Genomic DNA, 174,082 nt, shown 5'->3' with positions numbered 1-174,082 from the left:
CAGCTAAAACTCCAATTTGAGGCGATTCGGGATTTTGACGAAGAGGATAAAGCTCTGGCGAAGGGGCTTTTAGAAGGGTTAATCCTAAGACATGCGGCTAAACAATCTATGTTGAGACAGGCAGCTAGTCAGCGGGAGTTAGCAAGCCAAAGTTAGCCGGAAAATTAATGTTTGACCTCGAAGGTGAGGGCAGGTTTACCTGCTCTTACCTTTGAGGAGCAAAGAAATCTCAATGAGTCGCGCCTTATGGTTTTATCCCCGCGCCAAGCAGCTACGGCGGGTGGGTGGGTGCGTTGCCCCCGCTTCGTTGATGGCACTGTTGGGCATTAGCGGGGTTGCGCGGGGGCGGCTTGGCGCGAATTGGGAGGCGCGATTAGCGCGGGTGGGGGGACTAGCATTGCCGTTGCACGACCGTGCGCTTGATAACCGGCGATGCGGAACAGGCGGAGCAAAGCGACTTCATTAACGTATTAGCCTCGGTGAGGAGATTATTGGAGCATTGTAATTTTTTGCTTGCTATCCAATAAAAAGAATGACATCATTACGGTCGAACTTATCTAGCTTAAAAATGCTTTCTAGTTCCTTAGTCAAGAGATTAATTTTTTGAACTATCTCTAAAGATTGATCTAGAGCCAGTTCTTTCTCAATCCAAGATTTGAGTATAGACAGTTCATTGATAAGTGAAATATAATTTTCAGCTCCAATTTCTACACCATAAGACATTTCCGCAATCAAATCTAAATTATTTTGCTGACAACCTAATAGCCAATACGTGTTAAATACTTTCTCGCTAGATAAAGGAATAGAAAAAGCTTCTTCTTCTTTATTTTTAGGGTTGATGATATAAGCAGATACAGACACTTTTACCTCCCGAATTGAACATCGAACTGAAAGTCTGGAAAATCTGAGCGAAGTTGATTCAAACCATTATCAACAGCTGTTCTTAACTCGGGGGAGTTAGCCTCTACCCGAAACACAAATGAACGTATGTCTCGAATATCCGATAAATCAGGAGTATTTTGTGTTCCATTAACAGTGGAACGAGTTGAATCGGCAACGTTCAAAAGATTGTTGATCCTATTACGAGTTTTCCCAACAATCTGTCTATCGACAAACTGTTGTGGAGTTTGAGCTGGCAAACCAGTTCTTGGATTAACTATATTCAGACCTGAAGCAGACTTATCTTCGAAAAAGATACCGTTCCTAAAATCGATTTCATCAAACTCTCCTACTGGATTTCCTCTAAGATCTGTAATCTCTACTTCTCTAAAGAAATCTCTACCTTCAACACCGTTACTAATTCCTCCTGAACTATTTGGGCCAAATCTCCGATCTATATCTCGAGAGAAATCTGCGAATCCAGAGGGATCTTCAGCTCTGCTGGCGCGACTGGCATTGAGACGAGCGCGGACTTCAGCGGGGTCTGGGACATTGTCTGAGAGGTTATTTCGACGCCCCGGAACTAAGGGTGGCGGAAAAAAGTCCCCAGTATCTGGGCCGAGAGTGCTCGTTCGAGGGCCATCGGGAAAGGAGCGAAAAATATTGTCTGGCGCTGCCCCGGCAGTAATAATCTCAGCCAGTCCCTCGACAGCGGCTGAAGCACCTGCACTGGTTCGCTCTTCCGTGGTTAAGACTCTACCGGTGGCGAAATCGGTGCCAAAGATAAATTCTGACAGATTAGTTCCCAACTGGAGAGCACCTCCAATAGCCGCTCTGCGGCGGAGTTGGCGGGGCGTTAAACCATTGACTGGAGTCGAGAGATTTTGTTGCGCTCTCTGCTCCTCTCGGGCGATCGCCTCATCTACCTCATCCAAGCGACGACCGATATTATTCAAAGTCGTCCCGAGGGCTACCACACCGAGAATGGTGGCTGCTACTGGTAGTGCTGCTGGGGCTAGTGCTGTAAACCCTGCGATCGCTCCCCACAGCCATCATTAAGGTGGCTCGATTGCGCCTATTTTGTTACCCTAAATTGCCCAATTTTGAACCATACCCTAGTTTTACCCCATATAGGGTCGAATCTTGTGACACTCCCGGTTACCAAAAGGTGGGAGAAAACGGGGAATACAAACCAGACCTAAGTATTGGAGGAGTCCTCTCTACCTGACATCACACCTCATGAAAGTTGTCAAGGAACAAAACTATTTACCTGGCCTGACGGCATTTTTAAATAAACCAAATCTCCTTGTGCCTTATCAGCATTATAGGGCTTGCCCAGATCGAATTCATTTAAGGCATCTAAAAATTCTTTTGGAGGTAAATAATTATGGACACAAATATAATGATAAAGCATGGTCGGAAAGACATAAAATTCTCTTTCTTTTAAAGAAGGTATACATATTTCATTGTGCCCTAATAGTTTCGATTTGGTGCCAGAATAGTATTTCAATCCATTAGGTTCGATCCAAATCTCTTTTCTGTTCTGGCAGATATTACACAGATGAGGTCGCCCCCTTATGTACATTTGGTGGATTAGGATTGCTTTGTTTTCATAAAATGCCTTATTCTTTTTGTCTTCATCATTCTTCAAGTCTAGAAACAGCATTTCTTTTAGTTTTTGAACAAGATGAGGCGATATACTTCCTTTTGGGAAAGGAATACCTTCCCACAACCATCCAATATTTTTGACTTCTGGATATACCTCGGCGATCCCCTCAGACTCTTCGACTCTATAGCACGACAAGTCAGGATAGTACATTATCTCACCTCAATATAAACTCGGTACATGTAGCAAGAGCACAAGCACCTCCATTCTCTTGAAGGATATCACTCAAAAGTGTCTCTGTATTAACAGTTGTTGATTCTTCAAAGACTGTCAGTTTGAAATCAGGTGGTGCGGCCGTGAAGTTTGGTGCTGCATCACCTGGTCTAAATACTTGCAAATCCCTAAGATCTTGTAAAACACGATTACGTGCGGACCTATTGGTTACTCCTAGATTGTCAAGCTGCTGCCGTATTAATCGGCTTCTAGCTCTTGGCCCTGCACTGACCAAGCGCTCTAGATCGATGCTTTCCAGGACTCTTCCGGTTGTATCAGAAATTCTGATATTCTCCCTGGGAACCACTAGGGTTGTTCCGCTGGGTATAATCGCATCTCCTGAGCCAAAGACAAATGCACCATGTCCGGCAACTGCTTGGCCGTTGCCACCAGGCAGAACTTCTCTTGCCCCATTCCTTCCCGCATTGGGGCCGAAAACTCCTCTTGTGACATTATCGTTTGGGCTAGAAATTGCATCCAATAATCCGTCTACATCGCCTCTTCCCCTTAAAGCATTGGGTAAAAGGTCCCCAGCATTGCGAGTTTGCCCGAGAGTGCTCGTTCGAGGGCCATCGGGAAAGGAGCGAAAAATATTGTCTGGCGCTGCCCCGGCAGTAATAATCTCAGCCAGTCCCTCGACAGCGGCTGAAGCACCTGCACTGGTTCGCTCTTCCGTGGTTAAGACTCTACCGGTGGCGAAATCGGTGCCAAAGATAAATTCTGACAGATTAGTTCCCAACTGGAGAGCACCTCCAATAGCCGCTCTGCGGCGGAGTTGGCGGGGCGTTAAACCATTGACTGGAGTCGAGAGATTTTGTTGCGCTCTCTGCTCCTCTCGGGCGATCGCCTCATCTACCTCATCCAAGCGACGACCGATATTATTCAAAGTCGTCCCGAGGGCTACCACACCGAGAATGGTGGCTGCTACTGGTAGTGCTGCTGGGGCTAGTGCTGTAAACCCTGCGATCGCTATCCCCACAGCAGCTCCAGTGACAACGCCACCAACCCACCACTTCTCGCACAAGCTGACCTGAGTTTTTCTTCTAGCTCAGCCTCAAAGCTGTCCAGAGTATTGAAATTACAATAGTCCGGACAGTTTTTACGGAAACGGCTGAAACTCGCATTCTACCGTTGACTCTGAAAAAATGTCCGAAGTGTTGAAATTACTGACTTTGAATTAAATCAATTATTTGCCCTATGATATCGGAATATACTTGAGTTGAGACTCCATTAACGTTATAGTAGTCAGAAGCTCTTAGTCTATTTTGGTGAAGCAAGGAAGGAACAAATTCTCCCAAAGAAAGTATTTCTCTACGTGTCTTCTCAAGAATCTGAATCATTTTTGTGCGGGATGGTTCGTCCTTTAAAAGAAGATCGAGCTGCAGATTCCTTAGATTGTGTCCCTGGTTGAGTAATGCATTCTGCCATTTTTCCTGAACATCAATGAGCCATATATTTTTTGGTTCAATATTAATCTCCGAATCAATCACCGCAAGAGATTCATCAATTATAAAACTAAGATCGTGGTCGGCAACGCTTATGAAGTCATTATTGTAAAAAATTCTATTAGGCATTTTTACCTCAAAAATCGAACCCTGCTCGTATCACTAATACGTCTTAGTAGATCCAGTGCTTGTTGATCGGTAGCCCCTAATAAGTCTACTACAATTAAATCAATGCCAGAGCTAGGCAAAGCAATTATCTCACTATTTATGCTTCCTGCTACTGCTTCTATATTGAGTTCAGGGATCAATTCAAAGCTTCGTGCGGTGTCATTAAAACGCAAAAATGGACCTTTCAGCTCAATGTTACCTCTGCCTGGAGCATCCACAAAATCAAAGCCTATTGTTGCAGGATTCCTAATCTCTCGTCCAAGTGCAGCCTCAAGGCGAGCTCCACCTAAGCCCTCTACAAAGTCAGGTCTACCTTGCTCGAGGTTATTAGTCAAAGCCTGGATGCGCTGTACAAATGGATCGTTTGGTGAATTTTGTAGCCCAGAGTTGACTCTATTCACAAAATCAAGGTCTTGCTGGAAGCGGGCTGCTGAATTTGTAATCCCGTCAGCCCTACGAGAGAAATCTGCGAATCCAGAGGGATCTTCAGCTCTGCTGGCGCGACTGGCATTGAGACGAGCGCGGACTTCAGCGGGGTCTGGGACATTGTCTGAGAGGTTATTTCGACGCCCCGGAACTAAGGGTGGCGGAAAAAAGTCCCCAGTATCTGGGCCGAGAGTGCTCGTTCGAGGGCCATCGGGAAAGGAGCGAAAAATATTGTCTGGCGCTGCCCCGGCAGTAATAATCTCAGCCAGTCCCTCGACAGCGGCTGAAGCACCTGCACTGGTTCGCTCTTCCGTGGTTAAGACTCTACCGGTGGCGAAATCGGTGCCAAAGATAAATTCTGACAGATTAGTTCCCAACTGGAGAGCACCTCCAATAGCCGCTCTGCGGCGGAGTTGGCGGGGCGTTAAACCATTGACTGGAGTCGAGAGATTTTGTTGGGCTCTCTGCTCCTCTCGGGCGATCGCCTCATCCACCTCATCCAAGCGACGACCGATATTATTCAAAGTCGTCCCGAGGGCTACCACACCGAGAATGGTGGCTGCTACTGGTAGTGCTGCTGGGGCTAGTGCTGTAAACCCTGCGATCGCTATCCCCACAGCAGCTCCAGTGACAACGCCACCGGTAACCACTTCTCGTACAAACTGGTCTGGGTTAATTGGCTGGGGCTCAGTTAAAGGAGCTGTTTCAGGAGTAGTCGAAGGTTGGATTCCAGCAACATCTGGTCCATCGGTGCCATTCACAGCATCGGGAGACACCACAAAGGGGCCGACTCGGCGACGAGGATCGCGGGGACGATTGGGGCGGGGATCCCGAGGTGGTAGGGGCTCTTCTGGCTCGTTGATTTCTGCTTCCGGCTCGTCGACCGCAGGCTCGGGCACGGGGTTGTGCTCGCTATTGGACAGCTCGGTGCCTTGATTGGGAGAGGGAGCGCGCGGGGGTAGATCGTCCTGCGTGATGATGATATCGGCCCCTTCGTCAATGATTGGCTCGGGAGTTAGAGTGGGCTGTTCGGGAGCTTCGGCAATCGGCGGTTCGGGGGCTTCAGCGCTTGGTGATACAGAAGTCCTCTCATCAAAAGACACAGGCTCGGGGTTGACTGGGCTGAATTCCGTTGCTCTCAGCTCGGCGATCTCTCGAGCTCTCGCAAGTGTCTGGTTAATGGTTGTTTCGGGAAGGGATGTCTTACTACCTTCAGCGATCTCGTTGGAGCGATCGCGTAGCTCGTTAATAGTTGCTTGGGGAATAGTAGAGCCGCTCTCCACGCTCAAATTAAATTGAAGTGGCGACTCTGCCTGATTGCCACTGGGGTCGATAAAGTTGAGCGGACTGTTCCCCACATAGCGATATAAGTTGACATCTCCAGCAGCAAAGCCAATCGGGTCTTGGCTGATAAATTGACCGGTGGATGGGTCGAGGTAGCGGGCGCGGAAGTAATACAGTCCCGTTTCCTCATCAAACTCTCGTCCCGTAAAGCTGAAGCGGAATTCAACGCTGGCATCGCTCTGGCTGGTGATGTTGCCGAAGCTGTCAAATGTGAGGTGGTTGACTACCGTGCCAGTAGAGTCGGCTATATCCCGCACCGTGTTTTGATGGTCGCTCAGGGCATACAGAACATTGCCCGCCCCATCCTCTTGCGCCACGACGCGATCGATTGATGTGCTGTGGAGGAACCTTTGGGTAACTTCACCGCTCTCGTACGTCACTAAGGCAATATCGCTACCGTCATACAGATACCGCTCGGTTTGTCCCTCCACAGTGCGCCCAATGCGGCGATCTAGGGCATCGTAGGTATATTCCGCTCGCCCAGTCTCGTTGCCGCTACTGTCGAGGGTGATGGCAGAGGTGAGGCGGTTGCGATGGTCGTATTCGTACTGGGTGACTTCGCCCGTGGCCTTATCGGTGCGTTGGGTGCGATTGCCCTCCGCGTCGTAAGCGTAGGTGAAGTTCTCGTCTTCTAAAAGCTGATTGTTGGGACCAACGATATTACCGGTATTGGTGCGGTTACCGGTGGCATCGAAGCTGAAAGATTCGTCAGTTTGGAAGTCGAAGTTGCCTTCGAGTTGTTGGCCGCTGGCATCGTAGCTGAAGCTGCTGAGACCATCGAGCGATTGGATGGCGGTGATGCGATTGGCTGCGTCGAAGCTGTAGGTGTAGTCGGCCAGGACTGTGCCGCCTGCGTCAGTATGAGTGATATTGGCCAGACGACCGGCAGCATCGAAGCTGTGGGTGGTGGCGATCGCCACTTGCGTCCCCGCTAAGTCGTTGAAAGTTTCAACGCCAATCAGTTGGCTGGCGGCATCGTAGGTATAACTGACACGCTTGTCGCTGACCGCTGCCCCTGTTTGCGTAATATCAATGACGCGATCGAGTGAGTCGTAGGTAAAGCGTTCGACACCAGTTTCGACTGCGTCAATACTGTCGGTGACACTGAGGCGATTGCCGACGGCGTCGTAGGTGTAGTCGAGGGTAAAGGTGGGGATTCCGGCAGTACCGGTATTGTCGCTGCGGGTGAGGCGCCCAGCGGCGTCGTAGCGGTAGGTATAGCTGGAATCAAAGTCGCTGATGCCTATCAGTTGGCTGGCGGCATCGTAGGTGTAGTCGATTTGCTCGACAGCTGTGCCTGCATCGTCTAAGAAGCGTTCTTGCGTGAGGCGATCGAGGCTGTCGTAGCTGTAAGCGGTTTGGCGACCGTTGCGATCCACCAGACTGGTCAAATTACCGACTTCGTCATAGTTGTAGCTGCGGCTGTCACCCAACTGGTTGGTTTCGCGCACCAGCAGATCGCGGACGTCATACTCATAGGTAGTGGTATTGCCAGATGCGTCGGTGATGGATGCGAGAGTGCCGACGGCAGTGTAAGTGGAGGTAGTAGTAAACCCGAGTGGGTCAATCGTGGCGATCTCTCGATTGAGCCCGTCGTAAACAAAGCGGGTGGTATTGCCCAAAGCATCGGCTTGCGAGGTCAAGTTGCCGACCGCATCGTAGCCGAACAGCGTCGAGTTACCTAAAGCATCAGTGATGCGTGTTTGGCGATCGAGCGCATCGTAGCCAAAGCGAGTGGTGCGCCCCAATTCATCGGTAAAAGCAGTCAGATTGCCGATGACATCGTAGTTGAAATTGACACTGCCCCCCAAGGCGTTGGTGGTTTGGGTGAGGCGGTTGAGGGCATCGTATTCCGAAGTCGTGACTCGCCCCAAAGCATCTTCTATCGCGGTGAGGTTGCCGACAGCGTCGTAGCTCAACAGGGTGGAGTTGCCGAGAGCATCAGTGATGCGAGTTTGGCGATCGAGAGCGTCATAGCCGAAGCTGGTAGTTCGCCCTAACTCGTCGGTAAAGGCAGTCAGATTGCCGATGGCGTCGTAGGTAAAGTTGACACTATCGCCCAAGGCATTGGTGGTCTGCACCAAGCGATCGAGCTCGTCATAGTTCGAAGTCGTAACGCGCCCTAATTCATCTTGGAATGCAGTTAGATTCCCTGCCGCATCGTAGGTAAAGTTGGTACTATCCCCTAAGGCATTGGTGGTTTGCACCAGCCGGTTGAGCTCGTCATAGTTTGAGGTTATAACGCGCCCTAACTCATCTTGAGAGACGGTCAAATTACCGACAGAATCATAAGTAAAGGTGACGCTTTCTTTTGAGCATGCGTTTAAAGGTGGGGCGATGCACACTAAATCGGCGTTTAAACGATTTAGGACACTGGACAGAAATAGGTGTAAGGGCTTACACCTATTTCTGTCCAGTGTCTTTCAGAGGCAACGGTAGGATGCGGGTTTCAGCCCTTCTGGATGCCCCAATCATCAACGGTAGAATGCGGGTTTCAGCCATTTTCGTAAAAACTGTCCGGACTATTGTTTTGTTTGTTTTTGTTAGTCACCTCCCCATAATCCCTATATAGAGCCTAGGATTTAAGGTCATCAAACTGCAAAGCAAATTTCCCAATTGGCTTCTCTGAATAACTACTTGGATCCACAAAATGGTCGATGCCTAGCAGAGTCTCCAATCGTTCTCTTTCTTGCTCGGCACAGTCCATGACATTCTCAGCAAGCTGGATATTAGCACCACCATTATCATCAAAACTAGCTTCCTTCAAAGACTTGAGCTTTTCCTTGCCAAGAAAATCCACATACCTACTGTTAAAATATGTTAACCAAAAAATTCCAAGTAGCTCTCTCCGAATATCTACAGCACCTGATGGTTTCTTCTTCTTTGCAATGTTCGATAACAGATCGCCAAACGAGTAGAAGGATCCAAGGAAACTATTGCCCGTCATAAACAGATGTAAGAGTTTTCTTGTGCTTGCTTCACCTCTCAAGAAGTCAGTTGACACATACCAAGTTAAGCTGTTTGGATATTCTTTTAATTCCCTGCTGCAAATATTTATTGAAAACTCAATATTAACGTCCTCAAATTTACCAAATAGACTACGACGATTTTCTTCGGAGTCAAAATCAATTATATAACTTGAAACAGAGCTGACGGGGTGACACTACAGCACAGGAGGCATACGGAGCAAGGGATAGGGGCTTGCCCGGAGGCAGAAAAAAGCTAGGACGTAATGGATTACACCTAGCTTCCGAAAAAACATGGAATCATCTTATCAAACCCTGCTGGCTACCAAACTTAATCCTTCTGAGCTTTGGCTATTGAATTTGCTCCTGATGGTGCTGCAACGCGACAAAATCGTCAAGCTAGAACAACTGGCGCAAAAATTACCCTTGCCGATTTTAATGGAGAGTTGCCGTCGCAAACTCCAGCGTTTTCTGAGCCTTAAACATTGGGTGATAGAACATATCTGGTGGCCGCTCTTGCTAGATTGGCTCAAGCGGAAGTTTACCACTCAGACAGTTCTATATTTAGCCATTGATAGAACCCAATGGTACGACTATAATCTCATTCTGGTTAGCCTGATCTATCATAATCGAGCAATTCCAGTTAAATTTGCTTTATTGAATAAGCGAGGTAGTAGCAATTATGAGGAACAAATCACATTTCTCAAACCAGTTTTGGAACTCCTAAGCGACTATACTGTGGTCTTACTGGGTGACCGAGAATTCTGTGGAGTTGACCTGGCAAAGTGGCTGGGAGAGCAGGGAGCCTACATGGCTTTGCGCCTGAAAAAGAACGAATATATCGAGCTTCCTGGGCAAACCCAAGCACAATTATCACAGCTTGGCATTCAGGCTGGAGAGTCTCACTTTTTCTCTGATGTAAAAGTCACTAAGACAAAAGGATTTGGACCGATCAATGTAGCAGCAAGAAGAAAGCGAAATTATGGCTCCAATGTCACGAAAGAGACTTGGTATATTATGAGTAATCTGACGGACCTAGATGGAGTTTTGAAGGCTTACTCTTGCCGCATGGGAATTGAAGAAATGTTTCGGGATTGGAAGAAGGGAGGCTATAACCTGGAAGATTCAAAATTGACCGGCAAACGCTTTATCTCAATGGTATTGCTGGTTTCGTTAGCTTATTATATGGCTACTTTTAAAGGGGAGAAGATGCAGCATCAAAATATTCATCAGTATGTCGTGAGACCACGAGAGGCTGGACGGAAACATCGGCGACACAGTGCATTTGCGATTGGTTTGTCTGCCTACTCCCTGGCTTGCTTTGGACTAGACCTCTGGGATTTGATTGCACAATATATCGTCCTGAACCCTCGAAAGCTACCTTTTTATAAGAGAGGCATAAGGGCCATAAAGCTTGCTATAGCTGAATCATAGACCCCTATGTCACCCCGCCAGGTTTCAGATTTGAAATGAGTAGTGTCACTTGCTCTTGGCAATCCACATGGCTGAGATGAGCTATCTCGGCTATGGGCCGGGGGCGGCCGATATTTTCTTCCAGGTCGTGGACCGGCGCTACCACAAGGGCAGGCCCATTTTGTTCACCACCAACAAGCCTCTGCGTCAGTGGGGGCGAGTCTTGTACGACCCCGAGTTGGCTCGGGCTATCATTGATAGCACTCTGCATCAGGGGGAGTACATCAAGTTGTCCGGCTCCTCTTATCGCTTGCGCGGGAGCAAGCTCGATCTCGACCAGCCTGCTCCCGCTGAGCAGCTCCAGACGACTCTGCCATCGGCTTGAGGGGGTGGCTTCATGCTTGACTTTTGCAAGGAGGTTAGACGATGTTAAAAGCGGCCATAATTTCCAGAATTTTTCCGGCCATAGTTTCCAGAATTCACAAAAGTGGCGGCCTTTGAAGGGAGCATCTGCGGGCATGGGCGGGGACTAGAGCGAGGGGACAAACCTTAAACTGCCATCCCGTCCGGGATCGGGCCAATCTTTGCAACACAACCCGCTGAGATCGCCTCCCAATCGGCTTTCGGTACTTTGATACCGGCAATTTCAATCTCTATTGCTTCGCTCATACTTTCAACCTAGCCGAACAGAAACACAAATATACTACCTAATTCTTGCTTAAGTTTCTGGGAGACGCTTACCGTTTTTTAATCTTATAAATTAATATCAGTACCTAATAACTCTCTAACAACACTTCGATAGTTTTCTAAATCTCTTTCCCAATTTCTGACAGATTGAAACAGTGAAGATCTCATTTGTTGATATGTTCCTTCTGTGATTTTGTACATAAAGTTTCCAGAAATTAAAATGGCTGGTTTGGGGGAGTGACTACCTAAGCTGAGAATTGCTTCATTAATATTCAGTTTGAGTTGACTCTCTTCAAAGGAATAGAATAGTGCAAGATCTGCTCTGACAGGAGCTTTCCCAAGTTTGAGCCAAGATGCATTCGCAAGTAAATTATCAATGATGAAATCTCGTGCTGAATCCTCATTTTCACTATTGAATGTAACGAACAATCTAGGATTAATTTTCACAGCCATATAATCTATTTCAGGGAAAGATTCTATGTACTTATGAATGGTTTTTAAAATCTCTAGATTAGTCGTTTTCTCATGATTTAATGCTTCTGAAAAGGCTATTTTTCCAGGTTCAGAGATTATATCAATTCCGTTTGAAAATATAAGATGTGAGAACTGATGGTTGTGCTTCGCTGGATGTTTAAGCTTCCAGTCTGCTGAAATGATTCCATGCCTAAATAATAGATCTAGAGTTAACGTGGCAGGGCTATGATTAGGAGAAATAAGTACTATCTCTAGATCTTGAGTAGCTATGTTTACAGGCATTCAAAAAATCCTCCAAGAATTAGGGTCCTTAATTTCTATTGATATTTTCTGAAAAGTCGGTATAAGCTTGTGCTGCAGACTCAGCTTCTTTATATGGATCGCCCAACGGAAAGTCCAAAAAATCTAGATGGATTCCTAAGGTTTTAATTTGTTGAATTTTCCGATCTTTGTTAAATTTTTTGATAGACTTGAAAGCCTCTCTAAAGATGATATATGTCTGCTCTTCAGGTGTATTTTTTTGGTTTGGCTTGATTTTGTATGCTAGGCTTCCATCAGACTTCAGACTTTTTTCTAAATGTCCAGGGAATAATGGTGTTGTAACTACCCAAGGGGGAGTTTTAGGTTCATTACGAGTGCTTAAGACTTGAGATACGCCATATACTAATTTCCCACCATATTTTTCATGAGAAAACATATTCATCATAAAAACAGCATCTAGCTGTGGCAAACTTATAAGTTTTGGAATACTGAGCTCTAGAAAAGTTACTCCTTCAATTGCAGAAAAAGCTGTTCTCCAAGCATTCAATATTTCTGAACGTAAATCTGCAATCACTAAATTCAACTTCATGAGAAACCTTCCATCATTTTACAACATAGTTCTAGCATGCATGCTAGATCAGTGCCTAAAATCCTTATCGATTTATACCAATAACTGATTCATGCAAGAGCTCTATATAGATATTTTCTTCTTTTATGGATTTCGAAGAGTGATGCTTGGCAGCTCCACAGGTGTATCTAGAAAAGGTAGAATATTTTGCGGAACAACTACTGTTGGGATACCTCTGTCTACACTTGATATCATATCTGCATTGATAAGAGGCTCAGGTATGCTTGTTTCAACTATAGTGAATGGAGATGGTGAAGGTTCATTCCTCAAACTGGCATTAAAATCTTGCCTAGCAAAACTCGCAGCACCTTCTTCGGTCGTAGAGAAAAACTTCCCTTGGCCCATTGCCGGAACATTCCGAAAAGCCTGACTATCTCTGATATCCTCAAGTTCCGCATCTTGTACAGCTCGGAAGAGAGGGACTGATGTTGGCTCGTCTGGACGAAGGTTGAGTGCTATATTATCGCTAGCAAAGCCATCATTATTTCTTAGTCTAGCCGTATTATCGCCTCTTTCAAAGACATTCCCACTATTTGTGTCGATGGAGCTACTGCCAGGGTTGCCAACATTACTACTTCCCGGAGTGTCAAGATTACGGTTAGTCCTGCTAAGTGCATCCCCGGCCTCATCAAGATTTCTGCCCCCGGAACCGGAAGTCAGCGCTGTGATGACGGCTAAAGCATCGCTAGCATTGAGCTCGCCATCCGTGAGCGTACGGCCGGCATTGAATACATCAACGCCAGTCTGTACATCATCAATCGAAGTGGCTACGCTGGCGGCCGTCCCCGTCCCGCCACTGAGTGCCGCAATCGTGGCATCGCGCACAAGTTCACCAGCGAAATTGGTTGTTTCGAAAATCAACCCTTCTTGATTGCGAATGGCTGCCTCCCCAAACAAGGCTTCCCTCACCAATGAGGTCCCGCCAAAGGTCAAGCCATTGCCAAAACCAGCAGCAGCTTGGTCAATCCCGTTCAAAATGTTATCCACCCGCTGACTGGAAATGAAGGCTTGGACGAGAGAGTTTCTGGGAGGAGGGAAGGAAAGGGGAGCGCGGGGACGAGTTGGAGCGGGATTGCTAGCGTCTCGCTCTAAAACAGTTTCAGGCTCAACCGGCTCAACCGAGTCTGATTTGAGTCGATCCCCGGTCGGAAGATTGGTGCCCAGTGGGGGAGAAACTGCATCGGGAGGCAACGGGACAGGGTCAATCGGGCCTCCGATGCTCAGTCTGAAGGTGGGCGTCGCGGCCGTTTGAGGCGAACCAACCGAATTGGGGGCAGAGGAGATATTGCCGTCGAGGTTGAGACTAGCCAGCGGGCTAAAGGGATTGCCGATCGCCTGATTGCCACTGGGGTCGATAAAGTTGAGCGGACTGTTCCCCACATAGCGATATAAATTGACATCTCCGGCAGCAAAACCAAGAAAATATTGTACTTTTCAAAATAAAAAATGCCTTAGAAAATCAAGGGCATGAGTTTTTGAACTCATTACCAGATAAATTCGCGAGTTTAACCTCTGTAGCACCTTAAAAATAATGGACAAAGCTTCCAAGATTTAAGGAATTGACTTTTAAATCTAGCTACCCTTTGATGTATACTTCTTTTAGGAGGAGATAAAGCTATGGCTATTGAAGATCCGAATGTAATTGATGCGGTGATACATGACTCAGAAACAGATTGTGTTTCTCTTGTAGCTATTCATGCTGGAGAATGGTGTGAAAAGAACCATTGTATTGACTTATTAAAATCTAAATTGGATAACTATCTAGAATTTCTATCTAGTGGAAAATTTAGTAAGTTATATTCCCAGTACTCACACAAAGAAGTTAGAATTCAACTGGAATTAGGTAAAAAGCCGCCGCTGTTTATTTCGAACTTTCTCGATGCATTGAAGTCAGAACTCAAAGAAGAATATAAGATCAATTTCATAGTTAATGTTCACGATCTTCCTGGTTGATATGGATAAGAACACTGAACTAAAAGGCTCTTCCGGTCCTGCTATGCCAAACAAGGCAAAAAGAACAAATCTACTAAAATCAAAACTTCTATTCCGAGGCCAGAGCTCTTACTGAGCATGGATTACAAGAGATTGAATCATATAAATATCTGAATGATAATGTAGATATCATCTTTAAAGGATCATAATATACTCGCCACAGCCTGTCAAAAACTACTCACAGAGACATTGGATCTGCCTGGGTCTCGGGTCACAGGATATCAAACTCTTGAAGGTATCGGCATCTTCTTGGAACTAGAGTCAGAAAGTCGACAAGCCATTTGTCCTCATTGCGGTTAGACGAGTCGAAGACTGCACCAAAATCACCGGTACTTAGTTAGAGACTTGCCAATGAGTGGACAATCTGTTTATCTACGAATCAATCGCCGTCAATTTAAGTGTAAGAATTGTGGAAAGCCATTCAGTGAAGTGCTAGAGCATGTTGACAAGAATAGAACTTATACAAAGCGCTTAGCCAGAGCAATCATTGGTCAGGTTTTGGATAGTGATATCCGGAGTGTGGCAGAACGCAACGATCTAAGTGATGATGAGATCCAAACAATTCTCAATGAATTGGGCGAGCAATTAATTCAAGAAGTACCAGAAGGATTAAAGAGGTTAGGAATCGATGAGATTTCATTAGTCAAAGGACAGGGTAACTATTGTGCTGTCTTAGTGGACCTAGATCTTAGGAAGCCACTCATGTTGCTAGAGTCACGTCGTCAAGAGGAATTGCGTCAAGTCTTTACTGGATGGGGAGAAGAGGTGTTGAGTAGAATTGTGGAAGCCAGTATCGATCTGTGGAGGCCATACCGGGATCTAGTTGAAGAAATGATGCCAAATGCGACAGTGGTGGCAGATAGGTTTCATGTAATGAAGATAGTCAACGAAGAGCTAGACAAAGAGAGAAGAAAGCTGCGGGAAAGATTGAGAGCAAAGCAGAAAGGGAGGAAAAGCTAGAAGCAATCAATAAAACAAAATATGTTTTATTAAAGAATGAAGAGAATTTAAATTCAGAGCAGCATGAAAAGTTGTTGAATCTAGCGAAAGAAGTACCTGTTTTAGGAAAAATGCATGAACTTAAAGAGGAGTTTAGAAGCATTTTTGATGACTTCGATAATTGGTTGGATGGCTCATATAAGCTAATCTCTTGGCTAAAGAAATCAAAGGAATATTTTCCTGAAAGTTATGGGACGATTGTGAGATGGTGTGGAGAGATCTGTGGTTACTTTGACCAGAAAACAAGCAGCGGTATAGTTGAAGGAATCAACAACAAGCTTAAACTGATTAAGAGATTGGGCTATGGCTTTAGAAACTTTGAAAACTTCAAAACTAGAGCTCTGCTTTGTTGGTACTTTGAGTCAAAAATAGCATAGTCAGAACCGATGAGCCATTCTGGCTAAATTATTGAACATACTTCGATCCGCTGTGATGAGTTGAGGAACTACACCGGATTCAACATCAGCAAAGAATGCTTCAGCTACAATTTGTCTGTCAGCAGTCCCTCTTGGTCTGTCTACAATGCGACCAGGCTGTTGTAATTCAGTTAGTAAAGACTGGAATTCAGGGCTACTGCTACTAACAGTTGTAGGTACTTGTCCTAGACCAGATGGTGCTGTCGGTAATTCTCCAGCACCTCTACTAGTTATTCTTAGATCCGATCCTAGGCTCTGCAGTCGGTCGACTGTGGCCTGATCAATAGGATTGAGACTAGCCCCTTGGCTCTGGTTCCTCAAGGCAATTGCAGCGTTAGAATCAAGAACTACTGAATTAGAGCTGAGAGGCGTGTTTAGACTTGGACTCGCTACTCTATTTGGGTTTGTTAGTCACCTCCCCATAATCCCTATATAGAGCCTAGGATTTAAGGTCATCAAACTGCAAAGCAAATTTCCCAATTGGCTTCTCTGAATAACTACTTGGATCCACAAAATGGTCGATGCCTAGCAGAGTCTCCAATCGTTCTCTTTCTTGCTCGGCACAGTCCATGACATTCTCAGCAAGCTGGATATTAGCACCACCATTATCATCAAAACTAGCTTCCTTCAAAGACTTGAGCTTTTCCTTGCCAAGAAAATCCACATACCTACTGTTAAAATATGTTAACCAAAAAATTCCAAGTAGCTCTCTCCGAATATCTACAGCACCTGATGGTTTCTTCTTCTTTGCAATGTTCGATAACAGATCGCCAAACGAGTAGAAGGATCCAAGGAAACTATTGCCCGTCATAAACAGATGTAAGAGTTTTCTTGTGCTTGCTTCACCTCTCAAGAAGTCAGTTGACACATACCAAGTTAAGCTGTTTGGATATTCTTTTAATTCCCTGCTGCAAATATTTATTGAAAACTCAATATTAACGTCCTCAAATTTACCAAATAGACTATGACGATTTTCTTCGGAGTCAAAATCAATTATATAACTTGAAACAGAGTCAAGGTCTTTAGCCTTCCTTTTGACCGGATCTCTCCTATCTAAATATGTAATCTTTGATCTCAAAATCTCCTGTGCCCTTTCAAAGAAACCTATCCAGACGTCTTTGCTCTGCCAGTTTGCTGCAGAAAAATGATATATCCATATTTTGTTTGTCAATTTTAGTCCTCCAATAAATTCTGTCTATTAAGTGGATTGAAAGGATCTTGAAAAGCGTTTTCTAGTGGTCTTGATACTGTAGCCTCAGGCCGAAGAAACACATCTACCCTTCCGTTAGGACCGACAAGATCCACATCATCCCTGAGTTGTTGGGTAAGGTCCTGGCTCTGTCCCGATTTTACCTCAACAACGATAGTTGGCTGTCTAGTATTTATATCTTGAGCGAGTACTTGATCCGGTATACGATTTCTACCGTTTACGGGAAATGACTGAGTATTTTGATCAACCCCTGTAATACGACTGGCTAATTCTTCAGATTCCCTTGACGGTAGAGCAGTAGAGCCTGAGCCTGAAGGACTAGCAAACTTTCCATCTCTTGTACGAAAACCATTATTAAAGACAATATCATCTCCACTATTTTGGACAATGGAACTACTGCCAGGGGCATCAAGATTGAGGCCATTAGGACTGTCAAGATTGAGTCTTGTATTGTCAAGGGCATCCCCTGCTCCATTTCTGCCCCCAGAACCAGAAGTCAGCGCCGTGATGCGGAACTATTCGAATTTCCTACACTATTGTTTTGAGGAATAATGTTTCCATTTGGATCATTCCTCAATCCATCCCTGTTTTACTCAACTCTACTTTGCACTTCGTTACAAACAGCTTCTTAATGGACTTGCTCATCAGAATTATATTGCTGAGAAATTTCTATAAATCGTATGTCATCCATGTCTAAATAACCTTCGTCTGAAACAAAGATGACACCGCTCTTAAAACATTCTAAAACAGCGGAAAACATAAACATTAAATTTCTATATTCACTCAAAACTCTATTTTCTCCAACGAAAAATCTCAAAATAGGTGCTCTGCTACCATCAGATAGAGCTAAATCAACAGCATAAAAATCTCCACCTCCATTTGCAAATATTGGAAACCAGTCCTTATTCCAACGTGAATCATCTCTCATGGCCAGATACTGAGCGATGGCATCATACAAGCTAAAAAAATAGTACCCTGGAAAAAAATAAATATCATCCAAAACAACACCTTGTGGGTATTTCGTTCCATTTCGCCACTTATACATCTCTACCATCTCTTTGCTTGGAGATAGATCCAATTTTTCAAATTCAGAATATATAAATGACTCTTGGAGCCCAGCATCTAAGTAAGAGACCACTGGCCGGTTAAATTCTTCCAGGATGGAGAATATTTCGTTCATTAATTCAAACATATGCTTTATTCAGTCTTTAATTTACAACATCAACATTGAATTGATCGCCGTCATCTATATTATTTTGGGTGAAGAATGCACTAAGCTGTCCACCTTGCCTAGACTGTTCTATTTCCGGTACGGCCCTTACAGTTGCTCCAGATCCCCCCTCCCTAGTGCTAGCGAATGGAAACTCATCTAGAGACATCCCAGATGGAGCTGGAGGCTGACCCTTAAGCGCTTCCCGTCGGTTACGGTTGATCCTTGCTTCATCTCTAGTCCTTGTCACTGTACTAGGCTGGCCGCTGCTAATGCCTTCTTCAATATTAGACGCGATATTAGGCATGCTAGTTCTACTTACTTCTAATGTTGGAAGATTTGCATTGGATGCCCGTCTACTCTGGGGAATATCTATCCTTGTTCCATCTGGATTTATTACTGTTAGTATCTCTTGAGAACCACTAGGGCCGTCAAGATTGAGTCTGGTATTGTCAAGTGCATCCCCTGCCCCATTTCTGCCCCCGGAACCGGAAGTCAGCGCTGTGATGACGGCGAAAGCATCGTCAGCATTGAGCTCGCCATCCGTGAGCGTGCGACCGGCATTGAATAAGTCAACACCAGTCTGCACGTTATCAACCGAAGTGGCTACTCTAGCGGCCGTCCCCGTCCCGCCACTGAGTGCCGCAATCGTGGCATCGCGCACAAGTTCACCAGCGAAATTGGTTGTTTCGAAAATCAACCCTTCTTGATTGCGAATGGCTGCCTCCCCAAACAAGGCTTCCCTCACCAATGAGGTCCCGCCAAAGGTCAAGCCATTGCCAAAACCAGCAGCAGCTTGGTCAATCCCGTTCAAAATGTTATCCACCCGCTGACTGGAAATGAAGGCTTGGACGAGAGAGTTTCTGGGAGGAGGGAAGGAAAGGGGAGCGCGGGGACGAGTTGGAGCGGGATTGCTAGCGTCTCGCTCTAAAACAGTTTCAGGCTCAACCGGCTCAACCGAGTCTGATTTGAGTCGATCCCCGGTCGGAAGATTGGTGCCCAGTGGGGGAGAAACTGCATCGGGAGGCAACGGGACAGGGTCAATCGGGCCTCCGATGCTCAGTCTGAAGGTGGGCGTCTCGGTAGTTTGAGGCGATCCGACAGAATTGGGGGCAGAGGAGATATTGCCGTCGAGGTTGAGACTAGCCAGCGGGCTAAAGGGATTGCCGATCGCCTGATTGCCACTAGGGTCGATAAAGTTGAGCGGACTGTTCCCCACATAGCGATATAAGTTGACATCTCCAGCAGCAAAGCCAATCGGGTCTTGGCTGATAAATTGACCGGTGGATGGGTCGAGATAGCGGGCGCGGAAGTAATACAGTCCCGTTTCCTCATCAAACTCTCGTCCCGTAAAGCTGAAGCGGAATTCAACGCTGGCATCGCTCTGGCTGGTGATGTTTCCGAAGCTGTCAAACGTGAGGTGGTTGACTACCGTGCCAGTGGAGTCGGCTATATCCCGCACCGTGTTTTGATGGTCGCTCAGGGCATACAGAACATTGCCCGCCCCATCCTCTTGCGCCACGACCCGGTCGATCGATGTGCTGTGGAGGAAGCGTTGGGTTATGTCACCGCTCTCGTCCGTCACCAGGGCAATCTCGCTGCCGTCGTACAGATACCGTTCGGTTTGCCCGTCTACAGTGCGCCCAATGCGGCGATCGAGGGCGTCGTAGGTATATTCCGCTCGCCCAGTCTCGTTGCCGCTACTGTCGAGGGTGATGGCAGAGGTGAGGCGGTTGCGATGGTCGTATTCGTACTGGGTGACTTCGCCCGTGGCCTTATCGGTGCGTTGGATGCGACTGCCTTCGTTGTCGTAGGCGTAGGTGAAGTTCTCGTCTTCTAACAGTTGATTGTTGGGGCCGATGACATTGCCGACATCGGTGCGGTTGCCAGTGGCATCGAAGCTGAAGGCTTCATCAGTTTGAAAGTCGAAGTTGGCTTCGAGTTGCTGGCCGCTGGCGTCGTAACTGAACGTGCTGAGGCCGTCTAGCGATTGGATGGCAGTGATGCGATTGGCGGCGTCGAAGCTGTAGATGTAGCTGGCCAGCAGAGTGCCGTCTGCGTTGGTGTGGGCAATTTCGCTCAGGCGACCGGCAGCATCAAAGCTGTTGCTTGTAAAGATCGCCACTTGTGTACCTTCTAAGTCGTTGAAGGTGGTAGCGCCAATTAGTTGGCTGGCGGCATCATAGGTGTAGCTGACAAGTTTGTCGCTGACAGTGGCTCCGGTTTGCGCGATCTCGGTGACGCGATTGAGGGCGTCGTAGCTGAAGGTTTCAAGGCCCGTTTCGAGTCCCTCGATGCTATCGGTGACACTGAGGCGATTGCCGACGGCGTCGTAGGTGTAGTCGAGGGTGAAGGTGGGCGTGTCGAGAGTGCCGGTATTATCGCTGCGGCTGAGTTGTCCAACAGCGTCGTAAGTGTAGGTATAGCTGGAGTCGAAGTCACGGATGCCAATCAGTTGACTGGCGGCATCGTAGCTGTAGTCGATCTGGTCAACTGTGCTACCTACACTGTCTGAGAAGCGTTCTTGTGAGAGGCGATCGAGTAAATCGTAGCTGTAATCGGTTTGACGACCGTTGCGATCGATGAGGCTAGTTAAGTTACCGACTGCGTTGTAGCTAAAAGTGCGGCTGTCGCCCAGAGGATTGGTTTCGCGCACCAATAGGTCGCGGGCGTCATACTCATACGTGGTGGTGTTGCCGGAGGCGTCAGTGAAGGATGCGAGGGTACCGACAGCGGTATAGCCGGAGGTGGTGGTAAACCCGAGTGGATCGATAGTAGCGATCTCGCGGTTGAGTTCGTCGTAGACAAAGCGGGTGGTGTTGCCTAGAGCATCGGCTTGCGAGGTCAAATTGCTGACGGCGTCGTAGCTGAACAGTGTCGAGTTACCCAAGGCATCGGTGATGCGAGTTTGTCGGTTGAGCTCGTCATAACCGAAGCGAGTAGTGCGCCCCAACTCATCAGTAAAGGCAGTCTGATTGCCAACAGCATCGTAGATGAAGTTGATGCTATTCCCCAAAGCATTGGTGGTTTGGGTAAGGCGGTTGAGGACGTCATACTCAGAAGTCGTCACTCGCCCTAAGGCATCCTCGATAGCGTTAAGGTTGCCGACAGCGTCGTAGTTAAACAGGGTGGAGTTGCCGAGGGCATCGGTGATGCGAATTTGTTGATTGAGCGCGTCGTAACCGAAACTAGTGATGCGCCCTAACTCGTCTTTGGATGCAGTCAGATTTCCGACAGCGTCATAGGTAAAGTTGGTGCTATCCCCCAAAGCGTTAGTAGTTTGTACCAGACGGTTGAGCTCGTCATACTCCGAAGTCGTGACGCGCCCTAATTCATCCTGGAAAGCCGTCAGATTTCCTGCCGCATCGTAGGTGAAATTGGTGCTGTCACCCAAGGTATTGGTGGTTTGCACCAGACGGTTTAGCTCGTCATACTCCGAAGTCGTGACGCGCCCTAATTCATCCTGGAAAGCCGTCAGATTTCCTGCCGCATCGTAGGTGAAATTGGTGCTGTCACCCAAAGCATTGGTGGTTTGTACCAACCGATTGAACTCGTCATACTCCGAAGTCGTAACACGTCCTAATTCATCTTGGAAGACAGTCAGATTCCCTGCCGCATCGTAGGTGAAATTGGTGCTGTCACCCAAAGCGTTAGTAGTTTGAACTAGACGGTTGAGTTTGTCATACTCCGAAGTCGTAACCCGGCCTGATTCATCCTGGAAAGCAATCAGATTGCTGACGGCATCGTAGGTGAAATTGGTGCTGTCACCCAAAGCATTGGTGGTTTGTACCAGACGATTGAGCTCGTCATACTCCGAAGTTGTGATACGCCCTAGCTCGTCTTGGAATGCAGTTAAATTCCCCGCCGCATCGTAGATGAAGTTGGTGCTGTCATCCAAGGCATTGGTGGTTTGCACCAAACGATTGAGCTCGTCATAGTTTGAGGTTGTAACGCGCCCTAACTCATCTTGGGAGGCAGTCAAATTACCGACAGAATCATAGGTAAAGGTGACGCTGTCGCCTAAAGCATTAGTAGTCTGTACCAATCGATTGAGAACGTCATACTCCGAAGTCGTAACCCGCCCTAATTCGTCTTGGAATGCAATCAGATTACCGACAGCATCGTAAGTATTTCTGAAACTATCACCTAAAATATTAGTGGTTTGAGTCAAGCGATTGAGATTATCGAATGCGAACGTCGTCACCCGACCGAGCTCGTCCTCCCGCGCGATAACGTTACCAACAGCGTCGTAGGTCAAAGTGACACGATCGCCTACAGCATTGGTGGTTTCCACCAAACGGTTGAGCCCGTCATAGCTGAGGGTGCTAACACGGCCTAATGCATCGATAGTCTCGATGAGATTGCCTTCGCCGTCGTAACTCAGACGGTTAGTTTCTCCCAATGCATCCGTCACTTCGGCCAAACGATTCAGCTCGTCGTAGACCGAAGTCGTAATACGCCCTAGCTCATCTTCAATTGCGATCTGGTTGCTAACGCCGTCGTAGGTATAGCGAATCGTTCCTCCCAACGCATCAATACTGCTGGAGAGGCGATCGCGACTGTCATAACTAAATTCAGTGATGCGACCTAACTCATCCTCTACTGTGGCAAGGTTGCTATTTTCGTCATAGGAAAATTGATTGGAATTCCCCAACGCATCCGTTTGCGATTCCAGTCGATTGAGGGCGTCATAAGCAAACCTGCTGACGCGACCGAGGGCATCTTCAGTGCTAATCAGATTGCCGTTGGCATCGAAGCTAGAGTGAGAAACATTATTCAGTGAATCGATCTGCTCTACTTGGCGATTGAGGGCGTCATAGCGAATCTGTGTGACGCGACTCAGCTCGTCTTCAATCGCAATTAAGTTGCCCACGCCATCGTAAGTTAGTTGCGAGGATTGCAAATTGGCATCGATAGTGCGGATGAGGCGATCGCGATTGTCATATTCAAACTGAGTGGTCAGTCCGCGCTCGTCAGTCGAGCTAATCAGATTTCCAACTGGATCGTATTCAAATGACTGCTGGTTGCTGAACGGATCGAGTTGTGCGATCTGGCGATCGAGCTCGTCATAGGTAAATTCAAATCGAACGCCATTACGATCGGTAGTGGCAATTAGGTTATCGACGAGATCGTATTCATAGGTAATCGTATTTCCTGCCGCATCGCGAGTCGAAATCAGGCGATCGCGAGCATCGTATTGGTAATTCGTGGAATTACCGCGGGCATCTGTAACTTGAACTAAGTTATCATCGCGATCGTAGAGAAATTGGCTGCGACTGCCATCCGGTTCGATTGTTTCGATGCGACGATTTCGGCTGTCATAAACATGCTGGGTAACATTGCCTCTAAAATCTGTTTCGGCAATTAAGTTCCCGCTGGAGTCGTATTCAAACGTGAAGCGATCGCCGTTGGCATTAACGATCGCTGTTTGGCGATCGCGCTCGTCATATTCGTAGCGGGTCAGGTTGCTATTAGCATCAGTCTCGGCAATCAAATTGCCAGACTCGTCATAGGTAAAGGTTGCTACTGGAGAAAGCAGCGGTCCATCGCCATCGGGATCGGCATCAGTCTGTCGAATCAAGCGATTGAGTTCGTCGTAGACAAATTCAGTACGATTGCCGTTCTCATCAATGAGTGCAGAGACATTACCGGTAAAGTCTGAATATTCATAGCGAATTGTGGCTTCATCCACAGTACCGACTGCAAAGGTAGTGGCAATCAAGCGCCCAAATTCGTCATAGTCGTTGTCTGTGACGCGACCCAGAGCATCGGTTTCTATATCGACCAATCCCAGTTCGGTATAGGTGAACTGGGTTACAACATCGTCGGTTTCGCCAGAGGTGCGATCGTCTTGGCCCACAACCTGTCGGGCCACCAAGACATTGCCCGTGGTTGGATCGAGCTCGAAGAACGTGTCGCGCCCCAACTCATCGGTGCGACGGGTGAGTTGATTGAATACAGGGTCGTACTCAAACGTTTGTCTAGCTGGGATGGGCCGACCGCTGCGCTGAATAGCAATATCACGCCCGTTACTATGACGTCCGATCGCATCATCTACCCCGTCGCCATCCAGATCTGCCAGAGAGATAGTAGTGATGCGTCCGCCACCAAATTGAGATATGTTGTCGGAAACAAATTGAAATAGATTTTCAGGTTGGTTGCCGATGAACTCACCCTCTCCATTCGTTCGCGATGCAGCTAAGTTCATGAATGAAGTTGGTCTAGCAACGACTACATCGAGATTGCCATCGCCATCGACATGACCGATCGCTAGAGAATCAGTGCCGCCACCTACCGTTTGGAAGGAGTTCAAGCTGAAGCTTCCGCTACCATTGCCCAACCAGATCGAGACGCGATCGGTAGACCCCACTGAAGACTCAGGACTAGGAAAAAGGGCTCTATCCGTCAAGGTAACTAAATCGAGGAAGCCATCGTCATTGAGATCGGCGAGCTCGAACTCAGCAAGACGAGTGGTAGAGCCAAGTGCATTATTTGGAACAGTCCAAAATGTGTTGTCAGCTATGAATGAACCCTCCCCATTCCCCAACGCAACAGAGAGGTTAGTACCTGAAGAGTAGAGCAGATCGGCATCGCCATCTAGGTCGATATCGCCTAACTGAATTTGGTCTACTTCTTCCAGTAACTTGAACTCACCCAGTTGAGTGAGGCTACCATCTACTGCTGAGAAGGTAAAGATGCGATTGTAGTCTTCAGTGACGGTTGCGGAACCGCCACCATAACCACCACCATAACCACCGCCATAGCCGCCACCGGTATCGGGCATCCCAATGGCTCGTTCGCCCGTGACGTTCACCGCCACATCGAGCTTGCCATCGCCATCAATGTCCGCTATTGCAATGTCCGTCAAGTCCAAGGTTGTATCTGGAACGGAAATGACAAAGCTATCTTCAAATTCAAATCTGCCCGCACCGTCCCCCAGAAAAATAGACAGGCTGTCTGTGAAAGAACGATTTTTAACCAGATCTAGATATCCATCGCTGTTGAAGTCCCCCAAGGCAAACACAGACGTCGGTCCAATCTCCGAAAGAATTTGAGGGCCAAATTGAGCATTACCATTGCCAAGTTGGACGGAGAACCCACCGCTGATGCGTGTAACGATATCGATATGTCCATCGTTGTTGAGGTCTGCAGTTACTGGAGAACCAGTACGAGGAGCAAAACCATCATTAGGAATGTTTTCGAGAGGGAAGAAGCCGAATTGATCCGAGGGTATTTCTTCATCAATAACCTCAACAACATTGCCACGCCCGTCATAGACAAAATGAGTCGTGAAGCCTCTCGCATCAGTAGAAGCTGTGACTTGATTTTGTGCGTCAAAGACAAAAGTATCGTCAAAGCCAAAACGATCTTGAATCGCATTGGGCTGCCCTGCCCGATCTAAGTTAATGGATGTGACATTGCCACTCGCATCGGCATAGTTAACGATCGGTTCGCGGCGGGAGGACGCCTCTGGTGCAGAATCTGGATTGCTCGTCAGCTCGGGCCGGAAGAGTCCTTGTTGAGCACTACGAATTTGGAGGGTAGAGCCATCTTTGCGCAGTGCTCCCGTGACGCGACCGGCAAAATCGTAGTAGGTTTCCTCGCGGTTGTCTAACTGGTCAACTTCAGCCGTGAGGTTGCGCTCCCGGTCGTACTCGAAGCTGCGGCTACTGCCGTCTGGGTCGGTGATACGAGTCAGATTTCCAAATTCGTCGTGCTCCAGTTGGGTCACTCGGTCGGCTGGATCGGTAATCGTATCGACACGACCGTCCGCACCATAGGTGAAAGTGGTTTCCAGACCCACCGGATCGACGATCGCCTGTAACTGCCCCAACTCGTTGTAGACGTATTGGGTCTGGTTACTATTGCGATCGGTGATGGAGAGTAACTGGTTGTCGGCGTTAAAGTGATGCACGGTGCGATCTGGGAAAGTGCGTTGGAAGCTACCGTCAGCCAGCCGCTCTAGGGTGGAGAAATCTCCAGCAACAGATTATTGTGCCAACTGGAATGCTTACTAAGTAAGTGTTCTAGAACATACTAGAGGATAAGGTAGTCTCCCAGATGTAAGGATAAGATCTCAAGGAAACTTTATTCACTCATATCCAATGCCGAATTGCCCAAGCTGTGAGTCAAAGGAAGTGGTTAAGAAAGGTCGCATCCATAACGGTAAGCAAAATTACAAATGTAAAGCCTGCGGTCGCCAGTTTGTTGAAGATCCACAGCAGAAACTCATCTCCCAGCAGACCAAAGACCTGATTGATAGGCTCTTGCTTGAAAAGATTCCTCTGGCCGGTATCGCCAGGGTTTGCGATGTCTCTGAGAGCTGGTTGCAGGACTACGTCAATCGCAAATATGAGTCGGTTCCCCGACAGGTCGAGGTGTCCTCAAAAAAAAAGGACGATTGACGATTCAGTGTGATGAAATGTGGTCGTTTGTCGGCGCTAAAGGCAACAAGCAGTGGATTTGGCTAGCTCTTGATGTCGGCACCCGCGAGATTGTCGGAGTTCATGTGGGCGATCGCTCCGAGCAGGGAGCCAGGCAACTGTGGGCCTCATTGCCGGATGTCTACCGCCAATGCGCGGTGGCCTACACCGATTTCTGGGATGCTTACGCTCTCGTCTTTCCACAGACACGTCACAAAGCTGTGGGTAAGGAAACTGGCAAAACTAGTTATATCGAGCGCTTCAACTGTACGATGCGCCAGCGAGTTTCACGCTTGGTTCGCAAGACTCTCTCCTTTTCTAAAAAGCTCGAGAACCATATCGGAGCCATCTGGATGTTTGTACATCACTACAACACATCCTTACATGTCTAGGACTACCGAGGATAAAATGGCGTAGTGACTCATCCTTCTTCTTTCATCGTCAGTCACTCAAAAATAAACAACACAATATTATGGAAAAGAGTCATACACTGTCATCATGTATGAAGCTCTTAGTATTTATCTAGGTAATAAGTTCAATAAATTATGCAATAATCTTACAGTGCGATTTAGGACAGATTAGCACAATAATCTGTCCCGCTTCCAACAGCTTTCAGTACCATAACAACTGGTTGCGGAATCTACTCATTGTCGGCTCCATGAACGGTTATATAGCAATTCTAGATGAGTTGTAAATTTGAGTCCTTGCTAGCATTGGGTTTCAGCCCTCAAGTCGTCTACGACTGACGTAGGATCGCTATAGATCCTGGCTTTCAGGGTTCTCCACAAAATCCGAAAGAAGCAGACTTATCATAGAGACAACACAACCACCCGACGTATAGTTCGCTTTAATTAGCTGTTTGATTTTTAATAAACTCATCAAACCTCCGACTTAGGGCAGCACCCAAAAACCAAGAAATTGACCAAAACAGCAACGCAATACCACCAGAATTAATAGGCTTAACCTAGCCTAAGACAAGTGGAATAATAGCAGTTGAAAAAACAGCAAAAAAGCAGAAGCAAGTAGCTATTATAAGCAAAATTAGTTTAGACATGCAAAAACCTTGAGTGTCTTGCGACTCATTTGTTTTTAAATAATTTTTATAAAAAAGGGTTTGAAAACTCATTCTAAAAACAAACTTCAAGGTCAAACCTTGTAGAAAACCCATAGATGCGAAGACAAAATTCATACAACTTGGCCTTTGAATTAGTGCCAATGAGAATTATGCATATACGCCTTAATTTTATCTCATTTAACGATTTTGATCAACAAGACTTCAACAGATTATCGAGATACTCATAGAGTAAATCTACAGAAATAAGGCTTTTTTAAAAACTGACATGTTAGATACATATATAATTCATCGTCTAGCTTCCTCGATCTTGGCTTGAACTCAAGTATCCTATCTATATCCTATTGCCAAATGAGTCGTTTCATTAGACTTATTTTGTGAATGCTAGGGCTTATCATCAGTTAGGAAATGTGTCATAACTAGCTGGCGGGGTGACATAGGGGTATATGATTCAGCTATAATAAGCTTTATGGCCCTTATGCCTCTCTTATAAAAAGATAGCTTTCGAGGTTTCAGGACGATATATTGTGCAATCAAATCCCAGAGGTCTAGTCCAAAGCAAGCCAGGGAGTAGGCAGACAAACCAATCGCAAATGCACTGTGTCGCCGATGTTTCCGTCCAGCCTCTCGTGGTCTCACGACATACTGATGAATATTTTGATGCTGCATCTTCTCCCCTTTAAAAGTAGCCATATAATAAGCTAACGAAACCAGCAATGCCATTGAGATAAAGCGTTTGCCGGTCAATTTTGAATCTTCCAGGTTATAGCCTCCCTTCTTCCAATCCCGAAACATTTCTTCAATTCCCATGCGGCAAGAGTAAGCCTTCAAAACTCCATCTAGGTCCGTCAGATTACTCATAATATACCAAGTCTCTTTCGTGACATTGGAGCCATAATTTCGCTTTCTTCTTGCTGCTACATTGATCGGTCCAAATCCTTTTGTCTTAGTGACTTTTACATCAGAGAAAAAGTGAGACTCTCCAGCCTGAATGCCAAGCTGTGATAATTGTGCCTGGGTTTGCCCAGGAAGTTCGATATACTCGTTCTTTTTCAGGCGCAAAGCCATGTAGGCTCCCTGCTCTCCCAGCCACTTTGCCAGGTCAACTCCACAGAATTCTCGGTCACCCAGTAAGACCACAGTATAGTCGCTTAGGAGTTCCAAAACTGGTTTGAGAAATGTGATTTGTTCCTCATAATTGCTACTACCTCGCTTATTCAATAAAGCAAATTTAACTGGAATTGCTCGATTATGATAGATCAGGCTAACCAGAATGAGATTATAGTCGTACCATTGGGTTCTATCAATGGCTAAATATAGAACTGTCTGAGTGGTAAACTTCCGCTTGAGCCAATCTAGCAAGAGCGGCCACCAGATATGTTCTATCACCCAATGTTTAAAGCTCAGAAAACGCTGGAGTTTGCGACGGCAACTCTCCATTAAAATCGGCAAGGGTAATTTTTGCGCCAGTTGTTCTAGCTTGACGATTTTGTCGCGTTGCAGCACCATCAGGAGCAAATTCAATAGCCAAAGTTCAGAAGGATTAAGTTTGGTAGCCAGCAGGGTTTGATAAGATGATTCCATGTTTTTTTCGGAAGCTAGGTGTAATCCATTACGTCCTAGCTTTTTTTCTGCCTCCGGGCAAGCCCCTATCCCTTGCTCCGTATGCCTCCTGTGCTGTAGTGTCACCCCGTCAGCATAACTAGCCTAAAACGAGATGCCAGATACGTCGCTACGCACTCAGAGATGACCAGTGGGAAAAGATAAAGGACTTTCTACCAGGCCGCGAGGGGCATGTGGGTGGTACCGCCAAAGACAATCGACTGTTTGTCGATGCCGTTCTTTACCGCTATCGAGCAGGGATTCCCTGGCGTGACTTACCGGAACGCTTTGGTGACTTTCGAGTGGTGCACACTCGCTTCAGTCGCTGGAGCCGCAGCGGTGTGTGGGAGAAAATATTCAAGGTGTTGTGCGAAGATGCCGATAACGAATACGCCATGATTGACGCCACCATTGTGCGGGCTCATCAACACAGTGCTAGTGCCGAAAAAAAACGATAGCGACCAAGCCATCGGGCGCAGTAAAGGTGGGTTGAGCACAAAGATTCACGCTACTTGCGATGCTTTGGGTAACCCAACGGGCTTTTACCTGACGGCAGGACAATGCTGCGACCTGGATGGCTCCGATGTTTTGCTCGAGCAACTGGATGATGATGTCGAAGCGCTCTTGGCGAATAAGGCGTACGATGCCGATGAGCGTGTCCGTGAACGCTTGTCAGCGAAGGGCTGTGCTGCTGTGATCCCCCCCAAGTCCAATCGCAAGTCTCCTTGTTGCTATGACAAGCATCTCTACAAAGCCCGCCATTTGATTGAAAACTTTTTCGCCAAACTCAAGCAATATCGAGCCATTGCGACTCGTTACGATAAAACTGCTCGTAACTTCCTCGGAGCAATTTATTTAGCTGCTTCTGTCATCTGGCAATAGTCCTGACAGTTTTTGCTGAGACGGCTGAAACCCGCATTCTACCGTTAGAGATCGGGTCATCCCAAGGGCCTGAAACCCTCATTCTACCGTTGCTCCAAAAAAAGTGTCTGGAGTATTGATCTGGCTTAACTGATGACATGCCCTAGATCCTCTGCAACTTCATTGATATTTCCTTCTTGAAATCCATATAGATCGAAAGTGTTCATATTTTGTCTTGGCTGACGTTTAATCGATAACTTGAATACTAGGTCTTCTGAATGCTCCTTGTATATTATCAAAGAGCATAAAGTTGACTGGCCGACATTGCATCAGCTCATTCCGTTTCACTGCCAAAGGTGGTTGCAATTTCTTCCCCTTTCTCTGTAGCTACAAACCAGGCAATATCTCCAATATTTGGTTCTCTTTCGAGTTGATTCCACTCAGATTCAATTCTTTCAATAACCTGATTGCTCTGTAAATCCCAAACAACAAACTCCCCATCGCGATCAAAATTTCCTATATCAATAAGTTTTCTTTCTAGAAAATATCGCAATATCTCAACAGTTTTTTCACGGATAAGTAACTCATCATTTTCAAGACTCTCTTGCCGAAGCTCCCATATGATTGTCCAAATGCCAACATAGTCTTCACAAGATTCTACTAGTAGCTTCTCTTTGATTTTTAACTGATTCATTTGTCTAATTGAATTTTATTTTTCTGATAGGTATGCCTGGAATATTGACATCAATTGTGGCATTAGATGACGGACTTCGACTCATTTGAGTCCTAATCCTAACAGTACCCCCATCTGGACGATTTATTAGCAAGCCAGGAAAATTTGTATTTGTGTTAACAGTACCTCCTTGAGTAAGCTCATCAAATGTTTCTAGTGCATCATTGACACTGCCTTGAACTTCTCTTATGTCGTCACTACTCCCAGGATTCCCTATAGGGTTCCCATTGGGCATTAAAACATCGCTAGCACTTAGCGAATTATTTGAGCTAATAATTGAGTCAGAGGCAATTCACTTTTTAGATGTGATTTTCTCCGATAAATACTGGGTTTGAGCGGCTAAGGAAAAAGACGGTGATGATTGTTATTTGAGCAAGCCCCCCGAGGCAAGATTTGAATCAATTCTACTGCTCGTCCAACTGTTCGGCGGCTAAGGTGGCGAATAACTCATCGGCTGTGGCGGGTGTCTCTTCAGTCTGCCCATCCCAATCGACGCTGAGCGAGCGCTCGGAGCGAGCCGGGTGAGTGAGGGTATGAATCTGCTTGAGCTTCTTAATCGAGACCTGGGTGTAAATCTGAGTGGTATCGAGACTGACGTGACCCAACATCGCCTGAATGTGACGGATATCGGCTCCATTCTCGTGCATGAGCGTCGCCATCGTGTGACGGAACAAATGACAACTCCCCGTCTTGCCCAGCTCAGCCTTATCGACATAGGAGCGAACCAACTGAGTCAAGCGGTTGGGAGTCAGGGGCTCCCCCAGATGAGACAGAAACAAACGGCCATCCTCATGACCGCAACAGAGATGGGGCCGCACATCAGCCAGATATTTCTCTATCCAAGCTACGGCCCGAGCGCCAATGGGAATCATGCGGTCCTTGCGTCCTTTCCCCTGACGCACCATCAAAGTACCCCGCTCGCCATCGAGGTCTTCGAGCGCTAAGTGAATCATCTCCAGGCGGCGAATACCAGTGCTGTAGAACGTCTCTAGCATGGCCCGGTCTCGCAACCCTATCGGCTTTTTGAGCTCCGGCTGGTTGAGGACTTGTTCGGCTTCTGTTTGAGAGAGAATCGCCTTGGGCAGTCGGGTCTCAAGCTTGGGCAACTCTATCTCGCTGGCGGGATTGTAGAGAATGTGATTCTGGCGCGAGAGCCACTTAAACCAGGCCCGCACAGACACCAGATAGTTGTGTTGAGAGCGAAAGGAAAGAGGTTTGCCGTTGGGCTGGCGGTAGTGATAGAGAAAGCGTTGATAGCGCTCCAGAATGGGCTTAGTAATCTCGGGAGGCCGCAAGAGGGAGCGCTGAGCGGACCAATTGATGAAATGGGCCAGATAGAAGCGGCGGGCGGTGATAGTGCGGGGGGAGTAGTTGCGCACGGCCATCCATTCCAGATAGCGCTCCATGAAACTGACAAAGCCCTGGGGGTCGGCGATGTTGGGTACGTCAGGGAAGGACGGTGGCGGGCGCTTGCGGGGCATGAGCAGCTCAGGGGAAAGGCTACAGGTACGACGAGAAAGTACGACGAAAAGTACGGTTTTGAGAGAGGGGGGTACTGTGCTTTTGGGGGGAAATCGGTCAAGAGGGGGCTCTATGCCCATTGAGAACTGGGTTTGAGCCCCCCTGACTTGGCCCTAACTTGGGGGCAACTTGGGGCAAACTTGGCGCTGTCTTTTGAGCGATTTGCCCTGACCTTTGAGTGATATCCCCTAACTTTTGAGCGTCGTACTCCTGCCTGAGACGAGCGACGTCAATCAAGCCCATCTGGTGAGCCCCCGGTGCGGCGGGATTGCCGTCGTAGAGCAGCTCGTATTGAAAACTCTTGCCGCGACTGCCGGCATGGATCAGCAGATATTCCAACTCCGTCAGGCGGCGACAATGAATCTTGAGTTGGCCGTCGCTCCAGCCAGTGCAGCTGCGGATGTCTTTGCGAGTTGCAAAATAACGCCAACTTCGGGGTCTTGTCCGCTTTTGGTGATGCAGAGAAGGTATAGGAGAATACCAGGTGCAAACCCTCACTCTGCCAAGCCCGTGGAACTTTTACAGCATCTCCTGCCCAGCCAAACGGATGTGAGCTTGAACAGTTGGAGTATCGATCCGGCCAACCAACAGCTCGTTGTTAACCTCTGCTCGACTCAAACGGTGGCCTGTTGCCCGCTGTGTCATCGCTCCACCGATCGCATCCATAGCCACTATGAGAGAACGTTGAGGGATCTGCCATTAGTTCAATTCACGCTGACGATATTGCTCCAAGTCTGTAAGTTCTTCTGCCTCAACGAGCGTTGCCCTCGGCGTATCTTTACGGAGCGTCTGCCCGAGGTTGTCGCGCCTTGGGCCAGACGCACGACTCGCTACACGGCTCAACTGGAAGCGATGGGCTTAGCCCTCGGTGGTTCGGCAGCAGCCCGCTTGAGCCATCAGCTCGGATACGGATACAGACGCAACACCATCTTGCGAGCCATCTCCAAATTGCCCCTACCAGTCATGGCCACGCCAAAGATATTGGGGGTGGATGATTTCGCGTTTCGCACGGGTCATCATTACGGAACGATCTTGGTCGACTTGGAGACCAACCAACCGATCGTACTACTCCCCGACCGGGCGGCTGGGACCTTAGCAGCCTGGTTGAAAGAGCAGCCTGGTGTGAAGATTCTCTCGAGAGATCGCTCCAAAGCCTACAGGCGAGGCATGAGCGATGGAGCACCCGATGCCATCCAGGTAGCCGATCGCTTTCATCTGTTGCAGAATCTCGAAGAGGCTTTAGAGAAAGTCTTTAAGGGACAAACCCAGTCGCTCGAACAGGTTGAGCAGCAACAGATTCAAGCCCAACAGCCAACCGAAGCACCGACCCCCGAAGCTGCTCCGGATAGATATCGAACCCAAAGGGAAGTCAATCGGGCCATACGACTGGAGAAGTGGGAACAAACCCATGCTCTACGCAAGCAAGGCTATGCCATTAAAGACATTGCCCATCACCTCGGCATTGGCGAGCGAACGGTGTATACCTACCTGGCCGCGTCAACGTTTCCGGAATGGCAATATCCTGTGGGGCGGCGGAGAAACCCCAGTTGTTTGGATCCATACAAGGCTTACCTGTCAGAGCAATGGCAGCAAGGGCGCCAACAAACTAAACAGTTGTTTGGCGAGATCCAACAGCAAGGGTACCCGGGCAGCTATATGACCGTCGCCCGTTACACTCGGCAGTTGCGTTGCTCTCTGCCCTCCATCAAGCCCAGCCGAGAATCCCTCAATGACTTACCGGGTCGGGGACCAGCGCCATCACCCGCCACACCAGTGTCAGAGCCTTTGAGTGCCAAGCGGGCGGCTTGGCTGCTGTTGACACGGCCTGAAAACCTTACGCCTGAGGAGAAAACCCTGCTGGAAAAACTGGGCCAGCAGCCAAAGTTATCGGGGGCGATCGCTCTGGCTCAGGGGTTCATCAAACTGGTGCGCGAGCGACTGCCTGGGGAATTCGACGATTGGCTGGAGACAGCTGTGAGCAGCTCAATCAAGGCATTACGGAGTTTTGCCAAGGGTCTTCAAGAAGATTACGATGCGGTGAAAGCAGCTCTCACACTCGAGGTGAGCAATGGGCCAGTGGAGGGTCAAAACAACCGACTAAAAATGCTGAAACGGCAGATGTTTGGAAGGGCTGGGCTCGAGCTATTGGCCAAGCGCCTCATCCTAATCAGTTGATTCTTATACGAAATAAGCGCCTCATTTAGGACAGATTTAACGATCACCAAAAGCGGACAAGACCCCGAAGTTGGCGTTATTTTGCATTTATCCTGCAGCGGCCATTGAGTGACTCTTACCTAAGCCTGTCCAATTCTTCCTCGGCGATCGCTAGTTTATCCGCAGTGAAATCTCCCCGAGCCAGTGAGTCAAAGTCCCACGAAGCTGAGGGCGGAATCGTTCATCCAACACTGGCTCGCACCGTAAGGCTTCCAACACTTCCAAAGAGCACAATCTAACTTCATATATCGAGTCCAGCTATCAACGAGTTTTCAATGATTGCGGGCTCTATTTTTTTGGCGAGAGCAGTTTTTCGAAGTCCCCTAGCCGTAGATACCGATCGCCACAATACCTGCCTTAGGGAAATATGCCTAGAACTTTTCGTGAAGTTAATTTAAGCATAGCTAACATCCCTAGCTTCATTTTATTCAGATATATCCTGAATTTCTGAAATTTATGATTGCACTTACTAATTTTAAAAAACAGCTTCAGTTATATATTGGTATATTTTAATCAATTAGGAAAGCTTTTTTTGCTCACTATGGGCATATGTTTGTTCCTTCAGTAAAATGTATTCCAGCTAACAAAATGCTTCAGTGCGTTTCTGCTAGCCACCTCGAGGGGATATCGATTGCTGCAATATTGACTCCTAAGGAATTACACCTAAAACCTTTTGTGAATTTTATTTAAGTTTGACGTAGTATTTTATCGTCAATGTTATTCAAGTGTAACCCACATTTTTGAGGTTTATGATTACAATCATTATTGCGGGCGACAAAGAGTATTTCAGTACGTTTTTAGTATATTTTGAACAGTCTTCAAAGTTGATGCCGGCTGTGTTGATTGTGTATTTAATTTGTTGGCGAATTGTATTCTAGCCAACGAAAACTTTTGGTGTGTTTTTAGTTTTTGTCTTGAGTTGTTCTACAGCTTGAGACCTTTGCTTCTCGCAGCTTTTGCTGTTACTGATTTGGAGTCTTTGTTTCATGTTGTACATAGATATTGACGCCTTGTTTGGCGCATCAGAGAGCTTATCTGATGAACTTGTTCCTTTGCTCGGCGAGATTGGGCTGGGTGGGAGCATAGTCGGCGGTCCTGGAGACGATACTCTACGCGGGACTGATGACGACGATACATTAGTTGGTTTCGGCGGCGATGATTCGCTGTCGGGCCGAGATGACGACGATCTCCTCGTAGGTGGGACTGGTGCAGATACCCTCAGAGGTGGTGACGGGGACGATACCCTCATTGGTGGATCGGGACCTGATTCACTAGCCGGTGGAGAAGGGTACGATTACCTGTTTGGGGGCGGCGGCTCCGATACCCTCGCAGGCGGTCGAGACGATGACCTGCTGGAAGGGAACGCTGGAACTGATTCTCTCCGTGGCGGTTCTGGAGAGGATACCCTCAAGGGTGGTGTCGGCAATGACACCCTCAGAGGGGGTAGCGATGAGGATCTGCTTGAAGGGGGTGCTGGGGCGGATTCCCTGAATGGCGGTTCTGATGACGACACCCTCAAGGGTGGCGGCGGCGATGACACCCTCAGAGGGGGTGGCGGCGACGATTTTCTCGATGGCGGTGCTGGCGACAACACCTACATTGGCAACGGCGGCTCCGATACCTTTGTCATCGGCACTGAAGATAGCTTCAACACCATCGAGAGCTTCCGCATTGGCCAAGACGATGGCATCGCTCTGGACGGTGGCTTCCAGATCGACGACCTCATATTTATGAGTAGCCCTGGCGGGACAACAATCGTGGCGGATGGCATCGACCTTGCCTTCGTGGGTGGTGTTTCTCCAGGTGCTTTGCTGGGTGAGGCGGAAGATATTTTTACAACTGTCTCCGCTGAAGCTATTTCGCTCAGCTTCGAAGACATCGAGTTGCCAGAGACAATTGAATTTGGCGATACGGGCTCCGTCACCCTGGAACTCACCAACACGTTCGATCTTGACTTCGAAGGTCACCTGGATCTCAACCTCTTCATCTCTACTGATGACGATCGCGATTCGGAGAGTGACATCCGTAACGATGGCTTACTGGCCAGTCTAAAACTCGATTTGGAGCTAGATGCTGGCGAATCGACTGAGGTGGAGATTGACTACGAAACTCTCACATCTGTCATCGCACCCGGTGCTTATCACCTGCTTGCCGAGGTCGAAGGGGGCGAGCTGACAAGCGCGCTGGTTTCAGCCGAAGGAACTAATTCTGTCTTGGCTTGGCACGCGTCTGCTCTCAACGCCATCCAAGAGTTTGGCGAAGATGACAGCGATGCAACGGGAATTGGGATCGAGCCCACTGTCGGTTCTAGAGCGCTGGCTATTATACAAACCTCAGTGTTCAATGCCGTTAATGCCTTCGATGAAGACTTCGAGTTTTATCTGGACCTCGACCCAGGTAGCCCAGCTGCTGGTGCTTCGGCTGATGCAGCTGTTGCCGGTGCGGCTGTGACGGCTTTGGCCAATGTTCTGCCCGGAACTGCAGATTTGACTGACACCATCGTTGCCCAGCTAGAGAGCAGTTTGGACTTGAGCAGTAGCGAGGTCACGAGTCTCTTGACCGCTGCTGGTTTGGGAGCAGTCCTCGAAGCACCGATCGATGACCCCGCCACACCGCCTGCTTTTGTCACCCCCTTCTTATCTGAAGCCCCCACTCCCGGTACGCAACCGGCAGGCATCTCCGATGCGATTTGGGATGGTTTCTTGCTGGGCCTCAATGCTGCCGACCAAGTGCTGGATGCTCGTTCCGGCGATGGGTTTATCGGCTTCTTCCAAGGCCCTGACGATCCGGCGACTTACGACCCCAGTATCTTCAGCCCGTCGGAATATGTGTGGTTGGGCGAGCAGGTATTTGCAGATGGCGTACTTCAATTCGGCGGTGCGCCCTTCGCCCTCAGCCCTGGCTGGGCAGATGTGCTCACGTTTAGCGGCGTGAGTGCAAGTGACTTTCTTGCGAATGCAGACATTGACGCAGATGGCGATGGCTTGTTCCTCGATGGCCGTCCTTTCGATATCGAGACCACTGTTGATGGCGTTACGACCACCAATACAGTGACCGAGTTTAACCAACAACTCTTCCTCGATGAGATTATCGAAGTTCAAGAGCTAGGGGCGCTAGAGGACACTGATGTCACGACTGTGACGCGCTCCCTAGATGAAACTGAAATTGCCATTTTCTGGGCTTACGATCGCGCGGATACATTCCGACCTTACGGTCAGCTCCATCAAATTGCTCAGGAAGCCGCTTTCCGCGAGGCAGGTGGCGAGCCAAGCTTGGCGGAGAGTGCCCGAATTCTAGGTTTGACTAGTATTGCACTAGCAGATGCTGCGATCGTGGCTTGGACCGAGAAATATGTTGAAGTACAGCCTCGACCTCAAGATGTGATTTCTGGCGATTTCGGCCAGTTCACGCCGATTGGCGAGCTGGACTTAGCAGCATTAGGGGCAGATCTGCTCGTGGGTGAAGTTCCCGTCGATTTTGACTGGCAACCTTTGCTGCCCGATCCTGCTTTCCCCGATTTCCTCTCCGGGCACTCGACATTTGCCGGTGCCTTCGGCGGGGTACTGGATACGTTGTTCCCGGATGTTGAATTCATTCCGGTGGTTTCGCAAGAACTGGTACCGGGCAATGGCATCTTCACAACGTCCAATGACGAGCTATTCGACATTGACGACTTTGGTGCCGTCAGAGAGTTTAGTAGCTATGGGGCGATTGGGGCTGAAGATGCCATCAGCCGCCTCTTTGGTGGGGTTCATGTTTTTGAAGCCACTGAAGATGCGGTTATTGTGGGCACTGATGTCGGCGAATTTGTTGCGAGTAGCCTTCTAGCGCCTGTCGCCTAACTCTCCCGCTATTGAGTTTATTTTCAATCGATCGGCAGGGGTATGGTTAACCATATCCCTGTTTTTCTGAGGAATCCATTTACGCTTGTGTCGCTCGCCAACGCGAATGAAAAACTGGCTTTGCTACGGCAATCGATCTCGCTTGATGACATAGACCGAGCAGTGTGCCGACTCCACCACTTGAGTACTCACCGAGCCTAAAATCACCCGATTCACACCCTTGAGCCCGCGCGAGCCCAACACAATCAGATCGGCTTGGTGAATGCCCGCAAGCCGGACGATCTCCTCGGCTGGATCGCCCGTGGCAATTTCGATCGCGAGTTTAACCTCCCCCAAAAGCGTGGTGACCTCGTCCCTCAGCTCGTGCAAAAAGGTTTCTGCCTGCATGAGCTTCTGCTGGGGCGATCGCGCTTGATTGGGGACATCGGCAGGCAGGTCGTCCTCTCCAGCAGCAGGCAACACGTAGGCCAATACCACCCGGGTGTGGGGAGCGAGGTTGAGGGTTTTGAGGGCCTCCACCACGGGCATAGCCTGAGGCGAGACATCGACAGCCACCACGATTGCGTTCACGAACAGCTCTCCGGTAATGGGGATTGAAAATGAGGCGAAAAACCCCTACGGCAACTCTACCGATGTTGGTTTGGAGGCGTGGGTCAAGCCCCATCCCAGTTTCTCTCTTAGCAGACGGAAAAACTCCGCCCGCTTCAGGCGAATCAGCTGGGTTTGGTAGGACGAGCGGGCAATCCGAATTTCGTCCCGATGAGGTGAAATGTAGCAACCTGCGTTGCCATCGACCACTAAGATCAGCTGATCCTGTTGGGGGGAGACAATCTGAATCAGCTCGCTGTCGGGAAAGACAAGGGCGCGCGAGGCCAGAGAATGGGCACAAATAGGAATGAGCTGTAGGACGGAGACACCGGGGATGACCACTGGACCGCCGGCTGACAGGGCGTAGGCGGTCGAGCCTGTGGGAGTAGCAACAATGATGCCGTCGGCAGCCACATCTAAAGGAGAATGCTCGCCAATACTGATTTCGAAGTGGCACATGCTGGTGAGGGGTTCCCGGTGTAGAACTAACTCGTTGAGGGCCAATGCCTCCCAGATTAACGCTCCTTCCCGCCAAACTTGAACGGCGATCATGGTGCGCTCGTCGAGATAGCAATCCCCCGACAAGACCGCTTCGGTTGCCTTGAATAGCAAGGGTAAATAAGTTTCGGTTAAGAAGCCGAGGTGACCGGTGTTGACGGCTAAAAGCGGAATGCGGTGGGGGGCCAATTGGCGGGCGGCGGCTAGCACAGTGCCGTCCCCCCCCAGCACAATGGCAAAGTCCATGTCGGTATCGAAGCCCGGAGGAGCGAGGCGATCGATCGGGCTGTGGCGAACGGGGCTGTGGGGTTGAGAATAGCCTAAGATACCGCTAGTCCCCGTTGCAGTATGAACCTTCCAGCCTTTGGTTTCCAGCCATTCCACCATCGAGTCTTTGGCCCGCAGGGCTGATGGTTTGCTGTCATTGTAGATAATCCCTGCTTTGGACTGTCCCATGGAGTTGGCGATGTGAAAGGGTGATGGCATAGGCGGTGCGTCGCACCATAATACTGCAGCCTGCCAAGCGAGAGTCGATCTCGCATCAGGAATGGCTAGCAGGTAGTGAAGCGGGAAGGGGGTGGCGATCGCCCCCACATCTTTATCAGGATATCGGGATTGTTGCTCGATGATGGGGGATTGCCAGTATTGGGAGTGCTTCCCCCTGGGCTCGCTCGGCAGGTATCCCTCGCCAGATGGCCGAGGGGTGGTAGGTTGAGAAGCGATAGAAGGTGCTGGATTCATGGAATTGTCATCGGTTTTACCTCTGATTTATCTGCTGGCTCTGACCGCCGTGCTGGGGGTCATTGGTTTGCTGGTGTTTCGCGAGGTGATGCGCAATCGCCGTCAGGAGGGGGTCATTAGTCGATTGCAGGGGCGTTTGGCCAAAGGCAAAGGTACCCCCGAAGAGCACTACGAGTTGGGCAGCGTGTATCTAGAAAAGAAGTTATACGATCTGGCGATCGCTCAGTTCCGTAAAGCGATCGATGTCGCGGAAGAAGATATCCCTGTCGTGTGCAATGCAATGGGATACACCTATTTTCTCCAGGAGCAATACGACCTCGCCATTCGGTTTTATAAAAGTGCGGTAGAAGCAGAACGAGACTATGCCACCGCTTGGAACAATCTCGCCCATGCTTACGAGAAAAAGAATTTAATTGGTCAGGCGGTTGAGGCTTACGAGACGGCGCTGGCGATCGATCCCGATAGCGATATTGCCAAGCGTCGCTCCACTTCGCTGCGCAAGCGCCTGTCGCCCACAGGGTCGGCGGCGGAGAAATAGTCGCTAGTAGACTTTGACAAAACTGGCGACTCAAAGCTTCCGGGCGAGAAGAGTTCCGCAGCGGCAGCAGACAAGCGATCGCGGGCATCTGGTAGCTTCCGCGATCGCCTAAAGCTCTCGCGAATGCAGAAACAGTTCGGAATTAGGCTGAGAGGAAGGCGATCGCTCACTCAAGCCCAACTAAACTGCGATCGCGATCGCAAATCCAAACTTGTAGAATAGAGCCACTTGCAACAGGCGCTTGCGATGGTGATGATTTCTACTAAAGTCAGTGAACTCGACTTAGATAATTTTGACGGACAGCTCACCCAGACGGTTGTTTTGTCGAGCATTAGCTGGCAAACCTATCGGGCAATGCTGACTGATATGGGAGACCATCGTGCGACTCGCATTGCCTACGATCGCGGGATTCTGACTCTAAAAATGCCTTCTAAGCTTCACGAGATTATTAATCGCTTGTTGGCTCGCATTGTCACAACCTTGACGGAAGAGCTCGATCTGGAGGTGGTCGATGTGGGCTCGACGACGCTGGATCGGGAGGATTTAGAAAAAGGGGCAGAACCGGATACGGGCTTTTATATCCCAAATGCATCAAAGCTGGAAGGGCTAGATCCCGAGATTCCGGCACAACTGCCACCGGATCTAGTTATTGAGGTGGATATTACTAGTCCTTCAACTCAACGAATCGAGATTTATTGGGCACTGGGGGTGCCTGAAGTTTGGCGATATACTAAGCGACGCGGATTGATTATTTACCAATGGCGATCGGGCGGTTATGAGGAGTCTGACGTGAGTGCTGCGTTTCCAAAAGTAACTGCGGCTCGGCTAAACCAATTTTTAGTGCAGCGGCAAACTCAAAGTGAGAATCAAGTCATTCGGACTGTACGGAGTTGGATTCAGCCACTGGAATAGGGTATGAAGCAAATCAGGAACAAAGCGATCGCACTTGAAACAGTTAGTATGCATAGCCGCCCTGTCTGCCAAGCTCGCCAAAGCAAGTAAAGGGAGCCTCGAAAAATTGCGAACTGAATTGAATCCGTCAATCCCGCCACTAAGATTTAGTCGATCGAGCGGGATAATATGAAGTCATTGAGTCCTGGCATAGCAATGCGGGAGTGATAGTGATGGCAGTTGCGCTCGAACGCCTCAGTTTTGCTGACTATCTCCAATACGACAACGGCACGGATGTACGCTACGAGCTGGTGGCAGGTGAATTAATTCCAATGAGTCTGGGGACCGGCCTACATGCTGAAATTATGCACCTGTTGGAAAAACAGTTTGAGGCTGCGATCGCCACTCGGAAGTTACCTTGGGTTGCACGTAAAGGGGCGATCGGCATTCAGTCTCCACAACGGGGCCGATGGGATACGGTTCGCATTCCAGATGTAGTCGTCTTACCCCAACAGCAATGGCAGGAAATCCGATCTCGCGAGGCGGTCATTTTATTGAGCGAACCCCCCCCCTCTTGGTGGTTGAAGTGGCAAGTCCCTCGACCGCCAGCACGGACTATCGGGCCAAGCGGACAGAATATGCAGTCCTCGATATTGCCGAGTATTGGATTGTCGATCCACTAGAGGGTCGGGTAACGGTTTGTACGTTGGTGGATGGCTTTTACGATACGGCAGAGTTTCGGGGCTCTGAAGCGATCCAATCCGGCAGGTTTGAGGACGGGTTGCTTTCAGCCGAGCAAATTTTGAATCCTTGAGAAGACTTTAATTCTTGCGATGCTCGGTTAATGTTGACAAGGCTGTTAGCCACTCAAGGCCGATCGGGGGACGTATGCACATTCAGGATTTGCTCGATGCCGCCCGCGCGGGCGTACTGCCGAGCGAGGAAGCAGCGATCGCCCTGGCAGACTGCGAGGACACCAAGGCACTAGCCTCGGTCGCCGCAACGCTGCGCGACCGAGGCTGCCTGAATCTCATCACCTACTCCAAGAAGGTCTTTATCCCCCTGACCCATCTCTGCCGCGATGTTTGCCATTACTGCACGTTCGCGCAGACGCCGAAGACACTCAATTCACCCTACATGCCTCTCGATCGAGTGCTCGATGTGGCGCGCAAGGGTGCTGAGATGGGTTGCAAAGAAGCACTCTTCAGTCTCGGCGAGAAACCCGAGCTGCGTCACACAGTCGCGCGCGAGGCGCTCGCCGAGATGGGTTACGAGACGACCCTGCAATACCTGCGCGATGCTGCGGCAACCGTCCTGGAAGAAACTGGCCTGTTGCCGCACCTCAACCCCGGCACCATGACGCCTGAGGAGATCGCAAGCTTGCGTCCCGTCTCTCCCTCAATGGGCATCATGCTCGAGTCTGCATCGGACCGATTGACCGAAATAGGCATGCCGCATTACGGCTCGCCAGACAAGCTCCCGTCCGTGCGCCTGCAGACGCTACGCGATGCGGGCGCGGCCAACATTCCGTTCAGCACTGGCATTCTCATCGGCATTGGCGAAACGCGTCGCGAACGTATCGAGTCGTTGCTTGCCATTCGCGAGCTGCACGAGGCGCACGGGCACATTCAGGAAATCATCATCCAGAACTTTCGCGCAAAGCCAAACACCGCGATGCATCGATCGCCAGAGCCAGCTTTGACCGAGCTTCTGTGGACTATCGCCGTGACACGTATCCTGTTCGGCGCTGAGATGAGCGTGCAAGCACCACCAAACCTGAGTCCGGGGGCGTTCGGACAAATCATCGCCGCAGGCATCAACGATTGGGGCGGGGTCTCGCCGCTGACGCCCGACTTTATCAATCCCGAAGCACCCTGGCCCCACCTGGAAGAGCTGGCGCGCGAAACCGAGCTTGCCGGCAAACACCTGCACGAGCGACTGACCATTTATCCGGCCTACGCGCAGAATCTTAACAAGTGGGTAGACGCGGGCTTGAAGACTCGAATTCTCAAGCTTATCGACGCAGAAGGGTTACCGCGCACGGATGACTGGTCGGCTGGGGAAGATCGATCGCCACCAGTAGACGTGCTGGCCGGGATCGCAACCGTGCCTGCGCGAGTGTCGGGCGATCTCGTCACTATCCTCGATCGCGCTAAAGCGGGCAGAGATCTCGACGAAACCGATGTCATCAGGCTGTTCCGAGCGCGCGGCGACGACTTCAATGCCGTCGTGCAAGCTGCCAACGACCTGAGGCGTAAAGCTAACGGCGACGTCGTTAGCTTCGTCGTCAACCGCAATATTAACTACACCAATATCTGCTACTTCAAATGCCAGTTCTGTGCCTTCTCGCAGGGGAAGTATTCCGAGAACCTGCGCGGTCGTCCGTACGATCTCAGTCTCGACGATATCCAACGGCGCACCCGAGCAGCCTGGATGCGCGGCGGCAGTGAAGTCTGCATGCAGGGCGGCATTCACCCCGAATACACGGGCCAGACCTATATCGACATCGTCAAAGCTGTGAAAGCAGCCGTGCCCGAGATGCACGTACATGCGTTCTCGCCCCTCGAAGTCTGGCAAGGGGCCGCAAGCTCGAACCTCGGGCTCGAAGGGTATCTCGAACAATTGAAGCAAGCTGGCCTCAGCACGCTACCCGGTACAGCTGCCGAGATTCTCGATGACGAGGTCCGTGCGGTCATTTGCCCGGACAAGATCGATACCTCTCAATGGTTTGAGGTCATGGAGACAGCCCACGAGGTCGGCTTCAAAACCACGGCCACCATCATGTTTGGCCATGTCGATCGCCCCAAACATTGGGCGCGGCACCTGTTGCGCATTCGCGCGCTCCAGAAAAAGACAGGCGGTTTCACCGAGTTCGTACCGCTGCCGTTCGTGCATATGCAAGCACCCATCTACCTCAAAGGAAAGGCGCGACGCGGCCCCACCTTCCGCGAAGCGATGCTCGTGCATGCCGTCGCACGACTGGCCCTAAATCCATACATTACAAACATCCAGGCAAGCTGGGTGAAGCTGGGTCGTACAGGGGTTGTCGCTGCACTGAATGCTGGCTGTAACGACCTCGGCGGCACACTGATGAACGAGAGCATTACCCGCGCCGCAGGTGCTGCCCACGGCCAAGAGACCTCACCGCAGCAGATGCGCGAGCTCATCCAATCGGCCAATCGCACGCCGAGGCAACGCGCTACCGACTATGGTGACGCCGATCCAGCGGCGATCGCGCGTGGAATGGGGACTGGCGGGCTAGCAGGATAGCCTAGCCCTGCAGGTGCTACAGAATCCGTTAGAGCTAACTGACAATATCCGAACAACTCCAGCTCTCGACGCAGAACCGGTTTAAACCACGACCGAAGTAGATTGCTGAGAGGTCGATTCTCGATCGGAGGGCACCCGATCGACGCCATCGACACTATTGGAGAAATTCCCTAATTCCGTCATAAAGTCCCGCACCCCCTGGAACTTTCGATACACCGAGGCAAATCGCACATAAGCTACTTCACTCAGGGGTTGCAACTGCTCCAACACCATCTCGCCGATCTCTTTACTGGTCACTTCTTGGCGATCCGCTAGCTGCAGTTTCTCTTCAATCGACTCCACCAACCCCTCCATTGCCTTGACGCTCACAGCGGTCTTTTCGCAAGAACGCATGACGCCTTTGAAAATCTTATTGCGATCGAAAGATTCGCGCGAGCCATCTCGCTTGATCACCATAATGGGAACGAACTCGATACGCTCGTAGGTGGTGAACCGAAACTTGCATTCCATGCACTCTCGCCGACGGCGAACACTTTGGCCTGCTTCAGCAGAGCGAGATTCTAGAACGCGAATGTTTGCGGAACTGCACTTGGGACACTTCATGACCAATTCCAATGACTTCCTAAAGGGCGGACAGCGAGGGCATCGGCTGTGGAACAGCGGGCAAAAACATCAAACCAATGAATTAGGGTGTTGTTCCGAATACTGTTCCGAACACTGCTGTGCAGAGCTCGCTATGGCGTCCCGGAGCTCGGAAAATTGCTTGCCGAGGTGAGATAGGACTATCCCCATTCTGCCCAAATTTCTCAGCAATGGGCGATGGCACGGCAAAAAGTCCTCAGAAACTATAGCGAACGGAGAGATTGCCTGACGAACCTTAGCTGCGATCGGCATCGCTCGTTCGATAGACGCCGAGAATGCAACTGTATCGAGAATGCAACTGTATCGAGAATGCAACTGTATCGCGATCGCCGCGAATGCTGCAGAAGTCAGAAGCTTAGGGGGCGATCGCCGAACCTTATGCCAAAGCCCTCTGCCAGTGCAGAATCCCGGTGGTAAAATTATTTGACGTCTGTTGCGAACATCGTTACGTTGCCATGCTCAAATGCACCACTCGCCACGTTTATATCTTTGCGGGCGAGGTCGTAGATAACGCACTGGTCCCCAGCGAAGAGCGCTTGACGCTCGATGTCGATCCCGATAACGAACTCAGTTGGAACGATGCTTCACTGCAGAAGGTATTTCGCAAGTTTGACGAGCTGGTCGCAGCCTACAAGGGTCGAGACTTGACGGATTACAATTTGCGCCGCATCGGCTCGGACCTGGAGCACTACATCCGCGCCCTTCTCCAGCAAGGGGAAATTAGCTACAACCTCAACGGCCGCTCGCTCAACTACAGTATGGGCTTCCCACAAGTCCCCCTTGAGAATGTCACCGACCAATACATTCCCCCAGAACACTGAGCATCCCTTCGCTCCCCCAGCATGCCGCGCTCTCGTTTTGCAGTTGTTTCACCAGTTTTTGAGGAACCTTCAGAATGGCTGAAGAGTCAAAGCCAGTAGTGTCCGAATCCAAGCCTGCGGAAGACAAGACTGCTAAGCCGTCGGCCAGTCAGAAGCCTGCAGCTAAAAAGAAAAAAGCCAAAGAACCCGAGAAACCCTTCGAGCAGGCGATCGCCGAAGATGTCATTCCCGGTACCGTAGCTGCGTTTAAAGCCCGTGGCGTTGACGATCTAGAGCTAGTTTTTGAAGACAGCACCCTCAAGGGGAAATTTGCTGGCGATCGCCGCGAATTTAACGTAATTTTCAGCGAACCCGAGCTGACGGCGTCGAAAGCCTTCACCTGTACCACTGACAGAGCTCCCATCAGCACGGTGGAGTCGTTCATGATTGACGAGCGCAAAGCGCCTGCCGAGCTGATCGTGTTTTACATCGTTCAGCGCATCTACGCGCAGCAGTGGATCTAGCGATCGTCCCTGAAATAGTCCATTTAATAGTTCCAGTGATTCAACGCCACAAAAGGACACTAATTGACGGGATTGAGAGTCTTCATCAACCAATAGCTTGAGGTTCAAGGGAAATTCCCGCTGTTTCCAACAGTCGGCGTTCCGATTCTGCTTCTAGTTCGAGGAGCGATCGATGGCTTTCACAATAAGCAATGGCCTCTTGAATGGCTTCAATCGGCAAATCCCAGTTGTTAGCCGCTTCTGCCAATGATAGTTTGTTGGCGATCGTATCTCCCCAAACGATCGAGGCCAATAGCTTGCGACCCTTGATATACAATTGTTTGCGCCACCCTCCAGGACGTGCTTCTAGATAGCGATACCGTTCTACTCCATCGTCCGAAAGAGTTTTGATAGATGCCAGAGCAGGAACCGTTTCGGCTACATACACATATAGTGCAAACCGTTCGCCTTCAGACAATTGGTTAATTTGAACTCTCAGTTCTTCAAGCGTCATTAGCGAGTGGAGAAAGTCTGCACGTCAATTCTAGTCTGTGCTCGACGGCAGGGCGAAAGCCATTAGAGGCATAGTAGTTCGTGTTTTTTCAGGTTGGCAAGAATCCCTCCCAAAGCACTGCAGGCAGTACGCTAGACTATGTGTTTGTCGCGGTCTGCTCGTACAGGCCCCAAGCGCGCAGTTCGAACAGTAAGGTTGACTGTTTATGTCCGTCATTCGCACCCTTCAGACCCAATTACAGCAGGGCGATCGCACTGCTGTCGACATTGCGCGGGAGTATCTGGAGCGGACCCAACAGCTAGAATCCAAACTCAAAAGCTTTCTTACCCTGACTGAGGAAAAAGCCCTAGAGCAGGCTGCCGCCGTGGACGATCGCCTCCAAGCCGGTGAAGAGCTAAGTCCTCTGGCAGGCATCCCCATCGCCATCAAAGACAATATGTGTACCAAAGGCATCGCCACCACCTGTGCCTCCCACATTTTGGCCGGATTTATCCCCCCCTACGAATCAACTGTGACCCAGAAGCTAAACGCGGCGGGGGCGGTGATGGTGGGCAAAACCAATTTGGACGAGTTTGCGATGGGCAGCTCGACAGAAAACTCAGCAATGCAGTTAACGGCGAATCCGTGGGATTTGGACTGCGTGCCGGGAGGCTCTTCTGGGGGCTCGGCAGCAGCAGTCTCGGCGGATCAAGCTGTTATTTCCTTGGGCTCCGATACGGGGGGGTCGATTCGGCAACCGGCCTCGTTCTGCGGCGTAGTCGGCATGAAGCCCACCTATGGCTTGGTGTCTCGCTACGGCTTGGTGGCATTTGCCTCCTCCCTCGACCAAATTGGCCCGTTTGCCCGCACAGTGGAGGATGCGGCGCTGTTATTACAGGCGATCGCCGGTCGCGACCCGATGGATGCCACCAGTCTCGATGTGGAAATTCCCGATTATGCAGCGGCGCTAAAGCCCGAGATTGCAGGGCTGCGGATTGGGGTGATTAAAGATTTGATGGGGGAGGGCTGCGAAGAGGATGTGAAGGAGCTAGTGCAGAGGGCGATCGCCACCTACGAGGAACTCGGTGCCGAGATCGTAGAAGTGGAATGTCCCACCTTTAAGTACGGTCTATCGACCTACTACATCATTGCTCCCTCCGAGGCGTCAGCTAATTTAGCTCGCTATGACGGGGTCAAGTATGGCCTTAGAGAAGAGGCGGATTCGCTGATCGGTATGTATGCCAAGACTCGCGAGCGCGGTTTTGGGGCAGAAGTGAAGCGCCGCATCGCGATCGGTACCTACGCGCTATCAGCAGGATATTACGATGCCTACTACCTCAAGGCACAAAAGGTACGGACGCTGATTAAGCGGGATTTTGAGGCAGCCTTTGCAAAAGCAGATGTCTTGTTGAGCCCCACTTCTCCCTCGGTGGCTTTTAAGGCGGGAGCTAAGGTGGGTGACCCACTGAGTATGTACCTGTCCGATTTAATGACGATTCCGGTCAACTTAGCGGGCTTGCCGGGACTGAGCCTGCCTTGTGGCTTTTCACAGGGGCTCCCCGTTGGCCTGCAGTTAATTGGCAAGGCGCTGGGCGAGATGCAGTTATTTCAGGCGGCCTATGCTTACGAGCAAGCTACTGACTGGCACAAGCAGCGACCGCCGATCGCGATCGCATAGGGTCATAGGACGATCGTATTGCAGGCAAGTGGCATTAAGAAATTAATAAATTGTATCTATTGATACGTTTTATGGAGTCATTGTATGATAGAGGCGGGGGATGAGTAGGATTGGAGGACGAGAGGATGACACTGCGAAAAGACTTGCGCCGTCTCAATCTGTCTCACCGAGCCAGAGCTAGAAATCGGGAACAATCGCTGTTAATGCGTGCCAATAAAGCCATTGGTTTACCGGGCAGCACCCACTATCTCAACCACATTCAAGGGGAAATGCCTTCCACCTTCAGCAGTGACTACAACTGCAGCCATGCGGCAATGAGCTAGTCAAATGGGGCCGAGTTCTCGGGCATACCTCAGTTCAATGGCTCTGCATTGGGGGGTAGGGGATGGGGGCTAGACACTTGTGTCGAACTGACGTCTGGCATAAAGTCAGGCCCCCTACCAAGGGGAGACCTGCGAAAAATTCTCGGCCCATTACTTTTGTCCCAGTGCCTCCAATTCGGCATTGAGTTCGGCCAACTGGCGGGCTTTGACCTCCTCGCGGGTAGCGCTGTTTTCCACTTCGAGAATCTGTTTGGCGAGATCCAACTCGCGAATGGTGTCCCAACGACTGTCGTCTGCAGGTTCTAAGGCCGACCACTGCAACGGGTTGAGAATTGATGGGTCATCAAAATTGTGAAAGCACGTCCGAATGGTGGCTTTGAGATCCTCTGGCAGATCTTGGCGGTAGGCGATCGGTTCGCCGGGAATGATCGGGGAAGTCCAAATAATTTGAATTTTCTCTAGGATTTCTGGATTCGCTAGGGCAATCCGCTGCAGAGCCTCGCTATTGGTGGCGGCAACGTCCAAATGGGCATTCGCTACCGATAGGGTGGCAGCCTCGTGATTGCCTGCAAAAATCAGGTTTTCGAAAGCGGTGTTGGGGTTCACGCCATTCTGCCCGAAGACATAGTAGCTGGGCACCAAAAAACCGGAGGTGGAATTGGGATCGATAAAGGCAAACGCGAGCTCGGAGGCGTTGGCAATCACATATTCATCGCCATTTTGAGCCTCTAGGTCGATCTCCTCAAGCATGGGGTGGTCTTTATAGGTAATCAGGTGGCCGTAATAACCGCGCGAGCCATCCGCCGAGACTGTTTGGGCAAATGCCTCGGCCCCTGCGATCCTCGCTGCTTCAATATAGGATTTGCCCCCATACCAAGCCAGCTCGAGATCGCCAAACCGCATAGCCTCAATTAGGCCGGAGTATTGGGTGGCGTAGACAGCATTGACGGGCAAACCGACACACTGCCCGATCGCCTCCACAAAGGGTTCCCACAGAGGCTTTTGGCTAGCTTGAGTCTCGGTAGACAGAATGCCAAAGTCCAATTCGACAATTTCATTCTGGCTGGTGGTCGATAGAGAACCGCAAGCGACTAAGCCCCCGATCGCTACTGCAGCCAGTGCAACCGTTGAGGAAAAAGATAGCTTAAACATCAATCTCTCCGTGCCTTCAGCACGAAGATACTGTCCTTTTATGTGAATGAGATGAGACAGAAAAGATATCAATATTCGATAGAACAACTCTATTTGTTACAAGTAAGTGTTTTTCTAGTTTGTGACTCCGAAATGACTTGCCAGGACTGCGATTGATGACTCTGCGTCGAGAAAAATAGACTGGCAAAAATTGAATTAAAAATTTTTCGATTGAGTTTCCAATTGAGTTGAGCAAATCGACTCTTTTGGGAAACCAGAGATTAGTTCGCTCGCTCCCAAAGCCATAGACTTCGCCATCCACCGAGAGCAGGGTGGGAAAGGCGGGGTCGTCTGCGTCGATCGCCCCCCGTTGCAGGCCGGTGGCCAAGTCCAAGACCGTTGTGACGACATCGCCGCTGCCCAAAGCGTTGCAAGATGCCTGAAAGACGCGACCGTTAGGTTCAGAGCGAGCACATATGTTCAGAAGATTCTCTGTAAACCCCTGATGGGATGCATTATCGAGGATTTTACAATCTGCCTGAAGGTTGGATAGGACAATCGGGCCTGCGAACAGAGGCGATCGCCTTCAGCCTAGTGCCCTTGTGCTAAAAACGTTCCCACTTTATCGAACACCTGCTGGCGTTCTAGATCGAGCGTAATGATATGGTCCGATTCCGTCAGCCAAGTCAGCTCTTTATCGGCGGATGCAACATTCCGGTAAATATAGTCAGCTCCAGCAGGGGCCACGACTGAATCCCGCTTGGATTGCACGATCGCAATGGGGTTAGAAATCTTCGGAATAACAGGTTTGGCATAGTCTTCAATTAACTGGATGGCACTGCGCACTGCAGCCATGTTGAAGGTTTGAAAAAACGCGACACTGCGGGCAGCGGCTTCCATGTGGCGATCGCGAATGGGCAGGCGAAAGCGAGGAATATCTTCGATGACATATCCGAGGGTGCGAACGTAAACCTCCAACGGCAAGCCGAAATACCACTCGTAACGAATTTTGAGGTAGGGGGAAAGCAGCACGAGGCGATCGACGGGATGGGAAGCGGCTAGATATAAGGCCAGCGGACAGCCTGTAGAGAATCCAACAACCGAGACGGAATCGTGGGTATTGGCAAGAGATAGATAGGCGGTGAGGATGCTTTCAAACCATTGCTGCCAGGTCGAGCGCGGCATTTTGGGGGCGGGGCGATCGTGGCCGGGATAGGCAATTCCCCGCACAGTCCACCCTTGTCGGTGCAAGACCTCTCCCAGTAGCTGTATTTCGTAGACTCCACCACCTAGACCGTGCAGGAGCAGACAGGCGCGATCGGTGGTTCCGTTGAGTAAAAAGGGTTTGTTTTTGAGGGCGATCTCGACCATTGCGAAGCTTCCGAGTTAGCTAACGGGATTTGCTCCATTGTGACTAAAGGGGGAGTGTAGCAAATGTCGATCGGAGGGGCGATCGCTCGCAATGGGTTGAGGTTAATCTAAGAGAGACGAGCTGCTGCTGTATCGAGACTATGATTGCCATTGCTCGACCCCATACCGAGCCTGTTTATCCAGTCAGGGATGACGAGCCCTTGGCCGAAAGCTACGCCCACCTTTATGCCATTCTGACGATCCTCGAAGCCCTGCGGCAGCACGTGAGCGGACGTCGGGCCACAGTTTTGGCCAACCAGTTTTTGTACTACGCCCAAGGCTTTCCCAAATTACGGGTGGCTCCCGATGTGATGGTTATCTTCGATGTGGAGCCGGGAGGGAGAGACTGCTATAAGGTATGGGAAGAGAGTAAGGCACCTACCGTTATCTTTGAAATCACCTCTGCCAGTACGAGCAAGCAAGACTTTGAGAGCAAAAAGCATCTCTACGAAAGTTTGGAGGTGCAAGAGTATTGGCTCTTCGATCCGAAAGGGGATTGGATTGAAGGGCAATTGCTCGGCTACCAATTGGTTGGGGATGATTATGCCCCCATTACTGACAAGCGCAGTGAACGCTTGCAATTGCGCCTAGAAGTTGAAGGCGATCGCCTCAGCTTCTATCGGGAAGATACCGGCGAAAAACTACTCGTCTCCGACGAGCTGGTTTTGGCCCTGCAAGAAGCCACTGCTGCAAAGGTAGAAACACAGCAGCAACTGGAAGCCACTCAGCAAGCACTAGAACAAGAACTTCAGCAGCGAGCGGAAACGGAAGCACTGCTCGATCGCTATCGCCAACAGTTTGGAGACTTACCTGAAGAGTAACCCTTTCAGTCATACGACCTGGCAGTGGCAGGGATCGCAAGGTGTTCTCGTTGGACGCAAGCCCCCAAAGTGACGTGAGTTCGACAAGGGACTGGCCCCCATCCCCTAACCCCTTCCCCCAATTCTGATGCTGCTGGCGAATTATTCCGTAACATTCCTATGGAGTATTGGCCAATTGTGCAAAGTGAGAGGTTCGAGTCTGAGCAAAGGGCTGTTCGTGTAACCAATTGATTAAGCGTACGACATTTATAGCGGTGGCAGTTATGACGTGTTGCAAGTGGGTTTTGGCGATGCCCTTATAACGACAGCGTCGCAGTCCAAATGAGACCGCTTGAGAGAGAGTGCCTTCAATCCCAGCGCGAGCTGCATAGCGCTGCTTAAACTCCTCGGATTGTTGTGTGTCTCGGGCTTGTTGTAAGGCAAGGTGTTGGGCTTGGGGCCGCACAGAGAGAGAGCGTCCATTTTTTTGAGAACGGGTGCATTGAGCTTTGAGGGGACAAGCCTGACAGACTTGAGCGGGAAAGCGAATTTTCACCCTCTGCTGCCCCCGTTGGTCGCGCTCAAGTTCCCAAGTTGAACTGAGATGGCCGGGTGGACAGCGAGCTTGCTGCTGGGTCCAATCAATTTCAAAGTGAGTGATATCGAGTCCTTGGGGAGTGCGAGCTTGCCAGCTACTGTCCGGCAAGACCGGCCCCAGCAGCTCAATGTTGTACACCTGTTGAGTGTCGATCGACAGGGGGGCATCTATGTAGGCGGTATCGACGAGATGCTCCTGCGGACAGAGTTCTTTGTCCTGTAGGGCTTGATGAATCGATTGGGTGAGCTTGCTATCAGCTGTGGTTGCCCTGGTGGTTTCTACATGGGTAATCAAGTGGGGCTGATGGGCCTCGCAGATTTCGGTGAGATGGACTTTGTAGCCCACCCATTCGGTCTGGCGTTTGCGACTGAAACGAGCCTCCAGCTCATAGGGAGAGCCAATCCGCCCTCCGCTAGGTGGTTGCCCTTGAGCTTGTTCGCGCAGATGCAAGCGCTGCTCGGCATCGAGATAAAACTGTTGAATCCACACCTGTGGTGACCCCTCCACTGCCGGGACTTGGCCGAGCCAATCCGGCCCTGTTGGGTCAGCATAGATGGCACTGAGAAGTCGATGCCCATCTGTTCCGAACCTCAGCATCATCTGATGACGTTCCTGCTTGTCTTGAGGGAATCGGTAATCTTCCACCCGGCAACTATAGCGCTCGAACCAATCTGGGCTGAGCAGCACACTCAACCACTCTGGGACTAACACCGCCAAACTATTGAGGGCGGCTCGTAACGTCTCGCCAATCAGCTCTAGCCGATGCAGCCTCCGAAGGGCAGCCTCAACGTGGGTTGAGTCAGTTCGTTGGGCTCCTCCTGCTTCAATCCAGCCACGTTCCTGAGCGCGAGCCAGCAACTTATCGAGCAGTTGTTGTTCCACACCGCCACGCACTAATCGTTGGCGAAATTCGCTCAGCACTGAAGCATCAATGCCGGGATCGTCTAACTCCAGACTCAAGGCATATTTCCAATCAATACGCCCCTGCACCTCAATCGGTTTTAAACAGAGAAATAGTCTGAAATGCCGAGTGGATAAGGGATTTCTACTTTGGAGACAAAGATTGCCTGTACCTTTGTACCGTCGGCCTTCCAGTTTATTCCTGCCGCCTAGTTCCGCAGAGTATGTCTATTCTGACAGCCCGCTATTCGAGCAGACTTACCATCCTTGGGCCTCCTTCCCTTTGACTCACGGCAGCTAACACTGGCCAGTATCTGCAGTAGTATTACGCTTTGTTGAATTCGCCAGCAGGATCAAAGTTGGGAGAGGGGTCGGGGGATGAGGGCCATTCAGAGCCATCGAACTCAGGTTGTCTAGAATCTACAACCCCCTACTCGCCATCGAAGGAGGCGCGATCGATGATTGAGTCGCCCGAGATAAAGATCAGTCATTTGAATGATTAACGATCTCAGTTTCTATCGGAGCAGTCCAGGAATAGATCTGCGGTTGAGGACTCTTCACGGCGAGTGCTGCAACATAATCTGGATGAATATCGAGGTCTGCCATGCTCCAGTCGCTCGCTTTTACAGTATGACCTGCAACCTTTAACAATTGAGCAGGCTCGTTGGGCAATAGGGTCACTTCAAAGCTATCGAGAGCAATACTCAACCCCCCCCCTAATGCTTTGATATAGGCTTCTTTGCGAGTCCAGCAATGAAAAAAGGCGCGCTGTCGCTGCTGAGGAAGCAGTCCCTGCAGAACAGCTTTTTCTCTAGGGGCAAAAAATTGCTTGGCGATAACCTGCTCGTCACAGATAGTACGGGTATGCTCGACATCAATGCCAATGTCGCGATCGCAGCTAAAGGCCAGTAGGAGCATATCTTTTGAATGGGAAAGATTAAATGACAATACACTCGAGTGATGCTTGGCAAGGGCTGGTTTTCCGTACGGTCCGTATTCAAACTCTAAAGAGGCTGGAGATTGGCTGAGGTAGCGACCGAGAAGCAAGCGTAGAAGACCGCGACAAATAATGTATCGATCGCGATCTCGCTCGAATCGGAATCGATCGGCCCGCTGCCGTTCCCCGCTATTGAGAAAATTGAGAAATAAATGAAGGCTAGCAACATTTCCGGCATAGCAGGGCAGATTCCCTCGCCATACATGTACTTCGTGGCGAACGGGTTGGAGGAGGGGAGAAGGGGGTTGAAGCCAAAGTATAGTTTAATTCTCCGGCGATTCATTTTCAGAGATGGGCGATCGCCGCTTGCAGCTTAGCTAATCGAAAGCATTCTACAACTAACGAATCATTTGATGGGGTAGCGATTGAGCAGAAAGCCAGGGTTGCAAAGCATCGCATAGGCTATCCAGTTGCTCGGCAGAGTGGCTAGCCGAGAGGGAAATGCGCAAGCGGGCAGTACCGTTGGGCACCGTGGGGGGGCGGATCGCTTGGACCCAAAAGCCGCGATCGCGCAGGTGTTGCGAGGCCGCCAGAGCTATTTCGGGCTCGCCGAGCACAATGGGACAAATCTGGCTGTCGAGGACTCTGCCGAGACGAGAGGCTAGGTGTTGGCGATTGCGGTGGAGGCGTTGCAGGCGTTCGGGATGGGCTTGCAGATAAGCGATCGCGGCACGGGTGGCAGCAATGACGCTGGGGGGTAATGCGGTGGTGTAGATAAAACTCCTGGCCCGATTGCGCAAAAGCTCGGCGATCGCCTCGCAACTGGCGACATAAGCGCCAAAACTCGCTAACGCCTTGCCGCAGGTGCCCACTTGAATCAGGCGATCGCCCTTCAAGCCCAAATGCGCGCACAGCCCAGATCCCGCAGGCCCGAATACCCCCACACTATGGGCTTCGTCCACCACTAGGACGGTGTCGTAGGTTTTGGCCAATTGCAATAATTCAGACAAGGGGGCCACATCCCCATCCATCGAGAACACGCTCTCGGTCACAATCAGCCGAATGCCCGAGCTGGGGTGGCTGTTCAAGAGATGCTCTAAATGTTCGAGGTCATTGTGGCGAAACTCGTGACTGCGGGCGCGACTCAAGACCGTACCGTCTCTGAGGCTAGCGTGGGCCAGGGCATCGACAAAAATCCGATCGCCCCCCTTGGTCAGTCCCACTAACACCCCTTGATTGGCTTGATAGCCGGAATTGAATGCCAGTGCCGCTTCCGTCCTTTTCCAGGTCGCAATTTGGCACTCCAACTGCTGGTGAAAATCGAAACTCCCAGTCACCAGCCGCGAGGCTCCACTGCCCGTACCGTATTGTCGAGCTGCAGCGATCGCCGCTTCCACTAACTGCGGCTCTCGGGCCAAGCCCAAATAGTCATTGCTGGAAAAATTAATCAGCCAGCGATCGCCCCACTTGACTCGTACCCCATCGCAGGCAGAGTGGTGGTGCAATTGGCGATACAGACCCAAGCGTTGCACTTGGGCAATGCGGTCTCGGATGCGATCGAGGACAGTCATAGCAGCTTATGGTGTGACTACTCTCACCGCTAACCCTACGGGTCTAGCGGGAGCTTCTCAGACTCACGAGTGAGAGTTGCTGTTTCACAGGCATCCCAGCGGATAAGCCTCCACAGCCAGAGAGCGGTAGTCCAACCGCCCTGCGTTTAACTATCCTATCCTCCTCACCGCCAAATGCTCTGCGTTCTGGCGGGAGTACCCCGGAGGTCATGATGGACTGGAGCTTAGCACTGGGGCACCGGAATTCGAACGCACGAGTCTAACGCATGAGTATTTTGTATGTTGCCATTTCAGCCCACGGTTTCGGCCACGTCACCCGCACCGCCGCCCTCATCGATCGTCTCCAGAAACTCAACCCCGACATCCTGCCCATCTTCGTAACCTCAGCCCCTCGCTGGCTGATTGAAAAATATGTCTCGGGCCGATTTCTCTATCGCCCCCGTGCCCTCGATGTCGGAGTCGTGCAAGCAGACAGCCTCGCCACCGATCTCGATGCCACCCTTGCCAAGCTCAAGGCGTTACAAGCCAAAGCAGATGTCATTGTCCGCTCGGAAGTGGACTTCATCAAACTCAATCGCGTCCGCATGGTGTTTGCCGACATGCCTCCCCTCGCTTGCGCGATCGCTCGTGCCGCTCGACTGCCCTGTTGGATGGCAGGCAACTTCGGCTGGGATTTCATTTACCGCGACTACGGTCCCGCGTTCCAAACCATTGCCGACTGGGTAGCAGAACTGTATGGAAACTGCGATCGCCTGTTTCGCCTCCCCTTTCATGCCCCCATGTCAGCCTTTCCCCAGATCGAAGACACGGGCTTGACAGGCGGCGAGCCCATCCTGAGTCCGGCAGAAATTCGCGATCGCCTGCAATTGGAGCGCGATCGCCCCACCGTGTTGCTCACCTTCGGCGGTCTCGGCCTGCGCGGCATTCCCTATGACAATGTGGATGCCTATCCCGACTGGCAATTTATCACGCTCGATCGCAATGCCCCCGATCGCCCCAACTTGCTAAGGCTCAATGGCGAGCAGTGGCGACCGGTAGATCTCATGCCCGCCTGCGACCAAGTGGCGGTCAAACCAGGCTATGGCACCTTCTCGGAAGCGATGCGCGTCGGCGTGCCCGTCCGCTGCATCACCCGCTCGGGCTTTGCCGAAGCCCAGCTCCTACTCAATGGGCTTCAAAACTATAGCCGCCACCAAATCCTCACCCCCGCGCAGGTGTTCGATCGAGCTTGGGATTGGCTGGAAGATGCTTGGGTGGAGCCCAGCCAAGCAGGAGGATTGGACATGGGGGGAAATGTGGCGATCGCGCAGGCTCTGGCCGATGCACTGGCGGATTGAACTGACAGATTTCTAAGGGAAAACACTGAATTCTCAAGTCCCTTCATTTCCCCCTCGGTAGAACTGCGCAAAAGCGCACTATCACTGCCGTTGAGAACTGCATAATGCATCGACACAGGTAGGTATGAAGGGGCAAGAAACAAGCGCTGAACGCCTTAAACCGGTTAACAGCGACTAGGAGCAAGACTCATGAATGTGCCTCCAACCCCCTCCGTCACACTTCGCAGCAACAAGCCTCAACTAACCTATGTCAAGGCTTGGATGTCTAAAACTTCGCAGCCTAGCGTTTTAGATCTCTTGGAGGATAGACTCGGCTCCCCCATCTGGCTGCAAAAGCTCTGCCACCCCTTTCACTAATCCTCAGTTGCCCGACGGATATCCTGGATATCCTCTATTCTGGCGGTTGTTCCAGGGCCACAGCACCCAACACCCCTTTCCGAAAGTCAGTCAAAATTTGCTTGGCTGCCCGCTCCACATTCCCGGTATGGCGATCGCGCGCAAACTGATGCACTAAAAGACTGCCAGGTTTATCGAGAGCCTCGAACCCATAACGATCGCACAATACGGCCTCTAAGCGATTGTCCACCTGCGGCAATAGGTCCAACAAAGCCCCTGCCACATGCTCGCTCACATAGCCTGCCTCCCCAATATCGTCACAAATCGCTAACTTCAATGCTGCCTGCTGGTCTTCCAGCTTGGGAGGCAAAATTCCGGGGGCGTCCAACAGATCTAAATCTTGGCCCAACCGCACCCAGCGTAACTGTCGAGTCACCCCCGGACGGCGAGCACTCTCCACCACCCGCTTGCCCATCAGTCGATTGAGCAGCGCAGACTTGCCCACATTCGGGAACCCGATGACAGCAGCCCGGATGGGACGAGGTTGCATCCCCCGCTTGCGCCGCCGCTCGTTTGCCGCCGCCCCTGCTTGCTGAGCCGCCTGTCGCACTCGGGAGATTCCTTTACCTTCGCGAGCATTGGTGGGCAGAGCAGTTAAGCCCTGTCGCTCGAACCACTGTTGCCAGCTCTGCAGTTGAGCAGTGGAAATACAATCGGCTTTGTTCAAAATCAGTACGCGAGGCTTGTCGCGGGTCCAGCGATCGAGATCGGGATGGCGGCTGGCGAGGGGAATGCGCGCATCCAGCACCTCCAAAATCGCATCCACCTTCTGCAACTGCTGCTGCAGTTGCCTTTGGGCCTTGGCAATGTGGCCGGGATACCACTGAATGGCTGGGGTGGTCATAGGGGGAGATCCCTATGAATTGCCTGCAAACAAGACTTCGGGAAACTTTTCAGCTGCCTTCGTCATGGGCTTCTTGCGACCGTCTTCCTGCCAGTAATTGATCACCTCGGTGGCTTTGTTGAGCAATTCCACCCGCTGGATTTCGGTGATCCAGCCTTTGCTTTCCAGCTCGGTTTGAATCAGCTCCCACGCGTTTTCGCGGGGCCAAAAGTAGTATTTGGTCAGAGGGCTGCGGCCTTGTCCGACAATTTGGTCTACCGCGATCGCCAAATTATCGTCCAGCCACACCGCTTTGAGCGCGAATTCCGTCAAGATAGTCTCCCGTCGAGAAAAAACAGTGCATCGATAATTCTAACGTCTGGGGGAGTGTTCTCTGAGGAATTTTTAAAGCTTACTTTGACTGAAAAAATTGCTTCTACTGGAAAGAGCGCTTCTACGGGATCGTGCCGCTACCGATGGCAGTGTCTGCCGATCTCAGTACAACGGTGTTGTAGACGCTGATGTTGGCACTGTCGGGCAAAGAGAGCTGGAAGGTGCCGCTAGAGGCGGACAGGGTGCCCAGATCGAGGCTGCGTTTGGAGAGATCTCCATCGATGGTCAGCAACACCTGCAATTCTGAGGCTGCGGCGTCTGTTGTCAAATCTTTAATGGCTAGCGATGCTCCCACGCCTGCAATGACGGCAACTGAAACGTTTCCCGTGACGGTATGACTGTCTAGACCGGAAAGGGCTCCCATCGGCATATCTCCGTTAGGCTTTCGATCGGGGCGATCGGGCAATAGACGGCAGCATCATAGCGCATCGCGGAACGGCAGCCACCTTCCAGAAACACCGATTGAGCCATCGAATCAAAATGTTATGCCGAAAAAATATGTGGAAAAAATGGAGTGCTCGCATGTTGACGCTATTGGCGATCGCCTACGGCAGCTTATGCTTCTACGGTCTCTTGCTCAGCGAACGACAAATTTTCATCCCGCCCCCCGCCAGCTACAGCGATGGCGACGACATTTTGAAGTTGGATGTGGGCAATGGCGATCGCCTTTCAGCCATTCACCTGCACAATCCCAACGCTACCTATACCCTGTTGCTCAGCCACGGCAATGGCAGCGACATCGGCCAACTGCGTCATTTGATGGAGCAGTGGTATAACTTGGGGTTTTCGATTTTAGCCTACGACTATCGCGGCTACGGCACCAGCGACGGCAACCCCTCCGAGCGCAATGTCTATGAAGATGTGAATGCAGCCTATCGTTACTTGACTGAAGATGTGGGGGTGCCCAGCGATCGCATCATTGCCTACGGCCTTTCTTTGGGGGGCGGTCCTTCGATTTATTTAGCTAGCCGAGAGAAGATTGCGGGGGTCATTGTGGAGGGCACCTTCACGACAGTATTTCGGGTGGTCACGCGAGTGCCCCTCGTGCCGTTTGAGAAATTCGACAATCTAGGCCGTGTCACTCGCATCGATTGCCCGCTGATGGTAGCTCACGGTCGCTTAGATAATACGGTGCCCTTTTGGCATGGCAAAGCATTATTTGCAGCAGCGCAGGAACCCAAGTTCTTTTTAGAAGTTCCCCATGCGGGTCACGTCCACTTGCTCGATGCGGCTCCAACCCAGTACGTTGCGACACTGCAAGAGTTTTTAGCAGTCCTTTCTCCCCTTTTAGAGCATCTACCGTGAATCATGTGGGATAGTCGTCGTACGCTTCCAAGGCAAATTCCTCATGCATCGAATCGCAGCAACACCCGGTGGTTGGCAACCGGGTCAGGAGGGAGTGATTGTTGTCGAGCAAGACCCCGCTCCCATTGTCGTCCTCACGGCCGCCGATACCGAGATTCAGACCTTGGCAGCAGCACTGGAGCAGTTGCCCGAGACCTTTCCGGCAGTGCGGGCAGTCAACCTACTGAACTTGCAACAGCAACTGACCATCGATACTTATGCCGACGATGTATTGATCGGTGCCGAGGCGATCGCCCTTCGCCTGCTGGGGGGCCAAGCCTATTGGTCCTATGGATTGGAAGTAGTCAAAGAGGTGGTGGCGAAAACGGGGGCGCAATTGCTGGTGTTGCCCGGAGACGATCGTCCCGATCTCGACCTGATGAGTCACTCAACCTTAGGGTTGAGTCAAGTCGATCGCCTCTGGAGATATTTCGTTGCAGGGGGAGTGGAGAATATTTGCGAAGGCTTGAAGGCGATCGCCAATCTCGCTTGCCAGACAAATTATGACTGTCGCCCACCGCGATCGCTAGCCAATATCGGCCTTTACACGCCACCGCCTAGTGCCCTCCAACCCGATCGTCTCCCAACGCCTAACCCAAGCTTTAGTCAAGTCCCCCATTCTGGGGGATTGAGGGGGCCGAGTGCAAAGCCAATCGCCAACGTTGGCATCCTGCTCTATCGCGCCCACGTCCTGAGTGCCAACACCGCACCCATTGATGCGTTGTGCGAAGCATTACAGGCTCGGGGATTGCAGGTGACTTGTCTCTACACCTACTCCCTCAAAGATCCCGAATTGCCCGCACAAATGTTAGAGCAGTTTCGCGATCGCGCCTCGATCGACGTCTTAATCGACACCACGAGTTTCTCGCTGGCGAAGTTGGACAGTGGCGATCCGGCAGTCGCGGTTTGGCAAGCCTTGGATGTTCCCGTATTGCAGGCGATTTTGAGTGGCGTAACGGTCGAGCAATGGCAAGAGTCACCGCAAGGACTATCGCCCCGCGATATTGCCATGAATGTGGCCTTGCCGGAGGTGGACGGAAGACTCATTTCTCGGGCGATTTCGTTTAAGGCGATGGAACAGAAGCACGAGCGCCTGCAAACGGAGGTGGTGCGCTATCGACCGCAGGGCGATCGAGTGGAGTTTGTGGCGGACTTGGCAGCGAATTGGGCGCGGTTGCGACGGACAGCGGTGGGCGATCGCCGCGTTGCCCTGCTGTTGGCCAACTATCCCAATCGCGACGGGCGGCTGGCGAATGGGGTGGGGTTAGATACGCCAGAAAGCTGCGTACGAATTTTACAGGCGATGCAGCAAGCAGGGTACGACCTGCCGGAGATTCCAACGGATTCTGCAGCTTTGATGAAACTGCTGACAAGCTCTGCCACCAACGACCCGGAAGGGTTGCAGTTGCGGCCGGTGCGGCAGGTGCTGTCGGCGGTAGCCTATCGAGACTGGTTCGATCGCCTGCCTGCTGAAGCCCGCGAAAAGATCCTCCAGCAATGGGGAGAACCCGACGATCGAGATATTCCGATTGCTGGAGTTCAGTTCGGGAAAATCTTTGTAGGCATTCAACCTTCGCGCGGTTTCGATATCGATCCGAGCCTCAACTATCACTCGCCAGATTTGGTGCCCCCCCACCGGTACTTAGCCTTTTATGCCTGGTTGCGATCGCAGTTTGACACTCGGGCGATCGTCCATATTGGCAAACACGGCAATCTGGAATGGCTTCCCGGCAAAGGCATTGCGCTGTCCGAAAATTGCTTCCCCGAAGTGGCGTTTGGACCGTTACCCCATCTCTATCCCTTTATCGTCAACGATCCGGGGGAGGGAGCGCAGGCGAAGCGGCGGGCACAGGCGGCGATCGTCGATCATTTAACGCCTCCCTTAACTCGGGCAGAGCTGTACGGTCCCCTGCTGGAGCTGGAACGGCTGATTGATGAGTATTACGAGGCCCAGAGCTTGGACCCGCGCCGCTTGCCAATGATTCAGCCGCAGATTCTCAAGTTACTGGAACAGGAAAATGTGTTGGCGGATATCGAGGTTTCTGGCGATCGCGACGTGGCCGAAGTGCTCAATCGACTGGATGGCTATTTATGCGAACTCAAAGAAGCCCAAATTCGCGATGGCTTGCATATTCTGGGCCAGTATCCAGCGGGGCGTCAGGGGATCGATTTGCTGGTGGCTCTAGCTCGGTTTCCGGGGGCGGGACAAGTGGGCTTGACGCAGGCGATCGCCCGAGACTGCAATCTCGATTTCGATCCGTTAACCGCCGATCCCGGTCAGGCGCTCAGGTATTTACCAGAAGATTTACAACTTCTGCTCGGACGGGAATGCCGCGTGGTTGGAGATGCGATTGAGGCGATCGAGCTCCTGGCGAGCACTTGGGTCGCACAACCGATCGCAGGCAAGCTGTTCTCGCCACAGCCGGGACCGAGCGCGAAGACCTGTTTGGAGTGGTTGCGGGAAACTTTGTGGCCGAAACTGCAACAGACTCCTCGGGAAATCGAGATGCTCCTGTTGGGGTTAGCAGGCCGATATGTGCCCAGCGGGCCGTCAGGAGCGCCCACACGAGGGCGATCGGATGTGTTGCCCACGGGGCGGAATTTTTATTCGGTGGATATTCGGGCAATCCCGACAGAGACGGCTTGGGCGGTGGGGCAAAAGGCGGCGGATGCGGCGGTGGAGCGGTACGTACAGGAGGAAGGGGAGTATCCCAAGACATTGGGGTTGTCGGTGTGGGGCACTTCCACCATGCGGACGGGGGGGGATGATTGGGCAGAGGCGCTGGCCCTGATGGGGGTGCGTCCGGTGTGGGATGGGCTGTCGCGGCGGGTGGTGGATTTCGAGATTTTGCCGGTGGCGGCGTTGGGGCGTCCGCGCGTGGATGTGACCTTGCGGATTTCGGGCTTCTTTCGAGATGCCTTTCCCAATTTGATTTCATTGTTCGATGCGGCGGTGCAGGCGGTGGCCAGGGTACCGGAGTCGAGCGAAGAGAATCCGATTCGCGATCGCATTCAAACGGATACTCGCTATTGGCAGCAGCAGGGGTTATCGGCAGATCGAGCCCAAGAGCGGGCGAGCTATCGCATTTTTGGTTCCAAGCCGGGGGCCTATGGAGCGGGATTGCAGGGACTGATCGAGGCACAAAACTGGTCGAGCGATGCGGATTTGGCGCGGGCTTATCTGAATTGGAGTGGGTATGCCTATACGGGGCAGGCGGTGGGACATGCTGCGCCAGAGGCGTTCGAACAGCGGTTGCAGCAGCTTCAAATTGTCTTGCACAACCAGGATAATCGCGAGCACGACTTGCTCGATTCGGATGATTATTACCAGTTTCAGGGGGGCATGGTGGCGGCGGCGCGCAGTTTGACGGGCCAGAATCCCAAGGCTTATTTTGGCGACCATTCTCGCCCGACGCTGCCGAAAGTGCGATCGCTAGAGCAGGAAATTCGGCGGGTGTATCGATCGCGGGTGGTGAATCCCAAGTGGATTGCGGGGGCGATGCGGCATGGGTATAAGGGGGCGTTCGAGCTGGCAGCGACGCTGGATTACGTCTTTGCCTACGATGCGACCGCTCGGTGCGTACCGGATTTTATCTACGAGGGCATTGCCCGCAGTTATGTCCTCGACGAGGCTGTTGGAAAGTTTGTGCGGGGGGTAAATCCTTGGGCACTGCGGGATATGTCCGAACGTCTTTTAGAGGCGCATCAACGGGGGTTGTGGTCTGGGGCTTCGAAGGAGATGTTGGAGGCGATCGAGCTGGAAATGTTGGAGGCGGAGGGGGAGATCGAACAACGAGACTAGAAACTTACCTTTGCCAATAGTCTCTAGACAACACTCCAGGCCAAATTGGGGCAGCATAATATATATTTAGATTTAAATATATTTAGGTTAAAGTTACGAGTACATCCATCCAAAAACAGTTCCCGGCCTGCATTTGCGCCTTTGCAAGACAGCACCGACTCAAAGATTACCCACAACCTCATCTAGCTGCATGCATCAGTGCTCTTTCAGACGTCAGAAGTGAGGTATTCTAATGCGATCTGCCGAACATTAAAAAATTTCTTCGCTACTCAATAAAAAACATCTACGGGATAGAGCCGTATTTAATAGCATTGCGTAAGTTCTGCGCCGGTTGCTGGAGAGGAATTTTAAAGATAAAGCTTCAACAAGCCCATCTTCACTCGCACTATGTTTCTTCCACAATTAGAACTGAAGTCAGCCATCGTTCGGGAGCCCTTGGCGGTCTCGCCCGATACGACGGTGATGGAGGCGATCGCCCAAATGAACGGCGTGCGAGCGCTCCACAGCACCACCAAAACAGCGGCCGATCGACTGGATGGCCTCCACCGAGAGGCGCGGTCGAGTTGCGTGCTGGTGGTGGAAGATGGGCAGGCGATCGGCATTCTGACCGAGCGGGATGTGGTGCATCTGATTGCCCAGCAGCAGCCCCTCGATCGCTCGATCGTGCGGCAGGTCATGTCGCATCCCGCTGTCAGCCTGCGCGAGTCTGCCTTCAACGATTTATTTTTGGCAATTTCCCTGTTCCAACAGCACCACATTCGTCATTTACCCATTCTGGATGAAGCGGATCGCCCGATAGGATTGGTAGCTCGCGAAAGCCTGCGACCAGTCTTGCGATCGCTCGATCTGTTGCGGTTGCGTCAAGTGGTGGAGGTGATAGATCGCGAGGTGATTTGTGCAGCCCCAGACAGTTCGATGCTGACCATCGCTCGGCAGATGGCAGAAAGCAGGGTTAGTTTTGTGGCGATCGTGGAACCTGGCGGCAGCCCCACTGACCCCCAACAAATTCCAGTCGGCATTCTGACCGAACGGGATCTGGTGCAGTTTCTGGCATTAGGTTCGAGCTTAGAAAGTTACACGGCTCGATCGATGATGGCGGCGCCGATCCCTACAGTCGAGCCGGAAGAATCTCTCTCGACTGCGCAAGAGTGCATGGATCGACACTGCATCCATCAACTGGCGGTGACGGGAGAGCAAGGGAAGCTATTGGGCATCGTTACCCAGACCAGCTTGCTACAAGCCATCAGCCCTCTGGAGCTCTACCAGTTCGCGGAGGCGTTGGCGGCAAAGGTGAAGCGCCTAGAGGCCGAGAAGGGCACACGGCTGCAAAGTCGTCCCCTCCAGTTGGAACGACCGGTAGAAGCCCGAACTGCTGCTCTGCGGGCTAAAGCTGAGCGGGAAAAATTGCAGCTAGAACTAGATGCTACTCTGGCGGCGGCAGCACCAGTGGGCATTTTTCGCACCGACGCTTTGGGACACTGCATCTATGTCAACGAGTGCTGGTGCCAGATGGCCGGACTTAGCCCCAAAGCAGCGGCGGGGGAGGGATGGAGACAAGGGCTACACCCCGACGATCGCGACCGGGTTGCCGCCGAATGGTATCGATCGGCCCGAGACAATCGGCCCTTTCAGCTCGAATATCGCTTTCAACGTCCCGATGGCAAGGTGACCTGGGTATACGGACAGTCTGTCGCGGAACGGGATGCCGATGGGGATGCGATCGGTTATGTGGGCACCATTACCGATATTAGCGATCGCAAACAAGCCGAAGAAGCCCTGTGCGAAAGCGAAGCCTATCTGCGCGACATCACCACCAGCGTACCGGGAGCAATTATTCGCTACGTCTTGCATCCTGACGGCTCCGATCGAGTCAGCTACATGAGTTCGGGATGCTTTGAGCTCTGGGAAGTTAGCGCTCGCGTTGCCGAGCAAAATTCACAAATTCTTTGGGATGCAGTTCATCCCGAGGATGTGTCCGGTTTGCGGGCGTCGATAGTGGAATCAGCTCGGGCGCTGACCCCCTGGATCTGGGAATGGCGAATTACAACCCACTTGAGTCAGCGCCAGAAGTGGGTGCGGGGTGTCGGTAGGCCGAAACGACTGGCAAATGGCGATGTAGTTTGGGCAACGGCGGTCTCAGACATCAGCGATCGCAAACAAGCTGAGGAAGCTCTGCGAGAATCTCAGCAGTTTATTCAAACGGTGCTCGATACGTTCCCACTCTGCGTATTTTGGAAGGATCGCGAAGCTGTCTATTTAGGATGCAACCAGCAGCTTGCCAAAAAACTTGGCTTGCAGTCTACAACCGAGATTGTTGGTAAAACTGATTTTAATTTGCCATTGATGGCAGCTAATGCAATTGCTTTCCGTGCCGACGATTGGCGGGTGATGGAATCTGGCGAAGCCCAACTGGGGATCGAAGAAACGGCGAACTTGCCCAATGGCCAACAGAGATGGTTAGAAACCAACAAAATCCCCCTGCGAGACTGGGCAGGCAACGTTGTTGGCCTGGTAGGCACATTTCAAGATATCACCCACCGGAAGCAGGCAGAAGACGCTCTGCGCATCAGTGAAGCCCGCTTTCGGGCCATCTATGAGAATGCGGCAATTGGGATTGCGATCGCATTCCTGCGCGACTACAAACTCACCCTCGCCAACCCTGCCCTGCAAGCCCTCTTGGGATACACTGCTGGCGAACTGGCACAGCTCGATTACACCGACATTACCCTCGCTGAAGACCTGCCTGCAGAACAGCGCCTGCTCGATGAGTGCTTCAGGGGCGATCGCGATGCCTTTCAACTGGAAAAGCGTTTTGTCTGCAAAGACGGACGGATCGTGTGGGGCAATCTGTTCACCTCCATCATTCGCGATGCCGAAGGTCGTTTTCAGTTTGGTATTTCTATCATTGAAGACATTACCGAGCGCAAACGGGCGATGGATCTAGAACTCTCTCGCAACCGCGCTCTGCGAGAGGCGATCTTTGAAGAATCCACCGATGCCCTGTTCAATGTCGATGCCTCCACTTGGCAGGTGATGGATTGCAACCAGCGGGCGGTTGAACTGTTCGAAGCCAGCAGCAAAGCAGAGACGATCGGCACCCAGGCAGACCACTCGCACAAATACCCCTTGCTGCCGGATGAGATGGCCGCCATGCGCGCCGCCCTCGATCGGGACGGGGTCTGGAGCCAGGAAATCAAGTATGTCACCTTCAAGGGCAAGCCATTTTGGGGCAGGTTATCTGCCAAACAAATTCGCGTTGCCGATACGGTGATGAACCTGCTTCAGATCGCCGATATTAGCGATCGCAAGCAAGTCGAACTCGACATGCGCCACAACATGGAAGAATTACAGCGGCTGAACGCGATCAAGGATGATTTTTTGAGTACGGTCTCCCACGAACTGCGAACCCCCCTAACCAGCATCGACATGGCAAGCCGCATGTTACGCATCACTCTGGAACAGCAGCAAGTTATCGCGGCTAGCAACACTCCCGAGACCGAGCGGGTGGAGCGCTATCTCAATATTTTGCAAGCTCAGTGCAAAGAGGAGGGGGATCTGATCGATGACCTTTTAGACCTGCAACAGCTCAATGCAAATGCCTATGCCCTGGATTTAACTGAAATCAGACTGCAGGATTGGCTGGCTGAAGTCACCTATGGGCTGGAGGAACGGGCACGCCAGCAACAGCAAACCTTCGAGGTGGAGATTGCGCCCGATGTGCCGCCGTTCGTGACAGATGCTTCAGTGTTGCGCAGAATCCTATCCGAACTACTGAACAATGCCTGTAAATACACACCTGCTGGCGAGCAGATTCATCTCGAGGTCAACCAGATACTATCCGTCGCCTCCGGTATCGATACTGCTGACTCATCCCCCGTCGCAGACAGACAGATTCAGTTTCGGATTTGCAACACGGGGGCCGAGATCGCCCCTGAGGAGCAAGCCCAGTTGTTCGAACCCTTTTATCGGGCAGTGAAGGGCGATCGCTGGAGTAAGCGGGGCACTGGATTGGGGCTGAACCTGGTGAAAAAGTTCGTCACTCGGCTCAACGGCACCATCACCGTAGAAAGTGGTTCCAACCAGACCTGTTTTCGGGTCATCTTGCCTCCGCTCGATCGCTCCAGTGGAACCAATCACCTCTGAGAAGCCGCTTGTAAAGCAACGCAAAATAGACTAATTGCAAGGGGGCCAAGACTTGGCTCTTCCGAGCTTTTGGCGATGCCTCAAAAACCCAGAAACTGTAGAACCTGAGTCTGAAATCGCGTTTCTCGCTATAATTTTGGCTATCCCGCTTGCCCCAAGGCACTATCTGTCCCCTCTTGCCACCTGAGATAGGTCGTGTCATATTTTGGCAGAAAAGTCATTCATCATTCAAAGTAAACGACCTCGGTAAATTCTTTGAAAATTCTTTTTCTGTTGCTGCTGCAAGGGCTGGTCAATCAGCACTCCCCCTTCATAAACAACCCTGTCCTCGATAATAAACTGTGCTAGATCGTCCCAAGAGCGGTCGGAACGTTTGGCTAGCCAAGCTTCCGCTACAGGAATTGCCGAATTGGGGTACAAGTCAAAACGCATGAGCAGTAAGCTCAATACTTTGTCCGTATCTCGAGTCAACATCTTTCTTTCCTGAGAGAAACATTAAGGACATAAACATTCATGTCAGCTCTCGCCCAAAATTCCATCGCTTTCAACTGCTTAGCTACCTGATTTGGCCCTTTTTACAGACAACAATCAATAGGAACGACCTAGAAACATACGTTTTGGCTTTCCTGAAGCTGTCGAGCTACCACGAGTTCTTCATTATTTTTCCCAAAGTAACTAATTATGAATCATAAACCAAGTCTAGTCAGAAACCTGTAGTTTTAATGAGGCACCTTTTAGTCTCCCTCACTAACGCTGTTAAGCACTGCATTCGCCCCCTAAATCCCCCATTCTGGGGGACTTGGCGACAGTGCTAGCTGGGGTTTTGAGACGGGGAAGACGAACCGGCAAATCACGGTCATTAAAGGTATAGAGCGAAGCCAACAGACTCTCACAAGTCCCCCACTGGTGGGGGATTTAGGGGGCCGAGTGCAATGTCTGAAAACTCCAGGTCTCAACATGGATGAGGTTTATATTGCTATATGTTCTTGTAGGTAGCGGTTCGGGAAAAAGTTCAAAACTGGCTTTTTGTGGGTAATACTTTTACTACGAAGTGGGCCCATATTTGATGGTGGAAAAGCTCGACACATAACGTACGGTTCGATGATTTTCCATATATAGTGCTTGAGAACTTGATTTCTGAATACATATGGTGTCTATTATTCGCTGCGACACTGTAGGTAGTAGCTATCCAAATTTTAATCTGCCATCTGTGGTGTTCTAGAACCAGGGGACATAAGGTCAGATTATGCCCTTTAGAAGCGTTGAAATCCCAACAATTCGAGCTAGGGCGGGATGACTAATCCCCGCCATTAGTTCAGCAGGACTTTTGGCCGCTCCACGCGCGATGCCTTCAACCTGCCCGACATGCAATTTCACCGACTGCTCACTCACAGATAGCTCGCGATCGCGAGTAGCGAATGCCCGCCTTGGCCCAACGCTGCATAGCATCCCCCAGGCGATCGCAATCGGCAATCAGACTAACGCGCACGTAACCTTCGCCTCCGCCACCAAACGCACTACCCGGCGTCACCACCACACCCGTAGTCTCCAACACCCGCAGCGCAAAATCCGTGGAATCCTCAGCCTGACCCTCAGCCGTGCGAGGCGTGGGAATCCACAAATACATTGTGGCGCGCGAAGGCGGCACATCCCAGCCCAATTCTGCCAATTCTGCAATCAGAAAATCCCGTCGCTGGCTGTACCGCTGCTGCACCGTTTTGAGATGGGAATCCGGCAAATTGAGGGCGGTTTGGGCAGCGGTTTGGATGGCCGCAAAAATGCCGTAGTCCAGGTTGGTTTTGAGGGTGCGCAAGCTTTGAATAATTTGGCGGTTGCCCACCACAAATCCCACCCGCCAACCGGCCATGTTATAGGTCTTAGACAGAGTATGAAACTCGACACCCAGCTCGCGCGCGCCAGAGATTTCTAACAAGCTGGTGGGCTCGTAGCCATCGAAGGCCAGTTCTGCGTAACACAGATCGTGAACGAGCAGAATGTTGTAGGTGCGGGCAAAGTCAACAATCTCTTCAAAGAAAGAGCGGGGGGCGATCGCAGAGGTGGGGTTGTTGGGGTAGTTGAAATAGAGGACTTTGGCTTTGCATGCCACTTCGGGCGGAATTTCACTCAGATCGATCAGCCAGTCATTTTCGGGACGCATTACCATCGGGTAGACGTTGCCGCCAGCAATCAAAGGACCGCGAAAGTGAGCTGGGTAGGCTGGGCTGGGCACCAGCACGATGTCGCCGGGATCGACATAGGCCAAAGCCAAGTGGGTGAGCCCTTCCTTCGAGCCCAGTAGGGGCAGAGCTTCGCCGTTGGGGTCCAGTTGAACGCTGTAGCGACGGTAGTACCAATTGGCGATCGCCTCTCGGAAATTACTCGTGCCCTCAAACGGGGGGTAGCCGTGGTTGCTGGCATCGGCGATCGCCTCCTGGGCTGCCTCCACCACTGCAGCGGGGGTGGGGCCATCGGGATTGCCCATGCCCAAGTCAATCAGGTCTAGCCCCCGCTCGCGGGTGCGGGCTTTGAGTTCGTCGAGACGGGCAAACACGTAGGGGGGCAGCTTGTTGAGACGCTGAGCCGGAGTAAACAAATCGGTCATGGCGATCGCGTATCGGAAGAGATCCGCTTAGGGGGTGGACAACATCGGTCGCTCGCAGGCGGACACGGCAAGATGGGTGGTGGTCATGGCCACCACGAGAGCTTCAGGCGTAACGGCGAAGGGAAGGTGGTGAATGTCCGAGCTGGGGGCACAGGCAATTTGGGCCACGCTTGCCAAGTGGGTCGAGCGATCGTCCCCCTCCTGTAACGCTTCCACCTGCAGGGCTTCTAGCGTGGCGGGCAGGCCGATTTGCTTGTAGAAGCTGATGAGCTGCTGGCGAGCAGTAGCTGCCAAGGCTCGCCCTTGTAAAATTTCTTCGAGACGCAACTGCACCAAAATGCCAAAGGCCACTTTGGCTCCGTGTAATTGCCGCTTGTGACCCACCAGATGGGTCAGCCCGTTGTGAACGGCATGGGCAGCCACCGTGCGGCACTTCGCTCCCCCCAAGCCCCCCATCACTCCAGCCAAACAAACGCAGGCATCCACCACTTGCACCCAAGCAGTACTGCCGGGACAGGCGATCGCCTCAACTGACTTTTGCAAGAGCAAATCCCGCAAGACGCGCGCTTGTTGAACGGCGGCGATGGTCAGGGCATCTTCAGAACTGCTGCTGCTGACTGAGGCTTCGTACCATTTGGCTAGGGCATCGCCGATACCGGCTTTGAGGGTAGAGGGCGGCGCGGTCTGAATCCAGGCGTAGTCGAGCAGGAGTAGATCGGGGGCGCGATCGAGGGGGACATCGTATTGAAAGGCGCCGCTATTGGAATAAACGTTTGACAGGGCTGTCCAGGCTGCACAGGTGGCGGCGGCGGTGGGAATGGTGGCGATGGGGAGCTGTAGTTGATGGGCGACGAGCTTGGCGGTGTCGATCGCCTTGCCTCCGCCAATGCCCACAATCGCCGTTGCCCCAAAGTCGCTGGCTTGCGATCGCAGTCGGGCCAGCTCTGACTCGCTGCAGTCAGAGCCGCGATCGCTCCAGCAATGTTCCACTGCGATATTGCATTGCTCGAATCCCCGTTCGAGAGAGGGGCACACGAGGTCGAGACTGTGTTGGCCGCCAATCGAGAAAATTCTAGCGATTGTGGGTTCTGTTCCAGATCTCCGTACCGCCAGTCGGGCAATGTCAGCGGCGCGATCGATGGTGATATCCCAACCGCGATAGACTGCGGCGGGGGCGGGCACGAGCACAGATGCCGATGGGGAAGGCGCGACCATAGAGAAGTTGCAGGTGCAAGTAAGTCTCCATGATGACAATTTTTGCCCCCACCATCAATAGCCGATCGAGACCGGAATCAGTTACATCTCCCCGTTGCCGTCAATCGCCCGAGAGACCTGCCGCGCGAGCTGCAAGCAATGGGAGGCCAGCCTCAAAGGCGATTGTTCCATTTGCTGCAGGGGTCGATGAAATTCGGCGATCGCTGCCATCGAAGCCAGCAGAACCACCAGCGACCAACTGACTCGAAACGCCGCCCGTCCCCACCAATGCTGTATTTGGGTGCGGAAAAAGTCGCAATGGAAATCCAGATGGTGTTGTTCGTCTGCCACAATCTCCTCCAGCGCCGAGCGCGCGGGACCCTCCTCTAGGGGCGCTGCCACGAGCCGATAGAAGGCAATGCCCACCACTTCAGCGGCCAGTAATACCATCAACTTCAAGCGAATTCCCACCAGTCGCCGTACCGCCACAAACCCGCTTTCGATCCAACTGCGATCGAGCAGTTGACCGTCTAACTGCTGCACCAACTCCGCCAAAATGCGCCCGTGTCTCCCCTCTTCCGCCACAAATAACTTGAGGGCAACCCGATAGTCGCGGTCGATGGTGTCAATACAGACCCGGTCGATCTCGCGAGCGATGCGTCCTTCCCCCGCTTCGCCTAGCTGAAATTTTGCCAGAGCGCAGGCCAATGGTGCGCGCCAAGGGAGAGGCACTCCGACGCTTGTTTCAACCTCGGGGAAGGGACGATACCGATTCTGTTCGAAATGCGATCGCCACCGGCTCCAATCCGGGGGGTGCGCTGCAGTTGCCGCTGGATTGGCCGAGTAGGATTCGAGCTGGAAGGTCACAGGCAGGCTCAATAATTGGATAAGCGATCGAGCGATGTTGAAATGATGGGGCTGGCACGGTTCTCAGCGAACCTGCTTTCAGGGTTAACTTAGCCCCCAGCACCCGCTCGGATCTACGGGAAATTTCGGTATTTTTGCTGCGGATTAACCACTGGTTTGACATCCTAAGGCCAAAAGCTCGCCAGCCTCAAAAATATTCGGGTCGCTAGACTGTCTTACTAAAGGTTTGCGAGAAAAGGCCGCATTCCTACTTGTATTCAGCTGGGGCAAACAAACGATAAAAGCAGTTACATCTTTCTGGCGTGCAACCGCGATCTTACCCTCTAGTTGTTCTACCATCTCCTTTACTAAAGAGAGTCCCAAACCAGTCCCACCCTTATTCCAGCGATCCATTCTAGGAACGCGATAGAACTTCTCAAACAAATGGGGCAAAGCCTCAGTTGGAATCTCTGCTGTATTCGCCACACAGATCTCGAGCTCTTCTTCCATCCACTTCGCTCGCAGTTCAATCTTTCCGCCCGGAGCAGTGTATTTGCTGGCATTAGAGAGAAGTTCTCTAACGACACTTGCTAAATACTTGGGGTCAGTTTGCAAAGAACCCAAGGTTTCCGATACATCAATTAAAAACTCGTGGCCATCCTCAAACGCCCTAATTTCAGCAGCCTCAGCTATATCGTGCAAAAAAGCACCTGCATCAATCACTTCTGACTCGGGTTCGTAATGGCTTGTTTCGATCCGTTGAAGGTCGAGAAGGTCATTGACCAGCTCGACTTCCCGCTCGCATTGCTTTAATGCCAGTTGAAAATATTTCTGTCTTTTATCTTCAGAAGGAGCATTCGACATCATGTACAATGCCACTCGAAGGTTAGTGAGAGGAGAGCGAAGCTCGTGAGATACTGTGTTGAGAAAGTTGTCTTTAAGATGATTGATATGCTCGAGCCACTCTACTTTCTGTTGGGCAGAACGATAGCAACGGGCTTGATGAATCGCAATCGCACATTGGCTGGCCACCTGCTCCGCCAAACGAACTTCTGTCTGAGTAAAAGATTTCTCCAGCGGGCAGCGCAGATAGATATCCCCCAGTAAAATCTGCCGTTCACCGAACACTGGACAGGCAAGAATGGTGCTGCGCTGTTGGCGCGAGGGACTCTCCAACTGACAAAATTGCATCGATTGGCTGGTCGGTAGTGGTTGAAACTCCTGCGAGGGCTTGGAGATACTTTCTTTGAGCGGGCGGACAATAGAAAGACTTTGTTCGGGATATTGGTAGACAGCCCTAATTTGAGTCTGGGCCTCATCGTAAAACACAATATTGCACGAGTTTGCCTGGAGGGTAGCCGTCAATTCCTGCAGGACTGTAAGGATAATATGTTCTTCGTCCAAACTGTCTCGTACTCGCTCGGTAATGCCTTTGAGGGCGGATTCAAAGTTCAGGGCTTGCTGGAGTCGAGCAGTGCGGTCTCGAACTGCTTTTTCGAGGTTTGCATTCAAGTGCCGAGCGGCTCGATCTCGATGAACGATCCAGGCCAGCATCATTGCCAGCAATAGTTCGAGACCCAGCAAGGCTTCAGGTAAGATTGAATGGCGTTCGGCAAAATACTGCGCCTTTGGCCACACCTGGATGCGCCACGTGAGTCCCTCAAATTCAAAAAGCTCCTCAGCGATCCAGCGTTTTAGGAGCGACTGGTCTCCATGTTGGTAGAGTTCGGTATCTTCTCTATATATAGCCACAGAAAATTGGTCGAAGAAATTGCGCAATACTCGATCGGTTACGTCCGAGAAGAATTCCTGACGATCGAACGATCTGAAAATAAACTCTTCAGAAGACTGTTCCAAGGCGGTTGGGATGGAAGTCAGTAAATCAGGTGTACTCGCATCGGTCCCGGGGAAAATAGTCTGCACCTCTTCTCGAAGCATGAATTCTCGAACTTGTTGGGGTTGCGTGTTAACAGCAACAGGAGCCACCCAAGCAATGGCTTGGTATTCTCCAAAGCCTTCAACAAGTTGTTCTGCTTCAGCTTTCCAATTCTGCAGTGTAGGTTGACCGAGCAGTTGCCAATGTTCAGCGATCTGTTCTAGAGCGAGGGTTCTCTTCTCGAGGTGCTCGACTAGCTCGACGTTTATGCTGGCAAGCACCAGCTCAATTTCGCTCTCGATATGCTTGCTCCTACGCTCCCTAAGGATTTGCCACTGCGTCAAAGCAACGGCTGAAACGCACAGACCAACAGCTATGGGAAGAAAAGAATGCTGATTCATGGAACTGAATTCGCTAGTTGGAGTTCTATCCAAAGCAGACGAGGCTCGGATAATACTCAGTTATTAAGCATGATGAGCCAAGTCACGAAGCTGAACTATGGTTGCAGCATTGTCACAGGCTGGGTATCGTCAAACTTCAATCGCAGGCTAGCGGGCCTTTCCGATAAAAGGCCAGAACTTGCGAGCGATAGGACAAGGTGTATTCGATACGGGCATAGAAGTAAAGCGGTTATGCTTAAGGCCGTCTTTATATTCGATCTTATAGAGTCTCGGTGCTTGAGTAGTATTTGTGACAGATTTCTTTACGTCTCAACGATCTTACGGATGTTGGCTAAATGCCTGTACCCCCTTCAGGAGCAATTTCTCCCGGCCTTAGCGATGGCACTTAAATAGGGAGCTTCCTCTGCGGGACTGTTCCATCCACCGGCTAAGTCTCCATTGGGAGGCGCGATAGCACTTTCATGCCATTCGCCTCAGTTCCTACCAGGGCTCGGAAGACAGTTCTGCCGGTGCGATTTCAGTTCGCGAGCGTCAACCGGCAATCACCTCAACAATTGAGGGTTGCCGTTTTCGTCATAGACGATCGGGTCGGGGCCGAGAATACTTTTGACATCGATCGGCGCTAACTCCCCTCGCACCAATTGCGAGAGTGTATCGGAGCCGTCTGGATTGTAGATAATGGTACGCTCGACGCGGTTGTAGCCGGTACCGTTATTGTCAAACACCGTATGGTCATCCCACTTCACTAGCTCGACAACCAGTTTGTTTTCCCCTGGCTGCCAGCCTTCCAGATACACCGGTTGGCGGTCAGTGGTGACAGTACTGACGCCATTGAGGGTGTAGCGCACTCGGGCAGCTCCCAGATTGACCCCATCGACGAGGTAATCCAACAGAATGGGTTCGGCGCCGTAGGAGCCGCTGGGGGAGACGAGGGTCAGTAGTGCGGTGCCCTGTTGGAACAGCGGGGAATTTTGGCTATCTGCTTCCTCGACATGGAAAGTGATGTGTTGGAAAGAGGCGAGGGTGCGGTAACTGGCGTTCCAGGGGGAGGCCGCGACGACTCGAATGGTGTGGGTGCCGGGACCGAGGTCGAGCAGGAGGGGTTCGGACAAATCGTAGATATCGATGGGTTCTCGGTTGTCCACGATCGCCTTGAGATGCATGCCGATGCCCAAGTCGGCATCGAGGCCCAGCGGGAATCGCTGCACTCGAATCTCCAGAGGCACGCTCGTGCTGGGATAGGTTGCGTCCGCTTGCGGAGACAGAATAGAGATCTTGGGGGTGTAGCGATCGGTGTTTTGGGCGATCGCTGCAATCCCTTCCGGTTCCGACACTTGCGACACTTCTGACACTTCCACTTGTGGGTAAGCCGCCGAGCCCACCGCCGCTAAGAGTGCAGCCGCGCCAAACCCCAGTACCCGCTCGAACTTCAACATCGCTATCCCTACAAACCAGCAGCCATCAGCCTAGCAAGTGACGGAGCGAAAGCCGACAAGTCATCCCAGTTCTTAAAGTTCTAGAGCTGGCCGTCCAGCAGCGGCGTTTGCACCAGTTCTTCAAAGGTGAGCTGAGCAGCTTTCTGCAGAGTCTGAATCTTTTGGTGTTCCGCTTGAATTTGACCTTGGTACATGCGGGCGAGGTCGGTATCGCCATCGGTATAAGCCTTATCCCACAACTGCGTCCAGTAGCGATAGCGCTTTTGGCAAATTTCCAGTTCCATATTGGCGATCGCCGCCCGCACCACCATTTTGGGGCGCATGAGAGCCACGCGGGTATTCTCGTCCAGCCAGAGTAGGTGGCTGAGCCGCTGATTCAATTGCTCGTCGTGGGCACAACTGGCCCGCAACGAATTGAGCAACCTTTCTTCCTGCTGCTCGATTGCCGCTTGGTGAACGATTAACTCTAGAATCTTCTGCCAGAGAATGCGGTGGTGGGCCAAATTAAACTGCAACTCCCGCTCGGCCATCTCGGCGCGGATGGTGCAGCGGTGCTCGGCAAAGTGGAGATAGATCTGCAGCAGTTGCCCCTCCGAAGTCTGCAACCGGCCCGCTCGCTCTGAAACCGGTTTATCTTTGCCCCGCCAGCGATAGGTGCGCACGTTGCGACGCAACTCTTCTTCCAGCCGCAGCGCCAAGCGTCCGTCGCCCCGGCTGAGCAGCTCTGCCGACCGATGCAGGTAATGCGATCGCATCATGGTATCGGTCAAGTCTGACAGAATGCGCACCACCTCCTGACTGGCCTGCTGGAAGTGGACGGGATTGGACAGTTTCTTATCGGCGAGTGCTTGCTGAATTTGCCAGTCCACCCACAGGGGGGCGTCCCGAATCAATTGCTCGTAAGCCTCGCGGCTGTTTTCCTGCAGAAACTCGTCTGCATCTTTGCCAGCCGGGATCGTCAAGATCCGCAACTGAATTTCCCCCCGTCGAGCCAGATCTTTGAGGGAGGCGATCGCCCGTTCGGCAGCCTTCACCCCTGCTGCATCCGCGTCGAAATTGAGAATCGTCTGCTTCGATTCGCTGTAGCGCAGGAGTTGCTTTACCTGCTGCGGTCCCAAGGCCGTCCCCAAGGCCGCCACCGCCGTCTCGATCCCCGCTTGATGGAGGGAAATGACATCGAAATAGCCCTCCACCACCACCGCTCGATCTTGCTTGGAAATCGCATCGCGGGCAAAGTTGAGGCCGTAGAGCACTTGGCTCTTGTCAAACAGTTCAGTCTCGGGCGAATTGAGGTATTTGGGTTGTTCGTCCCCCATGGCGCGACCGCCAAAGCCAATCACTCGACCGCGAGCATCGAAGATTGGCAGGATAATTCGATGGCGGAAGCGATCGTAATAGCCCCGACCGTTCGATCGCGGCGTTACCAAGCCCACATCCTCCAGCAGCTTGACCGGCAACCGCTTTTGGTTGACTAAATACTCGTAGAGGGGTTGCCAGCCCGGAGGGGCAAAGCCAATTTGGAAGGTCTGTTGAGTCTCTGCCGAAATATGGCGCTTGTCGAGGTAGCGGCGGGCGGCCTCCCCCTGCGGCGATCGCAGGACGTGCTGGTAAAAATCTGTGGCAAGATACAAAATCTCGAACAGCTTGTCTTGTCGGGAAACAAACTGTTCGTACTCGCGTTTTTTCTCGGGGGACTGGGTCTGAATGTTCACTCCGTAACGGCGACCCAGTTGCAGCACTGTATCGCTAAAGGAGAGACCCTCTTGCTTCATGACAAAGCGCAGGACATCTCCCCCTTCGCCGCAGGAGAAGCACTTATAGATTTGCTTGCTGGGGCTGACGTTAAAGCTGGGCTTGCGATCCTGATGGAAGGGGCAGAGCCCCAGATAATTTTTGCCCTGCTTGCGCAGCACGACCTTTTCGGCAATGACCTCGACAATGTCGGCCTTTTGCCGCACCTCTTCAACCGTTTTCGGGTGCAGGTTCGGAGCGTGCATGAATTTGCAAGGGTATGAGGGGCGCGCTCGACTGGAAGGGGGAGCGATCGAGATATGCGCAGGCAGGAGCGTCTAGTGCAGACAGGCCCATCCACCGCAATAGTACCGCCGATCGCTTGCCCCCGCGCCTCCTGTGAAACTGCCGGAATCTAGTCTGACAGCTGCAGAACTGCTATCTAGTTTTTTGGAATGTCGCCAGCCGATCCGCCGAAGTCGAGCTGCGATCCTGCTTAAACAGCAACTCCCTCTGCCATCAGAGGGAGTTACTTTGCGAGGGTATATATCGGGCAGGGATTGAAACTTCAGAGCCTTTATCGAGGGGCGGCTCCGTTTAAACCACAAATAATTTCTCAGAAAAATAAGGGAGAGCAAATACTTCATAATGTTTTCTTTAGATTTATCCCCCAAAGTAACGAGAAGGTCCGTTCGAACGAGCAGCGCGGTCGGCGTCGAGAGCACAGGGGGTCGACAAACACGGTTAGGAGGCCGAGGCGATTGCCCCCAACCACATCGGTGAAGATGCGATCGCCCACAATCGCGACCCCTTCTGGGGGCAGATCCATCGCGGCGATCGCCCGACGCAGCGCGCGGCGGGAGGGTTTGATGGCGCGATTGATGTAGGGGAGATCGGTATCTGCGGCAATGCGACGGATGCGGCGGGTATTCCAGTTGTTGCTCACTAGCCAGATGGGGAAATGGTTTCCCATCTGCACCAGCCATGCCTTCACTTCGGGACTGGCATCGGGCTCTGCAGCCGACACGATCGTGTTGTCGATGTCGAGAATGACGCCGCGAATCCCCCGCCGAATCAGCACTTCTGCAGGCAACTGGGTGGCGGGACCCCCCACCACAATGTCCGGTTGGAGAAGCTGAATCAGTCGCTCAATCGAGTTCACAATTGCTTGAAAGCGGTTCCTTGCCAATTGATTGTAGGGTGCCTGCGCGCTCGAACTTAACTTTCCCCCCGCCGTCCCTCAAGAATCTGTCGCTGTGCCTTCAAATGATCCGCTAAGGTCTCGCTGAAGACGTGGCTGCCGTCATAGCGCGCGACGAAATAGAGGTTGCGAGTGGCGGCGGGGTTGAGGCTGGCCTCCAGGCTGGCCAGACCGGGGCTGGCGATCGCCGTCGGCGGCAGGCCCGCGTTGATATAGGTGTTGTAGGGGGAAGGCTGTCTGACTTCGGCAAAGGTTAAACGGCGATCGGGGGTTTGGCGAATGTTAAAGGCGTATTCGACAGTGGGATCGGCGGCGAGGGGAATGCCGCGTTCGAGTCGATTGGCAAATACCCCGGCGATTTCGGGGCGCTCTGAGGGCAAGACGGCTTCTTTTTCCACGATGCTGGCAAAAGTCACCCATTCGGAGAGCGAAAGGCGATCGCCCTCGGGCTGTCGGGCAGCGTAGTCTTCGTACAAGGGCAAGGCAACGCTTTCGAACTGCCGCAACATGATGTCGACCGCCATGGCAGGAGTACGGCGATCGAGGGGGATTTGGTAGGTATTGGGGAACAACCAGCCCTCTAGGCTGGGCAATTCGGCGGGCAACCAAGCCAAGTCGGGTCGCTGGGTGTTTTGGGTCTCGGCCACAAACGCTTCGGCCTCAAACCAGCCCAGTTGTTCGAAATAGTCGGCCATCTGGGCAATGCGCCATCCTTCCGGGATCGTAAATTGCTCTTCTACGCCGCGACCGCTGTCGATCGCCGCTGCAATGTCGGGTAATGTCCAACGGGGATCGAGATCGTAGGTGCCCGCCTTCGGTTCTAGATCTTGCCAGCGCATCCACAGTTCCCAGGCCCGAGGCGATCGAATCACCCCTGCTGCTGCCAACTGGCGACCGATCTGACGCACGCTACTGCCTGAAGTGACCTCGACCCGAACCCATTCTGCCGGTGCTGATTCATCCGCCACTGGGGCAGAGAGATAGCGCCAGCCCAACCAACCAGCGAGTCCGCTCCCCCCGATCGCCAAGCCTGTCGTTACACCTGCTGCCAATAGCCAACGTTTCCAGCCCATCGCTTCACTAGCCTCCTGCTTGCCTCAGTGTGTCACGAGGTTCTCCTCGCTATCTGCGCAAAACCACCTCCCTCAGAATGCCCGAGCGGCTGTTGTCAGCAAGCCGCCTCCGCTCCGCTCGATCGCTTCACTCCATTGAGAGAGACTAATTTCAGTACTCTGCGACACCATCGTAAAGAATCGTTAAATAGCTTTATCTGGCCGGGATTTTCCTTTACTCTAATTGACATAAAGTTTGATTCTAATTCAATGCCGCCGGTTGACTTCATTCCATAAAACAACTGGCTTGTATATCTTCTTTTAGCCGCCTCAGCGCTTGCTGAGGCGGCTTAGTTTTTGAACTTCCCGATCGCACCACCTCGATTCACACCACCTCGATTCACACCACCTCATAGTTTTGAACTGCAACAATGCCGTCTCGCCCCTCAGCCTTTGCCCGATACAGTGCCCGATCGGCCATCTCGATCAAAGTCGTCGGAGTGTCGCTCCTGACGGGAATGACGGTCCCTACCCCCTGACTGATGGAGAGAAACGGCCCGACTAAAGAGGTTTCGTGGCGAATCTTCGCTTGGGAGATCGACTTTTGAATACCCTTGGCAATTCGCAAGCCTTCCTTCGGTCCAGCAGAGGGCAGCAAAATAGCAAACTCTTCCCCACCGTAACGAGCCACCACCCCCAACCCCTCCGGTACCGCCTCCTGAATGAGTCCGGCGACCAACCGCAAACAGTCATCCCCCGCCTGATGCCCGTAGGTGTCGTTATAGCGCTTGAAATAATCCACATCCGATAAAATCAGCGTGATGGGAGTTTTGCGATGGCTGGCCTCCTGCCAAGCTTCGTCCATGCCGCGGTCGAAGAAATAGCGATTGGCCAAATGGGTGAGGCCATCTGAGGTAGCCAGTAACTGCAGTTGTTCGTTAGCAGTGCGTAGCTCCATAGTGCGAGCCGTTACCTCTGCTTCTAGAGTGCGGGAATAGTGGGCGAGTTGCCGGTTTTTGGATTCTAGAGTGGTGGCATAGGTGCGGATATCCTGCACCATTCTGTTAAATACATTAGCTAAGTCCTCCAGTTCGTCCCCCGTATTGAGGGAGATCGTGCCGCTGTAGTCGCGCTCTCGCACCTGTTGGACCCCTGCTGCCAGCAGTTGTAGGGGCTGGCTCATCCCGCGAGAGATCGCCGCTGCCAGCAAAATTGAGAGGACGAAACTCAGAGCTATGATGACGATGCAGATGAAGCGCAGGCGCACTAAAGCGTTGTATTCGCTGGCGATCGGCAGGTCCAGACCCAATACAGCGATGGTGCTTCCAGTGGAGTCTTTAATCGGGACAGCGGCGGTGGTGGACGTATAGAAGCTATCGGAGTAAAACGACCGCGACACCTGACTTTCCCCTTCAAAGGCATCCGCAAATATAGGGGATGTGGGTCGATACAAGTTGCCAATGGGATTTCCCGGCCAGTCCTCCCCTTCTGGCTCTGGGGCAAAAGAGGCGATGAATTTGATCGTGCTGCGATCGGGAGATTCGGGGGTGGTGATGGCGAGATAGGGTAGGACGGCGCTGGGGTAGTCGAGAAATTCTTGGGGGTAATTGTCTTGGAGAGGCTCGATGCGATCGCGGCTAGCGCGGTTGATAACTCTGAGCACTTGGGTGAGGCGCTGAAATTCAGGGGTTTGGTGATAGGTTTCGATGTCTTCGGGAGACAAGCTATTGAGAAATCCGCCGGGGGGAATTTTGGCAATGTCTGCGGCGGTGACTTGCGAGTCGCGATCGATTCGGGCTTTGAGATCGACAAGGCTCTCCCGCAGCTCTTCATCAATCAAAAATGTCCCGATATGGGCCATGTCTTTGAGCCGATCGTTAATTTGCTTGAGGATCAGGGCTCGGGTATTGAAATAAACGTAAAATACACTGACGCTCGTCAGCCCAACGGTTAGTAGCGAAATAGCAGTCCTTAGTTTGACGCTGAACGAACGACGCATCGTTGGTGGATGAGCGACCTCATTTGGCTAACCTTACCCCTTAGATGTTGGTAGAAAGGCTTCTCTCGTGATTTTTTACAAAACAATTTCGTAGATACACCCAGTCTCGAACCATTTCTGTGGTTTAGGGCAGAGTTTAAATACCTCTCCCAAATCATTGAGGGATCGATTCATGCCTTGCTGGAGAGTGCCGTCGGGTTGGCCTGACGCAGCGATCGCACGGTATCTACAACACAATTGCCGATCTGTTCGATCTCCGCTGGCGTAGTGCCGCGACCGAGCCCGAAGCGCAGCGATGCGCGAGCTAGTTCGGGCGATCGCCCCAAAGCGGTTAAGACGTGAGAAGGGGCGGAACGAGCCGAACTGCAGGCCGATCCAGAGGAGAGCGCCACCACCTCTCGCACCCCCAACAGCAGCGCCGAACTATTCACGCCTGCAAAGCTCGCATTCAGATTGTCTGCCAGTCTGGGCTCTAGAGCGCCGTTGAGGGTGATGTTATCTAGGGTCGAGAGTATTTCCCAGAGGCGATCGCGCAGCTGCCGCAGGCGCTCCTGTTCCGCTGCCATCTGCGCCAGCGCTAACTCCACCGCTTTGGCAAAGCCGACAATCAGGGGGGGATTGAGGGTGCCGGAACGGCGATCGCGTTCTTGGCCGCCGCCGTGCAGTTGGGGGGCGAGCTTGACGCGAGGATCGCGGCGACGGACGTAGAGTGCCCCCACCCCTTTGGGGCCGTAAATCTTGTGGGCGGTAATAGACATGAGGTCGACGCCGAGGGCTTCCACATCCAGCGGGATTTTGCCCAGGGCTTGGGCTGCATCGGTATGGAAGAGGGGCTTGTGTCCTATTGCTGACGCCTTGTCGCGCAGAAGCTGGCCGATGTCGGCGATCGGTTGCAAGACGCCAATTTCGTTATTGGCCGCCATCACAGATACCAAAATCGTATCCGAGCGCAAGCTCTCTGCCAGCGTTTCTAAGTTCAGCAACCCATTGGGCTGCACGGGCAGGATCGTCACTTCAAACCCCAATTGCCCCAAATATTGCACGGGATCGAGCGCGGCTCGATGCTCGCTGGCCACGGTTACGAGGTGGCGACCCTGCTGCAAATAGGCTTCAGCCACTCCCTTGATGGCGAGATTGTTGGCCTCAGTGGCTCCACTGGTAAACACCAATTCTGTGGGTTCAGCGTTAATGGCTGTGGCGATCGCTTCTCGGGCAGTCTCGACTGCTGCCGCCGCCGTCCAGCCATAAACGTGCGTTTGACTGGAGGGGTTGCCAAACTGCTCCCCAAAGTAAGGCAGCATGGCTTCCAAGACTTCGGGGGCGAGGGGTGTCGTGGCCTGGTGGTCGCAGTAGATGGGCTGCGAGGCGTGTCCCATAGCAGTGGGGAGATTTTGTTCTGTGGTAGGTACCTCTATGGTAGTGTTTGCGATCGCCGACTTGAAGTCCTGAAACGAAGCAGAGGCTCTCGCACAAGTCCCCCATCCTGGGGGATTTAGGGGGCTGAGTGCAAGGTATATCAAGCAGTTCAGACATTACCTCTCTCTCGTCTCTGACTTTTTCTGCGCAGGATTATTTCAGGTATTCCGAGTGGTAGGCTAATGGCGATCGCGCATCCCGAGCCAATGACTGCTTTTAATTTAGAGACCGCACTCTCTGTTGCCAATCAGGTGGTGTTTAGAGCGAACAATCGGCATTTAACCGATATCGAGACAGCGATATTCAAAGGGGCTTGGAACCGGGAAGACTACGACCAAATAGCAGCCAAGGCACAGTATTCTACACGCTATATCAGTCAGGATGTCGCACCAAAACTGTGGAAGTTATTATCCGATGCGCTGGGAGAACGGGTTCGCAAGAGTAACTTTAAAGAAGCCTTGAAGCGTTGCTGGGAAAGGGAGGAAACTGCGCGGGGGGATGCTATGGCGATCGCGACACCGCTCTCTCAGACGGTTCGAGCGCCAGTCAAACAGCCGCTTGTAGCAATTTCAGATTGCGATTTGGCGAGTTTGCCGAGTTATCCCAGTGGTGCGGTGGCGATCGACTCGAAGTTTTATGTGGAGCGTACTCCGATTGAAGCCAAAATTAAGGAAGAGCTCGGTCAGCCAGGGGCTTTAGTTCGGATTAAAGCCCCTCAGGAAATGGGAAAAACCTCGTTGGTACTGAGGGTTTTAGCTTCTTTAAGTCGGCAAGGCTATCTCTCTGTCTACTTAAACTTCGAACAGGCAGACAGCAGCATCCTGAGCAATCTGGACCGGCTTTTACGCTGGCTGTGCGTCAATATCACTCGCCAGCTTCAGCTCGATTCGAGTCTCGACACCTACTGGAATGAAGAGATGGGGAGTAAGCTGAGCAGCACCCTCTATCTTCAAGAGCAGATCTTAGAACGAATTGAATCCCCTACGATTTTAGTGCTCGATCGCGTCAGCCAGATTTTCGAGTATCCCGAAGTGGCCAAGGATTTTTTGCCTCTGATTCGATCGTGGTATGAAGAATCTAAGCGGATTCAAATTTGGAAAACATTGAAGATAGTGATGATTCACTCCACAGAGGTATACATTCCGCTGAATTACCATCAATCCCCTTTCAATGTTGGGCTGCCCATTCAACTACCCTGTTTTAACCTCGACGAACTCCAGCAGTTGGCTCAACTCTACGAGCTCGATTTAAGTTTGGCAGAGTCCAGCAGTTTAATTGAGATGCTAGGGGGGCAACCTGCCTTAGTACATGCGGCGATTTATCATCTCAGTCGTGGAGAACTCAGCTTGCCGGAATTACTCAAGACTGCTGCGACCAATCATGGCATCTATCACTATCATTTGCAGCGCCATTGGGTCGCGTTGAACGAGCAGCCGGAGTTAACGCATGCCCTCCGTTCAATTCTGATGGCGACCGACCCTCCCCACTTAGAGCCTCAAATTTTCCATCGTTTAAGCAGTATGGGCTTGATCGCCGTTGATGCCGGCAAACCCGTATGTAGCTGCAATTTATACAAGATATATTTTGAATCTCAGTGGTTGAATCGCGAAGGCAGCGCTTGACCGGCTCAGTATAATTTGTATAAATTAATCTTTAAATTTAAGAAAGGTGACTAAACGATCACTTTACGCCTTAGTTGGCCCTTGTTTCAGTATTCTGTGTACAGACATAACCCTAAATTTCAGTTGATGATTGCTTTATTAAAACCTAAAAGACACAAACAATACAGTGCTAGAGCAAAATGCCGATAATAAGTTTGGCTTGCAAACCCTTTGCTCTCTTTTTCTAGCCTTGGCTGCCGGAGTTGATTGCATCTGTCCTAGGGCGCTGTGGGCTGAGACGGTCAGTGACTGTAGAGACTCGATCTCGGCCTGCCTTCAGGCTCAATCTCCCGCTCCAGATCTGCAGGCGGAGTCTCCAGCTTTTGTCTCTGCGAGTGACTTGCTCGGTCCGGTCAGTATTACGGTCGAGCGGTTTGAATTTGAGGGCAATACGGCTTTTAGCGATCGCGAGCTCTCAGAGATATTGGCGGATCTGTTGGGGCGATCGCTGTCGTTTGTGGAGTTGCTCGAAGCTGAAAAGCTGATCGAACGGGTCTATGCGCGGGCAGGTTATCTGAATTCTGGGGCGGTGATTGTTGCCAATCAAACGCTGTCGCCGACGAATGCGGTGGTGGCGGTACGCATTGTGGAGGGGGAGTTAGAGGCGATCGAGGTGACGGGGAATCGGCGGCTTCGGACGGGATACATTCGCAGTCGCTTGGAGCTGGGGACGGCGGGGGCGCTCAATCAAGATCGAGTTCTGGAAGCTTTACAACTGTTGCAGTTAGATCCGCTAATTGAGTCTGTGTCTGCTGAGTTGTCGGCGGGAACTCGCCCGGAGTCGAGTGTTTTATCAGTGCGGATTGAGGAGGCGAAAGTCCGACGCGGGAGTTGGCGGTTGGGCTGGCGCTGTCGAGTCAGACTAGCAAGACGCAAATTTTGGGGGTGGAGTTTCCGCTGTCGGAGGGGGCGGAGGAGGATGGGCGGACGCGGGTGGCGGCTTTGCGCTTGTCTCAGAAGTGGACGCAGCGGAGTGCGCGGGATGTGTTTGCGGCGTTTTCGCAGTTGAGTGTGGGGGTGAATGGGTTTGGGGCGACGGATAACGCGGCTGCGCCGGATAGTGAGTTTTTGGCTTGGCGGGGGCAGGCGCAGTATGTGCGGCGGTTGGCTCCCGAGACGTTGTTGGTGGTGCGATCGAATTTGCAGTTGGCGGATCGACCGTTGTTGGTGCAGGAGCAGTTTGGCTTGGGGGGGCTGAATAGTGTGAGGGGGTATCGGCAGGATGTGTTGTTGACGGATGCGGGCTGGTCGATTTCGGCGGAGACGGTGTTGCCGGTGTTGCGGCTGGGGGCGGTGGATGGGGTGTTGCAGTTGATTCCGTTTATTGATTATGGGGTGGGGTGGAATGTGGGCGATCGCCTCGACCCGGATGAGCCGGAGTTGTTGGGGGTGGGGGTGGGGGCGCAGTTGCGGATGGGCGATCGCTTTAGTGCGCGGTTGGATTGGGGGGTGCCGTTGTTGGAGAGGCCGAATCGCGATCGGACCCTTCAGGAGCAGGGGTTATATTTTTCAGTTAATCTATCGGCTTTCTGATGACTAGCTTTTTACAAGCTATCTCAGCTCCTGCAAGTGCAGCTCTGGACGTTTGCCTAAGGCTAAGAGGGCAGTCTCTAAGGTTTGCAGTTTTGTGCCGTGATGGGGATCGAGGATGCGCCGAATCTCTTTTTCGTCTTTGCCTAGAAGTTCTCCCAGCCGAGTATTGGACAGGCCCGATGCCTGGATCTCTATATATAGGGCTGCTTTGAGGGCCATCTGCAGTGGCACGGCTACTAGATATTCTGAGTCTTGCAGTTCTGAGGGTTCAGGAATATTCAGGCGATCGTCAATTCGGGCGGCGATCGCTTCTTCTAGACAATCGCTGGCCTCAGCTAAGCACTCTTCCACGGTGTCACCTTGAGTGATTGCCTCAGCTAGGTCTCGAAAGTGGACGACAAAGCCGCCTTCTTTCTCTGGTAACAAGGATATGGGATAGGAAAATCGATTCATAGGTCCTCTTTGCTTATGCCAAGCTGTTTCAAGATTGCAGTTAGGGTGCCAGTCTTGAGCTCCTTTTTGAGATCGGGGATTACTGCATATCTCTCACTCAAATAAATTGTGATGTGGCTGCCTTTGCCTCGCTTGTTCTCTAGGTGCATATCTAAGGCACGCTGCTTGGCGAGTTTTCTGAGTCGCTGAATGAGTTCTTTTCCCGTCATTAAACTATTTTCGGACAAAAGCGTCCGACTCACCAGTTCAATCTAACATGCTCTTCCGTCCGTGAAGAGGTGGAGTGGGAATTGAAAGCGATCGCCTCCCAACGCCTACTCTCGTACAGCAGTACTTGTTCGGAGACATAGCAGGAAATGTTGGATGCATATCTCCGAGGCTGCTGGAGATAAAACTAACTTAAAACGACAGACTTCGATAGTGCCAGATTCACCTCTAAACTATCGATGGCATCGATGGCATCTTTTCAATCCTTGCATTGGAGCAGTTTGGTGTAGCTCATTGAGTTGGGATAAGAACAGCGACATTCCTAGGAGATCGGGCAAGTGAGGAAAAATAAGCAGCGATGGCAGCGAACTCTAGTGGCGATCGCCGCCATCTTGGCCTTCCTCTTCGGCGCAGTAACCGTCGGACATCTGAGAACCCTCCCCGCCGCCGCCCAATCGAACGCCATCCAGCTAGCCGAATCAGGCCGACAACTCTACCACTCCGGCCAATACCAAAAAGCCCTATCCGTCTGGCAACAAGCCGCCGAAGCCTTTGTGGCCAAAGGCGATCGCCTCAACCAGGCCATGGCCCTCAATAACCTCTCCCTCAGCGCCCAACACCTCGGCCAGTGGACCGCAGCAGAAACCGCCACCCGTCAAAGCTTAGAGATCCTGCGCCGTCAAAACTCCAACCCAACCCAGCAACGCCTCCTAGCCGCCAGCCTAGACAGCTACGCCCAACTGCAATTCGCCACCGGTCGCCCCACAGTAGCCCTCGACCTATGGCAAGAGCCGCCCAATCCTACGATCGCCTCAACGACACCCAGCGAGTCGCCGCCAGCCACATCAACCAAGCCCGAGCCCAACAAGAACTCGGCCTCTACTCCCGTGCCTGCACCACCCTGCTACAGGTCTTGGGCAAAAACGGCGATCGCTGCGAACTGACCGAGAGCCCAGCCCTAACCTCCCCCGACTCCACCGATCTCCCCCTGCCCCTCAGACTTCGGGCACTGAGCAGTTTGGGCACGATCTTGCGCGTCACCGGACAACTGCAACCCGCTTACGAAGTCTTGACCGCCAGTTGGCCCCTAGCCCAAGACTTAGGAGACCCAGATCTGCAAGCAGAGCTGGCGATCGCCCTCGGCAACACCGCCCAGGCATTGGGCCTCCGCCAAACGACAGAAACCGCCTCAAGCTTCTATCAACCGCAGCTCGTCTCCCAGCCCTCACCCATCTGCGGGGCTACCCTCGATCGCCCCTCCCCAGAAACCCTCTATCGCCAAGCCAAGCATTGCTACCAGCAAGCCTCCAATTCCCCTTCCCCCCTCACCTCGATTCAAGCCCGCCTAAACCAATTGGCCCTCGCCGCCGGCACGAACCCCACCCCTGCACTCCTAGCTCAACTGCCCCAATTGCAGCAGGACCTCGATCGCCTGCCCGACAGCAGCGCCTCGGTCAATGCCCGCCTCAACCTCGCCCAAACGGCCCTCTGCCTGCAAGGGAGCGGGAATGCGATCGCTCAATCTCCCCTCCTGCAACAGTGCCCCAGCTTCTCAAGTCCCCCGACAGACACTGCGCCCGATCGGACCTTGAACTGGAGCGAGATCGAAACCTTGGCGGCAACCGCCCGCGATCGCGCCCATCAACTGGGCGATCGCATTGCTGAATCCTATGCCTTGGGCTATCTGGGAGCCATTGCCCTGCAAACCGACGATACCGCCACAGCAGAACAGCTCACGCTACGCGCCCTGCAACAAATCTCGGCCTTCGATGTCCCCAGTACCGCCTATCTCTGGCAATGGCAATTAGGTCGCCTCTACCGGCAAAAAGGCGATCGCCCCCAGGCAATGGCCGCTTACAACCTAGCCGTCCACACCCTAGATTCCCTGCGTTCCGAATTGGTTGCCGTTTCCCCAGAAGTTCAGTTTAATTTCCGCGATAGTGTGGAACCCGTTTACCGCGAATTTGTCGATCTGTTACTGCAGTCCGAGAGCCCCAGCCAAGAGGAGTTGCTGCAGGCCCGAGAGGCGATCGAAGCCTTGCAATTAGCAGAACTGAATGACTTTTTCCGCGAAGCCTGCGAAACCTACCCAGAGCAATCCATCGATGCCATCGATCCAAAAGCAGCGGTGATTTATTCCATCCTGTTGCCCCACCGCTTAGCCGTTATCCTGTCAGTCCCAAATCGACCGCTGCAGTTCTACGCCACCGAGTTTGCCGGGGACACAGAAGGCTTATCGCAGGTGGAGCAAAGCTTCGACGATCTATTTGCCCGCCTCAATCCAGCCTTTTTCAGCCCCGATCCCCTGCGGCCCCACCAGCAGTTTTACGATTGGTTGGTGCGGCCTGCCGAAGAGACACTCGCAGACAGCGGTACCGAGACGCTGGTTTTCGTTCTGGACGGGCTCTTGCGAGGCGTGCCGGTAGCCGCCTTGCACGATGGCCAAGACTACTTAATCGAACACTATGCCGTAGCCCTAACGCCGGGGCTGCGCCTGTTGGATGCGCGATCGCTCTCCCTCGATCGCCAAAACGTCCTGGCGGCCGGAGTTGCCGCATCGCGTCAGGGGTTTGCGCCTCTGCCAGGGGTAGCGGAGGAAATGGCGAGAATTGTAGCCCTCACTCCGACAGAGGTCATGCTGGATGGAGAGTTTACCCGCGATAACCTACAGGAGCGCGTCATTGAGACTTCGTACCCCCTGATTCACTTGGCCACCCACGCCCAATTGTCCTCGCGTTCGGAAGACACCTTCCTGCTCACCTGGGACGATCGCATCAACGTCAAAGACCTCGATGCCTTACTGCGCAATCGCCGCGATCGCCCGATCGAACTCTTGGTCTTGAGTGCCTGCCAGACGGCAGTGGGAGACAAGCGCGCCGCCCTCGGCTTGGCAGGGGTGGCCGTCCGTTCGGGGGCGCGCAGCACCGTTGCCACCTTGTGGTCCGTTCAGGATGCCTCGACCGTGGATGCGATCGCCGAATTTTATGCAGCCCTGCGGCAGGGAGATCGAAGCAAAGCGAAAGCCTTGCAGCAAGCACAGTTGGAATTACTACACTCGCCTCAGTACAATCACCCTTTCTATTGGGCACCATTTGTATTGGTGGGCAATTGGTTGTGATATGAATAAGGCACTCGCCGCACGTGAATTTCAGTGGCCCATCCCGACTCTCTCTGCCTGTATCGATCGCCTCACCTATTACTGAGACTGGGACTTGTCGCGATCGCCGTTGGCGGAATGGCAACCTTCGTTCGAGCCGACACTCACCATCTGGAAGGCGATCGCTCGGAACCCGTCAAGCCAAGTTCGTCAACTTCGTCCGAATCCCCCTCCCTTGAGTCAGCCCTTACCGAACCGCCTCTAACCAATCAGGTGCCGTTGGGCTCGGGGATCGTCTTTATTCCGCCGCCAGGAGAGCCCATACCTGTCCAATCTGCGGATGGAGGGGCGCGCAACCGTCAGTGTTTCAATACCGTCGATAGCGCCACTGTCGAGGGCGATCGCCCTCAATTAGCCGCCCTCGTGCCCCCCTCCCAAATGGGACTCACCGCATCGGGGCGACCAACGCTGTGGCTGTACCAAGCGATTCCCTCCATTCGCCAGATTCTCTTGAGCGTACGAGAAGCAGAGAGCCTGCTGTTTCACTCCCAAACCACGATTGAAGTCACCCCCGATCGGACCTGGCTGGGCCTGCAAATCGCACCAGAAGGCCCGCCTTTAAAACCCGAAATTGCCTACGAATGGTCAGTTTTGGCGATCTGCGGCGATCGCCCCGGCCCCAAAGACCCCAGCCTCTCCGCTTGGGTGCGTCTGGTCGTGCCTCAGCCCTCCAGCAGCACAATTGAAGCAACCCCTCTCGCGCTGTTGCAACAATACGGCCAGCAGGGACTCTGGTACGACTTGGTGACGACTTTGATGCAGGCCCAGCAATCCCCCCCAGAGCAGGAACTGCTGGCAGACACCTGGAGCGATCTGCTCGACTACGCTGGCCTCAGCTCGATCGCCCGCGACCCCTTCGCTCCCTCAATTCGGGCGGGCAATTGAGTCTGTAGCGGCTTGCAAGTGCTGCTCGACGATCGCTTGTGCGGCAGGATTTTCGGACTGTCGCAAATATTCCAGCGCAATGCGCCCCGCCACGGGATCTTCTTCCTGAGCCTCGCTCAACCGGGTCAACGTGCTGTGAAATAGCAGCCATTCTCGCTGGCGCTCGGCCAGAATTGCGGCCACCCCCGCAGCAGCCCCACAGGCCAATAGAGCGGGAACGAGGGGGAGCCACCAGCCCCAGAGAAAAGCCAGAAAGCACCCAGCCACCAATCCCGAGGCGATCGCCATCAGCGCCAGAGCAACCGTTCCCAGCGATCGCAGTTGCCAAGCAATGCCACTGCCAATGGCAGCCCAGAACAAGATCCACAGCCCCTCCCACGGATCGGACCACACCCGCAGCAGCACTCGTCCGTCCAGAGCAGAGCTGAGAATCTGGCTTAAGATATTCGCGTGGATGACAATTCCAGGCATGTGCTCGGGAAAGCCGGACAGGCGATCGCTATAGGGAGTCAGAAACCAATCGCTGGCGCTTTGGGCGGTTAAGCCAATCAGCACGACGCGATCGCGCACGAGAGAGTCTGGAATATCGTGACGGTCCTCCAAAACCTGCCGCAGGGGCAAGGTATCGAAGTCTGCCGCATTGCCGCGAAAATTGAGCAGGATTTGAAATCCGCCTGCTTCGGCACGGACGTAACCGCCGTCGTTGCGCTCGAACCGCTCGAAGATCCTGCGGCCCAAGCGCAATCGCTTGCGCGAGCCCTCTAGAGCAGTGGCGGAAGTGTCCTCCGCCATCAAATAGCTCAGCGCTAGCCGCGTGGCAAAACTTTGACGGATATCCTCCTCCGCCAATTGCACTGACAGCAATGCCCTGCGCACCTTGCCATCGCTATCTAACATCACATCGGCAAAGCCCACCTGCCCCAGGCGAGAGAGCTCGTCGGCTGGGGCCAACCGATCGCCCACCACCTTTTCAATCCCCACTAGATGGGGCGTCGTTCTAAACACCTCCATCAATTGCTCGTGCCCTGGTTCAACCGGCAAGTTGCGATAAAAATCGAGCCCGATCGCCCTGGGTTCGTAGCGATCGAGCCTCGTAATGGCCCGTGCCAACACGCCATCAGTTAAGGGCCATTGCCCAATCGAGTCAATATCCCGTTCGTCAACGGTCACCACTAAAATGCGGCGATCGGGGGGCTCTGCCGGTTGCCAGCGAAATAGCAGATCGAGCGTGCTCCACTCCCATGCCTGCAGCAGTCCCGCAAATCGCAAGAGCAGGACGGGCACAGCAATCCCCAACGCGATCGCCCCACTCCACCCCCAAGCGGGTTGAGTGCCCTCTCGGCGGGCCTGCTGCCGCGACTCTGCCAGCAGTTGGCTGCCCCGTTCGAGGGCGTCGAGAGCAGCCTGCGTCTGCCGTTGGGCCAAATCTCGACTGGCTGCCAAATAGCGATGGTCAGCATCGCTCAAGCGTCTATCTGCCGACCAATCCAGTGCGTCTTGAAGGTGGGTCCCTTGCAACAGGTAAATCTCGTCGCCATTGGAATCCAACCACTGGCTGAGTAACTGGGCATAGGGGCGCAGGTCCGCCAGTTGGCGCTCCACCCAGGCTCGATCGAAAACCAAGTGGTAAATCGGGTTTTTCACCCTTAAATACCCCTGCTGGTTGCTGACAATCCCCGAGAGCAAGAGCTCGCAACCTTTGCGATCGCCCTCAAACGGCAAGAGCTCGCCCACTTGCTCGGACTTCAAGACCTGTTGGTACAGTCCTAAGAGACGCCCTGCCCTGCGCGGTTCTCGGATGAGGCGATCGCGAATCGTGCGCAAATGTTCGGGAACGTCTTGCAATTCCCAGTGTTTAACAACCTGTGCTCGCACAATGCCTGCGACCATTTCGAGATCGTCCCGAGTGGCGTCGTCTTGGGTGCGATCGCGATCGGCCACGAGCTGGCAGAGTTTCTGAGTTAAAAAGGGCTGCCCTGCCGTCCAAACCAAAATCTCTCTCAGCGCCTCTCCAGCATTGCGCGTGCTGCCCTCCAGACCTCGGGCGAGAGGCTGAGCCTCCTGCCACTGAAATCCGTGCAGGGCGATCGAGCGACCGATGTTGAAGGGGGTAGCGCGATCGTCGCCAATCAGCTCGGCAGGGGTTGCCGCCCCAAGCAGTGCAAAGGTGAGCTGCTGAAAGTTTGCATTCAAACTCCGTTGGTTGTAATAGGAGCGCAGCGAGGCAAAAAAATCATCGACCGGAAACGACAAGCTCAATAAACTATCAATTTCATCCACAAACACAACCAGTTGCGTGCCAGTTTTGCGGCTCGTAGATGGGAGAATTGAGTTCAATAGACCTTCGACAAACAGATTCCACTTTTGGACTGGGGCCAGATCTCCCCATGCCCTCCAATCTGCCAGTAAGTCAACCGTCCCCACCAATCCCAAGCTGCGCCAAAGCTCGATCGCCACCCCCTTATACCATTGCTCGGGAGTAACTCCCTCACCCCCAATACGAGACATATCAATTGCAGCAGATCGAATTCCCTCTTGCTGCAACCGCGACATTGCCCGCACCATCAAGCTCGACTTACCCATCTGTCGAGCATTAAATACAAAACAAAACTCTCCCGAGAGGAGAGAGGTATATAGATCGGAATCCGCTTGACGTTCTATGTAGAATGGATGTTCTGGGTCGAGACTGCCTCCAATCTGATAGGTTCTCATCGTCACTATCTCAGTAAATTTTCCAGGCGAGGATCGAAAGTCTTGCAATACATCTTACAACGCATAACTGCGTTACCGCCAAATCAACCTATCTATCTTAGAGCTCGCAATCTACGATCCAGTATAGCTTGCGTCCAGTATCTTTTCGCCGTAACAGAGCAACAAAATGATTTAAAAAGAGATTGATCTTTCAGTTATATTCGAATGTAGCGATCGCAATAGAGATAGATCTTTCCAGAATAAAATACAGATTTAAGCAGAATAAAAATGAGTGATAAACTGCTTCTAGCCTAAACTATTTAGCTTTAAAAAGATGTCTTTAATTCCATCTCACTAGCTATGCGCAGAGAATATTGTCTCTCGGTCTAGATGGTAGAAACCCTAGCATGAGAGTGCAACTCGCTGGCCTCATCGACTGCCTCTCCTGCCTAACTCTTTAAGTGAAGTCAGTCGTAAAACTACAAAATCATCTATAACTGGACTCTGCTTGCGAGTTCAACCGTCGCAACAACCACAGCGATACGGTATGACCGATAAAGTGAGCCCCCTTGAAGGGTTTCAATTTTTTGGAGCGATCGCCATCCCACGTCAGTTTGATAAAATCATCTGCAAGCGATCGCCCCTCCACCACTTCGCTGGGTCACTCCTGCAAAGGTAAAAACTCGCGATCGCTCGGCAAAGCCGCCACCGGTTCGCTCAACAAAAACTCCCCCGACTGAATTTGCAGCTTCAGAGCCTCTGCCACCGCCAGAGACAAACGCAAGCTCGCCAGCGGAGCCACCCGTACCAACTGCCCGTTTAACTGAATCTGACCGGACTTCAATTGCGCGTAACTCACCAACCCAAACGTAGGCCGCACCCGCCGAGGAATCGCAAAATCCACCACTGGAGCCACCAACTCTGCATCCGACACTGCGGCCCGTTCCACCACTTCCTCATTCAACACCGGAATCGGAATCCCCACCCCCAACATCAAAGACGGCCCATACCCCTTGAAATAACAACCCCGCACCCATTGCGACTGCATCTGCTTGGCATCCCCAATCAGCGCCAGCGTCGCCGACGGACCGATCGGCGTCAGATTCGGCAACCGCTTCTGCCCCGGAAAATGTTGCGTTCCCTCCCAAGCGATATACCCTTGCGCCCCCCCCAAAAAAATCCGCGTTCCAATCCCGATCGCCTTCAACTCGGGATCGTTCAGCAAAGGCGACAGCGCCCCAGGATTCGAATAAACTGCATTGCCCAAGCGGGGCTGCAACGGACCGAGATAAGTGTATAGAGGGCGATCGCCCCCATTCACCCCCACAATAAAATTCTGATAAGCATTGCGAGGGTTGAATAAATAAAATTGATTCAGTCGCTCCTTCGATAGCATCGTATCGATTTCAGCCCGAGGATAGCAATCGGTCACCTGACCGACCGCATGTAGGTGAACCGACTTGCCCGCAATCAAATCGGCGATCGCGTGCCCTCCACCATAAGCCCCATCAGCCTTATCGGATGGCTGCGCCGCCCCCACATACAAATCGACCGCCCCAAACCCCGCATAAGCCGGAACCTCATTGAGCCAAGCGCGATGGATTTTAATCGGCGGATCGGAATGCCCAATATTGAGAATCGCCCCCGAAGCCTCCATGGGCTCGAAGGTGCCCGTGGCGATCGCATCCACCCGCTCGAACGCCGCCCGCACCCCCACCTCGGCCACCAATTCCTTCAGCTCGCAAACCGTCAGCACCGTCACGCTGCCCGCCACAATCTTTGCATTGATATCGGCGATCGTGCGCATCGAGGCAGTAGACATAACATCAGTTCAATAAAAGACTGGCCCTACCCCCCAATGCCGAGGCAAAGGTCAGGGAATTTTAGCTCGACCGTCTCCCGGTCGAGCAACTCAATGCTTGAGAAATAGCTCGTTCGAGCTGAGCTCTATCTGGACGTAAGGCACTGAGGCGATCGCCATCACGAATCGCATTCATCCAACCAAAGATCCAGATCTGCCCCAGTCTGAAAATCCAATAGTACTTCCCCCAACACTTCCAATTGGGGCAGTGTTAGTGCTGCTATACGAGCTTGGCGCTGTGTAGAAACCTCCCCGAACCGCCGCGTAAGCAAGCGCAAGATCAGTGCTCGTTCCCCCTGTTCGCGTCCTTCTTTGCGTCCCTGTTCCAGCCCTTTCTGAAGCGCCATGCGCTCAATCGTACTGAGATAAGGCATACGACCCTCCCGCTCCCATTGCTCCAACTCTGTCCGAAATTGTTGCTCGTAGTCTAGCAGCTTCACCGTGGGAAACCGAAAGCTGACCTCGCAACCCCACAGACCCGTCTCAAATCGATTGGGCCGCCAACTGGCTCGCTCGTCACTCAAAATGGCCAAATTGGGACATTAAATTTGTCCCGCAAGCGATAGTTATAGGTATACATCCGTGCTTCAAATCGGACTCATGTGGCTGAAGGAGAGGATGTAGAAATATCCACGGTTGAGAATACTCCTTCTACAACCGTGGCCCAAGGCTTCTTGCCAGAAACCTGGATTTGACTCAGCCAGAGCGAAGCCTAGAGCTTCACTTCAATATCCACACCAGCCGGAAGATCGAGCTTCATCAAAGCATCAATCGTTTTAGAAGAAGGGGAATAGATATCGATAATGCGGCGATGGGTACGGGTCTCGAAATGCTCGCGAGAATCTTTATCTACGTGAGGCGATCGCAGCACGCAATAGATCCGTCGGCGGGTGGGCAAGGGAATCGGCCCTACAGCTGCTGCCTGAGTGCGGTTCGCCGTATCCACAATCTTGTCGCAGGAGGTATCCAGCAGGCGGTGGTCGAAAGCCTTGAGGCGGATACGAATTTTTTGCTTATCCAGAGTAGAAGTCATCGTAAATTTGCCAGTGACAGGTAGAGACAAGACTGGCGTAGGTGCCCTGACAGTTTGCCAGAAGGCGTCCCTACGCCAGCCTCAGTAAAGCTTATTCAACAATTTCGGACACAACGCCCGCACCCACAGTACGGCCCCCTTCGCGAATCGCGAAGCGCATCCCCTTCTCAATCGCGATCGGGGTGATCAGCGAAACCGCCATCTTGATGCGATCGCCAGGCATCACCATTTCGGCATCGGAACCATCGTCAGCCGTAAATGCATCGATGGTGCCCGTCACATCAGTGGTGCGTACGTAGAACTGAGGACGATAGCCGGGGAAAAAGGGAGTGTGACGACCGCCTTCTTCCTTCTTGAGGATGTAGACCTCAGATTTGAACTTAGTGTGGGGGGTAATGGAACCGGGCTTTGCCAGAACCATGCCGCGCTCGATTTCATCCTTCTGAATGCCGCGCAGCAGGACGCCCACATTGTCGCCAGCGAGACCTTCTTCTAGGGTCTTCTGGAACATCTCTACACCCGTCACGGTGGTGGAACGGGTGTCGGCTAGACCCACCAATTCAATCGTTTCGCCCACTTTCACCTTGCCGCGCTCGATGCGGCCCGTAGCCACAGTGCCGCGACCGGTAATCGAGAAAACATCCTCGACCGCCATCAAGAAGGGCTTTTCAACATCGCGCTCGGGAGTGGGAACGTAGGCATCCACCTCGTCCATCAGCTTGTAGATTTTCTCGACCCACTCGTCGGATTTGCCTGCAGTCAGGGATTCAACAGCCTTGAGGGCAGAGCCGATCACGATCGGAATGTCGTCGCCGGGGAATTCGTATTCGTCGAGCAGCTCGCGGACTTCCAATTCCACCAATTCGAGCAGTTCTTCGTCGTCAACCTGGTCCTCCTTGTTCAGGAACACCACCAAGTTGGGCACGCCCACCTGACGGGCCAGCAAGATATGCTCGCGGGTCTGGGGCATGGGGCCATCAGCAGCAGACACCACCAGAATGGCACCATCCATCTGGGCCGCCCCCGTGATCATGTTCTTGACATAGTCAGCGTGACCGGGGCAATCCACGTGAGCGTAGTGACGGTCTTCAGTCTGATACTCGACGTGGGCAGTATTGATGGTGATACCGCGAGCTTTCTCTTCGGGAGCCGCATCGATATCTTCATAATTGCGGGCCTTTGCACCGCCCTTTTCTGCCAGCGCCATCGTGATGGCGGCAGTCAGCGTGGTCTTGCCGTGGTCAACGTGGCCGATGGTGCCGATGTTGACGTGGGGCTTATTCCGTTCGAATTTCTCGCGTGCCATTAGTCTGTGTTCCTCTGTTTATTCATTCCCTTTATGTTTAGCAATGATGGTTTCGGCGACAGTGCGAGGGACTTCCTCGTAGTTGCCGAACTCCATCGAAAAAGTCCCGCGTCCCTGGGTCTTCGACCGGATGTCGGTGGCATAGCCGAACATTTCCGCCAAAGGTACTTTAGCAGTTACTTTCGCAACTGGATCGCCAGGATCCATCGACTCGACCTGGCCGCGACGGGAGTTGAGATCGCCAATCACGTCGCCGAGGAAGTCGCCAGGGACTTCCACTTCGACCTTCATGCTCGGTTCGAGCAGGGCGGGAGAGCTGCGTTTGACCGCTTCTCTCAATGCCATCGAACCGGCAATCTTAAAGGCCATCTCGCTGGAGTCAACCTCGTGATACGACCCGTCCACCAAGGTGGCGCGGACGTCGATGAGGGGGTAGCCTGCTAAAACACCTGACTCGCAGGCTTCTTTCATGCCTGCCTCGACCGGGTTGATATATTCCTTCGGAACGGAACCCCCCACGATCTTGGAGACAAACTCAAATCCAGAGCCCGGATCGCCCGGTTCTAGATTGATAACCACATGGCCGTACTGGCCTTTACCGCCACTCTGACGGATAAACTTCCCTTCCACCTTATTGGCCACCTTGCGAATGGTTTCGCGGTAGGCCACCTGAGGCGCGCCGACGTTGGCCTCCACCTTAAATTCCCGCAGCATGCGGTCCACCAGAATTTCGAGGTGAAGTTCCCCCATCCCCGAAATCACCGTTTGGTTTGTCTCGGGGTCGATCGCCACTCGAAAGGTGGGATCTTCCTCCGAGAGGGATTTCAGCGCCTTGGAAAGCTTTTCCAAGTCTGCCTTGGTTTTGGGTTCGACCGCAACTGAGATCACCGGCTCGGGAATGTATAGCGATTCCAACACAATCGGACTGTCGGGGTCGCAGAGGGTATGGCCGGTAAAGGTGTCTTTCAGGCCGAGAATAGCCCCTAAATCGCCTGCTCGCAGCTCGTCCACATCAATCCGATCGTCCGCCTTCATCACAATCAAGCGAGAAATGCGCTCTTTCTTGTCCTGACTGGAGTTATAGACGTAGCTGCCCTTTTTCAACACGCCAGAGTACACCCGCACAAAAGTCAAGCGTCCGTAGGGATCGGTCATGACTTTAAAGGCCAAGGCCGCCAGTGGCAAATCGTCATTGGCCTCGCGAGATGCCTCCGTACCGTCACCCAGGTACCCTTTAATCGCAGGCACTTCGAGCGGCGAGGGCAGGTAGTCCACCACGGCATCTAACAACGTCTGCACGCCCTTATTCTTGAGAGCAGTACCGCACAAGGTCGGCATGATTTGGTTGGCAATGGTGGCCTTGCGCAGTGCCGCCTTAATTTCTGCAGTGGTAAACGCTTCACCCTCGACAAACTTTTCAGTCAGAGCTTCATCAAAGTCTGCCACTGCCTCCAGCAGCTTCTCTCGATACTCTGCTGCCAACTCCTGCATGTCGGCAGGAATGTCGGCGATCTCAATATCGGTACCCAGATCGTTGGTGTAGATATAGGCTTGCATTTCCACCAGATCCACCAAACCGGCGAACTGTTCTTCGGCACCGATGGGTAACTGAATGGCAACGGCATTGGCCTGCAGGCGATCGCGCATTTGAGCCATCACTTTATAGTAGTCAGCACCCGTACGGTCCATTTTGTTGACAAAGGCCATGCGAGGCACGGCGTACCGATTGGCTTGCCGCCAAACCGTCTCGGTTTGGGGCTGAACCCCACCCACCGAGTCAAACACAGCGATGACGCCATCCAGCACTCGCATGGAACGCTCCACCTCAATGGTGAAGTCTACGTGACCGGGAGTATCGATAATATTGATGTGGCAATCTTTCCAGTCCGTCGAGATCGCCGCAGCTGTGATCGTAATTCCGCGTTCGCGTTCTTGATCCATCCAGTCCATGACTGCCGTGCCCTCGTGCACCTCGCCAATTTTGTGCACGATACCGGAGTAATAGAGGATGCGCTCGGTCGTAGTGGTCTTACCCGCATCGATGTGCGCGGCAATGCCGATATTTCGAATGGTTTCGAGTGGAACGGTGCGAGCCACAACTCCCTCCTACCTTCGCCAAGATCTGGATGGCGAAATTTTCCTTAACGATTCTAACGTTTACCGCCGGGAGCCTGAATGGAATTTAAAGTTGACTCTGGCAGAGCTCCGCTGCAACGGGGACTTCTGGGCTTAGTAGCGATAGTGGGCAAATGCCTTGTTAGCTTCAGCCATGCGATGGGTTTCTTCCCGCTTGCGAATGGTATTACCCGTTTCGTTGGCGGCATCCATGAGTTCGTTGGCCAGTTTGCTCGACATGCTCTTGCCGGGACGAGCGCGGGAGAAGGACGTCAGCCAGCGCAGCGCCAGAGTGGTGCCGCGATCGCCGCGAACTTCCATCGGCACTTGGTAGGTGGCACCGCCGACGCGGCGGGCCTTCACCTCCACCATAGGGGTGGCGTTGCGGATGGCGTTTTCCACCAGTTCTAAAGGCTCTCCCCCAGTTCGTTCGGCCATCAGATCCATCGCGTCGTAGACGATGCTGGAGGCGATCGAAGCTTTCCCATCCACCATTAATTTGCGGATTAGCATAGAAACTAGGCGGCTGCCAAATTTCGGGTCGGGGTTAACTTCGCGACGGGTGGCACGATTGCGACGGGACATGGGGAGATACGAATCCTTTTAATCGAGTGTAACGGGCTGGGCTTCGAAGACGAGCAGAGCAGGCAGGATGGGCGCTTATTCTTTAGGACGCTTAGCGCCGTATTTGGACCGACCTTGGCGGCGGTCTTTAACGCCTGCAGTATCGAGGGTGCCGCGAATGATATGGTAGCGGACCCCCGGCAAATCTTTGACTCGTCCGCCACGAATCATCACCACCGAGTGCTCTTGCAGATTGTGACCGATGCCGGGAATGTAGGCAGTCACTTCAAAACCAGAGGTCAGGCGAACGCGAGCCACTTTACGCAGGGCAGAATTGGGCTTTTTGGGGGTGGTTGTGTAAACGCGGGTACAGACGCCGCGACGCTGCGGGCATGACTTGAGCGCAGGGGATTTCGATTTCTGCTTTGCGACGCTTCTTTCGTCTCGAATGAGCTGCTGGATGGTGGGCATAAAACCGAGTTCTGGATTGACAATTCATCGGGAGCAGGCGGTTGCAAGCACTCCACTTCGCGCAGATGCCCGACTAACGCACCGAAGATGAATGGTAACAAGTTGTTTGTTGCAATGTCAATTTCTCTGTGTCTGAGGGTTGCGTTTTGAAAAGTCTTGCGCCTCAGTACGCAGTTCGTTATGCTCTTAGTTGCGTTTGGCGCAGCCCCCCCGCCGGGATAGCTCAGTTGGTAGAGCAGAGGACTGAAAATCCTCGTGTCACCAGTTCAAGTCTGGTTCCTGGCATCTCCCGAAACTCAAGTGATGAGACTCGGTTCGACCTAATTCCTTTGCGAGCGATTTTTACAACTGCTGGGTTTCCTCTATCGACAGCTTCGCCGTCAATTGGTGTTTTGGCAACGGGTGTTGACAATGGGTGTTGTGTGTACCCGACTCCAGCGGGCGGCCCGTTTGAGATTCATTCCAACTCGCGATCGCTCGCCGTGTAATCGTGGGGAAGCTCTGCCGCCTTCAATCCCGGCTGCAGCAACTGGGGACCGAAGTCGTCGGGCAACTGGTCGAGGCTGACATCGAGCACCCGGCACAACTCCTTCACCTGACGAATTGTCAGTCGCGGAACTGCTCGACCCTTCTCCCAATTGCGAATCGTCGTCTCCGACACTCCGAGCGCTTTACTCAACTGCTCTTGAGTTAAAAATCGAATTCTTCTGAGCATAGCGAGTGGGGATCTGGGCTTCGATGCCATTTTAACGTAAACTTATAGACGACTAAAATAATTTGAGTTACGATTGCTAATGAGAATTACTCTCCGATAAACAATCCCATTCGACTGTCAGGCTAGACATTCATAAGCCAACCGCGATCTCGTGTAGCAGATCGCGCCAGTTGAGGGGCCTTCAACTCACTTTATCTGCATTGCCCCTCACCTGTCGGTTACCGCCTGCATTTCCTCAGCCGAAATCCGTCCCCAGCCATCGAGATTGCCAGCCATACCCCCTCAGCAACCCATGAGCGCAATTCCCCCGTCAGGCCCCATCGATACTCAGATCTCCATTCGCGATCGCTCCGGGCGATCGCTGCTGAGCATTACCTGTCACCCCAGCCCATTCCCTTCGAGCCGCGATCCCTCCCCAGCGAATGCCGAGCTCCCTACAGTTGCCTGCATTAGCTTGTACGGTTTAGCCTTCGCCTTGGCGATCGTCCAACTGCACGATCGCGACATCGATCGAACCATCCTGCGTCGAGACTACGATCGCCTGCTGCAAGACGCCCACGCCATGCTCGAACTCTACCCCCCGGACTATCTCGAAACCTTCATCCAAGAAACCTTCCCGCCTCTGTCGCAGTCTGAGTCCTCCTCCACTGTTCAATCCCCGTCAGCAGAGCCAGAATAACAATAGAAGACGCGGGCTGGTTGGCACAGCCTTACACTGCCATTCCCTTACACTGCCATTCCCTTACACTGCCATTCGGAGGGCAAACCCATGGCAACACTCTCCAAACGACGCCCCCAAAACGTTACCGGCAATTTTTACGTTGACAGTAGTTGCATCGATTGCGACACTTGCCGCTGGATGGCCCCCCACACCTTCAGCCGCCTCGACGGTCAATCGGCAGTCCACCACCAACCCGACACCGAAGGCGATCGCCTGCAAGCCTTACAAGCGCTGCTCGCCTGCCCCACTGCTTCCATCGGCACTGTCGAAAAACCTGAGGATATTCGGGCGGTTCAGCAGAGTTTCCCGATCGCGATCGCCGAGAATGTCTACCATTGCGGCTATCACTCCGAACGCTCCTACGGCGCTACCAGTTATTTCATCACCCGTCCCGCAGGCAATATTCTCATCGACTCTCCCCGCTTCGCTCCCCCTTTAGTCAAACGGCTGGAAGACCTGGGAGGCATCCGCTACCTTTACCTCACCCACCGCGACGATGTGGCCGACCACCGCAAATTTCGCGATCGCTTCGGTTGCGATCGCATTCTTCATACTGACGACATCTCCACTGACACCCAAGCTGTCGAAATCCAACTCAGGGGTAGCGAGCCCTACCGACTTGCCGACGATATCTTCATCCTTCCCGTCCCCGGCCACACCCGAGGCCACACCGTTTTGCTCTACAACGACAGCGTTCTCTTTACGGGGGACCACCTCGCCTACTCCGCTTCCCTCGCTCACCTCATCGGCTTCCGTAACTTCTGCTGGTATTCTTGGCCCCGCCAAATTGAATCGATGGAAACTCTGACTCGCTATTCCTTCGAGTGGGTCTTGCCCGGTCACGGCAGGCGTTTTCACGGCGATCGCGACACGATGCGCAAAGCGTTGCAAGATTGCATTGACTGGATGAAATCTGCTGCTTAGAGGCGAGGCCAATCTTTAATTCCCCCACAGCTCTTCCCACCAGCGTACGGGTGCGGCTTCTGGAATGTTGGGGAGCTTGGCGCGAATATCGTCGATCGCCCAACCGGTCAGATTTGCCAGGGTTTGGGCTTCTCGTTCGAAGCGATCGCCTAAACCGCGACGATATTGCCGACCGGCGGGACAGTTGGCTGCCCCCCCAAAAGGATGGCGCAGCACGTACCGTCCCTGAAAATTTTGACGGTTGCTGGTTTCTTGGAACTGCAGATCTTCGGGGAAGCGATCGCGCGTGTAGCGAACGTGCAACCGCGTGACGAACGCATTCGGCGACTGGCCGGGACGCAGCCAAAACACCCCCGCTTTGCGCAACTCCTCAGCCGAAGGGGGTGTGGCCGAACAGGGATCGCAACTGCGAATATCCCAGGCATATTCTAGAAACGCGACATTCTTATTTTCCCGCTCGTAGGCAGTCTCGAACATATCGGTGTAGAAATCATCGAATTCGGATTTGACAAACACCGGAATGTCCATGTTGGAGGGCACTTTCACAGTGCGGTAATTGGTCAGCTCCACCTGACCCTGTGGGGAGAGGGCGTAGACAATCAGATCCTGATCGCCGCTGGCATTGGCCATCCCCAACCGAATCGGCAGCATAAACTTGGGCGATTCGTAAGCAATTTGCAGCGGTCGCAGATATTGGAATTCAGAGCGCTCGAATTCCTCCAAATTCACCTTGGCCACAAAAAATTTCATCCCCTGACGGATGTAAGGACGCAACAGCGGTTGAGCGTTGTCGGGAATGCGATAGCCATTTTGCCGCAGCCAGGTTTCCAAGCCATCTGACTCAGTGGCGCTGAGAATTTGAATGTCGTATTCGCCGACTGAAAATTCCGCTTCGACAGTGACCCCCAACACTTGCTCTCGTCGCCTGTTAGACGACTCTAAACTGGGGGCGGCTGCGTCGTTGAGGGCTCGTCCTTGCCACAGCTCAAACTCGCGCGCGCAGGGATCGGGGTCGAAATATTCCACCAAGCGGGGGGCGCTGAAAGCGTCGAGGCGATCGATGATGTCCCGATCGCCCACATGCACTTGCTCTTCTTGCAAGACAACAGGTACGGGGACAACCATCGCAAATTCATCTAAATCCCCCTCGTAATCGTTGGACATCGTGATGACCGCGCGATCGCCGTCCCGCGCCAAAATCACCTGCGAGGCTTGGTTGAATAAATCGGCATCGGCTTTCGCCACATAGAATCCGCAGAAGGCACGGGCAGCGGTGCCGAAGCTGAGACACAGGCCGATCGCGAGGGCGATCGCCACAAAGGGTCGAGAAAACAGTCGAGAAAAGTTCATCGAAACAAATCCTGGAAATTAGCGATCGAAGGCAATAGGTTGGGGTAAATCAGTCTGCTGCAAGGAAGGAGACGCAGCGGCGGCTGGAGATTTTTGGCCCCACTGAAATCGTTCTGCGGGCCAGACTTCGTCTAGCCACAACGTCAGCGGCGAGAGGATAAACAGCGCCCAAAACATCGCCGCCGGAAGGTAGACGGTATATCGCAGAACGAAGGTGAGCAAAGCGATCGCGATCGCCCACACTACCCGCGCCGGACGGGCATTGGGAATCGAGCGCGGATCCGTCAGCATGAACAGAGCAAACAGCAGTAGCGAGCCACTGGTGAGATGGTGGGCTACGACATCCCAACTCCAGCCCAACCAGAAATTGCGCGCGATCTCTAAGGCGGCGTAGACCCCTAAAAAGGCAGCCGACGTATCCCAGCGACCGACGCGGCGCAGCACCATGCCCCCCGCCCCCGCAAATGCCAACACCGCCCACCAATCGGTGCCCCACTGTCCCGGCGACACCCAAACATCGCCCGTCAGCAAGAGCGCCACCACAATGCCGAAATTAGCCGGATTGAAAAAGTGCTTGCGATGGGGCGCTCGCAACCAAAACTTGCTGGCGATCGCCATTCCCCCTGCGAAAGCCATTGCCAGGGGATGGTTGGCCCGCAGGAGCAAACAGAGGGACAGTGATGTGATCGCTGCACTGGGCAATGACTGCAGAGCATATTTCCACTGCGGCAGAATCTCCCGAGCGAGGGCTTTGCGATCGCGAGGGTCTGTCTCGGCTGGCTTGGGTGGCGGCACTAAAAACACCAACGCCACCTGCACGATCGCGCAACTGAAGACAGCGGCTGCCATCACATCGGGGCGCAGGGTCCAATCCCGCGCCCCTACTCCCAACCACAAGAAGAGCGATAAAAAGGCAATTTGATAAAACCGGGCATCTAGAAACACAGTGCGCCCCCAAACAAAAACTCTGTTGCCAGTATCTGGTTAGCAGTTTGCGAGATGTCGCCAGTTTCACTTTTGGAAACAAAATACTGCCGGAGACTGCTAATTGAAGGACACTGAAGGGGGAGGAGGGTGCGATCGCAGATCGGTTGAGCAGCAGCTTCGAGCAGGACGTTCTCTCAAATAAGCATTCTCTCAACCACATCTCAACAACTTGTCGGCTATTGCTTCCGGTCAGTCTCAGGTGGGGCGAGCTCACTAAAGGTAAAGCGAATGGGTGTTTGGTCATTCAACATGAAAGTGAATTTATCTCGGCTCTATATCGCAATCGCGTTAGGGATTGCAGCAGTTGCTATCCCTGCCAGTTCAACAGCCCTAGCCTCCGAGTCGGCGGTGCGGGAACTGGATACACCTGGAGGCGATCGCAACTCACTCCAGAGTCTGCAACAAGTTTCAGCCGAGCGTCCTACCCTCCGCCTCGAAGCCCAAAATCGCAACACCCAAACCATCGAACTGCAAAGAAATTTCCGCAAGCCCCTACTGCCCGGTCTGCGCAATACTGAAAATCAATTTGGCGATCGCGGCTTCCGCTTCGATATTGTTCGATTTTGATTGGCTCTATGGTAGGGATGGTTTGGCTGCTAGATAGAGTGTTGTCTGTAGGGAGCGATCGGTGGAGTTGAGATGGGGAAAAGCTAAGTGCAGTCTGAGGGCGATGCCATTGACCATGATGGCTTGTTTAAGGAACTGATTCAGACATTCTTCTGGGAGTTCCTAGAGCTATTTTTACCAGAGACCCTGGAGTATATCGAGCGAGGCACTGTGACGTTTTTGCACCAGGAGGTGTACAGCAGCATTGGGACGGAGGAGAAGCGAATTATTGATTTGCTGGCTCGGGTGAAGTTTCGCGGCGAGGACAGCTACTTCCTCTTTCATATCGAGCCTCAGTCTTCTGCAAGAGCTCGCTTCGAGCGGCGGATGTTTTGTTATTTCGCAAGATTGTTCGAGAAATATGACTTGCCGATCTATCCGGTGGTTATCTTTTCCTACGATAGCCCGCTGGTGGAGGCGACGAGCGATCTGCGGGTAGAATTCCCAGATTTTCAGGTGTTGCAGTTCAATTACCGGTCGATTCAACTGAATCGTCTGCGCTGGCGAGATTATTTGGAGCAGTACAATCCGGTGGCGTCTGCCTTAATGGCGAAGATGCAAATTGCGCCAGAGGATCGCCCTCGGGTCAAAAACGAATGTTTGCGGATGCTGGTGACGTTGCGGCTCGATCCCGGTCGAACGGAGTTTTTATCGCGGTTTATCGATTGCTATCTGCGATTGAGTCCGGATGAGGAGCGCTTGTTTCAAGCCGAAGTTGATAGCTTAGAACTGGAGGAACGGGAGGGGATTATGCAGATCTCGACTAGTTGGATGGAAAGGGGCATCGAGCAGGGCATCGAGCAGGGCATCGAGCAGGTTCGCGAGCGAGAGGTAGGGCTAGTACTTCGTCAGCTCAAGTGCCGAGTGGGCGAGCTGTCTGCCGAAGTTGAGGAGCGGGTGCGGTTGTTGGATTTCGATGCCTTAGACAATTTGGGGGAAGCGCTGCTCGATTTTGAGGAACTGAGTGATGTAACGGCTTGGTTGAGGGGGCTGAACAAGCGGTAACGGCCCATTTGCTCAACCAGCAGGAACTCCCCTCAACCAGCACAGCTCGATCTACTCGCCCAAAGTAACCCTAATAGCCTCTAAAAAAGCGGGCTAGATGCCCGCCTTGTCTACAACTGAATTGAAGCGCGATCGCTAAGCCACGACCGCCTCGCCAGTTTCGACTGCTGACTGGTCTAAAGGAGTCACGCGAGCGAGGTACTGTTTCAGTTCCTTACCCTCAATCACCTCCTGTTCCAGGATCTTCTGGGCAATCTCTTCCAGCAGATCGCGATTGCGCTGCAGGATATCGAGAGCTAATTGGTGACCTTCCTCCACAATCCCTTTCACCTCCTCGTCGATCGCCCGAGCGGTCTCGTCACTCACCATCCGACGGGGGTTGCCGCCGCCTTGTCCCAAGAACGAATTGGACGGTCCGCGATCGTAAGCCAGCGGTCCCAGCACTTTGCTCATGCCGTAACTGGTCACCATCTGTTCTGCCATATCCGTGGCCCGTTGCAGGTCGTTTGAAGCCCCCGTCGTCACGCTGCCAAACACAATCTCTTCAGCAGACCGACCCCCCAACAGCGTCGCAATCTGACCGCGCAACTCTTTTTCGTCATTCAAGAAGCGATCCTCAGTCGGCAACTGTAACGTGTATCCCAACGCCGCCATCCCCCTCGGCACAATCGAGATCTTGGCCACCTCGCTGCCGCCGGGAACGGATGCCCCCACCAGCGCGTGACCCACCTCGTGATAGGCCACAATCTCTTTCTCGCGATCGTTCAACACGCGGCTCTTCTTCTCCAAGCCCGCCACCACGCGCTCGATCGCCTCGGCAAAGTCCTCCTGTGCTACTTGGGTACGTCCTTCGCGGGCTGCCAAGAGGGCAGCTTCGTTGACCAAATTGGCTAAATCTGCCCCAGCAAAACCGGGGGTGCGAGTGGCGATCGCCTTGAGTTCCACATCCTCGCCGAGTTTGACCTTGCGAGCGTAGATTTGCAGGATTTTAAGCCGACCGGAGAGATCGGGGCGATCGACCAGCACTTGGCGATCGAACCGACCGGGGCGCAGTAGCGCGGGATCGAGGGTTTCGGGACGGTTGGTGGCAGCTAGCACGATAACAGTGGCACCATCTGCTGAAAATCCATCCATTTCAGTCAATAGCTGGTTCAGGGTTTGTTCGCGCTCGTCGTTGCCCCCGACAAAATTTCCCGACGCTCGCGACTTGCCAATCGCATCCAGTTCATCAATGAAGACAATGCAAGGGGCCTGCTTTTTCGCTTGTTCGAACAGGTCGCGCACCCGCGCCGCACCGGCACCGACAAATAATTCGACAAACTCCGAGCCGGAGATGCTGAAGAAAGTCACTTTCGCTTCCCCCGCCACTGCCTTGGCTAAGAGGGTTTTGCCCGTACCGGGAGGGCCAACCAGCAAGACGCCTTTGGGAATGCGAGCGCCGATGTCGAGATACCGTTGCGGACTCTTGAGAAATTCCACAATTTCCATCAACTCGGTTTTGGCCTCCTCCACCCCCGCCACATCGGCAAACGTCACGCGGGCAGCTTCCCCTTCCACATACACCTTGGCTTTGCTCTTGCTAATCGAGAGCGCCCCCTGAGGACCGCCACCCCCCATGCCGCGTCCCAAGAAAAATTGCCATACCCCCACAAAGATGAGGGGAGGAATGACCCAACTGAGAATATTGGAAAACCAGCCGTTTTTGGCTGGGGGAGCTGCCGCAAATTCAATGCCCTTCTCTTCTAAGCGCTTGGGCAGTTCTAGATCGAAAATAGGAGTGGTGGAGTAGACTGAGGCTGCATTGCCATCCCTTTGCTCCTGCACCTGAAAGAGAATTTTTTCTTGACCCACCTGCACTCGACTCACAGCCCCATCTTCGACTTTGTCGATAAAGAAGCTGTAGGGCACTTGTGGGATGTTCGGGCCAAAGACTAACGGCCCGATGAAATTGAACAGTAAGATGGCAGCCGCGATCGCAAATAGCACGTTGCCAATGATGCGATTGCGCGACATCCGAGGTTTGTCATTAATCCCCATAACAATTCATTCCTTACGCGAAAACCTCTCAGCAAAGCGATTGAGGGCGATCTGTAGAAGTTCGGAGAGGCGAATAGGAAAATTAGCCGCCTTCCCTTTTTATCTAGCCTGACACAGTTTCGGAGGCCAAACTGCTGCAGACCTCTGGACACTCGCTGCTCGTCGTTTGGGGATCGTGCCCTCTATGCACTACCAGTAGTAGTCTAAATGCATTTGAGAGCAAGCCTTTCACTAGATGTTGAGGTAACCTCAAAGCAAGTGGACGCTTGGGAGGAGAATGCGATGAAGTTCGAATATGGCCGACACGGACGGCGATCGATGGCTTGGGTTTCTCTGACAAGTCTGGCGATCGCCCTGAGTAGCTTTGGCAACGCCGCCATCCAAACCGTCGCCCGAGCTGAGTCGATCTATCGGGTCGAAGTGCAGAGCGCTGCCCCCGACATTCTCGCCCTCGTGCAAACCCAAGTGCCCGACGCCTATATCCTGACCAAGGCCGATGGGTCGCGGGCGATCGCCGCCGGCACCTTCACCGCTGAAACCAATGCCCGCCAGCAGGCGACACAATTGCGGGCCGTAGGGGCAGCACCGGCTACAGTCGTGCCGTTTGAACTCGAAACTTCCCCTAATGCCCCTGCTTCCCAGCCGACCGCCGCCGCGAATCCTGCTTCCTCCGCGCGCACCTATGCCGCTCTCGTTCGAGTTCCTGCGGAAGCCGTTCCAGCTACCACTTTGGAGAGGGTGCGCCAGTTTTTTCCCCAGTCCGAGCTGCTCACTTACAACGGACAATCGGCAATTCGAACCGGCACATTTTCGCAAGTGTCTCAGGCAAAACTGCAGACCGATTGGCTGAAGGAGCAGGAGTTTGACGCGATCGCCGTTCCGCTCGCAACCCTCAACCGCGATGACCTCAATCCCGCTGCGGCCGCACCTGACGCACCAGCCCATTGGGTCTTAGTGGCCGATCCCGTCGGGGCAAACTTTCGGCCCATCCGCAGCCTCATTCCAGCTGCGCAAGCCACACTTTACAACCAACAGCAGGTGGTGCGTGCCGGAGTCCATACCAGCCGAGAGCAGGCGAGCGCCCAAGTGCAGTTTTTAGCCTCGCAGGGCTACGAAGCGGGAATTTTTCCGGCAACTGTGCCTGCGAGTTCTGCCCAGACCGCGATCGCCCCTGCCAATGAGCTCTCTACGACCCCTAGCACCTCCGAAGCTCCCGCCCAAACCGACTCGGAATCCATCTATTGGGTGTACGTTCCCACTGCTTCGTCTGGCGACACGCTCGTGCGAGTACGAGAGATCGCGGCAGATGCCTTTGTGCGGCAGTGGCAAGGGCGATCGGTGGTGCAGGTGGGCAGCTATTTCGAGCGACCCAGCGCCGAACTCGCGCTGCAAAAGTTGTCGCAAATGGGGCTGGCTGGGGAAATCGTGCAAGAAGGTTAGACTGCTGCGATCTTGCGTAACAATTACCGTCCCCTGCAGGCGGTAACATGCTAGCCTAGTAGACCGGTAAACCTTGTCTGTCCAGATTAATCAGTTCCATATGACTCAAATCAACGTAGGTGAAGACGAGTATATTGAATCCGCCCTGCGGCGCTTCAAGAAGAAATTGCAGAAGGCTGGAATCTTCGCCGACATCCGCCGCCGCCGCCATTTTGAATCCTCCTCCGAGAAGCGCCGCCGCAAGCAGAAAGACGCCCGCCGTCGCGCCCGCCGCCGTTAGGGACTGCATCTTTTCAGCTTTCGAGATGCTTTGGCGATCGCGTTATTGGGCGATCGCCTACGCTGTCTTTTGATTACTTTTGTTCTTGTGCTTGCTTCGTACATAGACTGCCTTATTTTTTCGGTTAACCTCAAATGAGTCAATCACTTCAAATAATCCACTCAGCTTGGCATAGCCGTAATTACGTGAATCGAACGATGCCTGATTTGCAATATGGGCACCAACTTCAGATAGGCTCGACCAGCCATCGTCATCTTGAGTGCTAGAAACTGCACCTCTCAATAGACTCATCAGTTTTGAGTCTTGCTTCAATTCCTTGCCAGTTTTCTTGTCACTGGCAGTAACTTTTGAGGTTTCAGAGTCAATAGTTCGATCGATTGTCTCTAAGTACAGAAATATTGAACAGGCATAGACAAAAGGTAAAGGTGTTTTCTTCTCTCCAAATCCATACACTTTTAAGCCATTGCTCAAAATTCGCATTACCAATGGTGTAAAGTCGCAGTCACTCGATACAATCGCAAATGCATCCAGCTTCTGCGTATACAGTAAATCCATCGCATCAATAATTAAGGCTGCATCCGTTGCATTTTTCCCTTTTGTGTAATCAAACTGCTGTACTGGATAAATCGCGTATTCGTGCAAACAGTTCTCCCATCCCTTCAAGGTAGGGCTTTTCCAGTTTCCGTAAGCCCTGCGAATATTGGCAACTCCATACTTTGCAATCTCAGCCAGGATTGCATCAATCTTTGATGCAGGTGCATTATCTGCATCAATTAGCAGCGCAATTTTTAATTCTGATTGCTGCATATTTATCTAGATATACTGTCAATTGAATACTGAACTCAGACAGACACTCTTCCATTATGCCCAAACCGATTCTTCACGCCATATAACGGCAAAGACGAGTAGTATAAAATAACCTAGAATCTTGTGGCTGCTCGCGATCGCACCGCTCACTTCACGAGAGCAAACCCCGCCATCACCGTTCTCGGCACCCTGCTAAAACCTGTGCAGCAGTCAAACTCAAGTCGGGGAATAATGGAGAGACAATCGTTTGCGTTCCCCGATAGATCTGTTCTTCGTAAAGCCCATCTACCCATTGCAATAGGGTGATCTTTTGGGCGATCGGGTCAACAATCCAATACTCCAAAATATGTCGTCCGGCATATTCGGTGCGCTTGTGGCGATAATCGCGGCTCTCCTGTTGAGGACTGACCACTTCAACAACCAGTGCTGGCGGCGGCATGTCGAAGTTGAGATATTCCTCAAAGGTCATGGGTTTTGTGGCGATTGCCATGATATTCCCTATATCCCAGACTCTTTCATGATAAATCGCGTCTAGCTCGACAACCGTTGCGATGTGGAAGGCGATCGCACTATCCGAGGAAAAGATTTCTTCCCTATAACTCTGCAAACAGAGGTTCCAGTTGCAAGCTAAAGCCCGGGAGGATGGGGTCGCCGCTGACGCTGGTAGGGTTGTCTAAAACCTGGCGATCGCCATCTAACGAATAGATCTCCACCACCCGTCGCAGGGGGTCGATTAACCAGGCCAGACGGACGCCTCCGTCAATGTAATCCAGCATTTTGTCTTGCAGATCCGACAGCGGATCGGAGGGGGAACGCAATTCGATCGCGAAATCGGGGGCGATGGGGGCAAAGCCGCGTTTTTGTTCGGGGGTGAGGGACTGGAGGCGATCGCGTCTCACCCAAGCAACATCGGGCATATATTTCGCCCCATTGGGCAGGTGGAACAGGGTTTGCGAGCTGAAGGCGACGCCAGTATTGTCTCGCTCTACCCAGCGACCGAATTGACTCGCGAGATTGAATTCGCGATTGCCCCCTTCGAAGCCGACCGGTGGGGTCATCGTCAGCACTCCCCTAACACTCATCTCGACGTTCATGTCTGGATTTTGACGGCACAGTTGCTCGAATTGCCGATCCGACAGGGTAATGGCGGGAGCGAGTGTAAGGCTAGTCATGACAGGAAAAGGACTGTTTCCACCAGTATAGGCTGGCTCCTTATTGCCCACTAAACGAGGGCATCTCTGCTATCGAAGCTCTGCAAACAGGGGTTCCAGTTGCAAGCTAAAGCCCGGGAGGATGGGGTCGCCGCTGACGCTGGTAGGGTTGTCTAAAACCTGGCGATCGCCATCTAACGAATAGATCTCCACCACCCGTCGCAGGGGGTCGATTAACCAGGCCAGACGGACGCCTCCGTCAATGTAATCCAGCATTTTGTCTTGCAGATCCGACAGCAGATCGGAGGGGGAACGCAATTCGATCGCGAAATCGGGGGCGATGGGGGCAAAGCCGCGTTTTTGTTCGGGGGTGAGGGACTGGAGGCGATCGCGCCTCACCCAAGCAACATCGGGCATATATTTCGCCCCATTGGGCAGGTGGAACAGGGTTTGCGAGCTGAAGGTGAGTCCGCTGCCCTCTTCCATTGCCCAGAGGGCGACCTGTGCATTCAATTGGCTTTCGCGATTGCCCCCTTCGAAGCCGACCGGTGGGGTCATCGTCAGCACTCCCCTAGCACTCATCTCGACATTCATGTCTGGATTTTGACGGCACAGTTGCTCGAACTGCCGATCCGACAGGGCGATCGCGGGGGCGAGGGTGAGGCTAGTCATGACAGGAAAGAGACTGCTGCCACCAGTATAGGTTGGGCTCCATTTGCGAAGCTCGAAGGACTTGCTGAATCTGAATGGCGCAAAACAGACCCCGATTGATGTCACACCGTCAGGGTGACCTTACCGATCGCATTTCCCGATTCGGCATGTCGGTGGGCCCGGGCAACTTCCGCAAAGCTAAATTGCTCTGCATCCAGCAGCGGATGTAGCTGCTTTTCCTCCACAAGTTTCGACACATTGGCCAGAATTTCGCCGTGATGTTCTTTGCCAATGTCATACAACATTGGAATCAGCATGAAAACCAAATGCAGTGTGAGCCCCTTGCTATGCATTAAGCTCAAATCCTGTTGCGATCGAGCAACAATGGACACCACCGTTCCATTCAGTTTTGCCGCTTTGAACGCATTCTGAAGGTTATCGTTGCCCACCGTATCGAAGACAATGTCGAAGCCGCGATCGTGCGTGTATTCGGCAACGAACGCTTCTAAGGACTGTTGGCGATAATTGACGGTCGCGTCTGCCCCCAGACGATGGGCGATCGTCGCTTTTTCATCACTCGAAACTGTCCCGCAGACAGTTGCCCCCGCCCACTTTGCCAGTTGCACCCCAATATGTCCCACTCCCCCAGTAGCTCCATACACCAAGACCGTTTGCCCGGGCTGAACCTTAGCTCGATCTATCAGCGCTTCCCAAGCGGTAATGGAAACCAGAGGAAGAGCTGCTGCTTCTGCCATCGTAAGGGAGGGCGGCTTGAGGGCGATCGAACGAGCATCCGCCAGCATGTATTCTGCCAATGCGCCCCCCAGTCCTTTAATGCCTCCCGCACAGCCATACACTGCATCGCCGACCTGAAACCGATCGACCCCCGCGCCGACCTCCACAATCGTGCCCGCCACATCCCCATGCAAAACAGCGGGAAAACTGGGGGCCAGACTGGCTGAAAGCCCTTGGCGAATCTTGCGATCGACCGGGTTGACACTGGTTGCAGCGACTCGAATCAGAACGTGACCGGGAAGAACTTTTGGGAGCGGCAATTCCATTTCCCGAAACACGCCGGGATCGCCAAACTGTTCGATCGCGAAGGCTCTCATCATCTTGCCTCCTCAAACACGACACCCCTACTGTAGCGAGCTGGGCAGGCAGACCCACAAGATCCCCAAACCCACAAGATTCTCAAAGAAGTCTGGGAGGGCGTCAGACATTAAACCGAAACAGCATCACATCCCCTTCCTTGACGATGTAATCTTTACCCTCGCTGCGCAGCAAGCCCTTCTCTCGCGCTCCTGACATCGAACCGGTTGCCACGAGATCTTCATAACTGACCGTTTCCGCCCGAATAAAGCCCCGCTCGAAATCTGAATGAATCACTCCAGCCGCCTGAGGGGCCGTAGCGCCAATCGGGATTGTCCAAGCACGCGTCTCTTTTTCGCCAGTCGTAAAGTAAGTCTGCAAGCCTAACAATTCGTAAGTCGCTTTCACCAACGATTTCAACCCCCCTTCCTCGACGCCGAGCGATTCCAGATAATCTTGGCGATCGCCCTCATCCAGCTCGATCAGCTCGGCCTCCACCTGCGCGGAAATGACAACAGCCCCTGCCCCTTCTGCAGCGGCGATCGCGCGCACTCGCTCGACATACTCGTTGCCTGCGGCCAAATCTCCTTCCGCCACATTCGCCGCATAAATGACGCGCTTGCGGGTTAACATTCCCATCGAGGCGATCGCTGCTGCTTCCTCGTCACTCAACTCCACCATGCGGGCGGGTTTGCCCTCATCCAAGGCTGCCTGCAACTTCTCCAGCGCCCCCATTTCCAGCTTGGCCTCTTTGGCCCCGCTCTTGGCCTGCTTGCGCACCCGCTCGATGCGTCGCTCGATTTGGGCTAAATCCGCTAGCGCCAATTCCAAATTAATCACCGATATATCCCGTTCGGGATCGACGGAGCCCGAAACGTGGACAATATCTGGATCGTCAAAACAGCGGATGACCTGCACGATCGCATCCACCTGACGAATGTGGGAGAGAAACTGATTGCCCAATCCCTGTCCCTGGCTGGCCCCTTCCACCAGTCCGGCAATATCGACAAATTCGATCCGGCTGGGCACCACCTGTTTCGACTGACCGATCTCCGAGAGCACCTGCAGGCGCGGATCGGGGACAGAGACGAGACCGACATTAGGCTCGATGGTGCAGAAGGGGAAGTTGGCGGCTTCTGCTTTCGCGTTTTCGCACAGGGCGTTGAAGAGGGTGGACTTGCCAACATTTGGCAGTCCGACAATTCCAGCTCGAAGCATAAAAGAAGTCGAATACAATCCTTATCGACAGTAGCATTCGGTCATACGAGAACGGAGAGTCGCTTCGATCTTGTGGGGAGCGATCTGGCAGGGAGCGATCTCGGATATCGTAAGTGCATCGCTGGCAGATGAATTGAGTGACGGATGTATCGACGGTCTAAATTTTGATGTCCAACGGTTCCATCAACCCATTTGAGACTCCAGAATCCCTGCTGCCGCAACGGGAACCATTAGGAGTCTTTTTGAGCTCGTCGGGGCGCGATCGGATTGAGGCCGGTCGATTTTTTCAGTTGCGGGTGACGGTCGCCAACCAATTAGAAGAGGGGGTTTCCCTCGACTTGTGGATCGATGCCTTGACGCCCCCACTGCAAGAGTGGTGTCGAGAGCCCATTCAACATCTATCGCTGGCAGGAGATCGAAGTGGCGAGGTGGTCTTCGAATTCGCCATCCCCGTCAATGCGATGGCAAGCCAGTATGACTATTCGGTCTACATCGAAAAGAGCCAGCCGGATGCCCGCAGCACCCCCTTCCGAAAAGAGCTGACCCTACAGGTCGCCGAACCCGTCCGGGCTGCGGAACAGTTGGCTCGGCCCACCTTTCGCGTCCAACCCGTCACGCGGGCAGACAACCCCGCCGAACTGTTGCCGGGGGAACTGCTTTTTTTGCAGGTAACGGTGCAGAACCGCTCCCCACGGGTCGATCGCCTGCGCCTGATCTGTAAAGATTGGCCCGCTGCTTGGGTGGAGATTGACTACCCCGAAGAACCCGCCGGTTTGGGTACACTCGTGCCTGCCAGCAATTTGCCCCTCAATCCCGGCGAGAGGGGACTCATCTCAGTCACTCTCAAGCCCCCCAACAACAAGGACAAGCAAGAAATCGCGCGGGCAGGGGGCTATGTTCCCACTCTCCAGCTCATCTCCGAGAACAATCCCGATCTGTCGTTATTGGAGTTGGTGTACCTAACCGTCCTGCCCATCTATGACGTACAAGTCAATTTTCGACCGTTGCAGACGATGGTGCGCACTGGCCCCGCCCGCTACCAGGTGCAGTGTTCGAATGAGGGAAATAGCGATCGCGAGATTATCTTGCGGGCCGTCTCTCTAGAAGAGGACGCCGCGTGCAAATTTTTTTGGGATCGCGATCGCCTCCTCCTCCCCCCCCAGCAACGGGGCACTGCCATCCTGGAAGCCATCCCCCACCCCCCTAAAAAGCAGCCCTGGCGGGGCGGTCGCAGCATCAATTTCTCGATCGAACTGGAGGATGCGGACAATCGTCCCCTACCGATACAAGTGTTTCCCGGCAATCTGTTGTGGTTGCCCCGTCCCTGGTGGCAGTTCGGGCTAGTGGTGGGTCAAGTGGCGGTGGCGATCTTGCTTTTGATTGCCGTTGCGATTTGGCTGCTGGTGCGATCGCGAGCAGTCCCGGCGATCGCGACTTTTGCGGCTACCGATACGCAATATGCCGTGACTAGCGGCGATGCCGTTCATCTCAATTGGCGCATCCGCCGCCCCCATTTGCTCAAATCGCTGGTGGTGGTGGGGCGATCGCCTCAAGGGGAGGTGCTCAGCAATCCGCGTACCTATGCGATTGAGAACGGTATTCCTGTCGGGCTGGAGAACCTCTGTAGCGGCACCCGTCAGTTCTTAGACTGTCGCAACGTGCCGACCGATGCCCGTCTGGCGGCTAACTACCAATTCGAGCTTTCCCTGATTCCCCAACGCAGTCGCGAACAACCCCTGCCCAAGTTGCAAACCGAGTTAGTCAGCGTACTTCCTCCCCCCACCGCGATCGCCTTTGCGGCCACTCAACCCAGCTACACGGTGGCGGTTGAGGCAACAGAGCCTGAGGCTGCTATAGCTGGCACAGCGGTTCCCGCACCCGCAGAGGCGAGCGAACCGGGACCGATCGCTCTGGATTGGACAATCGACAATGCCGCGCAGTTACAGCAGGTTTCAATCGTCCCGCTGGATGCGGCGGGAAAGGCGCTCGCCAATCTGGGGCAGACCTTTTCCTTGGTTGGAGGGTTACCCGCTGAATTACAGGATGTGTGTACGCTCAATGGCATGTTGATCTGTCAGGGAGTGCCCACATTACCGAGCGCTGTCGGCCAATATTCATTTCAACTCTCCTTGAGCCCCAGCGGGACACCCACCTCGCAGGCGGCTCCCCATCAAATTGGGCCGATCGCGATCGAACCGGCACTCAGCATTGATGTATTTACCGTTGACGGTCAAACAGCCCCTCAGATCGATGCGATCGCCGGTCAGACCCTACCGCTAGTCTGGAAAGTTGCTGGTGGGGCAGGAACCGTCGTGCAGTTGCTGCCGGTGCCCGGTAATGTGCCGTTGCAGGGGGAAGAACAGTTGCAAGTGGGGGACAGTTCCCTGACGGTGACCTTGCAGGCGACGGATAGTGCGGGCAATTCATGGGTCAAAGCGGTGGCGATCGCAGTCGCCCCCAGCACTCCTGCAGCGGCGGTGGCAATCCCCCCTGCTGACCCGACGGACTCACTCAATCAATCTGTATCGAGTGGCGAGAGCGGCGGACGTCTGTTACCTCGGACTTCGACCCCCGTCATTCAAGATTAGAACTGAAGCAGCTTTTCGTGACTTAAGAACCTGCTAGCAGACAGGCGTCCATCAGTGGAGACTGGGTACTTTAGGGATTGGACTAGCGCTTTCTTGGCGATCGGACAATGCAATCATTGCGCGATGCAATCTCGAAGATAGCTTGCCGGTCGGAAACGTGATATTGCTAAACAAGCTTTCGAACCAGCCACTGCTCTCTTTGGGATTCAGTCCATTCACCCTTTTTCCCGTTCAACGCAAGCCAATGACCAAAAAAGTTGCACTCATTTCAGGCATTACCGGGCAAGACGGTGCCTATCTGGCTGAATTGCTCTTGCAGAAAGGGTACGAGGTTCACGGCATCAAGCGACGAGCTTCTCTGTTCAACACCGATCGGATCGATCGCCTCTACCAAGATCCCCACGAACCCGAGCGCAATTTTTTCCTGCACTATGGCGATCTGACCGATTCCACCAACCTGATTCGCATTGTCCAAATGGTGCAGCCGGACGAAATTTACAATTTGGCCGCCCAAAGCCACGTCGCCGTCTCCTTCGAAACCCCCGAATACACCGCCAACGCCGACGGCATCGGCACATTGCGTATTTTGGAAGCGATTCGCATTCTCGGATTAGAAGACAAAACCCGCTTTTATCAAGCCTCCACCTCAGAGCTGTACGGCTTGGTGCAAGAAATTCCCCAAACCGAAACCACGCCGTTTTATCCGCGATCGCCTTACGCCGTGGCCAAGCTCTATGCCTACTGGATTACGGTCAACTATCGCGAAGCCTACGGCATGTATGCCTGTAATGGCATCTTGTTCAACCACGAGTCTCCCGTGCGCGGCGAAACCTTTGTCACCCGCAAAATCACCCGTGCCGTCGCTCGCATCAAATTGTGCCTGCAAGACTGTTTGTATTTGGGCAATATGGATGCCAAACGGGATTGGGGCCACGCCCGCGATTATGTGGAAATGCAGTGGCGCATGTTGCAGCAGCAGGAGCCCGACGATTACGTGATTGCAACCGGCCAGCAATATAGTGTGCGGGAGTTTGTGGAAGCGGCCTTGAATGAGGTGGACATTAGCATCAAGTGGGATGGCAGCGGTACGGCGGAAAAAGGTTATGACGAGTATGGCAATTGTATTGTGGCGGTCGATCCCCGTTACTATCGCCCGACAGAAGTGGAAACGCTGTTAGGCGATCCGACCAAGGCTCGCGAGCAGTTGGGCTGGACCCCGACCGTCAAGTTTGAAGAGTTGGTGGCGGAAATGGTGCGCGAAGATCTGAAGTCGGCCAAACGCGATCGCTTAGTGAAAGATCACGGATACTCAGCATATGACTATCACGAATAGCGGCATGACCCCGTCCGATACCGTGTTTGTGGCCGGTCATCGCGGCTTGGTGGGTTCGGCTTTGGTGCGGCGGTTGCAGGCGGGCGGCTATAGCTCGATTGCGACCCGAACGCGATCGCAACTGGATTTAATCGACCAAGCTGCCGTGCGGGCGTTTTTTGAACAGGTGAAGCCCGATTGCGTCATGTTGGCGGCGGCGAAGGTGGGGGGCATTTACGCCAATCACACCTATCCTGCCGAGTTTCTCTATCAAAATTTAGCGATCGAAATGAATACCATTCACTCTGCCTTTCTGGCGGGGGTGAAGAAGTTGTTGTTCCTCGGATCGAGCTGCATCTATCCCAAACTCGCGCCGCAGCCTTTGAAGGAGGAATATCTACTGACTGGGAGCCTGGAACCAACGAACGAGCCCTATGCGATCGCCAAAATCGCAGGCATTAAGATGTGCGGTGCCTACAACCGCCAGTACGGCACCCAGTATATTAGCGTCATGCCCACCAACCTTTACGGTCGGGGGGATAACTACGATTTGCAAAACTCCCACGTTCTGCCTGCCTTAATCCGCAAAATGCACGAGGCAAAGCAAGCAGGGCAGTCCACTGTAGAAATTTGGGGAACGGGCAAACCGCTGCGGGAGTTTCTCTACAGCGACGATTTGGCCGATGCTTGTGTTTATTTGATGGAGAATTGTTCTGCCCGAGAGATCGGCGAGTTTGTCAATATTGGGGTGGGGGAAGATCTGAGCATTCGCGAGCTGGCGGAGGCGATCGCCGAGGTGGTGGGGTTTGCGGGCGAGCTAACGTTCAATACTGACAAGCCCGATGGCACCCCCCGCAAGCTGATGGACGTGTCGCGCTTGCACCAATTGGGCTGGAAGGCCAAAACTCAGCTCAAACAAGGCATTGCGCTGGCTTATGCTGACTTTTTGGGGTCTGGTTCAACTGCAGATTAAACCGTTAGGGGCGATCGGGGCAATCTGAATGCCTGTCGCCATCTAGTTCTATCAATCGCTGAAAGCCATGCCCGATTTGCCTTTCAGGCTACCGTCTAGCCTCTGTCGGAGTCAACTCGTTGCCGTTCTACCTCTCGAACGACCGCAGGATAATCGTTTAGATTAGCTTTTTAAATGATTTTTCAAATTGGCACCTCCCAAAAGTAAGCCTATAATTCTTTCATAGAAATAAATCTTAACGATTGTCTATCACGAGCCTACGCTCGTGCTAAGGGATAATGCTTCGAAGATTAAACTGACAGTTTTTGAGTCGCCGGTCACTAGAGGTTACGACTTTACATGTCCGAGTTCTTTGCGGATTCATTTTGGTTAGTGCCCTGCTATCCCTTCATGGGAATGCTGCTGTCTTTGTTCTGGTCCCCCGGCATTATGCGGCGGACGGGCCCCCGACCAGCAGGCTACGTCAACCTCTTCACGACGTTCCTGGCGCTGTTACACGGCACCCTTGCTTTTCCTGCCGTTTGGCAGCATCCGCCTCTCCATTTCGAGCTGGTCTGGTTGCAGGTTGCCGACCTGACACTCAGCATTCCATTGGAAGTTTCAGCCCTGATAGTGGCAGCCACTACACTCATCGCCGGTCTCAATTTTCTCAGCCAGTTCTACGCGATCGGCTATTTAGAAATGGATTGGGGCTGGGCCAGATTTTTCGGGTTTCTCTCCCTGTTCGAAGCGGGCATGTGTGGATTAGTTCTGTGCGATTCTCTCTTATTTAGTTACATTCTGCTAGAGATTCTCACCTTAGGAACCTATCTACTTGTGGGCTTCTGGTTGAATCAATCGTTGGTGGTGACGGGGGCTAGAGATGCGTTTCTCACTAAGCGGGTTGGGGATTTATTTCTGTTGATGGGGGTATTGGCCCTCTATCCTCTAGCGGGCACTTGGAATTTTCAAGCGTTGGCGCAATGGGCTCAGACCGCTGACCTACAACCTGCCACTGCGACGTTGTTGGGCTTGGCCTTGATTGCCGGACCGATGGGTAAGTGTGCCCAACTGCCACTGCATTTGTGGTTAGACGAAGCGATGGAAGGGCCGCTGCCCAGTACGATCTTGCGCAACTCAGTTGTGGTGGCTACTGGCGCTTGGGTTCTCATCAAGTTAGAGCCCGTCTTGTCTCTATCTCCAGTGGTTCCGACTGTTCTGACTGCGATTGGAGCGACTACCGCGATCGCCGCTACGTTGATTTCCATTGCTCAAGTTGACGTCAAGCGCTCCCTCTCCTACACCGTCAGTACCTATATGGGGTTGGTGTTCATTGCCGTAGGAACCCACCAGCCTGAGGCCGCATTGCTGTTGATTCTGAGCCATGCACTGGCCCAGGCTCTCTTGGTTGCCACTTCGGGCTCGATTATTCTCAACAACATTACCCAAGACCTCAGACAGTTGGGTGGGTTGTGGAGTCGCCGACCGGTCTCGGGTCTGTGCTTTTTGGTGGGGGTGGCCGGGTTGGTGGGTCTGCCGCCGTTAGGGGGATTCTGGGCGTTAGGAACTCTGATAGATGGCCTTTGGGAAAGCTATCCCCTCTTGGCGGCGATCGTGTTAGGCGTCGTAGGGCTGACCGCCTTCAGCATGATGCGGGAATTCGGGTTGATTTTTGCCGGACCGGTCAAGCCCATGTCGGAGCGTTCTCCCGAGAATATTTGGTTGGTGACGTTGCCCATGACGGTGCTGATGGGACTGACGCTGCATTTGCCCTTGATTCTGAATAGCGTGTCGCTGTTGTCCGGTTGGGGGAGTTTGAACTTGACGGCGATCGCCGCGTTGAGCTTGTCCAGCGCGATCGGGATTGGGACTGGAGCTTGGGTGTACGTCGGTTCGGCTATCCCCAAGCCGGTCCAATTACCGTGGCGCGGTTTGCAAAACTTTTTCTCCTACGACCTCTATACCCCGAACCTGTATCGCGCCACGGTTGTGTTGGGGGTCGATATCGCTTCCCGATTCATGGATTGGTTCGATCGCTTCATCGTCGACGGCATTGTTAATTTAGTGGGCCTGGGCTCCCTGTTTAGCGGCGAAACCCTGAAATACGGGAACAGCGGTCAGGGACAAGCCTACATCTTGACGATTGCCCTCGGCGGCGCCGGCATTTTGATTGCGCTCGAATGGCCGGTCATCTTGCGGCTATTCTCGCCTTAAGTTTTGTGCAATTAGTAATAAATTTACCTTTATTCACCTATATTAAGTGTGTTTTTATGCTCAGCGCTCTCATCTGGCTGCCAATTCTCGGTGGGATTGCGATCGGCTATCTGCCTTTTCCGATCGCGAGATTGAAGCTTATAGCCCTGAGCGTCAGTGGCGCAATGGCGCTGTGGTCCCTCTGGCTGGTCAGTCAGTTTGACTTCACCAACCCCCTCGTGCAGTTTGTCGAGTTCGTTCCTTGGATCGAGATCTTGGGCTTGAACTACGAGCTGGGGGTCGATGGGCTGTCGCTATTGCTGCTGGTGTTAAATGGTCTTCTGACTTGGATCGCCATTTACAGCACTGTAGAAGCGATCGAGCGGCCTCGCCTCTATTACTCGCTCATCCTTTTGGTCAGTGGGGTGGTAGCAGGTGCCTTCACCACCCAAAACTTATTGCTGTTTTTCCTCTTCTACGAAGTGGAGTTGATTCCCCTGTTCCTGTTAATTGCCGTTTGGGGGGAACGGGAACGGAGCAATTATGCCGCGACCAAGTTTCTGCTCTACACCGCTTTCTCGGGGGTGCTGATTCTGGCGGCGTTTCTCGGGATCGTCTGGTTTGGGGGGGCGTCTAGCTTTTCGTACGATGCGCTGCTGAGCCAAAGCTTGCCGTTGGGATTGCAGTTCGTGTTGTTGGGTTTGCTGATGGTGGGGTTTGGCATCAAAATTCCCCTCGTGCCCCTACATACTTGGTTGCCAGACACCTACGTTGCGGCCTCTACTCCTGTCGCGATCCTGTTGGGGGGGGTGTTGGCCAAGCTCGGTGCTTACGGAGTGCTGCGCTTTGGCTTGGGACTGTTCCCCGCAGCTTGGGCGGCGGTGGCTCCCTATTTGGCAACTTGGGCGACGGTGAGTGTACTGTACGGGGCTTTCGTGGCGATCGCCCAGAAGGACATCAAGCGGATGGTGGCCTACAGTTCCATCGGACATATGGGTTACATCCTGCTCGGAGGTGCGGCGCTAACGGCCCTCAGTTTGGTGGGGGCGGTGGCTCAAATGGTGGCCCACGGTTTGATTTTGGCGATTCTGTTCCATCTGGTGGGGGTGATTGAGGCCAAGGTGGGCACCCGCGAGCTGGATGTATTGAATGGTCTGATGAATCCGGTTCGAGGCTTGCCGATGGTGGCGGCTCTCTTGGTGCTGAGCGGTATGGCCAGTGCTGGCATTCCCGGTTTGGTGGGCTTTATTTCAGAATTTCTGGTGTTTCAGGGGAGCTACCGTGTCTTTCCGGTGCAAACGCTGTTGTGCGTCCTGGGCAGCGGTTTGACGACGGTGTACTTCGCGATTTTGCTCAACCGTACCTGCTTCGGCAAGTTGGATAACGCGATCGCCTATTTCCCCAAGGTGGAATGGCGGGAGCGGGTGCCGGCCCTGACGTTGGCGATCGTTATTCTCTTTTTGGGCATCCAGCCCACTTGGTTAGTGCGCTGGAGTGAGTCCACAACTGCGGCGATGGTAGCGGCAGTTCCCTCAGAGCCTGTCAATGCATTTGTGCAGGAAGGTGTCTTTCCACAGTTGAGCCTCAATTGGGCTGATGGCGATCGCCCCTCCGACTTGGCAACCCAATCTACCCGCCTCTAAGGGAACTCTGATTGCGATCGACTCTTGTCTCCCCACAAAACTCTGACTCATAGCGAATTATTGGAACATGCCATGGTGACAGACACGACCCGCGATCGCGCGATCGCCTTGCCCCCCTCCACCCACGAGTTTCGCGACATCGTTCACCGCCTCGAAGCGGGGGGCTCGATGCTGCCGGACAACCCCGAGAACCTGAAGCAAATTATCGGCATCTACAAAGCCTATGCCGTGCCGATGGACTTCTACTGGCGCAATTTGCTTTACATCGCCGAGCGAGTGTTTCTCAACCCACTGCCTGCCTTCAAATATTTCCTCCCGAAAGACTATTTAGAGTTGCACAACCACTATGCGGGGGACGATGCGGATCTGAGGGTATGGCGCGGCGATGCGTCCGCCCACCCAGAACTCTTGGAGTTCGTTCGTCAAGGCGAACTCCAGCGTAAAGTCCCCAAGCTCTTGCACCATCTCTGGCACGATCGCATCAACATGGAATTTGCCGAGTCTTGTATGCGAGCGATGTTGTGGCACCGGCACATGTACGAGCCCGCCAACAAGTTCGATCGCTATCTCGATAGCGAGGAATACCGAGCTAACGCCGATCTGGCCATCCGCGCCTATTTCCAAGGCAATCCTTTAATGTTGGGGCTGTACAAGCTCTTCCCCGATATGTTTTTGGAGCAGGTGAGACAGCTCTCCTATTACTCCAATTTGGGGTTGTTTTGGGAAGTGATGGCACCGGTCTTTTTCGAGATGTCGGATCTCTACGACGAGGGCAAGCTCGCCAGCGTGCCGGAGGCGATGCAGTTTTTAGTGGATGGCATCTTTGCCGTTGCCGCTCGCCCCATTTACCACCACGTCTACATTCGCGGCGATCGCTACGAGATTATCCCCAAATCGAAGGGCTTTATGTGGCTCTACGAGGCGGCGCTCCCTTACGTCGAGGCGATCTTCTATCGCACCTCCCCCTTCCGGGGCACAAAGTCCTACAACGCTCAGGCGAATCAAGTGCCTGCCGAGCAAAAGGACTTTCATTACGGCATTCTCTACGCCGATGTCTTCCCCATCGGGACCGCTGGCATTCCCCCCACATTGCTGATGCAAGACATGATGCACTTCTTGCCGCAATATTTGCTAGACGACTATCGAAAACATTGCCGGGGGGAAGACGATATCCTCAGCCAAATTGGGGTGACATTTCAGCGATCGATGTACAACGTCACCTCCGCTGTCATTCAAGCTTTGCGTGCTGCATTGCTCTATCCCCTAGACGATCCCAATCCCAGACACTTACAGGCCAACCGGGAATTTTTCGAAGCCCAACTCGATCGCTTCATCCGTCCCGAAGCCCGCCTCCGCAATGTCCAAGTGCAAGACTATCGCTAGGCGATCGCCGCCTCCTATAGAAAATCACGATCTGAGAAAACTCTGATGGCCAACATTGTTGAAGTTGCTGCGGCTGCGGGAAATTTTGAGACGCTACTGGCGGTGGTCGAGGCTGCGGGCTTGACCCAAACGCTGGCAGAAGAGGGGCCATTTACCGTGTTCGCCCCCACCGACGAGGCATTCGCCCAGCTCTCCCCTGCGACTGTGAACACTTTGCTGCAAAATACCCCCCAACTGGGGCGCATTCTGCTCTACCACGTCGTGCCGGGGAGCCTGTCTCGGGCAGAGTTGCTGGAGATGAAAACGCTGAATTCTGCTGAGGGCTCTCCCATCCCCGTTCGGGAGGGGGATGGCTTGGAGGTTAAAAACGCAACGGCGATCGCCACCGATATTGCCGCTGACAACGGCACCATTCATGTCATCGATCGCGTCATTTTGATGGGTTAATCTCCCACTGGACGAGCTCGACTCTATTCGACTGGGCACTGGACAGAGGTTAGCACGAGCCATGAAAGCCCCGACAGGAGAGCATTTCCGCGAGCGTGAGCGGCCTGCCAAGGAAGCCCATGGTCATGGCTGGTGTGATTGCCTTGGTTAACCTGAGGTCGAACAAGCCTTGCAATACTTCTACAGCCAGCAATTCATCGACACCTCCCTAGCAGAAACAGCTATAATCCAGTCTCTGTAAGGGACTTAGGCCCAAATCTAGTGGGAGGAAGAAAGGTGGCGGCCAGATTCGAACTGGCGAATGGGGGCTTTGCAGGCCCCTGCCTTACCACTTGGCTACGCCACCGCAGCGAATAATAGTTTAACGCGCCATCTCCACCTGGCAAGAGTTTGTTTGACTTTCCCTACGACCCCCAGCAGCAAGGGCTAGAGCTTGCAGAGACTGCCACAACGAGGCCAAACCTCATCTCATTTGCTTAAGGCACCACCAACACCGGACAGGGAGACAGCTGAATCACGCGAGCACTCACACTATCGTGGGGCTCTTCATCCGCCAACCCGACCCCGCGAGAGCCCATCACAATCAAACTGGCATCCCGCTCGTCTGCCACATCGCAAATGACAAATGCAACCTTGCCTTCCGTAAACTGCGATCGCACCTCGGCCACTCCCGCCTGCTTCAACGCAGCCATCCCCCGCTCCAAAAACTCTTTTCCCTGTTGGCGAGCCGCTGCCACATCCTGCGCTTCAATGCGATCGCTGTCCAATACTGATAACAAAATAACCGTACCGTTGTATTTCTTTGCTAAATCTGCCACTAATTCAATAGCGTGACTGGTTTCGCGGGAGCGATCGACCGGAAAGAGAATCGTATCAAACATGGTGGGTAAAGAGGCAAAACGCTAAATTTCAGGAGCAGCCGGAGATAGAACTTGCCAGCGATGTCACTCTTGAAAGTCGGGTTAATTCTACTGACAAATCGTAGCGATCGCGACCAATGTTTGCCATCCTTAACTCGCGTTTCGAGCGGCGTTCCTTTGCTAGGCTCGACCCTAACGCTTACGAAAAAGGATTGGCACTAATCGGATCGGGCGATCGCACCATCGGAATCAACTCCAGTTCCTCTGCATAGAGCACTGTCAACTGCAGGTGAATGCGATCGATTAAAGCTTGCTTTTGCTCTTGGGCTACCGCAAACGAGACAACGTTGAACAAGGCCAGTGGCAAAAATCCGCCAATGCCCGCCACCTGTCCTGCCAACCCGACTGCATCTCCAACGCCGCCAGGAAGACCTCCACCGCCTACGGCAAACTCCTGCAAGAAATCCATGCTGGCATTGTGGTTGTCAATGTAGAGGCGCATCTCATCTTTGATGCGAGCGGTGAGGGGATCGAGTTCGCTGTGGCTGGCAATACTGGCATGAAGGGTCAAGAGATCGGTCATGGCTTGCGACAAGCTGCCCTGGCGAATGTCGAGGATCGCGAGGTTGTAGGCAATGGCAGGAGACTGTTCAGCTGCATTTTCGAGTAGGGGACGGGCTCGCTGTTGGCGCAGGGGTTCTTCTTCAGAGGCGGGCAAACAGACTTCTTCAGGGGCCTCGGCGCAGGCTTCGATCTCGGCGAGATCGAGCTGGTAAAAGGCGATCGCTAAGTTGTTGCGAATTTCGTCCAGCGGGGGTAGCTCGTTCAGGAGGGTGGCAGCGCGGCCGTATTGCTGGCTTTGAATGTGGGCGGCAGCAATCAGGTTCAGTTGGTCGGAACTGGGGTTTTCTAATTGAGTCCCGAGGGCGATCGCCCCCTCGTAGTTCCCCACTTGATAGGTAGCGTAGGTGCGGCTGTGGAGTAAGTCTTCGAGCAGATTGGGTTGGCTGGCGGGAACCTCTGTGGCGGCTAGCCACTGTTGCGCCTGCTCGTAGTGGTGAAAGCGCAGATATTCCTGACCGATCGCCACCCGCGCGCGCGCGGTATCGGGCCTGAGAAAGTAAAACCGAACGACATCTTGCAGGCGGCGATCGGTGTCGTAAAGGGCATCGGCCCCGATGGCATCGGCGGGGGCGACATCTGCTGGGTTTTGACCGGAGACGATCGCCTGCACGAGGATGTCTTCTCGGGTGACTTGGGCGCACTGGGTCTCGGACACAATGGCAGCGTAAGCCCCTCCCACCTCGCGACCGCAGAGTTGAGTGCCTATGGGGTTGGCCCAAGTGGCATGGCTGGTGGCGAGCACAGGAAAGGGCGACTCCACAGCAGTATCGGCTTCGGGAGTGGTGCTTGCAGGGGGAGGAACAGCGTTTGAGGTATCTCGCTGCTCTGCGAGGGGAATCTGTTTTAAATCTGTGGGGCGGACGGTTAAGACCGAAACGCGGGCGGCAAGGGGTCGATAGGGGAAGACGGGGTAAGACAGGCGGGCGATCGCGCTGCGTTCGCTCACCGCCACCACCGAGAAGGGAAGTTGTGTCACGCCAAAGTCAGCCCCGCTGATGCCATCCACCACGGTGTAGCCCTGAATGGCGATCGCGCCGCGATCGCCAATGCGAATACCGCGATCGCGCCCCTGCTGAATCAGCACCTGTTGGGGATTGGCGGGGTCGGGGACGACGCCAACAGGAACTTCAGTGAGTTCGAAGGCGCGGGCGGAGCTGGCGATCGCCCCTAAGCAGCCAGCGGTCAGAGCCATGGAGATCCCGACAAATTTGGCCAACACGATTGCCTCCTCCCATGCCTGCGTCCCAATCCCACAACATCCACTCGGGATAATCTGTTGCGCTTCTGACGGACGCGATGTCCTCAGAATACGTCCCATTCTAAGAAGCGCAGCTAAAAAGTTCCTGGGAGTTTGTACGCGATCGGCAAACGGGCGATCGACCCCGAGAGCTGAGGGAGAACAACCCGCTCGATATACTGGACTGAAGCAACCAAATCTTAGGACAGGCGCTCATGTGGGGACGGCCATCTCGATTGGACCGCATCGAACAAACCGTGGAACGCCTTGCAGAAATTAGCGAGGCAACCAATCTCCGCATCGATCGCTTTGTGGATGCCTCGGAGCAGCAGATTCAGATCCTACATCAACGGACCGAGCAGCTTCAGCGGGCTGTAGAGTATTTGATGAGCAAAGATGGCTAGGCGAGCAATCCGAACTGGGCGCGATAGTCTCGCACTGTTCGAGATGGAAGCAGAGGATCGCTCAACGGGCGAAAGCCCTCCATCGCTGAGGGAAGCAAACCTCGCTCGATATACTGGACTGAAGCAACCAAATTTCAGGACAGGCGCTCATGTGGGGACGGCCATCTCGATTGGATCGCATCGAACAAACCGTAGAACGCCTTGCAGAAATTAGCGAGGCAACCAATCTTCGCATCGATCGCTTTGTCGAGGCATCGGGGCAGCAAATCCAGGCCATGAATCAACGCACCGAGCAACTTCGCGAGCGGACCGAGCAGCTTCAGCGGGCTGTCGATTATTTACTGAGCAAAGATGGCTAGGCGAGCAATCCGAACTGGGCGCGATGGTCTCGCACTGTTCGAGATGGAAGCAGAAGATTGCCCAACGAGTGCAAGCCCCCCATCGCTGAGGGAAAAACAACTCGCTCGATATACTGGATTAGAGAAAGCTAATTTCAGGATGTACGCTCATGTGGGGACGGCAATCTCGATTGGACCGCATCGAACAAACTGTGGAACGCCTGATAGAGATTAGAGAGGCAACCAATCTTCGCGTCGATCGCACTGTGGAACGCTTTGCAGAAATTAGCGAGGCAACCAATCTTCGCATCGATCGCTTTGTCGAGGCATCGGGGCAGCAAATCCAGGCCATGAATCAACGCACCGAGCAACTTCGCGAGCGGACCGAGCAGCTTCAGCGGGCTGTCGATTATTTACTGAGCAAAGATGGCTAGGCGAGCAGCCCGAACTTGGCACGGCAGTATCTTATGCGAGAGTGAAACAAGCGATCGCCCCGAGCCGACGCTATACTGAGCCACCGGAAGCCCGGATCGAGGTGACTCATGGATGCAATGCAAGCCGCAAATCTCGACCGGTACTGGATGCAATATTGCTTGAGACTGGCAAAACAGGCTGCCGGTTATACCTCCCCCAATCCGATGGTGGGGGCAGTGGTGGTGCGCGAGGGTCGTTGTGTGGGCAAGGGCTTTCATCCCAAACCGGGAGAACCCCATGCTGAGATCTTTGCCCTGCGAGAGGCGGGGGATCTGGCTGCTGGTGCGACCCTGTATGTGAATCTCGAACCCTGCAACCACACCGGACGCACGCCCCCCTGCACTGATGCCCTTCTCAAGGCCGACATTGCCCGCGTCGTCGCAGGCATGGTAGACCCCAACCCCCTCGTCGCAGGCAAAGGAATTGCCTGTCTCCGTCAAGCGGACGTGGAGGTTGCGGTTGGTGTCGAAGAGTCCGCCTGCCGGCACCTCAACGAGGCATTTGTCCACAGCATCCGGCACCAGTTGCCCTTCGGCATTCTTAAATATGCCATGACCCTAGACGGCAAGATTGCCACCACTACGGGTCACAGCCAATGGATTAGCGGCATCGAATCCCGTCAAGTGGTTCACGCTCAGCGGGCCGTTAGCGATGCGGTGGTGGTGGGGAGCAATACCGTTCGCCGAGACGATCCGCAGCTCACCTGTCGGCTGGCGGAGGGTCGCAATCCCTTGCGGGTGGTGCTGAGTCGGCAGTTAGATTTGTCCACAACGGCGCAATTGTGGGATACCCGTCAGGCTCCCACGCTGGTACTGACAGAGCCTGCCAGCGGTCGGCAACAGGAGGAGCGATCGCACCTGTTAGCGTTTTTCGAGCGTCGGCAGGTGGAAGTCATCGTCGTGCCGAAGTTAACCCCCATGACGGCGGCTACAGTGCTGCACCAGCGCGGCTGCATCAATCTCTTATGGGAATGTGGGGCCACCCTAGCTGCCGCTGCCCTCCAAGCTGGTGCCATTCAAAAGGTAATGGCGTTTGTGGCCCCCAAGTTTATTGGCGGGAAAATCGCCCCCGGACCGATTGCAGGGACGGGCGTGTCCGTGATGGGGTCTGCCCTAAGGCTCGAAAACATCAGCGATCGCCCAGTGGGAGGCGATCGCTTAATCGAGGGCTACGTCACGCAGCCGCTCTCAGTCGAGTCTCAACCCGGCAAGGCTTAAGCCGTCACCAGCGTCTTCTCGGAGGCAGGGCGCTTGCTGTTGCGCACACCTTCGATCGCCTCGGCATAGTCATCAGCCTTGAATACAGCGGAACCCGCGACGATCGCATTCGCACCGGCTTCTAACACCTGCCAGGTGTTGTGACCTTTGAGGCCGCCATCCACTTCAATCCAGGGATCGAGGCCGCGCTCGTCACACATGGCGCGCAGCTTCTGGATTTTGGGTATGACTCCAGGAATAAAGCTCTGGCCGCCAAAGCCGGGGTTGACGCTCATGATCAGGACGAGGTCGCAGAGGGGCAGGACGTACTCGATCAGTTCGAGGGGGCTGCCGGGGTTGAGCACCACGCCCGCTTGCTTGCCCAATTCGCGGATTTGGCCGAGGGTGCGGTGTAGGTGGGGGCTAGCATTGTGCTCGGCGTGGACGGAGATGATGTCAGCACCGGCTTTGGCAAAGCCTTCAACATATTTTTCGGGTTCGACGATCATCAGGTGAACGTCGAGGGGCTTTTGGGTCAGGGGGCGAATAGCCTCGACAATCAGGGGACCAATCGTAATATTGGGGACAAAGCGACCGTCCATCACGTCAACGTGGATCCAGTCGGCACCGGCTCGATCGACGGCTTGGATTTCTTCGCCTAGGCGACTGAAATCTGCGGACAGGATGGAGGGGGCAACGACGGTTTGCTTTGCCATAGCTTGTTTCTCTAGCGCACTGTTATACCGCCTTCACTTTAATCGATTTTGTTGAAAATCTATAGAAAAAGTGAAAATAAATGCAGATGAAAATGAACGTAGATGATTTTTGCAACGGAGCCTGCCGCAATGGGATGGGATATAGGACGGTTTTTCAAAACACTGGTCTTTTTTGGGGCGGTGCCAATGGTGAGTCAAGCGGATTGGTTCGTACAACTGACTGGGCAGAAGGGGGATGTCGCTTACGCGCAACCCGAGTCGCCTGCTGCTGTTGTTTTAGTGGTGGGGACAGACTCGGTGTCTCGGGAGATTGCCAGTCGGTTGGCCGAACGGGGAGATCGCGTTCGTTTAGTCAATTTTGCCGCGACTCCCTTAGCCTTGCCCCCCTCTGTGGAGGTCATTGCCGGTGCGCCAGAGACCTTGGCGATCGCCCCTGTCGTTGCCGATGTTTCGACGACGATCGTCTGTAGCGCAGGCTCCGCAGAAACTGCTTTTCTCAGTCGTCTGATTCCCCAGCTCGTGCCCTCCACTCAACCCAGCGAGCGTCTCCTGTTCGACTTCCGCAGCCCCACCCCCGACCTGTTGCAGGTGTGGGGGCCGGTGGACGATGTGGTTATGGGGGGGGTGAGTTCCAGTGGTATTCGCATGGGCGATCGGGCAGCTATTTTTTCTGGGATTGTCTCCACCGATAACTCGGGTGGGTTTGCATCTGTCCGTACCCGCAATTTAGAGCCCGTACTCGATCTGTCGGGGTTTGATGGCATTCGGCTGCGGCTGCGGGGGGACGGCCAGCGTTACAAGTTTTTTCTGCGGGACGAGCAGCGCTGGGATGGCATTGCCTATAGCTTTTCGTTCGACACGATCGCCAACACCTGGATTGACGTGCGCATTCCCTTCCAGCAACTCGTGCCGGTGATGCGGGCGAAAACGGTGTCGGGGGTTGAGGTAACGACGCAGTCGATTACCGCGCTGCAGGTGATGTTGAGCAAGTTCGAGTATGACGGTGCGCTGAATCCGAGTTTTAGACCGGGGGAATTTCAGTTGGAGATTGAAGCGATCGCCGCTTACGGTCCTCCCGCCCCGCAAGCGATCTTGCTCGATGCCGCTGTAGCCGAGTTTTCCAAACAGCTAGAGATGCAGGGATTGGTGTATGCCAGCGTAACGGGGGAGGGCTCGATCGAGCAGTGTTTGGAGGCGATCGGTCGTCCCGTTGCGGCAGTTCCCCAGCAGTAAGGATTGAGGGAATTGGGAGATGGAGCTCGGTTTCCCGCGTTGTGGCTCACAATAGGGGGAGGGCCTAGGTGAACGTAGGGCCTGTTTGTCATTGTTGGAGGCCCCAGTCGTGAGCGATCGCCCGAGCCAATCGATCGAACATCAGCAGGTACCGGCAGCTCATCGAGGACTGCATGACTTTCTCTACGACGGGGAAGATGTCCACGCAGCCACGGCGGACTCTGCCGCCGAGCTGGAGTTGCAGGGGAGCATCGTCGGATTGCAGGATTGGTGCGATCGGGCGAGTCATGCCAAAGTTGCAGGCGTCTACGCCGTTCTGGATGGCGATCGACAGGTGCAATACGTCAATCTCTCTCGCAATGTGCGTCTGTCTTTACAGAGCCATCTCGAACAGCACGGTCCCGACACCTGTGCTTACGTGCGCGTGCAAAGCTTCAAATTTCCCAAACGGGCAGAGATGGAGCGGGTGCGCGAGGCTTGGATTGCAGCCAATGGTTCTGTGCCCTCGGGGAATGCAGGGACGGAGACTTGGGCGGCTACGGTGGGCGAGGCGGCCCGAGCGGCCATGTCGGTAGCCGAACGTCAGGTCCACGAGGACAAGAAGTTAAAGTTGCGCAAAGCAATGGCTGACAGGCAATTGATGGACGAAGCCGATGTCAGCGAGGAGGGTGCCGAGCGGATGCGCAAATTGGAGGAAGCGGTCGAGAACGACGATTGGAGTGCCATCATTCACGGCTGACGGGCAGTTCGGACATCTGGGTCAGCGCGATCGGGGCAAATCGTGAAATGCCTTGAGGTCGATGGCAGCGATTCACCCCCAAAAAAACTGCGATCCTTCTATCGCAAGTGTTTGGAGTCATCGATCGCATCCGAAGGAACGAGTGCCCAAAAACTTGGAGCATCAGGAGTTTAGATCGCACCATGACACAGGCAATCGAAAAACTGACTTATAGCCGCGCAGAATACCTAAAACTTGAGCTTGCCTCAGAGGAACGTCATGAATATATAGACGGAGAAATTAGGCTGATGACGGGAGGAACCCCGAACCATAACGACATCGCTGGCAACCTCTACATTCTACTTAAACTTGGACTGAAAGAGAAGCCGTACCGAACTTTTTACACCGATCAACGGCTTTGGATTCCCGCTCGCAATCTCTATACCTATCCCGATTTGATGGTTATCGAAAAGCCCTTACAACTTCAAACGGGGCGCGCCGATACCATTATGAATCCTTGCTTTATCGCCGAAGTGCTATCCAAATCAACGCAGAATTACGATCGCGGCGAAAAGTTTTCTGCTTATCGTACGATTGACAGTTGCCGCGAATACCTGATTGTCAATCAATACAGTATCCATGTAGAACATTACGTCAAGACGGCCGCCAATCAATGGCTGCTATCAGAATATGATTCTCCTGATGTCACATTGTCTTTAAGTGTGTTTGAAGCCCAAATCGAAATCGCCTCGCTCTATGAAAACATTGATATTGATACTTGATAAAATCGTGAGGGCGATCGCCCAAGATCGCTTCATTAGTTTTTGGAATCTTTCTAAACCTCCAGCTCTCAACGTGGGCGCGGTTTAGGCATCGAATATCCCGAGATTGAGTGTTGAAGGATTGCCAAGCCAAGCTGCATGGGTTGTATGGTCTTCCAAATCATCCCCAGTGAGGCCGTGAACGAGTATATTCAGGCCATTGCGATTTTGCTCCAGCCATTCAATTAGGGCGTCGAATTGAGCACTGTCGAAAGCAATTTGACAGCTCCAGTGGGGATGAGGGCCGACCAATGCCTTGTGAACTCGGCCAATCTCGACATCGAACAATTCACCGGCCGACACGCATAAGCTACGAGCGCGATCGACGGTTTCGGGGCCGAAGTAAACGTGTGCGTGGTAATTCGCATATCTATTGCTCGGACGAGCGATTGTTTGAGGTTCCACAAACAGACCTTCAAATGTAGCAAGACGACGGGCGATCGCCTCTCCGAGCTTCCTAGGGTATTGAATCGGGATACGGGAGGCGATCGCGTCGACGATAACCCTTAAGATCCTAACACCGCGATATCGGCCGCACTCTCCAACTCCGATCGCACCATCTTTTGTTGCGCCACAATGCGATCGGCAAGATACTGCGCGTCCCGAGCAATACCCGACAGCCGCCCCGAGCCCCAGGTATACAGCCAAGGCAAACCGAGAAAATACAAGCCTTCTGCCGAGGTGACACCGCGATCGTGCTTGGGATAGCCTTCTCCATTAAAGACCGGCACATCAATCCAGCTGAAATTGGACTCGAAACCGGTACACCAAATGACGGTTTTAATATTGGCTGCAGTACAATCTAGCTCTAGAATTGCATCCCGAGGGCCTGCGATCGCCTCACTAGGCGGCTCCAGAGGAGCATCGATATTCTTATCCTCAATGTAAGTATCAATCGTGACCTTAATACTGTCAGCAACAGCATCTGCCTTATCTAAGTTTTGCTGCAGATCGCCATTAAACGCGATCTTGCCCCCATCGATATCCTTCAATCTACCGGCTAACTGCATCCCTTCTAGGGCGAATTGCCGCAAATTGATTTCGCGCCCGCCATCTCGCCCCGTCAGATAGTGGTTTGTTTTTTTACGGACCTTGTCTGGATCGGAATATGCATCGATGGGAGTATCGTAATAACCCATTCGATCGAGCCAATCCACTACGTCTTTGCCTCGATACATTCTGGGAGATCTGGGGGCACCCCCCACACTGAGATAAACCTCTCGATTTGCTAAGTGTAAGTCTTCAGCAATCTGGCAGCCCGATTGACCGGAGCCCACCACTAAAACCGCTCCCTCCGGCAGAGATTCGGGGGTTTTGTAGGTAGAAGAATGCAGTTGGGTAATGTCTGTAGGCAGCCGCTCTGCAATGCGAGGAATTTTGGGGACGTGATAGCTACCTGTCGCAACGATCGCAGAGTCAGCCGTGAAGTCTCCGATGGACGTGCTGACTGAATAAGTTTGCAGATCGGCGTTACGTTTGACTTGCTTGACTTCTACCCCTTCTTTGACAGGGGCATCAAAAAACTTAGCATAGTCTTCAATATAGCTAACAACACCATGTTTGAGCATAAACCCGTTTGGATCGGGTCCAGTGTAGGGAAATCCCGGCAGTTGGCATTGCCAGTTGGGGGTGACCAAGCAAAAGGTATCCCATCGCTGCGATCGCCAAGTATGCGCAACGCGGTGTTTTTCAAAAATAATGCTTTCAATACCCCGTTGCTTCAAGCAATAGCTCATCGATAAACCTGCTTGTCCCCCTCCAATGATGATGCTGGGATAGTGCGTTTGCATAGATTTAACCCATAGGTTTTGAATGAAATCAAGTTCGCAAGGTTTGTGCGGTAATCCCTCGACCGATCGCGTTCGAATGGAGTCTCTGGCAGGGTTTTCAACAGACGATATGCCTGACAATTCCCAACACAGGCACCATAAAATTCATATGCCTCGAATCTTGTATCCAGATTTACCAAACCTCGATCTCTAGTCTTTAAGACAATCTCGCCCGTTCAAACATCATGCCTGACGAGCCAAGGCAGTAGCCCCCCCTAACCATTTCGACAACTGTGGCCTCTAAACCGAAACTGTCGAGCGAGCTCCGATATGGCGACAGAAAACCGCAGCGTATGTTGCCCTCGATACAAAACGATCGCCCTGCCTGCGACTGAATCAATCTAGAGCGATTTTCAGGTGGAGCGCGTGCCGCCCACGGGTACCTGCACCTCCGCAGCCGTCCGATCTCCCCTTCCGAGTAACTAGACCGTGTCTGACTCCATCCCTAGATTGCTCGACTCAGCACGTCTGTTGTTTGAGTTGCAGCGCAGCCATCAGATTGCACAGTCGTTTGCCGGACGCTTGCAGCCAGAGGAGATCGCCCGTTGTGTCACCGATGGGGCGATCGAACAATTTGACTGTGCTTTGGCTCGGATTTGGCTAGTGGAGAGCGATCGCACGGCATTGCGATTGGTGGCCTCTTCGGGTTTGTATACCCACACCAATGGCAGCTTTGCCCGCGTTCCTATGGGAGCCTTTAAAGTGGGAAAAATTGCCCAAAACTGCGTTTCATTCCTCAGCAATCAACTATCGGAAGAAACTTGGGTGAAGGATCGCGACTGGGCGATCGCCAATCAAATTCGCGGGTTTGCCGGGTACCCCTTGATTGCGAGTGGGGAGGCCATTGGGGTATTGGCTATTTTTAGCCATCAGCCTCTGGCAGCAGAATTCCTAGAAGTATTGCAGGGATTGTGTACCGCGGTGACGGTGGCCTTACAAACCGCTTTGCAATACCAAAAAGATAAACAAGCATGGCAGGCGATCGCCCAGGGAGAAGAGGGCCAGGTTTTGTCCGACCGATTGGCTCGCCTGTTGGGCACCACCCGCTTGACGATGTTGGGCACCGAGCGATCGCTCGGCCCTTCCCACACCTATCTATTTCTACAGGCAGCAGAAATTCTGAATCGGGTTGACTGCAATTACTGTCGTCTTACCTACGACAGCGATGCTGTGTCTCTAGAGGCGATCGCCGGTCTGCCTGCGGAACAGTTCGAGCGATCGCCAGCGGGAACTTCGCACATCGAGACTGCGTTTGAAGCGCTATCGATCGCCATCCACACTTTGGGGGGAGTGTTGCAATTGCAGACAAGCCGCGAGCAAGCAGTGTTGCAGGTGTTTCTCCGACTTCCCAATCTCAGCCCCAGCCGCGATATCGCCATCTGTATTCGATGCCAGCAACCCGTTTTACAACTGGCCTTTACCCAACTGGCTTATCTAGCTGGGTTGACGGTAGCGGCGAGTCCCGCTGCAACAATCCCTATCCTTTCAGACAGTCCTGAAGGCTTAGCAGAGGGCGATCGCCTGTTGTGGATTCAGGTCGGTCCCGGCCCCAAACCTGCTGCCGCCAGAGCCTGCCTAGATCTTTCCGTGACGCCGCCGCAACTGCGACAGGCGATCGAAACTGTGATGCAGGGAGAGACTTGGGGGCTCGAAACGCCAATGGCCAAAGCTCTATCGATTTCAACGCGAGAGCGAGAAATTGTTGGCTTGCTGGCTGCCGGACTGCGCGATCGCGATATTGCTCGACAGCTTCACATTAGCGAAAGTACCGTCAAGTTTCATATCAATAAGGTGTTGGTGAAACTCAATGCGCGCACTCGCTACCAAGTCTTACATCAGTTAACCGCACAGGGGTGGTTGTAAATCAAAGCCTTGGGTTAACAACTGAAGTGGACCCCATTGGCGGGGGATTGGAGGTAAATTCTCGACTTCGTTATACAACTTCAATAACAGCGATCGTTCTCCCTGCTTTGCAATACCAACTAGTCCTACCGTCGAGCCCTCCAGGATGAATGCTAACTCTGGCCGAACAGTACAGCCCGAACTAAACGGATCTCCTCAAAACTAAACTCTTCCCCCAACAACTCTCGAATTGGCGTCAAGCTGGTATAACTACCCACATCAAAAATGGCTCGAAAAATCTGTCGCTGCCGCTCCGCTGAAACAATTGCATCAATATCCACCCTTTCGCCTACTGCCAGCAACTGTGCCAGGTGATTGAAGATAGTACGCTCCTTTAATTGACGGGCCTTGGCAATCTCAGCGACTGACAAGCCTTGTCGGTGCAGCTCCAACGTTTCCATCTGCGTCTCGCTCGCGTGAATGAATTGAGCGACAGGTTCGGGGGGTTCGGGCATAACAATCGGTTGCGCTTTAGGATGAGGGGCGGCCTCCCGTGAATCGCCTCCTTCGAAGGGTTCCGCAAATTCGGACTCTGGCGCGATCGCTTCAGGGGTCGGATCTGCAGGCTGACGGACTCGCGATCGCCGCAAGAAGTCGTCCAATGCATTTAAAAATATCTCGCCATATTGATTCAACTTTTTCTGCCCCACACCCACCAATTGACCGAATTCGGCTAGGGTTTCCGGCTGTTTCCGAGCCATTTCTTTTAACGTACGATCCGAAAAAATGATGTAGGGAGGGACCGCCTGCAAATCTGCAATTTTCTTGCGCAATTTGCGTAAGTGTTGAAATAACTCTCCGTCAGCCTCCGATAGAGTCTCCGACTCTTGCCGTTGCACCGCGACTTTCTCCGGCTCGGGTGCGAGCTGCGGCACTTTCACTTCCAGTTCGCGACGCAACACTGCCATGCCGCGATCGCCAATCGTCAAAATCCCGTACCCATCCGTACTTTCAATCGTAAAATCCTGGTGAACCAGCGCCTGCCCCAGAGCTTGCCACTGCTTAATCGTTAAGTCCTTGCCAATGCCGAAAGTCGATAGCTCGTCATGGTGGTTGCGCACAATCCGATCGTCGGATTTTCCCCGCAAGACATCGATAATGTAACGCATGCCAAACCGTTGCTCGCAGCGGTAGATGCATGACAAAAACTTCTGGGCCTCGATCGTGCGATCCTCTAGAGGCACTGGATTTAAACAGTTATCGCAGGTACCGCAATCTCGTTCTAACGTCTCGCCAAAGTATCCCACCAATACCCGCTGACGACAGAGCAAAGACGCAGCATAATCAATTGTTTGCCGCAATTGCTGTCGGGCGATCCGTTGCTCTTCTGGGTCGGATTTTTGCTTGATTAAAAACTCGATTTTGCTGCGATCGCCATAGGAAAAAAACAAGATGCACTGGGCGGGCAACCCATCTCGCCCAGCTCGCCCCGACTCTTGGTAATAACTTTCCAAATTGCGCGGCAAATCTGCATGAATCACCAGTCGCACATCTGGCTTGTCGATGCCCATGCCAAAGGCGATTGTCGCCACCATCACCTGCGCGTCATCCCGCACAAACGCCGTTTGATTGGCGGCCCGCGCCTCGCCACTCATGCCCGCGTGATAGGGCAATGCCGCAATCCCCGCCTGTTGCAGTGCTGCCGCCAGTTTGTCCACCGAGGCCCGACTCTGGCAATACACGATCGCCGATCCCCCATTCTCCTCCCGAATCAGGCGCACGATCTCCAGCGGCAACTGTTTTGGCTTCGATCGCACGGAATAGTGCAAGTTCTGCCGGTGAAAGCTCGCCACGTGCACGTAGGGCTCTTCAAGGGCGAGTTGGCGAATGATATCCTCCTGCACCCGCGCCGTTGCCGTCGCCGTCAAAGCCGTCACCGGTACTGACTTAAACCGCTGCCGAATCGTACGCAATTGCCGATACTCGGGCCGAAAATCATGCCCCCATTCCGAGACGCAATGGGCTTCATCCACCGCCAGCCGCGCAATCCCGACTTCATGAGCCAATTCGCTCAGGGTGGGCTCGAAGCCTTCGTGTAGAAGCCGTTCGGGCGCTACGTAGAGCAATTTGTACTGTCCGGCGAGTAAAGCCGCTTCTCGCGATCGCGCCTCCGCTGCCGATAGGGAACTATTGAGATAGGTGGCTGCAATACCGCTATCGACCATATGGGCCACCTGATCCTGCATTAAGGCAATCAGGGGAGACACCACAATGGTGACGCCAGGGGCGAGCAGTGCGGGCAACTGATAGCACAGCGATTTACCGCCGCCAGTGGGCATGAGCACCAGCAGGTCTCGTGCAGCGATCGCGCGATCGATAATCTCCGCCTGCCCCGGTCGAAATTGGTCGTAGCCAAAATAGTGTTTGAGGGCTGCTCGAGGCGACAGAGGATTGGGGGCAGAGTTAGCCATCGTGAATTTAGGGGCGATCGGCGGGAACTAAGGCGATATCAAGGGATGTGGAGCGATCGGGAAAGAACTGACTGCGATCGCCCATTAGGGGGGCGAAGCGACACTCGGGATCTTACCCAGAATAAGACATACTATTTGTCGAAGGGGACTGCACCACTAAAGATAGGCGCATTCCGCGAACCAGCCCGAGATTGCACTATTTGCTCTCAACGTCAGCCGCGAGTTCGGCGAAAAAGTTAGCCAAGCGCTGAAACTGCCGTTAAGCCACCACGAAGAACGAGAGTTTGAGGATGGCGAACACAAGGCCCGATCGCTAGTCAGCGTTCGCGGCAAAGATGTCTATCTCATTCAGTCTTTGCACGGCGACGATCGCCAAAGCGCCAACGACAAGCTCTGCGGCTGCTTCTCACGGCGTGTTTGCCGAGAAGGCCGATCGCATTCTGGTTACGCCCGCGCTCGATCGCATCGCGATCGCCGACACCATTCCGCCGTTTCGGCTGACCTCGCAGCAGGTGCTGTCCAAGTTGGATATTGTCGAGATCGCGCCGCTAGTGGCCGAAGCCATTCGCCGATTGATTGACTTTTTCCCTTCTCTTATAACCGCAAATTGAGCACAATTCGATTGGCTAATCTTAAATCGATTTCTGAAAGATCGAGAATAAGATAATGCTTGTAAGTATTCGTTCGACATCCGGTTTCAGATATCATCTGCCGCCGCTCGGCGAGGAGAAATGCGCTAATATATAGGTGGAAGCGTAGGTAGCTTCCCCCACCGCAGTGGCTAGTAACGAGGCTCGATCGAAGAGCTGAGTTAACCAGGATCTGGGATGATTCAACTGCGTGGGGAGACTGGCTGCGGTTCCGCCAAGCAGGGTTCTGCGAAGGAGGTTAAGCCAATTGAAAATTGATTTTGCATTGAGTTAGCGAGTTATCGGAGTTCGACGGTAACTCGCTAATTTTTGCGATCGCTTACGTTTAAGCTTTGCATCGAACATTTAGAGCATTTAGATTGAATTAGCCATCAACTAGAGACGTTCAAATATTACCGAAATAGTTTGAAATTTTATCTCGAAATATATAGATTTTTGGGCTGGCGATTGAGATTTCGGGTGTCGAGAAACTTGAGTTGGCGGTATAAAAGCTCTGTTTTTGGCATGGAAACGCCCGCCTCCCGAGCAGCTTTGACGGCATTGCCGTAGATAGCTTCCATTTCCAGCGGGCGTTTCCCTTCAAAGTCCAACTTCATGCTCGTCAAATACGGCTTCATGGCGATCGTGCTATCCAACATGAGTTGCACGAAGTCTGCCGCAATCGCGACGCCATGTCCCGCTGCTGCTGCCACCACCTCGTGCATGAGTTGCTCCACCAGCGATCGCGTATCTGGGTCCGCCATCATGGCATCGGTCTTGGCATCCAACACCACCGATAGACCGTTAAACGGAATATTCCACACCAATTTGTGCCAGCGGACGGACAGCAAATTCTCCGAAAGGATCGTCTCAATCCCAGCCCGACGGAAATCTGCCGCGATCGCCTGCATCCGTTCGGTGATGCCTTGAGGCTCGTAGTGGTTGCCGTAGGCTCCTAAGTGAATGCGACCGTAATCGAGATGGCGGATGTGGCCGGGACCAATTTTATTCGAGCAAATGTGAGCGGTACCCCCCAGAACTGAGACACGATCGCCCACCATAGCTGCAATCTCGGCTTCGATGCCCATGCCGTTTTGCAGTGTCAGCACCGAGCCATCAGCCTCCAAACGGGGTAACAGATGGGGAAGTAAGAGGTTTTGGGTCGTTTTCAGACACACCAGCGCCACATCGCAAACAGGTATATCGCTGGCGCGGCAATAGGCATTCACTTGCGGCAGCACGAAGTCTCCGTCAACAGACTCGATCGTCAAGCCGTGCTGGCGAACGCGATCGTAATCTCGATGTAAGAGAAAATGAACTTCCGCACCCGCCTGTTGCAGGCGCGCGCCATAATATCCCCCCAGAGCGCCCGTGCCGACAATGGCATATCTCAAGGGTGCAGTCATGGCTGCTCCTCCGCTCGACTCTGCTGCTAGTGTGGCGGGTTTCCCCATCGGCAGCCCACTATACTAGAACTACCGCACAATTGGATGGGTACTTCCTTCCCTATGTTTGCCGTTCTGCTGCCTTTAATCCCCCTGACGGTTTTACTCTCTACCAAGGGATTGATGTTCATGTTGCTCTCCGCCTACGGCGGGGCCATGTGGACCTTTTTAAGTGGTGCCCCTCGTGTCTACACCATCATGGTGCCGAACTTGGATGACGCGAAACGGTTCTACGAACAGTACCTCAAGCTGCCCGAAGCCGAGCTGCCGCTGCATTATTATTACGGCTACGAACAGACCGTCGGCAGTTTCGACCCCATGTATTACCAAGGGGATATGGCTAGCGCCTACAACTACAACCGACCGCTCGGCAGTAGGGCAGTGGCCGACGATCCCGGTCTGTGGTATCAACTGACAGAGAACGCCCAGGTGCATATCATTACCGGTTCTGCCGACACTACGGGCAGCTATGCTAACCGTCGCCGCCACGTCAGCTTCGATCGCGATGGCATTAAAGCTCTGCAGCAATACATTGCCAAACAAAAAATTCCCCACACCGTGCGTTCCGAAAAACCCATGTCGTTATTGGTTCGCGATCGCGACGGTCAGGCGATCGAACTGGCTGAGATCGACGATTAGTCGAATTTGCCCCTAGCGATCGCACAGCCCCTATAGTGAGAACGATCGCTTTTCTCGCCGAAATCTATGACTTGCAGCGGCTCGCTGGCGTCGTTGGCGCAACTCCTCTCAACCTCCATCTCGGGTCAACCCGCAGCAGAGACATTTAGCGGTGTCAGTACCGATACTCGTCAACTCCGTTCGGGCAATCTGTTTGTGGCGATCGCGGGCGAACGCTTTGACGGGCACGACTATAGCGCCGAAGCCTTCCAGAAGGGGGCAGTAGCGGCGATCGCCTCTCGTCCGCTCGACGGTCCCTACCTGCTCGTGCCCGATACCCTGGTTGCCTATCAAACCCTCGCCCGCTGGTGGCGATCGCAGTTTGCAATTCCTGTCTTGGCCATTACTGGTTCTGCGGGCAAAACCAGCACGAAAGAACTCTTGGCAGCCGCCCTGTCCGCCTACGGCACCGTCCTCAAAACCGAAGCTAATTTCAACAACGACCTGGGCGTTCCACTGACGCTATTGCAACTGGACCAATGCCACGACTTTGCGGTCGTCGAAATGGCGATGCGCGGTCCGGGAGAGATTGCCCGCTTGGCTGGAACAGCCCTACCCACCCACGGGCTGATAACCAACGTGGGGACCGCTCACATCGGTCGTCTGGGCTCGCGAGAGGCGATCGCCAAAGCCAAATGCGAGTTGCTGCAATCTCTCGATCCCCAGGCAGGCGTTGCCTTGCTCAATGGCGAAGACGAGCTGCTCCAAACGACCGCTGCACGGGTTTGGTCGGGGAAAACCCTTCGCTTTGGGCTCGACCGCGACCCTTTTCCCCTCACTTGGCAGCCCCATCCGTCCGTGCTGCAATGGGGCGATCGCCGCTTTCCCGTACCCCTTGCAGGCAGACATCAGGCCCTCAACTATGCGGCAGTTTTGGTGGCGATCGACGGCCTCGGTCTCGATCTCGACCCGTTGCAACAGGGCATTGCTCTGCCCGCCCAACTGAGCGGACGCAATCGAGTCCTGATGCTGCCCGATGGGGTCGAGATTTTAGATGAAACCTACAACGCCGCTCCAGAGGCGATGGTGGCGGCTCTGCAAGTATTGTGTCAAAGCGGCGATCGCCGTCATTGGGCAGTGCTGGGGCCGATGCGAGAATTGGGGGATGCCGCCCCCGAACTCTATGCCGCAGTTGGCGCGATCGCTGCTCAGTTAGAGCTTGCAGGGATTTGTTTGTTCGATCCAGAGGCGGAAATGGAGTCGCTGGTGCAGGCGCTACCCGGCGATCGCGTATATCAATTTGGCGATCGCGACGAACTCGCCCAGTGGCTGGCGGCTCGCGTGGAGGGGGGCGATCGCATCTTATTTAAGGCTGCTCGCTCCATTGCCTTAGAAACCGTACTGCAGCGATTTGTGGCCCAGCGCTACCCCGAGCGGGAGCTGACTGCGGCAGATTAGTATTTCGTTACGAAAATCACAAAACAATTAAGAGTTGCAACAGAGGTAGAAGCTTTGCATCAGCGTGCCGTATCTTAAGTCACATAAGAAAACTTGGCCTCTTCAAAGGAGCGAATTGAATGCTGTTTGCAGCTGTGCCCCCCGCGCCCACTGGTTGGTCGTTCAGCATCGGTATAACGATGATTCTGTGCAATGTTTTTGCCATTTTTCTCTGGAAGTCGGTCGTTCCCTTGATTAATTCCTGGCTGGACAATCTGGGTTACGAAGAACGCGCTGCCTATGCCGTTCCCGAAGGTGCCGAAGGCATGAGTTTCAACTTTGGTTTAGTCGAGCTGTCTTTGCCCGAGCTTTTAGGGGCCACCAGCCTCGGTCACGTGTTTGGCGCTGCTACCATTCTGGGCTTGACTCAGTTGGGTGCCCTCTAGAGAACAAGTTTGCAGTGACTCTGTTGGTTTCTGGTTAGTCAACCGCTCCCCAGTAATGGGGAGCTTTTTTTGGGGAGTCGTCAGGGTCAGAATTGCAGTATATCGACGTTGCGGCTAGCAATGGCTTCAATTGAATAGAGGCGATCGCTATTGTCTGCGAGCAACATTGTTCTCGGGCGACGTTCGAGCGATTTCCACACTAGCCAGTTGTTGGAGGATAAGTCAATGAAATGGAATCCTGCTTGGGTTGTCGTACCGATCGCGACAGCAGTGACGATCGCGGCGAGTCAACCGGCGATCGCTGACCCCGCAGATACCGTGCGCAAAGCCACCGACAACTTTGAATCCATGATTCGAGACCCCGACACCCGCATCCCGGCGTCGCTGCTGCGCCAGAGTGCGGGGATTGCCATTATTCCCAATGTCGCCCAAGGGGGATTTATCATTGGCGCTCGCCACGGCAAGGGGGTATTGCTCTCCCGCAACCCCAATGGATCTTGGAGTAATCCGGTGTTTTTGTCCCTCGGCGGCGGCAGCATTGGATTGCAGGTGGGAGGTCGGTCGAGCGATGTCATCTTGGTGTTTCCCACCCGCACTTTAGTGGATCGGGTCCTGACTGATGGGGTAGAGTTTGGCGGCAGTGTGTCGGGGGTGGCGGGGCCGGTGGGGACGCAACCGGTGGATCCGATTGGGGATGGATTCCGCGACGATCGCGTCTATACCTATTCCCGCAGTGGAGGTTTGTTTGGCGGCGTTGCGATTGAGGGAGGAGATCTGTCCATCAGTCACAACAGAATTGAAGAATTCTACGGCCAAGCCTATAGCCCCGACCAAATTTTGAATAATCCCACAATCCCAGCGCCTCCACTGGTGGAACCGCTCAAAGCAGCGCTGCGATCTGCAGCAGCTCGATAGCGGCGATTGGTTGAGGAAATCCTCAAGCAGGCAAGAAATATTTCAGAATGTATCGCTGACTACACCACTTGCCTAGGCATTGAGGATAGTCATTACTACAATTACATCATCTCCAAGTCGCGAAATGATTCTTGCTTGTGGAGGGGTCAGCACAATGAATGCATCCGAAAAAGCCACATCGCTCGAAGCGACCGCCAAGATCGCGACAGTCGTGAATTTGTTTAAGCAAGAATTTCCTGGCGTCAAAGCCAACTTGCATCCTTGGGCCAACGATCGCGAAACTCTCGCCCAAACCGATCCCGATTCCATCGATTTAGGCTTTAATTTTCCACCGGGGAAAACATTGGTGCAATTGAGGTTTTCTGGCGATCGCCTGATCGGAATCGATGCCGTTTGTTTTGGCCTCTTCAACAATCAGCGCTGGCGCTTCTCCACCATCGCCAACTGGGACTTTCTCGGCCCCAATCCTCCTCTGAAAGGATTTTGCGATCGGTTCAGGCTCGTTTGCCGCGAACTGTTTGACATCTTTAACGGCGCAGAAGAGATTGCCAGCTAATCGCCAAACACTGCAGCGATCGCCCTCAATTCTGGCTCTCCGATCGCCGCTGCGCCTGCAACAGTGTCACTGGGTTCAGAGGAGAAAAGCGGGTGGCGCTGGCGATCGCCACCGATCGAGCCAAATTGACCTGCAGTAACTGTACCCTCCACCCCATCGACTGCAAATAGGTTTGCGCCGCCAAACAATTCTCCAGCGTGGCAAAGTTTGCGACAATCATGCCCCCCGACCGCAGGCGCTCGACACAAACCCTCAGAATCTCGACGATGCGCTTGCCTCCACCCCCTACGAAGACGCGATCGGGCAAGGGTAATTGCTGGAGAACCTCGGGAGCAGTGCCCGCGATCGCTGCCACTGTCCCGAGTGCAAATCGCTGTGCATTCGCTCGAATTAACTCGATCCCGGCCGCATCCCGCTCAATTGCAAACACAGACAGCCCTGCGCCCAGCCGTGCAATTTCTACCGACACCGAGCCCGTTCCCGCCCCCACATCCCAAACCACTCCCCGCTGGGGCAGTTGGAGCAGCGAGAGCGATAGACTGCGGACCTCTTGTTTGGCGATCAGTCCGGGGCGATCGGGAAAGGTGAGAAAGTGGCGATCGGCAATTCCCACTAAAGGCAAGCGATCGAGCTGCAGGGGAGGCGAGGGGGGTTGCTGGAGAATGACGATGTTGGGAACGGGAAACTCGCGCTCGATCGCCCCTTCCAGTTGGCAGTGTTCGATCTGTTCCGAGTCTCCCCCCAGGTGACTGCACACCCAGAGGTCGTAACGGACGGGCAAGCGCAGATCGAGGACGAATTGGGCGATTGCCGCTGGCGAATGCTGTGGGTCGGTCAGCACAGCGATGGGGGATTGGCTTTGTTTGAGGGCCGCTTGGAGAGATTCGAGCGATCGCCCGTGAACGCTTTGGACCGTGACAGATTGCCAGGGAATGTGGAGGCGATTGCAGGCCAGTTGGACGCAGTTTAGCTGGGGATAAAAAGTCAGTTGCGATGGGGGAAAATGATGGGCCAGCAGGCGACCAATGCCGAAGAAGAAGGGATCGCCCGTCGCCAGCAGCACCACATCCTGCTGTTGCAATTCCTCTTGCAGCAATGGAATCCAGCTCCGCAGGGGTGGGTTGAGTTCGAGTTTGCGTCCGGGGCAGTGGCGGACCTGTTGCAGGTGGACAGGCGGTCCGGCGATGACGGAGCTGCTGTGGAGGAGCGATCGCGCCGAGTCTGACAATCCCTCCATCCCATCTAGCCCCATACCCACCACAGAGAGCTGATGTCGGAAGTTAGTTGGCATAAGCCAAATTTACCAATGCATTGACCGTAGCGGCTGCCACTGGCGAGCCCCCCTTGCGTCCCTCGACGAGAATGTGCGGCACATCTAACTGCGCCAGCGCCGCTTTGGAGCGCTCCACCGCCACAAACCCGACGGGAACCCCCACAATCAGGGCGGGGGCAATGACTTCCTGTTGTACGAGTTCCACTAATGCCAACAGCGCCGTCGGTGCATTGCCCACGACAAAGATCGCCCTGGGATAGGCGATCGCTAACGCTCGCATCCCCGCTTCCGTCCGCGTTTGCTCCTGCGGCACAACATCTGGAACATGCTCGATCGCGCAATGGAGCGGGCACTGTTGCAATGCGCCTGCCACCGCCACTGCCACCATGCGAACATCGACGATCGCGGGCAACCCCGCTCGAATAGCCGCGACCCCTGCCGCGATCGCCCCCGGACTAAATCGAAACAAGTGCTTGAGTTCAAAATCAGCCGTAGCGTGAATAGCCCGCCGCACAATGGCGTATTCGGCGGGCAATAACGAGTGAGAACCGATCTCGCGATCGACGATCTCGAAACTAGCGGCGGCGATCGGGTGCAAGGGTCGTTAGGGATCTGGAGAATGCCATCCTAGCCTAGCGGCTCTCGGTCCCCAGCCACAGTCTGTCAATCGAGTGGAGCCCTGAAGGCGATCGTCTATTCAATCTCAGTTAAATATAAAGAGTAGGGATAGGTGCCCGAGCCACTGCCGACAAAATCACCAATCCAGATTTGATAGGTGCCCGCAGGCCAGGTGCCCCACAACTGCGGCAGCAGCCCCACTTCATCATCCCGACAGAAGCGCCCATCGGGCCCCGTCACCAGCAGGGTTACGTCCCCCGGTGCATCAACATAGGCTTTTAAGTATTGGAAAGGCTTCGTAACCGTCAGGACATGATCGGGAGTGGTATCGATATACCCGCAATCTCCCGTATTTACGGTACCGCCAGACATACCCGTTCCCACCGCTGGGTCGGGAGTAAAGCCAGGGGATAAGTAAAAATTCTCGTATTGGGCCTCGGCTGCCAGGGGCAGAGCCACGGCCACGATCGCGCTTAATGCGCAGCCTCGGGCCAATGTAGTGATTATTCTCATCATGAGTGGAAGTCAGTAAAAAATCAGTTCGTTACTTTTACCAGTACCCCGATTATGCTTGAAAATTACTGACATTCCACGTTTCATCAACAAACCTAAATCTTTCTAGCCGGTTCAATTCAGCCTCGGGCTCGGCCTATTCCCCAGAGCTCGAGCTCGATTTCGAGAGCGCGAGACTCAAGCTTTTTGCAAGAGTTGGATAGCCTTGCGCCGATCTGCGCTGCGATCGATAGGAGACCTGAAGGGGAGCTCTGTTGGTGTTTTGCTGAGCTATAAACGCTACTATAAATTGCGATTTATGAAATGATCTTGATATTTTGACAAATTGCTGAGTGTGGGCTGCCAAGCTAGTAATGTCTCCCCATCAACCTTATCGAACTAGGAGCAGAGTTACTGTGGACAGTTGCGTCAAAGTTCCATTTAAAGCGACGCAAGTGTTGTGGCTCAGCCTCAGTTCGCACTTACATCAACTCGATCGCCCTCTATTGCGAGGTTTGAGCCAATCAGTGACGATCTCGACTTGGCAATACTGCCAGGGGCCGGACGAGCCGGGATCGCTAGCCGAAGCAGTAGTCTTACTGGATGACTATTTGTGCTCGCTATCGCAGCCGGTTCATTTGGTAGGGCACGGCATGTCGGGTGTCTTGGGATTGATCTATGCCCGATTTTTTCCCGAACAGGTTAAATCGCTCTCGTTATTGTCGGTAGGGGTGCAACCCGCCGCTGATTGGCAGGCGCATTATTATACTCGCCGACAGGTGTTGCCCTGCAGTCAGGCACTGGTCTTAGCCCAAATGGTGCGGGAGCTGTTTGGCACTCAGAAATTGGCCGTGTCAAAGTGGTTGCAAGCGCTTTTAAAGCAAGATTTAGAAGACTCTCTATCCCCTCACTCTTTATGGAAGATCGACTCCATTCCTGCCGGGGGCTGCGACGTCCCGCTCTTGGTTGCAGGCAGTCGTGACGATACTGTGGTGACCGTCGATGCCTTGAAGGAATGGACAAAATGGTTGAAAGAAGGCGATCGCCTCTGGGTCTGTCCTCGAGGTCGGCATTTCTTTCACCGCTTTTATCCCCAGTCGATCGAGACAGAGTTGCTGCAGTTTTGGTCGGCAGCAGAACGCCAAACTCCCCTGAGGCGCAGTGCGTTTGCTAGGCCCCGCTCTCTTCTCTAGGCGATCGCCCACCCGATGCCCGTTCTCCGCTCCCGCTCCTTCCCTGCAATTATGACCATCCCTCCCGCACTCGGTTGTGCCATCACCCTCTCGCTCCTCGCCTTCTGGGTCTGGAGAACATTACTGACCCTCAAACGCGGTTTCGATCGCCTGCGACGACTCCACCAGATTCCTTGCACCGGCTGCTCGTTCTTTACCGGCGAGATGCGGCTGCCTTGCACAGTTCACCCCGCCACTGCCTTTACTGAAGGGGCAATTTCCTGTCGAGATTTCGAGGCTATGCCTTAGCGGAACTCCGCTTCGGTCCAACCTCTCTGCAATCTCTATCGAGCAATTGCTGCAAGAGTATAGTCTCGCGGCAATTGCTGTGAGGAGTTGTTGGTTTAGGTCGTTACTGTCGGCTTCTCGCGGCCCGTAAACTTGCGAATCTTCGCCAACTCGTCAGCCAGAGCAATTAACGACGCCAAAGCCGTCTGAGGATCGAGGTGATGCTTGGCAGAGTCGGGCTCGAAGCTTTCGAGATAGAGGCGTAACGTCGCCCCCTGAGTGCCCGTACCGGACAGCCGGAAAACCATGCGGGAGCCATCAGTCATGCCAATACGAATACCTTGCTTTTCCGCCACACTGCCATCCACTGGATCGGTGTAGCTAAAATCGTCAGCATATTCGACCTCAAACGGTCCCCATTCCTTACCCGGCAGATCGCAGAGCATCCCCCGCAAGCGTTCCATCAACTCCGCGGCAGACTGCTTATCCACCGCTTCGTAATCGTGGCGAGAATAGTAGTTGCGTCCGTACGCGGCCCAGTGCTCCTGACAAATCTCCTCCACCGACTTGCCGGTTGCTGCCAAAATATTCAGCCAGAACAATACCGCCCACAAACCGTCCTTCTCGCGAACGTGGTCCGAGCCCGTCCCGAAACTCTCTTCGCCGCAGAGAGTGGCTTTGCCCGCATCCAGTAAATTGCCGAAGAACTTCCAGCCCGTCGGGGTTTCGTAGCAGTCGATGCCCAGTTTTGCGGCGACGCGATCGACAGCAGCGCTGGTGGGCATCGAGCGGGCTACACCTGCCAGACCGTTCCGATAGCCGGGAACGAGGGTGGCGTTGGCGGCGAGAATGGCGAGGCTGTCACTGGGGTTCACAAAAAACTGGCGACCGAGAATCATATTGCGATCGCCATCGCCATCTGAAGCCGCGCCAAAATCGGGGGCGTTGTCTCCAAACAACAACTCGACCAAATCGCGGGCGTAGACCAGGTTGGGATCGGGGTGCCCGCCGCCAAAGTCTTCGAGGGGAGTCCCGTTTTGAACGGTGCCGGAGGGTGCGCCTAGCTTGCCTTCAAAAATGGCGGTGGCATAGGGGCCGGTGACAGCGTGCAGTGAGTCCATACACATGCGGAAGTTGCCGCTGGTAAGGAGTTTGCGAATTTTATCGAAGTCAAACAGCGACTCCATCAGCTCGGCGTAGTCGACAACAGCATCCACGATTTCGATCGTGGTGTTGCCTAGTTGGGTGGTGCCGAGGCGATCGAGATCCACATCCCCAGCTGCGAGGATGGCGTACTCGGAGAGGGTTTTGGTGCGATCGAAGATGGCGGAGGTGACCTTTTCGGGGGCGGGGCCGCCATTGCCAATGTTGTACTTAATGCCGAAATCTTCTGTGGGGCCACCGGGGTTGTGGCTGGCCGAGAGGACAATGCCGCCGAATGCATTGTGTTTGCGGATGATGCAAGAGACGGCCGGCGTGGAAAGAATGCCGTTTTGGCCGACGAGAATACGTCCAAAGCCGTTGGCCGCTGCCATCTTGAGGATGATTTGAATCGCTTCGCGATTGTAGTAGCGTCCGTCACCCCCCACCACGAGAGTAGCCCCCCGGTAGCCTTGAAGGCTGTCGAAGATGGATTGGACAAAGTTCTCTAGGTAATTCGGTTGCTGAAAGGTGGGAACCTTTTTGCGCAGACCGGAGGTGCCGGGTTTTTGGTCGGTATAGGGGGTTGTCGAGATGGTTGTAACGTTCATGCTCAAGCTGGAAACTGAATAAGTTGGCATCGAGCCAGTGCATGCAGCTCGACACCTCTGTAATGTATCTTCTCTCGCGTTCGTCTCTTCATCTGTTGGCTAGGCCACTGGGGTGCAGAGTCACAAGCCAATCAACCGATTCAGAGACTCGTTGGTTTGAATTGAAATTACATCATTGAAATTGCACATGGGTCAATTCATGCAAAAGCAGCAAGCCAAATAAATGCGACCAATTGAGTAATTTTAAAGTATAAAATTTATTTATATACTTGAGATGTAGGATAGAAAGACTGTGAAGTTTAGATAAAGTTTTGCCCTCTTCCTAGAAAGAACTGTAGGTTCTTGGGGAACAATACCGGTGTTACACAAAACAGCAGATCCTAATATTGGGCTTGATGTCGTTGCTTCTTATATTTTTATGCCACAGATCCATTGATCTATGTGGCATAATTCTTACTGAGCGACACTTAAGAGTTTATAGGCTGTTGCTGTAAATGATACCGACTCACTTGCAGTGTTATCAGTATCCATACTGTTGAGCCATATATCGGACGAATGCTTCAACCAACTAATGGCGCTCTCTGTTGCCCTAGTGTTGCTATGCACAAATTGAGGAGATTTCTAGTGCTATCCCATCTTCACGAACGAGTGGCATTAGCATCTATGCTGCGATTCAGCTCCGAAAGGGGTCAATCTTTGCCAGAACTGCTAGTGGTTTTGGCAATTATTGCGATTGGAGCCGGACTTGCAGCTCCTTCGCTGTTCAACGTAGACGACCCGCTCAGGCTGTCAGCAGATCGACTGAGCAGTCATATCAGGCAAGCCCGGACTCGTGCAATGGCGACAACAAGTGCCTATCGAGTCATTACCGTAGATGACTCTGAAATTGCAGTTCAGCAGGCGAACAACTGTGGGGCGGATCCAGCAAGCTTTGCAGACGATTCTGCTATTAATGACCTCGAAATAGAGGATAGCGTAGCCATGACGATTGGCTGGGAAGTGTGTTTTAACAGCCAAGGCATCGCCGTGATGGCTCCTGGTGTCAACGTTATTCAACTGAGTGAGAGGAATGGAGGAGCAATGGGCAGAACCGCTAATTTGAACGTTTTACGGGGTGGATCGATTGATTTACAGATTTCTCAATAAGCTCCAATCTTCAAATACAGCTGAAGCTAAAAGTTGCCAGAGGAAAAGGAGAAAAACAAATGGCGATCGCTAAAGGTTCTCGAAAGCACCAAGTGCGTAGCAATTCGGAGCAACTATTGTCAATCTATCAACCCATCGGAAACGGCGATCGCGGTTTCACCTTAGTTGAGACGTTGGCAGCGCTCGCCATCGTACTCATCGCAATTGGCGCTTTTTCATCTGGCTTTGTGGGAATGACATCATCCAACCGCTCTACCCAGCGACGCAACGACGCCATGTTGCTCGGCAGACAGGAATTAGATCGGCTTCGACAGCTAGACTTCGGTGCGCTACCGGCAAGTGGCACTGAAACTACACCTGTGGTGACATTCAATGGCGAGAACTTCACTGTTATGACCGAATATTGTCCTCCCGATGCCGAGCCAAACTACTGCACCAGTCCCAATCGACGCCACATTCGAGTGACTGTCGTCAACAACAACGACCCAAACCCACAGCGCAGCCAATTTGTTACTGAAACAGTTTTCGTTCCACTTGAGTGAGAATTTCAATCTCTAGCGAGCGATCGGCCATTACGTACTCTTCTGAACTCTGTTGATTTGGTAGTCTTGCAATTCACCAAATGGATTAGATATTCTACTTTTGAGATTCTAACAATGAAACTTTTTAGTCTGATAAAATACCTTCTCAAAACTGAGATGAAATCGCCTCGAAATTTAGGCTTTACATTAACCGAGTTGGTTGTTAGTGGCTTGATTGCTTCTGGGCTTTTTGGAGTTGCTTTCACACTTGTGTTTGCAAATCGAAATCTGTACATACGAGATCGCGAAAGAACAGCTATCAATCAAGATTTGCGAGCGGCGATCGATATTGTTGGCAATGATATTCGTCAGGGAGGTGAACGTTTACCATCTGATTTTCCAGCGATTGTTGTAGTTAATGGAGTAGGAGGGGCTCCCGATCAGTTGATTGTTCGTCGAAGCCTGAGCAATCCTCTAAATGTCTGTGGCAATATTGCTGCAGGTGGAAATAGTAATATTTCACTTTCTAATATGGGCATTAGTGGATGTGATACACAGGATACTACGCTGAATGACTGGTCACAATTCCGAATGGCTAATGGAGATGCTTCAGGAATCATTACGGCTGCAATATACGACACCACAAAAATAAACCAACCTAGCCAGGGGATAGAGTTTTTTCCTTATGATGGCGAAGACCTCAGTGACTCCACCAATTTGATGCTTTCCAGAGGTACAGGAACTTGGGCTGATTCATATCTTGCTACAGATCAACCTCGGATTTATATACTGCAAGAAAATCGATATTTCTTGAGTTCTCTGGATGCAGATCCAGGCAACTGCTTTAGTCCTGGCGCATTTCTAACCCTAGTAACGAACCGCAATTGTGCAACTGGACGATTTGGAGTTTCCAGCCAAATCGATAATTTTTTTCTTCAAGTATGCTTGGAAGATATGGATGGAAATATCGCTTGCCAAGCTAATTTGACCGCAGTTCAATCGGCAAATCGCTCGGCTGGTTGGCGTACGCTTGCCAGGGTAGATGTTGGATTCACTGGATCTAGAGATGTGAGCTCAGATTTAGAGATCGATCGCACTATCGCTTCAAGCTTTTTCCCTCGCAACGTCTTGTCGTTCGACTAAAGAAGTATTCTCGTCTCGCTCATTATTGGGGTTTAGCCTACATGAATAGTTCTCGTTCTTCTAATCTCTACGCACGTATCATCTTCGAGATCGCGCACAAACGATCAACCCATAACCGTGGGTACGCTTTACTGATTTCGGTGAGTGCTACTTTAGTCCTGTTGACACTACTCTCCGCCTACTTCGCCTTAACAAAGTTAGAAACATTTGCGTCTCTATCGTCAGTATCAAGTAGTATCGGGTTTGATGCTGCAGAAGCAGGCTTAAATTTAAGAGCTGAAGTTGTCCGAGAGATATTTGAAGGCTTTAATGTGCCTCAGGGGACCGAACTCAATGAAAATCTCCCTGCTTGTATAGATGGCAATGAAGGTACAGTTGATTTTAATTGTGACACCATTGAAATTAATAATTATCAAGTCAGCACGTATCTCATTCGAGTAGATGGCGATCCGTTAGATGCTCCAAGAGTCTTCCCGATTCCACGTGGCGAACTATTTGAGAATCTGAGGGCGCAAGAATATACTTATAGTGCATTTTCTACAGCCACCCGAAGGGGCGAAGACGATCCTCAGGCTATCTTGCAGATGGTATTTAGAAGTCGATTGGTGCCATTATTCCAATTTGCTGCATTTTACAATAAAGACTTAGAGATTTTACCCGGTCCGCAATTTAATTTGATCGGACGAGTTCATACGAACGGCGACCTCTATTTGAATGGCGCGCTCGACATCCAGTCTTTCTCGTCAGACAATCCGTTAGGTAACGATGTTAATGTCACGGTGGCTGGAGACCTCTTTCGAGGGAGAAAAGACCGCGACGAGTGCGGCGGCACTGTTAGAGTATCGCCTCAAGGGGGAGGTGGCAACGCAGTAGGATGCAACGGGCGAGTTGCTATTAGCGATAATTCAGCTTCCGCAGTAACCAATGCTAATGGCTTGATCGATGTCGAGCTCGATGCATTAGAATTGCCCGATGTCAGTATCTTCGACCCCAATCCTGGCGCAGGAGAGGAAGCCGAATATTGGTCTAGTGCCGATCTTCGCATAGTACTAAATATCAATAGTACGGTTCCACCTACTTCTCAATTAACTCAATTTGATGGTACGCCAGTTACACTAGGAGGTAACAATGTTGCAGTAGAAATTCGCAACAGTGATGGCACCGTCGATCAAGCGCGTACTGCGCTTCTCAACTCACCAGCTTGTATGGATAATCACTCAGGCTTTACGGACGCTGTAACTGGGCTCCCGATTTTAACGCCCCCTGTTTACTTGAGCGGAGCTAGTGAAGGGGTGATGAATATCTTAGATGAAAATGGCGATCCCTTCACACCAACTGGTCAATTTTCTAACGTTCGAGAAAATAGCAATATTGTGTTAGCGGATGTCAACATGGAAGCTTTACTCAATTGCATCAACTCTCAAAATTTGCTAGATAGTGGCAGAGCCCTAGACGATGCCACTGATGGGGGCCTCGTGATCCATACAACAGTCGCGAACGGTAACGATTTAACCAAAATGCCGGGGCAGATCACAAACTACGGCGTTCGACTCTACAATGGAGAAACTTTAGATGCCTCTGATGCAGCTGCTCCCAATCTGCAAGGCTTAACACTTGTATCCGACCAGGCAGTCTATGTTGCAGGCGACTATAATTCCAACAATAAAATCCCAGCCGCAGTTTTAGCAGACTCACTCAACGTTCTGTCAAATAATTGGGATGTGTGGACGGATGATGGCACTAATGGTGGCGGTGGCAATGGACCGGTCGCATCTGCAACGACCATTAATGCGGCATTTCTGGCTGGCACCGATACAACTGGACCGGCTGGTGGTGTGGAGGGGGCACCTCAGAATTGCGGCAATGAGTGTTACAATGGTGGGCTAGAAAATTATCCGCGCTTCCACGAGGATTGGAACGACGTAACGCTGACCTATCGTGGTTCTTTTGTGAGTTTGGGCGAACCTCGCTTTACCAACCCCAATCGTGTTTGGTTTAATCAGCAGTACCGTCCCCCCCTCAGAAACTGGAATTACGATCAAGACTTTAATACCGCTTCCAACCTTCCTCCCCTATCCCCGCGATTCGTTCTGTTGCGACAGGAGTTGTTTGTAAGGACGTTCGACCAGCAATAAGAAACGATCGCAGTCAGCGGCATGGAGGCGAGTTACACCCAGGGTTGCGGCGATAGAAACCGTGAGTGCGATAACTGACTGGCCCTATCCCTAACCCCTTGCCCTTTGCCCATCAATCGCCGAGGCAAATGCTCATGCCGCGAGCGGTTTGGATTAGCGTATCAGTTGAGTCGAGACAGCCATATTCGGCGATCGCCTTGGCGATCGGCAACACTTCCACTTTGTGGTTGCACCATCCCACCATGCAATCGAATTGTTCTTCGGCAATTAGATCGACTGCACGCACGCCAAAAGCAGTCGCTATCAAGCGATCGGTCGCCGACGGAGTCCCCCCCCTTTGAATGTGCCCCAACACGGTGACCCGGGTTTCGACATCGGCCAATTGGGAAATTTGTTCGGCGATCAGGCTGCCAATCCCCCCCAATCGCTGACCCCCTCGGCTCATCTGCTGCATGACGGTTTCCCCGCGCAGATTTTGTACCCCTTCGGCAACGACGGCCAGGGTATAGGCGAGGCCGCGCTGTTGGCGATCGCGAATTTTGGCACAGACTTTTTCGATGTCGTAGGGAATTTCGGGAATTAGGATAATCTTGGCTCCCCCGGCAATGCCCGCACTGAGGGCAATGTGTCCGGCATCGCGGCCCATCACCTCTAAAATCATGACGCGACGGTGGCTTTCGGCAGTCGATCGCAGGCGATCGAGGGCTTCGGTGGCGACGTCAATGGCAGTAGAAAAGCCAATGGCCAATTCCGTGCCGCACAGATCGTTATCGATGGTTTTGGGAATTGCCACCAGGTTCATTCCCGGTTCAATTTGAGCCAGTTTGCGCAGGATAGCGAGGCTGCCGTCGCCCCCGATCGCCACTAGTGCGCTCAAGCCGAGCTGGTGGTAGGCAGCGACAACCTCAGCAGAACGATCGTGGAGGCTACCATCGAGATCGGGAAAGGCAAAGGGGCTGCCGCGATTGATCGTGCCTAGCATCGTCCCGCCGAGGGGCAGCACGCCAATGACGGACTCTAGCGTCAGCGGGATTGTGTCGGGGGGAGAGGAGAGCAGACCGCAGGTCGAATTGCGAATCCCCATCACTTCCCAGCCATAGCCGTGAATCGCCCGGTGAACCACGGCGCGAATTGCCGCATTCAGCCCCGCACAATCGCCGCCGCTGGTCAAAATTCCGATCCGCCCTTTGTCGCCCATGGCTCGCCCCGCTATTAAAAATCTCGCAAGCTACAAAAGTCTCGTAAGCTGTTTGTACCCAAACTGAGACGCAAATTGGAAAATCTTGCGATTTTCTTATGGATGTATGACCAACCCTAATGCTACCCCTTTGCGATCGGGGTCTGAAGCCAATCTGTCAGACTCGATTCCCGGTCTACTCCCCCAAGCACCAGCAGGATTTCGCTCGGGGTTTGTCGCTTTGGTGGGACGCCCCAATGTGGGGAAATCGACTTTGCTCAATGGCTTGGTGGGTCAAAAGATTGCTATTACCTCGTCGATCGCCCAAACTACCCGCAATCGCTTGCAGGGCATCCTGACCCTGCCGAAGGCACAGGTGATTTTGGTGGACACCCCCGGCATTCACAAGCCCCACCATCGCTTGGGTAAAACGTTAGTGCAAACGGCTCGCGCCGCTCTCAACAGCGTCGACGTGGCGGTACTCGTTGTGGATGGGTCAGTTCCTGCAGGGAAAGGCGATCGCTTCATTGTCAATTGGCTCGCTCCGAATGTTCCCGCCATGCTCTGCCGCAACAAGCAAGATCTGCTCCCTACCGATTCCCAACAGCGTCAGACGATCGCGCAGAGTTACCGAGAACTCTTACCCCAAGCCCCCCAAGTGTCAGTCTCGGCCTTGGACGAGGCGACCTTAACGCCACTACTCGATCGCATCACCCAACTGCTGCCGGAAGGACCCTATTACTATCCCCCCGATTTAGTCACCGATCAGCCCGAGCGGTTCATTATGGGAGAGCTGATTCGGGAGCAGGTTTTGCTCCATACCCGCAACGAAGTGCCCCACTCGGTGGCGATCGCGATCGATCGGGTTGAAGAAGCCCCCAAAATCACTCGCATCTTGGCCACTGTGGTGGTGGAGCGAGACTCGCAAAAGGGGATTTTGATTGGCAAGCAAGGGCAAATGCTCAAGGCGATCGGCAGTGGGGCACGCCAACAAATTCAAAAGTTGATTGTGGGCAAGGTCTATCTCGAATTATTTGTAAAGGTCAGACCTCGATGGCGACAGTCGGCGGGGTTGTTGGCAGAGCTGGGCTATCGGGGAGAGGGGTAGTGAGATAATGAAGCAAGGTCAAGTGTGTATCGGTATTGCAGATGTCTCAAAGTAAGTGGGCCAGTATCCGACTCCATAAAGCGAAGGCCGATGCTTCCAAGGGAGCGACCTACACAAAGTTGTCGCGGGCAATTACAGTGGCGGCTCGTCAGGGGGAAGCAGACCCAGAGTCGAATTTTGCCTTGCGAGCCGCAGTTCAAAAGGCGCGGGCTGCCGGATTGCCGAATGACAATATTGAGCGGGCGATCGCTAGGGGAAGTGGCCTACTCACCGACGGAGAACAACTGGAATCGATTCGGTATGAGGGCTACGGTCCCGGTGGCGTCGCTATATTAATGGAAATTTTGACCGACAACCGCAATCGCACCGCAGCGGATGTCAGGGCCGCATTCAAAAAAATTGGCGGCAATTTGGGGGAGACGGGTTGTGTTAGCTATCTGTTCGAGCAAAAGGGTCACATTCGCCTACAGGGGCAGATTGACGAAGATGAACTCCTGCTAGCCGTGGCTGAAGCTGGGGGAGACGATGCGATCGCCGACGAGTCTGGGGCCGATGTGATTTGCCAGTTCGCCTTACTGGAACAGGTCTCGACTCAGTTAGGCAAGGCCGGGTACGAGACAGCTAGTTCTGCTTTGCGTTGGATCGCTAGCACAGATGCCGAGATCGACGATCCCGATACCGCTTGGAAGGTGGCGACACTGATTGAGAAACTGGAGAATCTGGATGACGTTCAGGCGGTGTTTACTAACTTTATGCCCGCCGAGAGTTGTGCTGAGGCATTGGCGGCGATCGCCTGAGTGCTTGCCACTACCTATTTAATAGGCATTCAAGTTAATGCCTGCTTCGCGAGCCATCGCCGCTAAACCTTTCTTTCTCAAAGTTTTGATCGCTTTGGTGGAGAGGCGCAATCGGACAAAACGCTTGCCTTCTTCCCACCAAACCCGTTTGTACTGCAGATTGGCCTCTTGAACTTTTTTGGTCCGACGGTGGGAGTGGGAGACCTGGTAGGCGTTGTTGCCTTTTTTCTGGGTGAGCTGGCAGTGGCGCGCCATGGTTCGAGACTTCAATCAACAGCCCAACTAGTCTAAACGATGCCCCTCACCTAAGCAACCATCGAGCCTGCAAACGCCTCCAAGGCAACGCGCAGCTTCTCAAAAAGCTGCTGACAGTGGTTGATGGTTTGCAAGGGCAATTCCTCGTTCTTGACAATGCAACTCCAATAGTCGCGATCGGCGGTCGAACGGTTCAAAAACAGCTCGGCAGTCACTAACCGGGAGAAAGATACCTTGCCAGCCTCTTCGCGTGCGACAATGTAATCGGCACTTTCATAAATGACGTTAAAGCCTTGTTCGCTCAATAGATCTTTAAGCTTGGAGCGTATCTCTTGGTCATTGGGCAAAGTAATGGCGTGAGAATAACGACTCATATCGATCGTACCGAGTGACGTTCGCAGGCCCTCTATGGCTTGCCCCTTCCCATACAAGCCAGCACGGGTCAGTTGCTCCCAGGATATCACCCATAGTTCTAGCAGCACGGAGGGCAGTTGCGTTTGAATTCGCTGCGCCTACCACTGTGCCCCCAGCAAGCATCGCTCAATCGCCCACTTACTAAGATTTCTGAGTAATAAGATTTCTGAGTAAGCTTGCCTAAAAGCTAATCTCTAAGCAGTCGAGAACCTTCGATTCTCAGATATTGGAATACCTGGGAACCATCCCTTAAGCTTAGCCGGAGAACCTCTGAACTCCCACTAACCTCATTAAGGATTTGGTTGCGATCGCCCTCAGCCATGGCTAGACTCCAGAAATCGCGAGCGTGAGTCCAACCCAGATGCCAACGGGATACTTCATCACTCTAGAAGGAGGCGAAGGAGCTGGCAAAACCACTCTGCTAACCCACCTCGCCCGCAAACTCGAAACCCTCGGCCATCCCACCCTGACCACCCGCGAGCCTGGCGGCACTCCCCTCGGCAACATCCTCCGCCAACTTTTGCTCGAAAGCGATCGCCTTGCCCCCACCACCGAGCTCCTCCTCTACGCCGCCGATCGCGCCGAGCACGTCAGCCAAACGATTCAACCTGCCCTCAATGGCGGCAAAATCGTCCTCTGCGATCGCTACACCGATTCCACCGTTGCCTACCAAGGCTACGGTCGCCAACTGGATCTCGATCTCATTCAGCAACTCAACCAGATCGCCACCTGCGGTCTCGCCCCCCACCTCACCTTCTGGCTCGACCTCCCCGTCGAAACTGGCCTCAAACGAGCCGGGGATCGCGCTAAAAATATGGGGCAAAGCCTCGATCGCCTCGAACAAACCCCCCTCGACTTCCACCACCGCCTCCACCATGGCTTTCGCCAACTAGCAGAACAAAATGGCGATCGCATCGCCCGCCTCGACGCCACCCAACCGCCCGACTGCCTCGCCACCGCCGCTTGGGTTCTCCTCACCACCCGCTGGCCCGAACTTGCCCAAACTGCACAATCACGATCTACCCCTGCACAACCATGATGCCTCCTTGCATCGGCCAAGACCTCGCCCTCCAATACCTGCAAGCGGGCCTCGCCTGTCAGCGCCTCGCTCCCGCCTATCTATTCGCAGGCCCCGCAGGCATCGGTCGCGCCCTCACCGCCCGCTGGTTCGCCCAAGCCCTCCTCTGCCCGGAGCGATCGCGATCCCGAGGCGATCGCCCCTGCGGCCAATGCTCCACCTGCCAGCGAGTGCAACAGGGCAGCCACCCCGACCTCCTCTGGGTCGAACCCACCTACAAACATCAAAACCGCCTCCTTACCCCCAGCGAAGCCATAGCAGCGGGCCTCAAACGCAAATCCCCACCTCAAACGCGCCTCGAGCAAATCCGCGCCATCTCCCGCTTCGCCATCCGCACCCCCCTCGAAGCCGTTCGCTCCGCCATCATCCTCACCAACGCCGAAACCCTCGCCGAAGCCGCCGCCAATGCCCTGCTCAAAACCCTAGAAGAACCTCGCCAAGCTCGCCTCATCTTGCTCGCCACCGATCCCGCTGCCCTCCTCTCCACGATCGTTTCTCGCTGCCAGCTCATCCCCTTTCGCCGTCTCTCCACCAGCCAAACCGCCGACATCCTTGCCCGTAACGGCCACACCGATATCCCCGCTGCCATCCTGTCCTTAGCGCAAGGCAGCCCCGGTCGAGCCATCCAGGCACTCGAATACTGGCAGGCGATCCCCGCCGAACTCCTGGAGCCGCTGCAACAGTGGCCTGCCACCCAGCGCCAATCTCTGCAACTGGGCAGAGCGATCGCCAAACAACTTGATGTCCCCGCCCAACTGTGGTTGGTGGAATACCTCCAACAGCACTTCTGGCAGCAATCCCGAGGGGCGATCGTGCAACGACTAGAGCAGCTCCGCAAACACCTCCTCGCATTCGTACAGCCGCAACTGGCCTGGGAGGTCGCCCTCTCCCCCGCGATCCCGACACAATCTGCAATCTCTCGTTAGGTCGTCGTCACGATCGGACATAAAACTAAAGAAAGTATAAAGGTAATCTTTGTTGCGATCCCCGCAGCTCAATAATCGCTTCAATGGGGCAAGCTGCTATAAGATACTGCCGATTTAAGCTGGGGGATACTGGGCTGAGGTCTGACGAGGGTAACCTTTAAGTCACTGGCTTTGTGTCAAATTCATGAACTTTTGATTTCTACACTTAGGGTTGAAATCAGTTAATTTCGAGAGAGCGGCGAGTAGTCTTTTAGGTATGAGCAGGTTTGGTATCCATAATTACCAGGTTTAAAGATGAGTCTCTAAATCGCTTGCTGTATAAAGTCTTCAGTCTGCTGGGGTGGAAGTTTTGTGGGATTTTGTTTCGGCTGACGGAAAAAATAATTCTGAACTTTTGTCGGTGCGTATCGCACACTACCACTTCGATCCCCAGCCAATGTTAAGTTACTAATAACTCAAAAATGAATAGTTTCCGGTCTACTACTATGCAAGCGATGGATTCCCTCCCCCTGGGTTATTCAACTAAAGGGCTAACGTGCTGTTACGTTAATGCCACCAGCTCCATCCAAGTTGCACGCATCACTAACATTCCCAATTGGTACTTCGAGCGGGTTGTTTTCCCCGGCCAGCGGTTGTTGTTCGAAGCCCCACCTCATGGCTGTTTGGAAATTCATACCGGTATGATGGCGAGTGCCATTCTGGCTGACACGATTCCTTGTTCCAGCTTGGTGGTTGAAAGCAGCAATGTTACCCCGCTAGAGACTTCATCCAGTGCAGTCCAAGCGAGTAAAATCGCCTCCTAGATTAACCAATCATTTTTTGGCCGCTAGCCTGACTGCAAGAAATATACAAAGAGCCAGCCTCCAACGGGCTGGCTCTTTTGAGTTGATGTCAGACATCGCCAGCGATCGCGACGGGTTCGAGAGGGGCAAGTAATTGGCTTTGCCAGGTGGCTAGGGCCGCCAGGGCGCGATCGCGATACACGCCATATCGCTCGCGCTTATTGCGAATTTTTTGGCCCTCTAGCGGCGGCAGGATACCGATATTGGCGGGCATCGGCTGGAAATGTTTGGGATCGGCAGAGCTGACAAACTCGAACAGAGCTCCCATCATCGTGACGCTGGGAAGCGCGATCGGTTCGAGCCCGCGAGCGTATCGAGCAGCGTTGGTTCCGGCCAACCAGCCCCCTGCTGCCGCACAGGCATAGCCCTCCGTACCCACCAATTGACCGGCCCCAAACAGGTGGGGATGCTGGCGAAACTGGAGCGTCGCATCGAGCAAAAATGGCGAATTGATAAAGGTGTTGCGGTGCATCACCCCCATGCGCACAAACTCTGCCCTTTCCAGTCCGGGAATGAGTTGAAAGACCCGTTTTTGCTCCCCCCACTTCAAATTGGTCTGAAAGCCCACCAAGTTCCACAGCCTTCCGGCCTTATCTTCTTGCCGTAGCTGGACGGCAGCATAGGGCCAGCGATCGGTGCGGGGATCGGTCAGTCCCACTGGCTTGAGAGGTCCGTAGCGCAATGTATCGCGACCGCGCCGAGCCATTTCTTCAATCGGCAAACAGCCTTCAAAAAACTTGCGCTCTTCCTGCTCGAAATCTTTCAGAGGGGCCTGTTCGGCGGTGGCGAGGGCTGTCCAAAAGCGATCGTACTCGACCTCAGTCATGGGGCAATTGAGGTAGGCCGCTTCGCCGCGATCGTAGCGGGAGGCTAGAAAGACCACATCCCGATCTAAAGATTCTCCCTCCACAATGGGGCTGGCGGCATCGAAAAAGCTGAGGTAGTCCATCCCCAGTAGGGCGTGAAGCTTCTCCGCTAGGGCGGGGCTGGTGAGAGGACCGGTGCAGAAGACAGTAATGCCGTCGGGGATATCGGTGACTTCTTCGCGACGCACATCGATGCGGGGATGGCCCTCCAGTCGCGTGGTGAGGGCTCGACTGAAGCTGGCGCGATCGACCGCTAGCGCGCCTCCTGCCGGAACCTGGTGCTCGTCAGCCGTTTGGATAACGACTGAGCCCAGACGGCGGGCTTCTTCTTTCAATAAACCTGCAGCCCGATCGCTGGCCATCGCCCCAAACGAATTGCTGCAGACCAACTCGGCAAAGTGGGAGGTGTGGTGGGCGGGGGTGGAACGCACCGGACGCATTTCGTACAACTGCACGTCCAACCCCGCTAGGGCAATTTGCCAAGCGGCTTCCGTACCGGCCAGCCCTGCTCCAATGACGTGAATGGGTTCCACCACAAATAGCCTCACTCCTGCGCGATCGCCTGTATCCTGCGATCGCCTAGCCTAGCACTCCAGCATCAGCACTGCGGTCGATATGATTTGGTCGGTATGATTTAGTCGGTATGATTTAGTCGTCAGCCGCGCAGGCGATCGAGTTTGGCTTGAAGTTCGGCAATCTCCTGGCGCAGCCGTTCCACTTCACTGGGCGGCTCGCGATCGCCCTCTTCCTCTGCATCGATATCGATAATGCGGGGGCTATAGTCTTCCTGCTGGTTAGAAGCGCGCTCGCCAGAGGCTCCGTCAGCCCGATCGAGTTCTCGCTTGACAAAGTTATCGACAAATTTACGGCCTTCTTCAGCGGTCATCTCGCCCCGCTCGACCAGTTCGTCAGCGACACTCTGGGCTTGCTCCTGCAGGTCGGCCAGTTGTTCGCTGGCCTTATCCGCTGCTAGGGAGGCCAAGCCAACCCCCAAATAAAACGCTTTTTGAGCTAAATTTCCAAGACGCGACATGACTCACCCGGAACTCGCAGGAATGTCTCCAATCTAGCAAGTGGCCTGCCGAGCAGGCCGAATATTCTTTGCAATGGGCTAAAAACTCGTTGTGCCAGAGCCGGAGGGCGATCGCGCTGGCGATGATTGCAGGCGGCCTAGGTTATCGCGCCTGCCCGAAGCATCCCGTAGTGCTGCTGGCTTCCACCCCTGACACGGTTTGGGCGTTCGTGCTGCACGGACCCAGGCCATTTAGTAGCGTAGCATTAATAGACCGCTCTCGCGGACAGGAATGAGCATTGATATCTGGGGACAGGGCCAGATCGAAAAGCAGGCGTTTTTTACAAAACTTCAGGGACAGGATCGGAGGTTTGCGATTAATCTGGGAGCAATAGTATGAGGGGCCGACTTGGACCTCGTGCGCTACCCATCACAACCCATTACATCTGGATAAGGAAAGCGTCATATGGTTAAGAAGGGCGATAAGGTACGCATTTTGCGTCAAGAATCCTATTGGTACCAAGATGTCGGTAAAGTTACCTCCATCGATCAATCCGGTATCAAGTACCCCGCGATCGTTCGTTTTGAAAAGGTGAACTACTCTGGTTTGAATACGAATAACTTTGCAGAAAGTGAGCTGAAGGTGCTTTAAGCGGTTGGTGCCCTACCCGTTTTTAGGGGGCTGACTTCAGCCATAAGTCCTTTATGCAAGCAACCACCTTTGCACTCGCGGAGGTGGTTGTTGTTTGACAGAATTTCTCGCAGGAACCCCGATTGCTCTTTGTAAGGAAGTTCAACATTGTGCGATCGCTCGCCCAGAAAGGCCGCACGGACTCAAGGAAAGGGCGTATCGTGGTACGGCTGCGATCGATACTTGCAGGTCGAGTTCCCGAGACGATCGCGTCGATGTCCACAGGACGGCTGCACGGAATTGGCATGTAATGGCAAACCCCACAATTGCTCTCTACGACACGACCCTGCGCGATGGCGCGCAACAGGAGGGGCTCTCACTCTCTGTCCGAGACAAGCTGGTCATTGCCAAACACCTCGATCGCCTTGGCGTGCCCTTTATTGAAGGGGGATGGCCGGGAGCCAATCCCAAGGATGTCCAGTTTTTTTGGCAGTTGAAGGAAGAACCGCTAGAGCGAGCTGAGGTGGTGGCCTTTTGCTCCACTCGACGCCCCCATCGCCCAGCAGCAGACGAGCCCATGTTTCAGCCCATTTTGGCGGCAGGAACCCAGTACGTAACGCTGTTTGGCAAATCTTGGGATCTACACGTCACCGCTAGCTTGCGCACCACCCTCGCCGAAAATCTAGAGATGATTCGGGATAGTGTGGCCTACTTGCGATCGCAGCATCGCCAGACGATCTACGACGCCGAACATTGGTTCGATGCCTATCGGCAAAACCCCGACTACGCCCTCGAAACCCTCAAAGCAGCCACTGACGGCGGAGCGGAATGGCTCGTTCTGTGCGACACCAATGGCGGTACCCTCCCTCACGATATCCACCGCATCACCGCAGCCGTCGCCCGCGAACTGCACCAGCTCGGGCAGGCAAGATTGGGCATTCACACTCACAACGACTCGGATACCGCTGTCGCCAATGCGATCGCCGCCGTACAAGCCGGAGCTGAGATGGTTCAAGGTACCGTGAATGGCTATGGCGAACGCTGTGGCAATGCCAATCTCTGCAGCCTCATTCCCAATCTACAGCTCAAGCTGGGATATGCCTGCATTCCGAGCGAGAACTTGAAGGCATTGACAGAAACCTCCCGAGCGGTCAGCGAAATTGCCAATCAAGCCCCCAGCGATCGCGCCCCCTTTGTAGGGCTGTCAGCTTTTGCGCACAAGGGAGGCATCCATGTCAGTGCCGTCCAAAAGAATCCCGTTACTTACGAGCACGTGCCCCCCGAAGCAGTGGGGAACAGTCGTCGCATTGTGATTTCCGAGCAAGCGGGTCTGAGCAATGTGCTCGCCAAAGTAGAGCGCTTCGGCATTTCACTGGACAAATCCGATCCTGTGGCTCGCGACATTCTCAAGCATCTCAAGCAACTGGAACACGAGGGCTATCAGTTTGAGGGAGCAGAGGCCAGTTTCGAACTGCTGGTACGCACTTGGCTGGGGCAGCGCCCGCAGTTTTTCTGTCTGATTGATTTCCACGTCCACTCCTCCACTCAGGCCAGCCCCGCTGTCTGCCAAATCGACTTATCGCGCTCCCATACCGAGCCCAGTGCCACGATTAATTCAGTCGCAACCGTCAAGCTGGCCGTTGGAGATCGCGAACATATCACCGCTGCCGAAGGCAACGGCCCTGTTGCCGCCCTCGACGGGGCTCTGCGCAAAGTACTGGTGGAAGCCTATCCAGACATCGATGACTTTCAATTGGCCGACTACAAGGTGCGCATTTTGGATGGCAAGGCAGGTACAGCCGCCCGCACCCGCGTCTCGATCGAATTTAGCCACAGCAGTGGAGGGCTGCCCGCCACTGGCGAACGTCGCTGGACCACCGTAGGCGTATCTGGCAACATCATCGAGGCATCTTATCTCGCGTTGGCAGAAGGATTGGAGTACGGTCTGCTCAAAACAATGGCTCCCCTCTCCGATCCCTCCAAGAGCAATAGTGTCGGTCTATCCACCCGATTTCCCTCTAAACCCTAGCGTTTTCGGGCTAAACCTCCAGCACGAGAGCGATCGTCTCAAACTGCGTCGAGTTTGGCAGACAGTTCGCTTCAGCCGATACCGGAATCTCGCGGCTGTTACGTTACAATCGTCATTCTGCGGGCAGCTTTGTCGCAGTGACTTGTTAGAATGCAAATCTGGTGCTTCCCCGACCCGCACGAGGGTATCTGCAAAGGCCGCATCGGCAGCCGAGCCAGAGTCATAGGTACCGTTGTCTTCCACATGTCCCCCTTCCCCGTAACCTTTAGTAAGTAACAATGCCCAACACTGCCACCCTGTCTGTTGATTTCACCCACGAAGATTTTGCCGCTCTATTAGATCGGTACGACTATCATTTCAATCCAGGCGATGTCGTTGCCGGAACTGTTTTTTCACTAGAACCTCGGGGAGCCCTGATCGACATCGGCGCAAAAACTGCGGCCTTTTTACCCATTCAGGAGATGTCGATCAGTCGCATCGACAATTCCCAGGAAGTCTTGGCCCCTGGCGAGACGCGCGAGTTCTTCATCTTGACGGAAGAGAATGAAGAGGGCCAGCTCACCCTATCCATTCGTCGCATTGAATACATGCGGGCTTGGGAGCGGGTGCGCCAGCTCCAAACTGAAGATGCTACCGTTCGCTCCGAAATCTTTGCCACGAACCGGGGTGGTGCATTGGTCCGCATTGAAGGTCTGCGCGGCTTTATTCCCGGCTCCCACATCAGCACCCGCAAGCCGAAGGAAGAGCTAGTGGCAGAGGAATTACCGCTGAAGTTCCTGGAAGTGGACGAAGAGCGCAACCGTTTAGTGCTCAGTCACCGTCGAGCCTTAGTGGAACGCAAGATGAACAAGCTGGAGATGGGCGAGGTGGTGGTCGGCACTGTTCGCGGCATCAAGCCCTACGGTGCATTCATCGATATCGGCGGCGTCAGCGGTTTGCTGCACATTTCCGAAATTTCCCACAATCACATCGAGACTCCCCATAGTGTGCTGAATGTTAGCGATGAAGTCAAAGTGATGATTATTGACTTGGATGCCGAGCGGGGTCGGATTTCTCTCTCGACCAAGCAACTGGAGGTCACGCCAGGGGACATGACTCGCGATCCCGAGTTGGTGTACTCCACCGCCGAAGAGATGGCGGAGAAGTTCCGCGAGCAGATGATCGCCGCTCAGCAGCCGCAGGAAGAAGTAGCTGTGGGCGAAGCAGGGCTGGTATAGAAATAGCCTTGTGGCGATCGCCGCCTCTGATATCTTTCAGCAACAGCCTCTCGATCGCCAAGATCGAGAGGCTGTTTTATACTTGGTCCTTTGAAAAACAAGCCGCGCCTATGCTGCAAAGCCGATACTGAGGCGATCGTTTTCCATTTTGGCTCCAGTCGGTTTGAGGGCAGCGAGGGATTGCGGCAAGACTAAGTTGCGGCGATGGTTGCCGATGCGGATGTTGAGTTCATCTCCCGTCTTGCTGAGCTCCACCTGCTGCTTTTCGATGCCGGGTAAGTAGAGTTCTATGCGGTATTGGCCGTTGTCGCTCTTGACTGCAAGGGTGGTTTCTTTGTAGAGAACGTCGGCGGGATCGCGATCGCTCCAGAGGGTGTTTTTCAGGCGTTCCAAGGCTTCAAATCCAACCAGTTCTTCTGGATAGAGGGGGACTTCAAAGACCGGTAAGGGATTGAAGTCGTCGTGGATTTGTTTGCGGTAAAACTGTTGGCTCTCTTTCCAGCACTCGAAATAGGGGTCGGTGACTGCGTCGGGGATGATGCGGTTGGCGATGACGAGATCGGTGGCAACGTTGTAAAGGCTGAGATAGGCGTGGGCGCGCAGCGATTCTTTCAGCACCATCTTTTCGGGGTTGGTGACCAGCCGCACGGTGGTGATGGTGTTATCGGTGAGGATGGTTTCGAGTTTCTCGATTTTTTCGTAGAAGTCGTAGGGGGCGTCCATCACCTCGTTGGTGGGCAGGGGAATGCCCGATAGTTGCTTGACGATGGGGGCGAAGACGGGGCGCAAAACTTGGGCCATGCCTTGCAGGGGTTTGTAGAATTTGCGCATGTACCAGCCGGAAACATCGGGCAGACTGAGCAGGCGCAGGGCGGTACCGGTGGGGGCGGAGTCGATAATCAGAACATCGAAGTCGTCTTCTTCGTAGTGGCGGTTGACCCTGACGAGGGAAAAAATTTCGTCCATGCCGGGAAGGACGGCTAATTCCTCGGATTGGACGCCGTCGAGGCCGCGTGCTTGCAGTACCTCAGTGATGTAGGTTTTGACGGCTCCCCAGTTTTGTTCCAGTTCCACGAGGGCATCCAGTTCGGCTCCCCACAGGTTGGGGCGCACTTCTTTGGGATCGTGGCCCAGCGGGGTTTCGAAGCTATCGGCTAGGGAATGGGCGGGATCGGTGCTGAGCACGAGGGTTTTGTAGCCCAACTCGGCACAGCGGAGACCAGAGGCGGCTGCCATAGAGGTTTTCCCAACGCCACCTTTGCCGGTCATCAAAATGATGCGTTTCATGCTGTGGAAGCCTTTGCAAGTGATGTATGGTTAGTCCCTCATAGACTAACTCACAGCCGTCTCCTACTCGTGGAGGACATCGGCATAGGAGTACCGAGACATTGCAACTGTCAGGCGATCGCCTCTAACAACTCCCCTAGCGACTGCTCTGGCGCATCCGGTCGAGCCACAATTTCGAGAATTTGGTTGCGGGCCTTCGCTTCAAACAGCGCATCCACGCAAACCTTCGCCACTTTGGTGCGGGACAGACTGCCTTCAAACAGCGTGTCAGCCTTCTCTAGAACAATATTATCGGCGCTATCCTCTAGCTTGAGGCCGCCAGGACGGACGATAGTGTAGTTCGCACCGCTCTTTTGTAAATATGCCTCCGCCTGCCGCTTCCAGTAGAGCACGAGCCAAAACAGATTGAGGGGATGGAACAAGCGGGAAACGCAGAGGGAAGAAACCAGCACAAATTGCTCGATCCCCTTCAGCTTGGCAGCATCGACTAAATTTTTAGTGCCCACATAATCCACCTCGAACGGCCCCAACGGATTGAGACTGGGCTTCGCTCCAGTGGCACACAGCAACACCGTGCAATCCCCGATCTTGTCTTCCAGCCCCCGGCGATCGCCCACATCCCCCACCACAATCTCCACCCCCTCCGGCAGAATTTCCTCCCCCTTGACGCGATCGCGTACCAACGTC

Annotated in this window: 147 protein-coding genes, 2 tRNA genes, 1 other RNA gene and 4 pseudogenes (1 of these 154 running past the window's edge); 74 read left to right on the top strand and 80 right to left on the bottom strand. The window is 53.2% G+C overall.

Features of this window, described 5'->3' with window-relative positions:
• Nucleotides 1–232 precede the first annotated feature (232 nt).
• A complete protein-coding gene (locus SYN7336_RS31055) occupies nucleotides 233–466 on the top strand; it encodes a hypothetical protein (protein ID WP_156820191.1) in 234 nt (77 codons plus the stop codon).
• 50 nt (nucleotides 467–516) lie between these two features.
• Here the strand turns inward: SYN7336_RS31055 and SYN7336_RS16625 are convergent, their stop codons facing one another.
• From SYN7336_RS16625 to SYN7336_RS16590, 7 genes are all read right to left on the bottom strand, one after another.
• Nucleotides 517–861, bottom strand: a complete 345-nt coding sequence (locus SYN7336_RS16625) for a hypothetical protein (protein ID WP_017327079.1) — start codon at nucleotides 859–861, stop codon at nucleotides 517–519.
• Nucleotides 862–863: 2 nt separating this feature from the next.
• Nucleotides 864–1,688 carry a hypothetical protein gene (locus SYN7336_RS32390; RefSeq protein ID WP_227498527.1) on the bottom strand — a complete coding sequence of 275 codons (825 nt, stop codon included), beginning with the start codon at nucleotides 1,686–1,688 and terminating at the stop codon, nucleotides 864–866.
• A gap of 440 nt (nucleotides 1,689–2,128) precedes the next feature.
• Nucleotides 2,129–2,698 carry a hypothetical protein gene (locus SYN7336_RS16615; RefSeq protein ID WP_017327077.1) on the bottom strand — a complete coding sequence of 190 codons (570 nt, stop codon included), beginning with the start codon at nucleotides 2,696–2,698 and terminating at the stop codon, nucleotides 2,129–2,131.
• Between the two features lie 4 nt (nucleotides 2,699–2,702).
• Nucleotides 2,703–3,497 (bottom strand): putative adhesin, encoded by a 795-nt coding sequence (locus SYN7336_RS31045; RefSeq protein ID WP_156820190.1) that lies wholly within the window; start codon nucleotides 3,495–3,497, stop codon nucleotides 2,703–2,705.
• A 424-nt stretch (nucleotides 3,498–3,921) separates the two neighbouring features.
• Nucleotides 3,922–4,332 carry a hypothetical protein gene (locus SYN7336_RS16600; RefSeq protein WP_017327074.1) on the bottom strand — a complete coding sequence of 137 codons (411 nt, stop codon included), beginning with the start codon at nucleotides 4,330–4,332 and terminating at the stop codon, nucleotides 3,922–3,924.
• 2 nt (nucleotides 4,333–4,334) lie between these two features.
• Nucleotides 4,335–8,486 carry an RHS repeat-associated core domain-containing protein gene (locus tag SYN7336_RS16595; RefSeq protein WP_369791862.1) on the bottom strand — a complete coding sequence of 1,384 codons (4,152 nt, stop codon included), beginning with the start codon at nucleotides 8,484–8,486 and terminating at the stop codon, nucleotides 4,335–4,337.
• Between the two features lie 230 nt (nucleotides 8,487–8,716).
• A complete protein-coding gene (locus tag SYN7336_RS16590; protein ID WP_017327072.1) occupies nucleotides 8,717–9,088 on the bottom strand; it encodes a hypothetical protein in 372 nt (123 codons plus the stop codon).
• Nucleotides 9,089–9,401: 313 nt separating this feature from the next.
• Here SYN7336_RS16590 and SYN7336_RS16585 point away from each other — a divergent pair, with 313 nt between their 5' ends.
• Nucleotides 9,402–10,541 (top strand): IS4 family transposase, encoded by a 1,140-nt coding sequence (locus SYN7336_RS16585; protein WP_017327071.1) that lies wholly within the window; start codon nucleotides 9,402–9,404, stop codon nucleotides 10,539–10,541.
• Between the two features lie 67 nt (nucleotides 10,542–10,608).
• The gene (locus SYN7336_RS16580) at nucleotides 10,609–10,905 is read left to right on the top strand and encodes an ATP-binding protein (RefSeq protein ID WP_017327070.1); all 297 of its coding nucleotides are present in this window, start codon (nucleotides 10,609–10,611) and stop codon (nucleotides 10,903–10,905) included.
• A gap of 368 nt (nucleotides 10,906–11,273) precedes the next feature.
• Here the strand turns inward: SYN7336_RS16580 and SYN7336_RS26330 are convergent, their stop codons facing one another.
• From SYN7336_RS26330 to SYN7336_RS16560, 3 genes are all read right to left on the bottom strand, one after another.
• Nucleotides 11,274–11,963: a hypothetical protein gene (locus SYN7336_RS26330; RefSeq protein WP_017327068.1), complete on the bottom strand. Its 690-nt coding sequence runs from the start codon at nucleotides 11,961–11,963 to the stop codon at nucleotides 11,274–11,276.
• 28 nt (nucleotides 11,964–11,991) lie between these two features.
• Entirely contained in the window at nucleotides 11,992–12,531 is a 540-nt protein-coding gene (locus tag SYN7336_RS16565) for a hypothetical protein (RefSeq protein ID WP_017327067.1), read from the bottom strand.
• A gap of 123 nt (nucleotides 12,532–12,654) precedes the next feature.
• Complete coding sequence (locus tag SYN7336_RS16560; protein ID WP_156820189.1) at nucleotides 12,655–13,545, bottom strand: hypothetical protein; 891 nt, start codon at nucleotides 13,543–13,545, stop codon at nucleotides 12,655–12,657.
• Between the two features lie 642 nt (nucleotides 13,546–14,187).
• On the opposite strand from SYN7336_RS16560, the gene SYN7336_RS16550 reads away from it, so the two are divergent.
• Nucleotides 14,188–14,523 carry a DUF6572 domain-containing protein gene (locus SYN7336_RS16550; protein WP_017327065.1) on the top strand — a complete coding sequence of 112 codons (336 nt, stop codon included), beginning with the start codon at nucleotides 14,188–14,190 and terminating at the stop codon, nucleotides 14,521–14,523.
• Nucleotides 14,524–14,913: 390 nt separating this feature from the next.
• Nucleotides 14,914–15,938: pseudogene (locus SYN7336_RS26325) on the top strand (ISL3 family transposase).
• 478 nt (nucleotides 15,939–16,416) lie between these two features.
• On the opposite strand, the gene SYN7336_RS16540 reads toward SYN7336_RS26325, so the two are convergent.
• The 3 genes from SYN7336_RS16540 to SYN7336_RS31040 form a co-directional block, all read right to left on the bottom strand.
• Nucleotides 16,417–17,148, bottom strand: coding sequence for a hypothetical protein (locus SYN7336_RS16540; RefSeq protein WP_017327064.1), 732 nt, complete (start codon nucleotides 17,146–17,148; stop codon nucleotides 16,417–16,419).
• Between the two features lie 667 nt (nucleotides 17,149–17,815).
• Nucleotides 17,816–18,379 (bottom strand): SMI1/KNR4 family protein, encoded by a 564-nt coding sequence (locus SYN7336_RS16530; protein WP_017327062.1) that lies wholly within the window; start codon nucleotides 18,377–18,379, stop codon nucleotides 17,816–17,818.
• Between the two features lie 16 nt (nucleotides 18,380–18,395).
• On the bottom strand, nucleotides 18,396–26,312 hold the full coding sequence (locus SYN7336_RS31040) for an FG-GAP-like repeat-containing protein (protein ID WP_017327061.1): 7,917 nt from the start codon (nucleotides 26,310–26,312) through the stop codon (nucleotides 18,396–18,398).
• A 190-nt stretch (nucleotides 26,313–26,502) separates the two neighbouring features.
• Here SYN7336_RS31040 and SYN7336_RS29940 point away from each other — a divergent pair.
• Nucleotides 26,503–27,212 (top strand): IS1 family transposase gene (locus SYN7336_RS29940; protein ID WP_227498526.1). Its coding sequence is split into 2 segments (ribosomal slippage): nucleotides 26,503–26,782 and nucleotides 26,782–27,212, totalling 711 coding nucleotides; the frame shifts between segments, so codons are not numbered across the junction.
• 1,064 nt (nucleotides 27,213–28,276) lie between these two features.
• Here SYN7336_RS29940 and SYN7336_RS26320 read toward each other — a convergent pair.
• Nucleotides 28,277–29,476, bottom strand: coding sequence for an IS4 family transposase (locus tag SYN7336_RS26320; RefSeq protein ID WP_017327058.1), 1,200 nt, complete (start codon nucleotides 29,474–29,476; stop codon nucleotides 28,277–28,279).
• Between the two features lie 140 nt (nucleotides 29,477–29,616).
• On the opposite strand from SYN7336_RS26320, the gene SYN7336_RS29935 reads away from it, so the two are divergent.
• Nucleotides 29,617–30,376 (top strand): IS5 family transposase gene (locus SYN7336_RS29935; protein ID WP_156820188.1). Its coding sequence is split into 2 segments (ribosomal slippage): nucleotides 29,617–29,937 and nucleotides 29,939–30,376, totalling 759 coding nucleotides; the frame shifts between segments, so codons are not numbered across the junction.
• Nucleotides 30,377–30,689: 313 nt separating this feature from the next.
• Here SYN7336_RS29935 and SYN7336_RS16495 read toward each other — a convergent pair.
• The 3 genes from SYN7336_RS16495 to SYN7336_RS16485 form a co-directional block, all read right to left on the bottom strand.
• The gene (locus SYN7336_RS16495; protein ID WP_017327055.1) at nucleotides 30,690–31,049 is read right to left on the bottom strand and encodes a hypothetical protein; all 360 of its coding nucleotides are present in this window, start codon (nucleotides 31,047–31,049) and stop codon (nucleotides 30,690–30,692) included.
• Between the two features lie 443 nt (nucleotides 31,050–31,492).
• Nucleotides 31,493–32,569 (bottom strand): site-specific tyrosine recombinase XerC, encoded by a 1,077-nt coding sequence (xerC, locus tag SYN7336_RS16490; RefSeq protein WP_026101082.1) that lies wholly within the window; start codon nucleotides 32,567–32,569, stop codon nucleotides 31,493–31,495.
• Nucleotides 32,570–32,666: 97 nt separating this feature from the next.
• Complete coding sequence (locus SYN7336_RS16485; protein WP_017327053.1) at nucleotides 32,667–32,948, bottom strand: hypothetical protein; 282 nt, start codon at nucleotides 32,946–32,948, stop codon at nucleotides 32,667–32,669.
• A gap of 171 nt (nucleotides 32,949–33,119) precedes the next feature.
• Here SYN7336_RS16485 and SYN7336_RS16480 point away from each other — a divergent pair, with 171 nt between their 5' ends.
• Nucleotides 33,120–34,784, top strand: coding sequence for an ISL3 family transposase (locus SYN7336_RS16480; RefSeq protein ID WP_017327052.1), 1,665 nt, complete (start codon nucleotides 33,120–33,122; stop codon nucleotides 34,782–34,784).
• A 1,025-nt stretch (nucleotides 34,785–35,809) separates the two neighbouring features.
• Nucleotides 35,810–38,665, top strand: coding sequence for a hypothetical protein (locus SYN7336_RS28185; RefSeq protein WP_017327051.1), 2,856 nt, complete (start codon nucleotides 35,810–35,812; stop codon nucleotides 38,663–38,665).
• Between the two features lie 123 nt (nucleotides 38,666–38,788).
• Here the strand turns inward: SYN7336_RS28185 and SYN7336_RS16470 are convergent, their stop codons facing one another.
• Together SYN7336_RS16470 and SYN7336_RS16465 are read right to left on the bottom strand one after the other, a co-directional pair.
• A complete protein-coding gene (locus SYN7336_RS16470) occupies nucleotides 38,789–39,235 on the bottom strand; it encodes a universal stress protein (protein WP_017327050.1) in 447 nt (148 codons plus the stop codon).
• Between the two features lie 45 nt (nucleotides 39,236–39,280).
• Nucleotides 39,281–40,207, bottom strand: coding sequence for an NAD(+) kinase (locus SYN7336_RS16465; RefSeq protein WP_026101080.1), 927 nt, complete (start codon nucleotides 40,205–40,207; stop codon nucleotides 39,281–39,283).
• Nucleotides 40,208–40,490: 283 nt separating this feature from the next.
• Between SYN7336_RS16465 and SYN7336_RS16460 the strand changes: the two genes are divergently transcribed.
• The 4 genes and pseudogenes from SYN7336_RS16460 (at nucleotide 40,491) to cofH (ending at nucleotide 45,191) form a co-directional block, all read left to right on the top strand.
• Nucleotides 40,491–41,030, top strand: coding sequence for a tetratricopeptide repeat protein (locus SYN7336_RS16460; RefSeq protein WP_017327048.1), 540 nt, complete (start codon nucleotides 40,491–40,493; stop codon nucleotides 41,028–41,030).
• A 252-nt stretch (nucleotides 41,031–41,282) separates the two neighbouring features.
• Nucleotides 41,283–41,942: a Uma2 family endonuclease gene (locus SYN7336_RS16455; RefSeq protein WP_227498525.1), complete on the top strand. Its 660-nt coding sequence runs from the start codon at nucleotides 41,283–41,285 to the stop codon at nucleotides 41,940–41,942.
• 212 nt (nucleotides 41,943–42,154) lie between these two features.
• Nucleotides 42,155–42,735, top strand: a pseudogene (locus SYN7336_RS31735) (Uma2 family endonuclease).
• Between the two features lie 74 nt (nucleotides 42,736–42,809).
• Complete coding sequence (gene cofH / locus SYN7336_RS16445) at nucleotides 42,810–45,191, top strand: 5-amino-6-(D-ribitylamino)uracil--L-tyrosine 4-hydroxyphenyl transferase CofH (RefSeq protein WP_017327046.1); 2,382 nt, start codon at nucleotides 42,810–42,812, stop codon at nucleotides 45,189–45,191.
• An 81-nt stretch (nucleotides 45,192–45,272) separates the two neighbouring features.
• On the opposite strand, the gene nrdR is transcribed toward cofH, so the two are convergent.
• Nucleotides 45,273–45,794, bottom strand: coding sequence for a transcriptional regulator NrdR (nrdR, locus tag SYN7336_RS16440; protein WP_026101078.1), 522 nt, complete (start codon nucleotides 45,792–45,794; stop codon nucleotides 45,273–45,275).
• Nucleotides 45,795–46,288: 494 nt separating this feature from the next.
• On the opposite strand from nrdR, the gene SYN7336_RS16435 reads away from it, so the two are divergent.
• Both SYN7336_RS16435 and SYN7336_RS16430 read left to right on the top strand, forming a co-directional pair.
• On the top strand, nucleotides 46,289–46,654 hold the full coding sequence (locus SYN7336_RS16435) for an NAD(P)H-quinone oxidoreductase subunit M (protein WP_017327044.1): 366 nt from the start codon (nucleotides 46,289–46,291) through the stop codon (nucleotides 46,652–46,654).
• Nucleotides 46,655–46,728: 74 nt separating this feature from the next.
• Nucleotides 46,729–47,157, top strand: a complete 429-nt coding sequence (locus SYN7336_RS16430) for a DUF2996 domain-containing protein (RefSeq protein WP_038026043.1) — start codon at nucleotides 46,729–46,731, stop codon at nucleotides 47,155–47,157.
• Between the two features lie 85 nt (nucleotides 47,158–47,242).
• On the opposite strand, the gene SYN7336_RS16425 is transcribed toward SYN7336_RS16430, so the two are convergent.
• Entirely contained in the window at nucleotides 47,243–47,650 is a 408-nt protein-coding gene (locus SYN7336_RS16425; protein WP_017327042.1) for a hypothetical protein, read from the bottom strand.
• 205 nt (nucleotides 47,651–47,855) lie between these two features.
• Here SYN7336_RS16425 and gatA point away from each other — a divergent pair, with 205 nt between their 5' ends.
• Together gatA and SYN7336_RS31035 are read left to right on the top strand one after the other, a co-directional pair.
• Entirely contained in the window at nucleotides 47,856–49,307 is a 1,452-nt protein-coding gene (gene gatA / locus SYN7336_RS16420; RefSeq protein WP_017327041.1) for an Asp-tRNA(Asn)/Glu-tRNA(Gln) amidotransferase subunit GatA, read from the top strand.
• Nucleotides 49,308–49,432: 125 nt separating this feature from the next.
• On the top strand, nucleotides 49,433–49,630 hold the full coding sequence (locus SYN7336_RS31035) for a hypothetical protein (protein ID WP_071590796.1): 198 nt from the start codon (nucleotides 49,433–49,435) through the stop codon (nucleotides 49,628–49,630).
• Between the two features lie 150 nt (nucleotides 49,631–49,780).
• Here the strand turns inward: SYN7336_RS31035 and phnD are convergent, their stop codons facing one another.
• On the bottom strand, nucleotides 49,781–50,782 hold the full coding sequence (gene phnD / locus SYN7336_RS16415; protein ID WP_017327040.1) for a phosphonate ABC transporter substrate-binding protein: 1,002 nt from the start codon (nucleotides 50,780–50,782) through the stop codon (nucleotides 49,781–49,783).
• 570 nt (nucleotides 50,783–51,352) lie between these two features.
• On the bottom strand, nucleotides 51,353–52,132 hold the full coding sequence (locus SYN7336_RS16405) for a carboxylesterase (RefSeq protein WP_017327038.1): 780 nt from the start codon (nucleotides 52,130–52,132) through the stop codon (nucleotides 51,353–51,355).
• 140 nt (nucleotides 52,133–52,272) lie between these two features.
• Here SYN7336_RS16405 and SYN7336_RS16400 point away from each other — a divergent pair, with 140 nt between their 5' ends.
• Nucleotides 52,273–52,992 carry a Uma2 family endonuclease gene (locus SYN7336_RS16400; RefSeq protein ID WP_017327037.1) on the top strand — a complete coding sequence of 240 codons (720 nt, stop codon included), beginning with the start codon at nucleotides 52,273–52,275 and terminating at the stop codon, nucleotides 52,990–52,992.
• A gap of 157 nt (nucleotides 52,993–53,149) precedes the next feature.
• Here the strand turns inward: SYN7336_RS16400 and SYN7336_RS16395 are convergent, their stop codons facing one another.
• The 3 genes from SYN7336_RS16395 to bioF form a co-directional block, all read right to left on the bottom strand.
• Entirely contained in the window at nucleotides 53,150–54,559 is a 1,410-nt protein-coding gene (locus SYN7336_RS16395) for an IS1182 family transposase (RefSeq protein WP_017327036.1), read from the bottom strand.
• Between the two features lie 393 nt (nucleotides 54,560–54,952).
• Entirely contained in the window at nucleotides 54,953–55,387 is a 435-nt protein-coding gene (locus tag SYN7336_RS29920; RefSeq protein ID WP_017327035.1) for a 4'-phosphopantetheinyl transferase superfamily protein, read from the bottom strand.
• Between the two features lie 417 nt (nucleotides 55,388–55,804).
• Nucleotides 55,805–56,977, bottom strand: coding sequence for an 8-amino-7-oxononanoate synthase (gene bioF, locus SYN7336_RS16380; protein ID WP_017327033.1), 1,173 nt, complete (start codon nucleotides 56,975–56,977; stop codon nucleotides 55,805–55,807).
• Nucleotides 56,978–57,243: 266 nt separating this feature from the next.
• Here bioF and SYN7336_RS16375 point away from each other — a divergent pair, with 266 nt between their 5' ends.
• The gene (locus SYN7336_RS16375) at nucleotides 57,244–58,314 is read left to right on the top strand and encodes a hypothetical protein (RefSeq protein WP_017327032.1); all 1,071 of its coding nucleotides are present in this window, start codon (nucleotides 57,244–57,246) and stop codon (nucleotides 58,312–58,314) included.
• A 189-nt stretch (nucleotides 58,315–58,503) separates the two neighbouring features.
• On the top strand, nucleotides 58,504–58,671 hold the full coding sequence (locus SYN7336_RS31030; RefSeq protein WP_156820186.1) for a hypothetical protein: 168 nt from the start codon (nucleotides 58,504–58,506) through the stop codon (nucleotides 58,669–58,671).
• Nucleotides 58,672–58,705: 34 nt separating this feature from the next.
• Here the strand turns inward: SYN7336_RS31030 and ylqF are convergent, their stop codons facing one another.
• The 3 genes from ylqF to SYN7336_RS16360 form a co-directional block, all read right to left on the bottom strand.
• Nucleotides 58,706–59,554 (bottom strand): ribosome biogenesis GTPase YlqF, encoded by an 849-nt coding sequence (gene ylqF, locus SYN7336_RS16370; RefSeq protein WP_017327031.1) that lies wholly within the window; start codon nucleotides 59,552–59,554, stop codon nucleotides 58,706–58,708.
• A 12-nt stretch (nucleotides 59,555–59,566) separates the two neighbouring features.
• Nucleotides 59,567–59,866 carry a 30S ribosomal protein PSRP-3 gene (locus tag SYN7336_RS16365; protein ID WP_017327030.1) on the bottom strand — a complete coding sequence of 100 codons (300 nt, stop codon included), beginning with the start codon at nucleotides 59,864–59,866 and terminating at the stop codon, nucleotides 59,567–59,569.
• A gap of 121 nt (nucleotides 59,867–59,987) precedes the next feature.
• The gene (locus tag SYN7336_RS16360) at nucleotides 59,988–60,290 is read right to left on the bottom strand and encodes a hypothetical protein (protein WP_156820185.1); all 303 of its coding nucleotides are present in this window, start codon (nucleotides 60,288–60,290) and stop codon (nucleotides 59,988–59,990) included.
• A gap of 134 nt (nucleotides 60,291–60,424) precedes the next feature.
• On the opposite strand from SYN7336_RS16360, the gene SYN7336_RS16355 reads away from it, so the two are divergent.
• The 3 genes from SYN7336_RS16355 to SYN7336_RS16345 all read left to right on the top strand — a co-directional run bounded on the left by SYN7336_RS16355 (nucleotide 60,425) and on the right by SYN7336_RS16345 (nucleotide 69,215).
• Nucleotides 60,425–61,231 (top strand): alpha/beta hydrolase, encoded by an 807-nt coding sequence (locus SYN7336_RS16355; RefSeq protein WP_017327028.1) that lies wholly within the window; start codon nucleotides 60,425–60,427, stop codon nucleotides 61,229–61,231.
• 43 nt (nucleotides 61,232–61,274) lie between these two features.
• Nucleotides 61,275–65,072 carry a cobaltochelatase subunit CobN gene (cobN, locus tag SYN7336_RS16350; RefSeq protein ID WP_017327027.1) on the top strand — a complete coding sequence of 1,266 codons (3,798 nt, stop codon included), beginning with the start codon at nucleotides 61,275–61,277 and terminating at the stop codon, nucleotides 65,070–65,072.
• 387 nt (nucleotides 65,073–65,459) lie between these two features.
• Nucleotides 65,460–69,215: a PAS domain S-box protein gene (locus tag SYN7336_RS16345; RefSeq protein WP_017327026.1), complete on the top strand. Its 3,756-nt coding sequence runs from the start codon at nucleotides 65,460–65,462 to the stop codon at nucleotides 69,213–69,215.
• Between the two features lie 228 nt (nucleotides 69,216–69,443).
• Here SYN7336_RS16345 and SYN7336_RS16340 read toward each other — a convergent pair whose 3' ends face one another.
• The 7 genes from SYN7336_RS16340 to dnaG form a co-directional block, all read right to left on the bottom strand.
• Nucleotides 69,444–69,689, bottom strand: a complete 246-nt coding sequence (locus SYN7336_RS16340; RefSeq protein ID WP_017327025.1) for a hypothetical protein — start codon at nucleotides 69,687–69,689, stop codon at nucleotides 69,444–69,446.
• 910 nt (nucleotides 69,690–70,599) lie between these two features.
• Complete coding sequence (locus SYN7336_RS16330; RefSeq protein ID WP_017327023.1) at nucleotides 70,600–71,817, bottom strand: aspartate aminotransferase; 1,218 nt, start codon at nucleotides 71,815–71,817, stop codon at nucleotides 70,600–70,602.
• A 27-nt stretch (nucleotides 71,818–71,844) separates the two neighbouring features.
• Nucleotides 71,845–73,032, bottom strand: a complete 1,188-nt coding sequence (locus SYN7336_RS16325) for an iron-containing alcohol dehydrogenase (RefSeq protein ID WP_026101076.1) — start codon at nucleotides 73,030–73,032, stop codon at nucleotides 71,845–71,847.
• 81 nt (nucleotides 73,033–73,113) lie between these two features.
• Nucleotides 73,114–73,878 (bottom strand): ferritin-like domain-containing protein, encoded by a 765-nt coding sequence (locus SYN7336_RS26300; RefSeq protein ID WP_017327021.1) that lies wholly within the window; start codon nucleotides 73,876–73,878, stop codon nucleotides 73,114–73,116.
• A 144-nt stretch (nucleotides 73,879–74,022) separates the two neighbouring features.
• The gene (locus SYN7336_RS28170) at nucleotides 74,023–76,014 is read right to left on the bottom strand and encodes an ATP-binding protein (RefSeq protein WP_017327020.1); all 1,992 of its coding nucleotides are present in this window, start codon (nucleotides 76,012–76,014) and stop codon (nucleotides 74,023–74,025) included.
• Between the two features lie 662 nt (nucleotides 76,015–76,676).
• Nucleotides 76,677–77,570 carry a hypothetical protein gene (locus SYN7336_RS16305; RefSeq protein ID WP_017327018.1) on the bottom strand — a complete coding sequence of 298 codons (894 nt, stop codon included), beginning with the start codon at nucleotides 77,568–77,570 and terminating at the stop codon, nucleotides 76,677–76,679.
• Between the two features lie 80 nt (nucleotides 77,571–77,650).
• The gene (dnaG, locus tag SYN7336_RS16300; protein WP_017327017.1) at nucleotides 77,651–79,567 is read right to left on the bottom strand and encodes a DNA primase; all 1,917 of its coding nucleotides are present in this window, start codon (nucleotides 79,565–79,567) and stop codon (nucleotides 77,651–77,653) included.
• Between the two features lie 14 nt (nucleotides 79,568–79,581).
• On the opposite strand from dnaG, the gene SYN7336_RS32715 reads away from it, so the two are divergent.
• The gene (locus SYN7336_RS32715) at nucleotides 79,582–79,704 is read left to right on the top strand and encodes a hypothetical protein (RefSeq protein WP_255346676.1); all 123 of its coding nucleotides are present in this window, start codon (nucleotides 79,582–79,584) and stop codon (nucleotides 79,702–79,704) included.
• A 240-nt stretch (nucleotides 79,705–79,944) separates the two neighbouring features.
• On the opposite strand, the gene SYN7336_RS26290 is transcribed toward SYN7336_RS32715, so the two are convergent.
• The 4 genes from SYN7336_RS26290 to SYN7336_RS16275 all read right to left on the bottom strand — a co-directional run bounded on the left by SYN7336_RS26290 (nucleotide 79,945) and on the right by SYN7336_RS16275 (nucleotide 84,929).
• The gene (locus tag SYN7336_RS26290; protein WP_017327016.1) at nucleotides 79,945–80,463 is read right to left on the bottom strand and encodes a YqeG family HAD IIIA-type phosphatase; all 519 of its coding nucleotides are present in this window, start codon (nucleotides 80,461–80,463) and stop codon (nucleotides 79,945–79,947) included.
• 56 nt (nucleotides 80,464–80,519) lie between these two features.
• A complete protein-coding gene (gene mltG, locus SYN7336_RS16290; RefSeq protein ID WP_017327015.1) occupies nucleotides 80,520–81,575 on the bottom strand; it encodes an endolytic transglycosylase MltG in 1,056 nt (351 codons plus the stop codon).
• A 379-nt stretch (nucleotides 81,576–81,954) separates the two neighbouring features.
• Nucleotides 81,955–83,553: a GGDEF domain-containing protein gene (locus SYN7336_RS28165; protein ID WP_051039829.1), complete on the bottom strand. Its 1,599-nt coding sequence runs from the start codon at nucleotides 83,551–83,553 to the stop codon at nucleotides 81,955–81,957.
• 170 nt (nucleotides 83,554–83,723) lie between these two features.
• Nucleotides 83,724–84,929, bottom strand: a complete 1,206-nt coding sequence (locus SYN7336_RS16275) for a cysteine desulfurase family protein (RefSeq protein ID WP_017327012.1) — start codon at nucleotides 84,927–84,929, stop codon at nucleotides 83,724–83,726.
• Between the two features lie 222 nt (nucleotides 84,930–85,151).
• Here SYN7336_RS16275 and SYN7336_RS16270 point away from each other — a divergent pair, with 222 nt between their 5' ends.
• From SYN7336_RS16270 to SYN7336_RS32030, 3 genes are all read left to right on the top strand, one after another.
• Nucleotides 85,152–86,591 (top strand): AAA-like domain-containing protein, encoded by a 1,440-nt coding sequence (locus tag SYN7336_RS16270; RefSeq protein WP_156820183.1) that lies wholly within the window; start codon nucleotides 85,152–85,154, stop codon nucleotides 86,589–86,591.
• Between the two features lie 229 nt (nucleotides 86,592–86,820).
• Nucleotides 86,821–87,639, top strand: coding sequence for a POTRA domain-containing protein (locus SYN7336_RS32035; RefSeq protein WP_227498684.1), 819 nt, complete (start codon nucleotides 86,821–86,823; stop codon nucleotides 87,637–87,639).
• Nucleotides 87,564–88,163 (top strand): ShlB/FhaC/HecB family hemolysin secretion/activation protein, encoded by a 600-nt coding sequence (locus SYN7336_RS32030; RefSeq protein WP_227498524.1) that lies wholly within the window; start codon nucleotides 87,564–87,566, stop codon nucleotides 88,161–88,163. The genes SYN7336_RS32035 and SYN7336_RS32030 overlap by 76 nt, the downstream gene beginning before the upstream one ends.
• Before the next feature lie 18 nt (nucleotides 88,164–88,181).
• Here the strand turns inward: SYN7336_RS32030 and SYN7336_RS16255 are convergent, their stop codons facing one another.
• Nucleotides 88,182–88,616, bottom strand: a complete 435-nt coding sequence (locus tag SYN7336_RS16255) for a type II toxin-antitoxin system HicB family antitoxin (protein ID WP_017327010.1) — start codon at nucleotides 88,614–88,616, stop codon at nucleotides 88,182–88,184.
• Nucleotides 88,613–88,765 (bottom strand): type II toxin-antitoxin system HicA family toxin, encoded by a 153-nt coding sequence (locus tag SYN7336_RS33050; RefSeq protein ID WP_227498683.1) that lies wholly within the window; start codon nucleotides 88,763–88,765, stop codon nucleotides 88,613–88,615. The genes SYN7336_RS16255 and SYN7336_RS33050 overlap by 4 nt, the downstream gene beginning before the upstream one ends.
• Nucleotides 88,766–89,161: 396 nt before the next feature.
• Between SYN7336_RS33050 and SYN7336_RS32385 the strand changes: the two genes are divergently transcribed.
• The 3 genes from SYN7336_RS32385 (at nucleotide 89,162) to SYN7336_RS16240 (ending at nucleotide 92,865) form a co-directional block, all read left to right on the top strand.
• Nucleotides 89,162–89,767 carry a tetratricopeptide repeat protein gene (locus SYN7336_RS32385; RefSeq protein ID WP_051039827.1) on the top strand — a complete coding sequence of 202 codons (606 nt, stop codon included), beginning with the start codon at nucleotides 89,162–89,164 and terminating at the stop codon, nucleotides 89,765–89,767.
• A 902-nt stretch (nucleotides 89,768–90,669) separates the two neighbouring features.
• Entirely contained in the window at nucleotides 90,670–91,941 is a 1,272-nt protein-coding gene (locus tag SYN7336_RS32380; RefSeq protein WP_227498682.1) for a CHAT domain-containing protein, read from the top strand.
• 33 nt (nucleotides 91,942–91,974) lie between these two features.
• Nucleotides 91,975–92,865 (top strand): DUF928 domain-containing protein, encoded by an 891-nt coding sequence (locus tag SYN7336_RS16240; RefSeq protein WP_156820182.1) that lies wholly within the window; start codon nucleotides 91,975–91,977, stop codon nucleotides 92,863–92,865.
• Here the strand turns inward: SYN7336_RS16240 and SYN7336_RS16235 are convergent.
• From SYN7336_RS16235 to rpsL, 8 genes are all read right to left on the bottom strand, one after another.
• The gene (locus tag SYN7336_RS16235; RefSeq protein WP_017327007.1) at nucleotides 92,845–95,577 is read right to left on the bottom strand and encodes a CHASE2 domain-containing protein; all 2,733 of its coding nucleotides are present in this window, start codon (nucleotides 95,575–95,577) and stop codon (nucleotides 92,845–92,847) included. The two genes, SYN7336_RS16240 and SYN7336_RS16235, sit on opposite strands and share 21 nt — an antisense overlap.
• 640 nt (nucleotides 95,578–96,217) lie before the next feature.
• Complete coding sequence (locus SYN7336_RS16225; protein WP_026101071.1) at nucleotides 96,218–97,363, bottom strand: homocysteine biosynthesis protein; 1,146 nt, start codon at nucleotides 97,361–97,363, stop codon at nucleotides 96,218–96,220.
• Nucleotides 97,364–97,536: 173 nt separating this feature from the next.
• Complete coding sequence (locus SYN7336_RS29065; protein ID WP_227498523.1) at nucleotides 97,537–97,941, bottom strand: DUF4351 domain-containing protein; 405 nt, start codon at nucleotides 97,939–97,941, stop codon at nucleotides 97,537–97,539.
• Between the two features lie 188 nt (nucleotides 97,942–98,129).
• Complete coding sequence (gene rpsJ / locus SYN7336_RS16215; RefSeq protein ID WP_017327003.1) at nucleotides 98,130–98,450, bottom strand: 30S ribosomal protein S10; 321 nt, start codon at nucleotides 98,448–98,450, stop codon at nucleotides 98,130–98,132.
• A 91-nt stretch (nucleotides 98,451–98,541) separates the two neighbouring features.
• Entirely contained in the window at nucleotides 98,542–99,756 is a 1,215-nt protein-coding gene (tuf, locus tag SYN7336_RS16210) for an elongation factor Tu (RefSeq protein ID WP_017327002.1), read from the bottom strand.
• A gap of 18 nt (nucleotides 99,757–99,774) precedes the next feature.
• A complete protein-coding gene (gene fusA / locus SYN7336_RS16205; RefSeq protein WP_017327001.1) occupies nucleotides 99,775–101,853 on the bottom strand; it encodes an elongation factor G in 2,079 nt (692 codons plus the stop codon).
• A 132-nt stretch (nucleotides 101,854–101,985) separates the two neighbouring features.
• A complete protein-coding gene (rpsG, locus tag SYN7336_RS16200) occupies nucleotides 101,986–102,456 on the bottom strand; it encodes a 30S ribosomal protein S7 (protein WP_017327000.1) in 471 nt (156 codons plus the stop codon).
• Nucleotides 102,457–102,531: 75 nt separating this feature from the next.
• Nucleotides 102,532–102,906 (bottom strand): 30S ribosomal protein S12, encoded by a 375-nt coding sequence (rpsL, locus tag SYN7336_RS16195; RefSeq protein ID WP_017326999.1) that lies wholly within the window; start codon nucleotides 102,904–102,906, stop codon nucleotides 102,532–102,534.
• A gap of 212 nt (nucleotides 102,907–103,118) precedes the next feature.
• On the opposite strand from rpsL, the gene SYN7336_RS16190 reads away from it, so the two are divergent.
• A tRNA-Phe gene (locus tag SYN7336_RS16190) sits at nucleotides 103,119–103,191 on the top strand.
• Nucleotides 103,192–103,363: 172 nt separating this feature from the next.
• On the opposite strand, the gene SYN7336_RS26265 is transcribed toward SYN7336_RS16190, so the two are convergent.
• Nucleotides 103,364–103,621 (bottom strand): helix-turn-helix transcriptional regulator, encoded by a 258-nt coding sequence (locus SYN7336_RS26265; RefSeq protein ID WP_017326998.1) that lies wholly within the window; start codon nucleotides 103,619–103,621, stop codon nucleotides 103,364–103,366.
• A 292-nt stretch (nucleotides 103,622–103,913) separates the two neighbouring features.
• On the opposite strand from SYN7336_RS26265, the gene SYN7336_RS16180 reads away from it, so the two are divergent.
• Together SYN7336_RS16180 and SYN7336_RS16175 are read left to right on the top strand one after the other, a co-directional pair.
• Complete coding sequence (locus SYN7336_RS16180; protein ID WP_017326997.1) at nucleotides 103,914–104,300, top strand: hypothetical protein; 387 nt, start codon at nucleotides 103,914–103,916, stop codon at nucleotides 104,298–104,300.
• A gap of 90 nt (nucleotides 104,301–104,390) precedes the next feature.
• Nucleotides 104,391–105,266, top strand: coding sequence for an MBL fold metallo-hydrolase (locus tag SYN7336_RS16175; RefSeq protein ID WP_026101069.1), 876 nt, complete (start codon nucleotides 104,391–104,393; stop codon nucleotides 105,264–105,266).
• Between the two features lie 15 nt (nucleotides 105,267–105,281).
• Here the strand turns inward: SYN7336_RS16175 and SYN7336_RS16170 are convergent, their stop codons facing one another.
• Together SYN7336_RS16170 and SYN7336_RS26260 are read right to left on the bottom strand one after the other, a co-directional pair.
• On the bottom strand, nucleotides 105,282–106,616 hold the full coding sequence (locus SYN7336_RS16170; RefSeq protein ID WP_017326995.1) for a DUF2330 domain-containing protein: 1,335 nt from the start codon (nucleotides 106,614–106,616) through the stop codon (nucleotides 105,282–105,284).
• Between the two features lie 18 nt (nucleotides 106,617–106,634).
• Nucleotides 106,635–107,561 carry an RnfABCDGE type electron transport complex subunit D gene (locus SYN7336_RS26260; RefSeq protein WP_017326994.1) on the bottom strand — a complete coding sequence of 309 codons (927 nt, stop codon included), beginning with the start codon at nucleotides 107,559–107,561 and terminating at the stop codon, nucleotides 106,635–106,637.
• Nucleotides 107,562–107,831: 270 nt separating this feature from the next.
• Here SYN7336_RS26260 and SYN7336_RS16160 point away from each other — a divergent pair, with 270 nt between their 5' ends.
• Nucleotides 107,832–108,170, top strand: a complete 339-nt coding sequence (locus SYN7336_RS16160; RefSeq protein ID WP_156820181.1) for a hypothetical protein — start codon at nucleotides 107,832–107,834, stop codon at nucleotides 108,168–108,170.
• Between the two features lie 87 nt (nucleotides 108,171–108,257).
• Complete coding sequence (locus tag SYN7336_RS16155) at nucleotides 108,258–109,214, top strand: DUF4351 domain-containing protein (protein ID WP_017326992.1); 957 nt, start codon at nucleotides 108,258–108,260, stop codon at nucleotides 109,212–109,214.
• Nucleotides 109,215–109,349: 135 nt separating this feature from the next.
• Here the strand turns inward: SYN7336_RS16155 and ftsH4 are convergent, their stop codons facing one another.
• Nucleotides 109,350–111,251: an ATP-dependent zinc metalloprotease FtsH gene (gene ftsH4, locus SYN7336_RS16150; protein WP_026101068.1), complete on the bottom strand. Its 1,902-nt coding sequence runs from the start codon at nucleotides 111,249–111,251 to the stop codon at nucleotides 109,350–109,352.
• A 282-nt stretch (nucleotides 111,252–111,533) separates the two neighbouring features.
• Here ftsH4 and SYN7336_RS16145 point away from each other — a divergent pair, with 282 nt between their 5' ends.
• Together SYN7336_RS16145 and rpsU are read left to right on the top strand one after the other, a co-directional pair.
• Nucleotides 111,534–112,691, top strand: a complete 1,158-nt coding sequence (locus SYN7336_RS16145; RefSeq protein WP_156820180.1) for a hypothetical protein — start codon at nucleotides 111,534–111,536, stop codon at nucleotides 112,689–112,691.
• 100 nt (nucleotides 112,692–112,791) lie between these two features.
• Nucleotides 112,792–112,971, top strand: coding sequence for a 30S ribosomal protein S21 (gene rpsU / locus SYN7336_RS29060; RefSeq protein WP_071590793.1), 180 nt, complete (start codon nucleotides 112,792–112,794; stop codon nucleotides 112,969–112,971).
• A 57-nt stretch (nucleotides 112,972–113,028) separates the two neighbouring features.
• On the opposite strand, the gene SYN7336_RS16135 is transcribed toward rpsU, so the two are convergent.
• The 6 genes from SYN7336_RS16135 to ychF all read right to left on the bottom strand — a co-directional run bounded on the left by SYN7336_RS16135 (nucleotide 113,029) and on the right by ychF (nucleotide 117,890).
• Nucleotides 113,029–113,778: an NYN domain-containing protein gene (locus SYN7336_RS16135; RefSeq protein WP_017326988.1), complete on the bottom strand. Its 750-nt coding sequence runs from the start codon at nucleotides 113,776–113,778 to the stop codon at nucleotides 113,029–113,031.
• 172 nt (nucleotides 113,779–113,950) lie between these two features.
• A complete protein-coding gene (locus SYN7336_RS26255) occupies nucleotides 113,951–114,268 on the bottom strand; it encodes a Uma2 family endonuclease (RefSeq protein ID WP_017326987.1) in 318 nt (105 codons plus the stop codon).
• A gap of 103 nt (nucleotides 114,269–114,371) precedes the next feature.
• Nucleotides 114,372–114,950, bottom strand: a complete 579-nt coding sequence (locus SYN7336_RS16125) for a Uma2 family endonuclease (RefSeq protein WP_026101067.1) — start codon at nucleotides 114,948–114,950, stop codon at nucleotides 114,372–114,374.
• 69 nt (nucleotides 114,951–115,019) lie between these two features.
• Entirely contained in the window at nucleotides 115,020–115,601 is a 582-nt protein-coding gene (locus SYN7336_RS16120; protein ID WP_026101066.1) for a Uma2 family endonuclease, read from the bottom strand.
• Nucleotides 115,602–115,702: 101 nt separating this feature from the next.
• Nucleotides 115,703–116,695: a zinc-dependent alcohol dehydrogenase family protein gene (locus SYN7336_RS16115; protein WP_202951112.1), complete on the bottom strand. Its 993-nt coding sequence runs from the start codon at nucleotides 116,693–116,695 to the stop codon at nucleotides 115,703–115,705.
• A gap of 100 nt (nucleotides 116,696–116,795) precedes the next feature.
• Entirely contained in the window at nucleotides 116,796–117,890 is a 1,095-nt protein-coding gene (gene ychF / locus SYN7336_RS16110) for a redox-regulated ATPase YchF (protein ID WP_017326983.1), read from the bottom strand.
• A gap of 167 nt (nucleotides 117,891–118,057) precedes the next feature.
• On the opposite strand from ychF, the gene SYN7336_RS16105 reads away from it, so the two are divergent.
• The 7 genes from SYN7336_RS16105 (at nucleotide 118,058) to SYN7336_RS16075 (ending at nucleotide 128,408) form a co-directional block, all read left to right on the top strand.
• Entirely contained in the window at nucleotides 118,058–120,478 is a 2,421-nt protein-coding gene (locus SYN7336_RS16105) for a hypothetical protein (protein WP_017326982.1), read from the top strand.
• Nucleotides 120,479–120,722: 244 nt separating this feature from the next.
• Nucleotides 120,723–121,811, top strand: a complete 1,089-nt coding sequence (gene gmd / locus SYN7336_RS16100; protein WP_017326981.1) for a GDP-mannose 4,6-dehydratase — start codon at nucleotides 120,723–120,725, stop codon at nucleotides 121,809–121,811.
• The gene (locus SYN7336_RS16095; RefSeq protein ID WP_017326980.1) at nucleotides 121,795–122,763 is read left to right on the top strand and encodes a GDP-L-fucose synthase; all 969 of its coding nucleotides are present in this window, start codon (nucleotides 121,795–121,797) and stop codon (nucleotides 122,761–122,763) included. The genes gmd and SYN7336_RS16095 overlap by 17 nt, the downstream gene beginning before the upstream one ends.
• Nucleotides 122,764–123,102: 339 nt before the next feature.
• Nucleotides 123,103–124,956, top strand: a complete 1,854-nt coding sequence (locus SYN7336_RS16090) for an NAD(P)H-quinone oxidoreductase subunit F (protein WP_017326979.1) — start codon at nucleotides 123,103–123,105, stop codon at nucleotides 124,954–124,956.
• A gap of 56 nt (nucleotides 124,957–125,012) precedes the next feature.
• Nucleotides 125,013–126,578, top strand: coding sequence for an NADH-quinone oxidoreductase subunit M (locus SYN7336_RS16085; protein WP_017326978.1), 1,566 nt, complete (start codon nucleotides 125,013–125,015; stop codon nucleotides 126,576–126,578).
• A 72-nt stretch (nucleotides 126,579–126,650) separates the two neighbouring features.
• Entirely contained in the window at nucleotides 126,651–127,961 is a 1,311-nt protein-coding gene (locus tag SYN7336_RS16080; RefSeq protein WP_026101064.1) for a CO2 hydration protein, read from the top strand.
• 45 nt (nucleotides 127,962–128,006) lie between these two features.
• A complete protein-coding gene (locus SYN7336_RS16075; protein WP_017326976.1) occupies nucleotides 128,007–128,408 on the top strand; it encodes a fasciclin domain-containing protein in 402 nt (133 codons plus the stop codon).
• 274 nt (nucleotides 128,409–128,682) lie between these two features.
• Here SYN7336_RS16075 and SYN7336_RS16070 read toward each other — a convergent pair.
• The 3 genes from SYN7336_RS16070 to SYN7336_RS16060 all read right to left on the bottom strand — a co-directional run bounded on the left by SYN7336_RS16070 (nucleotide 128,683) and on the right by SYN7336_RS16060 (nucleotide 131,111).
• Nucleotides 128,683–128,754, bottom strand: a tRNA-Cys gene (locus tag SYN7336_RS16070).
• A gap of 130 nt (nucleotides 128,755–128,884) precedes the next feature.
• A complete protein-coding gene (locus SYN7336_RS16065) occupies nucleotides 128,885–129,289 on the bottom strand; it encodes a universal stress protein (protein WP_017326975.1) in 405 nt (134 codons plus the stop codon).
• Between the two features lie 178 nt (nucleotides 129,290–129,467).
• The gene (locus SYN7336_RS16060) at nucleotides 129,468–131,111 is read right to left on the bottom strand and encodes a lipopolysaccharide assembly protein LapB (RefSeq protein ID WP_017326974.1); all 1,644 of its coding nucleotides are present in this window, start codon (nucleotides 131,109–131,111) and stop codon (nucleotides 129,468–129,470) included.
• Between the two features lie 233 nt (nucleotides 131,112–131,344).
• Between SYN7336_RS16060 and SYN7336_RS16055 the strand changes: the two genes are divergently transcribed.
• The 4 genes from SYN7336_RS16055 to ribD all read left to right on the top strand — a co-directional run bounded on the left by SYN7336_RS16055 (nucleotide 131,345) and on the right by ribD (nucleotide 133,562).
• On the top strand, nucleotides 131,345–131,533 hold the full coding sequence (locus SYN7336_RS16055; protein WP_017326973.1) for a hypothetical protein: 189 nt from the start codon (nucleotides 131,345–131,347) through the stop codon (nucleotides 131,531–131,533).
• Between the two features lie 149 nt (nucleotides 131,534–131,682).
• Complete coding sequence (locus SYN7336_RS16045) at nucleotides 131,683–131,892, top strand: hypothetical protein (RefSeq protein ID WP_026101063.1); 210 nt, start codon at nucleotides 131,683–131,685, stop codon at nucleotides 131,890–131,892.
• 149 nt (nucleotides 131,893–132,041) lie between these two features.
• Nucleotides 132,042–132,305: a hypothetical protein gene (locus tag SYN7336_RS16040; protein WP_017326971.1), complete on the top strand. Its 264-nt coding sequence runs from the start codon at nucleotides 132,042–132,044 to the stop codon at nucleotides 132,303–132,305.
• Between the two features lie 108 nt (nucleotides 132,306–132,413).
• Nucleotides 132,414–133,562, top strand: coding sequence for a bifunctional diaminohydroxyphosphoribosylaminopyrimidine deaminase/5-amino-6-(5-phosphoribosylamino)uracil reductase RibD (ribD, locus tag SYN7336_RS16035; RefSeq protein WP_017326970.1), 1,149 nt, complete (start codon nucleotides 132,414–132,416; stop codon nucleotides 133,560–133,562).
• On the opposite strand, the gene rpe is transcribed toward ribD, so the two are convergent.
• On the bottom strand, nucleotides 133,559–134,257 hold the full coding sequence (gene rpe, locus SYN7336_RS16030; protein WP_017326969.1) for a ribulose-phosphate 3-epimerase: 699 nt from the start codon (nucleotides 134,255–134,257) through the stop codon (nucleotides 133,559–133,561). The genes ribD and rpe overlap by 4 nt on opposite strands.
• 102 nt (nucleotides 134,258–134,359) lie before the next feature.
• On the opposite strand from rpe, the gene SYN7336_RS26250 reads away from it, so the two are divergent.
• The 3 genes from SYN7336_RS26250 (at nucleotide 134,360) to SYN7336_RS16015 (ending at nucleotide 136,990) form a co-directional block, all read left to right on the top strand.
• Nucleotides 134,360–135,490, top strand: a complete 1,131-nt coding sequence (locus tag SYN7336_RS26250; RefSeq protein ID WP_017326968.1) for a CIA30 family protein — start codon at nucleotides 134,360–134,362, stop codon at nucleotides 135,488–135,490.
• A gap of 109 nt (nucleotides 135,491–135,599) precedes the next feature.
• Complete coding sequence (locus SYN7336_RS16020; RefSeq protein WP_026101062.1) at nucleotides 135,600–136,229, top strand: GIY-YIG nuclease family protein; 630 nt, start codon at nucleotides 135,600–135,602, stop codon at nucleotides 136,227–136,229.
• A gap of 182 nt (nucleotides 136,230–136,411) precedes the next feature.
• A complete protein-coding gene (locus SYN7336_RS16015; protein WP_026101061.1) occupies nucleotides 136,412–136,990 on the top strand; it encodes a Uma2 family endonuclease in 579 nt (192 codons plus the stop codon).
• A gap of 84 nt (nucleotides 136,991–137,074) precedes the next feature.
• Here SYN7336_RS16015 and SYN7336_RS16010 read toward each other — a convergent pair whose 3' ends face one another.
• Together SYN7336_RS16010 and SYN7336_RS16005 are read right to left on the bottom strand one after the other, a co-directional pair.
• Nucleotides 137,075–137,434, bottom strand: coding sequence for a DOPA 4,5-dioxygenase family protein (locus SYN7336_RS16010; RefSeq protein WP_017326965.1), 360 nt, complete (start codon nucleotides 137,432–137,434; stop codon nucleotides 137,075–137,077).
• Between the two features lie 101 nt (nucleotides 137,435–137,535).
• Nucleotides 137,536–138,819 (bottom strand): MSMEG_0569 family flavin-dependent oxidoreductase, encoded by a 1,284-nt coding sequence (locus SYN7336_RS16005; RefSeq protein WP_017326964.1) that lies wholly within the window; start codon nucleotides 138,817–138,819, stop codon nucleotides 137,536–137,538.
• Between the two features lie 468 nt (nucleotides 138,820–139,287).
• Here SYN7336_RS16005 and SYN7336_RS16000 point away from each other — a divergent pair, with 468 nt between their 5' ends.
• On the top strand, nucleotides 139,288–140,721 hold the full coding sequence (locus tag SYN7336_RS16000) for a GAF domain-containing protein (RefSeq protein ID WP_156820179.1): 1,434 nt from the start codon (nucleotides 139,288–139,290) through the stop codon (nucleotides 140,719–140,721).
• 152 nt (nucleotides 140,722–140,873) lie between these two features.
• On the opposite strand, the gene recQ is transcribed toward SYN7336_RS16000, so the two are convergent.
• Complete coding sequence (recQ, locus tag SYN7336_RS15995; protein ID WP_017326962.1) at nucleotides 140,874–143,171, bottom strand: DNA helicase RecQ; 2,298 nt, start codon at nucleotides 143,169–143,171, stop codon at nucleotides 140,874–140,876.
• 190 nt (nucleotides 143,172–143,361) lie between these two features.
• Here recQ and SYN7336_RS33045 point away from each other — a divergent pair.
• Together SYN7336_RS33045 and SYN7336_RS32370 are read left to right on the top strand one after the other, a co-directional pair.
• Nucleotides 143,362–143,508: pseudogene (locus tag SYN7336_RS33045) on the top strand (ribose-phosphate pyrophosphokinase-like domain-containing protein); the annotation flags it as partial.
• Nucleotides 143,507–143,782, top strand: a complete 276-nt coding sequence (locus tag SYN7336_RS32370; protein ID WP_017326961.1) for a hypothetical protein — start codon at nucleotides 143,507–143,509, stop codon at nucleotides 143,780–143,782. The pseudogene SYN7336_RS33045 and the gene SYN7336_RS32370, both read left to right, overlap by 2 nt.
• A 452-nt stretch (nucleotides 143,783–144,234) precedes the next feature.
• Here the strand turns inward: SYN7336_RS32370 and SYN7336_RS15985 are convergent, their stop codons facing one another.
• Nucleotides 144,235–145,206: a putative 2-dehydropantoate 2-reductase gene (locus SYN7336_RS15985; protein ID WP_038027187.1), complete on the bottom strand. Its 972-nt coding sequence runs from the start codon at nucleotides 145,204–145,206 to the stop codon at nucleotides 144,235–144,237.
• Nucleotides 145,207–145,308: 102 nt separating this feature from the next.
• Between SYN7336_RS15985 and SYN7336_RS15980 the strand changes: the two genes are divergently transcribed.
• The 5 genes from SYN7336_RS15980 to SYN7336_RS15955 all read left to right on the top strand — a co-directional run bounded on the left by SYN7336_RS15980 (nucleotide 145,309) and on the right by SYN7336_RS15955 (nucleotide 149,217).
• On the top strand, nucleotides 145,309–145,884 hold the full coding sequence (locus SYN7336_RS15980; protein ID WP_017326959.1) for a hypothetical protein: 576 nt from the start codon (nucleotides 145,309–145,311) through the stop codon (nucleotides 145,882–145,884).
• A gap of 66 nt (nucleotides 145,885–145,950) precedes the next feature.
• A complete protein-coding gene (gene murF / locus SYN7336_RS15975) occupies nucleotides 145,951–147,321 on the top strand; it encodes a UDP-N-acetylmuramoyl-tripeptide--D-alanyl-D-alanine ligase (protein WP_017326958.1) in 1,371 nt (456 codons plus the stop codon).
• 119 nt (nucleotides 147,322–147,440) lie between these two features.
• Entirely contained in the window at nucleotides 147,441–147,746 is a 306-nt protein-coding gene (locus SYN7336_RS15970) for a hypothetical protein (protein WP_017326957.1), read from the top strand.
• A 225-nt stretch (nucleotides 147,747–147,971) separates the two neighbouring features.
• A complete protein-coding gene (locus tag SYN7336_RS15960; protein WP_017326956.1) occupies nucleotides 147,972–148,661 on the top strand; it encodes a lipid-binding SYLF domain-containing protein in 690 nt (229 codons plus the stop codon).
• Nucleotides 148,662–148,815: 154 nt separating this feature from the next.
• Complete coding sequence (locus tag SYN7336_RS15955; RefSeq protein WP_017326955.1) at nucleotides 148,816–149,217, top strand: hypothetical protein; 402 nt, start codon at nucleotides 148,816–148,818, stop codon at nucleotides 149,215–149,217.
• Between the two features lie 25 nt (nucleotides 149,218–149,242).
• On the opposite strand, the gene cbiE is transcribed toward SYN7336_RS15955, so the two are convergent.
• The 3 genes from cbiE to SYN7336_RS26245 form a co-directional block, all read right to left on the bottom strand.
• A complete protein-coding gene (gene cbiE, locus SYN7336_RS15950; protein ID WP_017326954.1) occupies nucleotides 149,243–150,508 on the bottom strand; it encodes a precorrin-6y C5,15-methyltransferase (decarboxylating) subunit CbiE in 1,266 nt (421 codons plus the stop codon).
• Nucleotides 150,498–151,088, bottom strand: coding sequence for a precorrin-8X methylmutase (locus tag SYN7336_RS15945; protein ID WP_017326953.1), 591 nt, complete (start codon nucleotides 151,086–151,088; stop codon nucleotides 150,498–150,500). The genes cbiE and SYN7336_RS15945 overlap by 11 nt, the downstream gene beginning before the upstream one ends.
• Nucleotides 151,089–151,183: 95 nt before the next feature.
• Complete coding sequence (locus SYN7336_RS26245) at nucleotides 151,184–151,621, bottom strand: hypothetical protein (RefSeq protein WP_038026040.1); 438 nt, start codon at nucleotides 151,619–151,621, stop codon at nucleotides 151,184–151,186.
• A 395-nt stretch (nucleotides 151,622–152,016) separates the two neighbouring features.
• On the opposite strand from SYN7336_RS26245, the gene SYN7336_RS15935 reads away from it, so the two are divergent.
• Together SYN7336_RS15935 and SYN7336_RS29050 are read left to right on the top strand one after the other, a co-directional pair.
• Complete coding sequence (locus SYN7336_RS15935; RefSeq protein WP_017326951.1) at nucleotides 152,017–152,793, top strand: alpha/beta fold hydrolase; 777 nt, start codon at nucleotides 152,017–152,019, stop codon at nucleotides 152,791–152,793.
• 15 nt (nucleotides 152,794–152,808) lie between these two features.
• Nucleotides 152,809–153,081: a hypothetical protein gene (locus tag SYN7336_RS29050; RefSeq protein WP_156820177.1), complete on the top strand. Its 273-nt coding sequence runs from the start codon at nucleotides 152,809–152,811 to the stop codon at nucleotides 153,079–153,081.
• A gap of 95 nt (nucleotides 153,082–153,176) precedes the next feature.
• On the opposite strand, the gene SYN7336_RS15925 is transcribed toward SYN7336_RS29050, so the two are convergent.
• Entirely contained in the window at nucleotides 153,177–154,811 is a 1,635-nt protein-coding gene (locus SYN7336_RS15925; RefSeq protein ID WP_017326949.1) for an alpha-D-glucose phosphate-specific phosphoglucomutase, read from the bottom strand.
• A 555-nt stretch (nucleotides 154,812–155,366) separates the two neighbouring features.
• Here SYN7336_RS15925 and SYN7336_RS33040 point away from each other — a divergent pair.
• The 5 genes and pseudogenes from SYN7336_RS33040 to SYN7336_RS28140 all read left to right on the top strand — a co-directional run.
• Nucleotides 155,367–155,561, top strand: a pseudogene (locus SYN7336_RS33040) (type II secretion system protein); the annotation flags it as partial.
• A gap of 87 nt (nucleotides 155,562–155,648) precedes the next feature.
• Nucleotides 155,649–155,957: a hypothetical protein gene (locus tag SYN7336_RS32360; RefSeq protein ID WP_227498714.1), complete on the top strand. Its 309-nt coding sequence runs from the start codon at nucleotides 155,649–155,651 to the stop codon at nucleotides 155,955–155,957.
• A gap of 59 nt (nucleotides 155,958–156,016) precedes the next feature.
• On the top strand, nucleotides 156,017–156,499 hold the full coding sequence (locus SYN7336_RS15915; protein ID WP_083885769.1) for a prepilin-type N-terminal cleavage/methylation domain-containing protein: 483 nt from the start codon (nucleotides 156,017–156,019) through the stop codon (nucleotides 156,497–156,499).
• A 114-nt stretch (nucleotides 156,500–156,613) separates the two neighbouring features.
• Nucleotides 156,614–157,621 (top strand): PilW family protein, encoded by a 1,008-nt coding sequence (locus SYN7336_RS15910; RefSeq protein ID WP_156820176.1) that lies wholly within the window; start codon nucleotides 156,614–156,616, stop codon nucleotides 157,619–157,621.
• A 41-nt stretch (nucleotides 157,622–157,662) separates the two neighbouring features.
• Nucleotides 157,663–159,756, top strand: coding sequence for a hypothetical protein (locus SYN7336_RS28140; RefSeq protein WP_156820175.1), 2,094 nt, complete (start codon nucleotides 157,663–157,665; stop codon nucleotides 159,754–159,756).
• A gap of 112 nt (nucleotides 159,757–159,868) precedes the next feature.
• Here SYN7336_RS28140 and SYN7336_RS15900 read toward each other — a convergent pair whose 3' ends face one another.
• Nucleotides 159,869–160,954 carry an ATP-dependent 6-phosphofructokinase gene (locus SYN7336_RS15900; protein WP_017326944.1) on the bottom strand — a complete coding sequence of 362 codons (1,086 nt, stop codon included), beginning with the start codon at nucleotides 160,952–160,954 and terminating at the stop codon, nucleotides 159,869–159,871.
• Between the two features lie 106 nt (nucleotides 160,955–161,060).
• Here SYN7336_RS15900 and era point away from each other — a divergent pair, with 106 nt between their 5' ends.
• A complete protein-coding gene (gene era / locus SYN7336_RS15895; RefSeq protein WP_017326943.1) occupies nucleotides 161,061–162,041 on the top strand; it encodes a GTPase Era in 981 nt (326 codons plus the stop codon).
• 41 nt (nucleotides 162,042–162,082) lie between these two features.
• On the top strand, nucleotides 162,083–162,838 hold the full coding sequence (locus SYN7336_RS15890) for a YebC/PmpR family DNA-binding transcriptional regulator (RefSeq protein ID WP_017326942.1): 756 nt from the start codon (nucleotides 162,083–162,085) through the stop codon (nucleotides 162,836–162,838).
• An 18-nt stretch (nucleotides 162,839–162,856) separates the two neighbouring features.
• On the opposite strand, the gene rpmB is transcribed toward SYN7336_RS15890, so the two are convergent.
• Both rpmB and SYN7336_RS15880 read right to left on the bottom strand, forming a co-directional pair.
• The gene (gene rpmB, locus SYN7336_RS15885) at nucleotides 162,857–163,093 is read right to left on the bottom strand and encodes a 50S ribosomal protein L28 (RefSeq protein WP_017326941.1); all 237 of its coding nucleotides are present in this window, start codon (nucleotides 163,091–163,093) and stop codon (nucleotides 162,857–162,859) included.
• Nucleotides 163,094–163,143: 50 nt separating this feature from the next.
• Nucleotides 163,144–163,467: a hypothetical protein gene (locus SYN7336_RS15880; protein ID WP_017326940.1), complete on the bottom strand. Its 324-nt coding sequence runs from the start codon at nucleotides 163,465–163,467 to the stop codon at nucleotides 163,144–163,146.
• 401 nt (nucleotides 163,468–163,868) lie between these two features.
• Here SYN7336_RS15880 and tmk point away from each other — a divergent pair, with 401 nt between their 5' ends.
• The 3 genes from tmk (at nucleotide 163,869) to SYN7336_RS26235 (ending at nucleotide 166,314) form a co-directional block, all read left to right on the top strand.
• Nucleotides 163,869–164,546 carry a dTMP kinase gene (tmk, locus tag SYN7336_RS15875; protein WP_017326939.1) on the top strand — a complete coding sequence of 226 codons (678 nt, stop codon included), beginning with the start codon at nucleotides 163,869–163,871 and terminating at the stop codon, nucleotides 164,544–164,546.
• On the top strand, nucleotides 164,543–165,511 hold the full coding sequence (gene holB / locus SYN7336_RS15870) for a DNA polymerase III subunit delta' (RefSeq protein ID WP_156820174.1): 969 nt from the start codon (nucleotides 164,543–164,545) through the stop codon (nucleotides 165,509–165,511). Before tmk ends, holB begins: the two co-directional genes overlap by 4 nt.
• A gap of 485 nt (nucleotides 165,512–165,996) precedes the next feature.
• Nucleotides 165,997–166,314, top strand: coding sequence for a DUF1830 domain-containing protein (locus tag SYN7336_RS26235; RefSeq protein ID WP_173399686.1), 318 nt, complete (start codon nucleotides 165,997–165,999; stop codon nucleotides 166,312–166,314).
• Nucleotides 166,315–166,402: 88 nt separating this feature from the next.
• On the opposite strand, the gene trmFO is transcribed toward SYN7336_RS26235, so the two are convergent.
• The 3 genes from trmFO to ffs all read right to left on the bottom strand — a co-directional run bounded on the left by trmFO (nucleotide 166,403) and on the right by ffs (nucleotide 168,481).
• The gene (gene trmFO / locus SYN7336_RS15860) at nucleotides 166,403–167,755 is read right to left on the bottom strand and encodes an FADH(2)-oxidizing methylenetetrahydrofolate--tRNA-(uracil(54)-C(5))-methyltransferase TrmFO (protein WP_017326936.1); all 1,353 of its coding nucleotides are present in this window, start codon (nucleotides 167,753–167,755) and stop codon (nucleotides 166,403–166,405) included.
• A 119-nt stretch (nucleotides 167,756–167,874) separates the two neighbouring features.
• Entirely contained in the window at nucleotides 167,875–168,252 is a 378-nt protein-coding gene (locus SYN7336_RS15855) for a phasin family protein (protein WP_017326935.1), read from the bottom strand.
• Nucleotides 168,253–168,383: 131 nt separating this feature from the next.
• Nucleotides 168,384–168,481, bottom strand: an RNA gene (ffs, locus tag SYN7336_RS29045) — signal recognition particle sRNA small type.
• Between the two features lie 216 nt (nucleotides 168,482–168,697).
• On the opposite strand from ffs, the gene SYN7336_RS15850 reads away from it, so the two are divergent.
• The 3 genes from SYN7336_RS15850 to SYN7336_RS15840 all read left to right on the top strand — a co-directional run bounded on the left by SYN7336_RS15850 (nucleotide 168,698) and on the right by SYN7336_RS15840 (nucleotide 172,108).
• Nucleotides 168,698–168,883, top strand: a complete 186-nt coding sequence (locus tag SYN7336_RS15850) for a photosystem I reaction center subunit IV (protein ID WP_017326934.1) — start codon at nucleotides 168,698–168,700, stop codon at nucleotides 168,881–168,883.
• A 289-nt stretch (nucleotides 168,884–169,172) separates the two neighbouring features.
• Nucleotides 169,173–170,891, top strand: a complete 1,719-nt coding sequence (cimA, locus tag SYN7336_RS15845; RefSeq protein ID WP_017326933.1) for a citramalate synthase — start codon at nucleotides 169,173–169,175, stop codon at nucleotides 170,889–170,891.
• A gap of 278 nt (nucleotides 170,892–171,169) precedes the next feature.
• The gene (locus SYN7336_RS15840) at nucleotides 171,170–172,108 is read left to right on the top strand and encodes a 30S ribosomal protein S1 (RefSeq protein WP_017326932.1); all 939 of its coding nucleotides are present in this window, start codon (nucleotides 171,170–171,172) and stop codon (nucleotides 172,106–172,108) included.
• A gap of 108 nt (nucleotides 172,109–172,216) precedes the next feature.
• On the opposite strand, the gene SYN7336_RS15830 is transcribed toward SYN7336_RS15840, so the two are convergent.
• Together SYN7336_RS15830 and SYN7336_RS15825 are read right to left on the bottom strand one after the other, a co-directional pair.
• Nucleotides 172,217–173,395 carry a TRC40/GET3/ArsA family transport-energizing ATPase gene (locus SYN7336_RS15830; protein WP_017326931.1) on the bottom strand — a complete coding sequence of 393 codons (1,179 nt, stop codon included), beginning with the start codon at nucleotides 173,393–173,395 and terminating at the stop codon, nucleotides 172,217–172,219.
• 110 nt (nucleotides 173,396–173,505) lie between these two features.
• Nucleotides 173,506–174,082 carry the 3' portion of an NAD(P)H-binding protein gene (locus SYN7336_RS15825; protein WP_017326930.1) on the bottom strand. The gene runs 83 nt beyond the window's last position, so only the last 577 of its 660 coding nucleotides appear in the window; the start codon falls outside the window, past its right edge — the gene reads right to left on this strand; its stop codon occupies nucleotides 173,506–173,508.

It is taken from the genome of Synechococcus sp. PCC 7336, assembly GCF_000332275.1.
In the GTDB taxonomy this organism is placed as follows: Bacteria; Cyanobacteriota; Cyanobacteriia; order Thermostichales; family PCC-7336; genus PCC-7336.
This window is presented reverse-complemented; position numbering and strand designations above follow the sequence as displayed.

Excerpts from the sequence above, each read along its gene's own strand:
- SYN7336_RS31055 (WP_156820191.1), top strand. The coding sequence starts at position 233 with ATGAGTCGCGCCTTATGGTTTTATCCCCGCGCCAAGCAGCTACGGCGG.
- SYN7336_RS16615 (WP_017327077.1), bottom strand. The coding sequence starts at position 2,698 with ATGTACTATCCTGACTTGTCGTGCTATAGAGTCGAAGAGTCTGAGGGG.
- SYN7336_RS16600 (WP_017327074.1), bottom strand. The coding sequence starts at position 4,332 with ATGCCTAATAGAATTTTTTACAATAATGACTTCATAAGCGTTGCCGAC.
- SYN7336_RS16590 (WP_017327072.1), bottom strand. The coding sequence starts at position 9,088 with ATGACGGGCAATAGTTTCCTTGGATCCTTCTACTCGTTTGGCGATCTG.
- SYN7336_RS16585 (WP_017327071.1), top strand. The coding sequence starts at position 9,402 with ATGGAATCATCTTATCAAACCCTGCTGGCTACCAAACTTAATCCTTCT.
- SYN7336_RS16580 (WP_017327070.1), top strand. The coding sequence starts at position 10,609 with ATGGCTGAGATGAGCTATCTCGGCTATGGGCCGGGGGCGGCCGATATT.
- SYN7336_RS26330 (WP_017327068.1), bottom strand. The coding sequence starts at position 11,963 with ATGCCTGTAAACATAGCTACTCAAGATCTAGAGATAGTACTTATTTCT.
- SYN7336_RS16565 (WP_017327067.1), bottom strand. The coding sequence starts at position 12,531 with ATGAAGTTGAATTTAGTGATTGCAGATTTACGTTCAGAAATATTGAAT.
- SYN7336_RS16550 (WP_017327065.1), top strand. The coding sequence starts at position 14,188 with ATGGCTATTGAAGATCCGAATGTAATTGATGCGGTGATACATGACTCA.
- SYN7336_RS16530 (WP_017327062.1), bottom strand. The coding sequence starts at position 18,379 with ATGTTTGAATTAATGAACGAAATATTCTCCATCCTGGAAGAATTTAAC.
- SYN7336_RS26320 (WP_017327058.1), bottom strand. The coding sequence starts at position 29,476 with ATGGAATCATCTTATCAAACCCTGCTGGCTACCAAACTTAATCCTTCT.
- SYN7336_RS16495 (WP_017327055.1), bottom strand. The coding sequence starts at position 31,049 with ATGAATCAGTTAAAAATCAAAGAGAAGCTACTAGTAGAATCTTGTGAA.
- xerC (WP_026101082.1), bottom strand. The coding sequence starts at position 32,569 with ATGCCCCGCAAGCGCCCGCCACCGTCCTTCCCTGACGTACCCAACATC.
- SYN7336_RS28185 (WP_017327051.1), top strand. The coding sequence starts at position 35,810 with ATGTTGTACATAGATATTGACGCCTTGTTTGGCGCATCAGAGAGCTTA.
- SYN7336_RS16465 (WP_026101080.1), bottom strand. The coding sequence starts at position 40,207 with ATGGGACAGTCCAAAGCAGGGATTATCTACAATGACAGCAAACCATCA.
- SYN7336_RS16460 (WP_017327048.1), top strand. The coding sequence starts at position 40,491 with ATGGAATTGTCATCGGTTTTACCTCTGATTTATCTGCTGGCTCTGACC.
- SYN7336_RS16455 (WP_227498525.1), top strand. The coding sequence starts at position 41,283 with ATGATTTCTACTAAAGTCAGTGAACTCGACTTAGATAATTTTGACGGA.
- cofH (WP_017327046.1), top strand. The coding sequence starts at position 42,810 with ATGCACATTCAGGATTTGCTCGATGCCGCCCGCGCGGGCGTACTGCCG.
- nrdR (WP_026101078.1), bottom strand. The coding sequence starts at position 45,794 with ATGAAGTGTCCCAAGTGCAGTTCCGCAAACATTCGCGTTCTAGAATCT.
- SYN7336_RS16435 (WP_017327044.1), top strand. The coding sequence starts at position 46,289 with ATGCTCAAATGCACCACTCGCCACGTTTATATCTTTGCGGGCGAGGTC.
- SYN7336_RS16430 (WP_038026043.1), top strand. The coding sequence starts at position 46,729 with ATGGCTGAAGAGTCAAAGCCAGTAGTGTCCGAATCCAAGCCTGCGGAA.
- SYN7336_RS16425 (WP_017327042.1), bottom strand. The coding sequence starts at position 47,650 with ATGACGCTTGAAGAACTGAGAGTTCAAATTAACCAATTGTCTGAAGGC.
- gatA (WP_017327041.1), top strand. The coding sequence starts at position 47,856 with ATGTCCGTCATTCGCACCCTTCAGACCCAATTACAGCAGGGCGATCGC.
- SYN7336_RS31035 (WP_071590796.1), top strand. The coding sequence starts at position 49,433 with ATGACACTGCGAAAAGACTTGCGCCGTCTCAATCTGTCTCACCGAGCC.
- phnD (WP_017327040.1), bottom strand. The coding sequence starts at position 50,782 with ATGTTTAAGCTATCTTTTTCCTCAACGGTTGCACTGGCTGCAGTAGCG.
- SYN7336_RS16405 (WP_017327038.1), bottom strand. The coding sequence starts at position 52,132 with ATGGTCGAGATCGCCCTCAAAAACAAACCCTTTTTACTCAACGGAACC.
- SYN7336_RS16400 (WP_017327037.1), top strand. The coding sequence starts at position 52,273 with ATGATTGCCATTGCTCGACCCCATACCGAGCCTGTTTATCCAGTCAGG.
- SYN7336_RS29920 (WP_017327035.1), bottom strand. The coding sequence starts at position 55,387 with ATGCTCCTACTGGCCTTTAGCTGCGATCGCGACATTGGCATTGATGTC.
- bioF (WP_017327033.1), bottom strand. The coding sequence starts at position 56,977 with ATGACTGTCCTCGATCGCATCCGAGACCGCATTGCCCAAGTGCAACGC.
- SYN7336_RS16375 (WP_017327032.1), top strand. The coding sequence starts at position 57,244 with ATGAGTATTTTGTATGTTGCCATTTCAGCCCACGGTTTCGGCCACGTC.
- SYN7336_RS31030 (WP_156820186.1), top strand. The coding sequence starts at position 58,504 with ATGAATGTGCCTCCAACCCCCTCCGTCACACTTCGCAGCAACAAGCCT.
- ylqF (WP_017327031.1), bottom strand. The coding sequence starts at position 59,554 with ATGACCACCCCAGCCATTCAGTGGTATCCCGGCCACATTGCCAAGGCC.
- SYN7336_RS16360 (WP_156820185.1), bottom strand. The coding sequence starts at position 60,290 with ATGGGAGCCCTTTCCGGTCTAGACAGTCATACCGTCACGGGAAACGTT.
- SYN7336_RS16355 (WP_017327028.1), top strand. The coding sequence starts at position 60,425 with ATGTGGAAAAAATGGAGTGCTCGCATGTTGACGCTATTGGCGATCGCC.
- cobN (WP_017327027.1), top strand. The coding sequence starts at position 61,275 with ATGCATCGAATCGCAGCAACACCCGGTGGTTGGCAACCGGGTCAGGAG.
- SYN7336_RS16345 (WP_017327026.1), top strand. The coding sequence starts at position 65,460 with ATGTTTCTTCCACAATTAGAACTGAAGTCAGCCATCGTTCGGGAGCCC.
- SYN7336_RS16340 (WP_017327025.1), bottom strand. The coding sequence starts at position 69,689 with ATGTTGACTCGAGATACGGACAAAGTATTGAGCTTACTGCTCATGCGT.
- SYN7336_RS16330 (WP_017327023.1), bottom strand. The coding sequence starts at position 71,817 with ATGACCGATTTGTTTACTCCGGCTCAGCGTCTCAACAAGCTGCCCCCC.
- SYN7336_RS16325 (WP_026101076.1), bottom strand. The coding sequence starts at position 73,032 with ATGGTCGCGCCTTCCCCATCGGCATCTGTGCTCGTGCCCGCCCCCGCC.
- SYN7336_RS16305 (WP_017327018.1), bottom strand. The coding sequence starts at position 77,570 with ATGTTGAAGTTCGAGCGGGTACTGGGGTTTGGCGCGGCTGCACTCTTA.
- dnaG (WP_017327017.1), bottom strand. The coding sequence starts at position 79,567 with ATGCACGCTCCGAACCTGCACCCGAAAACGGTTGAAGAGGTGCGGCAA.
- SYN7336_RS32715 (WP_255346676.1), top strand. The coding sequence starts at position 79,582 with ATGAGGGGCGCGCTCGACTGGAAGGGGGAGCGATCGAGATATGCGCAG.
- mltG (WP_017327015.1), bottom strand. The coding sequence starts at position 81,575 with ATGGGCTGGAAACGTTGGCTATTGGCAGCAGGTGTAACGACAGGCTTG.
- SYN7336_RS28165 (WP_051039829.1), bottom strand. The coding sequence starts at position 83,553 with ATGCGTCGTTCGTTCAGCGTCAAACTAAGGACTGCTATTTCGCTACTA.
- SYN7336_RS16275 (WP_017327012.1), bottom strand. The coding sequence starts at position 84,929 with ATGGGACACGCCTCGCAGCCCATCTACTGCGACCACCAGGCCACGACA.
- SYN7336_RS16270 (WP_156820183.1), top strand. The coding sequence starts at position 85,152 with ATGGCGATCGCGCATCCCGAGCCAATGACTGCTTTTAATTTAGAGACC.
- SYN7336_RS16255 (WP_017327010.1), bottom strand. The coding sequence starts at position 88,616 with ATGAATCGATTTTCCTATCCCATATCCTTGTTACCAGAGAAAGAAGGC.
- SYN7336_RS33050 (WP_227498683.1), bottom strand. The coding sequence starts at position 88,765 with ATGCACCTAGAGAACAAGCGAGGCAAAGGCAGCCACATCACAATTTAT.
- SYN7336_RS32380 (WP_227498682.1), top strand. The coding sequence starts at position 90,670 with ATGGCCGCTTACAACCTAGCCGTCCACACCCTAGATTCCCTGCGTTCC.
- SYN7336_RS16235 (WP_017327007.1), bottom strand. The coding sequence starts at position 95,577 with ATGAGAACCTATCAGATTGGAGGCAGTCTCGACCCAGAACATCCATTC.
- SYN7336_RS16225 (WP_026101071.1), bottom strand. The coding sequence starts at position 97,363 with ATGCGCACGATCGCCGATATCAATGCAAAGATTGTGGCGGGCAGCGTG.
- rpsJ (WP_017327003.1), bottom strand. The coding sequence starts at position 98,450 with ATGACTTCTACTCTGGATAAGCAAAAAATTCGTATCCGCCTCAAGGCT.
- tuf (WP_017327002.1), bottom strand. The coding sequence starts at position 99,756 with ATGGCACGCGAGAAATTCGAACGGAATAAGCCCCACGTCAACATCGGC.
- rpsG (WP_017327000.1), bottom strand. The coding sequence starts at position 102,456 with ATGTCCCGTCGCAATCGTGCCACCCGTCGCGAAGTTAACCCCGACCCG.
- rpsL (WP_017326999.1), bottom strand. The coding sequence starts at position 102,906 with ATGCCCACCATCCAGCAGCTCATTCGAGACGAAAGAAGCGTCGCAAAG.
- SYN7336_RS26265 (WP_017326998.1), bottom strand. The coding sequence starts at position 103,621 with ATGCTCAGAAGAATTCGATTTTTAACTCAAGAGCAGTTGAGTAAAGCG.
- SYN7336_RS16180 (WP_017326997.1), top strand. The coding sequence starts at position 103,914 with ATGAGCGCAATTCCCCCGTCAGGCCCCATCGATACTCAGATCTCCATT.
- SYN7336_RS16175 (WP_026101069.1), top strand. The coding sequence starts at position 104,391 with ATGGCAACACTCTCCAAACGACGCCCCCAAAACGTTACCGGCAATTTT.
- SYN7336_RS16170 (WP_017326995.1), bottom strand. The coding sequence starts at position 106,616 with ATGAACTTTTCTCGACTGTTTTCTCGACCCTTTGTGGCGATCGCCCTC.
- SYN7336_RS16160 (WP_156820181.1), top strand. The coding sequence starts at position 107,832 with ATGGGTGTTTGGTCATTCAACATGAAAGTGAATTTATCTCGGCTCTAT.
- ftsH4 (WP_026101068.1), bottom strand. The coding sequence starts at position 111,251 with ATGGGGATTAATGACAAACCTCGGATGTCGCGCAATCGCATCATTGGC.
- SYN7336_RS16145 (WP_156820180.1), top strand. The coding sequence starts at position 111,534 with ATGAAGTTCGAATATGGCCGACACGGACGGCGATCGATGGCTTGGGTT.
- rpsU (WP_071590793.1), top strand. The coding sequence starts at position 112,792 with ATGACTCAAATCAACGTAGGTGAAGACGAGTATATTGAATCCGCCCTG.
- SYN7336_RS16135 (WP_017326988.1), bottom strand. The coding sequence starts at position 113,778 with ATGCAGCAATCAGAATTAAAAATTGCGCTGCTAATTGATGCAGATAAT.
- SYN7336_RS26255 (WP_017326987.1), bottom strand. The coding sequence starts at position 114,268 with ATGGCAATCGCCACAAAACCCATGACCTTTGAGGAATATCTCAACTTC.
- SYN7336_RS16125 (WP_026101067.1), bottom strand. The coding sequence starts at position 114,950 with ATGACTAGCCTTACACTCGCTCCCGCCATTACCCTGTCGGATCGGCAA.
- SYN7336_RS16120 (WP_026101066.1), bottom strand. The coding sequence starts at position 115,601 with ATGACTAGCCTCACCCTCGCCCCCGCGATCGCCCTGTCGGATCGGCAG.
- SYN7336_RS16115 (WP_202951112.1), bottom strand. The coding sequence starts at position 116,695 with ATGATGAGAGCCTTCGCGATCGAACAGTTTGGCGATCCCGGCGTGTTT.
- ychF (WP_017326983.1), bottom strand. The coding sequence starts at position 117,890 with ATGCTTCGAGCTGGAATTGTCGGACTGCCAAATGTTGGCAAGTCCACC.
- SYN7336_RS16105 (WP_017326982.1), top strand. The coding sequence starts at position 118,058 with ATGTCCAACGGTTCCATCAACCCATTTGAGACTCCAGAATCCCTGCTG.
- gmd (WP_017326981.1), top strand. The coding sequence starts at position 120,723 with ATGACCAAAAAAGTTGCACTCATTTCAGGCATTACCGGGCAAGACGGT.
- SYN7336_RS16095 (WP_017326980.1), top strand. The coding sequence starts at position 121,795 with ATGACTATCACGAATAGCGGCATGACCCCGTCCGATACCGTGTTTGTG.
- SYN7336_RS16090 (WP_017326979.1), top strand. The coding sequence starts at position 123,103 with ATGTCCGAGTTCTTTGCGGATTCATTTTGGTTAGTGCCCTGCTATCCC.
- SYN7336_RS16085 (WP_017326978.1), top strand. The coding sequence starts at position 125,013 with ATGCTCAGCGCTCTCATCTGGCTGCCAATTCTCGGTGGGATTGCGATC.
- SYN7336_RS16080 (WP_026101064.1), top strand. The coding sequence starts at position 126,651 with ATGGTGACAGACACGACCCGCGATCGCGCGATCGCCTTGCCCCCCTCC.
- SYN7336_RS16075 (WP_017326976.1), top strand. The coding sequence starts at position 128,007 with ATGGCCAACATTGTTGAAGTTGCTGCGGCTGCGGGAAATTTTGAGACG.
- SYN7336_RS16065 (WP_017326975.1), bottom strand. The coding sequence starts at position 129,289 with ATGTTTGATACGATTCTCTTTCCGGTCGATCGCTCCCGCGAAACCAGT.
- SYN7336_RS16055 (WP_017326973.1), top strand. The coding sequence starts at position 131,345 with ATGTGGGGACGGCCATCTCGATTGGACCGCATCGAACAAACCGTGGAA.
- SYN7336_RS16045 (WP_026101063.1), top strand. The coding sequence starts at position 131,683 with ATGTGGGGACGGCCATCTCGATTGGATCGCATCGAACAAACCGTAGAA.
- SYN7336_RS16040 (WP_017326971.1), top strand. The coding sequence starts at position 132,042 with ATGTGGGGACGGCAATCTCGATTGGACCGCATCGAACAAACTGTGGAA.
- ribD (WP_017326970.1), top strand. The coding sequence starts at position 132,414 with ATGGATGCAATGCAAGCCGCAAATCTCGACCGGTACTGGATGCAATAT.
- rpe (WP_017326969.1), bottom strand. The coding sequence starts at position 134,257 with ATGGCAAAGCAAACCGTCGTTGCCCCCTCCATCCTGTCCGCAGATTTC.
- SYN7336_RS26250 (WP_017326968.1), top strand. The coding sequence starts at position 134,360 with ATGATTTTTGCAACGGAGCCTGCCGCAATGGGATGGGATATAGGACGG.
- SYN7336_RS16015 (WP_026101061.1), top strand. The coding sequence starts at position 136,412 with ATGACACAGGCAATCGAAAAACTGACTTATAGCCGCGCAGAATACCTA.
- SYN7336_RS16005 (WP_017326964.1), bottom strand. The coding sequence starts at position 138,819 with ATGCAAACGCACTATCCCAGCATCATCATTGGAGGGGGACAAGCAGGT.
- recQ (WP_017326962.1), bottom strand. The coding sequence starts at position 143,171 with ATGGCTAACTCTGCCCCCAATCCTCTGTCGCCTCGAGCAGCCCTCAAA.
- SYN7336_RS32370 (WP_017326961.1), top strand. The coding sequence starts at position 143,507 with ATGTCTATCTCATTCAGTCTTTGCACGGCGACGATCGCCAAAGCGCCA.
- SYN7336_RS15985 (WP_038027187.1), bottom strand. The coding sequence starts at position 145,206 with ATGACTGCACCCTTGAGATATGCCATTGTCGGCACGGGCGCTCTGGGG.
- SYN7336_RS15980 (WP_017326959.1), top strand. The coding sequence starts at position 145,309 with ATGTTTGCCGTTCTGCTGCCTTTAATCCCCCTGACGGTTTTACTCTCT.
- murF (WP_017326958.1), top strand. The coding sequence starts at position 145,951 with ATGACTTGCAGCGGCTCGCTGGCGTCGTTGGCGCAACTCCTCTCAACC.
- SYN7336_RS15970 (WP_017326957.1), top strand. The coding sequence starts at position 147,441 with ATGCTGTTTGCAGCTGTGCCCCCCGCGCCCACTGGTTGGTCGTTCAGC.
- SYN7336_RS15960 (WP_017326956.1), top strand. The coding sequence starts at position 147,972 with ATGAAATGGAATCCTGCTTGGGTTGTCGTACCGATCGCGACAGCAGTG.
- SYN7336_RS15955 (WP_017326955.1), top strand. The coding sequence starts at position 148,816 with ATGAATGCATCCGAAAAAGCCACATCGCTCGAAGCGACCGCCAAGATC.
- cbiE (WP_017326954.1), bottom strand. The coding sequence starts at position 150,508 with ATGCCAACTAACTTCCGACATCAGCTCTCTGTGGTGGGTATGGGGCTA.
- SYN7336_RS26245 (WP_038026040.1), bottom strand. The coding sequence starts at position 151,621 with ATGAGAATAATCACTACATTGGCCCGAGGCTGCGCATTAAGCGCGATC.
- SYN7336_RS29050 (WP_156820177.1), top strand. The coding sequence starts at position 152,809 with ATGCCCGTTCTCCGCTCCCGCTCCTTCCCTGCAATTATGACCATCCCT.
- SYN7336_RS15925 (WP_017326949.1), bottom strand. The coding sequence starts at position 154,811 with ATGAACGTTACAACCATCTCGACAACCCCCTATACCGACCAAAAACCC.
- SYN7336_RS32360 (WP_227498714.1), top strand. The coding sequence starts at position 155,649 with ATGGCGACAACAAGTGCCTATCGAGTCATTACCGTAGATGACTCTGAA.
- SYN7336_RS15915 (WP_083885769.1), top strand. The coding sequence starts at position 156,017 with ATGGCGATCGCTAAAGGTTCTCGAAAGCACCAAGTGCGTAGCAATTCG.
- SYN7336_RS15910 (WP_156820176.1), top strand. The coding sequence starts at position 156,614 with ATGAAACTTTTTAGTCTGATAAAATACCTTCTCAAAACTGAGATGAAA.
- SYN7336_RS28140 (WP_156820175.1), top strand. The coding sequence starts at position 157,663 with ATGAATAGTTCTCGTTCTTCTAATCTCTACGCACGTATCATCTTCGAG.
- SYN7336_RS15900 (WP_017326944.1), bottom strand. The coding sequence starts at position 160,954 with ATGGGCGACAAAGGGCGGATCGGAATTTTGACCAGCGGCGGCGATTGT.
- era (WP_017326943.1), top strand. The coding sequence starts at position 161,061 with ATGACCAACCCTAATGCTACCCCTTTGCGATCGGGGTCTGAAGCCAAT.
- SYN7336_RS15890 (WP_017326942.1), top strand. The coding sequence starts at position 162,083 with ATGTCTCAAAGTAAGTGGGCCAGTATCCGACTCCATAAAGCGAAGGCC.
- rpmB (WP_017326941.1), bottom strand. The coding sequence starts at position 163,093 with ATGGCGCGCCACTGCCAGCTCACCCAGAAAAAAGGCAACAACGCCTAC.
- SYN7336_RS15880 (WP_017326940.1), bottom strand. The coding sequence starts at position 163,467 with ATGAGTCGTTATTCTCACGCCATTACTTTGCCCAATGACCAAGAGATA.
- tmk (WP_017326939.1), top strand. The coding sequence starts at position 163,869 with ATGCCAACGGGATACTTCATCACTCTAGAAGGAGGCGAAGGAGCTGGC.
- holB (WP_156820174.1), top strand. The coding sequence starts at position 164,543 with ATGATGCCTCCTTGCATCGGCCAAGACCTCGCCCTCCAATACCTGCAA.
- SYN7336_RS26235 (WP_173399686.1), top strand. The coding sequence starts at position 165,997 with ATGCAAGCGATGGATTCCCTCCCCCTGGGTTATTCAACTAAAGGGCTA.
- SYN7336_RS15855 (WP_017326935.1), bottom strand. The coding sequence starts at position 168,252 with ATGTCGCGTCTTGGAAATTTAGCTCAAAAAGCGTTTTATTTGGGGGTT.
- SYN7336_RS15850 (WP_017326934.1), top strand. The coding sequence starts at position 168,698 with ATGGTTAAGAAGGGCGATAAGGTACGCATTTTGCGTCAAGAATCCTAT.
- cimA (WP_017326933.1), top strand. The coding sequence starts at position 169,173 with ATGGCAAACCCCACAATTGCTCTCTACGACACGACCCTGCGCGATGGC.
- SYN7336_RS15840 (WP_017326932.1), top strand. The coding sequence starts at position 171,170 with ATGCCCAACACTGCCACCCTGTCTGTTGATTTCACCCACGAAGATTTT.
- SYN7336_RS15830 (WP_017326931.1), bottom strand. The coding sequence starts at position 173,395 with ATGAAACGCATCATTTTGATGACCGGCAAAGGTGGCGTTGGGAAAACC.